Here is a 166,008-nt window from a genome sequence, read left to right on the forward strand (position 1 = left end):
TTCCCGCATGGTGTGGGCGACCTCGATGCCGGCCAGCACGCCGATGATGCCGTCGAAGCGGCCGCCGCTCATCACGGTGTCGCAGTGCGAGCCGGTGGCGATGGGCTTGCGGTGCGCATTGCGGCCGGCGCGCGTGCCGATGAGGTTGCCGCCGGCGTCCAGGCGGGTGGCCAGGCCGGCGGCCTCGAACTCGCCGCGCAGCCACTCGCGCGCTTGCAGGAACAGCGGCGAAAAGGCGCGCCGGGTCCAGGGTTGGTCGGGCAGGGTGTAGCGCGACAGGGTCTCGACGCGCGACCACAGGCGCTCAGCGTTCAACGGCGGAAAGGACATGGCCATGCCGTTCATGCCTTGCGCGGGCGCAGGAAGCGGCCGTCGCCCGGGTTGTTGACGATGCGGCGGCCGTCATAGACCTGCTGGCCGCGGCACCACGTGCCCGCCACGCGCACGGTGAACTCGCGGCCCTCGAACGAACTCCATTGCACCGCCGACAGGCTGGTGGACGGATCGTAGGTATGGCGTTCCGGCGTCAGGATGACGATGTCGGCGTCCTTGCCGACCTCCAGCGTGCCCTTGCGGTCTTCCAGCAGGAAGTGGCGCGCGGGGTTGTCGCACAACTGGCGCACCACCATCGATGGCGAGATGCCGTGTTCCTCGCAACCGGTCCAGAAGGCCGGCAGCAGCGTTTCCAGGCCCGGACCGCCGGACGAGTTCTTGAAGACGTTGGGGTTCTGCTTGCGCTCCAGGCCCCAACTGACGTGATCCGACGACACGAAGGTGCATTCGTCGTTGGCGATGTGGGTCCACAGCAGGTCGACCTCGGCCTTGGGGCGGATCGGCGGGTAATGCTTGGTCTTGGCGCCGAAGCGGCGCGTGTGTTCCTCGTGGTTCAGCATCAGGTACTGCACGCATGTCTCGATGCTGGCGCGGTGGCCGTTGCGGCGGTACATGTTGCAGATCTCGAAACCGCGCGAGGTCGAGACGTGCACCGCGTGGGCGCGGGCGCCGGTCTCGGCGCCGATCTCGTAGATCAGCGCGGTGGCCAGGTTCTCGATCAGCGGCGTATGGGCGCGCATGAAGGCATCCCAGCCGGTGTCGTCGGCCTCGATCAGGCGGGCGATGTTCTTGCGCGTCATCTCCTGCATCTGGTTGTGCACGCCGCACACCAGGCCGGACGGCGCGATCAGGCGGAAGGCCTCGTACAGGTCGTCTTCCTCGATACGCGGGAAGCGGCCCGGGGTGGCTTCGAAGGTCGAGAACTTGAAGGCACAGACGCCGCCTTCGATCAGGCCGGCGGCGGCCGCCAGGCCGTGTTCCTTGTTCAGGGTGCCGAACAGCCCCACGTCGACGTGGCAGTCGCGCTCGATCTCGGCGATCTTGGCGTCCAGGTGCGGGCGCGAGGCGACCGGCTCGGGATCGTCGTAGGGCATGTCGACCATGACCGTGACGCCGCCGGCGGCGGCCGCGCGCGAGGCCCAGCCCAGGCCTTCCTGGTTGGCCTGGCTGCCGGAGTGCACCTGGCCGTCGACCACGCCGGGAATGATCCACTGCCCGCTGGCGTCGACGCTGTCGCGCGCCGCGGGGGGCGCGCCGATGCCGCGCGCGGCGATCCTGCCGTCCCGCACGGCCAGCCAGCCGTTTTCCACGATACCGTGCGGATCGACGATATTGCCGCGCACCACCCAATCGAAATCGCTCATGACCCCTTCCATCCAATGAAGAACTGTAGGGCAGTGTAGTAAGCGCGATTCAAAACGTCTTATGCTTATATGTGCATGGGAATTAACATCAGGTTAAGCATATGAAATTGAATCTGCGCCAGATCGAGGTCTTCCGCGCCATCATGTTGAGCGGCTCGATCAGCGGCGCTTCCAAGCTGCTGTTCGTGTCCCAGCCGGCCGTCAGCCGGCTGATCGCCTACACCGAGCAGCGCCTGGGCCTGATGCTGTTCGAGCGCATCAAGGGGCGGCTCTACCCCACGCCGGAGGCGCGTCGGCTGTTCGTCGAAGTGACCGCGCTTTACCAGAACGTGCAGCGCGTCAACGAGGTGGCCGACAACCTGGCCGAGAACCGCGAGGGCCAATTGCGCCTGGCCTGTAGCCCGAGCCTGGGCCAGTCGCTGCTGCCGCGCGCCATCGCCCGTTTTCGCCAACTGCATCCGGAAATCCGCATCGTGCTGCAGACGCAGATTCCGGCGGCGATGGAACAGTCGCTGCTGACCCAGCAGGTCGAGCTGGGCGTGGCCTACATGCCCGTGAACCATCCCAGCCTGGCGACCCGGCCGCTGTACGAGAACCGCATCGTCGCGGTGCTGCCCGCCGGCCATCCGCTGGCCGGACGCCGCCAGGTCACCGCCGCCGAACTGGCGCGCGAGCCGCTGATCGGCTACAGCGCCGATATTCCCTTCGGCATGCTGGTGCACAAGCTGTTTGGCGCCGAGGACGCGCAGCCCGAGCCGCGCATCGAGGTGCAGCAGGCGCACGTCGCCTGCGCCCTGGTGCAGGCCGGCGCCGGCGTGGCGCTGGCGGACGAGATCACCGTGGCCGGGCCGATCTGGTCGGATGTGGTGACGGTGCCGATCGCCGACACGGTCAACGCGCCGGTCAACGTGTTCCACCTGCAATTGCAGCCGCTGTCGCGGTTGGCGCAGGCCTTCATCGACGTGCTGGTGACACTGGATCTGCCTGCCGGCGCCTGATCTTCCCCCTGCCGCCGCCTGGGGATATCCCTAGGTCCGTTCCGTCCCGGGATTGCCCCTTGCCCGGGGCGCGCCCCACCGTTAACCCGATGTTATGAACAAGGCATAAAAGGTAATACGACATTAAAGGGATTGGTTCCTATGATGCGCTCGTCTGTCCAGCGCGCGCGCCGCTGGCGCTGCTAACGCAATCGGGAAAGGAAGGGTGCAGCAATGGGAAGAATCTTGACGATGCGGGACGTCGAGGCCGCGGTCAGGGGCGGCTCGGTATTCGCCTGTGGCGGGGGCGGCTGGGCCGAGCATGGCCGCGAACTGGGATCGCTGGCCGTGACCATCGGCCGGCCCGAGCTGGTGTCGATGGACGAAGTGCCCGATGACGCCTGGATCGCCACCGCCGCCGCCATTGGCGCGCCGGGCGGCCTGACCGACTGGCAGATGCTGGGCATCGACTACGTCAAGGCGGCCGAGCGCCTGCAGGATGCGCTGGGCGAGCGCCTGTATGGCCTCATCATCGGCCAGAACGGCATGTCCAGCACGCTCAACGGCTGGTTGCCGTCGGCGGTGCTGGGCACCAAGGTGGTGGACGCGGTGGGCGATATCCGCGCCCATCCCACCGGCGACATGGGCTCGCTGGGCCTGGCCGGCAGCCCCGAGCCGATGATCCAGTGCGCCGTGGGCGGCAACCGCGCCAACAATGCCTATATGGAGCTGACCGTGCATGGCGCCACCGGCAAGGTGTCGCCGGTGTTGCGCCGCGCCGCCGACATGGCCGGCGGCTTCATCGCCAGTTGCCGCAACCCGATCCGCGCGTCCTACGTGCGGCGCCACGCCGCGCTGGGCGGCATCAGCCGCGCGCTGGCGCTGGGCGAGGCGATCCTGGCGGCGCAGCCCAAGGGCGGCAGCGCCATCATCGAGGCCATCTGCAAGGCCACGCAGGGCGAGATCATCGGTTCGGGCAAGGTGGCGCGCAACACGCTCAAGTACACCGAGGAAGCCTTCGACATCGGCACCATCGAAATCGGCGATGGCGCGGGCAAGCGCGTCATCCACGTCATGAACGAACACATGGCCGTGACCGACGCGCAGGGCGTGCGCATCGCCTGCTATCCGGACGTGATCACCACGCTGGACGCCGACGGCAGTCCGGTCAGCGCCGGCAAGCTGCGCGAGGGCCTGCAGGTGTCCATCCTGCACGTGTCCAAGCAGCACATCCCGCTGTCATCGAGTGTCACCGACGCGTCGGTCTACCCCATCGTCGAGAAGGCGCTGGGCATGGACTTCACCGGCTACGCGCTGGGCGGAGTCGGCAAGAAGGACATCGACCGCATCGACACGATGGCGACGCGGGTTTGAAAGGCAACACATAACAGCCCCGGACACGGGGCGAATCAACGGGAACGTCAATGAAAAACATCGCAATCAACCCGGGCGCGGGGATGGCGGGGGGCAATGCCGCCCACGCGGGCGCCGACGAGCACAAGGGCGCCAAGAAGGCGGTCATCGCCGCCTCCATCGGCAACGCGCTGGAGTGGTACGACTTTTCGGTCTACGCGCTATTCGCGGTGTATATCGGGCAGAACTTCTTCCACAATGCCGATCCGACGGTGCAACTGATGGCCTCGTTCCTGGCCTTCGGGCTGGGCTTCGTGGTGCGGCCGCTGGGCGCGCTGGTGCTGGGGGCCTATGGCGACCGCGCCGGCCGCAAGGCGGCGCTGACCATGACCATCATGCTGATGGCGCTGGGCACGCTGCTGATCGCCATCGCGCCGCCGTACGCCGCCATCGGCGTGGGCGCGCCGTTGCTGATCGTCTGCGGCCGCATGCTGCAGGGCTTCTCGGCCGGCGGCGAAGTGGGCGGCGCCACCGCCTTCCTGGTCGAGCACGCGCCCGCCGGCAAGCGTGGCCAGTATGCCTCGTGGCTGCAGGCCAGCATGGGCATCTCCAACCTGCTGGGCGCGCTGGTCGCCACGCTGGTCACGACGCTGCTGACGGAAGACCAGGTGGGCGAATGGGGCTGGCGCATTCCGTTCATCGTCGGCCTGTCGATCGCGCCGGTGGGCCTGTGGATGCGCCGCACGCTGGACGAGACGCCGCATTTCCGCGAGGAACAGCAGCGCCAGGCCGCCAGCGGCAAGCCCGTCAAGGCGCCGCTGTTGAGTGTGCTGCGCGATTATCCGCGCGAGCTGTTCACCGGCCTGTGCATGTCGGTGCTGTGGGCCATCGGTCCCTACGCGCTGATCATCTTCATGCCGATCTACGTGCAAAAGAGCATGGGTTTCACCAGCTCTCAGGCCTTCCTGGGCGCGCTGATCGGCAACCTTTTCCTGATCGGCGGCTGCTTCTTCTCGGGCACGCTGTCCGACCGCTACGGCCGCCGCGCCGTGCTGCGCGCCTCGGCGCTGTTGCTGCTGATCGCGGTGTATCCGCTGATGATGTGGCTGCAGGCCAACCACACGCAGCTCGCGCTGATCGTGGTGCAGTCGTCGTTCTGCCTGCTGGTGGCGCTGTACGTCGGCACCGCGCCGTCGGCGCTGTCGGAGGTGTTCCCGACGGCGGTGCGCTCGTCCGGCATGTCCCTGGCCTACAACACCGCGGTGACGGTGCTGGGCGGCTTCGCGCCGGCCATCCTGACCTGGATCACCTACACCACCGGCGTGGCCTTCGCGCCGGCGCTGTATGTGATGGGCGCCTGCGTGGTGGCGCTGGTGGCCTTGACCGTGCTGCCGCAGAAGAACCACGCCTGAGGCCGACGCGCCGGGCGCGGCCGTGGATGCCGTGGCCGCGCGCTGCCCGGGGCGTGGGGGAGCAGGCTGCCGCCTTCGCCGCGTGGGCCGCTGACAGTGCGCTTTCCGCTGGAACACTGTGTTGCGCCGTGGGGTGCCCGCGACGCGGCCGGCGGGCGTTTGCTTGCGGGCGATTTGCGCTACATTTGCCCGACGCGCGCGGGGCGCCAGCCAGGCGTCCCGCCTGTCACGATCGTCATCCCTTACCGCCACCGGATCTCCAGGAGCTCCCCCGCATGTCCTCCCTCGACGCGTTCGCCATCACCCGGAAATGGCCGGCCCAGCATCCCGACCGCATCCAGTTGTATTCGCTGCCCACGCCCAACGGCGTCAAGGTGTCGATCCTGCTGGAAGAGCTGGGCCTGCCCTATGAGCCGCATCGGGTCAGTTTCGACTCGCAGGACCAGTTCTCGCCGGAATTCCTGTCGCTCAGCCCGAACAACAAGATCCCGGCCATCCTCGACCCCAACGGCCCGGACGGCAAGCCGCTGGCGCTGTTCGAGTCCGGCGCCATCCTGGTGTACCTGGCCAGCAAGACCGGCCAGTTCATCCCGGCCGACACCGCCGGCCGCTACGAGACCCTGCAATGGGTGATGTTCCAGATGGGCGGCATCGGCCCGATGTTCGGCCAGTTGGGCTTCTTCCACAAGTTCGCCGGCAAGGACTACGAGGACAAGCGTCCGCGCGACCGCTACGTGGCCGAATCCAAGCGCCTGCTGGGCGTGCTGGACAAGCGCCTGGAAGGGCGCGACTGGGTCATGGGCGAGCAATACACCATTGCCGATATCGCCATCCTGCCTTGGGTGCGCAACCTGGTCGGTTTCTATGGCGCCGGCGATCTGGTCGAGTTCTCGCAGTTCAAGAACGTCGCCCGCGTGCTGGAGGCGTTCGTGGCGCGTCCGGCGGTGGCCAAGGGCCTGACGATCCCGGCCTGACGGCGGTCATTGGCGCGGGTCGGCGCGGCCGCCAGGTCCGCCGCTCCCGCCCCAAATCAGACCGTTTTCCGATTCTTGCCCTGTTAATGAGTCGGAGGACGCGCCGTGGTTTGCGCCCCGTCAAACAACCCCGATCCTTTCATGCTTTTCGGTAATATGGTTATTACTGAAAGGCGTAAGCTGCCTCCATAAGCTGGACGACGCAGTACGAACCCCCGACGTGCGCGCTGCCCGGCACGCAACGGAGGGTCAGAATGAAGCATTTCGGGATCAAGGCGGTGGCGCTGGTGGCGCTGCTGGGAATAGGCGGCGGCATCGGCGGCGCGCACCTGTTGACCGCCATCCGCAAGACGGACGCCACCGCCGCCGTCGATCCGCAGGATCGCCGGCTGGCCGAAGCCGGCGCCTACCTCGCGCGCACGGCCGACTGTGTCGCCTGTCACAGCGTGCCGGGCGACAAGCCCTTCGCGGGTGGCCTGGCGATGCAGACGCCGGTCGGCACTATCTACTCTTCCAATATCACGCCCGACAAGGCCAGCGGCATCGGCGCCTACAGCTACGCCGATTTCAAGAACGCGGTGCAGTACGGCATCCGCAAGGACGGCGCGGCGCTCTATCCGGCCATGCCGTATCCGTCGTACGCCATCATGCCCGACCGCGACATCCAGGCGCTCTATGCCTACTTCATGTCGCAGGTCGAACCCGTGGACAAACCCAGCGCCGACTCCACCATCCCGTGGCCCCTGAACATGCGCTGGCCCATGGCCTGGTGGCAACTGCTGTTCGCCGGCAAGCGCGACTTCGCCGCGCCAGCGGGCGCCGACGAGCAGGTCAGGCGCGGCGCCTACCTGGTGGAAGGCCCGGGCCACTGCGGCGCCTGCCACACGCCGCGCGGCCTGGCCTACCAGGAAAAGGCGCTGTCCATGGCCGACGGCGACGCCTTCCTGTCGGGCGCCGTGATCGACGGCTGGCGCGCCAAGAGCCTGCGCGGCGAGGCCCGCGGCCTGGCCTCCTGGAGCGCGGCCGACATCGCCCTGTTCCTGAAGACCGGCCGCACCGACCGGGTGGCGGTGTTCGGCGCCATGGCCGACGTGGTCGAGCACAGCACGCGCTATTTCACCGACGACGACCTGGCCAGCATCGCCGCTTACCTGAAGCAGTTGCCGCCGGTGCCCGGCAAGGCGCCGGTGTTCCCGGCCAAGGCGGACGACACCACGGCGTCGCTGCTGGCCGGCCGTTACGACTCGCGCGGCGCGGTGATCTACATGGAGCATTGCGTCATCTGCCACCGCGCCGATGGCCAGGGCATGCCGCGCATCTTCCCGGCCCTGGCGGGCAACTCGGCCATCTTCGCGCAGAACCCCCAGTCCATCATCCAGATCACGCTGGAAGGCGGCAGGATGCCCGCCAATGGCCATGACGCCATGGCCTTTGCGATGCCGCGCTTCAACCACCTGAGCGACCAGGACATCACCGACGTCATCAACTTCATCCGCACGGCCTGGACCAACCAGGCGCCGCCGATCGCCAGCGACGAGGTCGCGCACATCCGTGGTTTCCTGGCCAGCAAGAAGCCGAACATCGTGTCGGGAGGCAAGCATGAGTAAGCTCTACAAGATCGCCGCCGCGGTGGCGCTGGTGGCCGGGGGCGGCCTGGCGGCGCTGGCGGCGCCGCCGGCGCCGGCCGGCGAAACCAGGACCTTCGCCGTGCTCGACAAAGACGGCAAGCGGCTGCCCGACTACACCATTCCGTCCGACACCCTGATCGACAAGGCGCCCAACGCCGAGCAGATCCGCTACGGCCAGCGCCTGCTCAACGAGACCCGCCGGCTGCTGCCGGACAATACCGGCGCCAGCCTCAATTGCAGTAGCTGCCATGTACAGCAGGGCAAGAAGCCGCTGGGCGCGCCCTACATCAATTCGGTCAATTCGTTCCCGCAGTTCAATCCGCGCGCGGGCCGCGAAGTGACGCTGGCGGACCGCATCAACGGCTGTTTCCAACGCTCGATGAACGGCAAGCCGCTGGACAAGGAGTCGCCGGAAATGCTGGCGATGCTGGCCTACATGAAGTGGCTGGCGCAGGACGTGCCGCACGGCGCCCAGGTGCAGATCAAGAATGCCTGGCCCATCGACACCAAGCTGGTGCCCGATGCGGCGCGCGGCAAGACCCTGTACGCGGCGCAATGCGCCGCCTGCCACGGCGCCAATGGCGAAGGCAAGCGCGACGGCGCCGGCAATATCGTGTTCCCGCCGTTGTGGGGCGAGGAATCGTTCAACATCGGCGCCGGACTGGCCCGCACCTACAAGGCGGCGGCCTTCATCCGCAACAGCATGCCGATGGGCGTGAATACCCATGGCAACTGGGGCGAGGGCAAGGTGCTGTCCGACCAGGACGCGGTCGACGTGGCCGAGTACTTCACCCACATGCCGCGGCCGGACTTTCCGCCCAAGGACAAGGACTGGCCGGACGGCAAGAAGCCCAAGGACGCGCGCTATTGAGCAACCGAGCCGGACGCGCGGGCCTGTCCCGTCCGGGGCGGCCCGGATCCGGGCAGGGGGATGGCGCGCTCCACGCCCTACAATCGGCGAGTCTTCCCTCGTGATCGTCCCGGGCCCGCCATGGAACTGCGCCAGCTTCGTTATTTCGTTCGCGTCGTCGAAGCCGGCAGCATCGGCCGCGCGGCCATGTCGCTGGGCATGGTGACGTCGGCGCTCAGCCAGCAGATCAGCCGGCTCGAAGGCGAGCTGGCCACCCGACTGCTGCAACGCAGCGCCAGCGGCGTGGTGCCCACCGATGCCGGGCTGGCGTTTTTCCGCCAGGCACAGCTCGCGCTGCGCCATGCCGACGACGCCGTCCATGCCGCGCAGCAGGCGCGCCTGGCCGGCCACGTCAGCGTCGGCCTGTCGTCCACGACCGCCTCCATCCTGGGGGCGCCGTTCGTGCAGGCCATGAACGCGCGCTATCCGGACATCCGCCTGCACCTGGTCGAGGCGTTGTCGGGCCACCTGGCCGACATGCTCAACGGCCGCCAGCTCGACCTGGCCATCGTGTTCCATGCCGAAGCGGCGCGCCGCTGGAGCGTGACGCCGTTGCTGGACGAGCCCCTGTACCTGTGCGCCGGGCGCGGCATGACGGGCCTGCCCGCCGGCCCCGCCACCCGCCTGGAGGAGATCGCGGGCCTGCCGCTGGTGCTGCCCAGCGGCCGCCACGGGCTGCGCGCCCTGGTCAGCCGGGGATTCCAGCAGCGCGGGTTGACGCCCCGCGTGGTGGCCGAAGTCGATGGCCTGGCCTTGTTGATGGAGGTGGTGCAACTGGGCTACGCCGCCACCATCCAGCCCAGTTCCGCCACCGCCCGCATCGCGCCGGGGCAGTTGGCCATGGCGCGGATCGACGACGCCGACCTGTTCCGGCCCAACCTGCTGGCCAGCCTGTCGGACGACGAATTGTCGCCGGCGGCGCTGGCCGCGCGGCTGGTGCTGGCCGACGTCTCGCGCACCCTGGCGCGCGACGGCAAATGGGCGGTGACCGCGCTGCATGCGTCTTGAGCGGGCGGCGCTTGCTGCCCATGAGCGGTACTCACACAGTGGCGGAATACCGCCCTTCACGAATCATGAAGACCCGTTGACGGCGCGCTGATATCGCGGCGCGCGTCGTCGGCCTACAGTCCGTTCCTTGATCCGGGAACGATGACATGGTCGATGTATTGGTGATAGGCGGAGGCAACGCGGCGCTGTGCGCGGCCCTGATGGCGCGCGAGGCGGGCGCCAGCGTGTTGCTGCTGGAGGCCGCGCCGCGCGAATGGCGCGGCGGCAATTCGCAGCACACGCGCAACCTGCGCTGCATGCACGACGCGCCGCAGGACGTGCTGGTGGACGCCTATCCGGAAGAGGAATACTGGCAGGACCTGCTCAAGGTCACCGGCGGCCAGACCGACGAGAAACTGGCGCGGCTGGTGATCCGCGAATCCGCCACCTGTCGCGACTGGATGCGGCGCCATGGCGTCAATTTCCAGCCGCCGCTGTCGGGCGCGCTGCACGTGGCCCGCACCAACGCCTTCTTCATGGGCGGCGGCAAGGCGCTGGTCAATGCCTATTACCGCAGCGCCGAGGCCCTGGGCGTGCGCATCCGCTACGACGCGCCGGTGGACGCGCTGGAACTGCGGGACGGCCGCTTCAAGGCCGCCCGCATCGGCGCCGAGCGCATCGAGGCGCGCGCCTGCGTGCTGGCGGCGGGCGGCTTCGAGTCCAACCGTGACTGGCTGCGCGAGGCCTGGGGCCGCAACGAGCGCGGCGAATGGCCGGCCGACAATTTCCTCATCCGCGGCACCCGCTACAACCAGGGCGTGCTGCTCAAGTTCATGCTGGACGCCGGCGCCGACCGCATCGGCGATCCGTCGCAGTCGCATTGCGTGGCCATCGACGCGCGCGCGCCGCTGTACGACGGCGGCATCTGCACCCGCATCGACTGCGTCTCGCTGGGCGTGGTGGTCAACCGCGACGCGCAACGCTTCTACGACGAGGGCGAGGATTTCTGGCCCAAGCGCTACGCCATCTGGGGCCGCCTGACGGCCATGCAGCCGGGGCAGATCGCCTACTCCATCATCGACGCCAAGGCCGTGGGCCGTTTCATGCCGCCGGTGTTTCCCGGCGTCACCGCCGATTCCGTGGCGGAACTGGGGCGGCGACTGGGACTGGACCCGGTGGCGTTCGAGCACACCATCCGCGCATACAACCAGGCCTGTAGGACCGGCACCTTCGACCATACGACACTGGACGACTGCCGCACCGAGGGCCTGGCGCCCGCCAAGACCCACTGGGCCCGGCCCATCGACACCGCGCCGTTCTACGGCTACGCGCTGCGGCCCGGCATCACCTTCACCTATCTGGGCCTGAAGGTGGACGAGACCGCCGCGGTCCGCTTCAACGGCGTTCCCAGCGACAACCTGTTCGTGGCCGGCGAGATGATGGCGGGCAACGTGCTGGGCAAGGGCTACACGGCGGGCGTCGGCATGTCCATCGGCACCGCGTTCGGCCGGATTGCCGGCACGCGCGCCGCGGCCGCCGCGCGCCAATCGCATCACGCAGGAGCACAGCATGCGGCAGCTTGAAACCCTGGCCCGCGAGGCCCAATCGTTCCCGCAGGCCGCGCCGGCGATGGTCGAACAGCCGGTGCGCTGGCATGGCCGTGGCGCCGCGCTCAGCACCGACGAAGCCGAAGTGGCGCGCGTCATGCAGATCTGCAATGCCTGCCGCTATTGCGAAGGCTTTTGCGCCGTCTTCCCGGCCATGACCCGGCGCCTGGAATTCGGCAAGGCCGACCTGAACTACCTGGCCAACCTGTGCCACAACTGCGGCGCCTGTCTGCACGCCTGTCAGTACGCGCCGCCGCACGAGTTCGCGGTGAACGTGCCGCAGGCCATGGCCAAGGTGCGGCTGCAGACCTACACCGAGTACGCGTTTCCGGCCGTGCTGGGCAAACTGTACCGGCGCAACGGGCTGGCGCTATCGCTGGCCACGGCGGCGGGACTGGCATTGTTTCTGGCATTGACGGTGATGCTGACGGGCGGGCTGTTCCACGCGCCCATGGCGGGCAATTTCTATGCGGTGTTCCCGCACAACACGCTGGCGCTGATGTTCGGCGCGGTGTTCGGCTTTGCCATGCTGGCGTTGGGCATCGGCGCGGCGCGCTTCTGGCGCGACGTCAGCCCAGGCGCGGCCAGCGGCGCGGCGGTGGCCGAGGCCGCGCACGATGCGCTGCGCCTGCGCTACCTGGACGGCGGCCATGGCAAGGGCTGCAACAACGCCGACGATGCCTTCACCCTGTGGCGCCGGCGCTTCCACCATTTCACGTTCTACGGCTTCATGCTGTGCTTTGCCGCGACCTGCGTGGCCACGCTGTATCACTACCTGCTGGGACAGCAGGCGCCGTATCCGTTCTGGAGCGCGCCGGTGCTGCTGGGCACGGCGGGCGGCATCGGCCTGTTGATCGGGCCGGCGGGCCTGCTGTGGCTGAACCTGAAGCGCCATCCGCTGCAGGGCGACGCGGCGCAGAAGCCGATGGACCGGGGTTTCATCGCCTTGCTGCTGCTGACCAGCGCCACCGGCCTGGCGCTGCTGGCCGGCCGCGATACCGGCGCCATGGCCCTGCTGCTGGCAGTGCACCTGGGCGTGGTGATGGCGCTGTTCCTGACCTTGCCCTACGGCAAATTCGCCCATGGCGTCTATCGCTCGGCCGCGCTGTTGAAGTGGTCGATCGAGAAGCGGCAGCCCGACAAGTTGCGGTTGGGCGCCGATTGAGCCGCGGAGCGGCCGCCCGCCGGCCGCTCCGCGCATGACGGCGTCCTCGAAGACGCCGCGATCCCAATATTCCCCAGGAGACTTGCATGATCCCTCATCGCCTTGCCCGCGCGGCATTCGCCGCCGCCTGTCTGCTGCCGGCGCTGCCGGCCGCGCACGCGCAGACCTTTCCCGCCAAGCCCATCACGCTGGTCGTGCCGCATTCGGCCGGCGGCACCTCCGACATCCTGGCGCGCACGGTGGCGGCCGAGGCGGCGAAGACGCTGGGGCAGACCATCGTGATCGACAACAAGGGCGGCGCCAACGGCACCATCGCCGCCAAGCAGGTGGCATCGGCCGCGCCCGACGGCTATACGCTGCTGCTGGCGACCGCCAGCACGCATGGCATCAACCCGTCGCTGTATTCGCGCATCTCGTATGACGCGGTCAAGGACTTCGCGCCGATCACGCTGCTGGCCACCGTGCCCAACGTGCTGGTGGTCGGTCCCAACGTGAAGGCCGCGACCGTGTCCGACCTGATCGCCTACGTCAAGGCGCAGGGCGATCGCAGCAACATGGGTTCTGCCGGGGCGGGGACGCCGGGCCACCTGGCCGGCGAGATGTTCAAACGGGCCGCCGGCCTGCAGTTCACGCATGTGCCGTACAAGGGCGGCAGTCCGGCCATCACTGACCTGATCGGCGGTCAGATCGACTTCATGTTCACCACCATTCCTGGCGTGCTGCCGCACGTCAAGGCGGGCACGCTGCGCGCGCTGGCGGTGACCTCGCCGCAGCGCTCGCCGGCATTGCCCGAGATTCCGACCATGGCGGAGTCGGGCCTGGCGGGGTTCCAGGCGCTGTCGTGGCACGGCGTGGTGGCGCCGGCGGGCACGCCGGACGCGGTCGTGGCGCGCTTGAACGAAGCCTTGGGCGGGGCCTTGGCCGCGCCGACGGTCCGGCAGCGCCTGATGGAAGAGGGGGCGCAGGCATCGACCCTGCATACGGCCGCATTCGGCGCATTCATCGACCGGGAGATCGCGGCCTGGGCGCAGGCCGTGAAGGATTCCGGCGCCACCGCGAACTGAGCGCGTTGCGCGGCGGCGTCCCGCCTCAGCGGTGAGGCTTCAACCCGCCTGGTAGGCGTCGCACAGGGCCAGGTATTCGTCGCCGCTGATCGCCAGCGCCATGGCCGGGATCAGCACGCGCTTGCGATCCGGCAGCGAGGTCTTAAGCTGGATCTGGCGGCCGATCGGAATGCCGACGTAGGTCTGGTTGACGTAGGTGTTCTCGTTGATGGCGCGCCACGGGATGAGCGTGCCGTCCGTCACGCGCAGGCCTTCGCGGGTGAAGGTGATGACGGGCTTGGGGGCGCCGAACGCGCGCATCAGGCAGCGGATCACCAGCCACACGCCGATGGCCGCGATGGCGGCGAAGAACGCCATGCCGCCCAGATTGCCGCGGGCGCGCGCGGCCAGCGCGCCGAATGCCACCGCGGCCACTGTCCAGATGACGGCGCCGGCGATGAGGCGGTTGCGCGAGTGGTAGACCGGGCGATCGGCCAGGGTCTGGGCTTGGTGCGAGGCGGAGCTGTAGATTTCCATGTCTGGGTTGAAGGGCTAAGGGTGAATGGCCGCCATGCGGGCGGGCGTTGAATCAGGCGGGCAGGTAATGCCGCAGGCAGGCCAGCAGCACCGGCTCGTTGTCGATGCCGGAGCGGTCGACCTTGTGGGTCTTGCCGCGCGCGACGATGATCAGCGTCTCGTCGGTCTCCATGCCTTCGCTGTCGGATTGCGTGCGGATGGTGTCGATGCTGGCCCACGGGATCGGCCGGCCCTTGTGGACCAGGCCGGCCGCGTTCATGCCCAGCGCGCCGAAGGAGACGGTGGCGCCGGCATCGATGCGGCGCCGGACGTCGGCTTCGAGATGGCCGCCCACGCGCGCGTCCAGCAGGTCGAGCAATGCGTCGGCATGGTCCCAGATCGCCAGCCGCAGCCGCACGCGCCGGCCATTGCCCAGCGTCAGCAGCAGGTGATCGCGGTTGTGCCGATGGCGCATCGAAGCGACGTCGCCGTAGGGCACCGTGAGCGCGCCCAGATGCAGCGCCCGCTCATCCAGCGTCAGCGTGGCGGGCGCGCGCCACCAGGCGACCAGGTCCGAGCCGCGCCACAACAGGTAGCCCACGGTCGGCAGGGTCAGGAAGAAGATCAGCCACATGGCGCGATAACGCAGCATCTCGACCAGCAGCCGGCGCGGCAGCAGCCAGATGTCGACGGTGGCCAGCAGTTGCGCGGCGAACAGGTAGAGCAGCGCAGCCGCGCCGAGGTAGCAGCCAAGCGCGTAGCGCGGCAGGATGCGAGGAAAGGAAGCCGTCATGCGAGCAGCGGGCCGCGACGCGGCACCGTCCTGAACTTTGAAGGCTTGGCACTCTAAGGCGATGTCCGGCGGGCCGGGGTTTCCATCTGTATCAATATCGCGTATTTCATGTCGCCACCGGCTTGCCCGGCCCAGGCGCGGAGCGGTTCAAAAGAACTCGCCCCGCCGCACCGCCAGCGCCGCCGCCGCCGCGCGCGTTTCCACGCCAAGCTTGACGTAGAGGTGCTCCAGGTGTTTGTTCACCGTCCGTGGCGCCATGCCCAGGATCTCGGCGATATCCCGATTGGTCTTGCCCTTGGCCAACCAGCGCAGCACATCGGCCTCGCGCGGCGTCAGGCCGTAGGCCGCGGCCAACGGCGCCGTCTCCTGCAATAGCAGCAAGGTCTCGCCGCTACGGCGCGATGCCGACAGACTCAGGGTCAGGCGTCCCCCCGCGCGGGTGATCACCAGGGGTTCAGCCGCCGGCCCGGCCGCCAGATTGCCCGCCACCCAATCCGCCAAGGGCGCCGGCAGCTCCGTCGCATCCTCGGCGCAACCGTAATACGCCGCCAGCCAGAGCCGCGCCTTGCCGGTCTTCCAGATCGGCAGCCCGCGAGCGTCCAGCGCCACCACCGCTCGCGCCGCCGCATCGATCGCGTCAAAGGCCGCCGACAGGCTGCGCGCATTGCGCAAATGCGTCTGCAGCCTGGCTACCACCACATCCGGATCCAGCGGCTTGGTCACGTAATCCACGCCGCCCACCCGAAACCCCTTCAACACGTGCTCGGGCTCGGTCAGGCCCGTCATGAACACCACCGGCACCTCCCCGGCCGCCGGATGCGCTTTCAGGCGCGCGCAGGTCTCGAACCCGTCCATTCCCGGCATCACCGCGTCGAGCAGCACGATGTCCGGCACCACGAAATCCACCCGTTCTATGGCCGACTGGCCGTCGGTTGCCACCAGCACCTGATACCCCGCTTCATCCAATGCGGTGGAGAGCATTTTCAGATTGTCCGGGGCGTCATCGACCAGCATGACGAGGTTCTTATCGGGCGTGGGCATGGTGACGCTGTACATGGTGTTTAAGCACTTGATTGAATTCGCTCAGTTGAAATTCGCCGGCCAGCATCCGCAGATGCGCCGTCAAATCCCGCGCTTCGGCCCGGCGGCCCTGTATTTCTTCCAGCTTCGCCTGTATGCCCTTGATGTAGCCCATGGCCCCCAGCTCCAGCAGCGCTTCGGCATCCTCGCGCTCCAGCGCCACCCGGTGCAGATCCCCTGCCGGCAGGGCCGCTTCCACCTGCGCCACCTGCCAGTCCAGCCTGAGCAGACGGCCCAACTGGCTCAGCAGGTCCTCGTATATCACGGGCTTGGCAATGAACGCGTCATGCCCGCTCTGCGTCGGATCTTTCGGATCCAGCCCCAGGATATTGGCCGACAGCATCACAATCGGCACGGCCACGCCTTCATCCCGCAAGCGCCGCAGCGCCTCCCATCCGGTCATCTCCGGCATCGAGACGTCCATCAATATCAGGGCCGGCCGCAGCGTATGCACGCAGGCCAGGCAGGCCGCGCCATGCGGCGCTTCGTGCACCTCGAAGCCCAGGGGCTCGAGCAGGTCGCGCACCAGCCGCCGCTGTGACGGCTGGTCGTCCACCGTCAGGATCCGCAGCCGCTCGCCGCGATAACCCACCACCAGTCCCGACGGCCTGGCGTCGCTGCGGGGCGAGCGCACTTCCGGCAGAAACAGCTTGAGCGTGAACACACTGCCGCGGCCGACGGCGCTGCGCACCGTCAGCTCGCCGCCCATGATGCCGGTCAGCATGCGGCAGATGGTCAGGCCCAGGCCCGTGCCGGATTCCGCCTCTTCCGCCGCCGCCCAACTGCGCTCGAAGGGCAGAAAGATGCGTTCCAGATCCTTGGCCGGTATGCCTCGTCCACTGTCCTGCACTTCGAACAGCACCATGTCCGCGGCAGACTTTACGCGCATCGACACCTGCCCGGCCGAGGTGAATTTCAGCGCATTGCTCAGCAGGTTGATCAGGATCTGCCGCAGCCGCTTCTCGTCGATATGCACGATGGAAGGCAATTCCGTCGCCTCATAGCGGAAGGCCAGCCCTTTGAGGGCGCTCTGCGGCCGGAACATCTGCACGATCTGCTCCAGAAACTCCGGCAGGCGCAGTTCGCTGTTCTCCAGCCGCAGCCTGCCCGCCTCGATGCGCGCGATGTCCAGCAGGCCATCGATCAGGCCGATCAAATGCTTGCCGCTGCGATGAATCACGTCGATGGCCTCGCGCCGCGCGGGCGGCAAGCCCGGGTCGCGCTGCAGAATCTGCGCATAGCCCATCATGCTGTTCAGCGGCGCGCGCAATTCATGGCTCAGGCCGCCCATGAAGCGGCTCTTGGCCAGATTGGCGCTTTCAGCCGCTTCCTTGGCCTGCTGCAACTGCGCGTCGGTCTGTTTGTGCGCCTCGATCTCGCGCAGCAGCAAATGCGTCTGGCGATCCGATTCCTCTTGCGCCACGCGCCGGCTTTCATGGGCCAGCACCAGCCACCAGGCCAACACGCCGCCGATCAGCGACAACGCGGCGTAGAGTTTTAAGAAGGTGGGCCGCAAGCCCGAGGGGTCCAGGCCGGCCCGCATGTGGCTGGCGTACTCCTGGTAGTAGATCAGGCCCAGGATGCCCGCCAGCAGCGTCCCCATCCCCGCCACGATCAAGAGGTAGTGGCCCAGGCGGCTATGCAGCAGCGGCGTGACCCGCGCCGGCAACAGTCGGCCCAGGACCGCCTGCACCTGGTCCTTCAGCCGTCCCTGCTGCTTGCAGCGATCCTGGCAGCGGGCATCCAGCGTGCAGCACAAGGAACAGATGGGCCCGTTGTAGGCCGGGCAGTGCGCCATGTCGGGCTGTTCAAAACGGTTGGCGCAGATCACGCAGACATGATCCGAACCCGCCACGTCGACCGGCTTGCGCGCCAGGTTGTAGCGTCCCCGCGTGCGCCAGGCGATGACAGGCGCGCAGACGAACGCCGCCAGCAACGCCACAAAAGGCGACAATGCCTGCGCCAGCGCGCCCGCCGTGCCGGGGAACACGCCGGCGAAAGCCAGCAGGCCCAGCGTCATGGCGATCAGCATGCTGCCCACGCCGACCGGATTGATGTCGTACAAATAGGCGCGGCGGAACTCGATCCGCTTCGGCGACAGCCCCAGGGGCTTGTTGATCACCAGGTCGGCCACCAGCGCGCCGATCCAGGCCAGCGCAACGTGCGAGAACACCGCCAGCACATGCTCCAGCGCGCCAAACACGCCCATCTCCATCAGGACCACGGCGATCAGCACGTTGAACACCAGCCACACCACCCGGCCCGGATGGCTGTGCGTGATGCGGGCAAAGAAGTTGGACCAGGCCAGCGAGCCGGCATAGGCATTGGTCACATTGATCTTGACCTGCGAGACCACCACAAAAGCGGTGACCAGCGCCAGCGCCAGGCCGGGATCGCTGACGACATAGGTGTAGGCCGCCAGATACATGTGGGTCGGGTCGCCGGCCTTGTCGGCTGGCGCGCCCCGGGACAGCGCCAGCCAGGCCAGGAAGGCCCCGCCCAGAATCTTGGCCGCGCCCGGCAGGATCCAGCCCGGGCCCGCGCAGACCAGGGCGAGCCACCAGCGCCGGCGGTTGGCCGCCGTGCGTTCGGGCAGAAAGCGCAGGAAGTCGACCTGTTCGCCGATCTGCGTCACCAGCGAAGCGGCCACCGCCACCGCCGAGCCGAACATCAGCAGATTGAAACCGCCGCCCCGGCCGTCATGGCCCGGAAACCGCAGGAACTCCTGCAACGTGCCCGGGTCGCGGAAGGCGACGAAGGCATAGGGCAGGAGCAGCAGCACCAGCCATATCGGCTGAGTCCATGACTGCAGCCGGCTGATGAAGGTGATGCCATAGGCCACCATGGGCAGGATGACCACGGCGCACAGGAGGTAGCCGATGGACAGCGGCAGGCCGGTGGCCAGCTCGATGGCCAGCGCCATGATGGCCGCCTCCAGCGCAAAGAAGATGAAGGTGAATGAGGCGTAGATCAGCGAGGTGATGGTCGAGCCGATATAGCCGAAGCCGGCCCCCCGCGTCAGCAGGTCCATGTCCAGGCCATGGCGCGCCGCGTAATAGGCGATCGGCAGGCCGGTCAGAAAGGTGACCAGGGCCACGGCGATGATGGCCCAGAAGGCATTGATGAACCCATAGTTCAGCGCCAGCGCGCCGCCGATGGCTTCCAGCGCCAGGAAGGACACTGCGCCCAGGGCGGTATTGGCGACGCGGAATTCCGACCATTTGCGAAACGACACCGGCGTGAAACGCAGGGCATAGTCTTCCAGCGTCTCATTGGCGACCCAGGTGTTGTAGTCACGGCGGATCTTGACGATGCGTTGGGGCGCGCTGGCGGACAAGTCGGGCTCCGGGGGGGGGTAGGGGATACGTCATTGAACGTAGTTGCCGTTGTAACGCCCGGGGGCGGGCCTGCCTGTACGTCAATCAACGTATGTTGCGCTGCGTCATGGGCTCCTAGTATGCCTTCACCCGCCGGGCCGCGGCATGCGCCGCGCATGCTCGGTTTCCCTGGTCGTGATCCATTGAGGAGTCATCGATGTCTGGCAAACCCCCTTTTGACACCGCGCCGGAACTGCCCTCGCGCCGGCGCCTGGCCCTGGCTTTTGCCTCCCTGCCGTTGTTGGGCATACCGGCCCTGTCGCGCGCGGCCGCCCCGGCCACCTCGGCCATCAACAGCACCGGCCTGGCCATTACCGACACCGAAGTCACGGTGGGCCAGTTGCACTCGGCGACCGGCACCATGGCCATCAGCGAAACGGGGTCGATTCAATCCGAGCGCCTGGCCATCGAGCAGATCAATGCCATGGGCGGCATTCTGGGCCGCAAGATCAAGATCATCCAGGAAGACGGCGCCTCCGATTGGCCGACCTTTGCCGAGAAGGCGCGAAAACTGCTGGTCAGCGACAAGGTCGCCACCGTGTTCGGCTGCTGGACCTCGGCCTCGCGCAAGGCGGTGCTGCCGGTGTTCGAGAAGGAAAACGGCCTGCTCTACTATCCGACCTTCTATGAAGGCCTGGAGCAGTCCAAGAACGTCTTCTACACCGGCCAGGAGGCCACGCAGCAGATCCTGTCCAGCCTGGACTGGCTGGCGCGCGAGAAGAAGGCGCGCTCCTTCTACCTGATCGGCTCCGACTACATCTGGCCGCGCACCTCCAACAAGATCGCCCGCAAGCATATCGAGAACGTGCTCAAGGGCGAAGTGGTGGGCGAGGAATACTACCCGCTGGGCCACACGCAGTTCGGTTCGCTGATCAACAAGATCAAACTGAAAAAGCCCGACGTCGTCTTCGCCGTGGTGGTGGGCGGCAGCAATGTGTCGTTCTACAAGCAGCTCAAGGCGGCCGGCGTCACCAGCGGCAAGCAAAAACTCCTGACCATCTCGGTGACCGAAGATGAACTGCTGGGCATCGGCGGGGAAAACGCCGAGGGCTTCTGGTCCTGCATGAAGTATTTCCAGAGCCTGGACAACGCCAACAACAAGAAATTCGTCGAGGCGTTCAAGGCCAGGTACGGCGCCAATGCCGTGATCGGCGACGTGACCCAGGCGGCCTACCTGGGCCCCTGGCTGTGGAAGATGGCGGTGGAGAAGGCCGGCAGCTTCGATGTCGACAAGGTGGTCGCCGCCTCGGCCGGGCTGGAGTTCAAGGAAGCGCCCGAAGGCTACGTCAAGATCGATCCCAATCATCACCTGTGGAGCAAGACCCGCATCGGCCAGATCCGCAAGGACGGCCAGTTCGACGTGATCTTCGAAACCCCGGAACTGATCAAGCCCGATCCCTTCCCCAAGGGTTATCAGTAATCCCCTCGATCCGGGCGCCGCGCGCGGCGCCCTTGCCACTGCCGGGAGCCATCCATGGAATCCTTCTCCGATCTCGGGGCCATCCTGCTGATGCAGGGCTTCAACGGTCTATCGGTCTTCAGCGTGTTGCTGCTGATGGCCTTGGGCCTGGCGATCATCTTCGGCCAGATGGGCGTCATCAACATGGCCCATGGCGAGTTCCTGGCGGTGGGCGCCTATTGCACTTACCTCTGTTCCGAGCTGGTGCAGCAATACGCGCCCGGCCTGATGCCGGCCTATTTCTTCATCGCCATCCTGCTGGCCTTTGCCGTGACCTTCGGCCTGGGCTGGCTGGTCGAGTGGTTGATGATCCGCCATCTCTACCGCCGGCCACTGGACACGCTGCTGGCGACCTGGGGCTTGTCGCTGGTGCTGCAGCAGACGCTGCGCTCGCTGTTCGGTCCGCGTGAAGTCAGCCCCACGCTGCCCGACTGGCTGATGGGCTCCTGGCAGCCGCTGGACGGCGTGGATATCCCCATCAACGGCCTGTTCGTCATGTCCATCAGCATCCTGCTGACCGGCGCGCTGCTGCTGGCGCTGTTCCGCTCGACCTGGGGCCTGCACGTGCGCGCCACGGTGCAGAACCGGGCCATGAGCGGCGCGGTCGGCATCGACACCAAGCGCGTGGACCGTGTGACGTTCTCGCTGGGCTGCGGTATCGCCGGCATTGCCGGCGCGGCCTTCACCACCATCGGCTCCACCGGGCCCACCAGCGGCTCGCTCTACATCGTCGACACCTTCCTGACCGTGGTGTTCGGCGGCGCGGCCAGCCTTTTCGGCACCATCGCATCGGCCTTCGTCATTGCGCAGACGCAATCGATCTCGGAGTTCTTCATGACCGGCTCGATGGCGAAAGTGCTGACCCTGTCGGCCATCGTGATCATTCTGATGCTGCGCCCGCAAGGCCTGTTCAGCATCAAGGTACGCAAGTAGGGGCGCATCATGCAGAAATTCTTCCGCAATGTCGTGGGCGGGCGCGAAGGGCTGGCCGGACTGGCGATCCTGGCGCTGCTGCTTTTCGTGGTGTTTCCGCTGGCCCTGGACGTCTTCCGGCTCAATCTCATCGGCAAATACCTGTCCTATGCCTTTGTCGCGCTGGGGCTGGTGCTGTGCTGGGGCTATGGCGGCATCCTGAGCCTGGGCCAGGGCGTGTTCTTCGGCCTGGGCGGCTATTGCATGGCCATGTTCCTGAAGCTGGAAGCTTCCACGCCGGACGCCACCAAAATCCAGTCCACGCCCGGCATCCCGGACTTCATGGACTGGAACCAGCTAACCTCGCTTCCCTGGTTCTGGGTGCCCTTCAAGAGCTTCTGGTTCACCTTGTTGGCGGTGCCGGTGTTGCCTTGCCTGCTGGCGTTGATCCTGGGCGCGGCGATGTTCAAGCGCCGCGTGGGCGACACCTACTTCGCCATCGTGACGCAGGCCGTGGCCCTGATTCTCTCGGTGCTCATCATCGGCCAGCAAGGGTGGACCGGGGGCGTCAACGGCATCACCGATCTGAAGACGCTGCTGGGCTGGGACATCCGCACGGACAACGCCCGGCTGGCGTTGTACTTCATCAACGGCGCGCTGCTGTTTGCCTGCATCCTGTTCGGCCGCTACCTGCTCTCCTCCAAGCTGGGCAAGCTCCTGATGGCGATGCGCGACAAGGAAGAGCGCGTGCGCTTCTCGGGCTATGACGTCGCCAGCTTCAAGGTGTTTGTGTTCTGCGTGGCCGCCGTCTTCTCGGCCATCGGCGGAGCCATGTTCACCTTGCAGGTGGGCTTCATGTCGCCGTCGTTCGTGGGCATCGTGCCTTCCATTGAAATGGTCATCTTCGCCGCGGTCGGCGGCCGCCTGTCCCTGCTGGGCGCGGTCTACGGCACGCTGCTGGTCAACTTCGGCAAAAGCTATTTCTCCGAGAGTTTTCCGCAGCTCTGGCTGTTCCTGATGGGCGGGCTGTTCATTGCCGTCGTGATGGCGTTCCCCAACGGGCTGGCCGGCCTGTACAACCAATACATCCAGAAACGCCTGGCGCGCAGAACCTCGCGGCGCGAGGCGGATGGCGCCACGGAGGCAGCATGAACCCCTCAGCGTTCGCCCTGTACATCGAAGGCCTGACCGTCTCGTTCAATGGCTTTGTCGCCGTCAATGACCTCAACCTGTATGTCGACCAGGGAGAGCTGCGCGTGGTCATCGGCCCCAATGGCGCCGGCAAGACCACGCTGCTGGATCTGATCTGCGGCCGCACCAAGGCCACCAGCGGCTCGATCCGCTTCAAGGACACGGAGCTGACCGGCCTGGCCGAGTACGAAATCGTGCGCGCCGGCGTGGGCCGCAAGTTCCAGACCCCCTCCATCTACGAAACCCTGTCCGTGCGCGAAAACCTGGAAGTGTCGTATCCGGCCGGGCGCAGCGTGCTGGGCGCGTTGACCTTCAGGCGCAGTCCGGCGGTGCTTGAACGGGTCGAGCAGGTGGCCGAAGATATCTTCCTGGCGGACCAGCTCGACCGCTCGGCGGAGTTGCTCTCGCACGGCCAGAAGCAATGGCTGGAGATCGGCATGCTGTTGATGCAGGAGCCCGAGCTGATGATGCTGGACGAACCGGTGGCCGGCATGAGCGTGTCCGAACGCGAGCGCACCGCCGAACTGCTCAATCGGATCAGCCGCAACCGATCGCTCATCGTGATCGAGCATGACATGGAATTCGTCAAGAACATCGCGCACAAGGTCACGGTGCTGCACCAGGGCCGTGTGCTGGCCGAGGGCAGCATGGACAAGGTGCAGTCCGATCCGCGCGTGGTTGAAGTCTATCTGGGTCATTGAAGCCGGGAGGCAACATGTTCAATATCGCTGGCCTGGTGTCAGGCTATGGCCAAAGCAAAGTCATCCATGGCGTCGACCTTGCGGTGGCGGCCGGTGAAATCGTCGCCGTCATGGGCCGCAACGGCATGGGCAAGACCACGCTATTCAAGACCATGATGGGCCTGCTGCCCGCCATGCAGGGCTCGATCTCGCTGGAGGGCAAGGCGCTCGAGCGCCTGGAGAGCCATCAGCGCGTGCGCAGCGGGGTGGCCTACGTGCCGCAGGGCCGCATGATCTTCCCGACGCTGACCGTGGAAGAGAACATCCGCACCGGCATGCGCGGGCGGGCGCTGCGCGACACCATCCCGGAAGACATCTACGCCCTGTTTCCGGTGCTGCACGAAATGCGCGGCCGGCGCGGCGGCGATCTGTCGGGCGGCCAGCAACAGCAGCTTGCCATCGCCCGCGCCCTGGTCACCAACCCGCGCGTGCTGCTGCTGGACGAGCCCACCGAGGGCATACAGCCGTCCATCATCAAGGAAATCGCCCGCAGCCTGCTGGAGATCCGCAAGCTGCGCAACCTGGCCATCGTGGTGTCCGAGCAGGTCTTGAGTTTCACCATGCAAATCGCCGACCGCCTCATCGTGATCGACAAGGGCCGCTTCGTGCACGAAGACCCGCGCGAGCGCGTTGATGAACAGACGATCAGCAAATACCTGTCTGTCTGAATTCATTGTCCATCTCAAAGGAGCATGACATGCCTGAAACCCTGATCAAGGTCGACCTGGCCCAATCCCCCTACGAAAACGAAGGCGTGCACAATCGCTGGCATCCCGACATCCCCATGGCGACGTGGGTCAGGCCGGGCGATGACTTCGTGCTCGAAACCTACGACTGGACCGGCGGCGCGATCAAGAACGATGACGATGCCTCCGATGTGCGCGATGTGGACCTGTCCACGGTGCACTTCCTGTCCGGCCCGGTCGGCGTCGAAGGCGCCGAACCCGGCGACCTGCTGGTGGTGGACTTGCTCGATATCGGCGCCAAGCCGGAGAGCCTGTGGGGCTTCAATGGCTTTTTCAGCAAGAACAATGGCGGCGGCTTTCTGACCGAGCACTTCCCGTCGGCGCAAAAGTCGATCTGGGATTTCGAAGGCATGTTCACCACCTCGCGCCATATCCCGGGCGTGCGCTTCGCCGGCCTGATCCATCCGGGCCTGATCGGCTGCCTGCCCGACCAGGCGCTGCTGGACAAATGGAATGCGCGCGAGCAGAAGCTGATCGACAGCGACCCCGAGCGCGTGCCGCCCCTGGCCAATCCGCCGGCGCCCAAGACGGCGCACATGGGCAAGCTCAAGGGAGCCGAGCGCGATCGCGCGGCCGCCACCGGCGCGCGCACCGTGCCGCCGCGCGAGCATGGCGGCAATTGCGACATCAAGGACCTGTCGCGCGGGTCCCGGGTGTTCTTTCCGGTCTACGTCAAGGGCGGCGGCCTGTCGGTCGGCGACCTGCACTTTTCGCAGGGCGATGGCGAGATCACCTTCTGCGGCGCCATCGAAATGGCCGGCTGGGTGCATATGCGGGTGTCGCTCATCAAGGGCGGCATGGCCAAGTACGGCATCCGCAATCCCATCTTCAAGCCCAGCCCCATCACGCCCAACTACAAGGACTACCTGATCTTCGAGGGCATTTCGGTCGATGAAGGCGGCAAGCAGCACTATCTGGACGTGCACATCGCCTATCGCCAGGCCTGCCTGAACGGCATCGAATACCTGAAGAAGTTCGGTTACTCGGGGGCGCAGGCGTATTCGATCCTGGGCACGGCGCCGGTGCAGGGGCACATCAGCGGCGTGGTGGACATTCCCAACGCCTGCGCCACGCTGTGGCTGCCCACCGAGATCTTCGACATCGACATCCAGCCCAACGCGCTGGGCGACGTGCCGCAGATAGCGCGCGGCATGGACATGCCCATCGCCAAAGACCTGTGAGGAGCCGCCATGCCGCTCTATGACTACCGCTGCCAGGACTGCGGCGAGTTCTCCGTGCTGAGACCTTTGTCGCAATGGCGCGACCCCGCGCCTTGCCCCGAATGTGGCGGCGCCTGCGAGCGTTTCGTCAGCGGCGCGCCGGCGGTCTCGGCGCTGTCCTCGGCCATGAACCGCGCCCGCGCCGCCAACGAACGCGCCGCCCACGAGCCGCGCAGCACCCGTGGCGGTCACGGCATGGGTTGCGGTTGCTGCGCCGGCGCCAAGGCCGCCGGCCGGACCCGCCAGACGGCCGGCGGCGGCAAGACCTTCGCCGGCGCGCGGCCGTGGATGATCAGTCACTGAAAGCGGGCGGCGGGCGTCGCGGGTTCCGAAAGGGAGCGGCGGGCCATCGGCATGGGCCCGCAACGCCAGCCGCGCGCGCCCGTCATGTCGCCATCAGCTTGCCCAGCGTCGCCATGCCTTGCTCCATCGCCTCGTTCCAGGGATGGCCGCAGTTCAGCCGCAGGAAGTTGCCGAACGCGCCTGAGCTGGAGAACAACGGCCCCGGCGCGATGCTGATGCCATGGTCGAGCGCGGCGCGGTGCAGGCGCAGGGTGTCGATGCGCGCCGGAAGCTCGACCCAGGTGAAGTAGCCGCCCAGCGGCCGCGTGGCGCGCGTGCCCTTGGGGAAGTAGCGCGCCACCGCCTGCAGCATCTCGCCCTGCTGCAAGGCCAGCGTCTGGCGGAACTGGCGCAGGTGGCGGTCGTAGCCGCCCTGCGCCAGATAGGCGGCAATCGCCGCCTGCGTCGGCGCGGCGGTGGCCAGGCTGGTGGTGAGCTTGTTGCGCATGATGGCGCGGGTGTAGCGCCCGGCCGCGACCCAGCCGACGCGATAGCCCGGCGCCAGCGTCTTGGAGAACGACGAGCAGTGCATCACCATGCCCTCGGTGTCGAAGGCCTTGGCGGGACGCGGCCGCGTGGCGCCGAAGTACAGTTCGCCGTAGACGTCGTCCTCGATCAGCGCCACGCCGTGGCGCGTCAGCAGCCTGACCAGCGCTTCCTTCTTGGCCTCGGGCATGAGGCTGCCGAGCGGATTCTGGAAGGTCGTCATCAGCCAGCAGGCGCGCGGCTGGTGCTGCACGATGGCCCGCTCCAGCGCCTGCAGGTCGATGCCTTCGCGAGGATGCGTGGCCACCTCGATGGCGTGCAACTGGTTGCGTTCGAGCGACTGCAGGGCGGCGTAGAACGTCGGCGATTCGACGATCACCGCGTCACCCGGCCGCGTGACCGCGCTCAGGCACAGATTGAGCGCGTCGAGCGCGCCGTTGGTGATGATGATGTCGTCCACCGGCACCGTCAGTCCGTCGGCCAGGTAACGCAGCGCGATGGCGCGGCGCAGCGCGGGGTCGCCGGGGCTGAGATCGTCGATCGACCCCCACGGGTCCAGTTGCTGCACCGTGGTCGCCATGTAGCGCGCCAGCCGGCCGTAGGGCAGCAGCGACGGGCTGGGAAAGGCCGAGCCGAACGGCAGCATGTCGCGCCGCAGGGTGGCGTTGAGCACTTGCAGCACGTTGTCGCTGACATCGACCGGATGGCGGCCGGCGGCGGCGCTGGACAGGCCGTCGGGCTCGGGCAGCGCGGCCTGCGAGGCGCGCAGCACATAGTATCCCGAGCGGTCGCGTGCGCGGATCAGGCCGCGCGCTTCCAGCAGGTAATAGGCCTTGAACACCGTCGACGGGCTGACGCCACGGCTGGCGCTGGTCTGGCGCACCGAGGGCAGCCGGTCGCCCGCCTGCAGCAGGCCCGACAGGATCGAGGCGGTGATTTCTTCGGTCAGCCGTTCATAGCGCTTCATGGGGGGATCCGTGGAGGACTGCGGTTCAGGTCGACATGCCGATGGCGCGCATCACCAGCCGCAGCGCGCCGGCGGCCAGGCCCAGCGACGCCACGCCGCCGGCCCAGATCAACAGCAGCCACAGCAGCCGGCTGCGCCAGGAGGGCAGGGAGGTCGGCGCGGCCATCAGTGAAACGCCTCGCCGGTGCGCACCTTGCCGCGGAACACGTAATAGGACCAGGCGGTGTACATCAGGATAATCGGAATGATGGCGAGCGCGCCGACCAGGGCGAAGCCCAGGCTCTGCGGCGGCGCGGCCGCGGTCCAGATCGACACGTCGGGCGGGATCACGGCCGGCCAGATGCTGATGCCCAGGCCGCTGTAGCCCAGGAACACCAGGCACAGCGCCAGCACGAACGGCCCCGCGGCGGGCGCGCCGCGCACGCGGCGCATCAGGTCGATGCCGGCGGCCGCCACCAGTAGCGGCACCGGCAGGAACCAGAACATGTTGGGCAGGCTGAACCAGCGCTGGGCGATATGCGGCTGCGCCAGCGGCGTCCACACGCTGAGCGCGGCGATCACCGCCAGCAGCGCCAGCGTCAGCGGCCGCGCCAGCGCGCACATGTGGCGATGCAGGCGGCCCTCGGTCTTCATGATGAGCCAGGTGCAGCCCAGCAGCGCATACGCCACCACCAGGCCCGCGCCGGTGAACAGCGAGAACGGGCTGATCCAGTGCCACGGCCCGCCCTGGTAGACGCGGTCGACCACCGGGATGCCTTCGATGTAGGCGCCCAGCGTCACGCCCTGGAAGAAGGTGGCGCAGAGCGAGCCGAGCACGAAAGCGCGGTCCCATAGCGCGCGGTGGCGCGGGTCGGCCTTGAAGCGGAACTCGAACGCCACGCCGCGGAAGATCAGGCCCAGCAGCATGAACACCAGCGGCAGGTGCAGCGCGCTCAGGATCACCGAATACGCCAGCGGAAACGCGGCCAGCAGTCCCGCGCCGCCCAGCACCAGCCAGGTCTCGTTGCCGTCCCACACGGGGGCGACGGTGTTGACCATGGCGTCGCGTTCCTCGGCGTCGCCGATCAGCGGAAAGAGGATGCCGATGCCCAGGTCGAAGCCGTCCATCACCACGTACATCATCACGCCGAACAGGATGATGACGGCCCATATCAATGCAAGGTCGATGCCCATGGCCTCAGGCTCCTTTGAATCCAGGTTGCGCGGACGGGGCGTCCGCCGAGGTGGAGGCGGCCGACAGCGGCCGCGACGGCTGGCGCGGTTCGCCCGGGCCGCCGGACAGCGGCGCGTGGCCGGGCGCCGGGGTCGGGCCCATGCGGATCAGGCGCAGCATGTACGACACGCCGGCGCCGAACACGAACAGGTACACCACCACGAACAGCGCCAGCGTCAGCGTCAATTCGCCCAGGCCGTGGCGGGTGGCGGCGTCGGCGGTGCGCATCACGCCATAGACGACCCACGGCTGGCGGCCGATCTCGGTCACGTACCAGCCGGCCAGGATCGCCACCAGCCCCGACGGCCCCATCCACAGCGCGAAACGCTGCAGCGCGCGCGACTGGTACAGCCGTCCGCGCCAGCGCGCCCACAGCGCCCAGCCGGCCAGCAGGATCATCAGCATGCCCAGCCCCGCCATCACGCGGAACGACCAGAACACCACGGTGGCATTGGGGCGGTCTTCGGGCGGATACGACTTCAGGCCGGGGAACTGGCCGTCCCAGCTATGCGTGAGGATCAGGCTGCCCAGGCGCGGCACGTTGAGCGCGTAGCGGGTCTCTTCGCGCTCCATGTCGGGAATGCCGAACAGCGTCAGCGGCACGCCCGCGCCCGGCTCGTTTTCCCAATGGCCTTCGATCGCGGCGATCTTGGCGGGCTGGTGCTTGAGCGTGTTCAGGCCATGGAAGTCGCCCACCACCGCCTGCAGCGGCGCCGAGATTGCCAGCATGGTCATCGCCATCGCGAACATCTTTTTCACCGCCGGGCTGCGGTCGCCGCGCAGCAGATGCCAGGCGCCGGACGCGCCCACCATCAGCGCGGTGGCCAGGAACGCCGCGATGCCCATGTGCGCCAACCGGTAGGGGAACGAGGGATTGAAGATCACCGCCAGCCAGTCGGTCGGCACCACGCGGCCGTCCAGGATCTCGTAGCCCGCGGGGGTCTGCATCCAACTGTTGGACGCCAGGATCCAGGTGGCCGACACCAGCGTGCCCAGCGCCACCATGATGGTCGAGAAGAAGTGCAGCCCCGGGCCCACGCGCGACCAGCCGAACAGCATCACGCCGAGAAAGCCGGCTTCCAGGAAGAAGGCCGTCAGCACCTCGTAGGCCAGCAGGGGCCCGGTGACGCTGCCGGCAAAATCGGAAAAGAAGCTCCAGTTGGTGCCGAACTGGTACGCCATCACCAGTCCGGACACCACGCCCATGCCGAAATTGACGGCGAAGATCTTGGTCCAGAAGTGATAGAGATCGCGGTAGACGGTGTTGCGGGTGCGCAGCCAGCAGCCTTCGAGCACGGCCAGGTAGCTGGCCAGGCCGATGGTGATGGCCGGAAAGATGATGTGGAAGGAAATGGTGAATCCGAACTGTATTCGGGCAAGCAGTAGCGCGTCGCTATCCATGGCGGGTGATTCCTGACTTCAAGGCCCGCGCGTTCCTGCCGCCACCGGGCGGCGCGCGCGGACAGGCTGGTGCCTGTAGCGTCAAGATAGGCCGGCCCTGCTGAGCAGTACAGATTCAGAAGGCGGCGAAAAAAGCGGATCAGTTTGGCGAGCGTCGACGTGGAAATGGCGCGCCGCCATAGGGAAGACCGGCCGTTTTCATGAAAAGGGCCAGATCCGGCCGTTACAAAAAAAACAGCACAGCGGGACCGCTGTGCTGCCTGATCCTGCCGCCGGGGCAGGGCAAAGGGCATTCGTGTTCAGCCGCTCGCCGCTTTGCGGCGCGGGAGACGTCTATGTCGAACGCGTGGCGCGCTGGCGCTGGCGCAAGACGGTGACGGTTTCGCCGGCCACGCCCCAATTGTCGGTATCGACTTCCTCGATGACGACAAACGTGGCTTGCGGGTCCTTGCCGAGCACTCGCACCACCAGGTCGGTGGCGCCGCGGATCAGTTCGGCTTTCTGCTCGCGCGTGGCGCCTTCGCGGGTGATCTGGATGTTGATGTAAGGCATGTCTGTTCCTTGGCGGTTGGCAGCCGGCGCGCGCGCGCCGGCCAAAAGGCGTTGCCTTGCGGATTACCACCGGCCGGCAGTGGCTCCGCCATCGACGGGGATCACGGCCCCCGAGGTGAATGACGAGTCGGTCAGGTACAGCACCGCATCGACCACGTCCCCGGTGTCGCCGCGCCGCCCGGAGGGCGAAAGCCGGTTCAGGAAATCCGCGTCGCCGTTTTCATGCATCGGCGTTTGGATGATACCCGGGGCCACCGCGTTGACCCGGACGCGGTGCGGCGCCAATTCCAGGGCCAGTGCCTTGGTGGCCTGGTTCAGGCCGCCCTTGACCAGGACGGGAAGCAGCGCGGGCACTTGTTGCAGCGGTTGCATGGCGATGCTGGCGGTGATGTTGACGATGTGCCCGCCGCCATGGGCGGCCATATGCGCCGCTGCGAGTTGCGACGGATAGAAGAAGCCCTTGAGGTTGGTACTGAACAATTGGTCGACGTCGTCGGCGGTGTAGTCGCCCACCGGCTTGGCGATGAAGATGCCGGCGTTGTTGACCAGCACGTCGACCTTGCCGAAGGCCTGCGTAGCGCGTTCGAACAGGGCGCGCGCGGTGTCGGGATCGCCGATGTCGCCGGGCACGCCGATGAAGCGAGGCGGATTGCCCAGTTGGCGCGCTGCCTGGGCCAGGCGCTCGGCGCCGCGGGCATTGCCGACGACATTGTCGCCGCGCTCCAGGTAGGCGCGGGCAATGGCCAGGCCGATGCCGCTGGAGGCGCCGGTCACGATGATGGTTTTGGCGGGATGGGTCATGTCTGGACTCCGGATAAGAAGGGGTAGCGCCACTCTACTTATGACCCGAAACGTGATAAACACCTCAAAGATCAAATCTATGCATACATCATGTAATGAGTCTGGCGGGCTCCGCCAGGCCAGCCAGGACGCCATTCATGCAACGTCGCTTCGAAGACCTGATGCTCGGCAGCGTGGAGCTGTTCTGCCTGGCAGCCGAACTGCAGAGCTTTACCGCCGCCGCCAATGCGGCCGGCGTGACGCCGGCCGCCGTCAGCCGCTCGGTGTCGCGGCTGGAAGAGCGCCTCGGCGTCCGCCTGTTCGTGCGCACCACACGCCAGATCCGCCTGACCGCGGCGGGCCTGCGCTACATGGAGCAGTGCCGTTCTGCCCTGGCGTTGCTGACCGAGGCCGAACGCGAGGTCACCGGGCAGCAGGCCGAGCCCGCGGGCAAGCTGCGCATCAGCATGCCCACGCCGTATGCCCATCACCGCGTGCTGCCATTGCTGGGCGAGTTCCGCCAGCGGTACCCGCAGGTGCAGGTCGATGTGCACATCAGCAACCGCAATGTCGACTTCGCCGAAGAAGGCTACGACCTTGCCATTCGCGGCCGGCTGCCGCCGGACTCGAATCTGGTGGCGCGCAAGCTGGAAGACGCGGAACTGGTGCTGGTGGCGGCCCCGGGCTATCTGCGGCGCGCGGGCACGCCGCGCACCCTGGAGGATCTCGACGGGCACGACTGCATCCAGTTCGAGTTGCCCAGCACCGGTCGCAACATCCCATGGATATTCATGCGTGACGGCCGGCAGATCGACGTGCCGACCCATGGCGGCACCAGTTGCTCGGGCGATGTGCTGGGCGGCGTCAGTTTGGCGCGCCATGGCGCGGGGTTGTTCCAGGCGTACCGCTTCACCGTGCAGGAGGATCTGCGGCGCGGCGATCTGGTGGAGGTGTTGCCGCGCTTTGGCGGCGCCACGCGGCCATTCACTTTGCTCTACCCGCACGTGCGCCATGTGTCGTTGCGGGTGAGGACATTTGCCGACTTCCTGCTGGAGCGCCTGCGACGCTAGCCGCCGTGCCGCGGATCAGGCGCCCATGTCCCCGAGCCTGGCGCTGGACCGGCATCTGGCGGATGGCCGCATCGACCTCGTCCAGGGGGGCGATGCGGCCATCCGTGGCGGAGGCGTCAGTACATGTGCTGCCCGCCGTTCATGGCGACATTGCTGCCGGTCATGAACGCCGCCGCGTCGCTGCAGATGAACGCCACCAGCGCGGCGATCTCGTCGGGCTGGCCCAGCCGGCCCAGCGGAATCTGCGGCAGGATCTTCTCCTTGAGCACCTCCTGCGGCACCGCCTCGACCATGCGTGTGGCCAGGTAGCCCGGCGACACGGTGTTGACCGTGACGCCTTTCCTGGCCAGCTCCAGCGCCAACGACTTGGTGAAGCCGTGGATGCCGGCCTTCGAGGCGGCGTAGTTGGTCTGCCCGAAGGCGCCCTTGGATCCGTTCACCGACGAGATGTTGACGATGCGTCCCCAGCCACGGTCGGCCATCGGCCCGCACAGCGGTTGCGTCATGTTGAACATCGAATCGAGATTGCTGCGCAGCACGTCGTTCCAGTCCGCGTAGCTCATCTTGCGCAGGCTGGCGTCGCGGGTGATGCCGGCGTTGTTGACCAGGATGTCGATCTGGCGGCCCTCGTCCGCCAGGCGCCGGGCCAACGCCTGGCACGAGTCGTAGTCGGCCACGTCGACCTTGGCCATGTCGTAGCGGCGGCCGGCGGCCGCCTCCTCGTCGAGCCATTCGCGCGTGGCCGCTTCGCTGGAGTGGCATGTGACGATGACGTCGTGGCCGGCATCGAGCAGGGCCCGGGCGATGGCGCGGCCCAGGCACCCGGCGCCGCCGGTGATGAGCGCGGTGCGTTTAGTCGCCATGGCGCGCTCCAAACTGGCTGGCCTCGCGCATGGCCGAGCAGGCCGAGGTCATCTGGTCGCAATACGACGACCACATGCGCGTCAACGGCGAATCGGCCAGGCCGCCGCTGGCCGCGGCCGAGGCGTTGCGCAGCCAGCCGCTCACGGCTTCGCTGACGCCGGCGGCCATCGCCGCCTGGTCTTCCAGCGCGGCGTGGGTGATGGCCTGGCTGGCTTCGAGTTGGCACTGCCATTGCTTGCGCGTGAGCTCGCCCAGCGCCGGGGCGATGTTCTGCCAGTTGCCGTCGAGCTTGAGCGGCGCCAGCGTCGACAGGTACTGGCCGGTGCCGTCACTGGCCAGGCGCTGGCCCAGTTGCAGCCAGCGCTGCTGGCTTTCGCGCGCCAGTTCGCCCAGTCGTTGGCAATAGGCGGCGTAGGCGCCAGCGAGGTCCGGGGGCGTGGGGGCGTTTGTCTTCTTCATCATGCGTCCTTTTAAGAGAGTGGTAAGGGGCAACGAATGCACATGCCTCACGCCATCTGGCTGAGGGTCTTGCGGAAACGGGTCAACGAGAAGGCGAACAGGACGCTGCCGATCAGCGCCAGCGCCAGGAACGGTTGCCATACGACGCCAAGGCCGGCGCCACGAAAGAGAATTGCCTGGCCGAGTTCCACGAAATGGGTGGTGGGCGCGGCCAGCATGATGTTCTGCACGAAGTCCGGCATGCTCTCGCGCGGCGTGGTGCCGCCGGACAGCATCTGCAGCGGCAGCAGCACCAGCACCAGCAGCATGCCGAATTGCGGCATGCTGCGCGCGAGGGTGGCCATGAAGATGCCCATGGAGGTGGTCGCGAACAGGTGCAGCGCCACCCCGGCCAGGAACAGCGCCACCGATCCCTCGATCGGCACCTGCAGCAGGCCACGCACGACGAATGTCAACGATAGCGCAGCCGACACCAGGACGACCAGCCCCATGGACCAGACTTTCGCCAGCATGATCTCGGTCGGCGTAACCGGCATGACCAGCAGGTGCTCGATGGTGCCATGCTCGCGCTCGCGGATCAGCGCCGCGCCGGTCAGGATGATGGACAGCATCGTGACGTTGTTGATGATTTCCATCAGGCTGCCGAACCAGGCCTGCGTCAGGTTGGGGTTGAAGCGCATGCGCACCGCCAGGTCCACCGGCAGCTCGGTCGGCTTGCGGTAGCGCTTGACGAATTCGTTGATCTCGTCGGTGATGATCTGCTGGATGTAACTGCTGCCGGTGAACGCCTGGCTCATGCGGGTGGCGTCCACGTTCAACTGGATCTCGGCCGGCCTGCCGGCCAGCACGTCGCGCTGGAAGTTCGGCGGCACGTTGACCACGAAGGTGTAGCGCCCGGCGTCCATGCCGGCGTCGGCCTCGGCCGAGGTGACCATCGCCGGTCGCGTGAAGTGCGGCGGGTAGAACGCCGAGGTGATGCGCGCGGACAGCGGCGAGACGTCCTCGTCCACGACCGCGATGGCCGCGTTGTGCAGCGACTCGGGCACGGCGGTGGCGGCGGTGTAGATCATCAGCGTGAACGACACGAAGATCAGGACCAGCATCATCGGATCGCGCGCCAGGCTCCACAGCTCCTTGACGCCCAGGCGGAAAATATTGGCGGCATGTCGCGGCATGGTTCAGGTCTCCTGCTTTCTCAGAAGCAGCACCGACGCGCCCAGGATCACGGGGATCGCGACGATCAGGGGCCAGAACGACCCCTGCAGGTTGGAGAAATCCAGCGCCTTGCTGAACACGCCGCGGCTGATGGTGAGCATGTGGGTGGCGGGGTAGACCTGCCCGATCAGCTTGCCGCCGCCTTCCAGCGACGACACCGGGTTGAGCAGGCCGGCGAACTGCACCGCCGGCACCAGCGTGCCGATCATGGTGAAGAACAGCGCCGCGATCTGGCTGCGGGTGAAGGTCGAGGCCAGCAGGCCGATGGCGGTGGCCACCACGTTGTAGATCAGCGCGGCCGCCAGCAACGTGAGGAAGCTGCCGGTGATCGGCACGCCGAACAGCGTCACCGCCAGCAGCGTCATCAGCAGGAAGTTCAGCATCGCCAGCGCCACGTAGGGCGCCTGCTTGCCCAGCAGGAATTCCAGCCGCGTCACCGGCGTGACGTACAGGTTGATGATCGAACCCAGCTCCTTTTCGCGCACCACCGCCAGCGCGGTCAGCATGGCCGGCATCATCAGCAACAGCAGCGGGATCACGGCCGGCACCATGGCCGGCAGGCTGCGCACGTCGGGGTTGTAGCGAAAGCGCGTCTCGATGCCGACCTGCTGCGTGGCGCCGGCGCCCAGCCGTTCGCGCGCCTGCTGTTGCAGCCAGCCCTGGTGCATGCCCAGCACGTAGCCGCGGATGGTCTCGGCGCGCTGCGGCATGGCGCCGTCGATCCAGACGCCGATCTGGGCATCGCGGCCGCGCGCGGCGTCGCGCGCGAAACCCTGCGGAATCTCGATCGCCAGCGACAGTTCGCCGCTGCGCATGCGCGCATCCATATCCTGGTAGCTGGTGATCGGCGGCTGCTCGATGAAGTAGCGCGAGCCGGCCAGGTTCAGGCTGTAGTTCTGGCTCAGCGCGGTCTGGTCACGGTCCATCACCGCGTAGCGCAGGTCTTCCACGTCCAGGCTGATGCCAAAGCCGATCACGAACATCAGCAGCAGCGAGCCGGCCAGCGCCAGCGTGGCGCGCACCGGATCGCGGCGCAGTTCCAGCGCCTCGCGCCACATGTAGCTGAACATGCGCTGCAGGCTGAAGCCGCGCGGCGCGTGCACCGGTTCCGGCGCTTGCGCGACGGGCGCCTGTTCGATCGCCGGCGACGCGTCGGGCGCGGTGCCCGCGCCCGCGTCGATCAGGTAGGCGATGAAGGCTTCCTCCAGCGTCTTCGCGCCGCGCATCCGGGTGATTTCGTCGGGGGCGGCGCTCACCAGCACCTTGCCGGCGTGCATCAGCGACATGCGGTCGCAGCGCTGCGCCTCGTTCATGAAATGGGTCGAGATGAAGATGGTGACCTGGTCCTGCCGCGCCAGCGCGATCAGCAGGCGCCAGAAGTTGTCGCGCGCCACCGGGTCCACGCCCGAGGTCGGCTCGTCCAGGATCAGCAGCTCGGGCTTGTGCACCATGGCTACCGCCAGCGACAGGCGCTGGCGCACGCCCATCGGCAGCTTCTCGGGCAGATCGTCCAGCGCTTCGCCCAGCTCGAAGCGCGCCACCATTTCGTCCACGCGGCCGGGGATGTCCGCTTCGGGCACGTGGAACAGGCGCGCGTGCAGCACCAGGTTCTGGCGCACGGTCAGCTCGCCGTACAGCGAAAACGCCTGCGACATGTAGCCGACCCGGCGGCGCGTGTCGAGGTTGCGCGGATCGACTTCTGCGCCGAACAGCCAGGCCTGGCCTTCGCTGGCCGGCAACAGACCGGTCAGCATCTTCATGGTGGTGGACTTGCCGCAGCCGTTGGAACCCAGAAAACCGAAGATCTCGCCCTTGCGGATGCGGAAGTTGACATGGTCCACGGCGACGAAATCACCGAAGCGCATGGTCAGGTCGCGCGCCTCGATGGCGATGGGCGCGTCATCGCCCAGCGCCAGCGGCGTGATCTCGACGGGCTTGTGCCCGCGCCGCTTCTCTTCGGGCAGCAGCGCGATGAAGGCGGCCTCCAGCGAGTCGGCCCCGGTCCGCTGGCGCAATTCGTCGGGCGTGCCGGTGGCCAGCACCCGGCCGTCGTCCATGGCGATGAGCCAGTCGAAGCGTTGCGCCTCGTCCATGTAGGCGGTGGCGACAATCACGCTCATGCCCGGGCGTTCGCGCCGGATCTGATTGATCAGGTCCCAGAACTGGGCCCGCGCCAGCGGGTCGACGCCGGTGGTGGGTTCGTCCAGGATCAACAGGTCGGGGTCGTGGATCAGCGCGCAGCACAGGCCCAGCTTCTGCTTCATGCCGCCGGACAGCTTGCCCGCCGGGCGCGACAGGAACGCGGCCATGCCGGTGCTGCGCGTCAGGCTGTCGATGCGGCGGCGGCGCTCGGCCTCCCCATGGCCGAACAGGCGGCCGAAGAATTGCAGGTTCTCCTCCACCGACAGGGTGGGGTAGAGATTCTTGCCCAGGCCTTGCGGCATGTAGGCGATGCGCGGGCAGACGTCATCGCGGTGGTGCTTGTCGACCATGTCGCCGCCCAGCACCTCGACGGCGCCTTCCTGCACCGCGCGCGATCCCGCGATCAGCGCCAGCAGGCTCGACTTGCCCACGCCGTCCGGGCCAATCAGGCCGACCATGCGGCCGGCGGGGATGTCCAGCGAAATGGCGTCCAGCGCCAGCGTCTTGCCGTAGCGCAGCGATACCCCCGACAGCTTGACCACCGGAGCGGGGGAGGCCGTCGTGGTCGCGGCCATCACGGCACCTTGACTTTAAGGTTGGCGGGCCACTGCGCGTCGGCATCCAGTTTCAGCCAGGCCACGCCGGGCAGGCCGGTCTTGACCTGTTGCAGGTGCTGGCGCAGCAGTTCGGGAGCGATCTGCGCCTTGACGCGGAACATCAGCTTCTGCCGCTCGGTGGCGGTCTCGACGGTCTTGGGGGTGAACTGCGCGGTGCTGGCCACGAACGACACCTTGGCGGGAATCACGTACTGCGGCGCCGCGTCCAGCACGATGCGCACGTCCTGGCCCAGCGCGACGCGGCCGGCCGCCTGTTCCGGCAGGAAGAAGGTCATGTAGACATCGGCCAGGTCGACCATGTTCAGCACCTTGCCGCCCGCGCCCAGCACTTCGCCGGCCTGCGCCACGCGGTACTGCACCCGGCCGTCGCGCGGGGCGCGCAGTTCGCTGTCGGCGATGTCGGCCTCGATGCGGGCGATGGTGGCCAGCGCCGCGTTGACCGCCGACTGGGCGCCCACCTGCGCCGCCTTGGCGGCGTCGATGGCCGCCTGCGCCGCCTTGACCTGGGCGCGCGCGGCGTTGACGGCGGCCTGCGCGCTGCGCATGCGGGCGCGGTCGTCATCCAGTTCCTGGATCGACGAGGCGCCCTCCCTGGACAGGGTCTCGGAGCGCGCCAGGCGCCGGCGCGCGGCGTCCAGCTCGCTTTCGCGCTGCGCCACCACGGCCTCGGCGGCCAGCTTGTCGCTCTCGCGCTGCGCGATCTGGGCGCTGGCGCTGGCGGCGTTGTTGATGGCCTGCTGGTGTTGGGCGCGCGCTTCCTCGCGCTGGGCCTGCAGCGTGTCGATCTGCATGCGGGCCAGCGGCTGGCCGGCGCTGACGAAATCGCCCTCGGCCACCAGCACGTCCTGGACCCGTCCGGCCAGCTTGGTGGCGACGTCGACCTCGGTGGCCTCGATGCGGCCATTGCCGCTGACGAAGCCCGCGCCGGGGCCGGTGTCGGACAGCAGGCGCCAGCCGTAGTAGCCGGCGGCAGCCACGGCTACGATCGCGAGCAGGGGAATCAGTTTTCGGGTGGGCAACTTCATGATGCGGATCCTGTGTTGAGCGGCAGGGGGCCAGGCGGGGTCGCGGGCTGGGCGGCGGCGCGCGCCTGCGTGCCGCCGCCCAGCGCGGCATACAGGCCGACGCGGGCAGACAGCAGCGCGCGGCGGGTCTGCACCAGCGTCTGCTGCGCGGCCAGCAGGTCGCGCTGCGCGTCCAGGACCTCCAGATAGGGCGAGGCGCCGTGGTCGTAGCGCAGCTTGGCCAGGCGCGCGCGTTCGGCCTGCGCGTCCACGGTGGCGCGCAATACCTGGACCTGTTCGGCCAGCCACCGGCGCGCCGACAGGGCGTCGGCAACGTCCTTGAAGGCGCCCTGGATGGCGCGCTCGTAGCTGGCCACGGCCTGATCGCGCCGGACTTCGGCCAGGTCGAGATTGGCGCCGCGGCGTCCGGCGTCGAAGATCGGCAGGTCGATGCTGGGCGCGAAATTCCAGGCGCGGCTGCCGCTGCCGAACAGGCCATCCAGCTCGGCGCTGGCGGTGCCGAACGCGCCGGTCAGCGTGATGCGCGGAAAGAAGGCGGCGCGGGCCGCGCCGATGTTGGCGTTGGCCGCGCGCAGTTGGTGTTCGGCGGCGACGATGTCGGGCCGGTTGGTCAGCAGGTCGGACGGCAGTCCCGCCGGCAGGTCGCGCATGACGCTGTCGTCGTCCAGGCCGGCGCGCGGCAACGGCAGCGTCAGGGGCTGGCCGGTCAGCAGTTCCAGCGCGTGGGCCTGGGTGGCGCGGGCCTGTTCCAGATCGGCGCCCAGCGCCCGGGCCTGCTGCCACAGCGTCTCGACCTGCGTCAGGTCCAGCTTCGAGATCGAGCCGACTTCGTAGCGCCGGCGGAATATGCGCAGCGACTCCTCGCGCGAGGCGATCGTCGCGCGCGTCAGCGCCAGTCGCTCATCCAGTTCGCGCAGCGACAGATAGCTGTCGGCAACCTGCGCGATCAGGGTCAGCGTGGCGGCTTCGGCGGCGGCGTCGGACGCCAGGTAGTTCTCCAGCGCGGCGTCCTTGAGGCTGCGCACGCGGCCCCAGAAGTCCAGCTCCCATGCCGCCATGCCGACGCCGGCCTGGTATTGGCTGGCCACTTGCGGCTGGCCGGTGACGTTCAGGTCGCCCGGGGTGCGGGCGCGGGTGCCGTCCGCGCGCAGGCCGATGGTGGGAAACTGGTCGGCGCGTTGAATGCCATAGAGCGCGCGCGCCTCCTCGACGCGCAGCAGGGCCACGCGCAGGTCGCGGTTGTGCGCCAGGGCGTCGCCGATCAGCCCTTGCAGCACGGGGTCGGTGAAGTAGCCGCGCCAGTCGATCCGGGCCGCGCTCAGCGCCGCGCCGCCGGCCGTGGCTGCCTGATCGGGGTAGGTGGAGGCCACCGGCGCCGCGGGCCGCGCGTATTGCGGCGCCATCGACACGCAGCCCTGCGCCAGCAGCACGGCCAGGGCGGCCGGCGCCAGCCGGGCGGCGCGCCATCGCGAAAGGGAGCGGCGGGTCATGCTCATTTCTCCATCACATAAGCGCCGGGCGCGTCGTCCAGCGCGGGATAGCCTTTGCGCGCGGCGCCCAGCGCGGGGGGGCGGACCGGCTGGCCGGACAGCGCGTCGAGCCAACCGCGCCAGTGCGGCCACCACGAGCCTTCATGGGGCGTGGCCGCCGCCAGCCAGGCCTCCGGGGTCAGCGCGGGCTGTCCCGCCGCGCGCAGCAGGCTGCGAAAGCGCCGCCGCGGATGGCCCGGTTCGCTGACGATGCCGGCGTTGTGGCCGCCGCTGGTCAGCACGAACGTCAGCGGGGCCGGCGACAGGCCGTGCAGCTTGTAGACCGAACGCCACGGCGCCACATGGTCCGTCTCGGTGCCGACGCAGAAGATCGGCAGGCTCAGGTCCTTCAATCGCACCGGACGGCCGTCCACGGCGAAGCGGCCGGCGGCCAGGTCGTTGTCCAGGTACAGGTGGCGCAGGTACTGGCCGTGCATGCGCGCTGGCATGCGGGTGGCGTCGGCGTTCCAGGCCTGCAGGTCGGTCATGGGGCGGCGCTGGCCCAGCAGGTATTCGCTGGTCATGCGCGACCACACCAACTGGCGTGCGCGCAACAGTTGGAACGCGCCGCTCATCTGGCGCGCCGGGAAATAGCCCAGCGCCGTCATTTCGGCCTCCATCAGCGCAACCTGGAAGGCATCGATGAACAGGCCCAGCTCGCCGGGTTCGCTGAAGTCGGTCTGTGCCGCCAGCAGGCTCAGGCTGGCCAGGCGGCGGTCGCCGTCGCTCGCCATGGCGCTGGCGGCCATGGCGAGCAGGGTGCCGCCCAGGCAATAGCCCGCCGCGTGTACCCTGGCGCCGGGCACGATGGCCTCGATCGCCGCCAGCGGTTCGCGCACGCCCAGGCGCAGATAATCCTCCAGGCCCAGATCGCGATCGGCCGCGGTGGGGTTCTTCCATGACACGCAGAACACCGTGTAGCCCTGGCCGACCAGATAGCGGATCAGCGAGTTGTGGGGCGACAGATCGAGCACGTAGTACTTCATGATCCAGGCCGGCACGATGAGGATCGGCTCGGGCCGCACCCGGCCGGTCGTGGGCCGGTACTGGATCAGTTCGGCCAGGTGATTGCGCAGCACCACCTTGCCTGGGGTGGCGGCAACCTCGTGGCCAGGGCGGAAGTGTTCGGCGCCGGCGGGCGGCAGCCCGGCCCACTGGCGCAGGCCGTCCTCCCAGGCGTGGCAGGCGCCGCGCAGCAGGTTGGCGCCGCTTTCCTCCAGCGTCTGGCGCCACACCAGGGGGTTGGTATAGGGATTGTTGTCGGGCGCCAGCGGTTCCAGCCACTGGCGCGCGGCGAAGGCCGCCAGCGCGCGCTGGTGCGGATCGGCCAGGGGCAGGGCGCGGGCAAACGTGTCCCAGCCCTGCTCGGCCTGCATGAAGCCCTGGCACCACAGCGCAAAGGGCCACTGCCGCCAGGCGTCGTCATCGAACCGGCCTGCGTGCGCCGCAGTCTGCTGGGGGGCTGGCGGGGGCGTGATCGGCATGAGGGCTCCGGGGCGCACGGGGGCGGGATTGCCTCGCGTGGGGACGGATCGTCGCGCAACCGGGCTTGTGGCCTGGCGTCGGACAAATCCGACTTCGGAACCATTGTGCCGCCGCTGGTCTGATCAATCCTTGATCAGGATCAAGCTAACGACTGACCGGTCGGTTTTTAATGGAGCGGTTGGCCGGCGGTGCGTCCGCGCGCCAATTCGCACAGGGAGCAGTGGTGATGAGCACGCAACGTCTGCGTCTCCCTCCGACCGTGCGCGTCGGGCAGATCCTCGACGCCGCGCTGCAGGAGTTCTCGGCCGCCGGCTATGCCGGCGCCCGCATGGATGACATCGCCTTGCGCGCGGGGTTGTCCAAGGGAGGCCTGTACGCGCACTTCGCCAGCAAGGAAGAGGTCTTCGAGGCGCTGCTGGCGCGCTACCTCTGTCCGCCCCGTCTCGACGCCCGCGCCCTGGTCGAAGGCTCGGCCAGCCCCCGCCACCTGGCCGAGCGGCTCGTCAACCATCTCTACGCCAGCCTCGCCAACCCCGCCATGATCGCCGCCATGCGCCTGCTGCTGGCCGAAAGCCTGCGCGTGCCGCACCTGGCGCGCCGCTGGCGCGAACAGACCGCCGATGCCCACCAGGCCGACATCGCGCAATTGCTGGAACTGGCCCGCGCGCGCGGCCTTTGCGGTGACGGCGCCGCGTTGCGGCACCCGTGGCTGCTGCTGTCGCCGGTGGTCCACGCCATCTTCATGGCGATCCTGCTGGGACCGGATGAACGCCTCAACCTGCCGCAGCGGCGCGAGGCGCATGTGGCGCTGATCTGCGACCTGCTGTAGCCCGTCACTACCAACGGTAGCTGGCGGTGGCGATTACGGTGCGAGGATCGCCGTAATAGCAATTGCCGTAGCCGCAGTTGGCGAAATAGGTCTTGTTGGTCAGGTTGCGAGCGTTCAGCGCCAGGCTCCAGCGGTCGATGTCATAGCCGATCATTGCGTCGAACAGCACGAACGACGGCACCTGTTTGGGGGCCTGGCTGCCATCACCGTAGTTGGCGCCGGTGAAGCGCGCGCCCACACCTACCTTGATACGCGATTCGAAGCGGTAGTCGACCCACAGCGAGGCCCGGTTCCGCGGCACGGCGGTGGCCTGCCTGCCGATTTCATCGGGGTTGCTGCTGGCCGTGACCGCGGCTTTGGGTGTCCACGAATACGCGGCGATCACGTTCAGGCGCGGAATCGGCTGCACGGTGGCCTCGAATTCGACGCCACGCACCGTGACCTCGCCGGTTTGCCGGGGAATGGAGTCGGCGTCGTAGGTAATGTAGTTGCGGCGCCGCAGGTCGAACGCCGCCACGCTGTAGCTGTCCTTGGTGCCGGGAGGCTGGTAGCGCAGTCCGGCCTCGTACTGGCGGCTGGTCTCCGGCTTGAATGGCTTGCGCTGCGAGGAGTCGACGGTGGCGGTGGGAATGAAGGACTCGCCATAGCTGACGTACGGCGCCCAGCCGGTCGGATCCACGTAGACCAGGCCGGCGCGGCTGGTGAACTTGTGGCTGCTGATGCGGGTGGTGGTGCCGTCCTGGCGGTCCCGCAGCTTGTTGTCGGCGCTGTCATAGCGGCCGCCCAGGGTGGCGACCCAGCGCTCGTTCCATTTGATCTGATCCTGCAGGTACACCCCCGTCTGCGCCAGCGTCAGGTCCGCATCCATCCAGGGCTTGGCGCGCGTGATCGGCCCCTGGCGGTACTTCGGGTCGTTGATGTCCAGCGGGGGCGCCTTGCCACCGCTGAAGCTGACCTGGTCGATGCGGTTGCGCTGGTAGTCCACGCCCACCAGGATGCGGTGGTGCCAATTGCCCAGACTCAGGTCGGTCTGGACCTGGTTGTCCACGTTGAAGCTGGCGATATGTTCGCGGCTGCCGAACGCCGAGCGCCGCAACACCTGGTAGTTGGCAGGATCCGTGACGTCGTCATTGACGCTGGCATAGCCGCTGGCTTGCACCGCCGAATAATCGAGGTCCAGGTGGCCGTAGCGCAGGTTCTGGCGCAGCGTCAGCGCATCGCTGACGCGGTGTTCCAATTCGTAGCCGGCCATCCACTGGGTCTGGTTGAAGTAGTCATAGCCGGGTTCGCCGACGAACAGCGATGCCGGGATGTGCGTGCCGGCCGGCGTCGGCACCAGCGAGCCTACGGCCGGGCGGGCCCGCGTGTAGGTGCCGCCGCGCTTGGTCGCGTACTGCGTCAGCAACGTCAGGGTGGTGTCCGTCGACGGCCGCCAGGTCAGCGATGGGGCCAGGTACAGCCTGTCGTTGTCGATGCCATGGGCAGGCAGTTCGGAGTCCAGGCCCATGCCGACGAAACGGTACAGCCACTTGCCGTCTTCATCCATCGGGCCGGTGAAGTCGGCGGCGAGGCGGCGGCGCTGATGGTCGCCCACCTGCGCCTGCAACTCGCGCAGCGGCTCCTCCTGCGGGCGCTTGCTCACCACGTTGATCAGGCCGCCGGGGCCCGTCTGCCCGAACAGCACCGATGCCGGTCCTCGCAGCAGTTCGATGCGCTCCGCGCCGTAGTTTTCGGTCTGCCAGATGCCCCAGTTGCCGTTGTTGCGCAAGGGCAGCCCGTCCAGGTAGAAGCCGGGCGTATAGGCGTCGAAGCCGCGCAGCGACACCCAGTCGTAGCGCGAGTCCGAGCCATAGGTCGTGGTGGAGACGCCGGGCGTGTAGGCCAGGGCGTCCTTGATGTTGGTGGCGCCCAGCGTGTTGTAGCGGTCCGCGGTGATGACCGAGATCGACTGCGGTGTCTCGATGATGGGCGTGTCGGTCTTGGTCGCGGTGGCGCTGCGACGCGCCACGTAGCCCTGCACCGGGCCCCAGGCGTTCTCGGCGGCGCCGGTGACGCTGATCGGCGTGAGTATCGGCACCGCCTGTGCATTGCGCTTGAATGTGAGCGCCCCGCCGGGCAGTGCCACGGGCTCCAGTCCCGAACCGGCGGTCACGTGGCGCAGCGCCTCGTCCAGCGTATAGCTGCCATGCAGCGCTGGCGCGTCCAGGCCCCGCATCAACGCCGGGTCCACTGACAGCACGCGGTCATTCTGTACCGCGATGCGGTTGAGCGTGGTGGCTAACGGCGCGGCAGGCAGGTCGTAGACCAGTCGCGCCGGTTGCGCGAAGGCGGCGGGGGCGGTCAACGCGGCCGTCAAGAGCAGACTGGCGCGGGAGAGGCGGGGCATGTCGGGGGATCTCCGGGAGAGCACAAGTGGGTGGATTTACCCGGAGGTGTATCGGCGGCGAAAAACCGGACACGCAATTTGTAATTAGTTGTTTTCAACGCGGCGGGGACCGCGTCATGCCTGATCGACCCACGTCAGCCAGCCGCCATAGCGGGTGATCTTGAGTCGCAGCGTCGCGGCCAGCGCCGCCCAGGCCTGTTCCGGACGATCGAGCGAAAAAACGCCTTGCACCCGCAGGACGGCGGCGCGTTCGGAAAGGTGCAGCGCGCCGGGCATGTAGGGCCGCAGTGCATCGGCTACCGCGGCCAGCGGCGCGTCCAGGACCTCGAGCCGTCCCTCACGCCATGCCGCCAGGGAGGCAGCGCGCTCCGCCGCCAGCGGGCGGATGCCGCTGGCGTCATAGCGGGCCACCTGGCCTTGGGCCAGGTCGAGTTGGTGGCCGGCGCGGGTGGTGATGCGGATCTCGTGCGCCAGCACTGCCGCGACACTGTGGTCGGCTTCTTTGCGTACCATGTACTCGGTTCCGCGGGCCCAGGCGTTGCCATCGTCGGTGGTGACGCAGAACGGACGGTGGGCATCAGGGGCGATGGCAGCGACCACCGCGCCCCGCAGCAAGCGCACACGCCGTACCTGGGGGCTGAATTCGAGCCGGATCTTGCTGCGGGCATCGAGCTCCAGCCGGCTGCCGTCGTCCAGCGAGATCGACAGACGCTGTGCAGTGTCGGTGTGCCAGTCGCCGCGATCCCGCCAGAGGCGGGCACCGAGCCACGCGCCACCGACGCCCACCCCGGCTAGCGCCAGTGTCTTGCCCAGAAACTGGCGGCGGGACGGGCCGCGCGCCAGCAAGTCGCGCACGGCCGAGCCCGGCGTGGCCGACAGGCCGGCCGCGCGTAGCGCCTGCAGCGGCTGGCCGACGCCGGCCTGCAGCGCCTGCCATGCGTCCGCATGCGCGGGCGCCGCCTCACGCCACTGCCGAAAGCGGCTGTGGTCGGCGGCGCTGGCGGTGCCGGAACTGAGCAGCACCATCCATTGCACTGCCTGGCGATCGGCTTCGCGGGTCATGCGCGTTCCTCGCGTTGCACCCGCAGGCAGCGTTCCAGCGCCTGCGCGAAGTGGCGCTGCACTGTGCGTACCGACAGGCCCATGCGCAGGCCGATCTCGGCGTAGGTCAAGCCGTCCAACTGGCTGTACAGAAACACCGCGCGCACGGCGGGCGGCAGGCCGGCCAGCATGGTGTCGACGCGCAGCAGCGTTTCCACCGCCAGGGCCTGGGACTCGGGCGAGGGGGCGCTGTCGGCTGCGTGCAGCGTCAGCCATTGCAGATAGGCTTGCTCCAGTTCGCGGCGCCGCCAGAAGTGGAACAGGAGACGTCGCGCGATGGTGGACAGGTAGGCCTTGGGCTCGGCGATCGGAACCGGTTCTCGGACCGAGGCGACCTGCAGGAAGGTTTCCGAGGCGAGGTCTTCGGCGTCGGCATGATTGCGCAGGCGAAAGCGCAGCCGATCCACCAGCCACGGGCGATAGTCCACATACAGGGAAGCGAGGACGGAGAAGGCGGACGGCTTTCCCATGGGACATACCAAATGATAATAATAAGTATCATTCAGTATATGGGAAAAACATCCATTCGAGCTATTGCGGCGCACTCGCGCGCCGGGCCGCGCCTGCCTGTATCCTTGCGTCTCCCCATGACTGACGTTGCGAGGACGATGTGCCCACTTCAGGAATGACGGTCCGCGTGCCGTCCTGGCGCTATTTCCCGGTGGCGCTGGCCCTGGTGCTGCCCGTGCTCGGCTGCATCGGCTGGACCTGGCTGCACGCGTTGAGCACCGAACGCGCCGAGGCCGCCACGGCGGGGCGGATCGTGCGCGTGCAGACCGAGCAGATCCTGGCCCGCGCCCTCGATATCCTGCCGCGCGTCACGGCCCTGTCGGCGCAGCCCTGCCAGACCGCGCGCGCCGACCTGTACCGCTGGGGCACGCTCAATCCGTATTTCCGCTCGCTGTTGCTGGTCAAGCAAGAACACATCTATTGCTCGTCGGCCCTGGGCGAGGTGGACTATGAGACCGGCGCGTTCCACCGCTGGCCTGTCGGTACGCCGCCGACGCAATGGTTCGTCAGCGTGGCCGGCACACCGCTGGCGCCCGACCGTTCGGCCCTGTTGCTGGGCATGGCCGGCGAGGACGGCCGGGGCGGCGTGGTGGTGGTCGACGGGCGCTACGTGCAAGACCTGCTCAACGCGGTGTCGTCGCTGGGGGCTTACCAGATGGAGGTCACGTTGGGCGGCGGCGCGCCCATCCGCAACGACGCATGGGGCGGGGCCGCCGTCGAGCGCTTGTTCGAGTCGGCCGAGCCGGTCGCCGGTCGCGGCGACCTGGTCGTCAGCGTGATGGCGCCGGCCGAAACCGTGGTGGAGGCCTGGCAGCAGTTGCTGGTGGGTTATCTGCCGGTGGCCCTGCTGTGCGGCGCGTTGCTGGCGTTCGGCGCCTATCGCCTGCAGGTGAGCCGGCAATCATTCAAGGAGCAACTGCGCCGCGCGATGGCGGCCGACGAATTCCATGTCGAATACCAGCCGGTGTACGGTAACCGCAGCGGCCGTTGCGAGGGCGTCGAGGCGTTGATGCGCTGGACCCGCCCGGGCGTCGGTCCGGTGCGGCCCGACATCTTCATCGCGGCGGCCGAGGCCGACGACATGATCGTGCCGCTGACGCAGCATCTGCTCAGGCTGATCCAGCGCGACATGCAGGGCTGGACCACGCCGCCGGATTTTCACGTCGCCGTGAACGTGGCGCCGGAGCATCTCTCCAGCCCGTCGCTGGTGGCGGATGTACAGGCTTTCCGCGGCGCCATCCGGCCTTCGCTGATCGTGCTGGAGATCACCGAACGCAGCCTGATCTCGGACGGCGGGCAGGCCCGAAGGAATATCGACACGTTGCGCGAGCGGGGCGTTTTCGTGGCCATCGACGATTTCGGCACGGGGCATTGTTCACTGTCGTACCTGCAGAAATTCCCGGTCGATTACCTCAAGATCGACAAAGGATTCGTGCACGCGATTGAACCCGGCGGCGAGGAAACGCCCGTGCTCGACGTGATCATCACGCTGTCGCACCGGCTGGGCCTGGCGGTGGTGGCCGAAGGCGTCGAGATGCCGGAGCAGTTCACCTACCTGACGGCGCGCGGTGTGGCATACATCCAGGGCTACCTGTTTGCGCGGCCGATGCGCTCGGCCGACTTCGTCCGTTGGTATGCCGAGAACGCGGCGCGGCCGCCCGTCACGTTATCGGGCAACGTCTAACGTTGCGGCTAGCGCGCAGGGGGCGGCGGGCCTGTAGCCGCGCCATCGCCGCAAGGGGCGGCCTCAGCCGGCCTTGGCCTGCGGCGCGGCTTTGGCGAAGAACAGCTCGGTGATCGACTGGCTGTCCAGCGGCTCGCCATTGATGGCGCGAGTGAGCAGCTCGGCGCCGAGCAATTGCACCGAGAACACCAGGTCCGGCTGCACCCGGCGGATTTTCTCCAGGTGTTTGCTGGTGTTGACCAGGGCCACGGTCTTGGCGCCCTGGTCGCCGGTGGCTTCCTTGGCGGCCAGCACGATGAAGGCATTCTCGGCGTCGTCCTCGCGCAACGCCAGCACGTAGCGCGCGCGGGCCACGCCCGCGCTGCGCAGCACCTCGACGCTGGACGGGTCGCCTTCGATCAGGTCGGTGGCGGGCGGGTATTCCTGCGGCGTACCGGGCGGCACGATGACCGTGACCTCATCGCCTCGACGGCGCAGGCCGTCGTAGACGCTCATGGCCAGGGGAGTGGCGCCGGCGATGATGATGTGGTTTTTTCTCATGGCGTTGGAAAACCGGCCCTTGACCAGCCGTTTCAGGTTGCCGCCGATCACCGGGCCGGCGATCGCGCTGATGGAGGTGGCGAAGACGGTGATGCCAAGGATGATAATCGACGCGGTGAACAGCCGCGCCGCGTTGCTGTGCGGCGTGATGTCGCCATAGCCCACCGTCGACATCGAGACGATCGAGAAGTACAGGGCGGTGGCCGCGTCCCTGATCGGCGGATTGAATTCCTCGCCCATGTAGAGCGTGCCGAAGACCGCGTAGATCAGCAGCGACACCATGCTGACCAGCGCGAACAGCGAGCCCGCGGTGACGCTGGCGCGGTCGAAGCGGCGCCAGTACGCGATCAGCGCGACCACCAGCACCAGCGTATAGATGCCCAGCCCGGCTCGGCCGTCGTGGCCCAGGATGGCGAAGGTGCCGATGCCGATCAGCAGCACCAGCGAGAACGCCCAGGCGATGCGCGCCTTCAGGATCAGTCCGAGCGCGATGATCTGCAGGCCCACGCCCAGCACCAGCCGCGGGATCTCCAGCAGGCCGACTACCCGCATGACGTCATGCCAGTTGTCGAGCGCGAGCCAGAAGGAATACTCGCGGGCGCGCACTTCGCGCAGCACCGGATGCATGAAGGCATATCCATCCAGCGCCACCAGGATGGCGAGGCACCAGTTGGGCGGAACGAGGGCGATGGTGCGGCGCAATCTGCGCGCGGCGCGGGTCAGCAGAGGGGGCATGGCGGGGGCGTCCTTTGACGGCATTCTATCGGCCTGGGCGCGAGGCTCGCTATATCCAATATGTATAGAAGGCTATCAACAAAGAATTACTTGAATTGCGGCCGACGTCCTAAACTTCGTTCATCACGCGGCTATCCGAAAGGAACGCCGCTGATACGGGCGACTAGCCCGCCAGCTGCTAGGGCGGACGAAATCCCCGGGCGTTAATCACGCTGCAGCTTGGGCGGGGACTAGAGACCCCAACCGGGCTCACGGCTAGCCCGTGCGTGAGTTGTACGAGGCACGAATGTTGGAATCGCGTGATCTAGGTAGAAGGCATCAGTGCCGGCTGATGACTCCAGGCTCACGTGTTGTTTTAGCGCGGCGTCTTACCTTCGGGGCAGCGCCGCGTTTTTTTCGCCTGGCGCCAGCCGCCTGGCCCGTAGCGTATCAGTAAGAGGGCGCGTTCGCATCCAGCGTGTAGCGGCGCCAGTCTCCCTGTCCTTCCGGACGACCTTCCTCTCCCCCCTCCCGCGGTTCCAGTTCCAGCGTGATGTCCGCCGCGAACATATAGCCCCAGCCATGCACGGCGCGGATCGGCAGCGTCATGTGATTGGCGGCCGCCTTGCGCCGCAGCCGGCTGATCATGACGTCGACGAAGCGGCGCCGCGTGATGGCGCCGTCGGCGTCCTCGGCGCCGTCCGGATAGAACGCATCGCGGCTGACCTTGCGGTCTGGCGCATTCACCAGTCGGGTCAGAAAATCGCGTTCTCCCGTGGTCAGCCCGAGGCTGTAGCCCCTCGGGCTGATCAGCGTCCAGCCCTTGTTGACCAGCCGCCAGGCTTCCTGCTGCGGCTCGTCGGCGGCGCTGTCGGCCATATGGTCGGACATGTCCAGGCCCACCGCGCGCCGCACCAGCGCCTGCAGCACGGCCGCCAGTTCCAGGCCGGTGACATCGGGCGGCAGGCAGGCATCGGCGCCACAGAGCAGGGTGCGGATGCGGCTTTCTTCGCTGCCGAAGGGCGCAATCGCAACGATCCCCAGGCCGCGGTCGATGGCGCGCAGCCGCACGGCGGCATTGTGGATGTCGGGCAGCGGCGCTTCCAGGATGATCAGCGGGCTCGGGCGCCGGGAATAGCGGTCGTAGACGTCGGCCAGGTCATGGCAGCGGCGCACGCTGAATCCAAGGTGCGACAGGGCTTCGACCAGCCGGGCATGCCTGGCGTCTTCCAGGCCGAGAAAGATGACGTCCAGCGTATTGTTCATGGATGCCCGCCTGCGCCTGCGTTGCGTGTCATGCCCCTCTCCCTCTGCTGCGCCATGATGTGGCGGCATCTGGCGATGTTGTCTGATGGCGGGCGAAGGTCTGAACTGTTGATCCGTGCCGGGGCCACGGCCCGCTGAGGCTACGGTCGGGGTCTGAGACGGCGCCTGGCTTGAGCGCGCTGCGCGCAGGCCGCCGATGATCCGATTCCGCATGGAAGTCACGCCCGTGTTTCATTTAAACACGGGCGTGTTTTTTTGTGAAGATACGTTTCTGTAGTTTCTGCTGGTAACAGTGGTCTCGCCGCATAACCCCGCGAAGCCCTTGAAACACTGTTTTTTTATGCAGTTGCGACAATAAAATATTAAGTATTACCGATACATTATTTTCTATTTTTAATCGGTGAATACCCATAAACTCGGGCCGGCTTTTAATCCCCGGCCTGGCGGTTGCGGACCTTGGAGGAGGCGGGCGGGAGCGGGGGCGACGCCAGCGCGCAAACCGATGATAGCAAGGGGTTTTTTTGATCCGCCGCAGGTCCTGGCGCTGGCCGCGGGTGGCGCGCCGCAACGGGCGGCGGAGCGCGCAGCGATTTACGGATTAGCCCCGGAATTGGGGTGTAATCCCTTTCTTTGGCGGCAGTATTGAGATGTTTTAATCAAATAAATAAATTCATATTAATGTCTCAGGTTGATCGATTGGACACGTTTAGCCATCGTCTGCGCACTGCAAGAATGCTTCAGGGATGGACACAGAAAGACTTGGCGGTCGCGAGCAACCTGTCGCAAAGCGCTATCGGCAACTATGAGAGCGGCCAACGCCAGCAGCCCTCCAGCGACGCGCTCATCAAGCTGACGCGAGCGCTGCGGGTCAATCCCATGTGGCTCAGCACCGGCGAAGGGCCGATGCTCAACCCCGGTTATGCCGAGCCCGCCATGAATGCGAGCAATCATCCCGAGCAGCCGCCCTGGCCGTTCGAGACGGTGTCGTACGCGACCTATGCGCGCCTGAGCCAACAGGAAAAGCGCCAGATCGAACAGGTGCTGGCGGCCTACATCAAGGCGCGCGGCGAATAGTCCCCACGGCGGTGGCGGCGGCGCGCCGTCGCGGCGTTTTCCTGCGCGCCGCTTCGGGCGCGTTGCCCGCGTCCGTCGCCGCTGGCGGCTGCGTCGTGCGCAGGCGCCGGCGCAGGCGTTCCACCGGATCGGCGATCAGGCTGTTGAGCAACGCGGCAAAGCCGATACAGCCGGTCACCACCAGGGCCGTGAACATGGCGGGCTGGCGCAGTTGCGCGCCGTCGAGCAGCCAGCCGAAAAAAAGAATGACCAGCGCGTGGCCAATGTAGATCGGGTAGCTGAGTTCGCCGATGGCCTTGTCCAGCCGATGGCGCGCCTGGAACAGGAAGGCCAGCGGCAGCAGCGCCGCGAACAGCAGCACCGCGAGGCCGTCGCGCAGCGTATGCGGCATGCCGATCGAAAAATGCACCAGCACGTACAGCGTCAGCAGGCCGGTGCCCAGCTCGGGCAGCCAGGCGACGCGGCGGCTCCAGGCCTGCCAGCGCGGCAGCAGCATCTGGTGCGACAGCGATCCAGCCAGGAACAGCGCCAGTTCCGTGGGGAAAAAGCGGTAGGTCCACGGGTCGCTCAGGCCGATGCCGCTGGCGATCAGCGCCACGCGCAGCGCCAGGGACGCCGCCAGCAGGACCAGCAGGCGCCGGGGCGAATGCAGCACGAAGGGGGCGATCAGGTAGAAGCTCATCTCGACGCCCAGCGTCCAGGCCTGCGGCACCAGCAGGCCCTGGTACAGCGGCACGTCGCTGCGGGCGAAGCTGCCGGTGAAGGCCAGCGCGCCGTGGTCGATGCCGAAGAACATCAGCCAGTCCTGGCCCAGGATCAACAGATTCGACAGCGCCAGGAACAGCGTGGCGGCCAGCGGCAGGCCGTCGTAAACGCGCCAGAACCCCTCGCCGCCGACGGCATAGGCCAGCAGCGTCAATACGGCCACGGCCAGGTAGATCGGGTACAGGCGCAGCGCGCGGTTGGCGTAGAACCGGCCGGGCGCGTCGCGGTAGTGGTCAGTGGCGGTCAGCACATAGGAGATCAGAAAGCCCGATATCACGTAGAAAAGCTGCACGGCGAGGCGCCCGCCCACCAGCCAGTCGGTCGCGCCGCCGCCCAGGTGATCCAGGACGACGGACAGCGCCAGCAAAGTTCTCAGCATGCCCATCGCCGTGTCTCCGGAAATTGTCTTGGTCGTCAGCCGGGCCGTTGCCGGCCGGGCGCGAGGCGTCAGCCGATTCTGCGCGCCACGGCGGCCCGCCGCCATGCGGCATACGATGCACCCCCTTCCAGCGCGCGGCGTAACGCGCCTCGCCCCGCGTGCAGCTTTGGGATTCGGCTGTCGGGAGGAGGGCACGGGACGTGCTGAGCCCATGCGGTTACAGTCGAGGCTGTGTCTTTTCAGGAGTGCTGTCCATGTTTACCTTCCTGTCTACGCCTTGCCGCCTGGTCGGCGCCGGAATGCTGGCCATGGCGCTGGCCGGCTGCGCCGGATCGACCGGAGGCGCGCGCGCCGAGGGCGCCGCCGCCGCCAACGCGGCCAGCAGCGCGGATTCACTGGCCCAGACCAGTTGGGAGCTGGTGCGCTGGACGCAGTCCGGCGGCGCCCTGCGCGAGATTCCGCATGGCGACAACGGCGAGCCGATCCGCCTGACCTTCCTGGCGCAGGGCAAGCAATACCGGGTCGAAGGCTTTTCGGGCTGCAATCGCTACATGGGCAGCTACAAGCTGCAAAGCGGCAAGCTGGCGATCGACGCGCCCGCCGCCACGCGCATGGCGTGCGTGCCGGCGGCCCGCGCCGCGCTCGAAAGCGACTACCTGCGCGGGCTGGGCGCGATCGACACGTTCACGCTGGACAGCGGCGGCGCGCCGCGCCACCTGACCTTCAACCTGCGTGGCGGCGACGTGCTGGAATTCGAGCGGCGCCAGGACCCGCCGACGCCCTGACGCCGGATCCCGTGCGTGGCGCCCGTCCAGGACGTGGATTGCGCCCCGGAGCGGACCGAGGCAACCGCGCCCTTCCGTGACCTCCAGGGAATGTGCAGGTGTTTCAGTATGTTTTCCGGCGCCGGGCGGGCGGCCGTGCCGCGCCTACAATTGGCGCTGCCGGCCGTCCGGCGGGCGCGCCGCGGCGCGCATCCTGGTTTCTTGCGGGAGAGATTTGCATGTCCTTGTCCACTTCCTGGCGCTGGATCGCGCCTTGCGCGCTTGGCCTGACGCTGGCGGCCTGCGCGGCGCCGCCACGCACCGCCGACGGACGCGACCCGCGCTTCCAGCCGGCCGCCGCCTCCGACGTGCTGGCGCAGACCAACTGGGACCTGGCGCGCTGGACCCGCCCCGGCGGCGCGCTGCGCGAGATCCCGCATCCGTCCTCCAATTCGGTGCCGCTGACCATCGGCTTCATCCATGACCAGGGCGCCACGCGGGCCACCGGTTTCGCCGGCTGCAATACCTACAGCGCGCCCTACACCGTCGCCAACGGCCAGTTGCTCATCCCGTCCAACCCCGTGGCGACGATGAAGGCCTGCGCGCCGGTCAACATGAAGCTCGAACAGGAATTCCTGGCCAGCCTGACGCGCATCACCGCCACCTCGTTCGACAACACCAGCAATCCGCAGCGCATGACCTGGGCCTTGAGCAACGGCGACACGCTGGATTTTGGCCGCCGTCTCGATCCGGTCGCCGGCGGCCAGGTGGGCGCGACCAAGCTGGTCTACGTCAACGCCGAACGCGTGCCGTGCAACGCCGGCGCCGGCCGCGCCATGTGCTACCAGGTGCGCGACACGCCGACGCAGCCGTGGCAGCTCTGGTACGGCGACATCACCGGCTTCAATTTCCAGCCCGGCATCCGCTATCGCCTGCGCGTGGTCGAGGTCCGGGACCCGAATCCGCCGGCCGACGCCTCGGGCCTGCGCTGGGTGCTGGATACGGTGGTGGAACAGGAAATCGTGCGGCGCTGAGCCGGGAGGGCGGGGCCCGCGCTTGACCCGCGACAAGCGGGCCGCGCGGGGCAGCGATTACTATTACGGCCTTCGCCGTTTTTTGCCCCGCTTTGCCATGTCTTCCGTCGTCAATATCGCCGCCTACAAATTCGTCTCGCTGGAGGCGCTGCCCGAGCTGCGCGCCCGGCTATTGGCCGAGGCCGGGGCGGCGGGCCTGAAGGGCACCATCCTGCTGGCGGAGGAAGGCATCAACCTGTTCCTGGCGGGCGCGGTCGATGGCATCGACACCTTCCTGCGCGGCTTGCGCGGCGACGCCCGCTTCGCCGACCTGGAAGTGAAGTTCAGCCACAGTGCGCAAGTGCCGTTCCGCAAGCTGCTGGTGAAGATCAAGCGCGAAATCATCCGCATGAACCACCCGGCGATCCGGCCCGAGGCCGGCCGCGCGCCGGGTGTGGATGCGAAGACGCTGGCGCGCTGGCTGGAGCAGGGGACCGACGACAGCGGCCGTCCGGTGGTCATGCTGGATACGCGCAATGCCTTTGAAGTCGACGAGGGCACCTTTCGCGACGCCATCGACTGGCGCATCGACCGCTTCACGCAGTTCCCGGCGGCGGTGCAGGCGCATCGCGCCGAGCTGGAAGGCAAGACCGTGGTCAGCTTCTGCACAGGCGGCATCCGCTGCGAGAAGGCCGCCATCTACATGAACGAAGCCGGCATCGACAACGTCTACCAGCTCGACGGCGGCATCCTCAAGTACTTCGAGGAAACCGGCGGCCCGGGGTTCGACGGCAAGTGCTTCGTGTTCGACGAACGTATTTCGCTCGACCCGGCGCTGGCGCCGAGCAAGGATTGATTCCGTCCCGCGAGGACCGGCGCGCCGCCGCCGCATGAAAAAAAGCCCGCAGATTGCGGGCTTTTTCGCATGGCTCGGGTGTGCGGATCAGCGCACGCGCATGCCGGGCTTGGCGCCGGGGAACGGCTCCAGCACGTAGATGCCGGCGTCCACCGCCTCGTCGGCATGACTGGCGGCCAGCACCATGCCTTCCGAGACGCCGAACTTCATCTTGCGCGGCGCCAGGTTGGCGACCATGACGGTCAGCTTGCCGATCAGGTCTTCGGGCTGGTAGGCCGACTTGATGCCGGAGAAGACGTTGCGGTGGCGGCCTTCGCCCACGTCCAGCGTCAGGCGCAGCAGCTTGGTCGAGCCTTCGACGTGCTCGCAGTTGACGATCTGCGCGATGCGCAGGTCGACGCGGGCGAAGTCGTCGATCGAGATGGTCTCGGCCAGCGGCTCGCCGCCGGGGATCACGGCGGGGGCGGCGGGCGGCTCGAACAGGTCTTCCAGCATCTGCGGCTCGACGCGCTGCATCAGGTGCTTGAACGGCGCCACGCGCTGCGGCAGCACGGCGGCGTCGGCCCAGGTGAAGTCGGCCTCGGCGGCGAACAGCTCGCGCGCGACGCGCTCGGCCAGGGCCGGCAGCACCGGCGCCAGCATCACCGACAGGGCCTTGAAGCCGGCCAGCGAACGCGAGCAGATGTCCTGCAGCGCGGCCTTCTGCGCCCCGTCGGCGGTGGCGATGCCCTTGGCCAACACCCACGGCTGGGCCGTGTCGAACGCCTGGTTGATGCGGTCGGCGTAGGCCATGATCTCGCGGATGGCGCGGTTGTACTCGCGCGCCTCGAAGGCGGCGCGGATCGACTCGGCCTGCGCGGCGTATTCGGCCGACAGCGCGGCGGTGTCGCCCGCATAGGCCAGCTTGCCGTCGAAGTGCTTGGTGATGAAGCTGGCGGCGCGGCTGGCGATGTTGACGTACTTGCCGACCAGGTCGCTGTTGACGCGGGCGATGAAGTCCTCGGGGTTGAAGTCCATGTCCTCGACCCGGGCGTTCAGCTTGGCGGCGATGTAATAGCGCATCCACTCGGCGTTCATGCCGAGTTCCAGGTAGCGCAGCGGCGAGATGCCGGTGCCGCGGCTCTTGGACATCTTTTCGCCGCTGACGGTGATGAAGCCGTGCACATTGACCGCGTCCGGCGTCTTGCGGCCGGCGAACTTCAGCATCGCGGGCCAGAACAGCGCGTGGAAATAGACGATGTCCTTGCCGATGAAGTGGACCTGCTCCGTGCTGCCGGCCGGGTCGAGCAGGGCGTCGAAGTCCAGCCCTTTGACCGCGCAGTACGACTTCAGCGAGGCCAGGTAGCCCACCGGCGCGTCCAGCCAGACGTAGAAGTACTTGCCCGGCGCGTCCGGGATCTCGATGCCGAAATAGGGCGCGTCGCGCGAGATGTCCCAGTCGCCCAGCTTGGCCTCGCCGTCCTCGGCGCCCAGCCATTCGCGGGTCTTGGCCAGCATTTCGGGCTGCAGGTGCTTGCCGCCGTGGGCGTTGCTGCCGGTGGTCCATTGCTGCAGGAATTCGACGCAGCGTGGATCCGACAGCTTGAAGAAGAAGTGATCCGACGACTTCAGCACCGGCGTGGCGCCGGTCAGGGCCGAGTACGGATTGATCAGGTCGGTGGGCGCGTAGACGGCGCCGCAGACCTCGCACGAATCGCCGTACTGGTCCTTGGCGTGGCACTTGGGGCATTCGCCCTTGATGTAGCGGTCGGCCAGGAACATGCCCTTGACCGGGTCGTAGAACTGCTCGATGGAGCGGGTCTCGATCAGGTCTTGCGCCTTGAGCGCGCGGTAGATGTCCTGCGACAGCGCGACGTTCTCGGGCGAATCGGTGGTGTGCCAGTGGTCGAAGCGGATGTGGAAGCCGTTCAGGTACTGCGGGCGCTCGGCGGCGTAGCGCGCCACCAGGGCCTGCGGCGTGATGCCTTCTTTCTCGGCCTTCAGCATGATCGGCGCGCCGTGCGCGTCGTCGGCGCCCACGAAGTGCACCGTGTGGCCCGCCATTCGCATCGAACGAACCCAGATGTCGGCCTGGATGTACTCCATGATGTGGCCGATGTGGAAGGATCCGTTGGCGTAGGGCAGCGCAGTGGTGACAAAGAGGGTGCGAGACATGGTTGTCGGTCGAGGTTGAGGGGAAAAATGGGTTGGCCGGCCATTTTAGGGCAATGGCGGCGATGCGCCCGCAGGGCGGGGGACGGGCCCCTTGAAACGACACAACCCGCCGGTCGCGCACGCGGGCGCCAGGCGGGTTGGGGAACAGCGAGCCGGTCGTTCGGCCACGAGTGCGCGGCGCGGGCCGCCGCGGGAGGCGGCGGGCGCCGGCGATGCCGCGCTCAGCGGATCTCGCGGGCCTCGACGTCGATCACGTCGCCGCGCGGCTGCGTGGCGAACGGGGCGGTGGCGGACTGGAACGGGCCCGGACGGGCACCCTGGCGCTGGCTCCAGTAGGCGCGCACGCCGAAAGGCTTGCCGCGCACCTTGGCGACCACGTACAGGATCGCCACGGCGATCGCCGTGGACAGCATGAAGACCAGCGCCATTGCCATGCCGATCAGGGCCAGGGCGGCGAATAAGACGGCTCGGAAGAAGCGGATAAGAGTATTGGTCATGTAGGTCGGATGCAAAACGCAGCGAAAGGTTCCCGTGTATCCGCTATCCTTTAGGGGATGGCGGCCCGCAGACGCCGCGCTGCCTACGGAACCATAGTGACATGAGTATAACGATAGAACACCTGCGCGCCGCCCTGCGCGCCGCGCACGACCCCAATACCGGCCTGGACCTGGGTGTATCTGTAAGAGATCGTGACATCCAGATCGATGGCGGCCGCGTCGCCGTGGCGCTGGAACTGGGCTATCCGGCCGACGCCGTCCGCGACCAGGTGCGCGAGATCGCCGTGGCGGCGCTGGCCGCCGCCGGCGCGCCCGGCGCCCAGGTGAGCGTGTCCTGGAAGGTGGCCGCGCATGCCGTGCAGAAGGGGCTCAAGCCGCTGCCCAATGTGCGCAACATTATTGCGGTCGCCTCCGGCAAGGGCGGCGTGGGCAAGAGCACCACGGCCGTGAACCTCGCGCTGGCCCTGGCCGCCGAGGGCGCCAAGGTCGGCCTGCTGGACGCCGACATCTACGGCCCCAGCGTGCCGACCATGCTGGGCGTCTCGGGCCGTCCCGAGAGCCTGGACAACAAAAGCATGGAGCCCCTGACCGGCCATGGCCTGCAGGCCAACTCCATCGGTTTCCTGATCGATGCCGACTCGCCCGCCATCTGGCGCGGCCCGATGGTGACCCAGGCGCTCGAACAATTGCTGCGCCAGACCAACTGGCGCGACCTGGACTACCTGATCGTCGACATGCCGCCGGGCACCGGCGACGTGGCGCTGACGCTGGCGCAGAAGGTGCCGGTGGTGGGCGCGGTCATCGTCACCACGCCGCAGGACGTCGCGCTGCTGGACGCGCGCAAGGGCCTGCGCATGTTCCAGAAGGTCGAGGTGCCGATCCTGGGCGTGGTCGAGAACATGGCCATTCACATCTGCTCGCAATGCGGCCATGCCGAGCACATCTTCGGCGAAGGCGGCGGCCAGCGCATGGCCGAGCAGTACGGCACGCCCTGGCTGGGCAGCCTGCCGTTGACGCTGGCGATCCGCGAGCAGACCGACGCCGGCACCCCCACCGTGGTGGCCGATCCTGGCAGCGAAGCGGCGGGCCTGTACCGCGCCATCGCCCGTAAACTCGCGGCCGGCGTTGCGGCGCTGCCCCGTGACATGGCCGGGAAATTCCCGTCCATCGTCGTGCAGCAGCCGTCGTAACGCATGCGGTGGGCGGCCCGGGCCTTCTTGGCTGGACTTTGCGTAGTGGCGGGCGAGGCGGTGGCCAAGCGCCCGGAAATCATCGTGGACCCCGGCGGCGTGCCGCCGGCGGCGCTGCAGGCGATCACCGAGGCGGTGGGCGCCATCGCGCGCCTGGCTGAAGACCAGGACGGCGGCGAAATCAACCGCCTGCGGCGCCGCGCCCGCGACGCCACGCTGGCCGCGCTGGCCACCCAGGGCTACTTCTCGCCCACCGTCACGCTCGAGGCAGGGACCGACATCGGCGGCGAAACCTGGGACATCGGCATCGTGCCGGGCAAGCGCACCACGGTGTCGTCGGTCGACCTGACCTTCACCGGCCGCATCACGCGGCCGGAATACGCGCAGCGCGTGCAGAAGCTGCGCGACGACTGGCTGCTCAAACCGGGCCAGCCGTTCATCAACGCCGACTGGAACAAGGCCAAGTCCACCCTGTTGGACGAGACCTCGGTGCGCGACTTCATGCTGGCCCGCATGACGGCCTCCGAGGCCGACGTGCAGGCCGACACGGCCTCGGCCGCCCTGCGCGTCACCATCGACAGCGGGCCGCAGGTGCGCATGGGCGAACTGAGCACCGAGGGCCTGGAGCGGGTGCCGCCCAAGCTCATCACCCGCTACGTGCGCTATTCGCCGGGTTCGCCCTATGACCAGAACCGCCTGGACGAATGGCAGCAGGACCTGCAGTCCACGGCCTTTTTTCGCGGCGCCTTCGTGGCGTTGCGGCAGCCGGGCAGCGACGCGCAGACGACGGAGCCGTTGTCCGACCGGGCCCGCGCGCCGGGCGCGGCCAACGCCGCCGAGGCCGCGCCTGCGGGCGATCCGGTGGTGTCCGGCGCCATGCCGCCGGCGCCGCCCGCCTACGATTCCGACGGCGAGGTGACGCTGCCGGTGCAGGTGCGCGTGGTCGAGGCGCCGCCCAAGCGTTTCTCGGCCTCGATCGGCGTCGACGACGAAGCCGGCGTGCGGCTGGAATCACTCTACCGCCAGAACGTGGTGTTCGGCCAGCCTGTGACAATGGAGTCGGGGTTCAGCGTGGACCGGCTGCAGCAGCGCGTCTACACCGACATCCTGCTGCCCCCGACCGAGCGCGGCTACAAGGATTCCGTCGGGGTGCTGGCGCAGCATTCCGACATCCAGGGCCTGGCGGTGACCCGCTATGCCCTGGGCGCCACCCGCAGCCAGGAGCGCCAGGGCGCCGGCGACAGCCGGGTCACCTACGAAACCCGCTGGGGCCTGCTGCTGGCGCACGATGACGTCAAGATCGACGGCGGCGACGAATATTCGCTGCCCACGCTGACCGCCACCGGCGAGTGGCTGCGGCGCGACGTGGACAACAAGTACGATCCGCGCGAGGGCAACCTGATCGCGCTGGGCGGCGGCGTGGGCGTGACGCTGGATACCGGCGAGCCCTACACCCGAGCGCGTTTCCGTGCCCAGAAGTGGTGGCCGATCGGCAAGCTGGACGTGCTGACCGTGCGCGGCGAGGTCGGCCGCGTCTGGGCCAACGGCAATGTCCAGGTGCCGGACGACTTCGGCTTCCGCACCGGCGGCGCGCGTTCGATACGCGGCTACAAGTACCAGAGCATCGGCCTCAAGCGCGACAAGGCCATCGTGGGGGCGCCCACGCTGGTGGTCGGCAGCATCGAGTACGACCATTACTTCAACGAACGCTGGGGCATGGGCGTGTTCGTCGATGCGGGCGACGCGGCGCAGTCGTTCGGCGACATGTCGCTGGCGGTCGGCTACGGCGTGGGCGCGCGGGTGCGCACGCCGGCCGGCCCGCTGTTCCTGGACGTGGCCTACGGCCAGCGCGAGCGCGACCTGCGCCTGCACTTCTCGCTGGGGATCGCGTTTTGACGGGGCTGCGCCGGTTCCTGCGCCATGTGCTGGTCTGGTGGTTGCCCGGGCTGGCGATGCTGGCCGTGCTGGCCTGCAGCTTCGTGTTCTGGCTGCTGGCCTCGCAGACCGGATCGCGCCTGCTGCTGACCACCGCCGCCCAGCAACTGGACGGCCAGGCGCTGGACGTGCGCGGCTCGGTCCTGCGCGGGCTGGATGTCGGGCGGCTCGACTTGAACATCAGCGGCACCCGTATCGGCATCAGCGACCTGCGCCTGAGCGTGCATTGGCGCGCGCTGGGCAACCGGCTGCTGCATGTGCGCGAACTCTCGGCCACGAATGTCGAGATCGGCCTGACCGCCAGCGAGGACGCGCCGGCCAATGACAAGCCCGAAGAACCCTTCAGCCTGCCGGCGCTGCCGGTGGACATTGCGGTGGACCGGTTGGCGCTGGGTGAATTCCATCTGCTGCAGGACGGCCAACCGCTGCCGGTCGAACTGGGCGACCTGAGCGCCACGTTCGCGGCCGGCAAACAGGGCGCGCAGCTACGCATCGCCAATCTGCGCGTGGGCCATGAGATCGGCCAGGCGCAGTTGAGCGGGCAAGCCGAACTGCAGGGCCTGGCCGACCCCTGGCCGTTCGCCGCGCGGCTGGACGTGATGGCGCGCGGATCGGGGTCGGCGTCGCCGCTGTGCCAGGCCGACCAGTTGAGCGGCAAGTTCGCGCCACCCGCGAAACCGCAAGAGGAGCGGCCCAAGGCGTCCGAGGCGGCCAAGCCCCGGGCCGGCAAGGCCAAGGGGGAAACCGCCAAGGCCGCCGCCGCAGGCGCCAAGCCGTCCTCCGCCACGCCGCCTGAGGGCGCCCCGGCCAAGACCACGGATGCGTTCGTCGGCCCGCCGGCGCCGGCCTGCCAGGTGATGTTGCAGGCCGATGCGGCGGGCTCGCTGGACGGCATCCAGGCCAAGCTGGATGGCACCGGCGCCGGCCTGGCGTTGGAGGTGATGGCCGATCTGGCGCCGCGCACGCCGCTGGTGCTGCGCAGCGCGCGGGCCGAGGCGCGGCTGCCGGACCAGTCGACGCTGTCGGCGCGCCTGGACCTGCGGGCGGTGGACGGCCAGCCGGGCCGCGACCGCATCGTCGGCACCGTGGGGGCCCGGCGCCTGGACCTGTCGCCCTGGCTGGGTGACGCGATTCCGCCGGCGATCGTCAGCGCCAGCGCGCAGTTGAGCGCCGAGTTCGAGAACCTCAGCCAGTTGCGCCAGGCCGCGATCGACCTGCGCTTCGAAGACGGCGCGCGCTGGAACAAGCAGGCGCTGGCGGGCGCGGTCAAGGCCCAGGTGGATATCGCCGCGCCCGCCGCCGGCCCGCAGGCCAGCGCCAGCGCCGTGGCGTCGGGCCCAGATGCCGCGCCGGGAGCCCCCGATGCCGCGGTCAGGCCCGCCGCCGATGCGCCCGATGCGCCCGATGCCGCCGTCAAGCCCGACGCCGCTACACCCGCCGCGGATCTGCTGGCCGGACTGCGCATCCACGGCCTGGACGTCGATCTCAAGCTCGGCGCCAACCGGATCCGGGCGCAGGGCGAGATAGGCGGGGCCGACGGCGCGCTGACGCTGGACGCGCAGGCGCCGCAATTGGATGCATTCTGGCCCGGCATTCCGGGCGGCGCCGACCTCAAGGGCAAGCTCGGCGGCACCATCGCCGCCCATAAGGCCGAGATCACCGCCGGCTACAACCCGCCCAAGCCGCGCCCCGGCGTGTTGGGCGAATCGCGGGCCCAGGCCACGCTCGCCTTCGCTGGCGGTTGGGGCAAAGGCGCGGCGGGGGCGGCCGACGCCGCCCTGACCGGTTGGCGCGGCACGGTTTCGCGCCTGACGGCCGACAGCGCCGGCTTCACCGTTTCGGTCGACCGGCCCGTGACGCTGTCTTACCTGCCGGCGGCGGTGGCGCCGCAATGGCAGTGGCAGGTGGGGCAGACCGTGCTGGGGGTGGCCCTGCCGGGCAAGGAAAAACTGGCGATCGCGCACAAGGGCTCGCGCGGCGACGCCAAGCGCTGGGAAACCGCCGGCCAGGCCGACAACCTGGTCATCACCGCCGCGATGGCGCGGCAGGTGATCGCCGCCGTCGACCCGGAGGCCGCAGCCAAGATGAACAAGGGACCGAAGCGCGTCAATGCTACGGTGGCGGAAAGCCAGCGCCGCATCGCGCTGGACGCGTCCTGGGACCTGAAATTCGACGGCCGCCTGGCCGGCCGCGCCCGCATCGCGCGGCGCGATGGCGATCTGCTGATTCCGGGCGATCCGCCGGTGCCGCTGGGGGTGAAGGCGCTGGTGCTGGACCTGACCGCCACGCCGACCTCGGCCAACGCCAGCCGGCTGGACGCCAAGCTGGACCTGGCCACCGACAAGATGGGCAAGATCGCCGGCAATGGCACGGCGGTGCTGGCGGTGGACGCCAAGGGCGGCATGGCGCTCGATCCGCGCCAGCCGATCCGCGCCAGGCTGGATGCGGATATCACCGATCTGGCCTGGGTCGGCCTGTTCGTCGGCGACTCCATGGAGGTCGGCGGCCAGGTCAAGGCCAACCTGGAAGCCCAGGGCACGCTCAGCGGCAAGTGGAGCGCGAGCGGCGCGATCCGCGGCGACAAGCTGCGCGTGGTGCGCATCGACGACGGCGTGCGCCTGATCGACGGCACGCTGGCGGCGCGGCTGGACGGCGACAAGCTGGTGCTCGACAGCCTGCGTTTCCCGGCCTCGCTGCGCGTGATGCCGGCCGAATGGCGCACCAAGGAATGGATCACCACCAACCCCGAGGCCAAGGGCGGCTATGCCGAGGCCAAGGGGCAATGGAACCTGATCGACGGCGGCGGCAACGTGCGCCTGACGCTGTACCGCTTTCCGGCGCTGCAGCGCTCGGACCGCTATGCCATGGTGTCCGGCACCGTCGACCTGAACGCCGCGATGCCGCGCATCGACATCGTCGGCGACCTGAAGGCGGACGCCGGCTGGTTCAGCCTGGAGATCCTGCAGGGCGTGCCGTCGCTGGACGACGACGTCAAGGTGCGCCGCGCGGGCGACGATCCCGGCGCCGTGTCGACCCCGCTGCAGACCAGCATGAACCTGAAGTTCGACATGGGGCCGCGCTTCTACATCACCGGCATGGGGCTGGACGCCGGCCTGCTGGGGTCGATCCAGATCCTGCTGAACGACGGCCGCCTGACCGGCGTGGGCGCGCTGCGCACCCGAGGCGGCGGCATCGAGGCCTATGGCCAGAAGCTGCGGCTGCGGCGCGGCACGCTGACCTTCCAGGGCCGCCTGGACAACCCGTTGCTGGATATCGAGGCGCTGCGCACCGGCGAGCAGGTCGAAGCGGGCGTAAAAGTGGTGGGCACTGCCCAGCGTCCGCGTATCGACCTGGTGTCGTACCCTGACGTCAGCGACGTCGAGAAGCTGTCGTGGCTGCTGCTGGGCCGGGGCCCGGACGAAAGCGGCAGCGACGCCGCGCTGCTGCTGTCGGTGGGCACGGCGCTGCTGGGCGGCGGCCAGCCCTTCTACAAGCAGTTCGGGCTGGACGACGTCAGCGTGCGCACCGGCAACCTGGGCAGCTCGGGCAGCATCCTGCCCGACCGCACCGTGGCCGGCGACGTCAACCGCGACAGCGACAGCCAGTTGGCGACGCAATTCCTGGTGGCCAGCAAGTCGTTCGCCAACGGCATCACGCTGAGCGTCGAGCAGGCGCTGGCGGGCAGTGACACGGTCGGCCGCGCCAGCTACCGGCTGGCGCGTGGCCTGTCGCTGGACCTGAAGGGCGGCTCGGTCAACGGCATCGCGCTCGTGTACCGCACCTTCTTCGGCGATTGACGCCCGTGGCCGTTCCGTTCCCGTTCGGGGACGGGGCGGCGCGCTCGGGATAAAATGACGCCCATTCCATTTCCCCAAGCACTCTCGCCACCATGAGCATCAAAAGCGACCGCTGGATCCGCCGCCAGGCCGAAGCCGGCATGATCGAACCCTTCGAAGCGGGTCAGGTCCGCACGGCCAATGGCGGGCGCATCGTCAGCTACGGCACCAGCAGCTACGGCTACGACGTGCGTTGCGCCGACGAATTCAAGATCTTCACGAACATCAATTCCACCATCGTCGATCCCAAGAACTTCGACGAAGGCTCGTTCGTGGACTTCAAGGGCGATGTCTGCATCATCCCGCCCAACTCGTTCGCGCTGGCTCGCACGGTCGAATACTTCCGCATCCCGCGCAGTGTGCTGACGATCTGCCTGGGCAAAAGCACCTATGCCCGCTGCGGCATCATCGTCAACGTGACGCCGCTGGAACCCGAATGGGAGGGCCACGTCACGCTGGAATTCTCGAACACCACGCCGCTGCCCGCCAAGATCTACGCCGGCGAAGGCTGCGCGCAGATGCTGTTCCTGGAAAGCGACGAGGTCTGCGAGACCTCGTACGCCGACCGTGGCGGCAAGTACCAGGGCCAGCGCGGCGTGACGTTGCCGCGCACCTGATCGTCAGCCGCGGGGGGCGCCGCCCGGCGCGCCCCGCCATGCCTGAACGCCCGTCAGGAGCGCCCTGGCGCCGGGCGCAGGTATTCGATGTCCCATTCGCTTTCCGACACCTGCGCGAAGCCGTGGCGGCGATAGAAGCGGTTCGAGTCGCTGCCGCGCAGCGCGCCCACGCTGACCGGCAGGCCGCGCCGGTCGGCATCCTGCAGCAAGCGGCCCAGCACCTGGCCGCCCACCCCCAGCCCCTGCGCCGCGGGCACCACATACAGATGATCCAGCCGCAGGCCGTCGCCGTCCGGACGCAGCGCGTAGAAGCCGACACGCGCGCCGTCGCGCTCGATGATCCAGGTGTGATCCGGCCGGAAGGTATCGCGCAGGCGCGCGCGGGCCCGCTCGGGGTCGAACCGGCCCAGGCGTTCCAGGCTCTCGCGCATGGCCTCGATGCGGATGGCCAGCAGGGCTTCGAAATCCGCGGGAGTGACCGGCACGTCGCGTAGCGCGCCCGCCGCCAGCGCGTCGTAGCCCTGGCCCAGGAACCGCAGCAGGCAGATGCCATGACCGAACGGATCGCTCAGGTGGGCGATGCGTCCCCAGTCGTGCGATACCGGGGCATCCTCCAGCGTGGCGCCCGCCGCCACTGCCCGTTCGACAGCGCTGTCGACGTCGTCGACCACCACATCCAGATGCACCGGCGTCCAGTGGCGGGCGTAGTCGCGCGCTTGCCGCGCGGCGCTCGCGGCGGGCGTGCCGGCGGCCTTTTCCAGCAGGTAGATCGGCGCCGACGCGCCCAGCATTTCGGCGGCCCCGGGACCGAGGCGGCGATGCAGCGCCAGGCCGAAGGCGCGGCGGTAGAAGTCGATGGCCGCCTCGAGATCGGGCACGTCGATGTTGACCAGGATGCGCATGAGGTTTTCCGCAAGAAGGGATCGCACAACATAGCATGGCGCGCACGCCGCGTTGCAATCGCGCCGGCGGCCTGCGCGGCGCTAAAGAACCCGGGGGGGCGACCGTAAAATGACATATGTGTTTGCCGATTTGGCGACGTCATCTCAGCAAGCGTGAGCAAGGCCTATCCGTGCGTTACCCCCATATCCCCTGGCTGCCCCTGTTGTTCTATCCTGCGCTGCCGGTGATTGCGGCGGTGGGGCTGTTGTTGTGGCGCCAGTGGCCGCCGGCGCTGACGCTGATCGTGCCGTTCGTGCCGTGGGTCATGGCGCTGGTCGGCGCGGCGATCTGCCTGATGTACCAGCGTTCGCAGACGCTCGCGCTGATGCTCGGCGTGCTGATGGCCGTGGCCATCTGGCCGACGCTTGCCAGCGAGGCGCCGTGGGCGCTGGGGCCCGCGCTGGTGTGGTGGTCGCTGGCCTACACCATCAACGCGCTCTGGCCGGAACGCGCCGGCATGCTGTGGGACCTGGCCGCGCGCATCGCTCTGATGGCGGTGGGCGCCGCGGCCATCGCGCTGGCCGGCAAGGACGGCGCCGGGCAGTGGTTCGGCACGCTCGCCGTGCAGGGCATGCTGGCGCGGCTCGGCATCCCGGCCGAAGCGCTGGCGGCGCTGCTGGTCACCGGCCTGACCCTGACCCTGCTGCTGTTGCGCTATGGCCGTCCGCAGCAGGCTGGCCAATGGCTGGGTTTCGTCTGCATGGCCTGGGCGCTGCCGCGCGGCGGCGCCCATCCCATCGAGCTGGCCGTGATGGCTTCCGCCGCGCTGACATCGCTGTCTATTTCGCTGGCGCACGAGGGTTATCACATGGCCTTCCGCGACGAACTGACCGGGCTGCCGGGCCGCCGCGCGCTCAATGAGCGCCTGCAACGCATGGGCCGCGTCTATACGTTGGCGATGGCCGACGTCGATCACTTCAAGGCGTTCAACGACACCCACGGCCACGACGTCGGCGACCAGGTGCTGCGCATGGTGGCGGCGCAACTGCGCCGGGTGCCGGGCGGCGGCTATGCCTACCGCTACGGCGGCGAGGAATTCACGCTGGTGTTTCCGGGCAAGACCGCCGTCGAGGCCATGCCGCACCTGGAAACGGTGCGGCGCGCGATCGAGGCCTACCAGATGCGCCTGCGCGACAAGCCGGCGCGGCCCAAGGCGGACCAGGCCGGCCTGCGCCGGCGCGGCGGCCGCGGACGCAATGTGCGGCCGTTGCGGGTCACGGTCAGCATCGGGGTGGCCGAGCGCGGCGAGACGTTGCGCGCGCCGGACGCCGTCATCAAGGCGGCCGACCAGGCGCTTTACAAGGCCAAGGACGGCGGCCGCAACCAGGTCTGGGCCTACGGTTCCCGACGCCGCGCCGGCGCCGCCTGACGGCGCCGCCTAGCGGCCGGACAGGGCCAGCGCCATCAGTACCTCGTCGTAGAGCTTGCCATTGACGCACAGCGCCTCGCGCTCGAGGCCGTATTCCTCGAAGCCGAGGCTGGCGTACAGCCGGCGCGCCGCCGCGTTGTTGGCGGTGACGCTCAACTGCACCGTGCGCACGCCGCGCATGGCGCCGGCGTGATCGATGGCGGCGCGCATGAGCAGGCGCGCCAGGCCCCGGCCGCGCCACTCGGGCGCTACGTAGACGCTCCAGATAAGTGCCTTGTGGCGCATCTTCAGCTTGCGCTGGCGGGTGACGCCGGCGATGCCGGCCAGCGCCGTTTCCGAGAACACGCCGAACATCGCGCTGTCGTCCGCCGGCGCGATCCAGCCGCGGATGTCTTCCAGTGTCAGCGTATGTTCCTCTTCGTAACTCGATCCGAACGCTTCCGGAGTCTCGCGCAGGGCGTCCAGGCGCAATTGGCGCAGCGCCTGGGCATCCAGGGGGATCAGACGTCTGACGAGGAGGCCGGATGCGGAGGTCACGGGACGCGGATTGTTGGGAATAAGGTACGGTTGGGGCAGTATAGGCGCCCCGGCTGCCTATAATGGGGCAACGCCGCTTGCGGTTTTCACAAAGGAGCCAACGATGTTCGGTTTCCTCAAGATAAACCATGAGGCCGAGCGCGACGAGGTCCAGGAAGAGTTCGTGGCCCGCGTGGCCCACGCCGCCGAAGATTTCGTCCAGGCCGCCGGTTCCGCCGGAGCCGGGCTCGACTACACACCGTCGAGCGTCCATGCGCTAGACGATGCGCTCGAAGCCGCGCATGTGGGCACATTGCCACTGACTCCCATGCAGACTGTCGGCGCCGCCGCCTACCTCTACGAGGTGGCCCGGCGCGCCCATGGCGGCCTGTACGAGGTCTGCGACGACGAGGACCCGGTGGTGCTGGTCTGCGGCGAGCCCGAGGCCGAGGTCTGCTTCGGCGCCATCGCCAAGGTCGAGCGGCGCATCCGCTACGGCGCCGCCGAGGCCATCCCGCCGTACTTCGACCGCTTCATCGCGGCCCTGGAGGCGGGCGAGGCCCGCACCCTGCGGTAGGGCCGCGCGAGCTTCTCGCGGGAGCCTTGGCCGGCGCTCTCCCGGCCGCCCCGCGGCGGCCGCTCGCGGACGCGTTGCAACGGTCTTCGGGAAAACCATAGGGCCTGGAGAAAAACGGCCCTACAATTCGGCCATTCCCGCCGCCGGCGGGAACCTCGCGCCCGCCTGTCATCAGACGGTTTTTCACTAGAAGTACACTCGCGTCCGCCAACCCGGTCCGATTCGCCTTGCCCCCAGGAGCGCCTGCATGAAATTCCGCTTCCCCATCTTCATCATCGACGAGGACTACCGTTCCGAGAACGCGTCCGGTCTGGGTATCCGCGCCCTGTCCGCGGCGATCGAGGCCGAGGGCGTCGAGGTGATCGGGGTGACCAGTTACGGCGACCTGAGTTCGTTCGCCCAGCAGCAGAGCCGTGCCAGCGCCTTCATCCTGTCGATCGACGACGAAGAGTTCGACGTGGATTCGCCCGAGGACGTGGCCAGCGCGATCAAGAACCTGCGCACCTTCATCGGCGAACTGCGCTTCCGCAACGCCGACATCCCCATCTACCTGTACGGCGAGACGCGCACCTCGGAACACATTCCGAACGACATCCTGCGCGAGCTGCACGGCTTCATCCACATGTTCGAGGACACCCCCGAATTCGTGGCGCGCCACATCATCCGCGAAGCGCGCAGCTATGTGGACAGCCTGCCGCCGCCGTTTTTCCGCGAGCTGGTCAAGTATGCGCAGGATGGTTCCTATTCCTGGCACTGCCCCGGCCACTCCGGCGGCGTGGCGTTCCTGAAGAGCCCGGTGGGCCAGATGTTCCACCAGTTCTTCGGCGAGAACATGCTGCGCGCCGACGTCTGCAACGCCGTCGACGAACTGGGCCAATTGCTGGACCACACCGGCCCGGTGGCCGAGTCCGAACTGAACGCGGCGCGCATCTTCCACGCCGACCACTGCTACTTCGTGACCAACGGCACCTCGACCTCGAACAAGGTGGTGTGGCACGCCAACGTCGCCGCCGGCGACGTGGTGGTGGTGGACCGCAACTGCCACAAGTCGATCCTGCACGCCATCACGATGACGGGCGCGATCCCGGTGTTCCTGCGCCCGACGCGCAACCACCTGGGCATCATCGGCCCGATCCCGCTGGAAGAGTTCCATCCGGACAGCATCCGCAAGAAGATCGAGGCCAACCCGTTCGCGCGCGAAGCCGTGAACAAGAACCCGCGCATCCTGACGCTGACGCAGAGTACCTACGACGGCGTGATCTACAACGTCGAGATGATCAAGGAACACCTGGGCAGCTACGTCGACACGCTGCACTTCGACGAAGCCTGGCTGCCGCACGCCTCGTTCCATGAGTTCTACCAGGACATGCACGCGATCGGCCAGGACCGTCCGCGCAGCAAGGACGCGATGGTGTTCGCGACCCACTCCACGCACAAGCTGCTGGCCGGCATCTCGCAGGCCTCGCAGATCATCGTGCAGGAATCCGAGACCCGCAAGCTGGACCGCAACGTCTTCAACGAAGCCTACCTGATGCACACGTCGACCTCGCCGCAGTACGCGATCATCGCGTCGTGCGACGTGGCCGCGGCCATGATGGAGCCGCCGGGCGGCACCGCGCTGGTCGAGGAAAGCATCCGCGAAGCCATGGACTTCCGCCGCGCCATGCGCAAGGTGGAATCGGAGTTCGGCAAGAACGACTGGTGGTTCAAGGTCTGGGGCCCGAACCGCCTGGTGTCCGAAGGCATCGGCAACCGCGATGAGTGGATCCTGGAGTCGAACGACCACTGGCACGGCTTCGGCGACCTGGCCGAAGGCTTCAACATGCTGGACCCGATCAAGGCCACGGTCATCACGCCGGGGCTGGACATGTCGGGCAGCTTCGGCGAAACCGGGATCCCGGCCGCGCTGGTCTCCAAGTACCTGACCGAGCACGGCGTGGTGGTCGAGAAGACTGGCCTGTATTCGTTCTTCATCCTGTTCACCATCGGCATCACCAAGGGCCGCTGGAACACGCTGCTGACCGCGTTGCAGCAGTTCAAGGACGACTACGACCGCAACCAGCCGCTGTGGCGCATCCTGCCGGACTTCTGCCGCGGCCATCGCCGCTACGAGCGCATGGGCCTGCGCGACCTGTGCCAGCAGATCCACGAGGCCTACCGCGAACGCGACGTGGCCCGCCTGACCACCGAGATGTACCTGAGCGACATGGTGCCGGCGCTCAAGCCGTCCGATGCCTTCGCCCGCATGGCGCACCGCGAGGTCGAGCGCGTGGATATCGACAAGCTGGAAGGCCGCGTCACCGGCGTGCTGCTGACGCCGTATCCTCCGGGCATCCCGCTGCTGATCCCGGGCGAGCGCTTCAACCGCACCATCGTCCAGTACCTGCAGTTCGCGCGCGAGTTCAACGAGCGCTTCCCGGGCTTCGAGACCTACATCCACGGCCTGGCCGACGAAGTGGGTCCGGACGGCGAGAAGCGCTATTACGTTGATTGCCTGATCGAAGACTGATCGGGTCCGGAGTCCTGATGTTCGATGTCGCCGTTCTCGGCGCCGGCGCCGCTGGCATGATGTGTGCCGCGGTCGCCGGTCAGCGCGGCCTGCGCGTGGTGCTGGTGGATCACGCCGAACGGCTGGCCGAGAAGATCCGTATCTCGGGCGGCGGCCGCTGCAACTTCACCAACATCGGCGCGGGGCCCGCCAATTTCCTCTCCGACAACCCGCATTTCTGCCGGTCGGCGTTGGCGGGCTACACGCCGCAGGACTTCCTGGCGCTGCTCAGGCGCCACCGCATCGCCTGGCACGAGAAGCACCGCGGCCAACTGTTCTGCGACGATTCCAGCGAATCCATCATCGAGATGCTGCGCGCCGAATGCGATGCCGGCGGCGTGCAGTGGCGCATGGCTTGCCAGGTGGCCGAAGTGGCCCATGGCGAGGCGGGCTTCGAGCTGCGCACCAGCCAGGGCGTGATCCGCGCGGCCAAGCTGGTGGTGGCCACCGGCGGCATGGCGATCCCGCAGTTGGGCGCCACCGATTTTGGCCTGAAGCTGGCGCGCCAGTTCGGCCTGAAGGTGGTCGAGCCGCGGCCGGCGCTGGTGCCGCTGACCTTCGACGCGGCGCACTGGCAGCCGCTGGCCGAGCTGTCCGGCGTGGCGCTGGAGGTCAACCTGGCGACGGGGCAGGGCAAGGCGCGCGGCGAGTTTCTCGAAGACCTCCTGTTCACCCATCGGGGCCTGTCGGGCCCGGCGATCCTGCAGATATCCAGCTACTGGAAGCCGGGCGAGCCCATTGTCATCGACCTGGCGCCGGGGCGCGACCTGGCGGCCGAACTGCTGGCGGCCAAGTCCGGCAACCGGCAGCAAATGCATACGGTGCTGGCCGGCCTGTGGCCCAAGCGCCTGGCCGACCGCTGGCTGCAACTGGCGGAGCAGGGCGGCAAGCCGGGCCTGGCGGCGCTGCGCCTGGCCGATGCGCCGGACAAGACCCTGCGCGCGCTGGCGCAGGACATCCACCAATGGACCCTGGTGCCCAGCGGCACCGCCGGCTACAAGAAGGCCGAGGTCATGCGCGGCGGGGTCGATACGCGCGGGCTGGACCAGAAATCGATGCAGGCCCGCGCCACGCCCGGCCTGTACTTCATCGGCGAAACCGTGGACGTCACCGGCTGGCTGGGCGGCTACAACTTCCAGTGGGCCTGGGCATCCGGCGTGGCCTGCGGCAAGGCGCTCTAGCCGTTTCTGGCGCTTCATCCAATGCGTTTCCCGCCCGTTGGCGCGGGCACGCTTCGTGCTGCTCGCCAAGGGCTGTCCGACCCCATAGCCTGCCTGCATGACAGGCATTGCAACGTTATCGTTGTCGTATCAAATAAAAATACCTATCATTTGTATTTTCAAAAATAAGACGCTCGCCATTGTCGGCGGCGTTGCCCGACGGAGATCGCCTTGGCCTACACCCTGCCGCCCCTGCCTTATGCCTACGACGCGCTTGAACCGCACATCGATGCGCTGACGATGGAGATCCACCACGGCAAGCATCACCAGACCTACGTCAACAACCTGAACGCCGCGCTGGAAGGCGCCGGCATCGCCGCCGACGAGCCGGTCGACGCCCTGGTGGCGCGCATCGACCAGTTGCCCGAGGCGATCCGCGGCGCGGTGCGCAACAACGGCGGCGGGCACGCCAACCACAGCCTGTTCTGGGCGGTCATGTCGCCGCGCGGCGGCGGCGAGCCCGACGGCGCGCTGGCCCGCGCCATCGATGCCGAGCTGGGCGGCCAGGCAGCCTTCCGCGATGCCTTCACCAAGGCCGCGCTGACGCGCTTCGGCAGCGGCTGGGCCTGGCTCAGCGTGACGCCGGACGGCAAGCTGGCAGTGGAAAGCAGCGCCAACCAGGATAGTCCGCTGATGCAGGGCAACACGCCGATCCTGGGGCTGGACGTGTGGGAGCACGCCTACTACCTCAAGTACCAGAACCGCCGTCCGGAATACATCGGCGCCTTCTACAATGTGATCGATTGGTCCGAGGTGGCGCGCCGCTACGCCGCCGCCGTGGGCTGAGCCGGCATCGCGCGAGGGCAGTGGACCATGAACACCTTCAGCCGTCATCGCATCCGGCCCGCGGCCACCAGCGTCAGCGTCTGGACGCTGGCGGTGCTGGTCGCCTGCCTGGGCCTGCACCAGGCGTGGGTCTATTTCGATGCCAATGCGCCACACGTGGCCGACGCGCTGCTGGGCGGCATGGTCGCCGCCGGCGCCACGGCGGCGGGCACGCTGCCGATCCTGTTCGCGCGCACCATCCCCCAGAAGATGCAGGACAGCATGTTCGGCTTCGGCGCCGGCGTGATGCTGGCGGCCAGCGCGTTCTCGCTGGTGGCGCCGGGCATCGCGGCGGCCGAGTCGCAGGGCGCCGGCCCCTGGGGCGCGGGCCTGACGGTGGGCGCCGCCATCCTGCTGGGCGCGGCGGCGCTGCTGCTGATGGACCGGCTGTTGCCGCACGAGCATTTCATCAAGGGGCGCGAGGGCATCGAGGCGCACCGCCTGCGCCGCGCCTGGCTGTTCGTCTTCGCCATTACGCTGCACAACCTGCCCGAAGGCCTGGCCATCGGCGTCGGCTACGCCGGCAACGATCCGCTGCGGGGCACCGCGCTGGCCACCGGTATCGCCATCCAGGACATCCCCGAAGGATTGGTGGTGGCGGTGGCGCTGATCGCCGCCGGCTACAAGCGCGCGTTCGCGGTGGCGCTGGGCATGCTGTCGGGCCTGGTCGAGCCGGTCGGCGCGGTGCTGGGCGCGGTGGTGGTGGGCTGGTCGACGGCATTGCTGCCGTGGGGCCTGGGCTTTGCCGCCGGCGCCATGCTGTTCGTGATCAGCCACGAGATCATCCCCGAGTCGCACCGCAAGGGGCACGAGGTCTACGCCACCTGCGGGCTGATGCTGGGCTTCGTGCTGATGATGCTGCTGGACACCGCGCTGGGCTGACACGGGCGCGGCGCGGCGACCGGCCAGCGATCATGGATCAACAACGGAACCGCGTTTCGCGGTATGCTTTCGGCGCTGTCACGCATGTTGCGGGAGAGAGCGGCCGTTCGCGGCTGCCGCCGAAGGCGCAATTCGCCCGGAATCGCTCAGGTATCCCATACCGCGCATGCTTGCCCTGTCCCGGTTTTCACCGCGCGGACGCGGCAAAGCAGCACTCTGGAGAGACCTGGCGCCGCTGCCCAATCAGGGACATAGCGAGCAGCCCAGGCGCCGAAGGTGCAAACCCGCCACGCGGGGCAACTCTCAGGCAAAAGGACAGAGGGGCGGAAGATTCAGCCGTTGCGTGGGCGCATCCCGTCCGCCGGCGGCATTCCGTAACCCTGGCAACGCTGCCGCTCCGGAGTACCCGCGCATGTCCGCACCCCTCAAACGCACCCCGCTGGCCGACGAACATATCGCCTCTGGCGCCCGCATGGTCGACTTCGGCGGCTGGGACATGCCCCTGGCCTACGGCTCGCAACTGGAGGAGCACCACGCGGTGCGCCAGGACGCCGGCATGTTCGACGTCTCGCACATGCTCAACGCCGACATCACCGGCCCCGACGCCTACGCCTTCCTGCAGCGCCTGGTGGCCAACGACGTCGCCAAGCTGACCGTGCCCGGCAAGGCGCTCTACACCTGCATGCTGAACCCGCAGGGCGGCGTCATCGACGACCTGATCGTGTATTTCTTCGCCGCCGATGAATGGCGCGTGGTGGTCAACGCCGGCACCGCCGACAAGGACATGGCCTGGATGCAGCGCGTCAGGCAGGCCGGCAAGTTCGACGTCACCATCACGCCGCGCCGCGACCTGGCCATGATCGCCGTGCAGGGCCCCAACGCCCGCGCCAAGGTCTGGGCCGCGCGCCCCGCCTGGCAGGCCGCCAGCGAGCCGCTGACCCCGTTCGTGGCCGCCCGCGTCGGCGACGACACGCTGGTCGCGCGCACCGGCTACACCGGCGAAGACGGCTTCGAAATCGTGCTGCCCGCCGCCGAGGCGGTGCAACTGTGGCGCGACCTGGCGGCCCAGGGCGTGCGCCCGGCCGGCCTGGGCGCGCGCGACACGCTGCGCCTGGAAGCCGGCATGAACCTCTACGGCCAGGACATGGACGAACTGACCCAGCCCGGTGAAGCCGCGCTGACCTGGACGGTTTCCCTGAAGAACCCCGAGCGCCGCTTCATCGGCCGCGACGCGCTGGAGCAGTTCGCCACGCCCGCCGCCTTCGTCGGCCTGAAGCTGCAGGAACGCGGCGTGATGCGTGCCCACATGGCGGTGCGCGCCAAGAACGGCACGGGCGAACTCACCAGCGGCACCATGTCGCCGACGCTGGGCGTGTCGATCGGCTTTGCCCGCCTGCCGCAAGGCGTGGTCGCGGGCGACACGGTCGAGGTCGACATCCGCGGCAAGTGGGTGCCCGCCCTGGTCTGCAAGCTGCCGTTTGTCCGTAACGGCAAAGCCGTCGAACACTCGTAAACTCGAAGCTTCGCGCGGGAGGCCCGCCCCTTTTTGGGGCGCAGGCCGCCGGCGCGAGGCGCGCAACACCATTTCCTTATCCGAATCCCCCCAGGAGTTCCCATGAGTCTGCCCACCGATCGCAAGTACACCGAGTCCCATGAATGGGTCAAAGCCGAAGGCGACGTGTTCGTCGTCGGCATCACCGATACCGCCCAGGACCAACTGGGTGACCTGGTCTTCGTCGGCGACGTCAAGGTCGGCGCCAAGCTGAACGCGGGCGAGACCGCCGGCGTGGTCGAGTCGGTCAAGGCCGCCTCCGACATCTACGCGCCCGTGGCCGGCGAAATCGTCGCGTTCAACGACGAGCTGGAAAGCAACCCCAACCTGATCAACGAATCGGCCTTCACCGCCTGGATCTTCAAGATCAAGCCGGTCAACGCCGCCGATGCCGACAAGCTGCTGGACGCCGCCGGCTACGAAGCCGTCGCCAACGGCTAAGCCGGCCAGGGCGGGCGCGGCGCTGGCGCCGCCGCCCGTCCATGCATCACCGTCCGTCCCTCCCGACGACACCGCCATCCCGAGATCCCCCATGTCGCGCGCCCTAGACACCCACACCGACTTCATCCCCCGCCACATCGGCCCCTCCGACGCCGATCAGGCCGCCATGCTTGCCGCCATCGGCAGCCCCAGCCTGGACGCCCTGATCGAAGAAGTCGTGCCGCCCAAGATCCGCAGCCAGGCGCCGCTGGCGCTGCCGCCGTCGCGCAGCGAAGCCGACGTGCTGGCCGAACTGAAGCAGATCGCCGGCCGCAACAAGGTCTACCGCAACTACATCGGCCAGGGGTACTACGGCACGCAGACGCCCAACGTGGTGTTGCGCAACATTCTCGAGAATCCCGCCTGGTACACGGCCTACACGCCGTACCAGCCCGAGATCTCGCAGGGTCGCCTGGAGGCCCTGCTGAACTACCAGACCATGGTCGCCGACCTGACCGGGCTGGACATCTCCAACGCCTCGCTGCTCGATGAAAGCACCGCCGCCGCCGAAGCCATGACGCTGGCGCGCCGCAGCGCCAAGTCGCAAAGCCCGGTGTTCTTCATCTCGCGCCACGTGCATCCGCAGACCATCGAGGTCGTGCGCACGCGCGCCGAGGGCCTGGACATCGAGATCGCCGTCGGCGACGAGGCCGATGGCCTGCCGGAGTGCTTCGGCGTGCTGCTGCAGTACCCGCACAGCACCGGCTCGGTGGCCGACTACCGCAAGCTGGCCGAGACCGCCCACGCGCAGGGCGCGGTGGTGGCCGTGGCCACCGACCTGCTGGCGCTGGCGCTGCTGGCCGCGCCCGGCGAATGGGGCGCGGACATCGCCATCGGTTCGGCCCAGCGCTTCGGCGTGCCGTTCGGCTTCGGCGGCCCGCACGCCGGCTTCATGGCCTGCAAGGACGCCTTCAAGCGCAACATGGCCGGCCGTCTGGTCGGCGTGTCCAAGGACGCCCAGGGCAACCCGGCGATGCGCCTGGCGCTGCAGACGCGCGAACAGCACATCCGCCGCGAGAAGGCCACCTCGAACATCTGCACCGCGCAGGTGCTGCTGGCCGTGATGGCCGGCATGTACGCCGTCTGGCACGGCCCGGCCGGCATCCGCCGCATCGCCGAGCGCGTGCAGCGCTACACCGCCATCCTGCGCGCCGAACTCGGCAAGCTGGGCATCAAGGTCGCCAACGACACCTTCTTCGACACGCTGCTGCTGGAAACCGGCCCGGCCACGCCCGCCATCATCACGGCCGCCGAGTGCGAGCACATCAACCTGCGCCGTGTCGACGGCGCGCGCCTGGCCGTGTCGCTGGACGAGACCGTCACCGCCGCCGACCTGCAGGCGCTGGTGAACGTGTTCGCCGCCGGCCTGGAACGCGACGACGTCGAACTGGACATCGACGCGCTGGACGCCAAGGCGGCCGGCGGCATCCCCGCCGCGGTGGCGCGTGAAAGCGCCATCCTCAAGCATCCGGTGTTCTCCAGCGTGCAGTCGGAAACCGACATGCTGCGCTACCTGCGCAAGCTGGCCGACAAGGACCTGGCGCTGGACCGCACCATGATCCCGCTGGGCTCCTGCACCATGAAGCTGAACGCCACGGCCGAGATGATCCCCATCACCTGGCCCGAGTTCGCGCTGGTGCATCCGTTCGCGCCCGCCTCGCAGAGCAAGGGCTATGACGAGCTGATCACGCGCCTGTCGGCCGCGCTGTGCGAGATCACCGGCTACGACAACATCAGCCTGCAGCCCAACTCGGGCGCGCAGGGCGAATACGCCGGCCTGCTGGCGATCCGCGGCTACCACCAGGCCAACGGCCAGCACCAGCGCAACGTCTGCCTGATTCCGTCGTCGGCCCACGGCACCAACCCCGCGTCGGCGCAACTGGCCGGCATGGACGTGGTGGTGGTGGCCTCCGACGCCAACGGCAACGTCGACCTGGGCGACCTGCGCGCCAAGATCGAACAGGTCGGCGACAAGCTGGCCGCGCTGATGATCACCTACCCGTCCACGCACGGCGTGTTCGAGGAAGCCGTGACCGAGATCTGCGACCTGGTGCACCAGGCCGGCGGCCAGGTGTACCTGGACGGCGCCAACATGAACGCCATGGTCGGCGTGGCCAAGCCGGGCAAGTTCGGCTCGGACGTGTCGCACCTGAACCTGCACAAGACCTTCTGCATCCCGCACGGCGGCGGCGGCCCGGGCGTCGGTCCGGTGGCGGTGCGCGCGCACCTCGCGCCGTACCTGCCCGGCGTGGTGAACGAGCAGGGCAAGCTGCCCGGCGAAGCCAAGGTCGGCCCGGTCTCGGCCGCGCCGTTCGGTTCGGCCGGCATCCTGCCGATCCCGTTCGTGTACATCGCGCTGATGGGCGCCGACGGCCTGCGCCGCGCCACCGAAGTCGCGATCCTGAACGCCAACTACATCGCCACCCGCCTGCGCGGCCACTACCCGGTGCTGTACGCGGGCCGCAACGGCCGCGTGGCGCACGAGTGCATCCTGGACGTGCGTCCGCTCAAGGAAACCAGCGGCATCAGCGCCGAGGACATCGCCAAGCGCCTGATGGACTACGGCTTCCATGCCCCCACCATGAGCTTCCCGGTGGCCGGCACGCTGATGGTCGAGCCGACCGAATCCGAAGGCGTGGCCGAGCTGGACCGCTTCATCGAGGCGATGATCTCGATCCGCGAGGAAATCGCCCAGGTCGAGCGCGGCGAACGCGATCGCGAGGACAACGTCCTGAAGAACGCGCCGCACACCGCGCAGATGCTGCTGGCCGAGGAATGGCTGCACGACTACCCGCGCCAGCAGGCCGCCTACCCGGTGGCTTCGCTGCGCGAGGCCAAGTACTGGCCGCCGGTGGCGCGCGTGGACAACGCCTATGGCGACCGCAACCTGGTTTGCGCCTGCCTGCCGGTCGAAGCCTACGCCTGATGCCGCGTGACGGCCCGCCCCTTGGGGCGGGTCATCGAGGCTTGCCTGGCGACAGGCAAAAAAAACCCCCATCGCACGATGGGGGTTTTGCTTTTTCGCGGCCGTCTTACTTCCTGGCCGGCGCCGCCGTGATGGCGGTGGCGAATTCCTCGGTGATGCTGAAGTAGGTGTTCAGCAGGATCTGCAGGTTTTTCTTGCCGATGCCGCCTTCGGCGTTCATGTCCATCTGCAGCACGGCCTGGTTCTTGTCGTCCAGGTAAGCGCGGGTCCAGCGGTACTCCTGGTTCCAGGCGTTGATGGCCTTGAGCGTGGCCGGCTTCTTGCTGGCGTAGGTGGCGGTGGCGACCAGGTCGTAGCACTTCTCGGAGAAGTCATTGCACAGGAATTCCAGGCGCAGGTCGGTGGCGCCGGAATTGCTGGCGTCCAGGATCAGCACCGGACCTTCGTCGCCGTCGGTCTTGCGGGTGGTGTAGCCCATGTCTTCCAGCATATGGACGACCATGTCGACGTCGAACTCATTGACCACGTCGGCGTTGCTGGTCGCGGCCATTTCGTCGTCCATGGCGGTGGCGCCGGCGGCCGGTTCGGCTTCTTCCTCGTCATCGTCCATCGCGCTGTTCATGCCGGTCGCGCCCAGCAGGCCCGAGAACAGTTCGTCGGCGGGAATCTTCTTGCCGTTCAGGTCGCCCATGCCGTCGGCGAAGTGGAACTTGCCGACGATGTTGTCGCCGTCGTTCTTGCCGACGTTGAACATCTCGGCCATGCCGGACATGCTGCGGATGTTGTCGGCGGCCTCGGCTTCGGCCTTGTCGGCGGGCATGCCGTCCTTCTTGATGGCGTACTGCACCATCAGGTCCTGCACCATCGGCTTGGAGATCACCAGCGTGGCGTCGATCTGCTTGATGGCCTTGACCACGATTTCCTGCGGCGTCAGGTCCTTGACGTTGGGAGGATTGGCCAGGTCCAGCGTGACGTTCAGCTTGCTTTCGCCCTTGGCGGTCTTCCAACTGATCGGGTCGATGCTGAACGACGGATTGCCGGCCAGCAGCTTGCCGGCGTTATCCAGCAGCACCTGGAACTGTTCGTCGTTCAGGCCCTCGTCGTGGGCATCGGCCATGTATTGGCGCATCAACTGGTTGTAGGTATCGGACAGTTGCTTGACCGCGGCGCCGTCCAGCCGGGCCAGCTTGATGACGGCCTGGCCGTTGCCCAGCGGCACGTCGTTGACGTTGATGTCGCCGGTCTGGTAGGCGGCCTGGATGTTGATGTTCTTGTCGTCCTCGGCCAGCTTGACGGTGTAGCTGAAGTTGTCGAGGATCACCTTGGCGTCGGCGTCCGGCTTGATGACTTCGATGCGCTTGATCTTGATGCCCGAGTCGCCGACCGACAGGCCGAACTTGCCCATGCGGCTGTCGACGTCCATGGTCAGGCCGGACATCGCCATCTTGATCGGATCGCTGCCCTTGGTGCCGTCCACCGCCAGCGTGTCGGTCTTGGCATTGGCGGTGATGGCGGCCAGTCCGCGGTCGAACGTGCCGGTGATTTCCATGCCGCTGAAATCGACCGAATTGCCCTCATGCGTCACCTTCACCGGCGCGATGCGGGCGGTCGATGCCGTGCTGCCGCCAAAGCTGACCATGGCATCGGTGACCAGGGGCGAGACGTCCTTGGTCAGCTCGAACACCGGCTTGACGTTGTCCGTCTTGGCCATTTCGGCGTGGACGAAAGCCAGCTTGGGCGCGATGGCGCCGCGCGCCAGCGCGCTCTTGGGGAACGGGCCGTGCTCGATTTGGGCATCGAATTCCAGCATGCCGTCCGGCATGTCGCTCAGGCTCTTGTCGCTCTTGACGAACGACACGCCGTAGCGCGCCTGCGTCGAGAACAGGCCGCGCTCGTATTTGATCTGGTCGATGCGCAGGCCGAACAAAGGCGTGATCTTGGCCAGCTTCTCGTTGGCCTCGGCCAGGCGGCGCTGCGCGCCTTCTTCGATGCGCTTGCCCGTGTACCAGGTAGCACCCACCCAGCTTCCCGCTCCCACTATGACCACGGCTAAGGTGATCGCTACGCTCTTTTTCATGTTTTGCTTTGTCGTTGATTGTCGAGTCTTGTCCATGCGGCGCGGCGCCGTCGAGCGGCGCGGGCAATGGGACATATTCATCGGCCTGTCAGGACCCGCGGCGAGTATACCGAGGCGGGGTAGCCAGTTGCAGTGCGTGCCGTTACCGAAGATTTCAAAATGAAAGCCGGCGCCCTCGGGCGCCGGCCATATTGTCGACAACGCGTGTTTTACAGGGGATCGAGCGGGTAGATCGGCCGGCGCACGTGCTTGAAGTCGAGCTGGCCGTAGTCGGAGGTGGTGACGCCCACGCCGGTGCACTCGATGATCTCGGTGGCCATTTCGGAGAAGCCGGCGCGCCAGTGGACCCGGCTCTTGAGCACCACATAGCGCTTTTGCAGCGGATCGATGCCGGCCGACAGCAGGCAATTGATGTCGAAGGGTTCCTGGTGCCGCGATACCACCACGATCTCGACCCGTCCGGTATCGATCACCACCGTCAGGCCGGTGTCGTTGCGCACGCCACGGTACATGGGGCCGCGGTTCAGGTAGACGCCGTCGAACACCAGCTTGACGCGGCCCGTCACGGTCAGCGGTTCGCCGCGGCGATTGATGGCGGGCATGTCGACCTTGCCCCCCAGCGGCAGCGTGACGGTGCTGCCCACCCCCGCCGTGGCGGCCTCGCGCGCCGCCTGGGGATCACAGATGGCGTAGAACACCACGTTGTCCAGTTCCTGGCGCAGCACCTCGGCCAGCACCGCGGTGGTGTCCATGGTGCCCCCGGAGCCGGTGTTGTCGTAGTGGTCCAGCAGCACCACCGGTCCCTGCTCGATGGCCTTGGCCCGGGCAATGGTGGGCGCCAGCGGCTCGGAATGGAACACCCATTTTGAGCGGTCGTTCCAGGCGCGGTCCAGCAGCTCGTCGCGGTATTGCTCCGCCTGGGCCAGGTTGGCGTCCGTACAGACCACGGCGCTCAGGCCGGCCTCGCGGATGTCGGCGTGGGGGAAACCCACGAACACCGAGGCCGCCAGCACGCCGTCGGCCTCCATCTGGCGGCAGCGCTCCTGCAGCGACTTGTTGGGATCGGCGTGGGTGCCCTGGCACATGACGTGCGGCAGCATGGGCTTGCCGCCCCAGGTCATCACGGGCTTGATCTCGCCCTTGAGCGTGCGCACGATGACGTTGGCCGCGCGCACGCCGGCCTCGCGGATGTCCACGTGCGGATAGGTATGGAAGCCGCTGATGACGGTGGCGTTGTCGACGATGTCGGCGTAGATGTTGGCGTGCATGTCCAGCGTCACGGCCACCGGCGTGTTGGGATCGATCTCGCGCAGGCGGCGCAGCAGGTCGCCCTCGGCGTCTTCCACACCCTCGGCCACCATGGCGCCATGCAGGTCCAGCAGGATGGCGTCGTAGCCGCCCTTGCGGACCTCGTCCAGCACCCGCTTGCACAGCAGTTCGTGGGTCTCGGCGCTGGCCGGGCCGCTGGGCCAGGACTCGGCGGCCACCGGCACCACGATCTCGGCGCCGACGCGGCGCGCCACCTCGATGTAGCCGCCCAGGCCGCTGTCGGTGTTCTCGTAGGCGCGGATGGCGCGGTCGCCGGCCAGGATTTCAGGATTGCCGCGGAAAAAGCGTGCGAGCGGGGTCGGCACGGGCGAGAAGGTGTTCGTCTCGTGCTTGATCATTGCCAGAAGCCAACGCATGGAAATTCCTGTGGGTTGCCAAAGGGGAAGGGGAGCGGGACGGCGTCAGGCCCGGGGCGGTTGCGGCCAGGGCTGCTGGGCCGGGCGCATGCGCTCCCAGGCGCGAGCCACGCGCAGCACGCCCAGATCGTCGAAGCGCGCGCCGGCGATCTGCAGGCCGATCGGCAGGCCCGACTTGGTATAGCCGCAATTGACCGAGGCGGCCGGCTGCTCGCTCATGTTGTAGGGCAGGGTGTAGCCGATGTGGTGCATGGTCGTGGCGACTTCGTTGGTGGGCGCGGCCCACTCGGCGTTGTAGGCCACCACCGGCGCCACCGGCGACAGCACGTAGTCGTAGGGGGCGGTGGCGGCGACGGTCCTGGCGCGCACGTTCAGGGTTTCGTAGTAGCTGCGGAACACGGCCTCGCCGGATTGGCCGCCGCCGCTTTCGGCCCAGGCGCGGATGAACGGCAGGATCTTGTCGCGGCGTGCCTGCGGCAGGGCCCCCAGGTCAATGGCCGAGCGGGTGCGCCAGAAACGGTCGACGCCGTCCAGCATCTCCGGCGTCATCCACGGCTTGAGCGGCGTGACGATGGCGCCGGCCGACTCGAACAGTCGGGCCGCGGCTTCGACGGCGGCGCGGATCTCCGGGTCCAGCGGCAGGCCGCAGCCGGCTTCGAGCTGCAGGCCGATGCGCAGGCCGCGCACGTCCAGCTCCAGGTTGAGCCAGTCGAAGTCCTGGAACGGCAGGCTCATGTGGTCGCGCGCGTCGGGTTGCGACAGCACGCCCATCATCAGCGCGGCGTCAGCGATGTCGCGCGTCATGGGGCCGGCGCAGCGGCCCATGAAGGGCGGGTCGATGGGAATGCGGCCCAGGCTGGGCTTGAGCGTGGCGATGCCGCACCAGGCGGCCGGCAGGCGCACCGAGCCGCCGATGTCGGTGCCGATGTGCAGCGGGCCGTAGCCCGCCGCCGCCGCCGCCCCGGCGCCGGCGCTGGAGCCGCCCGGGTTTTTGCTCAGGTCCCAGGGGTTGCGCGTCAGCGCATGGAAACTCGACAGTCCCGAGGAGAGCATGCCGTAGTCGGGCATGGTCGTCTTGCCCAGCACCACGGCGCCGGCCTCGCGCATGCGCGCCGCCGGCGGGGCGTCGGCCGCGGCCGGCGTCAGGTCGGTGGCGGCGGTGCCCAGCGGCACCGGCACGCCGCGGGTGGCGATGTTTTCCTTGATGGTGGCGGGCACGCCGTCCAGCGAGTAGCCGCCGCAAGCCTGCGGCTCGCCCTTCATCCAGCGCGCCTCGGAAGCGCGCGCCTGCGCCAGCGCCTGGTCGGGATCGAGCGCATAGGTGGCGTGGATGTGCGGTTCCCAGCGCGCGATGTGGTCGAGCACCGAGCGGGTCGCCTCGACCGGCGACAGGGTCTTGTTGCGATAGGCGGCCAGCAGTTCCTGGGCCGAGAGTTCATGCGGTTGCGACATGGCGGGTTCCGATTGCGTGGGATGCCTGGGTTGATTGGGACGCCTCAGGCGGCGGGGGCCGCCAGCCCGGCCGCCACGGGCCGGAAATTGCGGAAGTCCCAGTCGCGCCCGGGCGCCGCGTCGATCAGGGCGCGGGTGTACTCGTGGCGGGGATCGGTCAGCACGGCCTGGGCGGCGCCGGTCTCGACGACCTTGCCGCGCTGCATGACCATGATGGTGTCGCAGATCTGCGCGGCCACGCGCAGGTCATGCGTGATGAACAGCACGCCCACGCCGGTGCGCTCGCGCACCTGCTCGAGCAGTTCCAGGACCTGCGCCTGCACCGACACGTCCAGCGCCGACACGGCTTCGTCGGCCACCAGGATCTCGGGGTCCATCACCAGCGCGCGGGCGATGCAGATGCGCTGGCGCTGGCCGCCGGAGAATTGGTGCGGATAGCGCCGCATGGCGTCGGGGCTGAGCCCGACCACCGACAGCGTTTCGCCGGCGCGTTGCTCGGCCTTGTCGCGGGGCACGCCGAAATTGAGCAGGCCTTCGATGATGGATTCGCCCACGGTGCGGCGCGGGTTGAGCGAACGGTACGGGTCCTGGAACACGATCTGGATGCGGCGGCGCACCGGGCGCAGCGCCGCGCCGGACAGGGTGCTGAGGTCTTCGCCGCCCATCATCATGTGGCCGGCGGTGGGCTCGATCAGGCGCACGATGCAGCGCGCCACCGTCGATTTGCCCGAACCGGATTCGCCCACGATGCCCAGGATCTCGCCCTTGCGCAACGTCAGGTTGACGTCGGCCGCGGCGATCACGTTCTGCGGCGCGCGGCGCGAAAACAGCGCGCGCTTGCCGCCGTAGGTGCGCCCCAGGCCCTTGACGTGCAGCACCGGCTGGCCGGCGGGCGCTTCGCGGTGCGAGGGCACCAGGCTGGGCACCGACGACACCAGGCGGCGCGTGTACGACTGCTTGGGTTCTGCCAGGATTTCGTGGCGCGTGCCGCTTTCGATCAGGTCGCCGCGGTTCATCACCACGATGCGGTCGGCGATCTCGGCCACCACGCCAAAGTCGTGCGTGATGAACAGCACGGCGGTGCGGTGCTTGACCTGCAGTTCCTTGATCAGCAGCAGGATCTGCTTCTGCGTGGTGACGTCCAGCGCCGTGGTCGGCTCGTCGGCGATCAGCAGCTTGGGCTCCAGGATCAGCGCCATGGCGATCACGATGCGCTGGCGCTGGCCGCCCGAGAGCTGGTGCGGATAGGCATCGTAGATGCGCTCGACGTCGGGCAGGTGCACCGAGCGGAACATGTCCAGCACCTTGGCGCGGCGTTCGGCGGCCGACATGCGGCGATGCAGCCGCAGCACTTCATCGACCTGCTTGCCGACGGTGTGCACGGGGTTCAGTGCCGTCATGGGTTCCTGGAACACCATGGCCATGCGGGTGGCACGCAGCTCGCGCAGGCGCCGCGGCGTGGCGGTGGCCACGTCCTCGCCTTCGACGCGGATCGAACCCGCGCTGATGCGCAGCACGCCAGGCGGCAGCAGGCCCATGACGGCCAGCGAGGTGACCGACTTGCCCGAGCCGGATTCGCCGACCACGCACACGGTTTCGCCGGCGTGCACGTCCAGGCTCAGGTTGCGCACCACGCGGTTGCCGGCGCCGCCGACCTCCACCGACAGGTTGCGGATCGCCAGCACGGCGGACGAGGTATCGCCCGCGGGGGGAGTGGGAGAGTAGGTCATCGGCATCAGATCCTGCGCACCATTTTCGGATCGAGGGCGTCGCGCAGCGCGTCGCCCAGGATGTTCACGCTGAGCACGGTCAGCGACAGGAACAGCCCCGGGAACAGGATCAGGCCGGGCAGCATGCGGAAGTACATGCGGCCCTCGGACATGATGTTGCCCCAGGAGGCGATCTCGGGCGGGATGCCCGCGCCCAGGAAGCTGAGGATGGCCTCGGTCAGCATGGCCGAAGCGAACACATAGGTGCCCTGCACGGTCAGCGGCGCGATGGTGCTGGGCACCATGTGGCGCCACAGCAGCAGCGGCAGCGGCGTGCCCAGCGCCAGCGCGGCCTCGACGTAGGGCTCGCCGCGCACGGTCAGGATCTGGCCGCGCACCAGCCGCACCACGCGCGGGATCTCGGGAATGGTGATGGCCACCAGCACCGTCGTCAGGCTGGCGCCGGTGACCGACACCAGCGCGATCGCCAGCAGTATGCCGGGGATCGCCATGATGGCGTCCATGGTGCGCATGATGATGCCGTCGAGCGAGCGGAACCAGCCGGCGATGACGCCGACCACGAGCCCGATGGCGACGCTGACGACCGCGGCGCCCAGGCCCGCGATCAGCGAGACGCGCGCGCCGTAGGCCACGCGCGACCAGACGTCGCGGCCGAAGGCGTCGGTGCCGAACAGGTAGTCGGTGAACGGCTGCTTCAGGCGCGCGCCGGGATTGATGAACGTCGGGTCGACCGTGCCCAGCAGCGGGGCGAACAGGGCGATGGCGACAATGATGAGCAGCACCACCAGGGCCAGCATCACCGGCCAGCTTTTGAAGCTCTGGCGGATCTGGCGCCAGGCGGTGACGTGGGGCGTGCCGCCGCCGGGAAGATCGGCGGCCGCTTGCGCGGCGGCGTCGGTTGGCGTTTGCATGGCGTGGCCTCAGTATCGGATACGGGGGTCGAACACCGTGTAGGCGCAATCGACAACCAGATTGATGAACACGTAGACGAAGGCGAAGAACAGCGTCAGGCCCTGGATCACGGGGTAATCGCGCGCCAGCACGGCTTCGACCACCAGCCGGCCCAGGCCCGGGATGTTGAACACCGATTCGGTCACCACCACGCCGCTGATCAGCAGCGCGATGCCCAGGCCCACCACCGTGGCGATGGGCACCGCGGCATTGCGCAGCGCGTGGCCCAGCAGCACGCCGGTCTCGGTCAGCCCCTTGGAGCGCGCGGTGCGGATGAAGTCCTCGCCCATCACCTCGATGACGCTGGTGCGCGTGATGCGCGCGATCAGGGCGATATACACCGTGGACAGCGCCAGCGACGGCAGGATCAGCCGGTGCAGGAACAGCCAGAAGCCATTGGCCAGCGGCGTGTAGCCCTGCACGTTGAACCAGCCCAGCTTGATGGCGAAGGCCCAGATCAGCAGGTAGCCGGTGACGAACACCGGCACCGAAAAGCCCAGCACCGAAAAGCCCATGACGGCGCGATCCAGCAGCCGGCCCTGGCGCCAGGCCGCCAGCACGCCCAGCGGAATCGCCACGACCAGCGTGAATACCAGCGTCAGCAACGCCAGGCTCAACGACGGTTCGAGCCGCTGGCCGATGAGCTGGGTGACCGGCACGCCGGACATCAGCGAGGTGCCGAGGTCTCCCTGCAGCAACTTGCCGCCCCAGATGAAGAACTGTTTGGCGACCGGCTTGTCCAGGCCCATCGTCTGGCGGATCTGCTCGATCCGCTCGGGCGTGGCGCCGTCGCCCGCCATGATGATGGCCGGATCACCCGGGCTCAGACGCAATATCGCAAAGACCACCACCGCGACCATCACCAGAACGGGGATGGTCGCGAGGAGCCGGCGTGAGACGAATGCCAGCATGTATTTCCCCCTGAACTACTTGCCCGTCAAGGGGCTTTTTTCACATTCCAGAACGCGAACACCGGCGCATGCACCAGGCCCGAGAGCTTGGTGGTGTACACGGTGGGCACGGACATCTGGCCCAGCGGCACGTACAGGCCTTCGTCGATGCCGATGCGCTGCAATTCATCGGCGATCTTCTTCTGCTCGGCCGGATCGGAGGTCAGCGCGAACTTGGTGCGCAGTTCCTCGACCTGGGGGAAGTCGGGCCAGCCGAACCAGGCGTTGTCGCCGTTGGCCGCGGCCGGGGCCGAGCGCACCGGGTCCATCACGTCGGTGGCGTACCAGTTGGTGTTGTGGATGTTCCAGCCGCCTTCGGCCGGCGCCGCCTTCGAGGCGCGGCGGGTCGCCACGCTCTGCCAGTCCATCGCCGCCAGGTTGACGTTGAAGCCGGCCTTGCGCAGCGCCTGTGCCATCACCACCGGCTGCGCCGACAGCGTGCCGACGTCGGTGGCGTGCATCACCAGGATCGGGGTGTTGTCATAGCCGGCTTCCTTCAGCAGGGCCTTGGCCTTCTCGATGTTCGAGGGCACCACCACGTCCTTGCCGATGTCCGATTCCAGCGGCGTGCCGCAGCCCCACAGCGAGGCGCAGGTTCGCCAGTACTTGGGATTGCCCACCAGCGCCTTCATCACGTCTTCCTGGCCGATGGCGTACATCGCGGCCTGGCGGATCTTCTTGTTGTTGAAGGGCGGGTACTTGAAGTTGAAACGGTACATCGTGAAGTAGCCGACCGGGCTGAGCGACTCTTCCTTCAGGTCCTTGTTGCCCTCGACCATCGGCAGCAGGTCGTACGGGAACTGCTCGACGAAGTCGATCTCGCCGCCCAGCAGCGCGTTGGCGGTGGTCAGGGCGTCGGGCATCACGTCCCACTCGACCTTGTCCACGTTCACCACCTTGCCGCCGGCCAGGCCGCTGGCGGGCTCCTTGCGCGGCACATAGTCGGCATTCTTGGCGTAGACGGTCTTCACGCCCGGCTTGAACTCGATGACCTTGAACGGACCCGAGCCGGTCATGTCGGTGATCGGCTGGCCGATCGGCAGATCGGCGATGCGTTTGGGCATCATGAACGGCGCGGTGCCGGTCGGCTTGGACAGGGCGCGCAGCGCCAGGTCCGTGGGTTCCTTCATGACGATGCGGAAGCTGTTGTCGTCGATGACTTCGATCTTGTCGGTGAATTTCAGCAGCGTGCGGCCCATGCCGTCGCCCGCGGCCCAGCGCTTGATCGACGCGACGCAGTCCTCGGCCGTGACGGGCTTGCCGTCATGCCATTTCTGGCCCGGGCGCAGCGTCATGGTGTAGGTCTTGCCGTCGGCCGAGACATCCCACTTTTCCAGCATCTGCGGCTGGATCTTGTTGTCGGCGTCGGTGGCCAGCAGGGTGTCGTAGATCATGTAGCCATGCCACGTCGTGATGTACGCGGTGGTGGCGTGCGGATCGGTCAGGCGCAGCGGCGAATGCATCACCGCCTTGATGACGGTGTCGGCGTAGGCGCCATGGGCCATCAGCAGGGTGGCGCCGGCGAACGCGGCCGCGCGGACGAACTTGAGCATGAAATTCCCCTTGTATGCGTAGTGAGCGGCGCGTTTCGCCGCTACGTCGTTAACGCGCCGCGCCCCGGGGCGCGGCGAGCGAGGGTCAGTCGGTCGCGGCGCCGGCAAACACCGGGCCGCAAGGCGCCATTCTGATGCCGGGACGCAACCGTGTCCATGGTTGTTTTGCCGCATCCATCAGCATGGAACCCGGCGCGGCGCAAACCAGGATCGTGTGGGCGATCGGGGTGAAGTCGGCGCGGAAATGCGCCGAGCTTTTCACCGCCAGGATGGCCGCGCGGCGCGGCTCGATGCCGGCGAAGCGGAACATTTCCTGGTCGGCCATCTGCACCTTGTTGGACGCCACCACGATGCGCACGCCGCCGATGCGCAGGCAGGCGCTGGGGCCCAGGTCCATGTGGAAGCCGCGATAGAACGCGCCATGCGTATCGAAGCGTCCATCCGAAGTTTTCTCCACGATGAACTCCGCGTCCAGCGGTTCGTCGTCGGGAATACCCGAGTGTCCACCCAATGCAATGCGGACCGATTTACCCACGCCAGCGCGGTGCGCGGCCAGCGCCGCTTCCGGATCGACGATCAGTCCGATGGCGGCATCGCGCGCCTGGTGGCGGATCAGCGCGCGCAGCAGGCCGGTGGTGTCGGAACTGCCGCCGGCGCCCGGATTGTCCTGCGCGTCGGCGATGACCACCGGCGCGTTGGCCTCGCGCGCCAGGCGCAGGGCGGTCGTGACCGCGTCATCGGGCGAATACAGGGTGCCGCCAAAATCCCGTTCGGCATCGAGCACCGCGCGCGCCAGCGTGTCGGCGGCCGCGTCGGCCTCGGCCTGGGTGGCGCCGTAGGCCCATACCGCCGGCAGGCAGTCGGGAAAGTCCGCGGCGGGAAAGCCGGTGGCCAGCGACGCGCTCTGAGCGCCGCGCGCCTCGATGTCGCCGACCATCTGGTACAGGCTGCGCGCCGGCTCGATGTCGGTCGATTGCCAGCACAGCGGAATCAGGTAGGGCAACTGCCGCAGCGCCACGCAGGGACGGGGCGCGCCGGCCAGGCGCCGCGCCAGCAGCGCGGCGGCGCGCTGGCCGGTCTCGGCCATATCGATGTGCGGATAGGTGCGGTAGCAGACCAGCGCGTCGGCGTAACGCACCATTGCCGCTGTCATGTTGGCGTGCAGGTCGAGGCTGGCCACCACCGGCACGTCAGGGCCAACCAGCGCCCGCACGCGCTTGAGCAGCTCGCCCTCGCCGTCGTCCAGGTGCTCGGTGACCATGGCGCCGTGCAGGTCCAGGTACACGCCATCCAGTGGCATGGCCGCTTGCAGGCCCTGCAGGATCAGGGCGCTGATGCGTTCGAACGCGTCCTCGGTGACCGGGCCCGACGGGCTGGCCGCGGCCCACGTGGCCGGCAGCAGCGTGTGCTGTTGCATGGCCTCGATGAAGCCGGCCACGGGAATGTTGGCGCCGGCCACGGCCTGGAACATCGCCGGACCGCTGACCAGCTTCGGCCAGCCGCCGCCCTTGTCGGCAAAGTCCTCCCACGCCGCGCGCGAGGGCGCGAACGTATTGGTTTCATGCTGAAAGCCGCCTATCCCGATGCGCATCAGGATTCCCCTTGTTGTGTGTCTTTCGGCAAAACCCCGGCCTCTTGGCGGGCCGGGGCGGTGTGGGCAGGATTACTTGGCAACGGGCATGGTGAATTCCGCGCCCTTGGCGATGCTGTCCGGCCAGCGCTGCATCACGCTCTTGTAGCGCGAGTAGAAGCGGATGCCTTCCTCGCCGTAGGCGTGGTGGTCGCCGAACAGCGAGCGCTTCCAGCCGCCGAACGAGTGCCAGGCCATCGGCACCGGGATCGGCACGTTGATGCCGACCATGCCCACCTTGATCTGGCGGGCGAAGGCGCGCGCCACGCCGCCGTCGGACGTGAAGCAGGCCACGCCGTTGCCGAATTCATGGGCGTTGATCAGTTCGACCGCGGCGGCGAAGTCGGGCACGCGCACCACGCACAGCACCGGCCCGAAGATCTCTTCGCGGTAGATGTTCATCGCGGGCTTGACCTTGTCGAACAGCGTGCCGCCCAGGAAGAAACCCTTTTCGGCGCCCGGCACTTTCAGGCCGCGGCCGTCGACCACCAGCTCGGCGCCGGCGGCGACGCCGTCCTCGATGTAGCCGATGACCTTGTTGCGGTGCTGCGCCGTGACCAGCGGGCCCATTTCGGCGTCGCCCTGCATGCCATCCTTGACCACCAGCGCCTTGACGCGCGGGATCAGGCGTTCGATGACTTTGTCGGCCACGTCGCCTACCGCCACGGCCACCGAGATCGCCATGCAGCGCTCGCCGGCCGAGCCGTAGGCCGCGCCCATCAGCGCATCGGTGACCTGGTCGAGATCGGCGTCCGGCATCACCACCAGGTGGTTCTTGGCGCCGCCCAGGGCCTGCACGCGCTTGCCGCGGCGCGTGCCTTCGGCGTAGATGTATTCGGCGATCGGGGTCGAGCCGACGAAGGACAGGGCCTCGACGTCGGGGTGCGCGATCAGCGCGTCCACGGCCTGTTTGTCGCCGTGCACCACGTTGAACACGCCCGGCGGCAGGCCGGCTTCGGTCAGCAGCTCGGCCAGGCGCAGCGAGGCCGAGGGATCGCGTTCGGACGGCTTGAGCACGAAGGTGTTGCCGCAGGCGATGGCCACCGGGAACATCCAGCAGGGCACCATCATCGGGAAGTTGAACGGCGTGATGCCGGCCACCACGCCCAGCGCCTGGCGCATGCTCCAGTTGTCGATGCCGCCGCCGATCTGATCGGAATACTGGCCCTTGAACAGTTGCGGAATGCCGCAGGCGAATTCGACCACTTCGATGCCGCGCATCACTTCGCCCTTGGCGTCCGAGAACACCTTGCCGTGCTCGCGCGTGATCAGTTCGGCCAGTTCGTCCTGGTGCTTGTCCAGCAGCGCCTTGAAGTTGAACAGCACGCGGGCGCGCTTGAGCGCCGGGGTTTCCGACCAGGCCGGAAAGGCGGCCTTGGCGGCGGCCACGGCCAGCGCCACTTCGTCGGTGGAGGCCAGCGGCACGGAGGTGATGATCTCGCCCGTGGCCGGATTGAAACCGTCGGCGTAGCGGTTGCTGCGGCCATCGTAGGGCTGGCCGTTGATGTAGTGGGAGAGGTTCTTCTTCATGGGAAAGCTCGGAGCGGGGTTCTTTGAAAACGCCGGAGGGCGGCCCGGGGCCGCCCGCCATTGTGTGCGAGGCGCGGCGCCTGCGCCGCGCCGGGGACTACGCGACTTCCTTGAGCACCTTGCCGATCTGCTCGAAGATCTGGCCGATCTGGGCCTCGTCGATGATCAGCGGGGGCGAGACGGCGATGATGTCGCCGGTGTAACGCACCATCAGTCCGCTGTCGAAGCACTTCTGGAACACCTCGGCGGCGCGCGCGCCCGGCGCGCCGGCGCGCGGCGCCAGCTCGACGCCGGCCACCAGGCCCAGGTTGCGCACGTCGATGACGTGCGGCGCGCCCTTCAGGCTGTGGGCCGCCTGCTCGAAGGCGCCGGACAGCTTGCGGGCGCGGGCGAACAGGTCCTCGCGGCGGTAGATGTCCAGCGTCGCCAGGATGGCGGCGGCCGCCAGCGGGTGGGCCGAATAGGTGTAGCCGTGGAAGAACTCGATGCCGCCGGCCGGGCCGTTGACGATGGCGTCATGCACCTCGCGGCGCACCGCGACCGCGCCTGCCGGCACGGCGGCGTTGCTGACGCCCTTGGCCATCGCGATCAGGTCCGGCGTCACGCCGAAGAATTCCGAGGCGGTGGCCGCGCCGAGGCGGCCGTAGGCGGTGATGACTTCGTCGAAGATCAGCAGGATGCCGTGCTTGGACGTGATCTCGCGCAGCTTTTCCAGGTAGCCCTTGGGCGGGATCAGCACGCCGGTGGAGCCGGCCATGGGTTCCACGATGACCGCGGCAATGGTCGAGGCGTCGTGCAGCGCGATGATGCGCTCCAGGTCCTCGGCCAGGTGCGCGCCCCAGGCCGGCTGGCCCTTGGAATAGGCGTTCTGCTCCAGGTTGTGGGTGTGGGGCAAGTGGTCCACGGCGGGCAGCAGCGCGCCGGAGAAGGTCTTGCGGTTGGGCGAGATGCCGCCGACCGAAATGCCGCCGAAGCCCACGCCGTGGTAGCCGCGCTCGCGGCCGATCAGGCGGGTGCGCTGGCCTTCGCCGCGGGCGCGGTGGTAGGCCAGGGCGATCTTCAGGGCGGTGTCGACCGATTCGGAACCGGAGTTGGTGAAGAACACGCGGTCCAGGCCCTGCGGCATGAAGCTGGCGACGGCCGTGGCGGCCTCGAAGGCCAGCGGGTGGCCGAGCTGGAAGCCCGGGGCGTAGTCCATGATGCCGGCCTGGCGCGAGATCGCCTCGACGATCTCCTGGCGGCCGTGGCCGGCGTTCACGCACCACAGGCCGGCGGTGCCATCCAGCACCTGGCGGCCATCGGCCGAGGTGTAGTACATGCCCTTGGCCGCCGCCAGCATGCGCGGATGCGCCTTGAACTGCTTGTTGGCGGTGAAGGGCATCCACAGATGGGACAGGTCGGGCAACTCGGCGGGGGCGTTCATGGCGGCTCCAGGGGAAGGACAGGCGCCGGAGCCTGCGCGCGTGTCGGGCGGGCGGCCGGCGGGATGCGATTGATTCTGGTACGTCCGGCGAGGAATGAAAATATACAATCCGCGCAAACCGGGCTAACTGTATAGTTGCAAGCATGACAACTGTACAGATAGCATAGCGCCGTGATCGACTTCCAGCCCGTGCGTGCCCGGGGGCAGGCGCCAACCCTGGTGGACCAGCTCGTGGCCGCCGTGCTGCGCGCCATCGAGGCGCAGGAGCTGCGTCCGGGTATGTCCCTACCCTCGGTGCGCGACTTCGCGCGCCAGTACCAGGTCAGCACCTTCACCGTGGCCAGCGCCTATAACCGCCTGGTATCACTGGGCTGGCTGGCGGCGCGCCCCGGCGCCGGCTATCGCGTGGCCTCGCCCGACGCGCCGCCGCGCCGGGGCGAGCCGCAGTCCTGGGAGCCGCCGCGGCTGAACGCGGCCTGGCTGCTGTCGGACATCTTCGCGGACCACTCCATTCCCATCAAGTCGGGCTGCGGCTGGCTGCCGGGCGAGTGGCTCAATGAAGAGGGGCTGCACATGGCGCTGCGCCACATGGGCCGGGTGCCGGCCATGCGCATCGCCAACTACGGCCATCCCTATGGCTACGCGCCGCTGCGCGAGACCATCGCCGCCACGCTCAGCGCGCAGGGCATGGAGGTGGAAGTGTCGCAGGTGCTGCTGACCCAGGGCGTGACGCACGGACTCGACATGGTGATCCGCACGCTGCTGCGGCCGGGCGACACCGTGCTGGTCGAGCAGCCGGCCTACGCCAACCTGTTGCAGATGCTGCGGTTGGCCGGGCTGCGGGTGGTGCCGGTGGCGCGCACGCTGGATGGCCTGGATTGCGAGGCGCTGGAGCAGGCCGCGTCGCAGCACCGGCCGCGCGCGCTGTTCGTCAACACCGCCCTGCAGAACCCGTCCGGCGCCAGCATCAGCATGGCCAACGCCTTCCGCATCCTGCAACTGGCCGAGCGCCACGGGCTGTGGGTGGTCGAGGACGACATTTCCCGCGAACTGGCGCCCGGCGTCACGCCCATGCTGGCGGCGCTCGATGGCGGCCGCCGTGTGGTCTACCTGGGCGGCTATTCCAAGGTCATCAGCCCGTCGGTGCGGGTCGGTTACGTGGTGGCGCACCGCGACCTGGCGCGCGATATCGCGCGCACCAAGATGGCGGTGGGACTGACCTCGCCGGAGATCATGGAACGCATCGTGCACCAGGTCATCCGCGAGGGCCGCTACCGGGCGCACATCGAGCGCACCCGCGAACGGCTGGCCCAGGCGCACGCGACGGTGGCCGGGTTGATGGCGCAGCATGGTTTCGAGATCTACGCGCGGCCCCAGGCGGGCCTGTTCCTGTGGGCCAAGGTGGCCGGGCAATGGCGCGAGCGCGGCGCCAACGGCCTGGCGGGGCTGGCGCTGAAGGACGGCATCTGGCTGGCGCCGGGGTCGTATTTCGAGGCCGACGAGGCCGATACGCCGTGGGTGCGTTTCAACGTGGCGTATTCGGAAGCGCCGGCGCTGTGGCGCTTCATGCGCAACGAGGGCGCGGCGTAGCCATTGCGGCCGGGCGTTGCGATGCCGCCGGGCGCGGCGGCGGCGCCGGCCGCGCCGGCCGCGGTCATCCCCAGGGCGGGTTCAGGCGCGTTCGTACGTCACGAAATCGTAGCGGTAGCCGTTTTCCTCGGGCTGCGCCTGGCGCGCGGTTTCGCGCCACTGGAAGCCGGGCAGCAGCGGGAAAAAGGCGTCGCCCTCGACTTCGGCATGGACTTCGGTGGCCAGGATGCGGCTGGCCTGCGGCAGGGCCTGCGTGTAGATCTGCGCGCCGCCGATGACGAAAGCCTCTGCGCTGTCGCCGCAGGCGGCGACGGCGGCCTCCAGCGTCGGCACCACGGTGGCGCCCGCGGCCTCGAAGACGGGGTTGCGGCTGATGACGATGTTGGCGCGGCCGGGCAGGGGGCGGCCCAGCGAGTCCCAGGTCTTGCGGCCCATGATGATGGGATGGCCCAGGGTGCTGCGCTTGAAGTGCGCCAGGTCGCCCGGCAGTTTCCAGGGCAGGGCATTGTCGCGGCCGATGGCGCGGTTGGTGGAATAGGCGACGATCAGGGTCAGGCGGGCGGACATGCGGGGGCGGGCGCTCGGAAGGGGAGCCGGCGTGGCCGGCGGGAAGACCCCAAGCGTAGCAAATCTGGCCGGCAGGGGCGGGCGGCGGGTAGATCCGCCGCGTCGCAGCGGGGCGTCCGCGTCGGCTCAGCTTGAGGCGTGTTCCAGGAATTCGTCGGCGGGCATCGGCTTGCCCAGCAGGAAGCCCTGCAGCGAATCGCAGCCCAGGCCCGTCAGGAATTTCTGCTGCGCGGTGGTTTCCACGCCTTCGGCCACGATGCGCAGGTTCAGTTGTTGCCCCAGCGCGACGATCGCCGAGATGATGGCGGCGTCCTCATTGTCGTTGTCCAACTGGTTGACGAAGCCGCGGTCGATCTTCAGTTCGGTGGCGGGCAGGCGCTTCAGGTACAGCAGGCTGGAGTAGCCGGTGCCGAAATCGTCGATCGAGATGGTCACGCCCAGGCCGGACAGGCGCTTGAGCACCGTCAGGCTGGCCTCGGCGTCGCGCATCGCGGTCGATTCGGTCACTTCCAGCGTCAGGCAGGAGGGCGGCACGTCGTGCCGCGCCAGCGCGGTGCGCACGGTCTCGACCAGGCCGGAATGGGCGAACTGCAGCGCCGAGATGTTGACGGCGATGGTCCAGTGGCCCTGGCCGGCATCGATCCACTGGCGCATCTGGCGGCAGGCTTCGTTGATGACCCATTCGCCGATCGACAGGATCAGCCCGGTTTTTTCCGCCGTCGGAATGAACTGGTCGGGACCCACCAGGCCGCGGGTCGGGTGGTTCCAGCGCAGCAGCGCCTCGGCGCCCATGATAGGCCCGGCGGGCGCCTCGTACTTGGGTTGGTAGTGCAGCACGAACTGGCCCCGTTCCTGCGCCAGGCGCAGGTCGTGCAGCAGTTCGATCTGCTCGTGCGCGTCGGCGTTCATCGACGGCTCGAAGAAGCTGTAGCCGGTGCCGCCCAGGCGCTTGGCGTGGTACATCGCTGCGTCGGCGTTGGTCAGCAGGGCGTGGGTGTCCTCGCCGTCGTTGGGGTAGATGGCGATGCCGACGCTGGAAGTCACCAGCACTTCATGGCCGTACACCATGACAGGGCGGGCGATCGCCTCGATCAGGCGGTCCGCCACGTTGGCGGCGTCGGTTGGTTCCACCACTTCGCTGAGCACGATGAATTCGTCGCCACCGAGCCGCGCCACGGTGTCGTGGGTGCGCAGCGTCTGGCGGATGCGCTGGGCCAGGTCGATCAGCAGGGCGTCGCCGGTGTGGTGACCGTAGGCGTCATTGACCGCCTTGAAACCGTCCAGGTCGAAGAACAGCACCGCGAAGTAGCCCTTGCGGCGGCTGGCACTCTCGATCGCTTGTTCCAGGCGGTCCTCCAGCAGGATGCGGTTGGGCAGCTTGGTCAGGGTATCGTGCAGCGCCAGTTGCACCAGTTCTTCGTTGGCCTCGGCCAGCGACGAGGCCAGCGCCGAGGTGCGGGCTTCCAGGCGGTTGTCCAGCACCGCCACCACCAGGGCGATGGCGAGCACGCTCAAGGTCACGGCGGTGACCGCGATGGCCAGCCAGCCGGCCGAGATGCCGGTGTTCGCCGCCATGCAGATGCTGTCGGCCGGAAAGCCGGCGGCCTTCATGCCCGTGTAGTGCATGCCGACGATAGCCAGCCCCATGACCACCGCCGCCAATGGCCGCGACAGCGCCACCCGCGGGCCGTCATGGCGCAGGCGGTAGGTGATCCAGAGGGCGGCGCCCGACGCGGCCACCGCGATGGCGATGGACAGCGCGAACCAGGCAGGGTCGTAGACGATGCCCGGCATCATGCGCATGGCGGCCATGCCGATATAGTGCATGGCGGCGATGCCGGCGCCCATCGGCAGGGCGCCCACGATCAGCCGGCGCCAGGGCAGGTCGTCCTTGCAGACGATCCACAGCGCGAAGGCGGAGCAGCCGATGGCGATCGCCAGCGACAGGAGCGTCAGCGGCAGGTCGTAGCCCATCGGGATCGGCAGGTTGAACGCCAGCATGCCGACGAAGTGCATGGACCAGATGCCGATGCCCATGGCGAGCGCGCCGCCCGCCAGCCAGTAACGCGCCGCCGGCAGTCCGTTCGCGGCCCGGACGCGGTTGGCCATGCCCAGCGCCGTGTATGACGCCAGGATGGCGACCCCTAGGGATACGAGGACGAGCGAAGGGTTATATGTTCCAACGAGCATTTTTGGGGTCCTGTCCTGAGCGCATACAGCCGCCGCGCCGGCCTCAATTCAAATCAATTAGTAGTCAACAGTTGCAAACGAGCCGCAAGAGGATCCTGCTGTCGACGCTGGCGATTTACGTACTCACTAGTCTGGATGGGGGGTGCGGCGCTGCACTGCAGGCGGTCGGCGAGGCCGGGCGGCTTGCCCGGCTACGCGGCGAGTGGCAGGCACGGCGCGACATGGGCCGTTCAGAAACCAAGACGCGCAGGGCTTGCTTGCCGCGCGTCCGAGGCTAAGGGATGGGTTATACCGAAAACGCGCCTCCAGAAGCTCACCAATCTTCACCTGCGCGAGAGGGCGCGCCCGGCGCCTGCGCGCCCGGCCTTTGGCCGGTGTGCGAATGCCGTTCGCCGCTCTCAGACCGCCATGGGCGCCGTCAGCGGAGCGTGGTGGGTGTAGCCCTGCAGCGAAAAATCGCCCGGCTCGACCTTTTCGAGCCATTCCGGCTCGTAGCGGCCCGTCTGGGCGAAATCGGGGATGCGGTCGGACAGCACCAGCCGCGGCGCTTCGTGCGGCGTGCGGGTCAGTTGCTCGCGCAGCATCGGCAGATGGTTCTCGTAGATATGCGCGTCGCCGATGAAATAGGTGAACCAGCGGGGCGTGTAACCGGTGAGCCGGCCCACCAGGTGCAGCAGCGCCGCGCCCTCGGTCAGGTTGAACGGCGTGCCCAGCCCGACATCGTTGGAACGGATGTACAGGCACAGCGAGATTTCGCGGGTGGTCGCGTTAGGCAGGAACTGATAGAGCAGGTGGCAGGGCGGCAACGCCATTTCCTCGATCTGCGCCCAGTTCCAGCCGTGGAACAGGATGCGGCGGTCGCCCGGACGCTCGTGGATGGTATCCAGGCACTGGCGCAACTGGTCCACCGCTTTATAGAGCAGCACCCTGGATACGCCGCCGTCCTGCAGGTCGGCCACCTTGGTGTAGCCGCGCGCCAGGGCGTCATCGACCTGGCCGGCGCGGTCCGCGTCCAGCACCTTGTACGCCGGCCACTGGCGCCACTGCACGCCGTAGACCGGGCCCAGGTCGTCCGGGCCCTCGCGGTACGGATTGGCCAGCCATTGCGCGTTTTCGTTGGCGTTCTGGTCCCAGACCTTGCAACCCAGTTCGCGGAATTGCGCCGCGCTGCGCACGCCCCGCAGGAAGCCGACCATCTCGCCGATGGCGGACTTGAAGGCCAGCTTCTTGGTGGTCACGGCCGGAAAGCCCTGCTGCAGGTCGAAGCGCAGCGAGGCGCCCGGCATGCTCAGCGTGCGTATGCCCGTCCGATTTTCCTGCCACGCGCCGGTGTCCAGGATGGCTTGAACGAGGTCCAGGTATTGTTTCATGGGTACAGAATCTGAAAAGGCTGAGGTGGCGTCGGCAACGGGCCGCGTCAGGCCGCCGCGGGGGCTTCCTGGGTATCGACGATCTCCACCGAGAAGGTCAGTTCGGCGGTCTTTTCGAGCATGGCCGAGGCCGAGCAGTATTTCTCGTGCGACAACTGCACGGCGCGCTCGACCGCCGCGCGCGGCAGGTTGCGGCCGGTGACGGTGAAGGCGAAGTGGATGCGCGTGAACACCTTGGGGTCGACGTCGGCGCGGTCGGCCTGCAGCTTGACGCTACAGCCGGTTACGGCATGGCGGCCGCGCTTGAGGATCAGCACGACGTCATAGGCGGTGCAGCCGCCGGTGCCGGCCAGCAGCATTTCCATGGGGCGGGGCGCCAGGTTGTGGCCGCCGCCGTCCACCGCGCCGTCCATCACGGCCACGTGGCCGCTGCCGGTGCTGGCGGTGAAGAGCATGCCGTTGGGGCCGCCCCAGTCGATCGTGCATTCCATTTGTCAGGTCCTTGTGCTTGAGCGCAGTCAATGGCTGATGATACCCGTTGCGTACAATTCCGCATGAGAGCCCCGCCCCGCATCAGGGGTGTGCGGGAAATTCAGGAGCCGTCCATGTCCCCCACCTTGCCCCAATCCGGTCCCGCCGCCTTCCTGCGTCGTTCCAATCCGCTGGATGCGCTGTTGGCGGAAGCCGACCGGGCGCTGCGCGTGCTGTCCGGCAGCGCCAGCGCCGGCCGCGCCAATCCGGCCACGGCCGAGGAGGCGCCGGACACCCTGTCGGCGCAGGAAAAGCGCCACGCGGCCGGGCTGATGCGGGTCAACCACGTGGGCGAAGTCTGCGCCCAGGCGCTGTACCGCGGGCAGGCGGCGGTGTGCCGTGAACCCGGCCCGCGCGCCTTGCTGCTCGAAGCCGCCGGCGAGGAAGTCGATCATCTGGTCTGGTGCAACCAGCGCCTGACGGAGCTGGGCAGCCGTCCCAGCCTGCTCAATCCGGTCTGGTACGCAGGCTCGTTCGCGCTGGGGCTGCTGGCCGGCTATGCGGGCGCGCCGCGCAACCTGGGCTTCATGGCCGAAACCGAAAAGCAGGTCGAGGCGCATCTGGAAGGGCACCTGCGCACCCTGCCGGAGCAGGACACCCGCTCGCGCCAGATCGTGCAGAAGATGAAGGATGACGAGGCGCAGCACCGCGCCAGTGCCGAGGCGGCGGGCGGCGTGCCGCTGCCCGGTCCGGTCAAGGCCGCGATGCGGGCAATGTCCAAGGTCATGACGACGACCGCCTATTGGGTCTGACCGCGACGCCCGGCATCCGGGGCGGACGCCGCCAGCGCCCGCATGCCTGCCCATGGGGCATGAAAATGTTGCGATGCGCAATAATTGCAGCATATTGGTGCCGCATGCACCTTTCCGGTGCAAGGCATAGGCCGGGAATACCCGGAATCAGCTAGGGTAAGTCCGTACGGGGTTTACCCCTTCGGCAATAACCCTTCGTTTTTGGAGGTCATTGCTGTATGCGGCTTTGCGGGCGACGGCCGAGGAGTTTGCGGCAAAAATGCAACGTGAAATGGTGCAGTGCGCAGAGCTCAAAAAAATTCTTGCATCGCACAAAAAAACCCGATACTATGCATCTCATCGGATGTTGAAACGCAGTCGGCGCGGTTCAAAAGCAAGACCCAAGCAAAATGAACCCCGACAGCGCAGCGAGTGAAAGCCGCTCCCAACATGCCACGGTTGTCTCCTCCACCCTCCTCCTTTGGTGGATTTAGCCCGAGATCTCACGATCTCGGGCTTTTTTTTAAGCCGAATCAATGCGTCCCCATTTAAGCCCGCTGCCGACCATCCGCATCGGACGAGTCGAGGCGCAAGCGCCGCGATCATGCCTGGGCGCCCTCCGCGTTTTCCCTTGGATATTTCGCGTGTGCGGAGGCGGAAAGCTCTACAATTACTGCATGAAATCCGTATTTCCGCGCGCTGCCCGCCGCGTTGCCGCATCTCCCGCGAACCGGGGATGCCCGCACGTATCCGGGTCGGGGTTGCGGACGTTACGTTCTGTCCCGGTGATTTGCACTTCCTTATCCCTCCCATATATGGGCGTTACACCTGCCATTGATAATGGCCGGCCTGTCTCGATAGACCAACCAGAGGTGACCCTGTGACCTGGCTGTACATATGCGTGGTCGCGTTCATGGTGGGGGGACTCATCGTGGCGTCGGAGCGCTGGCATGGCGCCTTCACCGGCGACAGCGATCTCAACAAGCCGCAAGCGAATCATTCGCGCGCCACGCCCCGCGTCGGCGGCCTGGCCGTGCTGGCCGGCACGCTCCTGGGCCTGTTGGTGCTCGGGCCCGACAACATGACCCTGACCTGGTTGTGGCCGGCCCTGTTCGTGTCGGCGCTGCCCGTGTTCGTGGCGGGCCTGCTCGAAGACATCACCAAGGACATCGGCGCCAGCAAGCGTCTGCTCGCGGCTTTCCTGTCCGCTGCGATCGCGTGGTGGCTGCTGGGTGGCGTCAGCCGCGTCGGCATGGCCCCGGTGGATTATGTCCTCTCGTACTGGCCTGTTTCCCTGGTGTTCACCATGTTCGCGGTGGGCGGCTGTACCCACGCCCTGAACATCGTCGACGGCATGAACGGCCTGGCCGGCATGGTCGCGACGCTGATGGCGGTGTCCATCAGCCTGGTCGCGCTGCAGGTTGGCGATGTGCCGATCTTCCTGATTGCCGCGGCGCTGGCTTCGGCCACGCTGGGATTCCTGGTCTGGAACTTCCCGTTCGGCCGCGTCTTCCTGGGCGATGGCGGCGCGTACTTCCTGGGTTTCATGCTGGCCGAGCTGGCCGTGCTGCTGGTGGTGCGCAACCCTTCGGTGTCGCCGTTCTACGCGCTGGCGGTGTTGTTCTACCCCGTATTCGAAACCGGCTTTTCCATCTGGCGCCGCCGCTTCAAGCGCGGCGTGCCGGTGGACCAACCGGATGCCTTGCACCTGCATCAATTGGTGTTCCGCCGCCTGGTGCGCGTGACCTTCAGCCGCGGCCGCCGCCATGCGGTGCCGGCGCTGTGCAATGCGTTGGCCTCGCCCTACATGTGGGTGCTGGCCCTGATTGGCCTGGTGCCCGCCACCATCTGGTGGGACAACGCCTGGGCGCTCAGCGCCAGCCTGGTGGTGTTCGCCAGCGTCTATATCTGGCTGTATGCGCGACTGGTGTCGTGGCGCCGTCCGGGGTGGTTGCTGTTGCCCTCCGTCCTGCGAGCCGATTAAATATTGGGTGCCCCGGCGACCACCGTCGGGGACCCTGTCATTCGTCACCCGACCATATTATTTAGAATGCCGTAATCGTTTTACGGCGAAGGGAGAGTTATGTTGCGTATTCAGGATGTGAAGCTCGCGGTCGTCGGCCTCGGCTATGTCGGTCTGCCGCTGGCGGTGGAATTCGGCAAGAAGCGCTCTGTCATCGGTTTCGATATCAACACGCGCCGGATCGACGCCCTGAAGGCCGGGCATGACCACACGCTGGAAGTCAGCGACGCCGAACTGGCCGAAGCCAAGCAACTGACCTATACCGCCGACCGCGCCGAACTGGGGCAGGCCAACGTGTTCATCGTTACCGTGCCCACGCCGATCGACGAGTACAAGCAGCCCGACCTGACCCCGCTGGTCAAGGCCAGCGAAACCATCGGCGCGGTGCTCAAGCGCGGCGACATCGTCATCTACGAATCGACCGTCTACCCCGGCGCTACCGAGGAAGACTGCGTGCCCGTCCTCGAGCGTGTGTCGGGCCTGAAGTTCAACGTCGACTTCTATGCCGGCTACAGCCCCGAACGCATCAACCCGGGCGACAAGGCACACCGCGTCAGCACCATCAAAAAAGTCACGTCGGGATCGACGCCGGAAGTGGCAGAGCTGGTGGACCAGCTCTACAAGCAGATCATTACCGCTGGCACCCACAAGGCGTCCAGCATCCGTGTGGCCGAGGCTGCCAAGGTGATCGAGAACACCCAGCGCGACGTCAACATCGCGCTGATCAACGAGCTGGCGCTGATCTTCAACAAGATGGGCATCGACACCGAGGCCGTGCTGCAAGCGGCCGGTACGAAGTGGAACTTCCTGCCGTTCCGTCCGGGCCTGGTGGGCGGCCACTGCATCGGCGTGGATCCGTACTACCTGACGCACAAGGCGCAGTCGATCGGCTACCACCCCGAGATCATCCTGGCGGGTCGCCGCCTGAACGACTCGATGGGCAGCTACGTGGTGTCGCAACTGGTCAAGGCCATGACCAAGCGCCGCATCCACGTGCAGGGCGCGCGTGTGCTGGTGATGGGTCTGGCCTTCAAGGAAAACTGCCCGGACCTGCGCAACACCCGCATCGTCGATATCGTCAAGGAGTTGGGCGACTACAACGTGGAGGTGGACGTGTACGACCCGTGGGTCGACGCGGAAGAAGCCGTGCACGAATACGGCATCACGCCGGTCGCCAAACTCGAAGAAGGCAAGTACGACGCCGTGATCCTGGGTGTCGCACATCACCAATTTGCAGACTTGGGTGCCGCCGGCATCCGCAAGCTGGGCAAGCCGGAACACATTCTTTATGACCTGAAGTACGTGTTGTCGCCTGCCGAATCCGATTTGCGCCTGTAAGGAGGACGTTGCATGACCACACGCTTCGAGACCGTCACCCAGGAACTGGCCGCAGTGCCGCGCAAATGGCTGGTGACAGGCTGCGCTGGCTTCATTGGCTCCAACCTGCTGGAAGCCCTGCTGAAGCTGGACCAGACTGTCACCGGTCTGGACAACTTTGCCACCGGACACCAGCACAACCTGGATGAAGTGAAGGCCTCAGTCACGCCTGAACAATGGGCGCGCCTGACCTTCATCGAAGGCGACATCCGCGACCTGGATGCGTGCCGTCGCGCGGTGCAAGGCGTGGACTTCGTGCTGCATCAGGCGGCGCTGGGTTCGGTGCCGCGTTCACTCAAGGACCCGATTACCACCAACGACGTGAATATCGGTGGTTTCTTGAACATGCTGGTGGCGGCCCGTGATGCCGGCGTGAAATCGTTCGTGTATGCGGCCTCCAGTTCGACCTATGGCGACCATCCGGCCCTGCCAAAGGTCGAGGAGAATATCGGCAAACCGCTGTCTCCCTACGCCGTCACCAAGTTCGTCAATGAACTGTACGCCGATGTGTTCGCGCGTTCCTACGGCTTTGAGACCGTGGGCCTGCGCTACTTCAACGTGTTCGGAAAGCGCCAGGATCCCAACGGCGCGTATGCGGCGGTCATTCCCAAGTGGACGGCGGCGATGATCCAGGGCGAGGACGTCACCATCAACGGCGACGGTGAAACCAGCCGCGACTTCTGCTTCGTCGACAACGCGGTGCAGGCCAACATCCTCGCCGCAATGGCGCCGGCCGAGGGCCGTAATCAGGTCTATAACGTGGCCGTCAGCGGTCGCAGTACCCTGAACCAGTTGTTTGAATTCCTCGTGCAGGCGTTGGCCAACCAGGGCGTGACTTACGGTAAGCAGCCCGTCTACGCCGACTTCCGCGCGGGCGACGTGCGCCACTCGCAGGCCGACGTCAGCAAGGCCGGCCGCCTGCTCGGCTACCAGCCCACGCACACCGTGCTGCAGGGCCTGGAAGTGGCGATGCCCTGGTACACGCAATTCCTGCGTTGATTTGAAAGCACTCGTCCGCAAACTCGGCAGCATCCACCCGGACCACCAACGCATTTTCAAAGGTGCGTTCCGGGTGGCGGTGTTCCTGCTGCTGGGCAAGGCCGCCGGCGCCATCAAGGAGATGGCGGTGGCGTACCGCTACGGCGTCAGCGACGCCGTGGACGCCTATCAGTTCTCGATGACGATGGCCACCTGGCTGCCGGTCACGATCGTGGGCGTGCTGTCGGTGGTGCTGATTCCGGTGCTGGTGCGGCTGCGCCGCGCCGAGGACGCCGAACGCGAGCAATTCATCCGTGAGCTGCAGGGCTGGGTGGCGGCCGCGGGCATCGCGCTGGCCGCGCTGACCTGGTTCGCCTGGCCGCAAGTGGTGGGCGCGCTGGGCCAGGGGCTCTCGGCCCGGGTCCGCGACATGACGGGCGAACTGTTGCTGGCCTTCGCGCCCGTGGCGGCATTATTGCTGATCGCGGGTATCAGCGCGGCGCGCCTGCGCGCGCATGAGCGCCACGTCAACACGCTGCTGGACAGCGTGCCGGCGGTGGCGACCCTGGCGTGGGTGATGCTGGCGGCCAGCGCCGAAAGCGTGGGGCCGCTGCTATGGGGCACGCTGGTGGGCTATGCGATCCAGACCGCCTGGCTGGCCTGGCTGGCCGCGCGCGCCGACGGCGGCTTCTGGGGCGCGCCCAGGCTGACCCTGCGTTCGCCGCACTGGCCCGAACTGATGAGCGCGGCCGGTGTGATGCTGATCGGGCAGGTGGCCATGAGCTTCGTCGGTCCGCTGGATCAATATGCCGCGGCCAACCTGGGCGCCAATGCCAACGCCACGCTGGGCTACGCCAGCCGGTTGCTGTCGCTGCTGCTGGGGATCGGCGCGGTGTCGGTCGGACGCGCGGCGCTGCCGGTGCTGGCCGACGTGCAGGCGCGTGGCGACACGGCGCGCGCGCGCGGCATGGCGCTGAAATGGTCGGTGCTGATGGTGGCGGCCGGCGGCCTCGCCGTGGCGATCGGCTGGGTGCTCGCGCCCTGGGGCGTGTCGGTGCTGTTCCAGCGCGGCGCCTTCACCGCCGAGAATACCGCGGCCGTGGCGCATGTGCTGCGCTGGGGCCTGTTGCAGTTGCCGTTCTATTTCGGCGTGCTGATCCTGGTGCAGTTGCTGGCCAGCCAGAACCGCTATCGCATCATGGCCGCCATCGCGGTCGGCAATTTCGCGTTGAAAGCCGCGCTCAATACGGTGCTGGCGCCGAAGATGGGCGCCGCGGGCATCATGCTGGCCACCAGCCTGATGTACGTGCTGTCCTATGCCTGCTATCTGGTGGTGGCCCTGCGCCGCGCCGAACCCAAAGAGGCCGCCTGAATGTCCGCCGCTCCCGAGTCCGGTCGCCCGTTGCGCGTGCTGCTGTTCATCCATTCGTTGCATGGCGGGGGCGCCGAGCGGGTCGCCGCCGACCTGAGCGCGCATTGGGCCGGCATGGGCCGCGAGGTCATGGTGGTGACGCAGGCGAGCGCCGACGGCGACGTCTACACGCTGCATCCGAAGGTGCGGCGCGAGGTGCTGCACACAGCGGGCGAGGGCGGCGGCCTGCGCGGCATCTGGAGCAATGTGCAGCGCGTGCGCGCGCTGCGGCGCGTGATCAAGGCATTCCGGCCCGACATCGTGCTCGGCATGATGACCACGGCGTCGGTGCTGTCCGTGCTGGCGTGCGCCGGCCTGTCGTGCCGCGTCATCGCCACCGAACACACCCATCCGCCGTCGCAGACCCTGTCGGGCTTCTGGCAACGCCTGCGCCGCCTGACCTATCCGCGCGCCGCGCGCGTGGTGGCCCTGACGCGCGGCACCGCGCAATGGATCGAACAGCACGTGCCGGGCTCGCGGCTGGCGGTGATTCCGAATCCGGTGCATTGGCCATTGCCCAAGGGCGAACCGGCGCTGACGCCGCCTGCGGGCGACGGCCGCAAGCGCCTGCTGGCGGTGGGGCGGCTGCATGCCGACAAGGGCTTTGACCTGTTGCTGCGCGCCTATGCCCGGCTGGCCCCGTCGCATCCGGACTGGGATCTGGTTATCCTGGGCGAAGGCGACGAGCGCCGCGCCCTGGAAGCGCAGGTGCGCGAGGCCGGCTTGCAGGAGCGCGTCAGCCTGCCGGGACGCGCGGGCAACGTGGGCGATTGGTACCAGAGCGCCGACCTGTACGTGCTGACGTCGCGCTTCGAGGGGCTGTCCAATACCTTGCTGGAATCGATGGCGAGCGGCCTGGCCGCGGTGGCGTTCGATTGCGATACCGGACCACGCGAGATCGTGCGCGAAGGGGTCGACGGCGTGCTGGTGCGGCCCAATGGCGACGTCGACGCGCTGTGCCGCGAGCTGGATGCGGTGATGGGCGACGAGGCCTTGCGCCAGCGCATGGCCGAAGCGGCCACGGCGGTGCGCGAGCGTTTCTCCGCCGAGCGGGTGCTGGGCCAATGGAAAGAACTTTTTGACGGTGTGCGCGGATCGGCCCGCTAGGCCGCGCGCGACACCGTTGCTGCGGTGACCACGAGAACCTGAAATCATGTGTGGAATTGTCGGAATTTGGGGCCCCCTGGGTGACAAGGCGCAAGTGCTGGCGGAAAGCTGCCGCCGCATCCGCCACCGCGGGCCGGACAGCAACGGCTTCTGGGAAGACGCCGGCGCCGAGCTGGCGCTGGCGCACGTGCGCCTGGCGATCCAGGACCTGACCGAAGCCGGCCATCAGCCGATGGTGTCCGCCTGCGGCCGCTACGTCATGGTGTTCAACGGCGAGATCTACAACCACATGGACATGCGCCAGCAGCTCGAGGCCTCGGGCCTGGCGCCGTCCTGGCGCGGCCATTCCGACACCGAGACGCTGTTGGCCGGATTCACCGCGCTGGGTATCGAGGCCACGCTGCAGGCCTCGGTCGGCATGTTCGCCATCGCGCTCTGGGACCGCGCCTCGCGCAAGCTGGTGCTGGCGCGCGACCGCATGGGCGAAAAGCCGCTGTACTACGGCTATTCCGGCGCCGAGCTGGTGTTCGCGTCCGAACTCAAGGGCCTGATGCCGATCCCCGGTTTCGGCCGCAGCCTGAACCGCAATGCGTTGGCGTCGTTCATGCGGCACAACTACATTCCGGCGCCGCAGTCCATCTACGAAGGCATCGCCAAGCTGCCCCCGGGCACCTGGATCGAATTCACCGCCGACGATACCCGCAGCCGCCGCATGCCCGAGCCGCGCGTGTACTGGTCGGCGCGCGAGGCCGCCGACACCGCGGCGCAATCGCTGCTGTCGTTCGAGTCCGACGCGCAGGCCACCGACGCGCTCGAAGGCGTGCTGTCCAAGGCGGTGGGCGGCCAGATGCTGTCCGACGTCAGCCTGGGCGCGTTCCTGTCGGGCGGCATCGACTCGTCCACCATCGTCTCGCTGATGCAGGCGCAGAGTTCGCAGCCGGTGCGCACCTTCGCCATCGGCTTCCATGAGAAGGGCTACGACGAGGCGCAGCACGCCAAGGCGGTGGCCATGCACCTGGGCACCGACCACACCGAGCTGTACGTCACCGCCGACGACGCGCTGGCGGTGGTGCCGAACCTGGCCGACATGTACGACGAACCGTTCGCCGATTCGTCGCAGATTCCGACCTCGCTGGTGACGCGCATGGCGCGCCAGCACGTCACCGTGGCCCTGTCCGGCGACGGCGGCGACGAACTGTTCGGCGGTTACTCGCGCTATTTCCGTGTCAACAACTGGTGGCAGAAGTGCGAGCGCATTCCGTCGTTGCTGCGCACGCCGGCCGGCGCGCTGCTCAGCGCCTCGACCCACCTGCCGGGGCGCGGCGCCTGGCGCGGCAAGGTCGGCAAGCTGGGCGAATTGCTGCGCGCCGATTCGCGCGGCGATTTCTACCGCCTGTTCGTGTCGTACTGGTCGGACCCGGCGCGCGTGGTCAAGGGCGGCGTGGAACCGGTGTCCGAGTTCGCGCAGGCGATGCGCGGCTCGACCTTCGAATCCATGATGAAGCTCGATACCGTGACCTATCTGCCGGACGACATCCTGGTGAAGGTGGACCGCGCCGCCATGGCCGTGAGCCTGGAAACCCGCGTGCCGCTGATCGACCACCGCGTTTATGAATTTGCCTGGAGCCTGCCGCACCATTACAAGGTGCGCGGCGCCACCGGCAAGTGGCTGTTGCGCCAGGTGCTGTACCGCCACGTGCCGCAGGCGCTGGTGGATCGGCCCAAGCGCGGCTTTGCCGTGCCGCTGGCGGCCTGGCTGCGCGGCCCCTTGCGCGATTGGGCCGAGGCGCTGCTGGATCCGGCGCGCCTGCGCCAGGAAGGCTGGTTCGAGCCCGAGCCCATCCTGCGCAAGTGGCGCGAACACGTGTCCGGACATCGCAATTGGGATAGCCATCTGTGGGGCGTGCTGATGATGCAGGCCTGGCTGGACCGCTACCGCGCCGGTGGCGAACAGGGAGGATCGGTTGGGAGTCGCTGACGAATGAAGATACTGATGCTGGTCAGTTCCATGCATGCCGGGGGCGCCGAGCGCGTGGCCGCCACGCTGGTCAACGCGTGGGCCGAACGCGGCGACGACGTCACCCTGACGCCGACCTATTCGTCCAAGGGCACCTGCTTCTACCCGCTGTCGGACAAGGTCAAGCTGGACTGGCTGGCGGACCTGGCCGGCACGCGCGTATCGGGGCCGATGGCGGCGTTCAAGCGCCTGCTGACGCTGCGCCGGCATATCCGCGACACCGCGCCGGACGTGGTGGTGTCATTCCTGACCAACGTCAACGTGGCCGCCATCCTGGCCACCCGTGGCCTGCGCGTGCCGCTGATCGTCTGCGAGCGGACCAACCCGGTCGCCGAGACCACCACCGGCACGATCTGGCGTCGGTTGCGCCGCCTGCTGTACCCGCGCGCCGACATGGTGACGGTGCAGGCGGCCGACACGGCCGGTCCGTTCTCGCGCCAGGTGCCGGGCATCAAGCGCCTGGCCGTGATTCCCAACCCCTTGCCCGCGCCGCTGCTGGACGCGCCGCTGGTGCCGCAGCATGACGACGGCGCGCCGCGCACGCTGCTGGCGATGGGGCGGCTGGTGACCGACAAGCAATTCGACCTGCTGATCGATGTCTTCGCGCAACTGGCGCCGGACTTTCCCGACTGGAACCTGCGTATCTGGGGCGAAGGCCCGGAGCGCGGGGCGCTGGAGGAACAGGTCGCGCGCCTGGGGCTGCAGTCGCGGATCAGCCTGCCGGGCCGCACTGAAACGCCCTGGGATGAATTGGCCCAGGGCCAGGCGTTCGTGCTCAGTTCGCTGGTCGAGGGCTTTCCCAACGTGCTGCTGGAAGCGATGGCGCTGGGCCTGCCCTGCGCCGCGTTCGACTGCCCCAGCGGCCCGCGCGAAATGACGCGTGACGGCCAGGACGCGCTGCTGGTGCCCGCGGGGGACCGTGACGCGCTGCGCGAGTCGCTGCGCCGCCTGCTCGGCGACGTGACGTTGCGCCGGCAATTCGGCCAACGCGGCGCCGCCGCGGTGCGCCAGCGTTATGCGCTGGCCAGCGTGCTGATGGAATGGGACGAATTGTTCGAAGCGGTGAGGGAAGGCCGATGAGCGGAGCGACCTTGCGCGTGGTGCACGTGATTGCCGGCCTGGGGCAGGGCGGCGCCGAATCCGTGCTGTGGCGCCTGGCCACCTATCCGGGGCAGGCGGTCGAGCACATCGTCGTGTCGCTGACCGACGAAGGCGTCTACGGCGAGCGGCTGCGCGCCGCCGGCGTGACGGTGCAAACGCTGGACATGCCGCGCGGCCGCATCACGCTTGGAGGCTTCCTGGCCTTGCGCCGATTGATCGCCGCGGCCCGCCCCGACGCCGTGCAGACCTGGATGTACCACGCCGACCTGATCGGCGGCCTGGCGGCGCGCCTGGCCGGCGTGCGCGCCGTCGCCTGGGGCATCCGCAATTCCGGCGCGCATCTCGAGCGCAGCAGCCGGTCTGCCCGCATGGTGCTGCGCGCCTGCGCGCTGCTGTCGGGCGTGCTGCCCGGCGCCATCGTCTGCGCCGCGCAGGACGCGGCCGAACGGCATGCGGCCAAGGGCTATCGTCGCGATCGCATGGTGGTGATCGCCAACGGCTACGACCTGTCGCGCTATGCGCCCGACGCGGCAGCGCGGGAACGGGTGCGCGGCCAGTGGGGCCTGGCCGGCGATGTGCCAGTGATCGGCTGCGTGGCGCGCTGGGACCCGTTGAAGGACCATGCCAACCTGCTGCGCGCGGTGGCGGCGCTGGTGCGCGATGGCCGCGACGGCGGCCTGCGCTGTGTGCTGGTGGGACGCGGCATGACCGTGGACAACCCTGAATTGATGGCGCTGGTCGACAAGCTCGACCTGCGCGAACGGCTGGTGCTGGCCGGCCCGAGCGACGACGTGCCGGCCGTGATGAACGGGCTGGACCTGCACGTGCTCTCCAGTTGCGCCGAAGGCTTCCCCAACGTGGTGGCCGAGGCCATGGCCTGCGGGGCGTACTGCGTGGCGACGGACGTGGGCGACGCAGCCTACATCATCGGCGACACCGGCGTGGTGGTGCCGCCCGAGCAGCCCGAGGCGCTGGCGCGCGGCATCGAGACCGCGCTGCGCGAGGTGGCGGCGCGCGGCCGCGGCCGGGCCGGCGAGGCCGGACGGGCCCGGGTGCTGGAGAATTTCGACCTGGCGCGCATGGTGCAAAGCTACGCCGCGGTGTGGCGCCGTCTGTCCGGAGCATCGGCATGAGCGCCGCCCGTCGTCTGCTGTTCGTGGTCAACAACCCGGCGTTCTTCATGTCGCACCGGCTGCCGGTGGCGCAGGCCGCGCAGCGCGCCGGCTATGACGTGCATGTGGCCACGATGGACGGCCCGACCGTCGCCGACATCGTCGCGCTGGGCATGACCCATCACGTCATTCCGATGACGCGCAGCGGCAAGCATCCGCTGCAGGAGCTGGGCACGCTGCTGGCGCTGCTGCGCCTGTTTCGGCGGCTGCGGCCCCAGGTGGTGCACCTGGTGACCATCAAGCCTGTGCTGTATGGCGGCATCGCTGCGCGCCTGGCGCGCGTGCCCGGCATGGTGGCCGCGATTTCCGGCCTGGGCTTCGTGTTCCTGTCCAATTCCCTGAAGATGCGTCTGGTGCGCTCGGTGGTGGCGCGCCTGTATCGCCTGGCGCTGGGCCATCCCAACAGCCGGGTGATATTCCAGAACGCCAGCGACCGCGACATGCTCAAGTCGCTGGGCGCCGTGCGCGACGAGCAGGTGGTGCTGATCCGCGGCGCCGGCGTCGATCTGGATCTGTGCCAGGCGCTGCCGGAGCCGGCGGCGCCGCCCGTGGTGGCCACCATGGTGGCGCGGCTGCTGCGCGACAAGGGCGTGTGGGAATTCGTCGAGGCGGCGCGGCTGCTGCGCGCGCGCGGCGTGCCGGTGACCATGCGGCTGGTGGGCGGCGTGGACGCCGGCAATCCGACCTCGGCCACGCCGGCCGAGGTCGAGGCCTGGCAGCGCGAGGGTTGCGTCGAGGCGTTGGGCGAGCGCTCGGATGTGCCGCGGCTGTATGCGGCGTCGCACATCGCCGTGCTGCCGTCCTATCGTGAAGGCCTGCCCAAGTCGCTGATCGAGGCGGCCGCCTGCGGCCGCGCGGTGGTGACGACAGACGTGCCGGGCTGCCGTGACGCGATCGAGCCGGACGAGACCGGTCTGCTGGTGCCGGTGCGGGACCCGCAGGCCCTGGCCGACGCCATCGCGCGGCTCGCCGAGGACGCTGCCCTGCGCCAGTCGATGGGGGCGGCCGGCCGCGCCTTGGCCGAGCGCGAATTCAACATCGAGCGGGTGGCACGCATCCACGTCGAGTTGTACGACACCCTGAGCGCCTGAAGCGGCCTCAGTGGCCCAGCGCGGCGCCGTCGCGCCGGGGGTCGGCGGCGCCATCCAGCCCTTGCGGCGTCACGCGGATCGCGGCGGCGCCGCTTTTCATTTCCACCTGTTCGATCTTGTGGCCCTGCGCGGCCAGCCGCGCGGCGGTTTGCTCCGGGACGCGGCCTTTCTCGATCTGGCTGCGGCCGGTGTTGCCTGCCACGTGCGGCAATGCCAGCGCATCGGCCGGGCGCAGGCCCCAGGCCAGCGTGCCGACCACGGCCTGGGCGATGTAGTCGACGATGTAGCCGCCGCCCGCCGAGCCGGTGACCAGCGCCAGCTTGCCGTCGCGGTCGAACACCATGGTGGGCGCCATCGAGGTGACCGGCCGCTTGTTGGGCGCCATGGCATTGGGCGCGCCCTTGCCATGCGCCGACGAGAAATTGGTCAGCGCGTTGTTCAGGAAGAAACCGTGCGGCATGAGCCACGAGCCGAAGTTCAGATTGATGGTGGTGGTCATCGACAGGGCGTTGCCCTGCGCGTCGACGATGGCGACCTGGCTGGTCTCGGTGGTGCCGGGCGCCTCGGCGCCTGCCGGCGCCGGCACGCCCGCGAACACGCCGGGACGCGGGTGCGTCACGGCCCTGGCGGACAGCAGCGCGGCGCGTTCTCGCGTGTAGTCGGGCGCGATCAACTGGCGCACCGGCGCCTTGACCTGGTCCGGATCGCCGATATAGGCCAGCCGGTCGGCGCGGGCGATGCGGGCGCTGTCGATCAGCAGGTGGTCGGCCGCGGCCGAGCCGGGCGCGAGCGTGTCGATGCGGCGCGCCGCCAGCATGCCCAGTTGCTGCAGCACGGATACGCCGCCGAAGCTGGGCGGGGGGAAGGTGCAGACTTTCCATGACAGGAAGGGGCCGCAGATCGGCGTGCGTTCCGCCGGCCGATAGGCGGCCAGGTCCTGCGCCTGCATCAGGCTGGGATACTTGCCCGCGCCCACGGCGGCGAGGACGTCGGCGGTCAGCGCGCCGTGGTTGATGGCATCGGGATCGGCCGCGACCTTGCGCAGCGCGTCGGCCAGTAGCGGATTGCGGACCGTGGCGCCGACCGGCAGCACCTGGCCCTGCGCGTCGTAGAAGATTTTGCGGATCGCCGGATTCTCGGCCAACTGAGGCAGCCGCCGCAGGCTGTCGTGCAGATAAGGCGACATCGGGAAACCGTCTTCGGCGCTGCGGATGCCGGCCTGGAACAGGCTGGCCCAGGGCAGCTTGCCATAGCGCTGGTGCGCCAGCGCCATGACGCGCACGGTGCCGGGCACGCCGACCGGCCGGCCGTAGCGCGCCACGTCCTTGAGCGGCAGGGTGTCGCCGTTGACGTCGGTGCGCAGGCTGGCGGTGACGCGCGCCGGCGCCGCGGCCAGGCCGTCCAGCGCCGACAGCGTGGCGCTGCCCTGATCCCACACCAGCATCAACGAACCGCCGCCCAGGCCGGACGATTGCGGTTCCACCACGGTCAGCACCATCTGCACGGCGATGGCGGCGTCGACTACGCTGCCGCCGCGCTTGAGGGCGTCGAGTCCGGCGGCGGCGGCCAGCGGATTGGCGGCGGCAACCATCCCTGCCAGGGATTGGGTCTGCGTGTTGGTCTGGGCCTGGGCGGAGGCGGCCGCGCACAAGGCGAGGGCGGCCAGGAAACGCGCGGGGCTGCGGGCTAGCGTAGGCATGGGGCGCTCCGGGAAGGACGACGGGCCATTATTCGCCCGTCATGGCGTCCTGTCCATAGCGGCCCCGGCGCGGCCTGGCGCGCCGCTGCAGCACCGGGCCAGCCGCCGTGGCGGGGGGGCTACGCCGGAGCGCGTCGCGCGATGGCGTCGATCCAGAAGCGGGTGGAGGGGTCCTGCGGCGCGACCTGTTGCGACGGCGAGTCCAGCTCGCGGATGATGTTCTTGGCCAGGGCCTTGCCGAATTCCACGCCCCACTGGTCGAACGGATTGATGCCCCAGATAACGCCTTGCGCGAACACCTTGTGCTCGTACAGCGCCAGCAATGCGCCCAGCGTGTAGGCCTCCAGGTGCGGCAGCACGATCAGTGACGAGGGCCGGCCGCCAGGATGCACCTTGTGCTGCGCCAGCAGGCGCGCGCGCGCCGGATCGGCTTCGACCCGCGAGGTCTCCGCGAGCGCTTCCTCGAACGATTTGCCGCGCAGCAGCGCGGCGCGCTGGGCCAGGCAATTGGCGATCAGCAGTTCGTGGTGGCGGGCATAGGCGTGGTCGGGCTGCTCGCACAGGATGAAATCGACGGGCGCGCCCGCGGTGTCCTGGTGCAGCCATTGGAAGAAGGTGTGCTGGCAGTCCGTGCCCGGCATGCCCCAGACGGCCGGACCGGTCGGTACGCCAGTGGGGCTGCCGTCCGCCGTGGCCACCTTGCCGAGCGATTCCATCTCGAGCTGCTGGGCCCAGGGGACCACGTGGAAGAGGCGCGAATCGTACGGCGCGATGACCAGCGAGTCGAAGCCCAGCACGCTGCGGTTGACCACGCCGGCCAGGGCCAGTTGCAGCGGCGCGTTTTCGGCCAGCGGCGCATGGTGGAAATGCTCGTCCATGGCGGCGGCGCCCGCCAGCAACTGGTCGAAGGTGTCGTTGCCCAGCGCCAGCGCGACCGGCAGGCCGATGGCCGACCACAGCGAATAGCGCCCGCCGACCCAGTCCCAGATCTGGAAGATGTGGTCCGGCGAGATGCCCAGGTTGAGCGCGGCCTCGACGTTGGCGGTTACGGCGACCACCTGCTTGATCGGATCCGCCACGCCGGCGTCGCGCAGCCAGTTCATGGCGACTTCGGCATTGGCCAGCGGTTCTGTGGTGGTGAACGATTTGGACGCCACGATCACCAGCGTCTCGTGCGGGTCGAGGTGCACCATGGCGTCGGCTACCGAGTGCGAATCGACGTTCGAGGCAAAGTGGACTTCGCGATGGATGCCGCCGTAGCGCAGCGCCCGGTTGACCAGGCGCGGCCCCCAGTCGCTGCCGCCGATGCCCAGGTGCAGCACGCAGCGGTAGCGCTTGTTGGCGTCGGCCTCGCGCACGAACTGGCGCACGCGTTCACGTTCGGCCAGCACGGCCGCGGCCACCATGGCAGGCGGCTGGGCCGCGCGCAGCGCGGTATGCCAGGCCGGGCGCTGCTCTGTCCAGTTGGCGTTGCCGCCGTCGAACAGCCGCGCGCGCGCCGCCTCGAAGCCTTGCTGCTCCAGCAGCGCGGCCGCGGCCTCCTGCAATGCCGGCGAATGCGCCTGCGCGGTCAAGTCCAGGCGCAGCCCGGGGGCGTTGATCAGTCGCAGTTGCTCGCCGCGCCGGTCGGCGTTGCGTGCCGCGGTGGCGAAGCGGGTCCAGGCGGGGCTGTTGAGCAGTGGCATGTTTTCTAAAAGGGCAGGGAGGCGTCGGGCGCCAGTTTAGCCAGTTCGCGCCGGAAGTCACCTTGGATACGGGCCAGCGCCTCGGCGGTTTGCGCCTCGAAGCGCAGCACCACGACCGGCGTGGTGTTGGACGGGCGGGCCAGGCCGAAGCCATCGGGATATTCGGCGCGCACGCCGTCGATGGTGACCACGCGCGTTGCGCCAGGGAACTGGCCCTGTTCCTGCAGCGCCTGCACCAGCGTGAAGGGCTGGCCTTCTTCCATTTCCAGCTTCAGTTCGGGGGTCGAGACGTCCTGCGGCAGGGCCTCCAGCGGCGCGCCGGCGTCGGCATGGCGCGACACGATTTCCAGCAGGCGGGCGCCGGTGTAGAGTCCGTCGTCGAAACCATACCAGCGTTCCTTGAAGAAGATATGGCCGCTCATCTCTCCGGCCAGCGGCGCGCCGGTTTCGGCCAGCTTGGCCTTGACCAGCGAGTGGCCTGTCTTCCACATCAGCGGTTCGCCGCCCGCCGCCTGCACCGACAGCCCGACATGGCGGCTGCACTTGACGTCATAGATGATGGTGGCGCCGGGATTGCGTTCCAGCACGTCGCGGGCGAACAGCACCAGTTGGCGGTCGGGCCAGATGATCTGGCCGGACTTGGTCACCACGCCGAGGCGGTCGCCGTCGCCGTCGAAGGCCAGGCCGAGCTCGCAGTCAGTGGTGGCCAGGCAGTGGATCAGGTCCTGCAGATTCTTCGGTTCAGCGGGATCGGGGTGGTGGTTGGGGAAGGTGCCGTCCACTTCGCAGAACAGTTCGGTGACCTCGCAGCCCAGGGCGCGGAACAGCTTGGGGGCGATGGCGCCGGCGACGCCGTTGCCGCAGTCGATCGCGATCTTCATGGGGCGGGCGAGTTTCACGCCCGAGGCGACGCGCGCGATGTACGCGGCCACCAGGTCCAGTTCGCGGCGCACGCCAGTGCGGGCCGCGGGCGCGTCCGGGCCGCCGTTCATGCGGCGCGCCAGGGCTTGCACGTCCTCGCCGTACAGCGCGCGGCCGCCCATCATCATCTTGAAGCCGTTGTACTTGGGGGGGTTGTGGCTGCCGGTGATGGCCACGCCCGATCCGGTCTGCATGATGTGGGTGGCGAAATACACCAGCGGCGTGGGCACCTGTCCGATATCCAGGGTATCGACGCCGCCTTCCAGCATGCCTTCCTGCAGCGCCTGCGACAGCATCTCGCTGCTCAGGCGGCCGTCGCGGCCCACCACCAGCGTCTGCACCCCCTGGTCGCGCGCGACCGCAGCCAGCGCCGCGCCCAGCGAGCGGGCGAAGCGCGCGTCGATCAGATCCGGGACGGTGCCGCGGATGTCATACGCCTTGAAGACGGAGGAGGGGAATTGAACGTTGTCGGCCACGTTGGATCCTTATCGTTTGCCACGGCTTGCAGCGGCGGGACCGTCCAGGATGGTGACGGCCTGCTGGTAAACCCGGATGCCGGCGCATGCCGGCTCCAGGGGACGGACTTGAATTATCCTCCATTGGGCGTTCGCGTGCCGCCCTGATCTGGTGCGCGATCGACTCCCTTTTCGCCTTGTTCCGGTGCGCCGGAGCAACGGAACCGGACCTTTCCTGACCTGTCGGCCGGTGGCATGGAACTTGCTGTTCATCCGAAGGTGATACGCTTGTCATGCAAGCGGAGAGACCAGAAAGACCGGAGGGGCCCATGGGAGCCAAAGTATCCACAGTCACGTCATCGGGCGGCGCCCGGCGCAGGCGCGGGCCGCCCACGGACTTCGCCGGGCCGGCCGCCGGGCGGGAACGCCGGCTCGACATCCATGTATTCGTATCGCCCGAGGGCGAGCTGGCCACGGGCCGCGCCTGGGAGCGCTGTGTCTGGCGCGACGCCCGCGTGTTGATCGCCGAATGCCCGGCGCCGCATCTGCCGGCCTCGGTCGAAAGCGCCTTGCGCGGGGTCGCCGCCAGCGTGGCGCGGGACCGCGCCTGGCAGGGCATGGGCACGGTGGCCTTTTCGCTGGATGACCGCAGCGGCGTGTTCCGCGTGATCCGCGCCGAGGCGCAGCCGCGTTCGGGCGCCGCGGTGGCCGATTTCGAACCGGTCGCGGCGCATGCGCTGGAAGTGCGCATCGACGGTTGCGCCGACCGCCACATGCCGTGCACGCACCTGCTGGTGTGCGGCGCGACCCGCGGCGAAGCGCTGCGGCGCGCCTATCGTGCCCTGTCCGAGATGCCGGGCCCCGCGGGCGTGGACCGGGCGTTCCTGATGAACCGCATCGCCTCGCGCGCCTATTGCACGGGCCTGACGGGGACGCGCCTGGACCAGGCGGTCGGCTAGACCGGGCCCCTCGGCTCTGCCAGCCTCTACAATAGTCCGCACCAACCTTGAACAGCGCCCGGGCGCGGCCCGGCGCGATATTTCCGTGCGGCGCCTATGACCTTGTTGAGCGAATTGCAGTCCCTCCTGGGCGAGTCCCATGTGTTGACCGGCGCCGATGCCGAACCTTTCACGCTGGACTGGCGTCGTCGCTATCGCGGCCAGGCGCTGGCCGTGGTCCGGCCCGGCTCCACGCAGGAAGTGGCCGACGCCATCAAACTGTGCGCGCGCCATGGCGTGCCGGTGGTGCCGCAGGGCGGCAATACCGGCCTGTGCGGCGGCGCCACGCCCGACGATTCCGGCAGCGCCGTGGTGTTGTCCACCGCGCGCCTGAACCGGGTGCGCGCGCTCGATACCGACAACGACACCATCACCGTGGAAGCCGGTTGCATCCTGCAGGCCGTGCAGCAGGCCGCCGCCGACGCCGGCCGCCTGTTCCCGTTGAGCCTGGCTGCCGAGGGCAGTTGCACCATCGGCGGCAACCTCGCCACCAACGCCGGCGGCACCCAGGTGCTGCGCTACGGCAATACGCGCGACCTGGCGCTGGGCCTGGAAGTGGTCACCGCCGAGGGCGAGATCTGGAACGGCCTGCGCGGCCTGCGCAAGGACAACACCGGCTACGACCTGCGCGATCTCTACATCGGCAGTGAAGGCACGCTGGGCATCATCACCGCCGCCACGCTCAAGCTGTTCCCGCGGCCGGTCGCGTCCTGCACCGCGCTGCTGACGCTGGACAGCATCGACAACGCGGTCGAGCTGCTGTCGCGGGCCCGCGCCGGCTTCGGCGCCGCGCTGACCGGCTTCGAGCTGATGGGCGGCGACTGCCTGCAGGCGGTGGTGCGCCTGTTTCCCCAGCAGCGCCTGCCGTTCGAGGGCGCGTCCGCCGCCTCGCCCTGGTTTGCGCTGCTGGAGCTGTCCGACAGCGAAAGCGAGGCGCATGCGCGCGAGCGCTTCGAGACGGTGCTGGGCGAGGCCATCGAGGCCGGCCTGGTGAACGACGCGGCCATCGCCGCCAATGTCGCGCAGAGCAAGGCGCTGTGGCACCTGCGCGAGAGCATTCCGCTGGCCGAGGCGGAACTGGGCAAGTCGGTCAAGCACGACGTCTCGATCCCGATCTCGGCCATCGCCGGCTTCGTGCACCAGACCAATGGCCTGCTGCAGGCGCGCTTTCCGGGCGTGCGCCACGTGATCTTCGGCCACCTGGGCGATGGCAACCTGCATTACAACGTCGCCAGCGCGCCAGGCCAGACCGAAACCGAGTTGCTGGCGCTGCAGGGCGACATCTATGGCGTGGTGCATGACAGCGTGCATGCACACGCAGGTTCCATCAGCGCCGAACACGGCGTCGGCCAGCTCAAGCGCGACGAGCTGCCGCGCTACAAGAGTCCGGTCGAGCTGGCCCTGATGCGCCGTATCAAGCGCGCGCTGGACCCGCAAGGCCTGATGAATCCGGGCAAGGTGCTGCAAGCCTGAGCGGGGCGGCACAACCTTCTTTCCACGGGGAGCGAGAACATGGCGGCCAGTCCCGCAGCGGGTGCGAATCACCGGATCCTGATCGTCGAGGACGATCACATCATCGCCGGCAATCTCTACACCTTCCTGGAAGCGCGCGGTTTCCTGCCCGACGTGGCCTACAGCGGTCCGGCCGCGCTCCAGCGCCTGGAAGAGCAGCGGTTCGACGCCATGATCCTGGACATCGGCCTGCCTGGCATGGACGGCAACGCGGTCCTGCACACGGTGCGCGCGGACCGGCGCCTGCCGCTGCCGGTGCTGGTGCTGACGGCGCGCGACAGCCTTGACGACAAGCTGGCCGGTTTTTCCCATGGCGCCGACGACTACCTGACCAAGCCCTTCGCGCTGCTCGAGGTCGAGGCGCGGCTGCTGGCGCTGATCCAGCGCGCCAAGGGCTCGACCGTGGACACGGTGCGGGTGTTCGGAGAGCTGGCCTATGACACCCGCAGCCGCATGGTGTCGATCGGCGGCAAGCCGGTGCACCTGACGCGCAAGGCCATCATCATCCTGGAGGCGCTGCTGCGCGACCCGGGCCGGGTGGTGTCGCGCGAGGAGCTGGAATCGCAATTGTGGGGCAGCGAGCCGCCGTCTTCCGACGCCCTGCGCAGCCAGGTGCACCTGCTGCGCCGCGCCCTGGCCGACGCCGGCTTCGACGGCATCGAGACCCTGCACGGCACGGGCTGGCGCCTGGTGACGGGGGAGCGCAGCGCATGAGCCGGATCGCGGGCGGCGGGACCCTGACGCAACGGGTGGTGTGGGCGTTGACCGGCACCGTGGCGCTGTTCGTGACGGCGCTGGCCCTGCTTGCCTACCTGACGTTCGACCAGATGGAAGACGATCTGGTGAACGATATCCTCAACACCGAAATGGACCGTCTGGTGCAGCACGCCCGCACCAGCGACCAGTTCCTGCCGCGCCGCGGCGCCCGCGAGCTGGGCGGCTCGATGCGCGCCTGGCTCAGCATCGACGGCCAGGCGCCCGTCGGCATGCCGGAGGAGATCCGCGGGCTCGACAACGGCCTGCACCTGATCGAGCCCGGCGCCTACACCTGGCACGTCATGGTGGCCGACACCGGCAACGGCAAGGTCTACCTGCTGTATGACGCCACCGACAACGAAGAGCGGGTGCATGATTTCGGCCTGATCGTGCTGGGGGTCGGCGCGATCTGCGTGGTCGGGGCCTACGCCCTGTCGCGGCGGGTGGAGGCGGTGGCGGTTGGCCCCTTGCTGGAACTGACCGACCGCCTGTCGACGTGGGCGCCGGGCGCGCCCGACCTGGCCGTGACCCGCGACGACGAGGCGGGCCGGCTGATCGAGGCCTTCAACCGGGTGCAGAACCAGGTCGACCGCTCGATCGCGCGCGAACGCGAGTTCGCTGGCAACCTCAGCCACGAGGTGCGCACGCCGCTGGCCGCGATCCGCTCCGACAGCGAGCTGATGCTGCTGACCCAGGACCTGACGCCCGACCAGCGCCAACGGCTGACGCGGGTGATCGACAACGTCGACGACGTCATCGTCTGCCTGGAAAGCGCCCGCGCCATGGCCCGCGACCAGATGCGCCCGCCCGAGCCGGTCGACCTGTCCGAATGCATGCTGGACGCCTGGCGTGGCTACGAAACCCAGGCCGGCATGGCCGATCTGCGTTTCGACAACGCCATCCCGGCGGACCACATCCGCATCCTCGACCGCTACGCCTTGCTGACGGTCCTGCGCAACCTGGTGCGCAACGCGGTCGAGCACGCGGCGCCGGCGACGCTCACGGCCAGCCTGGGCGCCGATGGCGCGCTGCAACTGAGCGACGACGGCAAGGGCATCGCCGCGGACGACCTGCCATTCCTGTTCCGCCGTTACTACAGCGGCCGCCTGCGGGACTCGGGGACTGCCGGACGCGATGAAACCGCGCGTGGCCTGGGGTTGGCCATCGCCAAGCGGGTCTGCGACATGCAGGGCTGGACGCTGACGGTGGATTCGTCGCGCGAGGGGCCGCAGCGCGGCACCCGGTTCACCTTGCGCCTGGACGCGGCGGGGGGCGCGGCGTAGGGCGACGGCGGGGGCGATTGACGGGGCGCCGGCCCCGTCCCGGCGAGGCCGAATTTGACGAATTTTCGACTATCGGCCGCCTAAGCTGCTTGCTTCGGCCGACCGCCATCGTCCCCCGCGCTACATGTCACCCCTATATCCGCCAGCGGCCGACCGGCCGACGCCCGCCTTCTACTTCTCCACGCATGTCCTCGGGGTGACGCTGATGCTGGCGTGCCTGGCATGGTGGGTCAACGCCTCGGGCCTGGACCTGGCTATCGCCCGCGCCCTGTTCAGCGCGCCGCTGGACGACTTCCCCCTGCACACCAACCGCTGGCTCGAACTCGTCGGCCATCGCATGGTGCTGGCCCTGCCCATCGGCATGGCGCTGGGCGCGATCGCCGTGGTCGCGGCCAGCTACCGCATTCCCGCGTGGCGCCACCTGCGCGGCGCGGCGCTGGCGGTGGCGGTGACCTGTATCGTGGGGCAGTTGGCCGTCACGCAGCTCAAGCACCACACCACGTTGCCGCGCCCCTATGATCTGGAGACGCTGGGCGGATACACCCCGTATCCGTTGTCATGGTGGACCTGGGATCGCGCCAAGTCGGGCGGGGCGCTGCCGAGCGGCCACGCCGGCGCCGGTTACTCCATGCTGACCCTGTATTTCGCCGGCTGGGCCGCGCAGCGGCCCGGATGGCGCTGGTGGGGGCTGGCCGTGGGCATCGCCGCGGGCGTCGGATTCTCGATCGTGCGCGTCCTGCAGGGCGCGCATTTCCTGAGCCAGACGCTGTGGTCGGCGGCCCTGATGTGGCTGCTGGCCGCATTGTTCTTCTGGCCGGTGCTGCGGGGCCAGGCCGCGCCCGGCGGCCCGGCCCGCATGCCGGGCGTTCAGTTCAGCAGCACCCCCGGCAGCCACAGCGAGAACGCCGGCACGTAGGTGACCAGGGCCAGCGCGGCCAGCAATGCGCCATAGAACGGCCAGATGGTCCGCATCACCGTCCCGACCGAGACCCCGCCGATGGCGCAGCCCACGAACTGCGTGGTGCCCACCGGCGGCGTGTTCAGCCCCAGCGCGCAATTCAGCAGCATCACCATGCCGAACTGCACCGGCCCCATGCCGTACTGCATGCAGATCGGCAGGAAGATCGGGGTGCAGATCAGGATGGTCGCGGCCATGTCCAGGAACGTGCCCAGCACGAACAGGATCACGTTGACCATCAGGAAGATCGCCCACGGACTGGTGGACACCGACGCCATCAGCTCGCCGGTCTTCTCCGCCACGCCGTAGAAGCTGATCAGGTAGCCGAAGGTGGCCGAGATGCCGATCAGCAGCAGCACCACGCCGGTCGTCTTGACCGCCTTGCTGGCGGCGCGCACGAACTGGTCCCAGGTCAGCGAGCGATACACGAAGATCGTCAGCGCCAGCGCGTACAGCACGGCCACCGCGGCCGATTCCGTGGCGGTGAAGACCCCGCTCAGGATGCCCACGATGATCAGCACCACCACGAACAGCCCCGGCGTCGCGGCCACCAGCGAGCGCGCCACGATGCGCCAGCCGGGGAAGGTGCCGGCGGGATAGCCGCGGCTGCGCGCCACGAAGTAGGCCGCCGCCAGGTTGCACAGCGTCAGGATCAGCGCCGGCACCACCCCGGCCGCGATCAGGGCCGCGATCGACACCTTGCCGCCCGCCGCCAGCGTGTAGATGATGATGTTGTGGCTGGTCGGCATCAGCGCGCCCACCAGCGCCGCGTGGGTGGTGACGTTGACCGCGTAATCGGCGTGATAGCCCTCGCGCTTCATCATCGGGATCATCACCGAGCCCATCGCCGACACGTCCGCCACCGGCGAACCCGACACGCCGCCGAACAGCGTGCAGGCCACCACGTTGGACATGCCCAGGCCGCCGCGCACGTGGCCCACCAGAGACTTGGCGAAGGCCACGATGCGGTCGGCGATGCCGCCGTACAGCATCAGCTCGCCGGTGAAGATGAAGAACGGGATGGCCAGGAACGAAAACGCATTCATGCCCGAGGTCATCTGCTGGAAGGCCACCGCCAGCGGCAGATCCTCGTACATGATCGCGGTGATCGACGACAGCCCGATGGCGAACGCCACCGGCACGCCGATCACCAGGAAACCCATGAAGGTGAAGGAGAGTAGGGTCAGCGCCATGCCGGTACCACCTTTTGGTTGCGCAACAGGGCGATGACGTGCTCGATCGAGAACAGCGCGATCAGGACGCCGGACAGGGCCGCGGGCACGTACTTCCAGCCATTGGAAATGCCCAGGTTGGGAATCCTGTAGGCCCACACGGATTCGGCCAGCAGGGCGCAGTTCCACGCCATCAGCGCGCCGAACAGCAGCACCAGCAGGTGGATGAAGATCTTCAGGCGCCGCTGGCCCGCCGCCGGCAGCGCGTCGACCAGCGACTCGAAGCCGATGTGGCCGGCGTCGCGCACGCCGACGGCCGCGCCCAGCATGGTGACGTACAGCACCAGCAGCAGCGCCAGGCTCTCGGCCCAGGTGGGCGTGCTGTTCAGGACGTGGCGGCCGACGATCTGCAGGGTGACCGCGACGATCAGGCAGACCAGCCCGAACACGCTGGTCCACATGCACAGCCGCGCCAGCCGGGCGCAGCCGCGGGAATAGGCGTCCAGCGGGGCAGCCAGGGCATGCGCCCGGCCCCCCGCCGCGACATCCGGGGCATTGGTAGAGGTAGCCAACATGCGGATTCCTTATTGGACGGCCTGGATCTTGGCGACCAGGTCTTTCATGTCGGGCGTGGTGACGAAGCGGTCGTAGACCGGCTTCATCGCCGCCTGGAACGAGGCCTTGTCGACCTCGACGATCTGTGAACCGGCCTTCTCGACCACCGCGCGCGACTTCTGCTCGCGCTCGTCCCACAGCTTGCGCATGTAGGGCACCGACTCGCGCGCGGCTTCGCGCAGGATCTTCTGGTCGTCGGCCGACAGCTTGTCCCACTGGCGCTTGGAGAAGATCAGCATTTCCGGCGTCATGGTGTGCTCTGTCAGCGCGTAGTATTTGGCGACCTCGTAGTGATGCGCGCTTTCGTAGCTCGGGTAGTTGTTCTCGGCCGCGTCCACCAGCCCGGTCTTGAGCGAGGTATAGACCTCGCCCATCGGCATCGGCGTGGCGTTGCCGCCCATGGCTTCCACCATCGCCACCGACAGGTCCGACTGCTGCACCCGAATTTTCAGGCCCTTGGCGTCGGCCAGCGTCTTGATCGGCTTGTTGCGTGTGTACATCGAGCGCGAGCCGCTGTCGTACCAGGCCAGGCCGACAAAGCCCGCCGCTTCGCACGACTTCAGGATCTGCTCGCCGATCTCGCTGTCGAGCACCTTGTGCAGATGCTCCTTGGAACGGAACAGGAACGGCAGCGACGGCACGCGCGTGGTCTGGCAGATGTTGTGCATGGCGGCGCTGGACACGCGCGCCATGGCCAGCGCGCCCATCTTCACCTGCTCGATCGAGTCGTCTTCATTGCCGAGCGCGCCGCCGGCATACACCTTGACGGTGATGCGGCCGTTGGTGCGCTGCTTGACCAGTTCGCCGAACTGGCGCACGGCCTGCACGGTGGGGTAATCGTCGGGATGGATGTCCGCGGAGCGCAGCTCGGCGGCACGGGTGGCGGGAATCAGCGTCAGCAAAGCGGCCGCGGCCAGGATGGCGCGGGTCAGGGTCGGGCGCAACATGTCTACCTCCGGTCGGGAGTACGGCGTTTCGTTGAGGGCCATTGCGGCCCCGAAGCTCTTTGATGTGTACGGACCTGCTCACTACTTGTGCGTGGGCGCTTGGGGCGCCGCGGTCGGGTGCTAACCGGCGCTTGCGGTTTCCTCCAGGCCCCGCGCGCCGGGGCGCAGGATGAAGACGGCGCCGGCGATGGAATCGGGCGCGGCATCGGCGGGGCGGATCGACGTGACCAGCAACTGGTCCAGCCCGGGGCCGCCGAACGCGCACATGGCGACACGGGCGGCCGGCACCTCCAGGCTGCGGTCGAGGCGGCCGTCCGGGGTGTAGCGGTAGACGCGGCCGGCCTCGTTGCCGCAGATCCAGTAGCCGCCATCGGCATCGACCGCGGCGCCGTCGGGACGACCGGCCGGCAGTTTCGGGATGAAGACGCGGCGGTTGCGCGGCAGGCCGTCGGCGATGTCGTAGTCGAAGGCCCAGACCACCTGCCGCGACGGGTGCGAGTCGGACAGGTACATGGTCCTGCCGTCGGGGCTGAAGGCCAGGCCGTTGGGCACGATCAGGTCATCGACGATCGCTTCCAGCGGTTGGCCGGGGGCGTAGCGGTACAGTTTGCCGGCGTTGCGGGCCAGGCCCATGTCCATGACCATGGTGCCAGCCAGGAAGCGGCCCTGGCGGTCGCAGCGGCCGTCATTGAAGCGCATGCCGGGCACGCCGTGGCGCACCGGCGCCAGCGGCGCGGGCCGGCAGGGCTGGCCGGCTTGCAGCGGGCCGCAGGCGTACAGCCCGTCCTCCATCGCCAGCAGCCAGCCGTCGCCGCGCGGGGCGATGCAGCCGGCCATCTGCGGCAGCGCCCAATGATCCAGCCGGTCGCTGGCCGGCGTCCAGCGCCACAGCGCGCGGCCGGGAATGTCGGTCCAGTGGAACGACTGGTCGGCGCTGCGCCACACGGGGCTTTCGCCCACGCCGCAGAGCACGGTCCCGATGCGTTCGGCAGAGGTCGCCATGGTGGGAAGGGGCCGGTGTCAGCGCGGCGGAAAAGGGAACGGGCCGGCCTTGACGAAGGCGCCGCCCTGGTAGCGCGCGGCGGGATCGTCGGCCGGCAGCGGCGGCAGCGCCTCGACCTGCGCGCGGAATATCTCGGAAGAGTCCTTGGGCGCGAAGCCGAGCGCGGCGGCGCCATGGTTGTCCCACCAACTGTCGCGGTTGGCCGAGGCGCCGTAGGCGATCAGGTGGCCGACATTGGGCGTGAACAGCGAACGCACCACCAGGTCGGTCAGGTCGTCGTAGCTGAGCCAGGTCACCATCATGCGGCGGTCCTTCGGCTCGGGGAACGACGAACCGATGCGCAGGCAGACCGTCTCGATGCCGTAGCGGTCGTAGTAGAAGCGCGACAGGTTTTCGCCATAGGCCTTGCTCAGGCCGTAGTAACCGTCGGGCCGCAGCGGCACGTCGGCGTCCAGGCGCGCGCCCTGCTCGTAGAAGCCAATGACGTGGTTGGAGCTGGCGAATACCACCCGCCGCACGCCGTGGATGCGCGCGGCTTCATACACGTGGTAGACCCCCTGGATGTTGGCCGGCAGGATTTCCTCGAAGGAGCGTTCCACGGAAACGCCGCCCAGGTGCACAATGGCGTCGACGCCGCGCACCAGTTCGGAGACGGCGGCGGGGTCGGCCAGGTTGCAGGGCACGACTTCCTCGCCGTCGGCGGCGGGCGCCATGGCCGCGACGTCCGACACCCGCAGGACGTCGGCAAAGGCTTTCAGGCGCGGCCGCAGTACCTGGCCCAGGTTGCCGGCGGCGCCGGTCAATAACAAACGATGGCAGCGGGGGGAGACAGGCATGCGGTCGACAGCTAGGCTCATGGCGCAACGCTCGGTGGGGTGGACTCGCCTGGTACGTTATCGTACAACTAGTCCAAAGTATAATAAGCACGAATTTTTGCAGTCAAGCGCCACGCAACCGCTTTGGGACAATCCCTGATGAACGCTCCTGTCGATACCCCCGTCCTGCCGCAGCGTCGTCCACGGAACCTGGCCCAGGGCCTGGTGGAGAACATCTCCGAACGCATCCGTAGCGGCGAGATCCGCCCCGGCGACAAGCTGCCCACCGAATCCGAGATCATGCGGCAGTTTGGCGTCAGCCGCACCGTGGTGCGCGAAGCGCTGTCGCGGCTGCAGGCCTCGGGCCTGGTCGAAACCCATCACGGCGTTGGCACCTACGCGCTCGAACCCAGCGGCGGCGGCGATTTCCGCGTCGACCCCGCCGACATCGCCACGGTGCGCGACGTGCTGGTGCTGCTGGAACTGCGCATCTGCTTGGAAAGCGAGGCCGCCGGCCTGGCCGCCGTGCGCCGCAGCGAAGTCCAACTGGCCGAGATGCGGCGCGCGCTGGATGCCTTCAAGGCCGCGCTGGACAGCGGCGGCGACACCATCACGCCGGATTTCCAGTTCCACCTGCTGGTATCGCAGGCCACCGATAATCGTTATTTCGCCGACCTCATGTCGCACCTGGGTTCGGCCATCATCCCCCGCACCCGCATCAATTCGGCCAAGTTCGCCCACGAGGACCGCGCCGCCTACCTGTCGCGCGTCAACCTGGAACACGAGGATATCTACAGCGCCATCGTGCGCCAGGATGCCGAAGGCGCGCGCGCCGCGATGCGCACCCACCTGAGCAACAGCCGCGAGCGCCTGCGCCGGGTGCAATGACGCCTTTTAGGCGAAATCTGATGTCGTACAACATGACAGGGGTGTCAATCGCCTGACATTGGCGCGCGCCCGACCGCCGGCGGCGCTGCGGCGCGTCAATCCGCGTTAACCTTGGCCGTTTTCAATCACCGGACGGCAGGCATGGTTTGGCTGGGTAATCGCGGGCAGGGTAAGCGCGGCGCATCAACGGATTTCATTCGTCCAGGGAGGGCCGCCGCATGCGCCGCCTGACGCTCCGTTTCATCGTGTCCGTGCTGGTTCTGCTGACGTTGAGCCGGCTGGGCCTGTCGTTGTGGATGTGGGACCGGGTCGAGGCGGCCGGCGGCCTGTGGCCGGTGCTGTTCGGCGGCCTGCGTATCGACGTCTGCCTGCTGTCCATGGTGATCGCACTGCCGGCGGTGTTTTCGCCCTGGCTGGGGCACCGCCCGTGGGCCGCGCGCGTCGCCGCCTGGTGGTTCCGCGTCTGGTGGATGCTGTACGTGCTGCTGGAAGTCTCCACGCCGCAGTTCATCGCCGAATACGACACGCGCCCGAACCGCCTGTATTTCATCTACCTGCTCAACCCGAAGGAAGTCGGCTCGATGCTGTGGCAGGGCTACAAGGGCGTGCTGCTGGCCGCCCTGGTGGTGCTGCTGGTGGCCGCGTGGCTGGCGGTCAAGTTGTTCCCGACGCGGGTGCGCGATCCGTTCCTGGCGTGGTGGAAGCGGCCGCTGGCATCGCTGGCGATTTTGGCGCTGGTGGTGCTGGGCGCGCGCGGCACGCTGGAGCATCGCCCCATCAACCCGGCCAAGGTCGCGTTCAGCTCGGATGCCATGGTCAATTCGCTGGCCCTGAACTCGCTCTACAGCGTGTTCGATGCCGCCTACCGCATGCGCGACGAGCGCTCGTCCGCCGCGATGTATCCGAAGATGCCGGTGGACGAAATGAACGCCATCGTGCGCGACAAGGCTGGCCTGACGGGCGCGCCGCTGGATCCGCGCTATCCCAGCCTGCACGAGCAGAAGGCCACGGTGCGGCGCGACAAGCCGCTCAACCTGGTGATCATCCTGCAGGAAAGCCTGGGCGCGCAGTATGTCGGCAGCCTGGGCGGCAAGGACTTGACGCCCAACATCGACCGCCTCGGCAAGGAAGGCTGGATGTTCCATCGCGCCTACGCCACCGGCACGCGCTCGGTGCGCGGCATCGAGGCGGTCACCGCGGGCTTCCTGCCCAGCGTGGCCGATGCGGTGGTGAAGCTGCCGCGCTCGCAGACCGGCTTCTTCACGCTGGCGCAGGTGCTGGGCAAGCATGGCTACCATTCGCGCTTCGTCTATGGCGGCGAGTCGCACTTCGACAACATGCGCGCCTTCTTCCTGGGCAATGGCTTTGACGAGATCGTCGATCGCCCGAAGTTCGAGAATCCGGTGTTCGAAGGCTCGTGGGGCGCGTCCGACGAAGACATGTTCACCCAGGTCGACCGCCTGCTGCGCGCCGACGGCGACAAGCCGGTGTTCACGCTGGCGTTTTCGGTCAGCAACCATTCGCCGTGGGAGTATCCGGCGGGCCGCATCCAGCCGGTGGGCGATCCGGCCAGCGTCGACAACACCGTGCGCTACGCCGACTGGGCGCTGGGCCAGTTCTTCGACAAGGCGCGCAAGGCGCCGTACTGGGACAACACCGTGTTCCTGGTGATCGCCGATCATGATTCCCGCGTCTACGGTTCGATCCCGGTGCCGGTGCGGCACTTCCAGATCCCGGCCCTGATCCTGGGCGCGGGCATCGCGCCGCGCCAGGACGAGCGCATCGTCAGCCAGATCGACATGGCGCCCACGCTGCTGTCGCTGATCGGGCTGGATAACGTCAACCCGATGCTGGGCGCGGACCTGACGCAGCGCGATCCCAATCGCGCGCTGATGCAGTACGCCGACAACTTCGGCTACCTGCAGGGCGACAAGCTGCTGGTGCTGGAGCCGTCCAAGGCGCCGCGCGAATTCCGTTATCGCGCCGCGCCGGTCGGGCAGGACGAGACTTATGAGCCGGTCGAACCGGCGGACGAGGCCTTGAGCAAGGAAGCGCTGGCGCATGCCTTGTGGGCCAGTTGGGTCTACCGCGAAGAGAAATACCGCCTGCCTTGACTTCGCCCCGTCTGGCCCGGGGGCCGGTTTGATCCCGCTCAAACCGGCTCGCGGCCAGTCCTCGCACACTCGCGCTCATGACTTTTCCCGATCCGCTCGCCGGCCCGAGCCGGCCCCCTGTCGCTGACGCAAGCGACGCGCCCGCGTCCGCTCCGGCCGCGCGTTGGCGCGGTTGGCCCGTGCCACGCGGCCGTCTGGCCTGGCTGACTGGCGTCTTCAGCGTGATGATGATCGGCGTCAGCACGCTGTTCTGGTGCCTGCTGCTGTTCCCCCTGGCGCTGCTGAAACTGGCGCTGCCGTTTGCCGCGGCGCGGCGCCGCATCGATCCCGTCCTCAATGGCATCGCCACGGCCTGGATCAGCGTCAACACCGCCTGGTTCTCGCGCATCCAGCGCGCGCCCTGGGACGTGCGCGGCCATGCCGGCCTGCGCTACGCCGATTGGTACCTGGTCAACTGCAATCACCAGTCCTGGGTCGATATCTTCGTGCTGCAAGGCGCGCTGAACCGCCGCATTCCGTTGCTGAAGTTCTTCCTCAAGCAGCAGCTCATCTACGTGCCGGTGATCGGGCTGGCCTGGTGGGCGCTGGACTTTCCGTTCATGAAGCGCCACGGCAAGGCCGACCTGCGCCGCAATCCGGCCCTGGGGCGCCAGGACCAGGAAACCGCGCGCCGCGCCTGCCAGAAGTTCTCGCTGGTGCCGACCAGCGTGATGGTGTTTGCCGAGGGCACGCGCTTCACTCCGGCCAAGCGCGATGCGCAGGGCTCGCCGTACCGCCACTTGCTCAAGCCCAAGGCGGGCGGGCTGGCGGTGTCGTTGAACGCGATGGGCACGCGCTTTCGCTCGATGATCGATGTCACCATCGCCTATCCGGCGGGCGTGCCCAGCTTCTGGGACATGGCCTGCGGCCGCATGGGCACGGTGCGGGTGCGCATGCATCAGGTGCCGGTGCCGCCGGCCTTCTGCGAAGCCGACTACAGCCGCGACAAGGCCTTCCGCACCGAATTCCACCACTGGCTGGGCCAGCAGTGGCAGGCCAAGGACGCCGAGATCGAGGCGTTGATGGCCGATGCGGCCGCCACGCCCCGATCCTGACGGACCGCGCTTACACTCGCGCCGGCAGCACGGTGCCCGAGCATTCGCCAAAGCCGATGCGCGGGTAGCCGGCCTTGACGCACTCGGCGCGCATGATGACCTGGTCGCCATCCTGCAGGAAGGTGCGCTTTTCGCCCCAGGGCAGCTCGATCGGCTGCTTGCCGCCGTGGTTCAGTTCCAGCATCGAACCGGCCTCCGAGGGCTGCGGGCCGGACAGCGTGCCGGTGCCGAGCATGTCGCCCGGCTGCAGGTTGCAGCCGTTTACCGTGTGGTGCGTGATCAACTGCGCCACATTCCAGTACGCATCGCGGAAGTTGCTGCGCGACAGCCGCGCCGGCGCCTGCTTGCCGGCGCGCGACTGTTCGGTCGTGAGCAGCACTTCCATCTGCACGTCGTAGGCGCCCTTGGCGCGGTTGGCATCGGAGGCCAGGTACGGCAGCGGCTGCGGCTCGGACGGGCCGCGGTTCCATTGCGTGCGGAACGGTTCCAGCGCTTCCATGGTGACAATCCACGGCGAGATGGTCGAGGCGAAGTTCTTCGACAGGAACGGGCCCAGCGGCTGGTATTCCCAGCCCTGGATGTCGCGCGCCGACCAGTCGTTCAGGATGCACAGGCCGAAGACGTGCGCATCGGCGTCCGCCAGCTTGATGCGGTCGCCCTGGGCGTTGCCGGTGCCGACGAAGATGCCCAGTTCCAGTTCGTAGTCCAGCCGCGCGCACGGGCCGAATTGCGGCGCCTCGCCTTCGTTGGCGGGGCGGGTCTGGCCGACCGGGCGGGGGAACTTCTGGTCCACGCCGATGCTGGAGGCGCGGCCGTGGTAGCCGATCGGCACCCACTTGTAGTTCGGCAGCAGGGGATTGTCGGGCCGGAACTGCTTGCCGATGGCGGTGGCGTGGTGCACCGAGATGTAGAAGTCGGTGTAGTCGCCGATGCGGGCGGGCGTGGTGTATTCGGCGTCGGCCTGGGCCACCAGCAGCGGGTCGACCGTGGCGCGCAGCGCGGCGCCTTCGCGCAGCGCGCGCGACAGCGCCAGGCGCAGCGCGCTCCAGTGGGCCTGGCCCAGGGCCATCAGCGCGTTCAGGCTGTCGCCCTGGCAGGCGGCCAGCGCCTCGGCGGCGGCGCCCTCGAACGGCTTGGCGGCGGCCAGCGCCGCCAGGTCGACGATCTGGTCGCCGATGGCCACGCCGGGGCGGAACGACTCCTGCGAGCCCTTGCGGCGGAACGCGGCGTAGGGCAGGTTCTGCACCGGGAAGTCCGACGCGCCGGTGTTGGCGCTGGCAACCCAGCTCTTGAGCGACGGGTCGTGGGTTTCGTTGATGGCGGTGGTCATGAGGAATGTCTCGTTCAATGTGTTTATAAGGGCTCGGCGGGCGCCGGAAAAATCCAAAGCCAAACGGCGATGCGCTTGCGCGCATCGCCGTGGGCGGGCGTGACGGGAGAGAAAACGGTCACGCTTTGGCGGGATCGAAATGCTTCTGCAGGCCCTGCCAGCACCGGTAATAGTCGCCCTGCAATTCTACCGAGGCCAAGGCCTGCGCCGTCGGGCGGATTACGCGCCGCGTCTCGAACATGAAAGCCATGGTGTCGCGGATGTAGTGCGCGGTGCTGGTGTCGGCGCGCGAGGCCTTCTCGAAGGTCTCGGCGTCGGGGCCGTGGCCGCTCATGCAGTTGTGCAGGCTCGCGCCGCCCGGGGCGAAGCCATCGGCCTTGGCGTCGTACACGCCCTGGATCAGGCCCATGAATTCGCTGGCGACGTTGCGGTGGAACCAGGGCGGACGGAAGGTGTTCTCCATCGCCAGGATGCGCGGCGGGAAGATGGCAAAGTCCATGTTGGCCGTGCCCGGGGTGTCGGACGGCGCGGTCAGCACCGTGAAGATCGACGGGTCCGGATGGTCGTAGCTGATCGAGCCGATGGTGTTGAAGTGGCGCAGGTCGTACTTGTACGGCGCGTGCGTGCCGTGCCAGGCCACCACGTCCAGCGGCGAATGGCCGATCGCGGCGCGCCAGAAGCCGCCGGTGAACTTGGCGATCAGTTCGAAGTCGCCTTCCAGGTCTTCGTACCAGGCCACCGGCGTCTTGAAGTCGCGGGCGTTGGCCAGGCAGTTCGAGCCGATCGGGCCCAGTTCGGGCAGGCGCAGCGCGGCGCCGAAGTTCTCCAGCATATAGCCGCGCGCGCTGTCGTCCAGCAGTTGCACGCTGAAGCGCACGCCGCGCGGGATCACGGCGATCTCCAGCGGCTCCAGGTCGATCAGGCCCAGTTCGGTGGCCAGGCGCAGGCGGCCCTGCTGCGGCACCAGCAGCAGCTCGCCGTCGGCGTTGTAGAAATAGCGGCCCTGCATCGAGCGGTTGGCGGCATACAGGTGGATGCCGACGCCGCTTTGTTCATCGGGGCCGCCGTTGCCGCCCCAGGTATTCACGCCTTCGATGAAGTCGGTGGGCACGGTGGGAATGGGCAAGGGGCTCCAGCGCAGTTGGTTGGGCGTGACCGGGCCGTGACCGAAGGCGCTTTCCCAGCCCTTGACGCCGCCAAACGGCTCGAACGGCTTGTGCTGCGCGCCCGGGCGGATGCGGTAGAGCCAGGAGCGGCGGTTCTCGCTGCGCGGCGCGGTGAAGGCGGTGCCGGACAACTGCTCGGCGTACAGGCCATAGGGACATTGCTGGGGCGAATTGCGGCCCAGCGGCAGCGCGCCGGGCAGGGCTTCGGTGGCACAGTCGTTGCCGAAACCGGTCTGGTAGTGCAGTTCCATGGAATCCTCCTGGGTGGCGCGCGATGCGTGGCCGCGCGGTCTTGGTCGTGGCGCGCCGGATGAAATGCTCCGACGTCGATACGCCATTGTCGGAAAATTCCCCCACTATGGCTACGGGAATGCAAAAATAGCAACTATAAATTCTGTGAATAGTAGGGGTGCCTGATGGCGGACTTGCGCGACGTCGACCTGAACCTGCTGATCCTGTTCCAGCACTTGCTGGAGGACCGCAACCTGTCCGCCGTGGCGCGGCGGCTGGACCTGTCGCAGCCGGCGGTCAGCAACGCCCTGCGCCGGCTGCGGCTGGCGTTCGGCGACGAGCTGTTCGTGCGCACCGCCCAGGGCATGCTGCCGACGCCGCGCGCGCAGCGGCTGGCCGGCCCGGTCAGCGAGGCGTTGGCCCTGCTGTCGCAGGCCTTGCAGGACCAGGAGGCGTTCGATGCCGCCACCAGCACGCGGCGTTTCCGCGTGGCCATGACCGATGTCGGCGAGATCCATTTCATGCCGCGCCTGATGGAAGTCTGCGTACAGGTCGCGCCGCAGGTGCGCATCGATTCGGTGCGGGTGCAGGGGCCGGACCTGCCGCGCGAGATGGAGGCTGGCCGGGTCGACCTGGCCATCGGCGCCTTCGACGAGATGGGGGCGGGCACCTTGCAGCGCATGTTGTTCCGGCAGGGGTACGCCACGCTCTTTCGCCAGGCGCATCCCACGGCCCACCCCGGCATGGGGTTGAAGGCGTTTCGCGCCGAGCGTCATCTCATCGTGTCGCGGGCCGCGCCCTATGGGCAGGTCAACCAGTCGATGGAGCGGGCCGGCGTCGCGCTGGCCGAGCACTTCAGCGTGCCGCATTTTTCGGCCGTGCCGTACATCGTCAGCGCCACCGACCTGCTGGCGACCGTGCCCGAAAAACTGGCGGCGAGCGCCGCGCAGCCATTCGGCCTGCGCTACATGACGCCGCCGGTGAGGGTGCCGGCGCTGCAGACCAATATGTACTGGCAGCGCCGCTACGATCGCGATGGCGGCAACCAGTGGTTGCGCGCCCTGATCGTCAATGCGTTTGCGGTGGGTTCGCCGCCGGCGTGACCGACGCGCGGGCCTGCGCCAGCGCCTCGCGCAGCACCGCCATGTCGCCCAGGTGGTTGGCCAGCAGCAGGATCAGCGCCGCGTTCATCTCCTGGCTCTGCTCGTTGCTCAGGTCGCGATGGGCGTCGATCAGCGCTTCGTAGAAGTCGTCCGGCGCGGCCAGGTTGGTTTCGGTAATCAGCATGGAAAGGGCCTCCGTATTCAGGCGCGGCCAATGGCGCGGTTGACGGCCGACGCCACCGCGTCGGACTGGAAGGCGCGCCAGCGCGCGGCGATGTGCTGGTCGGGGCGGATCAGGTAGGCGGTGCCGGACAGCGCGTCATAGCGCTGGGCCAGCAGCCCTTCGACATCGATGACCCGCGCCAGGTCATCCGGCCAGCCGGCGGCCTCGCCCCCCGGGCTGGCCACCAGCACGGGTGAGACCGGCACGGCCGCCAGGCGCAGCGCGCGCAGGGCCTGCAGCGTCTGCGCCTCGGGCGGAGCGTCGCCGCAGAACAGCGCCAGCGTGAAGCCCGCGCCCAGTTGCGACAGCCACCAGGGCGAGTCGCCGGATCCGCGCACCGGCGCGTCCAGCGCCACCGCGCCGGGCCGCATGCGGCCGGCGAAGGTGTCGCTGTCGGGGCTGTTCAGCGGCGAATCGATGTACGTGGCGGGCAGCGACAGCCGGCCGCTGTTGACCAGCGAGCGCGCGAACGCATGGGTGCGGGCCAGGTTCAGCACCGCGTTGCGGAAGCTGCGGCTGATGTCGCTCTTGGGCGTGATGAAGTCGGTGGCGCGCGACGAATTCAGGATGTTCTCGTCGGCGGCATGCTCGCGTTCGGCGGCGTAGCTGTCGATCAGCGATTCGGGCGCGTGGCCGGCCAGCACCAGGCGCAGTTTCCAGGCCAGGTTCTCGGCGTCCTGCACGCCGCTGTTGGCGCCGCGCGCGCCGAACGGCGAGACGCGGTGCGCCGAGTCGCCGGCGAACACCACGCGGCCGTGGCGGAACTTGTCCATGCGCTCGCAGGCGAAGGTGTAGACGCTGACCCATTCCAGGTCGAACTGCGCGTCCGGACCGAGCAGGGCGCGGATGCGCGGCAGCACGTTCTCGGGCTTGACGGCCTCGACCGGGTCGGCGTTCCAGCCCAGTTGGAAGTCGATGCGCCAGACGTTGTCGGGCTGCATGTGCAGCAGCACCGATTGGTTCGGGTGGAAGGGCGGGTCGAACCAGAACCAGCGCTCGGCCGGGAAGTCGGCCTTCATCTTGACGTCGGCGATGAGGAAACGGTCGCGGAAGATGCGGCCATGGCTTTCCTGGCCGATCAGCTTGCGCACCGGCGAACGGGCGCCGTCACAGGCCACCAGCCAATCGGCGCGCAGCGCGTAGCCGCCCTCGGGGGTGTCGATCGACAGCACCACGCCGTCGCCGGCCTGCTCCAGCCCCACCACCTTGTTCTTCCAGCGCAGGTCGATGTTCGGTTCCTGGCGCGCCTGCTCGTACAGATAGCCCTCGGCGTAGTACTGCTGCAGGTTGATGAACGCGGGGCGGCGGTGGCCGGGCTCGGGCAGCAGGTCGAAGCGCCATACTTCCTGGTCGCGGAAGAACACCTTGCCCACGTTCCACGACACGCCCTTGTCGACCATGCGCTGACCGACGCCGAGGCGGTCCCAGATCTCCAGGGTGCGCTTGGAAAAGCAGATGGCGCGCGAGCCGGTGGACAGGCGGTAGTCGTCATCCAGCACCACCACCCGCACGCCCTGGCGCGCCAGGTCCAGCGCCGTGGTCAGGCCGACCGGGCCGGCGCCCACCACCACCACCGGATGGCGCGCCTGCGTCGCGGCGGCCTGGTCGGCGTGTTTTTCATAGGCGAACTCCATCGCCTGAAAGTCGATGTCTCCCACGGTTGTCTCCTGTGTGGGTCATTTTGTTTTTATGCGCGGCGCCGCGCGCTGCCCGCGGCCGCTGGCCGGCGGGCCGTGCGGCGCCGTTTCAATCGGTGGAACGGCGGCCGGCGAGCCGGCCGCGCGGGATCAGCCCTCCAGCTGGGCCCACATTTCCAGGTCGCGCTTGTCGGTCCAGATGCGCGGATGGACGTGGCCGGTGGCCTCGTCGTAGGCGCGCGATACGTCGAACGGCATGCAGTGGTCGAAGATGACCCAGTCGCTGTAGCGCGGCTTCATGAAGTCGTAGACCTCGCGGTAGATCGTCTTCAGGTCCTTGCCCTCGGCCACGCCGCGGTTGACCGCGCCGTACAGGTCGGTCAGGAAGGCGCGCGTGCCGGCCAGGCCCTGGCGCACTTCGGTGGCGTTCTTCAGCGCGGGGCCGCGGCCAGGCACCATCTTTTCGGCCTCGAAGCCCGACAGCGCATCCAGCGTGCTGGGCCAGTCGCGGAAGTAGGCGTCGCCGCAGTAGGGGGTGGACTGGTATTCGACCAGGTCGCCGGCGAACAGGATCTTCTGCTCGGGCAGCCAGGCGATGGTGTCGCCCTTGGTGTGGCCGCGGCCGACCTGCAGCAGCTTGACTTCCAGGTTGCCCAGGTTGACGGTCATCTCGCCCTTGAAGGTCATGGTGGGCCAGACCAGGCCGGGGGGAATCGATTCGGCGTTGCGGAACAGGCGCGGGAAGCGGCCGATCTCGCTGGCCTTGTCCTGCTCGCCGCGCTCGGCGATCAGGTCGTAGGTGTCGCGGCTGGCCAGGATCTCCTGGGCGTTGTAGGCCGAGGCGCCGAACACGCGCACCGCGTGGTAGTGCGACAGCAGGATGTACTTGATCGGCTTGTCGGTGACTTCGCGGATGCGGCGGATGACGTCCTGCGCCATCACCGGCGTGGCCTGGGTGTCGACCACCATGACGGCCTCGTCGCCGATGATCACGCCCGTGTTGGGGTCGCCTTCGGCGGTATAGGCATAGGCGTTGTCGGACAGCTTTTCGAACGACACGACCTTGTCGGCCAGGTCGGCGTGCGAAGCGAATTGCTTGCTCATGGAGGCTCCTTCCACTTTTATAGGAATAGGGTGTGTGGAGGGACTATAGCGTGGCGTTAGTGGTTGTGCAATACGTTTGCTATAAACGAATAGACCCTTTTTGGCAGGGATTTCCCTGGGATTTCGGGCGGGGGCGCCCAAATGCGTCCGGGCCGCGCTGGGCGGCCCGGAGGGGAACCTTTCAGGCCGCGGGCGGCCCCAGGGAATTGGATGTGCTGGCGTGCGCGCTCAGGTCTTCTGGCACTTCGGGCAGTAGTACGTGGCCCGCTGGCCCTGGACGATGCGCTTGATCGGCGTGCCGCACACCCGGCAGGGCTGGCCGGCGCGCTCGTAGACCGCCGCGTGGATCTCGAAATACGCGCCCGGCTCGCCGGTGGCGCCGACATAGTCGCGCAGGGTGCTGCCGCCGGAGGTCAGGGCGTCGGCCAGGGTGGCGCGCACCATGTCCGCCAGGCGGTCGCAGCGGGCGCGCGACAGTTTGTTGGCCGGGGTCTTGGGATTGATGCGGGCGCGGAACAGGCTTTCGGAGGCGTAGATATTGCCCACGCCTACCACCGCCATGCCGGCCAGCAGCACCTGCTTGATCGCGGCGCCGTGGTTCTTGAAGTGGTGGTGCAGCCAGGCGCCGTCGAAGCGCGGGTCGAACGGCTCGATGCCGAGCTTGGCCAGCAGGGGGTGGTTTTCGACCGGTCCGTCCGCTTCGGGATGCCACAGCACGGCGCCGAAGCGGCGCGGGTCGTGCAGGCGCAGCACCGCCTGGTCGAAGATCCATTCGACGTGGTCGTGCTTGCGCAGGAATTCGCCCGGGGCCACGCTGCGCAGCGACCCGGACATGCCCAGGTGCACGATCTGGGTGCCGTGGTCAAAGCGCAGCAGCAGGTATTTGCCGCGCCGGCCGCATTCCTGCACGGTGCGCCCACCCACCAGGGCGGGCAGGTCGGCCGGGATGGGCCAGCGCATCCGGGACTCGTGGACGATCAGCCGCGTGAGGGGGCGGCCGGTGATGACAGCGTCGATTCCGCGACGCGTGGTTTCAACTTCAGGCAGTTCCGGCATGAGCCAGTGTAAGATCATCAATTGCGTGTACGAAGATTGTGCCACCAACCGGACGGGCCGCGTGAAGTCGTCTTTCAAACAAATGAATATCGGGATTGCCGCGCTGGCGCTTGCGTTGGCCTCCGCCCTGGCCCCTCAGGCCCAGGCCGCCGACAGCCGGACGCGGGATGCGACCGGCCCCCGCATGGCGCCCCAGAACCGCCAGCCAGAAACCGAGGTGATCCGCCTGCGTCCGGGCCAACTGCCCTACGTCTCGCTGACCGCCGACATCTTCTACCGCGTCCTGGCGTCGGAAATCGCCGCCCAGCGCGGCATGTACGGCACCGCCGCCAACACCATGGTCGGCCTGGCCCGCGACACCGGCGATCCCCGCCTGGCGCGCCGCGGCCTGGAATTCCAACTTGCCGGCGGCAATCTGCCGGGCGCCCTGGACGCCGCCCGGGTCTGGGCCCGCCTGTCTCCCAACGATCTGGAAGCCAGCTCAACCGAACTGGCGCTGGCCGCCGCCAATGGCCAGACGAAGGGCCTGTCGCAGGCCCTGCGCAACCGCATCGAAGCCTCGCGCGACAAGCCCGCCGCCATCGGCCAGGCCCTGGCCGTGCTGAGCCGCCTGAACGATCGCCGCCTGGCGCTGCGCATCCTTGACGAAGCCCTCAGCGACAGCGTGCGCAAGCTGCCGGCCGCCCATCTGGCGCTGGCCGACGTGGCCTCCGCCGCCGGCGACTACCCGCGCGCCTCCCAGGAGGCACGCGCCGCCCTGGCCGCCGATCCCAAGTCCGAACCGGCCGCCCAGCGCGTCCTGGAGTACGGCGCCAAGGTCGACCCGCAGCGCGCGCAGGCCGATGCCCGCGCCTATATCAACCGCAATCCCAACGCCCGCAAGGTGCGCCTGATGCTGGCCGGCCAGATGGCCGACGCCGGCGACTACAGCGGCGCGCTGGCCGAGCTGCAGGCCATGTCGCGGCGCTCGCCGGAAGACTTCGACCTGCTCTTCATGCAGGCCCAACTGGCCTACAAGGCCGGCCAACTGCCGCAGGCCAAGACGCTGCTGCAGCAGTACCTGGACGTGCAGAACCAGCGCCAGCGCGCCATCGTGCCGGGCGCCACCGACGCCGGCGCCGCGGCGGCCGACGCCCACGTGCTGCTGTCGCGCATCGCCGAAGACCAGGGCCAGTACGACGAAGCCATCGCCGAACTCGGCCGCATCGACGATCCGTCGCTGCGTTTCTCGGCGCGCATGCGCCAGGCCGCCCTGCGCGCCAAGTCCGGCCGCATCGACGACGCCATCAAGATGGTCGACGCCGCCGCGCCCCAGGACGAGGAAGAACGCACCCTGGGCGTGCTGACCAAGGCGCAGATCCTGCGCGACGCCGACCGCGTCGGCCAGGCCGTGTCGGTGCTGGAAGCGGCCGACCAGGCGCTCCCCGACACCGTCGAAATCAAGTACGAGCTGGCCATGTTGTACGAGCGCCAGGACCGCCTGGCCGACCTCGAACGCATGTTGCGCCAGGTCATCGCGCTGGATCCCGAGCACGCCCACGCCTACAACGCGCTGGGCTACACGCTGGCCGACCACAACCAGCGCCTGCCCGAGGCGCTGGATCTCATCACCCAGGCGCTGGAACTGTCGCCCAACGACCCGTTCATCCTGGACAGCATGGGCTGGGTCAAATTCCGCATGGGCGACCAGGTCGCCGCGGTCGATTACCTGCGCCGCGCCTATGGCGTGCGGCCCGAGGCCGACATCGCCGCCCACCTGGCCGAGGTGCTCTGGACCCAGGGCAAACGCGATCAGGCGGTCGAGCTGCTGCGCGCCGCAGTGCAGAAGGATCCCAAGAACAAGACCGTGCTCGACGTCATCAAGCGCCTGGGGGTCAGCCTGTGACGGCAGCGTTGCGCGGCAGTCTGGGCTGGATGCGCTGGGCGCTGCTGGCCATGCTGGCGTTCGTGCTGGCGGCCTGCACCACCACGCCCAAGCCCATTGAAGGCACGTCGCCGGATGCGTTCTCGCGCATCGGCCGTTTCGCCATCACGGTCAACGAGGAAAGCGGCAGGCAGAATGCCGTGCAGGGTGGTTTTTCCTGGTCTGACGACGGCCGTCGCTACGTGCTCGACCTGACCAACCCGCTTGGATCGACCGAGGCGCGCGTCGAGGGCCAACCCGGCGCGGCCAGCCTGACCAAGGCCGACGGCACCCGCCTGGTGGCCGATAACCCCGACGCCCTGGCCGAAGACGCCTTGGGCAGCAGCATGCCGGTGTCCGGCCTGCGCGATTGGCTGCGCGGCAGGCTGCCGGGCCAGCCCGAGGCCAGCGATGTCTCCAACGACGAGCTAGGCCGCCCCGTGGCGTTCGAACAGGGGGGCTGGCGCGCGCGGTTGTCGCGCTACGACACGCTCGGCCCCCAGATGCTGGTGCTCGAGCGCCAGGAGCCTGGCCGCCGCATCATGGTGCGGCTGGTCGTCAACAAGCCCTGATTCCCGCCGCTTCATGACCCGCGCGACGGCCCTTCGGGGCCGTTGTCTCGTCCGTCGGTAGCACGTCCCTCCGGCTTCAATTTGGCAAATAAGCGTTGCAAAACCGACTCTGTTACTGATTGATAGATTCTGTTTAGCCTGAATAATCCTCCGATCCCCGCGCGCACGACCCCTGCGCGCGGCATGCAAGGCCGGCGGTCGCGGATCGCGCCGCCGCTTTTTTACGGAGAATGCCAATGTTCAGGAATACGCGAATCGCGACGATGCTCTTGGGGATCATCGCGCTGTTTTTCACTTTCCAGTTGCTGGTGGGCGGCATGGGTTTCGTCGCCCTGCGGCAGACCAACCAGGACGTCGGCCAGCTCTATCGCCTTTCCTCGCAACAGGTCAATGCCGTCAACACGGCGGCGTTGTCGCTGGTCGCGGCGCGCACCGACCTGAGCCGCTACGCCACCCGGGTGGCGCAGGGCAATGCCAGCGACACCACCGCGCTGCGCCTGGCGCGCCAGCGCATCGCCGCGGGCGACCGCGCCTTCCAGGGCTTCGCCGGCGGCCTGTCGGCCGACGAGAAGGTCGTGTCCAAGGACCTGATCGAGGCCTACACCAACCTCAGCAACAACCTGCAGAACGTCGGCAAGGTGCTGGAGGCTGGTGACATGGACGCCTACTTCAAGCAGGGCACGCAGCAGGTGCAGGAACTGCTGGTGTCCGAGCGTGACGCCTTCATGAAGCGCGCCGAGGCCACCGGCCAGGAGGTGATGGACGAGATTTCGCTGTTCCACATGATCTTCTCGTACCTGCTGGCCGGCATCCTGGTGCTGGGCCTGTTGATGGCGGTGGGCGCGCATGTGCTGATCCGCCGCATGATCGTGCGGCCGCTGCTGGAAGCCGGCGACATCTTCCGCCGCATCGCCGAGGGCGACCTGACGCGCCGCGTGGCCGATCGCGGCCGCAACGAGATCGGCGCGTTGCTCAACGCCCTGCGCGCGATGCAGGACAGCCTGGTGCGCACGGTGTCCACGGTGCGCCGCGGCGTCGATGAGATCAACGTCGGCGCGCGCGAAATCTCGTCCGGCAATGCCGACCTGTCCAGCCGCACCGAAGAGCAGGCCGCCTCGCTGGAGGAAACCGCCGCCAGCATGGAAGAGCTGGCCACCACCGTGAAGCAGAACGCCGACACCGCGCGCGAAGCCAACCGCATGGTCGCCGCTTCGGCCGCCGTGGCGCAGCGCGGCGGCGAGGCCGTCTCCAGCGTGGTCGAGACCATGCGCGCCATCCAGGGCAGCTCGTCGCGCATTTCCGACATCGTCGGCGTGATCGATGGCATCGCTTTCCAGACCAACATCCTGGCGCTGAATGCCGCGGTGGAAGCCGCGCGCGCCGGCGAGCAGGGCAAGGGCTTTGCCGTAGTCGCCAGCGAGGTGCGCACATTGGCCCAGCGCAGCGCCGCCGCCGCCAAGGAAATCAAGCAGCTCATCGAGGACTCGGCGCAGAAGGTCGGCGTCGGTTCCGAGCAGGTCGAAACCGCCGGCGCCACCATGCGCGAGATCGTCGATTCGGTGCAGCGCGTGACCAGCCTGATGGGCGAAATCTCGGCCGCGTCGGAAGAGCAGGCCACCGGCATCGACCAGGTCAACCGCGCCGTGACGCAAATGGACGGCGTGACCCAGCAGAACGCCGCGCTGGTGGAGCAGGCCGCCGCCGCGGCCGGCGCGCTCGAAGAGCAGGCGCGCCAGCTGGCGGGCGCGGTGGCAGTGTTCAAGCTGCCGGAAGGGCAGGTGATCGAGGCCCCGGCCGAACGCCTGGCCGGCCGCGTCGCGCCGCAGATCGCCTGATCCGTGGCCGAGGGGGGGCGTCGGGGGCCGGGTGATCGCTAAAATCGACCCGTCTGTCTTTTTTCCCGATCCGCCGTGACCCTCTACGACGTACCCGCACCCGCCAAGGTCAACCTGTTCCTGCACGTGGTGGGCCGCCGTGCCGACGGCTACCACCTGCTGCAGACCGCCTTCCGCTTCATCGATCTGTGCGACACGCTGCATTTCGAGGCGCGCGCCGATGGCGTCATCAGCCGCGCCGCGGAATTGCCTGGCGTGTCCGAAGAGGAAGATCTCACCCTGCGCGCCGCCCGCGCGCTGCAACAGGCCACCGGCACGCGCCAGGGCGCGCAGATCGCGCTGGAAAAGCGCATTCCGCAGGGCGGCGGCCTGGGTGGCGGTTCGAGCGACGCGGCCACCGTGCTGATCGCCTTGAACCGCCTGTGGGGCACCGGGCTGTCGCGGCGCGAGCTGATGGAACTGGCGTTGCCGCTGGGTGCGGATGTGCCGGTGTTCGTGTTCGGCCAGTCCGCCTTTGCCGAGGGCGTGGGCGAAAAACTGACGGCGCTGGACCTGCCGGCGCGCGCCTATCTGGTGGCGCAACCGGACGCGAGCGTGCCGACCGTTGGAATTTTTTCCGCACCCGATTTGACAAGAGATTCTTCTTACATCACAATAGCGGACTTTCTTGCTTCGCCTACATTTTCCTTCGGGAAAAATGATTTGGAGCCGGTGGTCTACCGACTTTATCCTGAGGTTCTCAGGGCATCGCGGTGGCTTGCAGAGCAGGGTGTGTTGAAAAACACGGGAACCCAAGTTCGCATGTCGGGATCTGGCGCGTGTTTGTACGCCGAGTTTTCCGAGCTGTCGGAGGCCGTTTTGGCGAAAACGGAAATTACCGCTACAATGCGCGGCGCTGTTGAAGCAAACTGCAAAAACGCAGATGACACAGACAGCACAACGCATCCACGGTTCCGGTTAGTGCAGGCGTGTCCTGGGTTGACTGAACATCCGTTGCGGAATTGGATTGCAAGATAGTTGGGGAGTCGCCAAGCTGGTTAAGGCACCGGATTTTGATTCCGGCATGCGAAGGTTCGAATCCTTCCTCCCCAGCCAACCGAATACATAACAAAGCTGTTGAACACGCCTGTAAGACACTGGCCCGGGTTCAGCAGCTTTTTTATTTTCCGGTTCCAGCAGGTTCTCGCATCACCTCGTTAGTGTCTCGAAACGACCATCGCATCATCCATCATGGCAAACGATAGCTTCATGATCTTCACGGGCACGGCCAACACTCGGCTGGCCGTGGACGTAGTCAACCACCTCGATATGTCCCTGGGCAAGATGACCGTCGGTCGCTTCTCGGACGGCGAGGTGATGGTCGAGATCAACGAGAACGTGCGCGGCAAGGACGTCTTCGTCCTGCAGCCCACCTGTGCGCCTACCAATGACAACCTGATGGAAATCATGGTGATGGTCGATGCCCTGCGCCGCGCCTCGGCCGGCCGCATCACCGCCGCCATTCCGTATTTCGGCTACGCCCGCCAGGACCGCCGCCCGCGCTCGGCGCGCGTCGCGATCTCGGCCAAGGTCGTGGCCAACATGCTGCAAGTGGCTGGCGTCGACCGCGTCCTGACGATGGACCTGCACGCCGACCAGATCCAGGGCTTCTTCGACATTCCCGTGGACAACATCTACGCCGGTCCGATTTTGCTGGGCGACATCTGGCGCCGCAATTTCTCGAACCTGGTCGTCGTGTCCCCGGACATCGGCGGCGTGGTGCGCGCCCGCGCGCTGGCCAAGCAGCTCGAAGCCGACCTGGCCATCATCGACAAGCGTCGTCCGCGCGCCAACGTGTCGGAAGTGATGAACATCATCGGTGAAGTCGACGGCCGCACCTGCATCATCATGGACGACATGGTCGACACCGCCGGCACGCTGTGCAAGGCGGCCCAGGCCCTGAAGGACCGCGGCGCCGGCGCCGTCTACGCCTATTGCACGCACCCCGTGCTATCGGGCGGCGCCATCGACCGCATCGAGGCGTCGGAACTGGACGAACTGGTCGTCACCGACACCATTCCGCTCTCCGAGCAAGGCCAGGCCAGCGGCAAGATCCGTCAGTTGTCGTGCGCCGCGCTCCTGGGCGAGACCATCCTGCGTATCTCGAACGCGGAATCGGTCAGCTCGCTGTTCGTCGACTGACGTCAGCCCCCACCGTTTTTTGTGTCCTGCTGGTCGCGGCAGGACACAAGCAACACGGCGCACCTGTTGTGCGCCGTGTCTTTAACCGGTGAAGTCCGCTTCGCCATTTTTTGTTTTTGGAGTTTTCCATGAAATTCACTGCCACTGCGCGTAGCGTCCAGGGTTCGAGTGCGAGCCGCCGCCTGCGCCGCGCGGGCCGCGTTCCCGCCATCGTCTATGGTGGTTCGGCTGCCCCGCTGAACATCGAACTCGACCACAACGAGATTTACCACGCCCTGCGCAAGGAAGAGTTCCACGCTTCGATCCTGCAAATGCAGCTCGAAGGCGCCAAGGACGAACAGGTCCTGCTGCGTTCGGTTCAATGGCACGCTTACAAGCCGCAAGTCCTGCACGTGGACTTCCAGCGCGTCGACGCCAACCAGGCGCTGCGCACCAAGGTGCCGCTGCACTTCGTGAACGCTGAAGTCTCGCCGGCCGTCAAGCTGAGCGGCGCGATCATCAGCCACGTCGCCACCGAACTGGAAATCACGTGCCTGCCGTCGGCGCTGCCCCAGTTCATCGAAGTCAACCTGGCCGACATCCTGGCCGGCGCTTCGATCCACCTGGCCGACATCAAGCTGCCGATGGGCGTGACCTACGTCCCGCACGGTGGTGAAGAGAACCCGCTGCTGGCCGCCGCTGTCGTCAAGGGTGGCGCTGCCGCCGACGACGCCGACGCCGCTCCGGCCGCTCCCGCCGCCTAAGTCCTGTCGGAAAGCCTCGGCTTTCCGGCGGCTTGCGCCCGAAACCCTGCGTGTGCATTTGCATGCGCAGGGTTTTTTGGTTTAAACACCCCCCATCATGTCTATTCCCATACGCCTCATCGTGGGATTGGGTAACCCCGGTCCCGACTACGAAACCACCCGCCACAACGCGGGCTTCTGGCTGGCCGACCACCTGGCGGACGACCTGCGCGCCTCGTTCGCGCTGGAGAAGTCGTTCTTCGGCATGGTGGCCAAATCCCGCCTGGGGGCCGACAACGTGCTGCTGCTCAAGCCCAACACCTACATGAACCGTTCCGGCCAGGCGGTCGGGGCGCTGGCGCGCTTCTACAAGCTGACGCCGGAGCAGGTGCTGGTGCTGCACGACGAACTCGACCTGATGCCGGGCCAGGTGAAACTCAAGCAGGGCGGCGGCCACGCCGGCCACAATGGCCTGAAGGACATCCAGGCCGCGCTCGGCAGCCCGAACTTCTGGCGCCTGCGCATCGGCATCGGCCATCCGCGCACGCTCGGCCTGGCGCAGCAGGTGGCGGACTTCGTGCTGCACCCGCCGCGCCGCGAGGAGCAGAAGGAGATCGAGGCGGTCATCGACCGCTGCCGCGCCGTGGTGCCCGCCATGCTGGCCGGCGACTTCGCGCTGGCCACCCGCCAGCTGCACAGCGGCAACGACGCCTGATGGACGGCGCTCCGGCTTCCGCCGAATCGCGCAAGCTGCGCTTCCGCAGTGAGCTGGCGGATTTCTGGCGCTTCGTGCGCCGGCCGCGTCCGCTGCGGCGTCTGTCCGGCCGCACGCCGGCGATCGGCTGGGTGTCGGACTGGTGGCCGGGCGTCGGCCCCGGACGCCTGCTGGCGTGGGCCGCGGTGCTGTGGCTGATCAACCTGTTCGCCCTGGGGCCGGTGGCGGTCGCCGCGGCCGGCGTCGGCGGCGTCACGCATCGGCTGGACCCGGCCAACATCCCCTGGCTGACGGCGGTGATCTGGGCCCCGCTGGTCGAGGAAATGCTGTTCCGCTACGGCCTGCGACGTCCCAGGCAGGCGCTGTGGCTGTGCCCGGCGTTGCTGCCGGTGGTGCTGTACGGCCCGCGCATCTGGACCGGCCTGCTGCTGGCCGCCTTCGTGCTGCTGGCCTGCTGGTCGCTGCGGCCGCGCCCCGAGCCGCTCAAGGGCTGGAACACCGCCTGGCGGCGGCATTACCTGAAACACTTCGGCTGGGTCTTCCACCTGGTGGCGCTGACCTTCGCCGCCGTGCACCTGACCAACTTCGTCTTCAACCACACGCCGTACTGGCTGCTGCCGCTGCTGGTGCTGCCGCAATGGGTCACCGGCCTGGTGCTGGGCTGGATCCGCATCCGCCGGGGCATCGGCGCGGCGATCGCGCTGCACGCCATGTTCAACGCCGGCCCCATTTTGCTGATCTGGGCCGTGATGCGCTGGGCCCCCACGGCGGCCGGTTGAGCCGTCCGTCCCCCTGGGCGCGGTCATCATGCCGCGCCGCCCGGCGGGGTAAACTAGAACGTTAACGATCAATACCGTACTTACACAGGATTCCCATGGCTCTGCAATGCGGCATCGTCGGCCTGCCCAACGTTGGCAAATCGACACTCTTCAATGCTCTGACCCGCGCCGGCATCGCCGCCGAGAACTATCCGTTCTGCACCATCGAGCCGAACGTCGGCGTGGTCGAGGTGCCGGATCCGCGTCTGCAGAAGCTGGCCGAGATCGTCAAGCCCGAGCGCATCCTGTCGGCCACGGTCGAATTCGTCGACATCGCCGGCCTGGTGGCGGGCGCCAGCAAGGGCGAAGGCCTGGGCAACCAGTTCCTCTCGCACATCCGCGAAACCGACGCCATCGTCAACGTGGTGCGCTGCTTCGAGGATCCCAACGTGATCCACGTGGCCGGCAAGGTCGACCCGATCGCCGACATCGAAGTCATCGAAACAGAACTGGCGCTGGCCGACCTGCAGACCGCCGAAAAGGCCCTGCAACGCCACCAGAAGACCGCCCGTTCCGGCGACAAGGAATCGCAGCGCATCGTCGCCGTGCTGGAAAAGTGCGTGGCGCAACTGAACGAAGCCAAGCCGATCCGCGCGCTCGACCTGTCCACCGAGGAAAAGGCCGACATCGCCCAGCTCTGCTTCATCACCGCCAAGCGCGCGATGTACGTGGGCAACGTGGCCGACGACGGCTTCACCAACAACCCGCTGCTGGACCGCCTGACCGAATTCGCCGCCGCCCGCAACGCGCCGGTGGTCGCCATCTGCGCCGCCATCGAATCGGAAATCGTCGACCTGGACGACGCCGACCGCCAGGCCTTCCTGTCGGACATGGGCATGGAAGAACCGGGCCTGAACCGCCTGATCCGCGCCGCCTTCAAACTGCTGGGCCTGCAGACCTACTTCACCGCCGGCGTCAAGGAAGTGCGCGCCTGGACCGTGCCGATCGGCGCCACCGCGCCCCAGGCCGCGGGCGTGATCCACACCGACTTCGAACGCGGCTTCATCCGCGCGCAGACCATCGCTTACGAAGACTTCATCGCCTACAAGGGTGAGCAGGGCGCGAAGGAAGCGGGCAAGATGCGGGCGGAAGGCAAGGAATACATCGTGCAGGATGGCGATGTGATGAATTTCTTGTTCAACGTCTGATCGGGGCGGTCCATTCTTAGTTAATTGCTGGGTGCTCGACAGTCCATGGTGGTTGTGAAAGGTCTTCCACACCCCTGCTATGGTCTGCCGAGTGCCAATCGCTCGTCCGACTCTGGACGATTGCGTTGAAGTTAAGGGTTGATGAGTCTGTCGTCGCGCGGCTTTGACTGGGGGCGTTCTGAGGGGGGCGTGAAGTCCAATTCGGCCACTTATTTGATGGCCGTCGAATAGCGGTAATGAATCCGCCAATGTGGGTAATGAGTCGGAGAATTACCCCGTTTGAACGTTGTGTGATGCGACACCTGCTGAATTGGTGTTGCCTTCCGGCTGTGTTCGTCTTGAAATGATGCATTCACATGTCAAGATCTCATCGGCTTACGAGCTATTCCTGCAAGACCCGCATGAAGTAGCCGTCGAGTATGGTGATCCGAATGAACCAATGGCCGAATACCAGCAAATCACCCAACGACTCGCCGAGACACGACGGACGCTGAAGACAGAACTACTGGCCGCGCTCAATGCCCCCGGTGGGGACGCAGCATGAGCGACAAACCCGCCTCCTTGATGTCCGTGCCCGAAGGCTACGACCACTGGCTGGGAGAGCTGAAAGTCCGCATTTCCACGGCTCAACAGCAGGCGGCGCGTGCGGTCAATCGCGAGTTGGTGCTGCTCTACTGGCAGATCGGTCAGGACATCTTGCAACGGCAGACCGAACAAGGCTGGGGAGCCAAGGTCATTGAGCGGCTGGCCCATGATCTGCGCACCGCTTTCCCTGACATGAAAGGGTTTTCCCCGCGCAACCTCAAGTACATGCGTGCCTTTGCCCAAGCCTGGCCGGATGCTTCATTTGTGCAAGAGGTGCTTGCACAATTGCCCTGGTATCACCAACTGGCGTTGCTGGACAAGCTGCCCAGCCATGAAGCCCGCCGTTGGTATGCTGCTCGGGCCATTGAGCATGGTTGGTCGCGCAATGTGCTGGTTATGCAGATTGAAGCCAGGCTGCTGGAACGCAATGGTCAGGCCGTCACCAATTTCGACACGCGCTTGCCCGCGCCACAATCCGACCTTGCACGCGAGTCGCTAAAAGACCCCTACCGTTTTGACTTTCTCGGCCTGACCGAGGAAGCGCAGGAACGGGCAATCGAAAACGCCCTGGTCAAACACGTTACCGAGTTCCTGCTGGAGCTGGGCGCGGGTTTTGCCTTTGTTGGACGGCAAGTGTTGCTGAACGTGGGGGGTGAGGAGTTCTTCATCGACTTGCTGTTCTACCACCTGAAGCTGCGCTGTTACGTCGTCATCGAACTCAAGGGAGGCGCCTTCAGGCCAGAGCATCTGGGGCAACTGGGTTTTTACCTCACCACCGTGGATCGTCAGGTCAAGCACGAACAGGACAACCCCACCATTGGCCTGCTGCTGTGCAAGAGCAAAAACAAGGTGGTGGCCGAATACGCCTTGGGTGACAAAACACAACCCATGGGTATTGCTGAGTACAAACTGTTGGAATCCTTGCCTGAAGAACTGCAAACCAGCCTGCCTAGCATCGAACAGATCGAGCGAGAACTGGGAGGCGAGCATGAATAAGCACACCGCCGAATGCTTGCGGGCATTAAAAATATATGAGGCTGACGAGGGCGCGAATCCGCTTGCGCCGGTAAGGGACCGGCGCAAGCGGTTGGTGGAGTACGCACTGCTCCGACACCGGTAGCGCAGTATTCAAAACTTCGCCTGCAAGCTCAACGTCACCCGCCGCGGCTCGCCGTAGATCAATCCGTTATAGAACCCATACTGCCGGTAGTACGTCTTGTCGAACAGATTGCTGACGTTCAGCATGGCCGACAGATGGCGGTTGATGTCGTAGCGCGCCATCGCGTTGAACAGCGCATAGCCCTTCAGGGGAATCGGCGAGTCGTCGAAGCCGCCGCGGCCGTCCGGCCGGCCAGGGTAGGGCTCGGACACCGTCTTGCCTTGCCAGGTCAGGCCGCCGCCGATGGTCAGCCCCCGCAGCATTCCCTGCAGCCGGTAGGTGGTGTTCAGCCGCAGCAGATGGCGCGGGTCGGGGCGCTCGGCGGTGTCGGTGTTGCCGACGTCCAGATAGGTGTAGCCCAGATAGACGTTCCAGGCGGCCGTCACGGCGCCGGCGATTTCGGCGTCGACGCCCTTGACGATGACGCCCGTGCCCGTCCGGTAGGCCTGGTCGCCATCGGGCGTCAAGCTGTCGCCGTCTTTCAGGGCGACGTTCTTCTGCAGGCTGCGGAATGCCGACACGGCGGCATTGAGCGCGCCATTGAACCATTCGCCCTTGATGCCGGCCTCGTAGCTGGCGCCCGTGATGGGCTTGAGGGTGTCGCCGCTTTCGTTCTTGCTGGTCTGCGGCGTGAATACGTCGGTGTAGCTGGCGTAGACCGAGTAGTTGGGCGTCAACCCGTAGACCAGGCCGTAGTAGGGCGTCCAGGCGTGGGCGGCGTTTTCGCCGGTGCGCGCGCCGCGGACACCCGCCGCGTTGTAGTTGTCACTGTGGATCTGGTAGGCGCTGCGGCGCAGCCCGGTGATCAGGGTCAGGTCGTCAGCGAGTTCGAAGCGGCCCGCGACGTAGCCGCCATAGAGCGTGGTCCGGGTGACGCGGCGGGCATCGGTGCGGAACGCGCGGATGTTGCCGTATTCGTCGCCGCGCCAGGCGCGCCAGTCCGCGACGGGCAGCTCGGTGCGGTATTGGCAGCGGCCCCGGAAGCCGGCGATGCCGTCGATGCTGCAGTTGCTGCTGTTGAAGGTCCACGACGGTTCGTCCATGCGCGAGCCGTTCACGCCGACTAGCAGTTCGTGCCGGCGTCCGAACAGTTCCAGGGGGCCCGAGAGATCCAGCGAGAACGCGTCGGTTTCGCCTTCCGTCTCCGAATGGATGGCATTGAGGTAGGCGCCGCTGCCGTCCTGATTCCAATGGGGCCAGCGGACCCTGCCGTTGTTGACCTTGACCGCGCCCTTGTTGTTCAGGTCCGCGCGCGAGGTGTGGGCATAGTCGGCGCGCAGCTTCCAGTCGTTATCGAAGCGGTGGTCGAGCGAGGCGAACAGCGTCTTCGCTTCCATGTCGGTCTTGCTCCAGTCCGCCGCCAGGTTGACGTTGCGGCGGAAATGGGTCGGCGATCCGTCCGCGAACCAGGCGGGCACGTTGGCGCCCCATGAGGCGCCGTGGAAGATGCTGTGCTCGTACTGGAAGCCCAGGCCCACCTGCGTGTGGGCTGTCACATCCATGGCGATGCTGGCCAGGAACCCCTGCCGCTCGATGCTCGAGTGGTCGCGGAACACGTCGGAGTTCTCGCCGCTGAATACCAGGCGCGAGCGCACGCGCCCGTCCGCCGCCAGCGGGATGTTGATGTCGCCGACGGCATTCTTCTTGTTCCAGCTTCCGGTGCGCAGGGTCAGGCTCGCGCCGAGCTCGCGGCCGGGACGTTTGCGCACCAGGTCGACGGTGGCGGAGGGGTCGCCGGTGCCGCCCAACAATCCGTTTGCGCCCCGCACGATGCTGACGCGGTCGTAGAGATCCATGTTGATCGCGCCGCTGCCGCCGCTGTTGAACGAGGACCCGCCGATGACCGACAGGCCATCGACCTTGTAGTTGGTGATGTTGAATCCGCGTGCGCGGTAGGTGGTGCGCCCGCCGTTGTCCATTTCGACGAAAGTGATGCCCGTGGTGCTGCCCAGCACGTCGCCGATGGACTGCATGCCCTGGTCGTCCATCTGCTGGCGGGTCACCACCGACACGGACTGGGGCGTTTCCTTGGGGCTGAGCGTCAGGCCGGTGGAGGCGCGGGTCGCGGGCACGGTATAGGCGCGTGTCGCCTCGGTGGATTCGTCTGCCTGGCCGCTCACTTCAATGGCCGGCAGCGTGGCGGGGCCGGGCGATGCGGTGCCGGCGCCATCCGGCTGCCGCGCCTGGAGAGGGGCGGACGCGGAGGCCAGGGCAAGCGTGATCAGGCCAAGCAGTACGGAAGAGCCCGACGAGTGGTGGTGCATGACAATCCATCCCGGTTCATATGGAAAAAAGAAGCGCCATTGATTGGCATTTTTATTTATGCAATTGGCTGCCAGGGAATATGCCGGATGTCGGCCGGGTTGGCCCACGCTATGCGCAACGGGTCGGCAAAAGAAGACTTGTTTAAGGGGGCCAGCCGCGAGAGCGGGATCAGGCTGTGCGATCACGCGGTGCGCGGGGCTTCACCGCCATGCCGACGCGTCGGCATGGCGGAAGGCTTACCAGGGCTCCAGCAGCCAGCCCTGTTGCGTGGCCCGCAGCCTGTCCGTGAGCGCCAGGTTGTCCAGGAACGCCTCGTCGTGCGATACCACGACCAGCGCGCCGGCATAGCCGCGCAGCAGGCTTTCGAGGGCGAGCATGGAGGGCAGGTCGAGGTGGTTGCCAGGCTCGTCCAGCAGCAACAGGCGGGGCGGCGGATCGGCGTAGAGCGCGCACGCCAGCGCCGCCTTCAGCCGTTCGCCGCCGCTGAGCGAGCCGCTAGGCGCCAGGCTTTTGCGCGCATCCAGGCCGAGGTGGGCCAGGCGTGTGCGCAGTTCGCCTTCGTCCAGGTTGGGATTGGCGGCTTGCAGTTGTTCGAGCACGGGCTGCTCCGAGGCCAGGCCGGCCAGCCGCTGGTCGAGATAGACGCTTTCGGGCGCAGCCTTCCTCTCGCCCGACAGGGGCGCAAGCTGGCCCGCCAGCACCTTCAGCAAGGTCGATTTGCCGCAGCCATTCGGGCCGGTGACCGCCACGCGTTGCTGGCCGCCGAGCAGCAGGCTGACATGGCGGGTGGCCGCCGCGATGAACGGCAGCGTGACGTCGTCCAGTTGCGCCACGCGCCGCTGCGCCGCCTGCGCGACGGGCAGGGCGTGCAGCGAGATCGCTGCGTCCTTTTCGACTTGCGCCGCGGCCTCGCGCACGGACTGCGCCAAGCGTTCGTGGGCCACTGCGTGTTGCTGCTTCAATCTGCCGGCCGAATCCTCGCTGCGGCCCTTTTGACGGTCGAGCAGGATCCTGGCCTGGTTGGCCTGCTTGCCGTGCCGCTGGCCGCGCGCCTGCCGGCGCTCCTGCCGTTCGCGCTGGGCCTGCATCGCCTGTTCTTCGCGCCGGCGTTCGAGCTTGCGGTGTTCCAGCCGCTCCAGCGCATTGGCGCGTTCCTGCGCCTTGCTGGCGGCATAGACGCCGTAGTTGCCGCCATAGCCGCGCAGGCCCAGCGATGACAACTCCACGATGCGCGCCAGGGTGTCGAGCAGTTGCCGGTCGTGGCTGACGACCAGCAGGCCGCGCGGCCAATGGCGCAGTTGTTCGATCAACGCCTCGCGGTTGCGGCGGTCCAGGTGGTTGGTGGGCTCGTCCAGGATGAGGAAGTCGGCTTCGGACAGCATGGCGCTGGCCAGCGCGACGCGCATGGCTTCGCCGCCGCTGAGGCTGCTGGCGGGTGTCGCGGCGTCGAGATGGCCCAGGCCGTCGCGTTCCAGCGCGTGGTGCAGGCGCTGGCGGAGGTCCCAACGGTCGCCGACGCATTCGAAGTCTTCCGGCGCGCTGCTGCCGGCCTCGATGCGCGCCAGCGCCTCCAGCGTGGATTGCACGCCTGCCAGACTGGCGACGGTGGCGCCGGGCGGCGGGGAGACCTGCTGGGCCAGATAGAAGACGCTGCCCGATCGCAGGCAGCGTCCGCTCGATGGCGGCAACTCGCCGGCCAGGATCCGCGCCAGCACGGTCTTGCCAACGCCATTGCGCCCGACCAGACCAGTGGGACGCGAGTCGAAGGTTTCGTCGAGTCCGGAAAAGAGGGGGCTGCCGTCCGGCAGCAGATACGACACACCTTCCAGCGTGAGATACGGAGTCGTCATGCGTGATGCTTCCAGGGATGCCAGGAACTCCCCCTGCGAGCGGGGGGCGGGTGGAGACTGGCCGTCATTGCGACGGCGGCATCAATGGCGCATGGGACGAATACCTCGATGACTGTGATCCAGGCCGATACTGTAAAAGCCCTCGGCGGAATTGGCAAAATTCGCGCGAGGCAAGGCTGCCCGAGTTGACGGGGGCGTGCGCCGTTTCAGGCCCCCAGAGCCTGCGCCACGGCCCATCCCGCCAAGTACAAGCCTACGCCGAACGACGCATGCGCCATCAGGCTGCGCAGCCGCGCCACCGCGGGCTTCGGCGTCTTGCGCGCCGCGAGGCCGGCGCCCATGCCCGGTTGCAGGATCAGGAATGGCGCGGCGACGGTGGCGATGCCGACGATCAGCGCCGGAGGCAGCGTGGGCCGCGCGGCCCAGGCCGGTCCCCAGATCGCCAGCAGCAGGAGCGCGAACAGGATGCCGATGGCGTAGTGGGCGATCCAGCCGATGGCGCGTTCGCCCGCCACGGGGGCCGAGCGCGCGATGCCGGGATGGGTCAGCCGTCCCTGTGGCAGATGGCCGAGCCAGCGGCCCACCATGGCGTAATCCAGCGATGGCACGCCGAACAGGCGCTTGAGCAGCAGGGCCCACAGGTCCATGACGAGGGTGGCGCCGACGCCGATCAGCACGGCGCGAAGGAATAGCTCAGGAGGCATGCGGGTTCCGGCAAGTGAACAACAATCAATAGATTGATTGAATGTTATTCAATAACGTTTCCGAGTGTCAACGTCACGGACCGATGATGGGCATATTGCCCGCGCGAAGCGGCGCCGGTGGGAAGGCCTTTGCCTGTGGGCTTGCAGCGCGGCCACGGGCGGCCCCGGCGCCGTTATTCGCCCTTGCCGCCACCCGCCGCGCGCAGGAAGTTTTCTTCCAGCACGTTCAGCACCCGGTTCAGCGTGTCGATGTCGGCGGCCGACAGGCCCTTGAGCGATTCGTCGAAGAAGGCCGCCCGCTTGGGCAGTGCCTCGTCGACCACGGCCTGGCCGGCCGGCGTGAGGCGGGCGTTGGTCAGCCGGTTGTCGTTCGGATCCACGGCGCGCGCGATCCAGCCGAGTTTCTGCATGGCCTGCAACTGGCGGGTGAGCGAGGCGGGATCGAGGCGGCAGCGCTCGGCCAGGTGCTTCTGCGAGCACTGGCCGCATTCATGCAATGCCAGCAGGATGCGCCAGCGCGGCAGCGCGTGGCCGACCCGGCCGCTGAAGGCGCTCTGCATGACGCGGTAGGTCTGGCCCATGTGCTGGATGACCTGCAGGCCCTGTTGTTGTTTGGGCAAAAGCTACTCTCCGACGCTGGCGGGCTCCGGCTTGGAGACGCGCGCCAATTGCACCAGGGGGACGCGCCGCACGCACCACAGCGCCAGCACCGCGACCGCCAGGGCGATGAGTTGCCCCTCGTGGATGGCGCCGACCAGCGCCACCCGCGCGATCTCGATCAGCGACGTTCCATCCTGGCCTTGATGCGCCAATTGTGCCAGGAACTGCGTCTGGGCCTGGGGATTGACCAGCATCTGCGGGTCGTCCAGTTGCGGCAGCCAGCGCGCCGAGGCGCCGCGCAGCGTCGATTCAACGCCGCTGAAATAGCTGTGGTTGACCATGGTGCCGACCACGGCGGTGCCGAGCATGCCGCCGATCATGCGCAGCGATTGCAGCAGCGCGGTGGCGATGCCCAGGTGGCTGCGGCCGGCGGTCTGCTGCGCGAACACGGTCAGGTTGGGCATGATGAAGCCCATGCCGAGGCCGGCCATCAGCATGTAGGCGGCAATCAGGCCGTGCGGCGTGTAGTTGTGGGTGGTGACGATGCCCATACAGGATAGCGCCATCAGGATGAAGCCCGCGTACAGCATGCGGTTGGGGTTGCGGATGCGGGTGATGATGCGGCCGTTGATGATGCTGCCCACGGTGATGAAGACCACCATCGGCGTGATCAGCAGTCCCGCGTCCTGCGGCGACAGGCCGAAGCCGCCCTGCAGCAGCAGCGGTGCGTAGAACAGCAGCGAATACATGGTCACGCCCACCAGCAGCGCCAGTATGAACAGCATCGCCAGGCCGCGGTTGCGGAACATGTCGAACGGCAGCAGCGGATGCGGGCAGCGCCGCTCCCACCAGTACAGCAGGCCGAAGGCGGCGGCGCTGCCGGCGCCCAGCAGCACGATGGTGGCGCTCAGGCCTTCCTTGGGCAGCAGTTCCACCAGCAGTTGCAGGCCGCCCAGCGCGGCGGCGATCAGCAGCGCGCCCTGCCAGTCCAGGCGCACCTTGCCGGTGGTGTGATTGCGCAGGTGCGGCAGGTAGCGCGCGACGAACCAGAGGCCGAGGATGCCGATGGGCAGGTTCACGTAGAACACCGAGCGCCAGCCATAGTGCTCGGTCAGCGCGCCGCCCAGCGTCGGCCCGACCGCGTTGGCGATGCCGAAGGCCGAACTGAGCATGACCTGCCAGCGCAGCCGCACGTGCGGGTCCGGGAACAGGTCGGGGATGGAGGCGAAGGCGGTGCCCACCAGCATGCCGCCGCCCACGCCCTGCAGGGCCCGCGCCAGCACCAGCGTGAACATGCTGTCGGCCGCGCCGCACAGCACCGAGGCCAGCGTGAACAGCACGATCGCCGCCACCACGAAGGGCTTGCGGCCATAGTAGTCGCCCAACCGGCCGAAGATCGGCACGGTGATGACCGAGGTCAGCAGGTAGGACGTCGCCACCCACGCGTACAGCTCGAAGCCCTTGAGCTCGGCCACGATGGTGGGCAGCGCGGTGCCCACCACGGTCTGGTCGATGGCCACCATCATCATGACGAAGCACATGCCCAGCATGGCGAGCAGGGTCTGCCGGAAGGGGAGCACCTGGCCGGGCGAATAAGGGGTGCTGGGGGCGGGGGCGGGCATTGTTGGATGTATCAATGATTGATGGGTCAATCATTCTAGCTCTACAATCCGCAAGACAGAAAACCGTCAGTTTTGCGCCCGGCGCGCAGGTGGGCCCGATTTGTTACGATAGCGGTATGTGCACGCTGGTCATGCTGGCGTCTTCAGCAGGTCTTTCCATGGCAGTTCCTCTCCGCTTGGCGTATCGGCCCCTGGCCTGACGCACGCGGCGGCACGCGATCGAAGACGGATAAATCAGTAAGCCTCGCGCCGGGCGCGACGGCATAGCGCCATTCCCGCGCCGGACGCGGCGGATGGCATTCAAGGATTACCAGTCGAGGTACCGACGGGGCGGCAATGAAAACGTGGTTCAAGCGCATTCTGATAGGCCTGGTGGTGTTGGTTGTCGTGGCCGTCGTTGGCCTGGCCATCTTTCTGCTGACGTTCGACCCCAACGCGTACAAGTACAAGCTCGAAGAGCTGGTCCAGGAACGCTATCACCGCACGCTCACGATCGACGGCGAGATCGAGCTGTCGCTGTTCCCGCGCATCGGCCTGTCGGTGCAGGGCGTGTCGCTGTCCGAGGTCAATAGCACCGAGACCTTCGCCTCCATCGAGAGCACCCGCCTGGCGGTGGCCGTCTGGCCGCTGCTGTCCAACAGTTTCGTGGTGGACCATGTCGCCATCAGCGGCTTCAAGGCGCGCCTGGTGCGGGGCAAGGACGGCCAGTTCAATTTCAGCAACCTGGTCGGCGGCACCGCGCCTGTGGTGGCTACGCCCGCCAATCCCGCCGAGGCCCTCGCGGGGGCGGCGCAGACCGCCGCGCAAGCGCTGACCAGCGGCGCGCTGCCGCCGTCGCGCAACAACATGCAGATCGACATCGCCGGCCTCGACCTGAAGGATGGCGAGGTGCTGCTGCAGGATGAGATGTCGGGCATGGCGGTGGCCGTGACCAAGATCAACGCCAATACCGGCCGCGTCACCTTCAACCAGCCGTTCGACGTGCGCCTGACGGCGCGCCTGGAAGGCGGCAACCCGCGCATCGACGCCAACCTGACCGGCCAGGCGTTGCTGACGCTGGACCCGTCCGCCAAGCGCTACGCGGCGCAGAAGCTCGATCTGCGCATGGACGGCAAGCTGCCGGGCGCCGAGGCCAAGAGCCTGGCGATGCGCGGCAACCTGGCGTTCAACGGCCAGAAGTCGGCGCTGGACGTGGCCGGGCTGGAAGTCGTGTTCCAGGGCGACGTCACCGATCCGGCCGCGCGCGCCACCAACGTGGACGCCAGCGTGGCCATGCCCAAGCTGTCGATCGACCCGCACAAGAGCCAGTTGCAGATCGAGAAGCTGGCGGTGCGCGCCAAGGGCGGCGTGGCCGACGGCCCGTTCGAATTCGCCGTGGACGCGCCGGCGCTGAACATTTCGCCGACGCAGGCCACGGGCGAGGCGCTGACCGGCCGCGTGCGCATCAGCGGGCTGGACGCCAGCTTTGGCCTGAACGGCATCAGCGGCAACGCCACCGAACTCGACATCAAGGAAGCCAAGCTCGACAGCACCTCCAAGAAGGGCGAGCGCGTAGTCAAGCTGACCTTCGCCTCGCCGCTGTCGCTGAACCTGCTGCAGCGCCAGGGCAGCCTGGCGGCGCTGCGCGGCGATGTCAACATCACCGACCCGGGCCTGCCCAAGGGCAGCCTGCAGATTCCCGTGATCGGCAGCCTCAATGTCGATCTGACCAAGGACACGGCCAGCAGCAAGATCAACGCGGTGCTGGAAGGCGGCAAGTTCGACCTGACCGCCGACATCGCCAAGCTGAGCGATGCGCCGCAGGTGAATTTCGCGCTGGCCGTGGATACGCTGGACCTGGACAAGCTGGTGCCGCCGGCGGCCGCGGCCGCGCCGGCCAAGCCGCCCGCCGACGGCAAGAAGGACGAGAACAAGCCGGTTGCGCCGGCGCCGGCCGCGCCCGCGGATGATTCGATCAACCTGTCGGCGCTGGTCGGCCCGAGCGTGAACGGCACGCTCAAGGTCGGCAAGCTGGTGGTGCGCGGCCTGAAGGCCGATGACGTCGCCGCCGCCGTCAAGCTGGACCGCGGCAAGCTCGATATCTCCAGCCTGACCGCCGGCCTGTACGGCGGCAAGCTGGCCGGCGCGCTGTCGGTGGACGCGGCGCAGGGCAACCAGTTGGCGACCAAGATGTCGCTGGCGGGCATTTCGATCGAACCGCTGCTGGTGGACCTGGCGCAGCGTAACGTGCTGAGCGGCACCGGCAGCCTGGCGCTGGATCTGAAGACCGCCGGGGCCAACGCCTACGCCATGAAGAGCGGCCTGGGCGGCACGCTGCAGGTGCGGCTGCGCGACGGCGCGGTCAAGGGCATCAACCTGGCGCAGACGCTGCGCGAGCTGAAGGCCGCGCTCAAGCCCGAGTCGCAGGACGAAACGGTGGCGGCCGACACCAGCAAGCAGACCGCGTTCTCGGAAATGGATGCGGACCTGGCCTTCACCAAGGGCGTGGCGAGCGTCAAGCGCCTGAACGTCGTGTCGCCGCTGTTGCGCGTGACGCAGGGCGAGCCGGCCACCATCGACTTCGTCAAGAGCGAGCTGGACCTGGTGGCGCGCGCGCGCGTCGTCAATCCGGCGGCCGACCCGGAAGGCAAGGAATTGATCGACCTGAAGGACGTGACGATTCCGGTGCACGTGCGTGGTCCGTTCGAGAAGCCCACCTACACGCTGCTGTGGAAGGACGCCGTCGCCGGCATCCTCAAGCGCAGCCTGGAAAACAAGCTGCGTGAAGCCGTGACCGGCAAGGGCGGCGCGGCGGTGGACAAGGCCCTGAAGGGCCTGCTGGGCAAATGAGCGCCGCCACCTTCCAGCCCATCGCCCAGTGCGGCGTGACGGCGCAGGCCGAGGCCGCGCCGTATCATCGCCAATGGCTGGTGGCCAACGATTCGGGCCAATGGCTCAACCGCGAGCTGTGCCCGCGGCTGGCCGATGTGGCGGTGGAACTGCGCCTGGGCTACCTGGTGCTGCGCGCGCCGGGCATGCTGCGCATGGATATTCCGCTGGACGTGATCGAGGACGACGACAGCGTGCGCTACAGCATGAAGGTCGGCGAGCAGGTCATCGACGTGGTCGACGAAGGCGAGCTGGCCGCCGCCTGGATCTCGAATTTCGTGCAGGTGCCGTGCCGCATCCTGAAGGTGCATCCGGACACGCCTGTGTCGGTCTGGCCGGACTGAGTCTGGCGCGGGAAGTCCGGGGGCGCGCCGCTGCGCGACGCGCTTGTCATCGGCAACGCATGAAGCGGCTGCTTCAGGCCGCCGGCCTGCGTTTGTATTCGAACACGGTGTGGGCCAGCAGGCCCGCCACCAGGCCCCAGAAGGCCGAACCGATACCCCAGAAACTGAAGCCCGAGGCCGTCGCCAGCAGCGTGATGAGCGCGGCTTCGCGCCGTTGCGGGTTGGCCATGGCGGCGGCCATGCCGCCCATGATGGTGCCCAGCAGCGCGAGGCCGGCCAGCGCCGCCAGCAGCGCGGCCGGCAGCGCCTGGAAGAACACCGCCACCGCGCCGGCGACGATGCTCAGCGCGAAATAGCTGACGCCGTAGGTGGCCGCGGCGATGTAGCGCTTGGACGGTTCGGCGTGCGCTTCGGGGCCGGTGCAGATGGCCGCGCTGATCGCGCCCAGCGTGACGCTGTGGGCGCCGAACGGGGCGGCCAGCAGGCCGAGCAAGCCGGTGGCGGCGACCAGCCGCGAGGCCGGCGGACGGTAGCCGGCGGCCTGCAGGATGGCCAGGCCGGGCAGGTTCTGCGAGGCCATCGCCACCACGAACAGCGGCACGCCCAGGCTGATCGCGGCCTGCATGCTGAAGACGGGCGTGGTCCAGACGAACTCGGTCAGGTGCCAGTCGAGCTGGTCGACCCGCATCAGGCCCAGGCCGGCCGCCATGGCGACCGCCACGGCCATCACCACCAGCACCGCGTAGCGCGGCGCCCAGCGCCGGCACACCAGGTAGGCGGCGCACATGGCCAGCACCAGCGCCGGCTGCTTGCCGACATTGGTGAAGATGCCCATGCCGAAGTTGAGCAGCACGCCCGCCAGCATGGCGGCGGCGACTTCGCCGGGAATGCGGCGCAGGATGGGATCGATCCAGCCGAACAGGCCGCAGGCCAGCGTCAGCGCGGCGGCCAGCACGAAGGCGCCGATGGCTTCGGGGAACGGCACGCCGGCCAGCGCGGTCACCAGCAGGGCCGCGCCGGGCGTGGACCAGGCCATGACGATGGGCAGGCCGGTGCGCAGGCTGTAGGCCGCGCCGCCCAGGCCCAGCACCAGGCTGAGCGAGCCGATCCAGGAGCCGATGCGGGCGGCGTCCAGGCCGGCGGCATGGCCGGCCTGCACCATCAGCACGGCGGTGCCGCCGAAGCTGACCAGCACGGCGACCAGGCCGGCCGCGATCGCCGAGGCGGACAGGTCGCGGCGGGCGTTGGGGCGGGTGGCGGGGGGATCGAAGACGGGTTGCGCGGTGTCGCTCATGCGGCACCGGTCAGGCGGCGGTACTTGGCCATCAGTTGTTCCTGGCCTTCATTCCATTGCGGGTGCAGCTCGATGCATTCCACCGGACAGACCACCTTGCATTGCGGCTCGTCGTGATGGCCGACGCATTCCGTGCAGCGGTCAGGGTCGATGACGTAGTATTCCTCGCCCATGGAAATCGCGTCGTTCGGGCACTGGGGCTCGCAAACGTCGCAATTGATGCATTCTTCGGTGATGGTCAGGGCCATGATGGGGTGGCTACGGAATCCGGCAGGGATACTGCAATTGTACTGCCGGGCCCGACGGGCGCCCGGCAAGCCCCTGGCGCCGACCTGCCCATCCCGGCGCTTGCCGTCCGCCAAAACGCAGGGAGGGCGCACAAGGCGCCCTCCGGGAGGGTTCGGTGAGGCGGGGAGCGGCAGCGCTCAGCCCGGCCAGGATTGCTCGCGGCGTTCCTTGGCCTTTTCCTGCAGCCAGCGTTCCACCGAGGGGAACACGAACTTGCTGACGTCGCCGCCCAACTGGGCGATTTCGCGCACGATGGTGCCGGAGATGAACTGGTATTGATCCGACGGCGTCATGAACAGGGTCTCGACGTCGGGCAGCAGATGGCGGTTCATGCCAGCCATCTGGAATTCGTATTCGAAGTCGGACACGGCGCGCAGGCCGCGCACGATCACGCGCCCGCCCTGGTCGCGCACGAAGTCCTTGAGCAGGCCGCCGAAGCTCTGCACTTCCACGTTGGGATAGTGCCCCAGCACTTCGCGCGCGATATCCACGCGCTCGTCGATGCTGAAGAAGGGCTTCTTGTTGCGGCTGTGCGCGATGCCGACGACGACTTTGTCGAAAAGCGTGGCGGCGCGGCGGACCAGGTCTTCGTGGCCTCTGGTCAGCGGGTCGAAAGTGCCGGGGTAAACAGCGATGATCATGCGAGCTCCGTACCGTTATTAGTGGTGTACACCATCCTCCGAAGCTCGGATTATTGATCTATTTGCGCAATGCAGCAAATTCCAGCAGATGGTAGTGGACCGCGCCTGCCTTGTCCTGGCGCAGGATCTCGAAGCCGTCGGGCGCTTCGATGGGGTTTTCGGCCTCGACGTAGACCAATCCGCCCTCGGCCAGGATGCCGGGCAGGATAGGCCACAGGCGCGGCAGCCAGCCCTGTCCGAAGGGGGGATCCAACAGGATGAGGTCAAAGCGGGAGGCATCCATTCTTTCGACGACCTGCATCGCATCGCCCACATGGATGCGTATCATGTCGGCTTTGAGCTTGTCGCGCAGTGTCCGCAGCGCGGACGCGGCAGTCTTGTCGCGTTCCACCATCTGCACGTGCGCCACGCCGCGCGAGGCCGCCTCGAAGCCCAGGGCGCCGCTGCCGGCGAACAGGTCCAGCACCTGCTTGTCGGCGAATTCGCCGCCCCACAGGTGATTGAGCCAGTTGAACAGCGTTTCCCGCACCCGGTCGGGCGTCGGGCGGAGCGTCTCCACGTCGGGCACGACGATAGGGGTGCGCCGGTATTGGCCCCCGACGATACGAATATACTTGTTACCCATGTTTAGCCGCTTCTTCAAGAAAAAATCCCCTCCGCCCGCCGCGCCGGCCCAGCCCGCGCCGCCGCCGGAGCAGGTGGATGCCGGGATCGCGCCGCAAGCCGAGGCCGAGGTCCCCGCCCAGCCCGTCGAACCCGCCGTTCCGGCGCGCGAATTCGCGCCCGTCGCGACGCCAGAGGTGACCCTGCCGGTGCCGTCCGCCGAGGTGCCCGCGCCGGCGTCGGCCAGCGTGCCGCAACCGTCGCCGGCCGTGGTGCCGCAGCCGCAGGCCTCGGCGCCCGTGGTTGCGCCTGCTGCCACGCCCGCTTCCACACCTGCTTCCGCCGCACCCGCTTCCGCGCCCGTGGCTGCCGCGCCGGCCGTGACGCCCAGCGCGGCCGCGCCGGCCG

The 166,008-nt window shown here is 67.9% G+C and carries 134 protein-coding genes, 1 tRNA gene, 1 pseudogene and 2 riboswitches; of the genes and pseudogenes, 70 read left to right on the forward strand and 66 right to left on the reverse strand.

Annotated features, from left to right (window positions below; all coding sequences use genetic code 11):
• Both HV783_RS08760 and ertD read right to left on the reverse strand, forming a co-directional pair.
• Positions 1 to 336 (reverse strand): annotated as a pseudogene (locus HV783_RS08760) (Zn-dependent hydrolase); the annotation flags it as partial.
• A 5-nt stretch (positions 337 to 341) separates the two neighbouring features.
• Positions 342 to 1,697 (reverse strand): hydantoin-5-propionate amidohydrolase, encoded by a 1,356-nt coding sequence (gene ertD / locus HV783_RS08765; protein ID WP_175188998.1) that lies wholly within the window; start codon positions 1,695 to 1,697, stop codon positions 342 to 344.
• Positions 1,698 to 1,798: 101 nt separating this feature from the next.
• Here ertD and HV783_RS08770 point away from each other — a divergent pair, with 101 nt between their 5' ends.
• From HV783_RS08770 to HV783_RS08815, 10 genes are all read left to right on the forward strand, one after another.
• On the forward strand, positions 1,799 to 2,695 hold the full coding sequence (locus tag HV783_RS08770; protein WP_049076313.1) for a LysR family transcriptional regulator: 897 nt from the start codon (positions 1,799 to 1,801) through the stop codon (positions 2,693 to 2,695).
• A gap of 213 nt (positions 2,696 to 2,908) precedes the next feature.
• Positions 2,909 to 4,048, forward strand: a complete 1,140-nt coding sequence (gene ertC, locus HV783_RS08775) for a thiohydantoin desulfurase (protein ID WP_175188999.1) — start codon at positions 2,909 to 2,911, stop codon at positions 4,046 to 4,048.
• A 50-nt stretch (positions 4,049 to 4,098) separates the two neighbouring features.
• Positions 4,099 to 5,439: an MFS transporter gene (locus HV783_RS08780; protein WP_081273461.1), complete on the forward strand. Its 1,341-nt coding sequence runs from the start codon at positions 4,099 to 4,101 to the stop codon at positions 5,437 to 5,439.
• Between the two features lie 275 nt (positions 5,440 to 5,714).
• Complete coding sequence (locus tag HV783_RS08785; RefSeq protein WP_063582130.1) at positions 5,715 to 6,413, forward strand: glutathione S-transferase N-terminal domain-containing protein; 699 nt, start codon at positions 5,715 to 5,717, stop codon at positions 6,411 to 6,413.
• A gap of 254 nt (positions 6,414 to 6,667) precedes the next feature.
• Positions 6,668 to 8,020 carry a c-type cytochrome gene (locus HV783_RS08790; RefSeq protein ID WP_175189000.1) on the forward strand — a complete coding sequence of 451 codons (1,353 nt, stop codon included), beginning with the start codon at positions 6,668 to 6,670 and terminating at the stop codon, positions 8,018 to 8,020.
• Positions 8,013 to 8,912, forward strand: a complete 900-nt coding sequence (locus HV783_RS08795; protein ID WP_175189001.1) for a c-type cytochrome — start codon at positions 8,013 to 8,015, stop codon at positions 8,910 to 8,912. Before HV783_RS08790 ends, HV783_RS08795 begins: the two co-directional genes overlap by 8 nt.
• 120 nt (positions 8,913 to 9,032) lie before the next feature.
• Positions 9,033 to 9,959, forward strand: coding sequence for a LysR family transcriptional regulator (locus HV783_RS08800; protein ID WP_049076303.1), 927 nt, complete (start codon positions 9,033 to 9,035; stop codon positions 9,957 to 9,959).
• Between the two features lie 146 nt (positions 9,960 to 10,105).
• On the forward strand, positions 10,106 to 11,521 hold the full coding sequence (tcuA, locus tag HV783_RS08805; RefSeq protein WP_054500604.1) for an FAD-dependent tricarballylate dehydrogenase TcuA: 1,416 nt from the start codon (positions 10,106 to 10,108) through the stop codon (positions 11,519 to 11,521).
• On the forward strand, positions 11,508 to 12,710 hold the full coding sequence (tcuB, locus tag HV783_RS08810) for a tricarballylate utilization 4Fe-4S protein TcuB (RefSeq protein WP_175189002.1): 1,203 nt from the start codon (positions 11,508 to 11,510) through the stop codon (positions 12,708 to 12,710). The genes tcuA and tcuB overlap by 14 nt, the downstream gene beginning before the upstream one ends.
• An 86-nt stretch (positions 12,711 to 12,796) precedes the next feature.
• Positions 12,797 to 13,774: a Bug family tripartite tricarboxylate transporter substrate binding protein gene (locus HV783_RS08815; RefSeq protein ID WP_175189003.1), complete on the forward strand. Its 978-nt coding sequence runs from the start codon at positions 12,797 to 12,799 to the stop codon at positions 13,772 to 13,774.
• Between the two features lie 39 nt (positions 13,775 to 13,813).
• Here the strand turns inward: HV783_RS08815 and HV783_RS08820 are convergent, their stop codons facing one another.
• From HV783_RS08820 to HV783_RS08835, 4 genes are all read right to left on the reverse strand, one after another.
• The gene (locus HV783_RS08820; RefSeq protein WP_049076298.1) at positions 13,814 to 14,290 is read right to left on the reverse strand and encodes a hypothetical protein; all 477 of its coding nucleotides are present in this window, start codon (positions 14,288 to 14,290) and stop codon (positions 13,814 to 13,816) included.
• 52 nt (positions 14,291 to 14,342) lie between these two features.
• Positions 14,343 to 15,062: a hypothetical protein gene (locus HV783_RS08825; RefSeq protein ID WP_049076297.1), complete on the reverse strand. Its 720-nt coding sequence runs from the start codon at positions 15,060 to 15,062 to the stop codon at positions 14,343 to 14,345.
• A gap of 147 nt (positions 15,063 to 15,209) precedes the next feature.
• Positions 15,210 to 16,118, reverse strand: a complete 909-nt coding sequence (locus tag HV783_RS08830) for a response regulator transcription factor (RefSeq protein WP_175189004.1) — start codon at positions 16,116 to 16,118, stop codon at positions 15,210 to 15,212.
• The gene (locus HV783_RS08835) at positions 16,087 to 19,479 is read right to left on the reverse strand and encodes a hybrid sensor histidine kinase/response regulator (RefSeq protein WP_175189005.1); all 3,393 of its coding nucleotides are present in this window, start codon (positions 19,477 to 19,479) and stop codon (positions 16,087 to 16,089) included. Before HV783_RS08835 ends, HV783_RS08830 begins: the two co-directional genes overlap by 32 nt.
• Before the next feature lie 197 nt (positions 19,480 to 19,676).
• Here HV783_RS08835 and urtA point away from each other — a divergent pair, with 197 nt between their 5' ends.
• Genes urtA through HV783_RS08870 form a run of 7 tightly spaced genes read left to right on the forward strand, consistent with a single transcriptional unit; the run spans position 19,677 to position 26,090 of the window.
• Positions 19,677 to 20,939: an urea ABC transporter substrate-binding protein gene (urtA, locus tag HV783_RS08840; RefSeq protein WP_054500609.1), complete on the forward strand. Its 1,263-nt coding sequence runs from the start codon at positions 19,677 to 19,679 to the stop codon at positions 20,937 to 20,939.
• A 54-nt stretch (positions 20,940 to 20,993) separates the two neighbouring features.
• Positions 20,994 to 21,911 (forward strand): urea ABC transporter permease subunit UrtB, encoded by a 918-nt coding sequence (gene urtB / locus HV783_RS08845; RefSeq protein WP_054500610.1) that lies wholly within the window; start codon positions 20,994 to 20,996, stop codon positions 21,909 to 21,911.
• A 9-nt stretch (positions 21,912 to 21,920) separates the two neighbouring features.
• Positions 21,921 to 23,042, forward strand: coding sequence for an urea ABC transporter permease subunit UrtC (gene urtC, locus HV783_RS08850; protein WP_116793815.1), 1,122 nt, complete (start codon positions 21,921 to 21,923; stop codon positions 23,040 to 23,042).
• Positions 23,039 to 23,782, forward strand: a complete 744-nt coding sequence (urtD, locus tag HV783_RS08855) for an urea ABC transporter ATP-binding protein UrtD (RefSeq protein WP_175189006.1) — start codon at positions 23,039 to 23,041, stop codon at positions 23,780 to 23,782. Before urtC ends, urtD begins: the two co-directional genes overlap by 4 nt.
• 14 nt (positions 23,783 to 23,796) lie before the next feature.
• The gene (gene urtE / locus HV783_RS08860) at positions 23,797 to 24,489 is read left to right on the forward strand and encodes an urea ABC transporter ATP-binding subunit UrtE (protein ID WP_175143452.1); all 693 of its coding nucleotides are present in this window, start codon (positions 23,797 to 23,799) and stop codon (positions 24,487 to 24,489) included.
• Between the two features lie 29 nt (positions 24,490 to 24,518).
• Complete coding sequence (fmdA, locus tag HV783_RS08865) at positions 24,519 to 25,748, forward strand: formamidase (RefSeq protein WP_175189007.1); 1,230 nt, start codon at positions 24,519 to 24,521, stop codon at positions 25,746 to 25,748.
• A 9-nt stretch (positions 25,749 to 25,757) separates the two neighbouring features.
• On the forward strand, positions 25,758 to 26,090 hold the full coding sequence (locus HV783_RS08870) for a zinc ribbon domain-containing protein (RefSeq protein WP_175189008.1): 333 nt from the start codon (positions 25,758 to 25,760) through the stop codon (positions 26,088 to 26,090).
• Positions 26,091 to 26,172: 82 nt separating this feature from the next.
• Here HV783_RS08870 and HV783_RS08875 read toward each other — a convergent pair whose 3' ends face one another.
• The 6 genes from HV783_RS08875 to HV783_RS08900 all read right to left on the reverse strand — a co-directional run bounded on the left by HV783_RS08875 (position 26,173) and on the right by HV783_RS08900 (position 31,549).
• Positions 26,173 to 27,582, reverse strand: coding sequence for an aminotransferase-like domain-containing protein (locus HV783_RS08875; RefSeq protein WP_175189009.1), 1,410 nt, complete (start codon positions 27,580 to 27,582; stop codon positions 26,173 to 26,175).
• Positions 27,583 to 27,607: 25 nt separating this feature from the next.
• Positions 27,608 to 27,748: a DUF2474 family protein gene (locus tag HV783_RS08880; RefSeq protein WP_080977493.1), complete on the reverse strand. Its 141-nt coding sequence runs from the start codon at positions 27,746 to 27,748 to the stop codon at positions 27,608 to 27,610.
• A complete protein-coding gene (cydB, locus tag HV783_RS08885) occupies positions 27,748 to 28,755 on the reverse strand; it encodes a cytochrome d ubiquinol oxidase subunit II (protein WP_175143454.1) in 1,008 nt (335 codons plus the stop codon). Before cydB ends, HV783_RS08880 begins: the two co-directional genes overlap by 1 nt.
• A gap of 4 nt (positions 28,756 to 28,759) precedes the next feature.
• Positions 28,760 to 30,196 (reverse strand): cytochrome ubiquinol oxidase subunit I, encoded by a 1,437-nt coding sequence (locus tag HV783_RS08890; protein ID WP_175189010.1) that lies wholly within the window; start codon positions 30,194 to 30,196, stop codon positions 28,760 to 28,762.
• A 333-nt stretch (positions 30,197 to 30,529) separates the two neighbouring features.
• Positions 30,530 to 30,748, reverse strand: a complete 219-nt coding sequence (locus HV783_RS08895) for a tautomerase family protein (protein ID WP_047991913.1) — start codon at positions 30,746 to 30,748, stop codon at positions 30,530 to 30,532.
• 63 nt (positions 30,749 to 30,811) lie between these two features.
• Entirely contained in the window at positions 30,812 to 31,549 is a 738-nt protein-coding gene (locus HV783_RS08900; RefSeq protein ID WP_064524729.1) for an SDR family NAD(P)-dependent oxidoreductase, read from the reverse strand.
• A gap of 137 nt (positions 31,550 to 31,686) precedes the next feature.
• Between HV783_RS08900 and HV783_RS08905 the strand changes: the two genes are divergently transcribed.
• Positions 31,687 to 32,598, forward strand: coding sequence for a LysR family transcriptional regulator (locus tag HV783_RS08905; protein ID WP_054500619.1), 912 nt, complete (start codon positions 31,687 to 31,689; stop codon positions 32,596 to 32,598).
• A gap of 116 nt (positions 32,599 to 32,714) precedes the next feature.
• On the opposite strand, the gene phbB is transcribed toward HV783_RS08905, so the two are convergent.
• From phbB to HV783_RS08940, 7 genes are read right to left on the reverse strand one after another with little or no spacing between them, the layout of a single operon-like run.
• On the reverse strand, positions 32,715 to 33,461 hold the full coding sequence (gene phbB / locus HV783_RS08910) for an acetoacetyl-CoA reductase (protein WP_054500620.1): 747 nt from the start codon (positions 33,459 to 33,461) through the stop codon (positions 32,715 to 32,717).
• Entirely contained in the window at positions 33,451 to 33,924 is a 474-nt protein-coding gene (locus tag HV783_RS08915; protein ID WP_175189011.1) for a hypothetical protein, read from the reverse strand. Before HV783_RS08915 ends, phbB begins: the two co-directional genes overlap by 11 nt.
• 44 nt (positions 33,925 to 33,968) lie before the next feature.
• Positions 33,969 to 35,096 (reverse strand): ABC transporter permease, encoded by a 1,128-nt coding sequence (locus HV783_RS08920; RefSeq protein WP_116793813.1) that lies wholly within the window; start codon positions 35,094 to 35,096, stop codon positions 33,969 to 33,971.
• A 3-nt stretch (positions 35,097 to 35,099) separates the two neighbouring features.
• The gene (gene rbbA, locus HV783_RS08925; protein ID WP_175189012.1) at positions 35,100 to 37,853 is read right to left on the reverse strand and encodes a ribosome-associated ATPase/putative transporter RbbA; all 2,754 of its coding nucleotides are present in this window, start codon (positions 37,851 to 37,853) and stop codon (positions 35,100 to 35,102) included.
• On the reverse strand, positions 37,853 to 38,920 hold the full coding sequence (locus tag HV783_RS08930; RefSeq protein WP_175189013.1) for an HlyD family secretion protein: 1,068 nt from the start codon (positions 38,918 to 38,920) through the stop codon (positions 37,853 to 37,855). The genes rbbA and HV783_RS08930 overlap by 1 nt, the downstream gene beginning before the upstream one ends.
• Positions 38,917 to 40,410 (reverse strand): efflux transporter outer membrane subunit, encoded by a 1,494-nt coding sequence (locus HV783_RS08935; protein WP_175189014.1) that lies wholly within the window; start codon positions 40,408 to 40,410, stop codon positions 38,917 to 38,919. Before HV783_RS08935 ends, HV783_RS08930 begins: the two co-directional genes overlap by 4 nt.
• Before the next feature lie 2 nt (positions 40,411 to 40,412).
• On the reverse strand, positions 40,413 to 41,933 hold the full coding sequence (locus HV783_RS08940; RefSeq protein ID WP_175189015.1) for a PHA/PHB synthase family protein: 1,521 nt from the start codon (positions 41,931 to 41,933) through the stop codon (positions 40,413 to 40,415).
• A gap of 227 nt (positions 41,934 to 42,160) precedes the next feature.
• Between HV783_RS08940 and HV783_RS08945 the strand changes: the two genes are divergently transcribed.
• The gene (locus tag HV783_RS08945; RefSeq protein WP_144655567.1) at positions 42,161 to 42,763 is read left to right on the forward strand and encodes a TetR/AcrR family transcriptional regulator; all 603 of its coding nucleotides are present in this window, start codon (positions 42,161 to 42,163) and stop codon (positions 42,761 to 42,763) included.
• A 7-nt stretch (positions 42,764 to 42,770) separates the two neighbouring features.
• On the opposite strand, the gene HV783_RS08950 is transcribed toward HV783_RS08945, so the two are convergent.
• The 3 genes from HV783_RS08950 to HV783_RS08960 all read right to left on the reverse strand — a co-directional run bounded on the left by HV783_RS08950 (position 42,771) and on the right by HV783_RS08960 (position 46,720).
• Positions 42,771 to 45,149 carry a TonB-dependent siderophore receptor gene (locus HV783_RS08950; RefSeq protein ID WP_116793807.1) on the reverse strand — a complete coding sequence of 793 codons (2,379 nt, stop codon included), beginning with the start codon at positions 45,147 to 45,149 and terminating at the stop codon, positions 42,771 to 42,773.
• 114 nt (positions 45,150 to 45,263) lie between these two features.
• Entirely contained in the window at positions 45,264 to 46,211 is a 948-nt protein-coding gene (locus HV783_RS08955; RefSeq protein ID WP_116793806.1) for a FecR family protein, read from the reverse strand.
• Positions 46,208 to 46,720 (reverse strand): sigma-70 family RNA polymerase sigma factor, encoded by a 513-nt coding sequence (locus HV783_RS08960; RefSeq protein ID WP_175189016.1) that lies wholly within the window; start codon positions 46,718 to 46,720, stop codon positions 46,208 to 46,210. Before HV783_RS08960 ends, HV783_RS08955 begins: the two co-directional genes overlap by 4 nt.
• A gap of 140 nt (positions 46,721 to 46,860) precedes the next feature.
• On the opposite strand from HV783_RS08960, the gene HV783_RS08965 reads away from it, so the two are divergent.
• Positions 46,861 to 48,444: an EAL domain-containing protein gene (locus HV783_RS08965; RefSeq protein WP_367646379.1), complete on the forward strand. Its 1,584-nt coding sequence runs from the start codon at positions 46,861 to 46,863 to the stop codon at positions 48,442 to 48,444.
• 63 nt (positions 48,445 to 48,507) lie between these two features.
• Here the strand turns inward: HV783_RS08965 and kch are convergent, their stop codons facing one another.
• Both kch and HV783_RS08975 read right to left on the reverse strand, forming a co-directional pair.
• On the reverse strand, positions 48,508 to 49,707 hold the full coding sequence (gene kch / locus HV783_RS08970) for a voltage-gated potassium channel protein (RefSeq protein WP_418628596.1): 1,200 nt from the start codon (positions 49,705 to 49,707) through the stop codon (positions 48,508 to 48,510).
• A gap of 441 nt (positions 49,708 to 50,148) precedes the next feature.
• The gene (locus tag HV783_RS08975) at positions 50,149 to 50,964 is read right to left on the reverse strand and encodes a response regulator transcription factor (RefSeq protein WP_064528617.1); all 816 of its coding nucleotides are present in this window, start codon (positions 50,962 to 50,964) and stop codon (positions 50,149 to 50,151) included.
• Between the two features lie 678 nt (positions 50,965 to 51,642).
• Here HV783_RS08975 and HV783_RS08980 point away from each other — a divergent pair.
• Complete coding sequence (locus HV783_RS08980) at positions 51,643 to 52,038, forward strand: helix-turn-helix domain-containing protein (protein WP_081273670.1); 396 nt, start codon at positions 51,643 to 51,645, stop codon at positions 52,036 to 52,038.
• On the opposite strand, the gene HV783_RS08985 is transcribed toward HV783_RS08980, so the two are convergent.
• Positions 52,019 to 53,182, reverse strand: coding sequence for an acyltransferase family protein (locus HV783_RS08985; RefSeq protein WP_332909708.1), 1,164 nt, complete (start codon positions 53,180 to 53,182; stop codon positions 52,019 to 52,021). The two genes, HV783_RS08980 and HV783_RS08985, sit on opposite strands and share 20 nt — an antisense overlap.
• Positions 53,183 to 53,436: 254 nt before the next feature.
• Between HV783_RS08985 and HV783_RS08990 the strand changes: the two genes are divergently transcribed.
• The 3 genes from HV783_RS08990 to HV783_RS09000 all read left to right on the forward strand — a co-directional run bounded on the left by HV783_RS08990 (position 53,437) and on the right by HV783_RS09000 (position 55,815).
• Entirely contained in the window at positions 53,437 to 53,967 is a 531-nt protein-coding gene (locus tag HV783_RS08990) for an META domain-containing protein (RefSeq protein WP_054500634.1), read from the forward strand.
• A 218-nt stretch (positions 53,968 to 54,185) separates the two neighbouring features.
• Entirely contained in the window at positions 54,186 to 54,980 is a 795-nt protein-coding gene (locus tag HV783_RS08995) for an META and DUF4377 domain-containing protein (protein ID WP_175189017.1), read from the forward strand.
• Between the two features lie 97 nt (positions 54,981 to 55,077).
• Positions 55,078 to 55,815, forward strand: a complete 738-nt coding sequence (locus HV783_RS09000; RefSeq protein ID WP_175189018.1) for a sulfurtransferase — start codon at positions 55,078 to 55,080, stop codon at positions 55,813 to 55,815.
• Between the two features lie 87 nt (positions 55,816 to 55,902).
• Here HV783_RS09000 and metG read toward each other — a convergent pair whose 3' ends face one another.
• The gene (gene metG, locus HV783_RS09005) at positions 55,903 to 57,969 is read right to left on the reverse strand and encodes a methionine--tRNA ligase (RefSeq protein WP_175189019.1); all 2,067 of its coding nucleotides are present in this window, start codon (positions 57,967 to 57,969) and stop codon (positions 55,903 to 55,905) included.
• 221 nt (positions 57,970 to 58,190) lie between these two features.
• Complete coding sequence (locus HV783_RS09010; protein WP_006226181.1) at positions 58,191 to 58,466, reverse strand: hypothetical protein; 276 nt, start codon at positions 58,464 to 58,466, stop codon at positions 58,191 to 58,193.
• Between the two features lie 101 nt (positions 58,467 to 58,567).
• Here HV783_RS09010 and apbC point away from each other — a divergent pair, with 101 nt between their 5' ends.
• The 4 genes from apbC (at position 58,568) to dcd (ending at position 66,044) form a co-directional block, all read left to right on the forward strand.
• The gene (apbC, locus tag HV783_RS09015) at positions 58,568 to 59,656 is read left to right on the forward strand and encodes an iron-sulfur cluster carrier protein ApbC (protein ID WP_054500638.1); all 1,089 of its coding nucleotides are present in this window, start codon (positions 58,568 to 58,570) and stop codon (positions 59,654 to 59,656) included.
• A gap of 3 nt (positions 59,657 to 59,659) precedes the next feature.
• Positions 59,660 to 61,552, forward strand: a complete 1,893-nt coding sequence (locus HV783_RS09020; protein WP_144655559.1) for an autotransporter assembly complex protein TamA — start codon at positions 59,660 to 59,662, stop codon at positions 61,550 to 61,552.
• Entirely contained in the window at positions 61,549 to 65,388 is a 3,840-nt protein-coding gene (locus HV783_RS09025; RefSeq protein WP_437341317.1) for a translocation/assembly module TamB domain-containing protein, read from the forward strand. The genes HV783_RS09020 and HV783_RS09025 overlap by 4 nt, the downstream gene beginning before the upstream one ends.
• Before the next feature lie 92 nt (positions 65,389 to 65,480).
• Positions 65,481 to 66,044 carry a dCTP deaminase gene (gene dcd, locus HV783_RS09030; RefSeq protein WP_006226186.1) on the forward strand — a complete coding sequence of 188 codons (564 nt, stop codon included), beginning with the start codon at positions 65,481 to 65,483 and terminating at the stop codon, positions 66,042 to 66,044.
• Between the two features lie 53 nt (positions 66,045 to 66,097).
• Here dcd and HV783_RS09035 read toward each other — a convergent pair whose 3' ends face one another.
• Complete coding sequence (locus tag HV783_RS09035) at positions 66,098 to 66,946, reverse strand: VOC family protein (protein WP_064528607.1); 849 nt, start codon at positions 66,944 to 66,946, stop codon at positions 66,098 to 66,100.
• A gap of 170 nt (positions 66,947 to 67,116) precedes the next feature.
• Between HV783_RS09035 and HV783_RS09040 the strand changes: the two genes are divergently transcribed.
• Positions 67,117 to 68,355, forward strand: a complete 1,239-nt coding sequence (locus HV783_RS09040; protein ID WP_175189020.1) for a GGDEF domain-containing protein — start codon at positions 67,117 to 67,119, stop codon at positions 68,353 to 68,355.
• A 9-nt stretch (positions 68,356 to 68,364) separates the two neighbouring features.
• Here HV783_RS09040 and HV783_RS09045 read toward each other — a convergent pair whose 3' ends face one another.
• A complete protein-coding gene (locus HV783_RS09045; RefSeq protein ID WP_258955680.1) occupies positions 68,365 to 68,892 on the reverse strand; it encodes a GNAT family N-acetyltransferase in 528 nt (175 codons plus the stop codon).
• Between the two features lie 103 nt (positions 68,893 to 68,995).
• Here HV783_RS09045 and HV783_RS09050 point away from each other — a divergent pair, with 103 nt between their 5' ends.
• The 8 genes from HV783_RS09050 to gcvP all read left to right on the forward strand — a co-directional run bounded on the left by HV783_RS09050 (position 68,996) and on the right by gcvP (position 79,881).
• Positions 68,996 to 69,448: a hypothetical protein gene (locus HV783_RS09050; protein ID WP_064528602.1), complete on the forward strand. Its 453-nt coding sequence runs from the start codon at positions 68,996 to 68,998 to the stop codon at positions 69,446 to 69,448.
• Between the two features lie 247 nt (positions 69,449 to 69,695).
• Positions 69,696 to 71,957 carry an arginine/lysine/ornithine decarboxylase gene (locus HV783_RS09055; protein ID WP_054500645.1) on the forward strand — a complete coding sequence of 754 codons (2,262 nt, stop codon included), beginning with the start codon at positions 69,696 to 69,698 and terminating at the stop codon, positions 71,955 to 71,957.
• A gap of 17 nt (positions 71,958 to 71,974) precedes the next feature.
• Positions 71,975 to 73,177, forward strand: coding sequence for a BaiN/RdsA family NAD(P)/FAD-dependent oxidoreductase (locus tag HV783_RS09060; protein ID WP_054500646.1), 1,203 nt, complete (start codon positions 71,975 to 71,977; stop codon positions 73,175 to 73,177).
• Positions 73,178 to 73,387: 210 nt separating this feature from the next.
• Positions 73,388 to 74,002: a superoxide dismutase gene (locus HV783_RS09065; RefSeq protein ID WP_049076245.1), complete on the forward strand. Its 615-nt coding sequence runs from the start codon at positions 73,388 to 73,390 to the stop codon at positions 74,000 to 74,002.
• Between the two features lie 27 nt (positions 74,003 to 74,029).
• The gene (locus tag HV783_RS09070) at positions 74,030 to 74,923 is read left to right on the forward strand and encodes a ZIP family metal transporter (RefSeq protein WP_054500648.1); all 894 of its coding nucleotides are present in this window, start codon (positions 74,030 to 74,032) and stop codon (positions 74,921 to 74,923) included.
• Between the two features lie 80 nt (positions 74,924 to 75,003).
• A riboswitch (glycine riboswitch) is annotated at positions 75,004 to 75,096 on the forward strand.
• Between the two features lie 33 nt (positions 75,097 to 75,129).
• Positions 75,130 to 75,252: riboswitch (glycine riboswitch) on the forward strand.
• 83 nt (positions 75,253 to 75,335) lie between these two features.
• On the forward strand, positions 75,336 to 76,436 hold the full coding sequence (gcvT, locus tag HV783_RS09075) for a glycine cleavage system aminomethyltransferase GcvT (RefSeq protein WP_175189021.1): 1,101 nt from the start codon (positions 75,336 to 75,338) through the stop codon (positions 76,434 to 76,436).
• A gap of 102 nt (positions 76,437 to 76,538) precedes the next feature.
• The gene (gene gcvH, locus HV783_RS09080) at positions 76,539 to 76,916 is read left to right on the forward strand and encodes a glycine cleavage system protein GcvH (protein WP_006385867.1); all 378 of its coding nucleotides are present in this window, start codon (positions 76,539 to 76,541) and stop codon (positions 76,914 to 76,916) included.
• Positions 76,917 to 77,007: 91 nt separating this feature from the next.
• Positions 77,008 to 79,881, forward strand: coding sequence for an aminomethyl-transferring glycine dehydrogenase (gcvP, locus tag HV783_RS09085; RefSeq protein WP_175189022.1), 2,874 nt, complete (start codon positions 77,008 to 77,010; stop codon positions 79,879 to 79,881).
• A gap of 106 nt (positions 79,882 to 79,987) precedes the next feature.
• Here gcvP and HV783_RS09090 read toward each other — a convergent pair whose 3' ends face one another.
• The 10 genes from HV783_RS09090 to aptA all read right to left on the reverse strand — a co-directional run bounded on the left by HV783_RS09090 (position 79,988) and on the right by aptA (position 94,862).
• Positions 79,988 to 81,958, reverse strand: a complete 1,971-nt coding sequence (locus HV783_RS09090) for a DUF945 family protein (RefSeq protein ID WP_064528598.1) — start codon at positions 81,956 to 81,958, stop codon at positions 79,988 to 79,990.
• Between the two features lie 209 nt (positions 81,959 to 82,167).
• Positions 82,168 to 83,643: a M81 family metallopeptidase gene (locus tag HV783_RS09095; RefSeq protein ID WP_175143470.1), complete on the reverse strand. Its 1,476-nt coding sequence runs from the start codon at positions 83,641 to 83,643 to the stop codon at positions 82,168 to 82,170.
• Between the two features lie 45 nt (positions 83,644 to 83,688).
• Positions 83,689 to 85,095 (reverse strand): amidase, encoded by a 1,407-nt coding sequence (locus tag HV783_RS09100; RefSeq protein ID WP_175167059.1) that lies wholly within the window; start codon positions 85,093 to 85,095, stop codon positions 83,689 to 83,691.
• Between the two features lie 44 nt (positions 85,096 to 85,139).
• Positions 85,140 to 86,825, reverse strand: coding sequence for an ABC transporter ATP-binding protein (locus tag HV783_RS09105; RefSeq protein WP_064528592.1), 1,686 nt, complete (start codon positions 86,823 to 86,825; stop codon positions 85,140 to 85,142).
• A gap of 5 nt (positions 86,826 to 86,830) precedes the next feature.
• A complete protein-coding gene (locus HV783_RS09110) occupies positions 86,831 to 87,736 on the reverse strand; it encodes an ABC transporter permease (protein ID WP_175189023.1) in 906 nt (301 codons plus the stop codon).
• Between the two features lie 9 nt (positions 87,737 to 87,745).
• Positions 87,746 to 88,687 (reverse strand): ABC transporter permease, encoded by a 942-nt coding sequence (locus tag HV783_RS09115; RefSeq protein WP_054500655.1) that lies wholly within the window; start codon positions 88,685 to 88,687, stop codon positions 87,746 to 87,748.
• Between the two features lie 26 nt (positions 88,688 to 88,713).
• On the reverse strand, positions 88,714 to 90,279 hold the full coding sequence (locus tag HV783_RS09120) for an ABC transporter substrate-binding protein (protein WP_064528591.1): 1,566 nt from the start codon (positions 90,277 to 90,279) through the stop codon (positions 88,714 to 88,716).
• 85 nt (positions 90,280 to 90,364) lie between these two features.
• A complete protein-coding gene (locus HV783_RS09125) occupies positions 90,365 to 91,870 on the reverse strand; it encodes a M81 family metallopeptidase (protein ID WP_144655552.1) in 1,506 nt (501 codons plus the stop codon).
• 72 nt (positions 91,871 to 91,942) lie between these two features.
• Complete coding sequence (locus tag HV783_RS09130; protein ID WP_049076221.1) at positions 91,943 to 93,439, reverse strand: CoA-acylating methylmalonate-semialdehyde dehydrogenase; 1,497 nt, start codon at positions 93,437 to 93,439, stop codon at positions 91,943 to 91,945.
• 97 nt (positions 93,440 to 93,536) lie between these two features.
• The gene (gene aptA, locus HV783_RS09135) at positions 93,537 to 94,862 is read right to left on the reverse strand and encodes an omega-aminotransferase AptA (RefSeq protein WP_049076219.1); all 1,326 of its coding nucleotides are present in this window, start codon (positions 94,860 to 94,862) and stop codon (positions 93,537 to 93,539) included.
• Between the two features lie 171 nt (positions 94,863 to 95,033).
• On the opposite strand from aptA, the gene HV783_RS09140 reads away from it, so the two are divergent.
• Complete coding sequence (locus HV783_RS09140; RefSeq protein ID WP_049076217.1) at positions 95,034 to 96,452, forward strand: aminotransferase-like domain-containing protein; 1,419 nt, start codon at positions 95,034 to 95,036, stop codon at positions 96,450 to 96,452.
• An 81-nt stretch (positions 96,453 to 96,533) separates the two neighbouring features.
• Here the strand turns inward: HV783_RS09140 and HV783_RS09145 are convergent, their stop codons facing one another.
• The 4 genes from HV783_RS09145 to HV783_RS09160 all read right to left on the reverse strand — a co-directional run bounded on the left by HV783_RS09145 (position 96,534) and on the right by HV783_RS09160 (position 101,070).
• Positions 96,534 to 97,019, reverse strand: coding sequence for a dihydrofolate reductase (locus HV783_RS09145; protein WP_064528587.1), 486 nt, complete (start codon positions 97,017 to 97,019; stop codon positions 96,534 to 96,536).
• 126 nt (positions 97,020 to 97,145) lie between these two features.
• Positions 97,146 to 99,209, reverse strand: coding sequence for a putative bifunctional diguanylate cyclase/phosphodiesterase (locus tag HV783_RS09150; protein WP_175189024.1), 2,064 nt, complete (start codon positions 99,207 to 99,209; stop codon positions 97,146 to 97,148).
• Between the two features lie 398 nt (positions 99,210 to 99,607).
• Complete coding sequence (locus tag HV783_RS09155) at positions 99,608 to 100,579, reverse strand: thymidylate synthase (RefSeq protein WP_054500661.1); 972 nt, start codon at positions 100,577 to 100,579, stop codon at positions 99,608 to 99,610.
• Between the two features lie 47 nt (positions 100,580 to 100,626).
• A complete protein-coding gene (locus HV783_RS09160) occupies positions 100,627 to 101,070 on the reverse strand; it encodes an OsmC family protein (RefSeq protein WP_054500662.1) in 444 nt (147 codons plus the stop codon).
• A 114-nt stretch (positions 101,071 to 101,184) separates the two neighbouring features.
• On the opposite strand from HV783_RS09160, the gene coq7 reads away from it, so the two are divergent.
• The 10 genes from coq7 to HV783_RS09210 all read left to right on the forward strand — a co-directional run bounded on the left by coq7 (position 101,185) and on the right by HV783_RS09210 (position 114,118).
• A complete protein-coding gene (coq7, locus tag HV783_RS09165; RefSeq protein WP_054500663.1) occupies positions 101,185 to 101,862 on the forward strand; it encodes a 2-polyprenyl-3-methyl-6-methoxy-1,4-benzoquinone monooxygenase in 678 nt (225 codons plus the stop codon).
• 859 nt (positions 101,863 to 102,721) lie between these two features.
• Positions 102,722 to 103,825 carry an MraY family glycosyltransferase gene (locus HV783_RS09170; RefSeq protein ID WP_054500664.1) on the forward strand — a complete coding sequence of 368 codons (1,104 nt, stop codon included), beginning with the start codon at positions 102,722 to 102,724 and terminating at the stop codon, positions 103,823 to 103,825.
• 99 nt (positions 103,826 to 103,924) lie between these two features.
• Complete coding sequence (gene tviB, locus HV783_RS09175; RefSeq protein WP_116793789.1) at positions 103,925 to 105,202, forward strand: Vi polysaccharide biosynthesis UDP-N-acetylglucosamine C-6 dehydrogenase TviB; 1,278 nt, start codon at positions 103,925 to 103,927, stop codon at positions 105,200 to 105,202.
• 12 nt (positions 105,203 to 105,214) lie between these two features.
• The gene (locus HV783_RS09180) at positions 105,215 to 106,240 is read left to right on the forward strand and encodes an SDR family oxidoreductase (RefSeq protein ID WP_116793788.1); all 1,026 of its coding nucleotides are present in this window, start codon (positions 105,215 to 105,217) and stop codon (positions 106,238 to 106,240) included.
• 1 nt (position 106,241) lies between these two features.
• Positions 106,242 to 107,591 carry a murein biosynthesis integral membrane protein MurJ gene (murJ, locus tag HV783_RS09185; RefSeq protein ID WP_054500666.1) on the forward strand — a complete coding sequence of 450 codons (1,350 nt, stop codon included), beginning with the start codon at positions 106,242 to 106,244 and terminating at the stop codon, positions 107,589 to 107,591.
• A complete protein-coding gene (locus HV783_RS09190; protein ID WP_054500667.1) occupies positions 107,592 to 108,737 on the forward strand; it encodes a glycosyltransferase family 4 protein in 1,146 nt (381 codons plus the stop codon). It begins immediately after the preceding gene.
• A gap of 46 nt (positions 108,738 to 108,783) precedes the next feature.
• Entirely contained in the window at positions 108,784 to 110,715 is a 1,932-nt protein-coding gene (gene asnB / locus HV783_RS09195; protein ID WP_116793785.1) for an asparagine synthase (glutamine-hydrolyzing), read from the forward strand.
• A gap of 3 nt (positions 110,716 to 110,718) precedes the next feature.
• Positions 110,719 to 111,834 carry a glycosyltransferase family 4 protein gene (locus tag HV783_RS09200; protein WP_054500669.1) on the forward strand — a complete coding sequence of 372 codons (1,116 nt, stop codon included), beginning with the start codon at positions 110,719 to 110,721 and terminating at the stop codon, positions 111,832 to 111,834.
• Positions 111,831 to 112,988 carry a glycosyltransferase family 4 protein gene (locus HV783_RS09205; protein WP_167517644.1) on the forward strand — a complete coding sequence of 386 codons (1,158 nt, stop codon included), beginning with the start codon at positions 111,831 to 111,833 and terminating at the stop codon, positions 112,986 to 112,988. Before HV783_RS09200 ends, HV783_RS09205 begins: the two co-directional genes overlap by 4 nt.
• Entirely contained in the window at positions 112,985 to 114,118 is a 1,134-nt protein-coding gene (locus tag HV783_RS09210; protein ID WP_175189025.1) for a glycosyltransferase family 4 protein, read from the forward strand. The genes HV783_RS09205 and HV783_RS09210 overlap by 4 nt, the downstream gene beginning before the upstream one ends.
• A gap of 7 nt (positions 114,119 to 114,125) precedes the next feature.
• Here the strand turns inward: HV783_RS09210 and HV783_RS09215 are convergent, their stop codons facing one another.
• The 3 genes from HV783_RS09215 to HV783_RS09225 all read right to left on the reverse strand — a co-directional run bounded on the left by HV783_RS09215 (position 114,126) and on the right by HV783_RS09225 (position 118,899).
• Entirely contained in the window at positions 114,126 to 115,817 is a 1,692-nt protein-coding gene (locus tag HV783_RS09215) for a gamma-glutamyltransferase family protein (protein WP_254603854.1), read from the reverse strand.
• 119 nt (positions 115,818 to 115,936) lie between these two features.
• Complete coding sequence (pgi, locus tag HV783_RS09220; RefSeq protein ID WP_054500672.1) at positions 115,937 to 117,502, reverse strand: glucose-6-phosphate isomerase; 1,566 nt, start codon at positions 117,500 to 117,502, stop codon at positions 115,937 to 115,939.
• A 5-nt stretch (positions 117,503 to 117,507) separates the two neighbouring features.
• Positions 117,508 to 118,899: a phosphomannomutase/phosphoglucomutase gene (locus HV783_RS09225; protein WP_054500673.1), complete on the reverse strand. Its 1,392-nt coding sequence runs from the start codon at positions 118,897 to 118,899 to the stop codon at positions 117,508 to 117,510.
• Positions 118,900 to 119,207: 308 nt separating this feature from the next.
• On the opposite strand from HV783_RS09225, the gene HV783_RS09230 reads away from it, so the two are divergent.
• The 5 genes from HV783_RS09230 (at position 119,208) to HV783_RS09250 (ending at position 124,343) form a co-directional block, all read left to right on the forward strand.
• Positions 119,208 to 119,837, forward strand: coding sequence for a BPTD_3102 family carboxylase-like protein (locus HV783_RS09230; protein ID WP_054500674.1), 630 nt, complete (start codon positions 119,208 to 119,210; stop codon positions 119,835 to 119,837).
• 96 nt (positions 119,838 to 119,933) lie between these two features.
• On the forward strand, positions 119,934 to 121,349 hold the full coding sequence (locus HV783_RS09235; RefSeq protein WP_054500675.1) for an FAD-binding oxidoreductase: 1,416 nt from the start codon (positions 119,934 to 119,936) through the stop codon (positions 121,347 to 121,349).
• A gap of 39 nt (positions 121,350 to 121,388) precedes the next feature.
• Entirely contained in the window at positions 121,389 to 122,102 is a 714-nt protein-coding gene (locus tag HV783_RS09240) for a response regulator transcription factor (protein ID WP_054500676.1), read from the forward strand.
• Entirely contained in the window at positions 122,099 to 123,427 is a 1,329-nt protein-coding gene (locus HV783_RS09245) for a sensor histidine kinase (RefSeq protein ID WP_175189026.1), read from the forward strand. The genes HV783_RS09240 and HV783_RS09245 overlap by 4 nt, the downstream gene beginning before the upstream one ends.
• Before the next feature lie 124 nt (positions 123,428 to 123,551).
• Positions 123,552 to 124,343 (forward strand): phosphatase PAP2 family protein, encoded by a 792-nt coding sequence (locus HV783_RS09250; protein ID WP_054500678.1) that lies wholly within the window; start codon positions 123,552 to 123,554, stop codon positions 124,341 to 124,343.
• On the opposite strand, the gene HV783_RS09255 is transcribed toward HV783_RS09250, so the two are convergent.
• The 5 genes from HV783_RS09255 to HV783_RS09275 all read right to left on the reverse strand — a co-directional run bounded on the left by HV783_RS09255 (position 124,295) and on the right by HV783_RS09275 (position 128,979).
• On the reverse strand, positions 124,295 to 125,578 hold the full coding sequence (locus tag HV783_RS09255; protein WP_049076186.1) for a TRAP transporter large permease: 1,284 nt from the start codon (positions 125,576 to 125,578) through the stop codon (positions 124,295 to 124,297). The two genes, HV783_RS09250 and HV783_RS09255, sit on opposite strands and share 49 nt — an antisense overlap.
• On the reverse strand, positions 125,569 to 126,132 hold the full coding sequence (locus HV783_RS09260; RefSeq protein ID WP_175189027.1) for a TRAP transporter small permease: 564 nt from the start codon (positions 126,130 to 126,132) through the stop codon (positions 125,569 to 125,571). The genes HV783_RS09255 and HV783_RS09260 overlap by 10 nt, the downstream gene beginning before the upstream one ends.
• Positions 126,133 to 126,141: 9 nt before the next feature.
• Positions 126,142 to 127,119: a TRAP transporter substrate-binding protein gene (locus tag HV783_RS09265; RefSeq protein WP_054500679.1), complete on the reverse strand. Its 978-nt coding sequence runs from the start codon at positions 127,117 to 127,119 to the stop codon at positions 126,142 to 126,144.
• 120 nt (positions 127,120 to 127,239) lie between these two features.
• The gene (locus HV783_RS09270; protein WP_144655545.1) at positions 127,240 to 128,121 is read right to left on the reverse strand and encodes an SMP-30/gluconolactonase/LRE family protein; all 882 of its coding nucleotides are present in this window, start codon (positions 128,119 to 128,121) and stop codon (positions 127,240 to 127,242) included.
• An 18-nt stretch (positions 128,122 to 128,139) separates the two neighbouring features.
• Entirely contained in the window at positions 128,140 to 128,979 is an 840-nt protein-coding gene (locus tag HV783_RS09275; RefSeq protein WP_081273667.1) for an NAD-dependent epimerase/dehydratase family protein, read from the reverse strand.
• A gap of 117 nt (positions 128,980 to 129,096) precedes the next feature.
• On the opposite strand from HV783_RS09275, the gene HV783_RS09280 reads away from it, so the two are divergent.
• From HV783_RS09280 to yihG, 3 genes are all read left to right on the forward strand, one after another.
• A complete protein-coding gene (locus HV783_RS09280; protein ID WP_054500682.1) occupies positions 129,097 to 129,825 on the forward strand; it encodes a FadR/GntR family transcriptional regulator in 729 nt (242 codons plus the stop codon).
• A gap of 218 nt (positions 129,826 to 130,043) precedes the next feature.
• On the forward strand, positions 130,044 to 131,939 hold the full coding sequence (locus tag HV783_RS09285; protein WP_064528565.1) for an LTA synthase family protein: 1,896 nt from the start codon (positions 130,044 to 130,046) through the stop codon (positions 131,937 to 131,939).
• 179 nt (positions 131,940 to 132,118) lie between these two features.
• Entirely contained in the window at positions 132,119 to 133,033 is a 915-nt protein-coding gene (gene yihG / locus HV783_RS09290; RefSeq protein ID WP_175189028.1) for a 1-acylglycerol-3-phosphate O-acyltransferase, YihG family, read from the forward strand.
• A 10-nt stretch (positions 133,034 to 133,043) separates the two neighbouring features.
• On the opposite strand, the gene fahA is transcribed toward yihG, so the two are convergent.
• Complete coding sequence (gene fahA / locus HV783_RS09295) at positions 133,044 to 134,363, reverse strand: fumarylacetoacetase (protein WP_175189029.1); 1,320 nt, start codon at positions 134,361 to 134,363, stop codon at positions 133,044 to 133,046.
• A gap of 118 nt (positions 134,364 to 134,481) precedes the next feature.
• Positions 134,482 to 135,780, reverse strand: coding sequence for a homogentisate 1,2-dioxygenase (hmgA, locus tag HV783_RS09300; protein ID WP_064528558.1), 1,299 nt, complete (start codon positions 135,778 to 135,780; stop codon positions 134,482 to 134,484).
• A gap of 165 nt (positions 135,781 to 135,945) precedes the next feature.
• On the opposite strand from hmgA, the gene HV783_RS09305 reads away from it, so the two are divergent.
• Positions 135,946 to 136,863 (forward strand): LysR family transcriptional regulator, encoded by a 918-nt coding sequence (locus HV783_RS09305; RefSeq protein WP_175189030.1) that lies wholly within the window; start codon positions 135,946 to 135,948, stop codon positions 136,861 to 136,863.
• Here HV783_RS09305 and HV783_RS09310 read toward each other — a convergent pair.
• The 4 genes from HV783_RS09310 to mutM form a co-directional block, all read right to left on the reverse strand.
• The gene (locus HV783_RS09310; RefSeq protein WP_049076175.1) at positions 136,829 to 137,047 is read right to left on the reverse strand and encodes a DUF2783 domain-containing protein; all 219 of its coding nucleotides are present in this window, start codon (positions 137,045 to 137,047) and stop codon (positions 136,829 to 136,831) included. The genes HV783_RS09305 and HV783_RS09310 overlap by 35 nt on opposite strands.
• A gap of 17 nt (positions 137,048 to 137,064) precedes the next feature.
• Entirely contained in the window at positions 137,065 to 138,744 is a 1,680-nt protein-coding gene (locus tag HV783_RS09315) for an FAD-dependent oxidoreductase (RefSeq protein WP_175189031.1), read from the reverse strand.
• A 129-nt stretch (positions 138,745 to 138,873) separates the two neighbouring features.
• Positions 138,874 to 139,827, reverse strand: coding sequence for an MBL fold metallo-hydrolase (locus HV783_RS09320; RefSeq protein ID WP_049076171.1), 954 nt, complete (start codon positions 139,825 to 139,827; stop codon positions 138,874 to 138,876).
• A gap of 228 nt (positions 139,828 to 140,055) precedes the next feature.
• Positions 140,056 to 140,883 carry a bifunctional DNA-formamidopyrimidine glycosylase/DNA-(apurinic or apyrimidinic site) lyase gene (gene mutM, locus HV783_RS09325; protein ID WP_175189032.1) on the reverse strand — a complete coding sequence of 276 codons (828 nt, stop codon included), beginning with the start codon at positions 140,881 to 140,883 and terminating at the stop codon, positions 140,056 to 140,058.
• On the opposite strand from mutM, the gene HV783_RS09330 reads away from it, so the two are divergent.
• From HV783_RS09330 to HV783_RS09380, 11 genes are all read left to right on the forward strand, one after another.
• Entirely contained in the window at positions 140,882 to 142,768 is a 1,887-nt protein-coding gene (locus tag HV783_RS09330; RefSeq protein WP_054500689.1) for a tetratricopeptide repeat protein, read from the forward strand. The genes mutM and HV783_RS09330 overlap by 2 nt on opposite strands.
• Before the next feature lie 29 nt (positions 142,769 to 142,797).
• Complete coding sequence (gene lolB, locus HV783_RS09335) at positions 142,798 to 143,358, forward strand: lipoprotein insertase outer membrane protein LolB (RefSeq protein ID WP_054500690.1); 561 nt, start codon at positions 142,798 to 142,800, stop codon at positions 143,356 to 143,358.
• Between the two features lie 236 nt (positions 143,359 to 143,594).
• Entirely contained in the window at positions 143,595 to 145,193 is a 1,599-nt protein-coding gene (locus HV783_RS09340; RefSeq protein WP_054500691.1) for a methyl-accepting chemotaxis protein, read from the forward strand.
• A 75-nt stretch (positions 145,194 to 145,268) separates the two neighbouring features.
• Positions 145,269 to 146,210 carry a 4-(cytidine 5'-diphospho)-2-C-methyl-D-erythritol kinase gene (gene ispE / locus HV783_RS09345; protein ID WP_144655539.1) on the forward strand — a complete coding sequence of 314 codons (942 nt, stop codon included), beginning with the start codon at positions 145,269 to 145,271 and terminating at the stop codon, positions 146,208 to 146,210.
• Position 146,211: 1 nt separating this feature from the next.
• Positions 146,212 to 146,288 (forward strand) — tRNA-Gln (locus tag HV783_RS09350).
• Between the two features lie 135 nt (positions 146,289 to 146,423).
• On the forward strand, positions 146,424 to 147,374 hold the full coding sequence (locus HV783_RS09355) for a ribose-phosphate pyrophosphokinase (RefSeq protein WP_006227587.1): 951 nt from the start codon (positions 146,424 to 146,426) through the stop codon (positions 147,372 to 147,374).
• Between the two features lie 128 nt (positions 147,375 to 147,502).
• Positions 147,503 to 148,117 carry a 50S ribosomal protein L25/general stress protein Ctc gene (locus HV783_RS09360; protein ID WP_006385925.1) on the forward strand — a complete coding sequence of 205 codons (615 nt, stop codon included), beginning with the start codon at positions 147,503 to 147,505 and terminating at the stop codon, positions 148,115 to 148,117.
• 97 nt (positions 148,118 to 148,214) lie between these two features.
• Complete coding sequence (gene pth / locus HV783_RS09365) at positions 148,215 to 148,811, forward strand: aminoacyl-tRNA hydrolase (RefSeq protein ID WP_026384832.1); 597 nt, start codon at positions 148,215 to 148,217, stop codon at positions 148,809 to 148,811.
• On the forward strand, positions 148,811 to 149,590 hold the full coding sequence (locus HV783_RS09370; RefSeq protein ID WP_175189033.1) for a CPBP family glutamic-type intramembrane protease: 780 nt from the start codon (positions 148,811 to 148,813) through the stop codon (positions 149,588 to 149,590). The genes pth and HV783_RS09370 overlap by 1 nt, the downstream gene beginning before the upstream one ends.
• A 95-nt stretch (positions 149,591 to 149,685) precedes the next feature.
• Positions 149,686 to 150,777 (forward strand): redox-regulated ATPase YchF, encoded by a 1,092-nt coding sequence (ychF, locus tag HV783_RS09375; RefSeq protein ID WP_054500693.1) that lies wholly within the window; start codon positions 149,686 to 149,688, stop codon positions 150,775 to 150,777.
• A gap of 540 nt (positions 150,778 to 151,317) precedes the next feature.
• Positions 151,318 to 152,358 (forward strand): PDDEXK nuclease domain-containing protein, encoded by a 1,041-nt coding sequence (locus HV783_RS09380; RefSeq protein ID WP_144655537.1) that lies wholly within the window; start codon positions 151,318 to 151,320, stop codon positions 152,356 to 152,358.
• A 132-nt stretch (positions 152,359 to 152,490) separates the two neighbouring features.
• Here the strand turns inward: HV783_RS09380 and HV783_RS09385 are convergent, their stop codons facing one another.
• From HV783_RS09385 to HV783_RS09405, 5 genes are all read right to left on the reverse strand, one after another.
• Complete coding sequence (locus HV783_RS09385) at positions 152,491 to 154,785, reverse strand: TonB-dependent siderophore receptor (protein ID WP_175189034.1); 2,295 nt, start codon at positions 154,783 to 154,785, stop codon at positions 152,491 to 152,493.
• 237 nt (positions 154,786 to 155,022) lie between these two features.
• On the reverse strand, positions 155,023 to 156,636 hold the full coding sequence (locus HV783_RS09390; RefSeq protein WP_175189035.1) for an ABC-F family ATP-binding cassette domain-containing protein: 1,614 nt from the start codon (positions 156,634 to 156,636) through the stop codon (positions 155,023 to 155,025).
• A 206-nt stretch (positions 156,637 to 156,842) separates the two neighbouring features.
• Positions 156,843 to 157,340, reverse strand: coding sequence for a DUF2938 domain-containing protein (locus HV783_RS09395; RefSeq protein WP_175189036.1), 498 nt, complete (start codon positions 157,338 to 157,340; stop codon positions 156,843 to 156,845).
• A gap of 173 nt (positions 157,341 to 157,513) precedes the next feature.
• Positions 157,514 to 157,960, reverse strand: a complete 447-nt coding sequence (locus HV783_RS09400) for a MarR family winged helix-turn-helix transcriptional regulator (protein WP_054500705.1) — start codon at positions 157,958 to 157,960, stop codon at positions 157,514 to 157,516.
• 3 nt (positions 157,961 to 157,963) lie between these two features.
• Positions 157,964 to 159,562, reverse strand: coding sequence for an MDR family MFS transporter (locus HV783_RS09405; protein WP_054500706.1), 1,599 nt, complete (start codon positions 159,560 to 159,562; stop codon positions 157,964 to 157,966).
• A 336-nt stretch (positions 159,563 to 159,898) separates the two neighbouring features.
• Here HV783_RS09405 and HV783_RS09410 point away from each other — a divergent pair, with 336 nt between their 5' ends.
• A complete protein-coding gene (locus tag HV783_RS09410; RefSeq protein ID WP_175189037.1) occupies positions 159,899 to 162,391 on the forward strand; it encodes an AsmA family protein in 2,493 nt (830 codons plus the stop codon).
• Entirely contained in the window at positions 162,388 to 162,774 is a 387-nt protein-coding gene (locus tag HV783_RS09415; protein ID WP_054500708.1) for an MOSC N-terminal beta barrel domain-containing protein, read from the forward strand. The genes HV783_RS09410 and HV783_RS09415 overlap by 4 nt, the downstream gene beginning before the upstream one ends.
• Before the next feature lie 73 nt (positions 162,775 to 162,847).
• Here HV783_RS09415 and HV783_RS09420 read toward each other — a convergent pair whose 3' ends face one another.
• From HV783_RS09420 to rsmD, 4 genes are all read right to left on the reverse strand, one after another.
• Positions 162,848 to 164,068: a benzoate/H(+) symporter BenE family transporter gene (locus HV783_RS09420; protein ID WP_049076138.1), complete on the reverse strand. Its 1,221-nt coding sequence runs from the start codon at positions 164,066 to 164,068 to the stop codon at positions 162,848 to 162,850.
• Entirely contained in the window at positions 164,065 to 164,316 is a 252-nt protein-coding gene (locus HV783_RS09425) for a YfhL family 4Fe-4S dicluster ferredoxin (RefSeq protein WP_049076136.1), read from the reverse strand. Before HV783_RS09425 ends, HV783_RS09420 begins: the two co-directional genes overlap by 4 nt.
• Positions 164,317 to 164,493: 177 nt before the next feature.
• Positions 164,494 to 164,997 carry a pantetheine-phosphate adenylyltransferase gene (coaD, locus tag HV783_RS09430; RefSeq protein ID WP_006385942.1) on the reverse strand — a complete coding sequence of 168 codons (504 nt, stop codon included), beginning with the start codon at positions 164,995 to 164,997 and terminating at the stop codon, positions 164,494 to 164,496.
• A 58-nt stretch (positions 164,998 to 165,055) separates the two neighbouring features.
• Positions 165,056 to 165,622, reverse strand: a complete 567-nt coding sequence (gene rsmD, locus HV783_RS09435) for a 16S rRNA (guanine(966)-N(2))-methyltransferase RsmD (protein WP_175189040.1) — start codon at positions 165,620 to 165,622, stop codon at positions 165,056 to 165,058.
• Positions 165,623 to 166,008: the final 386 nt, after the last annotated feature.

This window comes from Achromobacter dolens (assembly GCF_902859745.1).
In the GTDB taxonomy this organism is placed as follows: Bacteria; Pseudomonadota; Gammaproteobacteria; order Burkholderiales; family Burkholderiaceae_B; genus Achromobacter; species Achromobacter dolens.

Bases quoted from the DNA above. Each gene is read 5' to 3' on its own strand.
- ertD (WP_175188998.1), bottom strand. From the start codon at position 1,697: ATGAGCGATTTCGATTGGGTGGTGCGCGGCAATATCGTCGATCCGCAC.
- HV783_RS08770 (WP_049076313.1), top strand. From the start codon at position 1,799: ATGAAATTGAATCTGCGCCAGATCGAGGTCTTCCGCGCCATCATGTTG.
- ertC (WP_175188999.1), top strand. From the start codon at position 2,909: ATGGGAAGAATCTTGACGATGCGGGACGTCGAGGCCGCGGTCAGGGGC.
- HV783_RS08780 (WP_081273461.1), top strand. From the start codon at position 4,099: ATGAAAAACATCGCAATCAACCCGGGCGCGGGGATGGCGGGGGGCAAT.
- HV783_RS08785 (WP_063582130.1), top strand. From the start codon at position 5,715: ATGTCCTCCCTCGACGCGTTCGCCATCACCCGGAAATGGCCGGCCCAG.
- HV783_RS08790 (WP_175189000.1), top strand. From the start codon at position 6,668: ATGAAGCATTTCGGGATCAAGGCGGTGGCGCTGGTGGCGCTGCTGGGA.
- HV783_RS08795 (WP_175189001.1), top strand. From the start codon at position 8,013: ATGAGTAAGCTCTACAAGATCGCCGCCGCGGTGGCGCTGGTGGCCGGG.
- HV783_RS08800 (WP_049076303.1), top strand. From the start codon at position 9,033: ATGGAACTGCGCCAGCTTCGTTATTTCGTTCGCGTCGTCGAAGCCGGC.
- tcuA (WP_054500604.1), top strand. From the start codon at position 10,106: ATGGTCGATGTATTGGTGATAGGCGGAGGCAACGCGGCGCTGTGCGCG.
- tcuB (WP_175189002.1), top strand. From the start codon at position 11,508: ATGCGGCAGCTTGAAACCCTGGCCCGCGAGGCCCAATCGTTCCCGCAG.
- HV783_RS08815 (WP_175189003.1), top strand. From the start codon at position 12,797: ATGATCCCTCATCGCCTTGCCCGCGCGGCATTCGCCGCCGCCTGTCTG.
- HV783_RS08820 (WP_049076298.1), bottom strand. From the start codon at position 14,290: ATGGAAATCTACAGCTCCGCCTCGCACCAAGCCCAGACCCTGGCCGAT.
- HV783_RS08825 (WP_049076297.1), bottom strand. From the start codon at position 15,062: ATGACGGCTTCCTTTCCTCGCATCCTGCCGCGCTACGCGCTTGGCTGC.
- HV783_RS08830 (WP_175189004.1), bottom strand. From the start codon at position 16,118: ATGTACAGCGTCACCATGCCCACGCCCGATAAGAACCTCGTCATGCTG.
- urtA (WP_054500609.1), top strand. From the start codon at position 19,677: ATGTCTGGCAAACCCCCTTTTGACACCGCGCCGGAACTGCCCTCGCGC.
- urtB (WP_054500610.1), top strand. From the start codon at position 20,994: ATGGAATCCTTCTCCGATCTCGGGGCCATCCTGCTGATGCAGGGCTTC.
- urtC (WP_116793815.1), top strand. From the start codon at position 21,921: ATGCAGAAATTCTTCCGCAATGTCGTGGGCGGGCGCGAAGGGCTGGCC.
- urtD (WP_175189006.1), top strand. From the start codon at position 23,039: ATGAACCCCTCAGCGTTCGCCCTGTACATCGAAGGCCTGACCGTCTCG.
- urtE (WP_175143452.1), top strand. From the start codon at position 23,797: ATGTTCAATATCGCTGGCCTGGTGTCAGGCTATGGCCAAAGCAAAGTC.
- fmdA (WP_175189007.1), top strand. From the start codon at position 24,519: ATGCCTGAAACCCTGATCAAGGTCGACCTGGCCCAATCCCCCTACGAA.
- HV783_RS08870 (WP_175189008.1), top strand. From the start codon at position 25,758: ATGCCGCTCTATGACTACCGCTGCCAGGACTGCGGCGAGTTCTCCGTG.
- HV783_RS08875 (WP_175189009.1), bottom strand. From the start codon at position 27,582: ATGAAGCGCTATGAACGGCTGACCGAAGAAATCACCGCCTCGATCCTG.
- HV783_RS08880 (WP_080977493.1), bottom strand. From the start codon at position 27,748: ATGGCCGCGCCGACCTCCCTGCCCTCCTGGCGCAGCCGGCTGCTGTGG.
- cydB (WP_175143454.1), bottom strand. From the start codon at position 28,755: ATGGGCATCGACCTTGCATTGATATGGGCCGTCATCATCCTGTTCGGC.
- HV783_RS08890 (WP_175189010.1), bottom strand. From the start codon at position 30,196: ATGGATAGCGACGCGCTACTGCTTGCCCGAATACAGTTCGGATTCACC.
- HV783_RS08895 (WP_047991913.1), bottom strand. From the start codon at position 30,748: ATGCCTTACATCAACATCCAGATCACCCGCGAAGGCGCCACGCGCGAG.
- HV783_RS08900 (WP_064524729.1), bottom strand. From the start codon at position 31,549: ATGACCCATCCCGCCAAAACCATCATCGTGACCGGCGCCTCCAGCGGC.
- HV783_RS08905 (WP_054500619.1), top strand. From the start codon at position 31,687: ATGCAACGTCGCTTCGAAGACCTGATGCTCGGCAGCGTGGAGCTGTTC.
- phbB (WP_054500620.1), bottom strand. From the start codon at position 33,461: ATGGCGACTAAACGCACCGCGCTCATCACCGGCGGCGCCGGGTGCCTG.
- HV783_RS08915 (WP_175189011.1), bottom strand. From the start codon at position 33,924: ATGATGAAGAAGACAAACGCCCCCACGCCCCCGGACCTCGCTGGCGCC.
- HV783_RS08920 (WP_116793813.1), bottom strand. From the start codon at position 35,096: ATGCCGCGACATGCCGCCAATATTTTCCGCCTGGGCGTCAAGGAGCTG.
- rbbA (WP_175189012.1), bottom strand. From the start codon at position 37,853: ATGGCCGCGACCACGACGGCCTCCCCCGCTCCGGTGGTCAAGCTGTCG.
- HV783_RS08930 (WP_175189013.1), bottom strand. From the start codon at position 38,920: ATGAAGTTGCCCACCCGAAAACTGATTCCCCTGCTCGCGATCGTAGCC.
- HV783_RS08935 (WP_175189014.1), bottom strand. From the start codon at position 40,410: ATGACCCGCCGCTCCCTTTCGCGATGGCGCGCCGCCCGGCTGGCGCCG.
- HV783_RS08940 (WP_175189015.1), bottom strand. From the start codon at position 41,933: ATGCCGATCACGCCCCCGCCAGCCCCCCAGCAGACTGCGGCGCACGCA.
- HV783_RS08945 (WP_144655567.1), top strand. From the start codon at position 42,161: ATGAGCACGCAACGTCTGCGTCTCCCTCCGACCGTGCGCGTCGGGCAG.
- HV783_RS08950 (WP_116793807.1), bottom strand. From the start codon at position 45,149: ATGCCCCGCCTCTCCCGCGCCAGTCTGCTCTTGACGGCCGCGTTGACC.
- HV783_RS08955 (WP_116793806.1), bottom strand. From the start codon at position 46,211: ATGACCCGCGAAGCCGATCGCCAGGCAGTGCAATGGATGGTGCTGCTC.
- HV783_RS08960 (WP_175189016.1), bottom strand. From the start codon at position 46,720: ATGGGAAAGCCGTCCGCCTTCTCCGTCCTCGCTTCCCTGTATGTGGAC.
- HV783_RS08975 (WP_064528617.1), bottom strand. From the start codon at position 50,964: ATGAACAATACGCTGGACGTCATCTTTCTCGGCCTGGAAGACGCCAGG.
- HV783_RS08980 (WP_081273670.1), top strand. From the start codon at position 51,643: ATGTCTCAGGTTGATCGATTGGACACGTTTAGCCATCGTCTGCGCACT.
- HV783_RS08985 (WP_332909708.1), bottom strand. From the start codon at position 53,182: ATGCTGAGAACTTTGCTGGCGCTGTCCGTCGTCCTGGATCACCTGGGC.
- HV783_RS08990 (WP_054500634.1), top strand. From the start codon at position 53,437: ATGTTTACCTTCCTGTCTACGCCTTGCCGCCTGGTCGGCGCCGGAATG.
- HV783_RS08995 (WP_175189017.1), top strand. From the start codon at position 54,186: ATGTCCTTGTCCACTTCCTGGCGCTGGATCGCGCCTTGCGCGCTTGGC.
- HV783_RS09000 (WP_175189018.1), top strand. From the start codon at position 55,078: ATGTCTTCCGTCGTCAATATCGCCGCCTACAAATTCGTCTCGCTGGAG.
- metG (WP_175189019.1), bottom strand. From the start codon at position 57,969: ATGTCTCGCACCCTCTTTGTCACCACTGCGCTGCCCTACGCCAACGGA.
- HV783_RS09010 (WP_006226181.1), bottom strand. From the start codon at position 58,466: ATGACCAATACTCTTATCCGCTTCTTCCGAGCCGTCTTATTCGCCGCC.
- apbC (WP_054500638.1), top strand. From the start codon at position 58,568: ATGAGTATAACGATAGAACACCTGCGCGCCGCCCTGCGCGCCGCGCAC.
- HV783_RS09020 (WP_144655559.1), top strand. From the start codon at position 59,660: ATGCGGTGGGCGGCCCGGGCCTTCTTGGCTGGACTTTGCGTAGTGGCG.
- dcd (WP_006226186.1), top strand. From the start codon at position 65,481: ATGAGCATCAAAAGCGACCGCTGGATCCGCCGCCAGGCCGAAGCCGGC.
- HV783_RS09035 (WP_064528607.1), bottom strand. From the start codon at position 66,946: ATGCGCATCCTGGTCAACATCGACGTGCCCGATCTCGAGGCGGCCATC.
- HV783_RS09050 (WP_064528602.1), top strand. From the start codon at position 68,996: ATGTTCGGTTTCCTCAAGATAAACCATGAGGCCGAGCGCGACGAGGTC.
- HV783_RS09055 (WP_054500645.1), top strand. From the start codon at position 69,696: ATGAAATTCCGCTTCCCCATCTTCATCATCGACGAGGACTACCGTTCC.
- HV783_RS09060 (WP_054500646.1), top strand. From the start codon at position 71,975: ATGTTCGATGTCGCCGTTCTCGGCGCCGGCGCCGCTGGCATGATGTGT.
- HV783_RS09070 (WP_054500648.1), top strand. From the start codon at position 74,030: ATGAACACCTTCAGCCGTCATCGCATCCGGCCCGCGGCCACCAGCGTC.
- gcvT (WP_175189021.1), top strand. From the start codon at position 75,336: ATGTCCGCACCCCTCAAACGCACCCCGCTGGCCGACGAACATATCGCC.
- gcvH (WP_006385867.1), top strand. From the start codon at position 76,539: ATGAGTCTGCCCACCGATCGCAAGTACACCGAGTCCCATGAATGGGTC.
- gcvP (WP_175189022.1), top strand. From the start codon at position 77,008: ATGTCGCGCGCCCTAGACACCCACACCGACTTCATCCCCCGCCACATC.
- HV783_RS09090 (WP_064528598.1), bottom strand. From the start codon at position 81,958: ATGAAAAAGAGCGTAGCGATCACCTTAGCCGTGGTCATAGTGGGAGCG.
- HV783_RS09095 (WP_175143470.1), bottom strand. From the start codon at position 83,643: ATGCGTTGGCTTCTGGCAATGATCAAGCACGAGACGAACACCTTCTCG.
- HV783_RS09100 (WP_175167059.1), bottom strand. From the start codon at position 85,095: ATGTCGCAACCGCATGAACTCTCGGCCCAGGAACTGCTGGCCGCCTAT.
- HV783_RS09105 (WP_064528592.1), bottom strand. From the start codon at position 86,825: ATGACCTACTCTCCCACTCCCCCCGCGGGCGATACCTCGTCCGCCGTG.
- HV783_RS09110 (WP_175189023.1), bottom strand. From the start codon at position 87,736: ATGCAAACGCCAACCGACGCCGCCGCGCAAGCGGCCGCCGATCTTCCC.
- HV783_RS09115 (WP_054500655.1), bottom strand. From the start codon at position 88,687: ATGCTGGCATTCGTCTCACGCCGGCTCCTCGCGACCATCCCCGTTCTG.
- HV783_RS09120 (WP_064528591.1), bottom strand. From the start codon at position 90,279: ATGCTCAAGTTCGTCCGCGCGGCCGCGTTCGCCGGCGCCACCCTGCTG.
- HV783_RS09125 (WP_144655552.1), bottom strand. From the start codon at position 91,870: ATGCGCATCGGGATAGGCGGCTTTCAGCATGAAACCAATACGTTCGCG.
- HV783_RS09130 (WP_049076221.1), bottom strand. From the start codon at position 93,439: ATGAAGAAGAACCTCTCCCACTACATCAACGGCCAGCCCTACGATGGC.
- aptA (WP_049076219.1), bottom strand. From the start codon at position 94,862: ATGAACGCCCCCGCCGAGTTGCCCGACCTGTCCCATCTGTGGATGCCC.
- HV783_RS09145 (WP_064528587.1), bottom strand. From the start codon at position 97,019: ATGTCCGCCCGCCTGACCCTGATCGTCGCCTATTCCACCAACCGCGCC.
- HV783_RS09150 (WP_175189024.1), bottom strand. From the start codon at position 99,209: ATGCTCGTTGGAACATATAACCCTTCGCTCGTCCTCGTATCCCTAGGG.
- HV783_RS09155 (WP_054500661.1), bottom strand. From the start codon at position 100,579: ATGAAACAATACCTGGACCTCGTTCAAGCCATCCTGGACACCGGCGCG.
- HV783_RS09160 (WP_054500662.1), bottom strand. From the start codon at position 101,070: ATGGAATGCACGATCGACTGGGGCGGCCCCAACGGCATGCTCTTCACC.
- coq7 (WP_054500663.1), top strand. From the start codon at position 101,185: ATGTCCCCCACCTTGCCCCAATCCGGTCCCGCCGCCTTCCTGCGTCGT.
- tviB (WP_116793789.1), top strand. From the start codon at position 103,925: ATGTTGCGTATTCAGGATGTGAAGCTCGCGGTCGTCGGCCTCGGCTAT.
- HV783_RS09180 (WP_116793788.1), top strand. From the start codon at position 105,215: ATGACCACACGCTTCGAGACCGTCACCCAGGAACTGGCCGCAGTGCCG.
- HV783_RS09190 (WP_054500667.1), top strand. From the start codon at position 107,592: ATGTCCGCCGCTCCCGAGTCCGGTCGCCCGTTGCGCGTGCTGCTGTTC.
- asnB (WP_116793785.1), top strand. From the start codon at position 108,784: ATGTGTGGAATTGTCGGAATTTGGGGCCCCCTGGGTGACAAGGCGCAA.
- HV783_RS09200 (WP_054500669.1), top strand. From the start codon at position 110,719: ATGAAGATACTGATGCTGGTCAGTTCCATGCATGCCGGGGGCGCCGAG.
- HV783_RS09205 (WP_167517644.1), top strand. From the start codon at position 111,831: ATGAGCGGAGCGACCTTGCGCGTGGTGCACGTGATTGCCGGCCTGGGG.
- HV783_RS09210 (WP_175189025.1), top strand. From the start codon at position 112,985: ATGAGCGCCGCCCGTCGTCTGCTGTTCGTGGTCAACAACCCGGCGTTC.
- HV783_RS09215 (WP_254603854.1), bottom strand. From the start codon at position 115,817: ATGCCTACGCTAGCCCGCAGCCCCGCGCGTTTCCTGGCCGCCCTCGCC.
- pgi (WP_054500672.1), bottom strand. From the start codon at position 117,502: ATGCCACTGCTCAACAGCCCCGCCTGGACCCGCTTCGCCACCGCGGCA.
- HV783_RS09230 (WP_054500674.1), top strand. From the start codon at position 119,208: ATGGGAGCCAAAGTATCCACAGTCACGTCATCGGGCGGCGCCCGGCGC.
- HV783_RS09235 (WP_054500675.1), top strand. From the start codon at position 119,934: ATGACCTTGTTGAGCGAATTGCAGTCCCTCCTGGGCGAGTCCCATGTG.
- HV783_RS09240 (WP_054500676.1), top strand. From the start codon at position 121,389: ATGGCGGCCAGTCCCGCAGCGGGTGCGAATCACCGGATCCTGATCGTC.
- HV783_RS09245 (WP_175189026.1), top strand. From the start codon at position 122,099: ATGAGCCGGATCGCGGGCGGCGGGACCCTGACGCAACGGGTGGTGTGG.
- HV783_RS09250 (WP_054500678.1), top strand. From the start codon at position 123,552: ATGTCACCCCTATATCCGCCAGCGGCCGACCGGCCGACGCCCGCCTTC.
- HV783_RS09255 (WP_049076186.1), bottom strand. From the start codon at position 125,578: ATGGCGCTGACCCTACTCTCCTTCACCTTCATGGGTTTCCTGGTGATC.
- HV783_RS09260 (WP_175189027.1), bottom strand. From the start codon at position 126,132: ATGTTGGCTACCTCTACCAATGCCCCGGATGTCGCGGCGGGGGGCCGG.
- HV783_RS09265 (WP_054500679.1), bottom strand. From the start codon at position 127,119: ATGTTGCGCCCGACCCTGACCCGCGCCATCCTGGCCGCGGCCGCTTTG.
- HV783_RS09270 (WP_144655545.1), bottom strand. From the start codon at position 128,121: ATGGCGACCTCTGCCGAACGCATCGGGACCGTGCTCTGCGGCGTGGGC.
- HV783_RS09275 (WP_081273667.1), bottom strand. From the start codon at position 128,979: ATGAGCCTAGCTGTCGACCGCATGCCTGTCTCCCCCCGCTGCCATCGT.
- HV783_RS09280 (WP_054500682.1), top strand. From the start codon at position 129,097: ATGAACGCTCCTGTCGATACCCCCGTCCTGCCGCAGCGTCGTCCACGG.
- HV783_RS09285 (WP_064528565.1), top strand. From the start codon at position 130,044: ATGCGCCGCCTGACGCTCCGTTTCATCGTGTCCGTGCTGGTTCTGCTG.
- fahA (WP_175189029.1), bottom strand. From the start codon at position 134,363: ATGACCACCGCCATCAACGAAACCCACGACCCGTCGCTCAAGAGCTGG.
- hmgA (WP_064528558.1), bottom strand. From the start codon at position 135,780: ATGGAACTGCACTACCAGACCGGTTTCGGCAACGACTGTGCCACCGAA.
- HV783_RS09305 (WP_175189030.1), top strand. From the start codon at position 135,946: ATGGCGGACTTGCGCGACGTCGACCTGAACCTGCTGATCCTGTTCCAG.
- HV783_RS09310 (WP_049076175.1), bottom strand. From the start codon at position 137,047: ATGCTGATTACCGAAACCAACCTGGCCGCGCCGGACGACTTCTACGAA.
- HV783_RS09320 (WP_049076171.1), bottom strand. From the start codon at position 139,827: ATGAGCAAGCAATTCGCTTCGCACGCCGACCTGGCCGACAAGGTCGTG.
- HV783_RS09330 (WP_054500689.1), top strand. From the start codon at position 140,882: ATGAGCCAGTGTAAGATCATCAATTGCGTGTACGAAGATTGTGCCACC.
- mutM (WP_175189032.1), bottom strand. From the start codon at position 140,883: ATGCCGGAACTGCCTGAAGTTGAAACCACGCGTCGCGGAATCGACGCT.
- lolB (WP_054500690.1), top strand. From the start codon at position 142,798: ATGCGCTGGGCGCTGCTGGCCATGCTGGCGTTCGTGCTGGCGGCCTGC.
- HV783_RS09340 (WP_054500691.1), top strand. From the start codon at position 143,595: ATGTTCAGGAATACGCGAATCGCGACGATGCTCTTGGGGATCATCGCG.
- HV783_RS09355 (WP_006227587.1), top strand. From the start codon at position 146,424: ATGGCAAACGATAGCTTCATGATCTTCACGGGCACGGCCAACACTCGG.
- HV783_RS09360 (WP_006385925.1), top strand. From the start codon at position 147,503: ATGAAATTCACTGCCACTGCGCGTAGCGTCCAGGGTTCGAGTGCGAGC.
- pth (WP_026384832.1), top strand. From the start codon at position 148,215: ATGTCTATTCCCATACGCCTCATCGTGGGATTGGGTAACCCCGGTCCC.
- HV783_RS09370 (WP_175189033.1), top strand. From the start codon at position 148,811: ATGGACGGCGCTCCGGCTTCCGCCGAATCGCGCAAGCTGCGCTTCCGC.
- ychF (WP_054500693.1), top strand. From the start codon at position 149,686: ATGGCTCTGCAATGCGGCATCGTCGGCCTGCCCAACGTTGGCAAATCG.
- HV783_RS09380 (WP_144655537.1), top strand. From the start codon at position 151,318: ATGAGCGACAAACCCGCCTCCTTGATGTCCGTGCCCGAAGGCTACGAC.
- HV783_RS09385 (WP_175189034.1), bottom strand. From the start codon at position 154,785: ATGCACCACCACTCGTCGGGCTCTTCCGTACTGCTTGGCCTGATCACG.
- HV783_RS09390 (WP_175189035.1), bottom strand. From the start codon at position 156,636: ATGACGACTCCGTATCTCACGCTGGAAGGTGTGTCGTATCTGCTGCCG.
- HV783_RS09395 (WP_175189036.1), bottom strand. From the start codon at position 157,340: ATGCCTCCTGAGCTATTCCTTCGCGCCGTGCTGATCGGCGTCGGCGCC.
- HV783_RS09405 (WP_054500706.1), bottom strand. From the start codon at position 159,562: ATGCCCGCCCCCGCCCCCAGCACCCCTTATTCGCCCGGCCAGGTGCTC.
- HV783_RS09410 (WP_175189037.1), top strand. From the start codon at position 159,899: ATGAAAACGTGGTTCAAGCGCATTCTGATAGGCCTGGTGGTGTTGGTT.
- HV783_RS09415 (WP_054500708.1), top strand. From the start codon at position 162,388: ATGAGCGCCGCCACCTTCCAGCCCATCGCCCAGTGCGGCGTGACGGCG.
- HV783_RS09420 (WP_049076138.1), bottom strand. From the start codon at position 164,068: ATGAGCGACACCGCGCAACCCGTCTTCGATCCCCCCGCCACCCGCCCC.
- HV783_RS09425 (WP_049076136.1), bottom strand. From the start codon at position 164,316: ATGGCCCTGACCATCACCGAAGAATGCATCAATTGCGACGTTTGCGAG.
- coaD (WP_006385942.1), bottom strand. From the start codon at position 164,997: ATGATCATCGCTGTTTACCCCGGCACTTTCGACCCGCTGACCAGAGGC.
- rsmD (WP_175189040.1), bottom strand. From the start codon at position 165,622: ATGGGTAACAAGTATATTCGTATCGTCGGGGGCCAATACCGGCGCACC.